Origin of the sequence: Mucilaginibacter sp., assembly GCF_025359345.1 — a bacterium.
Lineage (GTDB): Bacteria > Bacteroidota > Bacteroidia > Sphingobacteriales > Sphingobacteriaceae > Mucilaginibacter.
Window position 1 is genome coordinate 1 of record NZ_JANYGQ010000022.1, and the last position, 230,686, is coordinate 230,686.

The window sequence follows — 230,686 nt, forward strand, 5'->3', positions numbered from 1 at the left end:
TTTGGCAGATTTTACTGTTTTAACCACACCACGCTCAATCATTTTGCGGATGATAAATGGTTTAAACAGCTCGGCAGCCATATCTTTTGGTAAACCGCACTCGTGTAATTTAAGGTTTGGCCCTACAACAATTACCGAACGGGCAGAATAATCCACACGTTTACCTAATAAGTTTTGACGGAAACGGCCTTGTTTACCTTTCAGGATATCTGAAAGTGATTTCAATGCACGGTTACCTTCAGTTTTAACCGCGTTAACTTTACGTGAGTTGTCAAATAACGAATCTACAGCTTCCTGTAACATACGTTTTTCGTTACGTAAAATAACTTCCGGTGCTTTGATCTCGATCAAACGTTTTAAACGGTTGTTACGGATAATTACACGGCGGTAAAGGTCATTCAAATCTGAAGTAGCGAAACGACCACCTTCTAAAGGCACTAACGGACGCAACTCAGGCGGGATAACCGGAACTATCTTAACAATCATCCACTCAGGGTTATTTTCAATCCTGGTTTTTGCATCACGGAAAGCCTCAACAACCTGTAAGCGTTTTAATGCTTCGTTTTTACGTTGTTGTGAAGTTTCGTTTGCTGCCTGGTGGCGTAAGCTAAATGAAAGCTCATCCAAATCAAGGCGTTTTAATAATTCCTCTAAAGCCTCGGCACCCATTTTGGCAACAAATTTCTGAGGATCTTTGTCGTCAAGGTACTGGTTCTCTTTTGGAAGGGTATCTAATACGTCAAGGTATTCTTCTTCAGTAAGGAAATCCATTTTGTTGATTCCGTCTGATTCTTTAATACCTGCCTGTATTACTACATAACGTTCGTAGTAAATGATCAGATCAAGTCTTTTTGTTGGTAAGCCCAATAAGTAACCAATTTTGTTTGGCAACGAACGGAAGTACCAGATATGCGCAACAGGCACCACCAGGTTGATGTGGCCCATACGCTCGCGACGCACTTTCTTTTCGGTTACTTCAACACCGCAACGGTCGCAAACAATACCCTTGTAACGGATACGTTTGTATTTACCGCAATGGCACTCATAATCTTTAACCGGACCAAAAATACGCTCGCAGAATAAACCATCACGCTCAGGCTTGTAGGTCCTGTAGTTAATGGTTTCAGGTTTTAAAACTTCACCGCTTGAACGCTCCAGTATAGATTCAGGCGAAGCTAAACTGATGGTAATTGTGGTGAAATTACTCTTGATTTTATTATCCTTTTTGTAAGACATAGTCTCCTTTGTTTTTAATTGTTGTTGAAAGGTTGGAATGTTGCAAAGTTGAAATGTTGTAAGGTTTTAATGCTGCGATAAATTACAGATTCAAACCTTACAACTTTACAACAACCTTTATTCTAACGTTATATCCAAACCTAAACCTCTTAATTCGTGAACCAATACGTTGAATGATTCAGGAACTGAAGGTGTTGGCAGGTTTTCGCCTTTAACAATAGCCTCATATGTTTTGGCACGGCCGATAACATCATCCGATTTAACGGTTAATATTTCCTGCAGTATGTTCGATGCACCGAATGCTTCCAGTGCCCAAACCTCCATCTCACCAAAACGCTGACCACCAAACTGGGCTTTACCACCCAATGGCTGTTGTGTAATTAATGAGTATGGCCCAATTGAACGTGCGTGCATCTTATCGTCAACCATGTGGCCCAGTTTCAGCATGTAGATAATACCTACAGTGGTCTGCTGGTCAAAACGGTCGCCGGTCAAGCCATTGTACAGGTAAGTACGGCCTGATTCAGGTAAGTTTGCCTTTTTAACCCACTCTTCCACTTCTTCATGGCTTGCACCATCAAAAATCGGGGTTGCGAATTTAATTCCAAGCTCTTTACCAGCCCAGCCTAATACTGTTTCGTAAATCTGGCCCAGGTTCATACGTGAAGGTACACCCAGCGGGTTCAACACAATATCAACCGGTGTTCCGTCTTCAAGGAAAGGCATATCTTCGTCACGTACAATACGTGCAACAATACCTTTGTTACCGTGACGGCCCGCCATTTTATCACCCACTTTAAGCTTACGCTTTTTAGCGATGTAAACTTTAGCCATTTGAACTATACCTGATGGCAGCTCATCACCCACGCTGATAGCGAATTTATCACGACGGTAAGCACCCAGTTCCTCATTCAACTTAATGTTGTAGTTGTGAAGCAAGGTTTTTATCTGGTCGTTTTTATCGTCATCAGTTGTCCACTTGGTTGGGTTAATATTTTCATAGTTAAGCTCAACCAGTATCTTTTGAGTGAATTTTACACCTTTAGGCACATGCAGTTCTTTGTAAACGTTGTAAACACCTTGTGATGTTTTGCCGTTCACTATCTCAAATAACTTCTCAATTAAAGTATTTTTAAGATCTTTTACTGCTTTGTCGTGCTTGTTATCAAGTTTCTCCAACTGTGCTTTTTCTTCGGCTTTCGAAGTTTTCTTAGCACGGCTGAACAATTTAGTATCAATAACCACACCTGCGATAGATGGAGGAGTTTTCAGGGATGCATCTTTAACATCGCCTGCCTTGTCGCCAAATATAGCACGTAACAGTTTTTCCTCCGGTGATGGGTCTGATTCGCCTTTTGGAGTAATCTTACCAATCAGGATGTCGCCTTCTTTAACCTCAGCACCTACACGGATGATACCGTCTTCGTCAAGGTCTTTGGTAGCTTCTTCTGATACGTTAGGGATATCCGGTGTCAATTCCTCTTCACCACGCTTGGTATCACGCACTTCAAGCTCAAACTCTTCAACGTGAAGCGATGTAAATATATCCTGCGATACTACACGCTCAGATATTACAATCGCATCCTCAAAGTTATAACCTTGCCAAGGCATGAACGCCACTTTCAGGTTACGGCCAAGGGCCAGCTCACCTGCCTGTGTTGCATATCCTTCGCAAAGCACCTCTCCTTTTGATACCCTCTGGCCTTTTTTAACGATAGGCTTAAGGTTCATGGTAGTGCTCTGGTTAGTTTTCTTAAACTTGGTTAACCTGTAGCTTCTTGTATCGCCATCAAAAGAGATTAAGCGGTCGAGTTCGTTACGGTCATATTTTATACGGATTTCGTTTGCATCAACATACTCAACCACACCATCGCCTTCAGCGTTGATCAGCGTACGAGAGTCTTTCGCAACACGGCCTTCCAAACCTGTACCAACAATAGGAGCTTCAGGGCGCAATAAAGGCACTGCCTGGCGCTGCATGTTCGAACCCATCAACGCACGGTTAGCATCATCATGTTCAAGGAACGGAATCAACGACGCAGCAATTGATGTAATCTGGTTCGGAGCAATATCCATTAGATCCAGTTTCTCAGGATCAATAATCGGGAAGTCACCTTCAAAACGTGCTTTAACTTTAGGTAGTGCAAATACACCTTTATCGTCATAATGCGCGTTTGCCTGGCCGATAGTTTTACCGTCTTCATCTTCAGCAGATAAATAGATAACATCTTCCTGCACCTGCACTTTACCGTCAACCACACGTTTGTATGGAGTTTCGATAAAGCCTAAATTATTGATTTTCGCGTGTACGCAAAGTGAAGATATCAAACCAATATTCGGTCCTTCCGGAGTTTCAATAGTACATAACCTACCGTAGTGGGTATAGTGTACGTCACGAACCTCGAAACCTGCACGCTCACGTGACAGACCACCGGGCCCAAGGGCTGACAGACGACGCTTGTGCGTAATCTCTGCCAGTGGATTGGTTTGGTCCATAAACTGTGAAAGCTGGTTGGTACCGAAGAACGAGTTGATAACCGATGACAGTGTACGAGCGTTGATTAGGTCGGTTGGTGTAAACACCTCGTTGTCACGAATATTCATACGCTCGCGGATGGTACGTGCCATACGCGCTAAACCAACACCAAACTGTGCATAAAGCTGCTCACCAACGGTACGTACACGACGGTTTGACAAGTGATCAATATCATCCACCTCTGCTTTTGAGTTGATTAACTTGATCAAATATTTAACAATCGCGATGATGTCCTGCTTGGTTAAAACTTTAGTCTCGTCGCTGGTAGTCAACTTCAATTTCCGGTTAATGCGGTAACGTCCCACATCGCCCAAATCATATCTTTTATCAGAGAAGAATAAACGATCGATGATACCACGGGCAGTTTCCTCGTCAGGTGGTTCAGCGTTACGCAATTGACGGTAGATATGCTCAACCGCCTCTTTCTCCGAATTCGAAGTATCTTTTTGTAAAGTGTTATATATAATGGTGTAATCACCGCTGGTAGCAGCATCTTCCTTGTTCAGGATGATGGTTTTAACACCTGCGTCAATAATCATATCGATATGATCATCTTCCAGCACGGTTTCACGCTCCAGGATAATTTCGTTACGGTCAATAGAAACAACCTCGCCGGTATCTTCGTCCACAAAGTCTTCAACCCATTTTTTCAACACCCTTGCAGCAAGCTTACGGCCAATGAATTTCTTCAGGCCTGATTTGCTTACTTTAACCTCGTCGGCCAATTCAAACAATTCTAATATATCTTTATCAGAGTCGTAACCAATTGCGCGCAGCAAAGTAGTAACCGGGAATTTCTTTTTACGGTCGATGTAAGCATACATCACGTTGTTAACGTCGGTAGCAAACTCAATCCATGAACCTTTGAAAGGGATAACACGGGCAGAGTATAATTTTGTACCGTTAGTGTGGCGGCTTTGGCCAAAAAATACACCTGGCGAACGGTGTAACTGCGATACAATTACACGCTCGGCACCATTGATAACAAAGGTACCTTTGGGTGTCATATAAGGGATAGTTCCCAGGTATACATCCTGTACAATAGTTTCAAAGTCTTCGTGTTCCTCATCGTTACACGACAGGCGAAGCTTGGCTTTTAAAGGCACACTGTAAGTTAATCCGCGCTCAATACATTCCTGTATATCGTAACGTGGCGGATCAATAAAGTAATCAAGAAACTCTAAAACGAAGATGTTTCTTGAATCGGAGATAGGAAAATTTTCAGCAAACACTTTAAACAAACCTTCTTTGTAGCGGTTGTCTGAGGTAGTTTCCAATTGAAAAAATTCCTGGAAAGATTGCAACTGCACATCAAGAAAATCGGGATAATCCAATACCTTTCTGCTGGTCGCAAAATTTACTCTTTGATTAATTTTGTTTGCCAAGGGAATAAAATTTTAGTTTATTAATAAACTGGTGTAGATGTTTTCTGGTAGATGTTGATATTCAGAATATTACCGAAATCACTAAAAAGCAATAACCTGAACTATATAAACAGCAATAGACCCCGACCAAAAAGGTCGGAGTCTGATGCCATTTTATTATGGGTTAACTTATTTAACCTCAACTACTGCTCCGGCTTCTTCTAATTGTTTTTTAAGAGATTCAGCTTCTTCTTTAGTAACACCAGTTTTTACTTCTTTAGGTGCACCATCAACTAAGTCTTTAGCTTCTTTCAAACCAAGGCCGGTTAGGTCTTTTACTAATTTAACAACTGCTAATTTAGCGCCACCTGCTTCTTTCAGGATAACGTCAAATGCAGTTTGAACTGCAGCTTCAGCAGGTGCGTCATCGCCACCAGCAGGAGCAGCAGCAACAGCAACAGCTGCAGCAGCAGGCTCAATACCATACTCGTCTTTTAAGATCTGAGCTAATTCGTTTACTTCCTTTACTGTTAAGTTTACCAACTGTTCAGCAAACGCTTTTAAATCCGCCATTTTATTTTAAATTTTACTTTTAATGCTTTTTGTTTTTTAATATCGAACTTTTAGGTGTCCGGTTAACCTCTTTCCTGTAATGTTTTTACAACGCCTGCCAATATATTTCCGCCTGATTGCAGTGCCGAAATAACATTCTTAGCTGGTGATTGCAATAATCCAATGATTTCTCCAACCAGTTGTTCTTTTGATTTCAATGCAATCAAAGTGTCTATCTGGTTATCACCGATAAATATCGCTGAATCAATGTAAGCTGCTTTTAAAATCGGTTTGTCACTTTTCTTCCTTAACTGCTTAATCAACTTTGCCGGGGCAGTAGCTGATTTTGAGAAAAGAATTGAAGATGAACCTTTTAAAACATCAAACATCTGGGTGTAATCGCCACCGGCAGCTTCCATAGCCTTTTGTATCAGGCTGTTTTTTGCTACTTTCATGGTAATGTCGCTTTCGAAACATTTACGGCGAATATCATTTACTTTTGCAACCGTCAAATTTGAGGTGTCAGTAATATAAAAATTACCAAAATCCTTCATTTGTTCAGTAAGGGCGATTACTAATTCGTGTTTTTCTTCTTTAGTCATGATTTAGATCCCCGCTACTGTTTTAGTTTCAATTTCAATTCCAGGCGACATGGTTGAAGAGATATGAATACTCTTAAAATATGTTCCTTTTGCTGCTGAAGGTTTTAATTTCGAAATCACCTGTAATACTTCAAGTGCATTTTCGTAAATTTTATCAGCAGGGAAAGATACTTTTCCTATTGAGGCATGGATGATGCCGGTTTTATCAACCTTGAAGTCAATTTTACCACCTTTAACCTCAGTTACAGCTTTCCCAACTTCGGGAGTTACTGTACCTGATTTTGGGTTTGGCATAAGGTTACGCGGGCCTAAAATACGACCTAAACGACCAACCTTCGCCATAACACTTGGCATAGTGATGATAATATCAACATCAGTCCATCCACCTTCAATTTTGGCAATATAATCATCCAAACCTACGTAATCTGCACCTGCATCTTTAGCTTCTTGTTCCTTATCAGGAGTACAAAGCACCAATACACGTACAGTTTTACCGGTTCCATGAGGTAAGGTTGCAATACCACGCACCATTTGATTGGCTTTACGCGGATCAACACCTAAACGAACATCAATATCAACAGATGAATCAAATTTGGTATTAGTAATATCTTTTACCAAAGATGTTGCATCCTGTAAGGAATACGCCTTGTTTGCCTCAATTTTGGAGACTGCCACTTTTTGATTTTTTGTTAATCTAGCCACTGTCTTAAACTGATTTGTATAAATTAATTAATTCCAGGGTGCCGTACCTGATACGGTTATCCCCATACTGCGGGCAGTTCCTGCCACCATTTTCATGGCTGATTCTACTGTAAATGCATTCAAATCCACCATTTTATCTTTGGCTATCGTCTCAACCTGGGTCCAGTTTACACTGGCTACCTTTTTACGGTTGGGTTCGGCCGAACCACTCTTTAAACCTGTTGCTTCCAGTAACTGGATTGCAACGGGAGGAGTTTTAATGATAAATTCGAAAGATTTGTCAACATAAACAGTAATAAGCACAGGAAGCACTTTACCAGGTTTATCCTGGGTACGTGCATTGAATTGCTTGCAAAATTCCATTATGTTCACACCCTTTGCACCCAATGCTGGGCCAATTGGGGGTGATGGATTTGCAGCGCCACCCTTTACCTGCAGCTTCACCATCGCACCGACTTCTTTTGCCATTTTTATTTATTTAATTTGTAACTCAATGTTAGTAAGTGGAAGCTAAGTAACATTTAAGATCTTTGATGATTTCGAATTTCGGATGTTCCATTTCGGATTTACCACCTTCAACACAAAATCGTATATTTTTTATATTTAAATTCCGATATCGAAAATCCGACATCCGAAATTTCACTACTCTTTCTCTACCTGCATGTAATTTAATTCAAGCGGTGTACGGCGCCCGAATATTTTTACCATAACTTTCAGTTTTTTCTTTTCTTCGTTAATCTCTTCAATAACGCCGCTGAAACCATTGAAAGGGCCGTCCATAACTTTCACACCCTCGCCCACAAAATATGGAACGTTCATTGTTTCGCCTTGTGCAGTCATTTCGTCAACCTTACCTAAAATACGGCTAACTTCTGCCTGGCGCATCGGGATGGCGTTACCTTGTTTGTCGCCCAAAAAGCCAATTACGCTATTAATGTTTTTGATGATGTGTTCAATTTCGGCATCAAGCTGCGCCTCCATCAACACGTAGCCGGGCAAAATATTGCGTTCTTTTGCAATCTTTTTCCCGTCGCGCATCTGGTAATATTTTTCAGTAGGTATTAAAACCTGCGGAACTAAATGTGTAATACCCAAGCGATTAATTTCGGCGTCGATATATTGCTTTACCTTTTTTTCCTTGCCGCTTATAGCCCGCACCACATACCATTTTAATTGATCACTCATCGTTACTTAATTAATTAGGTTAGTGATGTATAAAACTGCTGCAGCAAAAAGTGTATGCTTTGATCCATTAACGAAATTATTAATGCAATTATAAGCGCCGCAACCAATACCAGGATCGAACTGTTTTGCAGGTCTCTCCAGGTTGGCCAGGTAACTTTTTCGGTTAGCTCAATATAGCTCTCTTTAATATACTCAGATACGTTAGCCATCTTTTTAGTTTACTGTATTAATGCACGGGAACAAGGATTCGAACCCTGATCAAAGGTTTTGGAGACCTCTATTCTACCATTGAACTATTCCCGTTTATTAGTATATCCTCAAAGGGATGTTTTTTATTAACAAAGTACTTAGCTAAAAAGCTAAGTACTTTGCGTTGAAATTAACCCTAACCTAACCTTAATCTCCGCCTTTCGGCAGAGGTTAGGGGGTTATTTTAAAATTTCAGTTACCTGGCCGGCACCTACTGTTCTGCCACCTTCACGGATAGCGAAACGTAAGCCTTTTTCCATAGCGATAGCGTTGATCAGCTTTACAGTGATGGTAACGTTATCACCTGGCATAACCATTTCTACACCTTCAGCCAATGAAATCTCACCGGTTACGTCAGTTGTACGGAAATAGAATTGCGGACGGTATTTATTGAAGAATGGAGTGTGACGGCCACCTTCTGCTTTTGATAATACGTAAACTTCTGCTTTAAAATCAGTGTGCGGGTTAACTGAACCTGGTTTGCAAATAACCATACCACGACGGATATCTGTTTTTTCAATACCACGTAACAATAAACCTACGTTGTCACCAGCTTCGCCACGATCAAGGATCTTGCGGAACATTTCAACACCTGTTACAGTTGATTTTAAGTTTTCAGCACCCATACCAAGGATGTCAACTTGCTCGCCTGAGTTGATAACACCACGCTCAATACGACCAGTTGCAACAGTACCACGACCAGTGATCGAGAATACGTCTTCAACAGGCATTAAGAATGGAAGCTCAGTTAAACGCGGAGGAATTGGAATGTAGCTATCTACAGCATCCATTAACTCCATAATCTTACCAACCCACATTGGATCGCCGTTCAAGCCACCAAGAGCCGAACCTTGAATAACAGGGATATCATCACCAGGGAAATCATAGAACGATAATAATTCGCGGATTTCCATTTCAACTAATTCTAATAATTCAGGATCATCAACCATATCCACTTTGTTCATGAATACAACCAATGAAGGTACACCTACCTGGCGTGCTAACAGGATGTGCTCGCGAGTTTGTGGCATCGGACCATCTGTTGCAGCCACTACTATAATCGCACCGTCCATTTGTGCAGCACCTGTAACCATGTTTTTTACATAGTCAGCGTGACCCGGACAATCTACGTGAGCATAGTGACGGTTTGCAGTTGAATACTCAACGTGCGCTGTGTTAATAGTAATACCACGTTCTTTTTCTTCAGGAGCTGAGTCAATTGAATCAAATGAACGGGCTTCTGATAAACCTGCATCACTTAATACTTTTGTGATAGCCGCTGTAAGGGTTGTTTTGCCGTGGTCAACGTGACCGATAGTACCGATGTTTAAGTGCGGTTTACTGCGGTCAAACTTTTCTTTTGCCATGATTTATTTTATTATTTGTAGGTTAATTTATACTTAAAAATGCATTCTATTATATACTTGTTATAATATTGAGCCAACAATGGGATTTGAACCCATGACCTCTTCCTTACCAAGGAAGTGCTCTACCCCTGAGCTACGTCGGCTAATTTCGATTTCGGAATTCGGATGTTCGATTTCGGATTTAAATCCTTTGTCAACAATTCACCCGGCGTCCAGCCATCTTTTTTAAACGTCCGAAATCGAAATTTCGAAATCCGACATATTATTGAGCGGAAGACGAGGTTCGAACTCGCGACCTATAGCTTGGAAGGCTATCGCTCTACCAACTGAGCTACTTCCGCTTTTTAATTAATGAATGAATTAGCGAATTAGTGATTTATCGAATTATAAAAATTCAATCACCAATTCACTAATTCAACCCTCACTAATTCATTTCTGTGGGGGGAGAAGGATTCGAACCTTCGTAGCCGAAGCAACGGATTTACAGTCCGTCCCATTTGACCGCTCTGGTATCCCCCCATTTGTTGATTTCGGATTTGCAATGTCCAAAGTTGAAGCTAAACATTACGCTTCCGAAATTAACAGAGCCTCCTATCGGGATCGAACCAATGACCTACTGATTACAAGTCAGTCGCTCTACCAGCTGAGCTAAGGAGGCTTAATTTATTACCCTTTTAATTCCATCAGTTAATTTAACATCGGAATTATACCGGTTAATTAATAAGGCTGTATTTTTTTATTTTAAAGAACCAACCCTTTTAACTTGGAGAGGCGTGTTACATACCTCTCTGAAAGGGATTGCAAATTTACACATTTTTAATGCTGAACAAAATTTATTTTCTAAAAAAAAATCGGCGGGCTGATACCCACCGATTTAAATAAAAAAATACTGTTTATTTAACTTAAAACTCGTCCTCTGTGGCTAATAAAACTGCCTTTTTTGCGGCAGCCGCGGCAACGGTTTTCTTTTGTTTATGCTTTTCAATTTGTTTTCTCAGGCTCTCAATTGCCAGGTCGGTAGCTTCTTCAAACGTTTTACATTGCTCTTTGGCAAATATTTGATTCCCCGGCAGCATCAGTTTAATCTCCGTTATTTTATTGGCTTCATCTTCAACATTCTCTAATTTCAGGTAAACCTCACCACTTATAATGTGGTCGTAATAGGTGTCAAGCTTATCGGTCTTCTTCTGAATAAAATCCAATAACTTCTTGTCTGCATTAAAACGAATAGATTGCACTGTGATTTTCATGATTCCTCCTTTGTTAAGCCTTTGGATGGGCTTGTTTGTAAATAGACTTTAATCGTTCAACGGAATTGTGTGTATAAATTTGGGTTGCGCTTAGGTTGGCATGGCCCAAAAGTTCTTTAATAGCATTTAAATCGGCTCCCCTGTTTAACAGGCTGGTGGCAAAGGTATGCCGCAGCACATGCGGGCTTCTCTTATTTTGGGTTGATATATAAGATAGATACTTCTGCACTATTAAATAAATGAGCTTTGAATAAGCATTGGCTCCTTTATCTGTAACGATTAACGTTAACGAATTGTTACCGAAAAAATCCTGCTTTTTCTTTAACTCCTGGTATTCAGCTATTAATAATTTCAACTCATTGTTTACCGGGATAATGCGTTCCTTATTACGCTTACCCAAAACCTTTATGGTGCCTTCGTAAACGTTTATATCGGTATCCTTAACGCCCAGTAGCTCCGAAAGGCGCATGCCGGTGCCAAATAGCATTTCAATCACCAGTTTATCCCGCAGGCCTTTAAAATCGTGGCTAAACACCTCGTTTTCGTCAAGCATTTGAGTTAGCTTGACATCTTCAACAATAACAGGTAAGTTTTTAGGGATTTTGGGCGTATTGATTTTTGACGCGGGGTTTATTTCAATTACCCCTTCCTGCACCATAAATTTAAAATACTTGCGCAGCGTAGCTATTTTACGATTTACCGAACGGGCTAAAATTTTATGGTTCATTAGCTCAACCATCCAGTTACGGATATGATAATGCGTAATTTGGTTAGGATGTGTAATTTCAGGAACTGGCGGTGGTATTGTGTTATCGGGGTTGTTCAGAAACGACACGAACTGGTCAAGGTCTGATTGATAGGCCGATACAGTGTGCGGGGAGTACCTCTTTTCGAACTTAATATAGCGGATAAAACGGTCTATAAACATAAAAACTACTTGTACATCCGAATGATGAATGTACAAATAGTTTTGATATTTTGATTAGAAAATCGAAAAATTCTTTTGCAAGAATTAAACGGTTGGTTCTAAGTTCATATTCTGCTTGTAGATGGCGTGTTTAATTTCGTGACGACGGGTAATTGATTTTTTCTCAAATGCCTGGCGACTGCGAAGTTCTCTTAAAACACCGGTCTTTTCAAATTTCTTCTTGAAGCGTTTCAATGCTTTATCTAATGATTCGCCGTCTTTTACGTTAATAATGATCATAATTCCCAAATACCTCCTTTCAGGGAGGGCAAAGGTAAGTAATTGTTTTTGAATGTGAAAGGGGTTTGTTGAAATGTTTTAAAGTTGTAAAGTTGTTGCAGGCTATAATTTAATAACATTTCAACTTTGCAACATTTCAACCTTGCAACCCTTACTTCAACACTTCCCTACTTATCACAATCTTCTGTATCTCACTCGTCCCCTCACCTATTGTGCATAGTTTGGCATCGCGGTAATATTTTTCAACCGGGAAATCTTTGGTATAACCATAGCCGCCAAATATCTGTACGGCCTCTGTAGCGGTACGCACAGCAACCTCCGATGCAAAGTACTTCGCCATTGCCGACTGTTTTGTAACCGGCATGTGCCTGTTTTTCAAATCGGCAGCCTGCATTATCAACAGTTCGGCTGCTTCTATTTCGGTAGCCATGTCAGCCAGTTTAAAGGCGATACCCTGAAAATTACTTATTGCTTGCCCAAACTGCTTGCGTTCTTTTGAGTAAGCCACAGCAGCTTCAAAAGCACCTTTGGCAATACCTAATGATAAAGCAGCGATAGATATACGGCCGCCATCAAGCACCTTCATTGCCTGCTTAAAGCCCTCGCCTTCTACGCCTAATAAATTTTCTTTTGGTACGCGGCAATTATCAAATATCAGCTCAGTGGTTTCGGATGCACGCATACCCAGCTTGTTTTCTTTTTTGCCATGGGTAAAGCCGGGAGTACCTTTTTCAATAACAATAGCTGATATTCCTTTCGAATCGCCCTTCTCCCCTGTCCTTACCATTACCACAGCTACGTTGCCCGATTTGCCGTGGGTAATCCAGTTTTTTGAACCATTTACAATATAGTGGTCGCCATCTAAAACGGCAGTTGTGTTCATTCCCATTGCATCCGACCCGGTGTTAGCTTCAGTTAGGCCCCATGCACCCAGCCATTCAGCAGTCGCAAGTTTGGGCAACCAGCGGTGCTTTTGTTCCTCGCTGCCAAAGGCAAGGATGTGACCTGTACATAATGAATTATGTGCTGCAAGCGATAAACCGATAGAGCCGCAAACTTTTGCTATTTCAACAATAACAGTTACGTATTCAAAATACCCAAAACCTGAGCCACCATATTCTGCGGGCACAAACACGCTCATCATACCCAGTTCGCCTAGTTGCTTGAATAAATCAATTGGGAAATGCTGCGTCTCATCCCATTCCATCACATGCGGACGAATATGTTTTTCGGCAAAATCCCTGGCCATCTGGCCTATCATTTTTTGATTATCGTTTATAGAAAAATCGTACCCGGCAGGTACATCGGTGAGCAAAGAATCCATGTATTTATAATTGATTTTTAGCAAAGTAACATAATATTTTACGCATTGGTTTGCTTATAACAACTATGAAAAGGGACACTTTTGGTATATGGTATGAATTGTAGGTTTAGGGGGAATAGGGGTATGTACCGAGGTCAAAGCAATTCTAAAATTTCTCCTGTCGCAATCAAATTACTTCCCTCTTGAATTCTCCATTTATTGCCTACAAATAGATATTTATCAATCGGCTGATCTTTAATAAATCTTACAATAACTTCTTTTTCATCACCTGGGCATATTTCTGGATAATCGAAAATCACATCACCTATGTAGGTTATAAGGTAATTATTCACCGGAACCTCAAATACGTGATTTGGCCGATATCCACTAAAAATACACGTTCGTCTTTTGCCGCCTTCCTCGGCGGTTAGGACTTTAATTTTGGCTTTAATTATTACAAGACCAGGCATTTTTATCAATCAATACTCCGCCAACACAACCACCTTATCGCAAACTTCAGCAATCCTTTCTCTCCCGTTCAAAAAACCTAATTCAACCACAAAGGAGAACCCGGCAACAATACCGCCCATTTCCTGTATCAGTTCGCTGGCGGCTAATGCGGTGCCGCCGGTTGCCAACAGGTCGTCGTGTATCAATATATGCTGGCCTGGTTCGAATGCATCGGTATGGAGTTCAATGACGGCTGTGCCGTATTCCAGTTTATAAGCCTTTTGCTTTATGGTGAACGGCAGCTTGCCAGCCTTACGAACCGGCACAAATGGGACGCCTAATTTGGTAGCCAGTGTTAGTCCAAATAAAAAACCCCGGCTTTCTATCCCGGCAATGGCATCAATGTTGGTACCCTGCAATTTTTCGGCAAAGGCATTTACTATGCTTTCGCATAATTGCGGGCTTTTTAATATAGGGGTAATATCCTTGAATATTATTCCCGGCTTCGGGAAATCAGGTATATCGCGTATGGCCGATTTTATTTGCTGCGCTATCATTTATAACTTATATATGGTTCAATTTTACGTAAAATTCCGGCATCCAACAGCACAATATTTTTCAAATTATCTATCGAATTATAATTGCCGTGCTGTTTGCGGTATTCAATTACAGCGTTTACCTGTTTGTAATTCAGATAAGGGAACAACCGCAATTGGTCGAACGATACGGAATTAATGGGTATTTTTTCAATTTTTGCCGGGTTTACTGATACCTGCGATTTTATTTCTTCATATCGCAGTGAGTCCATCCCATAAACTTCCTTCAATTGCTCCTTGCGGCAAAAGCCACCCAATCTGTTGCGGTAACGTAAAATTATTACTGCCGACGCAGGCCCGACACCTCTCAACGCTGTCAGTTTTGTCGAATCGGCGCCGTTTAGTTCGATGATTTCGCCGGGCCTCAGTTTGTTTGACGTATAAACTGCGTCGGGGATACTGATGTATGGCTCCAGTCGCTTATAATCATCAGGGGTGATGGCATATATTTTCTTTAAATCCTGCTTGTTATAAAATCTGCCACCTTTGTCGGTATAATGCTTTATAACTTCTGCCTGGTGCTCATTCAATCCCAATTGTTGCCATTGCGATATAGTTAGGATATTGGGGTTAAAAGGAAACATAACCGGCGGCGTTTTCCTTTCCGTGGTTTCCGGCGCTTCTTTGTCAGGGTCGAAGCCGGATTTGACGCCCGCTTTGTTTAATTGCGCTGCTGCTTTGTTAAAATCTTTGAAATTTATTGTATTATCTTTGCTGAACACCTGATAAACATAGAGCGCGGCAAGTACCAATGCAATCAAAACAACCAGTACAACCAAAGCATTCCATTCCTTTTTGGTTATTGACAGGTAATTTTTTATCCGCGTTTTCATTAACAGGTTTATCAGGGTTAAATTAAATAATTTTTCAGGATATTTATGGCCCTATCAGCAGGGTTTATTTTATAAGTATGAAAGTAATTACCACCGAAGAATTTGCCAAAGCCACCAAGCTGGATAAGCTGCACATGCCCGGGCTGGCCGGCTTACTGATGGAATTAATGAAGATAAACCAGGTAAACGACCTGTTTGCCCAGGCACAGCCAAAGGTAGGCCCCGAGTTTGTTGATGCAATATTAGAAGGCTGCGGCATTGATATCGAGTTTGACGAAAGCGATTTAAAACATATACCCAAAACCGGCGCCTTTATTGCCATAGCCAACCACCCGTACGGCGGCATTGAAGGTATGGTATTGCTAAAGATGCTTTGCATGGTAAGGCCCGATGCCAAACTGATGGCCAACTTCCTGCTCAAAAAAATACCCAACCTTGCCGACTACTTTATCGCCGTAAACCCGTTTGAAAATGTGGAACATTCATCAAGCATCAGCGGCTTAAAAAACACGCTCGAATTGCTTGCCAACGGTACGCCTATTGGCATATTTCCTGCAGGAGAGGTATCTACCTATAAAGTAGATAAACAACAGGTAACCGACAGGCTTTGGCACCCGGTTGTAGGTAAGATAATAGCCAAAGCAAAGGTGCCTGTAGTACCAATTTATTTCCATGGCAATAACGGGCTGCTGTTTAACTTGCTTAGCTTGATACACCCGGCGTTACGTACCGCTAAACTACCGTCTGAACTTTTTAACAAGCACGGGCACACCATTAAACTGCGCATTGGCAAGCCGATAAATGTTGTTGATATACCCGATTACACCAATAGCGCCAAACTGCTTAACTATCTGAGGGCTCGTACCTATGCATTGGGCACCGGGCTTGAAGACGAAAAGAAGATTTTCAACCCGCGGAACCTGTTTAAGATAAAAAAACAGCCTGCCGAAATAGCACCAGCCATTGCCGGCGATATACTTGATAAAGAAATCTCGGCGCTTCGCGATGATTACCGTATTTGGGTTGAAAAAAACTACGAGGTATACATTGCGCCCACAACCCTTATCCCCTGCACTATCCGCGAAATTGGCCGGTTGCGCGAGGTTACCTTCCGCGAGATTGGCGAGGGCACCAACAAATCTATCGACCTGGATGAGTATGATATTTATTACCACCATTTATTTATTTGGGATACCGATGCAAAAATGCTTGTCGGTGCCTACCGTATTGGCCTGGGCGACGAGATATTTTACAGCATAGGCAAAAAGGGGTTCTATGTTTCGGAATTGTTTAAGATAAAATCGCAATTTACACCGGTGCTTAAAAAGAGCATTGAACTGGGCCGGTCGTGGATACGTAAGGAATACCAGTTGAAGCCTTTACCCCTGTTTTTACTTTGGAAAGGCATATTAAAATATTTGATCGATAACCCGCGCTATCGCTATTTAATCGGGCCGGTAAGCATCAGCAACTCTTTCTCCAACTTCTCAAAATCGCTGATTGTAGACTATATTAACCGCAATCACTTTGACGAAGAAATGGCACAGTATGTAAAGCCACGCAAAAAATTCAAAGTTGACCTTGGCAGCATTGATACTGACCTGCTCATGTCGGGAGAGGACAGTTTTAAAGGATTGGATAATTTGATTTCCGAAGTGGAAACCAGGAGCCTAAAAGTACCTGTATTGCTGCGCCAATACATCGGCCTCAATGCTAAAATCATCTGCTTCAACATCGACCCTAAATTTGCCGATTGCCTGGATGGGTTTTTAGTACTTGATTTGGAGAAAGTGCCGCAGGATATCCTGGATAAACTGGGGAAGAATTTGTAGGGAAGAGAGTCAAGAATCAAGAGCCAGGAATCAAGAGCCAGGAATCAAGACCAACAGACGTCGGTATCAAAATCCTCTGCCACCTTCCTGACTCTTGTCTTTTTGATTCTTCTTCTAATATCTTATTGAAAACTTCTTCAATATAAAATGAAGCAGCCAGATAGGACCGATAAGCAAAAACTTAAGATCATCTAAAAAAGAAGGCTTTTTACCCTCGATCTTATGGCCTATAAATTGCCCAACCCATGAAATTACGAAAATACCCAGGCATACCTGCCATATGGCCGGACCACCGGCTTTTTGCCAGGTATCCAGCTCTATAATTCCATAGCTAAAAGCAAATAATATAAGCAGCATTAAGTATGACAACACCGGTGAAAGCTTATAATAGTAATAGATACTGAAACCGATTAAAAACGATGCCCAGTTAACGAAGCCGTTATATCTGCCTAAAAATTTTAAGTAAGGAAACGGAATAGCCCAAAACAACCCCAATAAACTAAATACGATAAGCGGCACACATGCCCAGTGGATACTTTTATTTGTTGGGTTTTGATGGCTTTCGGCGTATTTGTCAAAATAAACATCAACAGGCCGTTTATCTGCTAACGCAGAACCACCACTGGTGTGCATTTTTGCGCTTTTGCCCGAATTATTGTTAGTTGCCACGGTTTATAAATTATAAAACCCTCTCCTTTTACAGAGAGGGTTGCAATTAATTTATTTCGCAAACGCCACCGACCTGGTTTCCCTTATTACGGTAACCTTTATCTGGCCGGGGTATGTCATTTCGGTTTGTATGCGGTTTGATATATCTGCCGCCAATATTTCTGATTGTGCATCGCTTATCTTTTCGCTTTCAACAACCACGCGCAATTCACGACCAGCCTGTATAGCGAATGTTTTCTCAACACCAGGGTATGATAATGCAAGCTCTTCCAGCTCTTTTAAACGCTTGATGTAGCTTTCAACCACCTCGCGGCGTGCACCCGGCCTTGCGCCTGATATGGCATCACAAACCTGTATAATTGGCGACAACATCGAAGTCATTTCCACCTCATCGTGGTGGGCACCTATGGCGTTACAAACTTCAGGATGCTCCTTATATTTTTCGGCCAGCTGCATACCTAAAATTGCGTGCGGCAATTCCGGGTTATCGTCAGGCACTTTACCAATGTCATGCAGTAAGCCGGCGCGTTTGGCAAGCTTAACATTCAAGCCTAACTCAGCCGCCATCGTAGCGCAGAAATTGGCCACCTCGCGTGAGTGCTGCAAAAGGTTTTGCCCGTACGATGAACGGTAACGCATCCTGCCTACCATACGGATAAGCTCCGGGTGCAGGCCGCTAATACCTAAGTCGATTACGGTACGTTCGCCTATTTCAACAATTTCTTCCTCTATCTGCTTTTTGGTTTTGGCAACCACTTCCTCAATACGTGCCGGGTGTATGCGTCCGTCCGTCACCAGGCGGTGCATGGCCAGACGGGCAATCTCCCTGCGGACAGGGTCAAAGCCCGATAAAATAATAGCCTCCGGGGTATCATCCACAATAATTTCTATACCGGTAGCCGCTTCCAATGCACGGATGTTACGACCTTCGCGACCAATGATTCGGCCCTTAATTTCGTCGTTTTCGATATTGAAAATAGAGACTGTATTCTCAATAGCCGCCTCGGTTGCTGTACGCTGAATAGTTTGGATAACTATCTTTTTGGCTTCTTTGGTAGCAGTTAATTTAGCTTCGTCAACAATGTCTTTTATCTGGGCCATCGCCTTGCTGCGGGCTTCTTCACGCAGATTGTCAATCAGTTGATTTTTGGCATCCTCGGCAGATAAGCCTGCAATAGTTTCCAATTGCTGCACGTGCGAATTTTTCAGCACTTCAACTTCTTCCTGCTTTTTAGTAACAATTTCGGTTTGGCGCTCCAAATTTTTACGCAGGTTATCCAACTCAGTATCCTTGCGATTTTGATTCTCGAGGCGTTGGTTTAACGATTGCTCCTTTTGCTTAACGCCGTTTTCACGCTGATTGATAACGTTGTTTTTCTCGTTGATCTGCTGCTCGTGCTCAGCTTTCATCTGCAAAAACTTCTCTTTGGCTTCAAGCAACCTGTTCTTTTTAAGGATTTCAGCATCGTTTTCAGCATCCTTTAAAATCTTTTTTACTTTGCCCTGGGCTGCTACTTCCTGATCTTTGAATAGCTTTTTCAGTAAAAACCGTCCGAGTAAGAACCCCGGTAGTCCCCCTATCAACACTCCGATGATAAGGTATAATAATGTATTACTCATGTCTATAATTGGTATATAATAAAAAAAAACCGCAACTAATTTCTAAGGTTCATGTATCTAAAAACTTCTTTTCGAATATGGACTCACGGCTTCCCGTTTAACCATTACGATTAACGAATCCGCTTCCATCCATCTATATTGAAGCGTTAAGTTTTTAATAGTGAAACTTAAAATTTAACTGCGGTTAAATCTTAATTGCTCTGTTTGTATGTAAAGAACGTTTATTGCTTTGAAAAAAATTCTGATAACAAATAATCCAACTGGTAAACCTTGTCAGTCACTTCGGTATCTTCTACCGAAACCTTCATATCAGCTTTTAACGAGGATGTTGCGTAATGCAGCACACACATCGAAAGCAAGTCCTGTTTATCCCTAACTGCGTAATTTTCCTGGTATTCTTTTATCCGGTCATTAATCAGTTTGGCTGCCCTACGTATTATTTCTTCCTCTTCCATGTTCACCTTTAAGGGGTAAACTCTGTCAGCAATATTTATTTTAATAGAGATTTCTCCCATTTGAGCTATTCACTTTTGTATTATTTCTTCAATAATACAATACACTTATCTATTTCTTGCACAAATTCGTTAATTTTTTGCTTTATGTCAAGACTTTTTTCATTTGTTTCTGAAAATGACTTCGCCATCTTCAATGCGCGGAGCTTTTCATCAAGCTCTTTTGTCTTATTCCGGCTTGCATCCAGCGCCACCGAAAGCGACTGGCTCTCCAGCTTCAACAAGTCATTTTCCTCCTGCAAAGCAGCACAAAGCTCAATTAAGCGCTCCGTTCTTTCAACAATTGAATTTAACTGCTCTGCTAAGGCCATGGTTTAATTAGTGAATTACTGAGTTGGCGAATTAGTGAATTTATTTTTTTGCTAATGTTTTAAGGGCTGAATATATTAATTAATATTTAAATACCAATCACAAATCCCGGAACCCACTTATTTTCAAATTTACAATTACTTAATCATTAATTCACTAATTCACCCATTCACTAATTATTTTCTGATCTCCGCGCCAGCTTCTTTGCCTAAATTATAAATTAACTTTTGCATAATGCTGTCGATGGCTTTATCGGTAAGCGTTTTTTCACTGTCCTGGATGATAAAGCTCAACGCGTACGACTTTTTACCAGACGGCAGCTTGTCGCCTTCATAAACATCAAACACGCTTACATCCTGCAATAGCTTGCGCTCAGTTCTTTCAGCTATTTGTTTAAGCTGGCCAAAGGTTACCGCTTTATCAATCAGCATCGAAAGGTCGCGACGAACCGATGGGAACTTAGGCACATCCTGGAATACAATTTTGTTTTTGCGGACTGCCATTAATATCATGTCGAAATTAAAATCGGCACAAAATACTTCCTTTTCCACATCAACCTTTTTCAAAGCATCTGCCGATACCTTGCCGAATTTAACCAGTTGCTTGCCATTGCGTTTGTATTGCATGCCCCAGGCCAGTTTGCTGCAGGTCGATTCTTCCAGCGTTAGATCGCTGATGTTTAATTTAGTGATAATGCCATCAACAATAGCCTTCAGGTTGTAAAACGATACGGCCTTAGCCTTTTGGTTCCATTGCTCAGGTTTATCAACGCCTGATATAAACAGGGCGAACCTTTGTGTTTCGCTGTATTTATCTTCCTTCAGCTCGTAAACCTTGCCGAACTCGTACAGCTTCAAATCGGCATTGCGGCGATTAGTGTTGTAGGCGATGGCTTCCAAGCCTGAATAGATCAAGGTTTGGCGCATTACGTCCAAATCGCTGCTTAAGGGGTTCAGAATCTTAACCGCTGTATCCAGGTTTGATGAATAAGCCGACTTGGTCAACGAGTTCGACATAATTTCATTAAAGCCATTGGCACTCAGCATATCCGAAATCAAATTCTGAACAGTATCCTTTTCCGGCCTTTGCGAGTTATTTAATGATGCCCTGATTTGCGTAGGGATTTCGATATTGTTATACCCATAGATACGCAGTATTTCTTCCACAATATCCACCTCACGGGTAATGTCCACACGGTATGGTGGTACTTTTAATGAAAGCCCCTCTCCTGTTTCGCCAACAATCTGGATATCCAAAGCGGTTAATATGCCTTTTATTTCGCCATGCGGAATTTCCTTGCCTATCAGCCTGTGGATGTTTTTATAAGTTACCTCAATTTCAAAAGGTGCAACCGGGTTTGGATAGTTGTCTGATATTTCTGACGATATCTTTCCGCCTGCTATTTCCTGTATTAACAGCGCTGCACGTTTAAGGGCAAACACGGTCATATCCGGGTCGGTACCGCGCTCAAAACGGAACGAGGCATCAGTCTTCAGCCCATGGCGTTTCGATGTCTTACGAACTGAAACAGCGTTAAAATAAGCACTCTCTAAAAAGATATTTTTGGTTGATGCCTTTACACCCGAGTCCGCACCGCCAAACACACCGGCTATACACATCGGTGCTTCGGCATTGCCTATCATCAAATCATCGGCGCTGAGTTTGCGCTCCACATCGTCCAAAGTTTTAAAGGTGGTGCCTTCGGGATAGTTTTTTACGATGACCGTATTGCCTGTAATAGCGTCGGCATCAAAAGCGTGCAGGGGCTGACCAAGGTCATGCAGCACGTAGTTAGTCGCATCAACAATATTATTGATAGAACGGATGCCGATAACAGCCAGCCTTTCCTTTATCCATTTTGGTGATTCTTTAACCTCAACGCCTGATATGGTAACACCCGAGTACCTCGGACTTGCAGCCTCATTCTCCACCACAACCTTAACTGTGCGGCAGGTATCATCAACCTTAAATGCCGAAACATCCGGTTTTTTTATGCCGATTTTCAGGAACGCAGCAATATCCCTTGCCGTACCTAAATGCGAAGTTGCATCGGCACGGTTAGGGGTTAGGCCTATTTCGTAAAGGTAATCGTCGTTAAGTTTAAAGTATTCTTTGGCCAGCGAGCCTACTTCAGCATCAGCGTCGAGCACCATGATGCCGGCATGGTCGGTGCCCAGGCCAATTTCATCCTCAGCGCAGATCATCCCTTCGGATACCTCGCCACGTATTTTCGATTTGTTTATTTTAAATGGCTCGCCAACGGTTGGGTATACGGTTGTACCAACGGTAGCCACTACCACTTTTTGACCGGCTGCCACGTTATGTGCGCCGCAAACTATCTGTAAATCTTCACCTGTGCCAACATCAACTTTGGTGACACTTAACCTGTCGGCATTGGGGTGCTGGTAACGCTCCTTTACGAAGCCAATCACCAGGCCTTCCAGTCCACCGGGAACAGCGTGCACTTTTTCGAGGCTCTCCACCTCCAAACCAGTGCCGGTTAATATGGTTGAAATCTCTCCGGGAGTTTTATCGGTATCAATAAATTCTTTAAGCCAATTATACGATATCTTCATTACAGCTAAATGATAATCGGCAAAGATAGGAATTAGTCCGAAAGTCGGGAAGACGGAACGTCCGAAAGTGAGAAAAGAGTCCGGAAAGTGAGGAAAGTCGGAAAAGTTTAGGGGAGCGTAATAGCTAAATTATTTTGTCATTCTGAACGTAGTGAAGAATCTTATCCATTGGATAGGTCGCCTCCATACTTGTCCGCTGTTAAATCGCTAGTATAAAATTTTTCACTGCGTTCAAGAAATAGTTCTTCGCTCTCGCTCAGAATGACAAAAATTATTGATTAATCATCATTATCCGTATCGCCATCATCACCGATATCAAGCGTGTAGGCTGATTCTGCAGCATCATAAGCTTGTTGTAACGACGCCGGGTCAGAATTGTCGTCAACTTCATTTTCTTCAGCGATATCGTCAAATCCGTTACCGTGAATGTCCTGCTGGCTTGGCTGATCTTCGTTTTCTGAATTGTCAGAATCGTCTAAGGGTATCTGGTTGTCTGGAGTTATCATGGCGTTAAATTTTTGTTTAAAGATAACGCTATTGTGATGATGTTGTTTGTAAAAATACGAGCGATTTCTCACTCTCGTCATTGCGAGGAACGAAGCAACCTCTACGTATGCAAATCAACGAAGCAAAAGCTTTGTGGTGACCTATCAGCCGCGTTTAGGTCACCATAAACACTAAGGTCCGTGAACGTCCTACGTAGAGGTTGCTTCGTTCCTCGCAATGACGCGCGGTGAGGAGAGCTATTCTTTAAAAATGCGCTTCATCCGCCAAACTGTAAAAGCCTTTATCGGTGATAATCAAATGGTCGAGAATCCTGATATCCAGCAGCTTGCCGGCTTCTGCTAATTTTTTGGTGAGATGAATATCCTGGTGGCTTGGGCTTAAGTTGCCCGAGGGGTGATTATGGAACAGGAAAATATTGCTAGCCTGGTGTTGCAGCGCCATTCCGAAAATAATCTTTGGGTCAACCGATGTTTCAGATAGGCCGCCCCTGCTTATCAGTTCCTTTGCTATCAGCTTTGATGAGCGGCTGGTGAGCATTATCCAAAATTCTTCGTGTTTCAGGTCGATGAAATGGCGCTTCATGATGTTGTAGGCGTCACGACTGCTGCCGATATGTTCCGGGTCTGGGCTGTCGGTATCGTTTCTTCTCCTTCCGATTTCGAGCGCGGCTATGATGGAAATGGCTTTGGCTTCGCCGATGCCTTTAAATTTGGATAGTTCGGCTATGGAGGCTTTGCCCAGCTTGTTAAGGTCGTTTTCGTAATGGTGCAGGATGCGTTTGCTTAATTCAACAGCCGTTTCGTTCCTGCTGCCCGAACCTATCAGTATGGCAATCAGTTCAGCATCGGTTAAGGCACGCCTGCCCTGCCCGCTTAGTTTCTCACGCGGCCGGTCTTCTTCCGCCCATGATTTGATGCCGATTTTGGTTTGGTTGCTTTCCATTTATATTATGCCCGGCTTTTGAGTTCCGGGTTTAAAAACGAAAAATAGTAAACTAATCGCTAATCTCCTATCAATAATTATAAACCGCTGCTTACCACCAATACTTCAAAAGTACCCGGGATAAGCGATGGCCTGAATTCGCCTGCTTTTTTAGGGCCGAACTTGCCGGTAGGCAGGTACAACAGGTGTGTTACCTGGTCGACAGCGATTGTACGTGCACCAGCTTTTGTTTTAAGATTTTGAACAACCGTGAATTTATTTGCTGACAGTTCTTTGATAACGGTTAACGTGCCTTCTCCATTTGATGAGTAAACTGTTTTAAGTTTTTTGTCAAATCCTACGGCATCGCACTCATCACCTATCGGCAACGTGGTCACTACTTTGCCATTGGTGGCGTCCATCACTACCAGTAATTTATTATCGCAGCCGGCAAACAAACGCATGGTGTTCCTGTCGATAGCTAAACCCGAAGCGCTTTTTCCCGGAGCAATTGGCCAGGTGTTTACCATTTTATAGGTGGTGGCGTCTATCACGTCAATCTCGCTTTTTTCGGCATTGTTAACGTATATTTTCCCTTTGCCATCGCTGGCAGCGGTTTCAGGCCAGCCGGTAAGTTGTACAGTGGCTACGGCTTTGTCGGTTGCCGGGTCAATAAACGTCATGTTTTTACTTTTGCCATTACAGCTGATGACCTTTTTTGAATAGTCATCATACAAAATACCATCGGCAAACATACCTGTCGGCACATGGGCAAGTATTTTAAAGGTTTTTAGGTCGAAAACCGCTACGCTGGCAGCCGAACCATTGGTAATGTACCCTTTGCCTAATTGGCTTACAATGGCAATACCATGCACATCTTTGTCGGACTTAATAACACCTATCGAATCGCCGGTGGTTTTGTTTAGCACATTCACCTGGTTGCCGTGCGATACGTAAAGCCTGTCGGAAGCCGAATCGACGGTGATATAATCATAGCCGCCGCTGCTTTTGATATGGAATGTTTTTGAAACGTGGTAAGCCGCTTTTTTTTGCGCGTAAACCGATGTGATTACTGCCGAAAGCAGTACAATAGCGATGGTAATCTTTTTCATGTTCCTAATATTGCCGGGTTATACAGCAATATTAGGAATGAAAGTTGTATTATTTTGGTATAATCTGCCGAAAGCCGGAATTTATAGATGAAGCGGTTTATCTCCCCAGCAAATTCTTCCAGCTCACCAAATCACCCAAAATCTTTTCCAACTGACCTGCATCCACACGCTCCTGCGCCATAGTATCGCGGTGGCGGATGGTAACGGTGTTATCTTCTAATGTCTGATGGTCAACAGTGATACATATCGGCGTACCTATTGCATCCTGCCTGCGGTAACGCTTGCCTATGGCATCCTTCTCTTCGTATTGCAGGTTGAAATCAAATTTCAGCCTGTCCATTATTTCGCGCGCCTTTTCGGGCAGACCGTCTTTTTTAATTAACGGGAAGATGGCTGCCTTTACCGGGGCCAAACATGGGTGCAGGCGCAATACGGTGCGGCTGTCCTGTTTTTCTTCGGTGCTCAGGTCTTCTTCCTCGAAGGCGTTGATCATCGTTAACAAAAACATCCTGTCCAGACCTATCGAGGTTTCAATAACGTAAGGGATGTAGTTACCATAAGGTTTTTCCGTTGCAGGGTCAACCTCCGGGTCGAAGTACTGCATCTTTTTGGTGCTGAACTTCTGGTGCTGGCTCAAATCAAAATCGGTGCGGCTGTGGATACCTTCCACCTCTTTAAATCCAAAAGGAAAATCAAACTCAATATCGTAGGCAGCATCGGCATAATGTGCCAGCTTGGTATGCTCGTGGTAACGGTATTTTTCAGGGGCGGTACCTAAAGCCAGGTGCCATTTTAAGCGGGTTTCTTTCCACTTGTTAAACCATTCTTTTTGTGTGCCGGGGCGTACAAAGTATTGCATCTCCATTTGCTCAAACTCGCGCATGCGGATAATAAACTGGCGGGCAATCACCTCGTTACGGAAGGCCTTACCTATCTGCGCTATCCCGAAAGGAATTTTCATCCTGCCCGATTTTTGCACGTTCAAATAGTTCACAAATATCCCCTGGGCCGTTTCGGGCCGCAGGTAAACCACATCGGCATCATCAGCCACGGCGCCCATCTGGGTGCTGAACATCAGGTTAAACTGGCGCACATCCGTCCAGTTGCGGGTACCGCTGATGGGGTCGGCAATTTCGTGTTGTACAATCAGGTCTTTTAAACGTACAAGGTTTTCCATTTTTAAGGCCTCGTCCAGTTCCTCCTGCAACAATTCGGCCTTATCAGTTTTACCGTCTTTTGTGTAACGTTCAATTTTATCTTCTAAAAGCTGGTCGGCACGGTAGCGCTTTTTGCTATCCTTGTTATCGATCATCGGGTCGCTAAAACCGTCAACGTGACCACTGGCCTTCCAGATCTTCGGGTGCATAAATATGGCAGAATCAATGCCGACAATGTTCTCGTGCATCTGCACCATGCTTTTCCACCAGTAGGTTTTGATGTTATTTTTCAGTTCCACACCGTTCTGACCGTAATCATAAACAGCGCTCAGTCCATCATAAATTTCGCTTGAAGGGAAAACAAAACCATATTCTTTTGCGTGCGATATAACGTTTTTAAAAAGTTCGTCGGTTGATTTGCTCATAATAGCGCAAAGATATGTTTTTTTAGAAAGTCCGAAAGTCGGGAAAGTCCGGAAAGTTAGCAAAGTAAGGAATTGCGAGTTTCATGGTGTCCGTCCGTCCGGTTAGACTACAGTCCCCGCGGACGGACGGACACCCTACATCAATTAGAATTAACTTACACCGTCCGGCCGTCCAACTGTACCAGGAGCAGGTAAATAAATATCAAATAATGCTTTGAAAAGATAAATATATTTGCTAATTTTGTTAGTAATATATCCCCGCATCTCATATCTATTTCTCGCTATCCACACAGCCATCCTTAACTATTTATGTAGTAAGTGGGTAAGGGAGGGGTATTTTTAAATTACTGGTAAAATTTATATTGCTTAATTTTTACCAGCGAGAAAATTTGTAGTTGGCAATTTGGCAGGTGAAATAGTTCGCTATGTTTCAGAATGAGAAAAGAGTAAAATACCAGCCACAGGATTGGTTGAACTATTATTGCTGCGCCGATGATTGCCAAAGTTAATTGCAGGGGTGTCCGTCCGTCCGGGGAGACGGTAGCTCCTGCGGACGGACGGACACCCATCTGTTAAATGTTGTTAAACAATTATTTAGCTTGATGCCGATAGTTATTTTTGGGTAGATGATAAACCCGCAACCTCATACTGCCACGCTATGAAATACCTGCTGTTGTTTATTTTTATTATCGCCAGCGGCTTTTGTTACTGCCAGCAAATAAAGGGCAAGGTAGTTGACAAAGATACCAAACTGCCGGTTAACGGTGCTATGGTAAGGATGGGTAGCAGGATAGCATTTACCAATATCCTCGGCGATTTCAGCATTGCAGCATCCGCAAATGATAGCCTGAAAATTACCTGCTTTACCTACAAACCTTTTAAGTTGCTGGTGACTAATACCCTGGAAACCCTGCATATTGAGCTGGAGCCAGCCAAAATTATGTTAAATGAAGTGGTCATCCATTCCAACCGCGAGCGCGATTTTAAAAGAGATTCGGCAGCCAACCGACAGTTTTACGCCAAACAATTTAACTACAAAGGTCCAAAAGTTATGGATGCATTTGTACATCATGTGCCTAATAGCACCAGCGAATTGTTAACTGTTGATGTAATAACTTTAGTGCGTGCCCTCACCAAAAAAAGCACCCGTGCCTACAAATTCAACAAGCTTTTGCTGCGCGATGAAAAAACCGACTACATAAATCAGAAGTTCAGCCATGGGCTTGTAGCAAGGGTAACCGGCTTAAAAGGTGATACACTTTCGGCGTTTGTTGTGCAATATCGGCCAACTTATGCTTTTGCACATAAAGCTACTGATTATGAAATGGAGCTGTATATTAAGGATTGTTATGGAAAGTTTTTGAAGGAGGGAATTAAGGGGGCTGATTTGTTTAACTCCAATAAAACGGATACCGCGGTTTTCAGGTTGAATTAGTTTTTATCCGCATCGTCATTGCGAGGAACGAAGCAACCTCTACGCAGGACATTCAAGAACCTTTATCTCGTGTGAACCGGCATGCGGCTGATAGGTCACCACTACGCTTGCGTTTCTTTGATTAGCATGTGCAGAGTTTGCTTCGTTCCTCGCAAGGACGCCGGGGGACGTGACGCGGGGGGAAGTGACGCCGGGCCTCCGGGTTAATTCAACACCGGCTGCACGTTCGTCAAACTAAAAATATCTGCCATTAAATCATCGCTTGGGTTTACTTTAAAGTTTTTGGAGGGCAGCTCAACCAACATGTTTTCTTCCCTGTCTTTTATCATAAACTTTAGCGTGCAGTTTTTAACCGGGTATTTTTGATTGTTGGTGTCTATAAGACCTTGCAAATCGGCAAGCAGGCGGCTATTAAGGGCGTTCAGTTCCAGGCAAACGGTTAACGATTTGGTGAGCTTATCCCGCATTTCGGATAGCAGGCTCATTACTGTTATCTTCATATCCCAGTTATCTTTCTGGCGGAATTTCTCTTCGATGATGCCGCGCAGGTGCAGGAAATAGCCATCCATCATCATGTTACGGAACTTCACATAGTCATCGCCAAACAGCGCAAACTCGTACGATTCGTTATAATCCTCCAAAACAAAGGTGCCGAATGGTTTGCCTGTTTTAGTCATTTTATGCTGAACGTTACCTACAAGGCCGCCGATACATATCTCACCTTTGCGGCGCAGCGCGGCAAATTGAGCCATCAGTTCCTCGCCCCCTTCGCCTGAGCGGGCTTTCTGCATCATCTTTAAATCGCTGATGGTACTGTTGCAAAAGCGGTCCAGCTCCACCTTGTAATTATCAAGCGGGTGCCCGGTAAGGTAAATACCGATCACATCCTTTTCGTATTTCAGCTTTTCAATCAATGGCCATTCCTCGGCTTCGGGCATAGCAGGCTCCGGAATATAAGAAGCTACTGACCCGCCAAACAACGACGATTGCGAGCTACTTTGGGTGTTCTGGTAATCGTTAGCATACTTTATCAAACGCTCCACCCCTGTTAACACACCATTTTCCGTCTTGGCAAAAAACTGGGCGCGGTTTAGCCCGAACTCGTCAAAGCCACCACCATAAACCAGGTTTTCGTACGATTTACGGTTAACGCTCCGGGTATTGCTTCGCTGCGCAAAATCGTATACCGATTTATAGGGCCCGCGTTCGTTACGTTCTTCAATTATACTTTCAACAGCCTTGTCGCCCACGCCTTTAACACCAGTCAGTCCGAAACGTATCTGCCCTTTACTGTTAACGGCAAAAGCCATATCGCTTTCGTTAATATCCGGCCCTAAAACTTGTACACCCATACGGCGGCATTCCTCCATAAAAAAGGTGATCTTTTCCATGTTGTTCTGGTTATTTAAAACCGCCGCCATGTATTCAGATGGGTAATGCGCTTTAAGGTAGGCTGTTTGATAAGCCACAAACGCATAACAGGTGGAGTGCGATTTATTGAACGCGTACTGGGCAAATGCCTTCCAGTCGGTCCAAATTTTGGTAAGCTTATCTTTGGGGTGACCCTTGGTAGCCGCCCCATCCATAAACTGGGACTCCATTTTGTTCAGTATCTCAATCTGCTTCTTACCCATTGCCTTACGCAAAACGTCGGCATCGCCCTTGCTGAAGCCTGCCAGTTTTTGCGATAAAAGCATCACCTGTTCCTGGTACACGGTAATACCGTAGGTTTCGCCCAGGTATTCCTCCATGTCGGGTAAATCGAAGGTAATCGGCTCACGACCATGCTTACGGCTGATGAAGTTGGGGATATACTCAATAGGGCCCGGGCGGTAAAGCGCGTTCATGGCAATTAAGTCCTCAAACTTATCTGGCTTTAAGTCGCGCAGGTACATTTGCATACCATCACTTTCAAACTGGAACGTGCCGTTGGTATCTCCGCGCTGGTACAGCTCAAAAGTATCCTTATCATCCAGCGGGATATAATCAATATCAATAACAACACCGTGGTTCTGTTTGATCATCCGCAGGGCATCCTTCAAAATGGTAAGGGTCTTCAGTCCCAAAAAGTCCATCTTAATAACACCTGCATCTTCAATTACGCGACCATCGTACTGGGTAACCAGCAGGTCGGAATCCTTTGCTACGGCAACGGGAACAATATCTGTTAAATCGTAAGGGGCTATGATAATACCCGCCGCATGCACGCCCGTGTTACGCACCGAGCCTTCCAGCTTTTCAGCTTCGCGCAATACCTGGGCACGCAGGTCGTTACCTTTTAGTATCTCTTTCAGCTCCGGCACCTGCTCAATGGCATCCTTTAGGGTGATACCCAAAGTATCCGGCACAAGCTTTTTAATGGCGTTCATTTCGGATAACGGCATATCCAGCACACGCCCCACGTCCTGTATACTGGTTCGCGCAGCCATGGAGCCATAGGTGATGATCTGCGCTACCTGGTTTTTACCGTATTTATCAACCACATAGTCAATAACCTTCTGGCGGCCTGCATCATCAAAGTCCGTATCAATATCGGGCATCGACTTACGGTCGGGGTTCAAAAACCTCTCGAACAGGAGGTTGTACTTCATCGGGTCGATATTGGTGATGCCCGTGCAATACGCCACCACCGAACCGGCAGCAGAACCACGGCCCGGCCCGATAAATACACCCATATCCCTGCCAGCCCGTATGAAGTCGGCTACAATAAGGAAGTACCCGGCAAATCCCATGGTACGGATAGTGAACAACTCAAAGTTGATACGCTCTTCCGTTTCGGCGTCGATATCGATATAACGCTCTTTGGCGCCTTTGAAGGTTAAATCTTTAAGGTATTCCCACTGGTTAAGGGTATCCGCATCGGCAACGCTGTCGCCATGTATTTTAAATTCAGGGGGGATAACGTAGTTAGGTAGCAGGATATCGCGTTTAAGCTTCAGCACTTCTACCTTGTCTACAATCTCGTTAGTGTTATCAAGCGATTCCGGCACATCGTGAAACAGCTTGCCCATTTCGGCCTGCGTCTTAAAATAAAACTGGTCGTTAGGAAAACCGAAGCGATAGCCTTTGCCGCCTTCTTCGTCGGTTGCTATCGGCGTGCTTTGCATATCGCCGGTGTTTACGCAAAGCAAAATATCGTGTGCGTTTGAGTCCTGCTGATCCACGTAGTGCGAATCGTTAGAGCAGATCATCTTCACATTATACTTTTTGGCGAATTTCATCAGCACCGCATTCACCGTATTTTGTTCGGGGATGTCGTGGCGCTGCATCTCGATGTAGTAGTCTTCACCAAACAGGTCGAGCCACCATTTGAATTCGATCTCGGCTTCTTCCTCTGTACCGCGTAAAATAGCCTGAGGGACCGATGCACCCAGGCAGCAGGTGGTAGCTATTAGGCCTTTATGATGTTTTAATATAAGTTCCTTATCAATCCGTGGCCACTTGCTGTAGAGCCCTTCCATGTAGCCCAGCGAGCAAAGTTTAACCAGGTTTTTATAGCCTTCGGGATTTTTGGCCAGCATCAGCTGGTGATAACGCTTGTCTTTTTTCTCTTTGGTAAACTGCTTTTTATGGCGGTCATCCACCACGTAAAACTCACAACCAACAATGGGTTTCACGTTGTGTTTACCTGCCTCGGCGACAAATTTAAACACACCGAACATGTTACCATGGTCGGTAATGGCGAGGGCTTTCATGCCATCGGCCGCTGCTTTTTTGTATAGTTTGGATATGTCGGCAGCCCCGTCGAGCAGTGAAAATTGGGTATGAACGTGTAAGTGAGAGAAATCGGGCATCGTCTATTCTTTTCCTGGTATGAAGATAGCAAAGTTAATGCTGAATGTCGGATTTCGGGTGTTCGATTTCGGATTTGTGGAAAAATTGGCTTGCGTTGACAACTAAATTCTAATCCATTGTCATTGCGAGCGCAGCGCGGCAACCGCGAACTTTACAGGGCGGCTAGAACGGTGTAGAACTATGCAGCCCGCTCTGTAAAGTTCGCGGTTGCCGCCCTCGTTCCTCGCTCGCAATGACAAATTTTGAGAGAGTCCGGGTGTCCGGCCGTCCACTACCGACGCGTCTTCACCGGACGGACGGACACCTAATAAACACGAAATCGAAAACCCGACATCCGAAATCAAATTACTTCCCGTTCAAATTCACCTCCGCATTTTTTCCTTTCAAATTCTTCTCCAAAAACTGGAAGCTTACATTTTGTATTAGCTTATAGCTTTCCCAGTTGTATGCTGCGCCATGTGCGCCTGGCGGATAGATACGTAGTTCTGCGTCTTTACCGGCATTGGTTAAAGCGGTTAACAATTGCATGGTATTGGCCGGGTGCACGTTATCGTCGCTCATGGAATGTATCAGTAACAAGTGATCCTGCAGGTTTTTTGCATAGCCGATAACTGAACTGGCTTTGTAGCCTTCCTCGTTTTCGTTTAACGGGGCCATGTACCGCTCGGTATAAACATCGTCATACAAACGCCAGTCGGTAACCGGGGAGTTGGCTATGCCCACTTTAAACACACCGGGATGAGTAAGCAATGTGTAAGTTGTGCTGAAACCGCCATAGCTGGTGCCCATAATTGCCATGTTATTGGGATCAACTATGCCTTTGCCTACCAGGAATTTAGCCAGGTCGACAAAGTCGCTGCTTTCCAGTTTGCCAAGTTGTTTGTATACCGATTTCATAAATGCACTGCCATAATTGGCTATACCTCGGTTGTTTACATTGGCAACGATGTAGCCGTTTTGTGCCAGCCACTGCGCCCAGGTATCGGTTGCAAAATTGTCAAATATATCATGCGACTCCGGGCCACCATAAACAGTCATCACCAGCGGATATTTTTTATTCGGATCGTAGTTAAAGGGTTTGATATAATAGCCATCCAGCCGGGTACCATCGCTCGCAGCAAATTCAAACTGCTCCTGCGGCGAGTAGGCATGCGTTTTTACAAATTCATCAACAGCCTGGTTATCTTCCAGCATTTTCAACACTTTGCCTTTGTCATCATCCAGGGCTACGTGCGTAGGCGTAGTTTTATTGCTGTAAGTATCTAAAAAATATTTTGTGTTAGGCGACATATTGATATCGTGATAGCCACTCACCGTTGATAGTTTTTTCTTGCTACTGCCGTCAAAATTAATCGTCCAAAGCTCCTGATTTAACCCACCGGTTTCGGCAGAGAGATAGTATATTTTCTTTGCTTCCGCATCAATACCCGTAACCTTTATCATATCCCAATTGCCGCTGGTTACCTGGTTTATCTGCTTACCATCGTAACCGTAACGATAAATATGGTAATACCCCGAACGGTCAGACACCCAGAAAAACTCTTTCGATTTCTCGGGGAAGTAGATCATATCATTCACATTGGTGTAAAAGTTGAAGATTGCTACCCAGGTTTTGTTTTGCTCTTCCAGCACTACATGGTGTTCCCCCGTTTTCACATTAAAAAAATACAGCTTCATGTGGTTTTGTGCGCGATTAAGCGTCATCAGTGCGATGACATCGGGCGTACTTGTCCAGTATATTCGGGGGATATAAAAATCGCCTGTCTCATCGGGCGTTAACCAAACCTTTTTGCCCGATTCCACATCAACCACGCCAATTTTAACCGATGGGTTAGGGTCGCCAACCTGCGGGATGGAGATATGTACCTGGTCGGGATGCATGCCCTCAAAATTGCTCATCTGGAAATCAGGTACCTTACGCTCATCAAATTGCCAAAAAGCCAGGTACTTATTATCCGGCGACCAGTTCCATGCCTGTGCCTGGCCAAACTCTTCCTCGTAAACCCAATCGTAGTGGCCGTTAAAGGTGCCGTGTTCGTCGGTTTGGTCGTTGGTAAGCTGGGTTTCTTTTGCTGTCGCGAAATTATAGACGAACATGTTGCCATTGCGCTCCATGCCTACCTTTGAGCCATCGGGCGATAATTCTGCCGAACGGGCATCCTTTGCCGCCTGCTTTAATTGCTTGCTGCCGATATCATAAATAAAGTAATCAGCTATACCCGACCTGCGGTAAATGGGCCTGAAATTGGCTTTGAAAACCAAATGCTTCGAATCATGCGACCATTGGAACGACTCATAATTAAAATCTTCATTTGTGCCCGGCAACTTCAGCCCTTTGTTGGTGAATACCAGCTCATCCTTTTGCGTGCGGGCATCCATCGAGCGGATCTCATCATTATTGATAAACGAGTATTTATTGCCGCCATCGGTCCAGTTAACGCTTTGCGGACCCGGGTTACCGGATAGCTTACCGGCAGATTGCAGGGCATCTTCTAAACTTGTATACAATGTTTTGTTTTGAGCCAGTGCACCAAACGGCAGCAACAGGCAAAGCGCAAGCGGGGTAATTATACTAACACGCAGGTATTTGAATTTCATAAAATGGAATTGGGGTTTTAAGCGCTTAAAGCTAAGGGGAAAAGAGGTCAGAATCAAGAGGCAAGAAAACAAGAGTCAAGAACGAAGAGACAAGAACCAAGACGAAAAATAGAACTGCGATTGGCGATTCTCTCCTGGCTCGTGATTCTTGGTTCTTGATTCTCAAAATCTTGCCTCAAAACGTATCTTTGCCCCATGAAAGGAAAATCGCCCAAAGAATCGTATACCATTATGAATGAGCTGGTATTGCCCAATGATACCAACACACTGAACAACTTAATGGGCGGGCGCCTGCTGCACTGGATGGATATTGCGGCGGCTATTGCTGCGCAAAAACATTGCAACCGCATTGTGGTAACAGCGTCTGTCGACAATGTTTCTTTCAAGCATTCTATTAAGCTGGGCGATGTGATAACCATCGAGGCCAAGGTTTCCCGGGCGTTCAACACCTCGGTTGAGGTGAGGCTTGATGTGTGGGCCGAAAATATCCCATCGGGTAACCGTTATAAAAGCAACGAGGCCTTTTACACCTTTGTGGCGCTCGACCAAAATAACCTCACCATACCTGTACCCGAACTGATACCCGAAACCCCCGAAGAAATGGTTTTATTTGAAGGCGCCCTGCGCCGTCGCCAGCTGCGTTTAATACTCGGCGGTAAAATGAAACCTGATGATGCTACAGAGTTGAAGGCGTTGTTTTTTGGGGAAAGTAACGGGTAGCACCCAAATCTAAAAAAAACGTCATTGCGAGGAACGAAGCAACCTCTGCACAAGCAAATCAAGGAGCAAAATCTTTGTGGAGACCTATCAGCCGCTGCAAGGTCACCATCAACTTGAGGTTCATGACTGTCCTATGTAGAGGTTGCTTCGTTCCTCGCAATGACGCTTGCATAGTACGCTCGCTATCAGAACATTAGTTTACGCGTGTTTCTGAACTAGTTCCGACCTCAAAATCTCCAACACCCCCGGCGTTACATTCCCAAAAAACGAAACCCCGTGTGCGCCGTTCTTAAATGCTAACTGCACACCCTGCCTTATTTCCTCATCGTTTTTAAAATCGGATAAATACAAACCGGCATACAGCGGGAAAGCCCCTGCTAAAAAGTGAACACCCTCTGCAACGGCATCGCCTATCCAGGTTACTTTTTCTTTGTAAAAGCCGTGGTATATCATGGGGCAAACACCGTCGAGCTTCCAGTCTGTCCAGTCCTGCCGTACGTTGCGGCGGGCAATTTCGGGGGTTGGGAACACGGCTGCAGTGATTACTTTTTTATGCTGATTGGCAATATTCGACAGGCTGTTTACCACCCTGCTGATATTATTGTACCTGAACAACCGCCACGACAAACTAGCCTCAGGAAACTGTATATCAGCCAGCTCCGTTCCGTACTGCTCCTTAAATTTGGCGCGGCACACTTCGCAGTAGCAGTAATCATACTCGGGAAGCTCTTTGGTTTGCTCAATTTTATACTTGTCCCACAGGTTTACGGGCAGTACCACATCACAGTAGCGCACATAATCAAGGTGGATGCCGTCGATATAATCTTTATCCAAAATATCGGTTACCTGCTGCTCCAGGTACTGCTGCACCTCGGGGCGCGAAGGGCAAAGCCAGCGGTAATAATTTACATAAGGCGGCTTATCGGCACACGAATCGCCATTGCGGTTTTTGCTGTACCAATCAGGGTGGATGGTAATCAGTTCGGCGCGGTTAAAGGTCCACATCCAGCGGTGGGCTTCAAGTCCGTAGGCCTTTGCAGCGCGGAAATGCCTTTCGCTATCAGCCTCGAACAAAATGCCGGTTATGCCGGCGGTTTTGTAGCTGGTATAGCGGGTGGCCAATTCGTCGTCGGTATCTTTTTGGTTGGGGTTTGTCCATACCCAGTTTTTAATTTTTTTATGCTTTGCACCGGCAACAACCGTAGCAGCCGAACTTTTTAAAGGCAATTGCGATGCTACACCTGCGAGCAGGCCGGCTTTTATAAAATCGCGTTTATTCATAGTGTTGCGGGGCTAAAATGGTTACAAACCCGTCCTGGTTAATGGTATAGGTTATGTTGTCTTTTTTGTCGGTAATAAGGACTATGTACTGGTGCGGCGTGGCCTCTATTTTCAGCTCGTTCGCGTTGCCGGTAACTACTGCATCGGGGCTGATGTCCAAATCTTTTAACGATAGCGCATACCCCCCATGGTCCCTAACCCAGTCCCTTTGCTTATAGTAAACCAGCCACAGGTATTGTTTTTGCAGTTCGGGATAAGGAACTACATATTGTGCATCGCCTGCAGCGTTTTTTGTAAACTGCAGGTAACCCCAGCGTTCCGGGTAATGCATGTTTATCACGCCCTGCGGGCTCCATACCCAGTTATGCTCGGGCAGGTTGCGGCCGGTGGCATCCTTTAGCTTTTCGTATTTGCCACCTGCAACTTTGGTATCCCATTCCACGCGCGAAAAATTGATGCGCCACACTGTGCCTTCCTTTATAGGCTGTCTCCTGTCGCCGATGGCAAGCGTTTTAAACGGTATGGCCATCTCCATCGTCCAGCCTTTATCGGTATCCGAGGGGTCGTTCAATGTGCCCTGCACTTTTACGGCCGATCGCATACCCTTTGCATCCCAGCTGCTAAGCGGCCTGCCCTGGTTGCGGTACGGTTTATCCAAAAATAAATCGAAAATGGTGTTAATTGGGTTGCATTCAATCTCGAAATATCGGTGGGTAGTGTTATTTGGGTCGATAAAAAGCTCCACATCATTATCCTGGAAAACTATGTCATCATGCTTTTTAAGGTAGGCCCAAACGTTAGGGTCGCTAACCTGCGCGGCAATATACAGGCAGGTATCGTCCCACAGCATTTTGATATCGGTTTTCAGCGGCGGATTGGGTTTCAGGTTGCCTTCTATATCCACAAAATCATCCGTCCATTTGGCCTGCTGCCAGGCGGCATCGGTAATATCACCATCAATAACCGGGGCGGTTTTTGTATAGCCCACCACGTAGCTTTTTGGTAGCGACATTAAGTTTTCAAGGCCCTTAAATTGTGGCTGTGCCAATGCGGCCGTTGCCGAAAACAGCAATAGCGTAGCAAATATCAATTTTGCATAGCCGGCGGGTAAGCTTTTATACATCTTCTTAGCGGCTACCTAATTCAACGATCCGGTCGAACTCTTCGCGCTTCATGCCCATTACGCTCAGGCGACCCTGGCGAACCAGGCCCACATCCTTCAGGCGCTCATCGGCTTTTATGGTTTCGAGGGTTACGGGGGTTTTCAGGGTTTCGTGGGGTACAAGGTCTACCACCAGCCAGTTCGGGTCGGTGGTAGTGGGGTCCTGGTAGGCGGTTTTGGCTACTTTGGCAATGCCGACAACCTCCTTGCCCTCATTGCTGTGGTAAAATAATACCAGGTCGCCTTCCTTCATTTCGCGCAGGTTGTTGCGTGCCTGGTAGTTGCGCACGCCATCCCAAAAGGTATGGCCCTCCTGGTTAAATTTTTCCCAACTGTATTTATGTGGTTCTGATTTTACAAGCCAATAGTTCATGTCAAAAGGTTTTTGCCAAATGTAATGAAATTGGGGAAAATGGGAAGCGGATGTGGGAATTTGAGGGGGTGATGTAGGGGTAAGTTTTATGTTACTTTGCAGCCTGAAACCACGCAAAGCGTTCCATTTTTACACGCGGAACATCCGGAACGCTGTGAAACATGCTGATTATCAGGAGTTCTATTTTTTAACCATTTCGTGATGCGTTCCATTTTTACATAAAACCGGTGTTTTTTGGATGTGAAGCTATAACCTTTACGCGCCATGAAATGCTAAATCAGGTTGACACAAAAAGAAAATAAAATGCCTGTTTTAAAAGCTACAGACATAGTAATCCATAGATGCAATAGGGACAGCGGATAATTGGAATTGAGGGAATTGTAATCGGCAGCCCGCAAGCGTTCCATTTTTACATATGCGGAACACCCGGAACGCTGTAAAACACCTTGATTATCAGATATTTGAATTTCATCCAAATATAAATAGCTGATAGCCAATAAATACAGGATTTATGCTTTTTGCCAGCGATATGTAATTTATTTATAATCAGCGTGTTTCAGTTTTTAGTTGATTAAAACGTGAGCTTTCGATTTTGTTTGCACTATTAGCCCGCCTGTTAAGCGTGCCGTTTGGACGTATACAAATTTAAGCAAACTACTTATAGCGAGCTGAAGGGGTCGAATGAACGGCGGGTTCGTTGAAAATCTAATCTATCCGAGCCGATTCTCTTTTTCATGCCATTCCTTTTAGCTAATTTTAAACATATTCTTAGACTTGAATATATAGTGGCAATCAAGAAAAAAAATATATTTATCGAATTTTAATAAAACACAGAATAGTTGTTATCTTTCTCAAAAAATATGGCAATCCTAACCTCAATTGATGCAACATTAAATACAAGCTTCGAAAGCGGGTCGAACCTTGATAATGATTCGACTTTAACATTCGTTCTGCACCCAACATTTTCTGGGGCACGTGCTGCCGAATTTTCTTTTTCGGGGAGGGATACAACTAATGGTGCCACACATGAAGGTGATAAAAAAACCTTTAACTTTACGCTGCTCACAAATAGCCTTACAAAAGAACAAATTAATGGTTTTTATTCAATTGATATTATCATCAACGCACGAGGACGAGACCATTATGCTGGAAAACTAGAAACAATATTCCATTTTGATGATGGCACTTTCGCGGGCTCACCTGACTTTTCATTCGAGGTAGGAACGTATCACGAATCAAATCAAACCGGTCAATTAAATAATATTATAAAGTTTCTATGACGCTCCGTTTGGACACAGAAAATTAAAGTCTCACTTAAACTGTTAGCATTCAAGCAACGTGTATGAACGGGCGGTCGAACATTCAATAAAGCAGTCTTCATATTACCACTTTCTAATTCCCTTAATGTTGTCATTGATTTTTGAAAACATATCGCCTCCCGAAAGTTCCGACTTTAGATTTAGAAGATACGATTTCGGATTTGCATTAAGTTGAAGTCTTTCTTTTTTAACAGCACTTGCGGATATTATGCTTGCCGAGAAATTACTTAGATTAGTGAAACCATAAGCGTTAACGGAATTATCCTCATTAATTGCAAAGTTAAATCTTGACGTGCCTAATCGTAGACTGATGCTCACAGTTCTTCCCCTGTGTGGCACATCTTTACATATTTGACGGTACATGTGATATTTTTCGTTTATAAGACATTTAACATAATCGGTGTTCTCGTCCACTTCCGGAATGTTCATTGTTATTACAACCGTATTTTTTTCTCTACTTAATATTAAGGTATTTGGGAATTGGTCAGACAAATACCTCAATATTACCCTTTCGGGAGAAAAGCCACCGGGATATTCATCAACGTACATTACTTTTAAACGATATCCTTTAAACTCGCCTGCATTGGCATCTTCCAGTACGCCCGATAAATTCTTCGAACTTCAAATCCTTATCGTTATCGTCGTCTATGACAACTCGAATTTCATTGAAGTAGGCTTCTACTTCATATTTATCGTCCAGGGCCTCTGTTAATTTTTGAGCCAATGCGGCGTATTTATATTTCATTCTGAATAATTTACTGTTTCAAAAATGATGTTTTTTTCGTATATTTACGTTATGGCTAAACAGACTACAAAAACGTCAAGACCCGTGGTTGCAACCAGCACAAGGGGTTACAACGATATTCAAACACCCGTAATAATAATTAAGAAATAATATGGCGAAGCAAACAACCCAAACATCCCCACCAGTCAGAAGTACATCTTCAAAGGGCGGAGTTAAAAAGTAAAATATGGCAAAGCAAACGACAAAAACTATTCCTCCAGTTAAAGTAAAAGCTACTTTGGGAACAATAAAAGTTGTAAAGAAATAGTAATACTATTTATGATACGCTTGTGTAATGAGGTGAGACAGAAATAACTACAAACAAAAATACCGATATTGCAAATATAAGCAGCAATGTTAAGCCTGCGAAAGTATCATATTCTTTTGCTCTATTGTGATTATCTGCTCTGCTTTGTTCTATTTTCGCTGTATATGTCTTAATAGCATTATAGTAAAATAACCTCTCCTTTTCCTCGTCATTAAAGCCTGAACAAAGGTCATAATCCGTCGATAATACATTTGACGGTAATAATCCATTGCTATGTAATGGACGAGATTTAATTACAGTGTATCCCTTATAAACATTGTAAGCGGAAAATATTAATAAGGGTGTCCAGTACCATAAACTTGGTGTATAGTGAGTAAAAATAAAAACCCCCACTCCAAATAAGAAAGTTAAAAATCCGAATTCGTATTTTATTGCCTTGTCCGTAACGCTTACAACTTCCTCAATATCATGATCAAATCTTTCTTTTACTTCGGAAAGTAGACTTTTGTAAACATCCATCGGGATTACTTCCCAATCTTCAACTGGAAAGGTAAAGTTTTCTTCTGTCATGCTTTATTAAATTAATAAAGTACAAAACTATCGATTGATTGCTTCCAAACCGAAAAATCAGGAATTATTAAATTTTTAAGGCATTATGTCAATACGCAAATAAAATCAACGTAATGATGCATGCAACGTGATAGCTGTGCTTGTCTAAATGTTTAATTATTATATTTGAAAAACCTAAAAACTTTATAATGAGCGAAAAACCGAAAAGCTTGTTCCTGTTAGCAATTGACTATGTGCCTTTATTGACGGGAATTATTATAGCTATGGGTTGTTTTAGATTGATTGCTTTCTATTCGGTTTTTCATTTATCTATATTTAACTATACCGAATTTTCAGATTTTGTATCACAAGGGATAACGGACTTGTTTACTATACTATTTTATACTTTTTTAGGAGTCACTTTTCCTTCATTCAAAAATCCATTCAAAAACGAACTAGAAGGCGGAAGTTTGAACCACGATGTTCTTGAAAAAAACAGCGAAAAATTTTTAAATATTCTGGAGTATTCAACGTTTCTACTGTTAGTAATTTTATTAATTTATTGCGGAATTAAGGGGGTTAAACCAAATGTCCAATTATTGAATATATAAAAAAGTCCGAAATTTGTACGAAAAAGTGCTTTAATACACTGTAAACGCAGTTTTTATATTTTTGACGGGCGCAAAACCGCAAAATCCAAATGTCCCTGTTACTACCGGTTTGTACCATTTCAATACCATGAATTAGTGCTAATTATAGGCGTTTACTACGGGTTGGTTCCATTGTTGCAACTAAATAAACCGCTTTAGCGTGCTTTTTAAGCACTTTTGCACGCTATTTACTGCCATATCTAATTATTTGCGCAGTTCGCAGTAGCTAACCGTTAAATATAGGCTATTTTGGTGCTTTTTAAAGTTGGTTCTACAGTTGGTTCTACAGTTGGTTCTACACTAAAATTTAGACGGAAGTAAAATGTGCCATGTTAGGATAGGGTGTAACAAGTTTTTTAACTGATATATTTAGGACTCACCAGTGAAAAAACCAGTTATAATATTTTTAATATCGATGGGTTTTAAATCGCTATAGAATTTCTCAATGGCTTTACTGATATCATCTAAAGGCTTTGCAAACGCCCTAACCTTGTCAATTTCCAATAATATATCATTTCTATATTTTTCAAAGTCGAAGGTTTTCCCATCGTAATAGCTTGATACTTCATGTTGTTTTTTATCGATACCCTCAAAATAGTAATGGTCAAGGTTTGATATTATATATTGAAAGCAAAGCAGCGTATTAAGGTTTTGATATATTTTGGAATTTTCATCTATTCCTTTCATAAACTCAAGCCCTATTTTCTTTTGGGCATGAAGTTCTAAATATAGTGGCGCATCGTTATCGACATAGGTTTTATTAAAAATTGTTTTTTGCTCCCGCCGTTCGATAAGTCTTTCTGATTTGTCATTTATAATGTTTTTTCTTTTTATGGAAATATCATTAAAAAACTCATCGAATTTTTCAGGATTATCTTCTGATAAAAAATAATCTGCCGTCAAATTAAACGTCTCGCATATAGTTGATATAAGTTCAAAAGTAGGTTTATTCCGACCGGATTCGATCATAGATATGTTATTACGCTTTATTGATACAGCATCTGCAAAATCACTTTGCGTCATGTTGAAGTACAATCGTAGCTTTTTTAATTGCAGCCCTGGGTTGCTCATAATGCCAAAATGTGTTTAAATGTAATTTTAAATGTTGTTAATGTCATTTTTAATGTTTTATATTTGTTGAAATATATTATTAATAACATTTCAAATATAATTAAAACATGGAAAGAGAACAATTAAAGGCTAAAGTACCTCACGGTTATGGTAAGGTTATAGCAAAAAAAGCAGGTGTTAAAGAACAAGCTGTTTCGCAATTTTTAAATGGAAAAAATGACAATGTCAATATTGAATTAGCGACACTGGAAGTTTTAGCCGAATTGTCGGAAAAAAGAAATGACCTTTTAGCACGTATCAATTAACCTAAATCAACATGAAAGCAAAAATCTACATCGGCCAATTTATTGGCATCCCGGTAGCCATTAAAAAAAACGAACTCACATTATTTCAGACTGTGATTTGCACTGTGCTGTTAGGTGTGGTGATTTTTTACAGCCTGTATCTAATAAATCCTTCCATCTTAAAAAAGTATTAAACCTGCTGTATGCCGCACGAGTGGAATAATAAGATAGTTGTTACAAAAGGTGAACTGGTACCTAATTGGTTTAGTTCGCATAACCTGCGTACAACCATAGACCGGCTTAAGGGTAAGTATAACGAAATTATTGTACTGCAGCGCGGCGGTAATGGCCGTATAGCGTTATATGATTTCGACAGCCTGCCAACCCAAATTCAGCACGGTTTAGGTGACCCCCGGAAGGTTAAGCACGTTTTAGAACAATACTACCGCACGGATAATGAGGCGGTGGCATTTTTTACAAAACATCGGCTATCTACCGGCAACTATCTAACAGCGGACTATCAGGATAAATACATCATTAATGCCAGCGTGTTAAAAGCCTTAATTGCACTTAGAGCAGCTATTGAAAAGGAACGAAAGAAAAAAGGCATTAACACAACCGGGATAACAGCGGTTTTATGTGAACATGCGATAACGTTTCAAAAAACGCTGCAAGTAAGATTTAAAGATGAGCACACTTTGCCGGAAAGTTTAAAGCGCTTTAAAGAGGTTTTAAAAGCCTTTGAAAAGAACGGCTATAAAAGCCTGATTTCGGGAAAGCACGGCAATGATAACAGCCGTAAAGTGTACGAAAATACAATAGCCTTACTGGAAAGTATGTTTGCCAAAGATACCACCAAACCAACCGCCACCGAAGTGCACCGGCGTTACGATGCGTTTTTGGCCGGACACCTCGAAATTATCAATAATGAAAGTGGAGAAGTTTACAGCCCTGTAGACTTTAAAGAACTAAGTGTAGCAACCGTAACCAAATATCTATCCGATTGGATAAGCCAAATTGCTACACATGCAAACCGCAGTGGCGACAACCAAAAATACATGCAAAGCTTTAAACCACACCACTCACTTGATAAGCCGAAGTTTGCCGGTAGCATAATTTCTATTGATGACAGGCAGCCGCCATTTAAAACCCACAACGGCAAAAGGATTTGGTTTTACAACGGTATTGATTTAGGCAGCGAGGCTTTTACTTGCTGGGTGTATGGAAACACCAAAGAAGATTTAATATTGAAATTCTATCGGCAAATGATACGCAACTATGCCGAATGGGGGTTTTGCCTTCCGAATGAATTAGAGGCAGAAATGAGTTTAAACTCATCCTTTGTTAATACTTTTTTACGTGAAGGGGCGATGTTTCAAGATGTGCGCATAGAGGCCAATAACGCACGCGGAAAACGCATTGAGGCTTATTACAAGCCGTTGCGTTATCAGTTAGAAAAGAAACGTGAAGGCTGGCTGGCCCGGCCGTTCGCGTTGAGCGAAAGCAATCAATCCGGCAGCCATGAAGTGCCGACCCTGCATCCTGATGATATTATTGAAGGTTGTTTGATAGACCTTGAAACATGGAATAATATGCCGCACAGCGTTCATACGCATTTAACACGCTGGGAAGTGTTTGAACAAATGCAGCATCCCGATTTAAAGCCGATAAATTATAATGCTTTTATGCCTTACCTGGGATACAAAACCAAAACAAGTTGCAACGTAGGGATTATAAGGCTGCAAGGCGGTGAATACCTATTAGGCGAAAACGGCGAAGTATGTGCAGGCGAAAATCTTATAAACCTTATGAGCCGTGTTGAAGGAAAGGACATTGATGTTTATTGGCTGGATGATAACGCGGGAAATATTTTAAAGGCGCTGGTTTACATTGGTGACTTATTGATTTGTGAAGCCGTTAGTAAACCTACCTACAACCGTGCTAAAATTGAGCAAGGCCCCAATGATATTGCCAACCGGGAGATTATGAGCAAATATGTAATGACTATTGAGGCATTTGGTAAACGAAGGAAAAGGGAGATTGAAGCTGTGACACAAATTGATAATACCCCACAGCGGCCAAAATCTTTTGTTATGCCCGGCCTAAAAAGAAACAGCATACAGGAAGGTACACCGCTACCGGATTTATTACAAGATACAACCAATGTTGATTTTGTAAACGTCCCGCAAAATGGGTTTGTGAGACCACTTAATGACACTTTTTAAACCAACTAATTATGCTACAAATAACTAACGATTTTAAAACTAAAATTTTTGCCGCCTTACAGGATGTAAGGGGTAATTACAGCGGTAGCGATGCTGCTTTTTCAAAACAATGGGGTATTAATCACGCCGTGTATAGCCGATTGAAAGGCGGAGAGATTGACGGACTGTTAAAGGATACACAATGGCTTAATATAGGCCGTGAACTCAATGTGAGCTTATCGGAGCGTAAATGGAATATTGCGCGTACTGACGTGTTTACAATCATTGAGCGTGATGTGGATTTTTGCCAAACCTATGCAAAGGGCAAAATGTGTGTTGATGATTGCGGTATAGGTAAAACATACACGGCTAAGTATTTAGCACGTACCCGTAAAAACTGTTTTTACGTAGATGCCAGCCAGGCAAAAGGCGTGCACCTGCTTATTAAGGCGATAGCTAAAGCGATAGGCGTAGATGCTGCCGGGAAGTACGCCGACATAAAAGCCAATATTAAATACTGCCTAAAAAACCTGCCTAATCCAGTTGTCATAATAGACGAAGCTGGCGACCTCAATCAGGCAGCGCTACTTGAAATTAAAGAGCTTTGGAACGCCACCGAAGGCGCGTGCGGTTGGTATTTGATGGGAGCCGAAGGGTTTAAAAAGGTAATGGATAAAGGCATGTATAACAAAAAGCCCGGCTTTAAGGAGCTATTTAGCCGGTTATCTGAACGGTACACCACAACAGTTCCAATGAACCCGCATGAAAAGGCAGAGTTTTACCGGAAGCTTATTTCGGATGTTTTATCGGCCAATATGCCGGATAAAGGCAGGCTAAACGAGATTGTTAAAAAATGCCTTGTGGTTGACGGGAGTGGGCAAATAGGCGGGTTAAGACGTGCGGAATCATTACTCATTATTAACTCTTAATTATATGATACAACTTACTAAAAAAGAGATTGAACTACTTAAGATTAAGGCTTACAATCTATATGTAGAAAGCGGTATAACCGCTAAAGAAATTTCTAAAACTATTCCCGTAACTGAAAAATCGATAGGCGTATGGGTGAAGCAATACGGATGGAAAGATTTGCGTAAAACGAAGGATGTTTGGCGCTTAGGTGGTAAAAACGGTTCGGCATTAGCACTTAACGGGTTTGTGATTTTTTTACGAGATAAACACCCGTTGGTTTATAGTGAAATAATGCCGCTTATGGAATTATACAACGAAAGTAAATCAGTTAAATCATAACATTAAAATTATTGACATGGCAACAGCTACAAAAGGACAAATAGCAAAAATTCACGTACTGCTAAATAATTTAGGTATAGCAGGTGAAAAGGCAAGTATTTTAAACAGCCTGACAAATGGCCGTACTGAAAGCACAAAGCAGTTAACAATAATTGAAGCGCGGCAATTGATTGTTAGTTTATCGGGGCATGACCCCGCAGAGCGGCTTAAGAGCCTTATTTTCTCTTTAGGCTATCAGTCCGGCATTTTATACGGTAGTACTGCTGATGATAAGAAAATGAACGCCGCAAAACTTAATATGTTTTTGAAAGAACGTGGAGCGGTAAAAAAGGAACTTAATCAAATGCGTTACGGCGAACTGGTTAAAACTCATAGGCAGTTTGAGGCGATTGTGAGCAACACCAAAAAAACCGCCGATAACAAAAGCGCAAAAAAGGTAGTAAAGAACTTATTAAACGAATTGAACCTAACAACCCTATAATTATGGAAGCCGTAGAAAAACTGTCGAAAAAGGATATGAAATGTATTGAACTGTTTAAGATATTAATTACCAAAACAAGCGATGCCGATACAGTTCGTAAAACAATGACCCGTATTTATCTCAACTACACTAAAATGCTTATCGCCGATATTAATTGGATAGGCGCTCAAAATGACACAGAATTATATCATTTGGGCGAATTAATTGAGATATTGGATGGCGGTTATGACTAATTGTATAATAAACCGCCTTTAAAGTAGCTTAAAGGCGGTTTTTGTCAATAATTAGCCCTCATATATTGCAAATACCCCCTACCTTATCTCCTAATATCGTGCAAATAACAGATTGTAGCGAACTTAAAAAAACAACAAATACCCCCTGTGTTTGGTGGTAAATGTAAAACGATACGGGAAATGGCATTAAACACATTTGAACGCATAGGAGTATTTGCACAAATAAGCCGGTATGATATAGGCTATAAACATCATAAGTAATTAATTAACTACATGTTACACGTAGTAGTAATGCCTTAAAATTAGGATACAGCTACATAACGCTATAATTTTACCAATGAACCGAAAGACGGAATTAAATACACAAAGAAACGCGGCAATATTTCAGGACTTTATAGACCTGTATGGTGTTGGCAAAATGCGGCCCGGTGCTATTTACGATAAACTTGAGGTTAAATACTTTCTTGACCGGAAAACTATTGAGCGAATTATCACTAAGGTTAAAAACCCTAAAATAGATAAATCATGCAGTCAGGTTGAGGGGGTACCCTAATTGAACTTTTTAAACTTAACTATAATGCGCAAAAGCAGTAAACGACTAATTATTTCGACCGAAGCTATTAACAGCTTCGGTTTTCGTGTTTTAACAAGCGGTATCGACTTAAGCCAATACAGGCTAAACCCTATCTTACTTTGGATGCACGTACGAACAAACGGCAATTCGAAAGACCAAATATTGCCGTTGGGTTTTGTAAGCGATTTGGAGGTAAACGGTACAGAATTAAGTGGTATACCGAATTTTGATGATACCGACGAATTTGCAATGAAAATCTACAACAAGGTAGAAAACGGCACAATAAGAATGTGCAGCCCCGGCCTGTTACCTTTAGAGCAATCGGATGCGCCTGCAATGATGATGCCAGGGCAAACATTGCCAACCGTAGTAAAATCGGTTATGATTGAGGTTAGTATTGCCGACATTGGTAGTAACCCCAATGCGCTGGCAGTGGAGCTTTACGATATTGCCGGACATAGCATTAAGTTATCCGCTGGGACTGCTAAGGCTGTAATATCATCAATAGCAAGTTCGGGAAACGGGCACGGTACAAATCCAAATAGTAACCACCACGCCGCAACATTGGCAATAGTAGACAACGCTGTTAAGGCAGGTAAATTCACTAAAGGCGAAGCAAGTACTTTGCTAACTGCCGGTGCTCATCCGGCCGGGGTTGCCGCAATACACCAAAAAGTAAAAGAGGCAAAAATAGTACCGGAACGCCTAACCGGAAGTATGCCGGAAGCACTAAAGCCGTTGGTAGCAAAAAGCTGGGATGAATTGAAAATGGCATGGGGTGATGATACAAAAAGGCTGAAAGAGCACGCCCCGGAAGTTTACAAGGCAAAATTTTTTGAGAAGAATGGCAGGATGCCCGCAGAGCGTGACGGAAAGCCGCTATAGTAAAATAGTTTTTAGTTAGGTGTAAGTGCCGCCCCCGCTACGTGATAACCGTAGCGGGGATATTTAACGGGTATTTAAAGGTAATACCTGACTTATAACAATAATAATAACCGTAAAATTTTTTAATCATAATAATAACTAATCATTTTAAGATATGAACCCTGTATTAATTTATACAAGTACCGCGAAAATAGCCGCTGACAAATCGGCCCTTAATTTAAATTTGGAACTATTCCAAAACGTGTATAACGCTTTTAAAGCAATAAATATCAGCCCTACTTTGCAGGAAATAGGCGATTTACTTAGCTTAACTGTAAATAACAATTCTGCGCCCGGCTTTGAAACCGATTATGCCGTTAATAAACTGTTAGATGCGGCTGCACCTTATAACTTAAATGGCGTGCAGTTGCAGCGCAGTAAGGTTAAGGACATGATTGTGCCGCCTAATATGACTAACGTTAAAGCGGCGTTGATTGCTGCAAAACAGATGCAGCCCGGCATTTTAGGTAACGATATTTCTTTGTTGACACTGGCAAATGACGTTATCAGCAAGGTAAATAACTCTGATACAATTATTGAGACCAGGAACACATTTTACACGCAAACGGATGCGGGTGCAACAATGGCAAATAGCGTTCAAGCCGTGTGTGATGCGCTCAATACGTTTGATGCAGCTAATGGTAAAGTGATTTTTGGCGGCCTATCTAAAAAAAGCGCTGAATTCGTGTATCAAAATGGCAAAAACGTTGCCGACCCATTTGAAAGCGCAATAGCAGGCGTGGAAATGCGAGGTGGACAGTTCGGCATTAGTTTGCCCTTCATTAGGTCGGTTGAGCATAACAGTTAAACCGCCTGCTTTTCCGGTCGCGTTATTTAGCGCGGCCGGTTCTGCTTATCGACAATAATCTTATTTACCCCCCCCCCCATTAACTATTATTTTAAACATGTTACTCGGTAATCAATTTGTTGCTGGAATACTTTCAGAGCCGGAATTAAAGAAAAGTAATGTAAAGCACGTAAAGGGTGTTTTTACAGAAAATAGGGATAAGGCCGTAGTGTGCCGTCTTTATTATCATTATAATATAAAAGGAATGCGCTATGATGTAGCATTAGCTACGCTTAATCAGGAGTTTTTTTTGGGAGAAACTACGTTGGCACAAATCATAATGCGCGAAGGCGATTTGCTAAAAAAGCTAAAAGCCGACGAAGCCGATAAAAAGTATTTAACAAACCTATTTCCTCATTACAACTGGAATTAATAAAAACCAATTTCTAAATTAAAATTATATTCAATAAAATGGCAAGCAGAAATATTTTAAAAAACTTTTTTAAAAGAGGGCAAAAACCAACAGAAGGGCAATTTGCATCATTGATTGATAGTTTTTGGCATAAAGATGATGACACTATACCAATTACTAAAGTTTCTAATCTAACCGACACGCTGGCTGGTAAGGCTGCAATAGTAGACGTTGAAAACGAAGCTACTTTACGTATTTCCACGGATGCCGATTTGCAGCAACAAATAGACGAGTTGGCAGCTGGTGGCGGTGGTGGCGTAGGCCCGGCAGGGCCAGCGGGGCCAAAAGGTGACACCGGAGATGTAGGGCCAGCGGGGCCAAAGGGTGATACTGGTGATACCGGCCCGGCTGGTAGCGCTTACACTCTACCGGTAGCTACTGCAACGGTTTTAGGAGGTGTTAAGCAAGGTAGCGGCGTGACGATTGCCGGTGATGGCACTATAAGCGCCACAGGTGGCGGCGGTGGTTATGCTGGCCGTGCATTTAATGAGGTTTTAACTTTCGATGCACCCTTTAAAATGGAAACTGTGCAAACTGGCGATATTGCTTTTGTGCTCGGTAGTAGCCCGGTTGCCGATGTTAACGCGCGTGTAATAATTGTTGGCGATGGTATTCATAGTTTAACATTTCCATCCGATTGGTATAATATCAGTGGCCAGACTTTTGAAAACACAGCCAAAAATATCATCTACCTAGAATATGATGGCGACGAAGTTGTTTATTCAATCGGCAAAATACCTACACCAGATGTAACAGCGCCGTACCTGCTTTCGGCAACTATTAGCAATTCATACAAAAATAAAATAGTACTGTCATATAGCGAGTTGCTTAGCCAGTTCACGGTGCCTGCTCCTACCGATTTTGCCGTTAATTTAAGCAAGGCGGTAACAGCGGTTGAGTTATCAGGCTCTTTGGTTACGTTAACTGTTGATAGCAATTATTCGTATGGCGATGTGGCAACGGTATCGTATACACCCGGTGGTAACCCGATACAGGACCCTTCAGCTAACTATGCCGTTGCGTTAACCAATCATGCGGTTACTAATAATGTTTTACCGGCTGCAACTTCATTAACCTTTGTAGGGGCCAATCAAATACCGGCAACATCTGTAGTGCCGTCTGCACTGGCATTTGGCTCGGGCGGTACTGATACGGCTTTTTCTGTTAGTTTTTGGGTTAAACGTGCTGCAACAGCTAATAAGGCAATTTGCGGCATAGGTTCGCTAACCGATACATCGAAACAAAATATGTTTATCCAATTCGATACTTCTGCTGGTGAACTATTATTTCAAATTTTCTCAGCGTCTGGTCAAATATATGTATCAACCAATTCAAATGTTACTTCCGGTGTATGGACGCATGTTACCTGCACTTATGATGGCAATAAGTTAGGGAGCGGTATGAAAGTATATTTTGATGGCAGCTTGGTAGCGGTTACTGTTCAGTCGGCAAGTTATCCCGGTCAACAGTCATTTGTAAGTGATACGCTTTTATCTGTTTTGGCTGGCCCGTATGGCTATAATACAGGCAGCCCGCAGGAACCGGCGTATAACTACTTATTAGATCAGCTGTATTTCTGGGATAAGGAATTAACATCTGGCGATGTAACGGCAATATACAACGGCGGCGCATTGGTTGACCCATCGGCGTTGTCAATTGCAAGCCATTTAATTGCCGGATATGAGTTTGACAGTAGTTTAGTTGACAGGGGCGCGCATGGATATACTTTAGTTAGCACCGTTGCACCTACATTTAGCACCGACCATGTTTAAAAGTACAGCGATAAGAAACAGCCATGTTATTATACTTCATGGGCAAAGCAATGCCAATGGGTTGGCAAATTCAAACGGCGTTTACCCCGCTGCTCCTGATACTAATATTTATTTGCCAAAAAAAGGGCAGTATATTTTTAACCCGGTAACAATGTTGTGGGAACGCCTTCAGCAAAATAAAAACAATGATGGAACACCGGTAACACCTGTTTTAGGTTATACCGGTGTCGAGATGAAATTAATGCAGCTTTTAAGCGATTATTACGGTTCTGACCAATACCTGATTAAGTACGCACAGGGCGGCACATCGGTTTCATTAACATCTGGAACGCTTTATAATTGGAACCCTGATTCGACAGATACCATTATGTTTAAAGGTGCTGTATCGAATTGCTTGGCGGCTATTAATAAGTTGCCATCACTTGGTTTAAAGCCGACTTTAGAGATATGGATACAGGGTGAGGCGGATACAGGAACAACCGATGCAAATAATTATAAAACGAATCTGACTTACTATCAAACTGAATTTAGAAACCGTTGCGGTTTGCCAAATTTAAAGTACATACAAACCGGATTAAGTAACAACCAAACCGCTTATCTTACCAACCAGGCTATTGTTAATAGCGCAAAGATGGCTATGTCTATAAATGGCAATCATTATGTAAGCACGGATGGTGCCGAAGTGGGCATAGATGGGGTACACTTTACGGTTGCTGGCTATGAAGATATTGCACAGCGGATATTTAATGTGGCTATAACCATGCTATAGCTAATATGAAATATACTTTTTTAAATTTTATATTTGTTTCATATTACTGGTGCCTTGTGTTCGCTTTTGAGTAGAATGTACAGGGGAACGCCGTAAATAAAGGCCGCATTTGTGCGGCCTTTATCGTTTAATTTATATAAAAATCAGGGCTATTTGGTGCCAAAATATGCACATACCCCCCTGCTTTAAAGCTGTTTACTTGCGTAAAAGGCTGAAATTTTACATCAAAATAGGGATTTTTACGCTGTTAAATGCCTGTTTCGTTTTGTTTTTTTGGACTTTTGGATTTTTCGTTTATAGGAATTCAATGGCTAACTTTTAAAAGAATCGATAGCTACGATAAATTTTTTTTCCTAAGTAGCTTGAGTTACACTATCGGTATTTATTTAAGTATCCAACTAGGTCGGTTGTATTTAAAGCATTATAAGTATACGCTGAACAAAGCTGTGTTTGTATTTATACCACTAATGTCAATATATTTCATGGGGTCTTTATGGGCTAGTAACGTTTCAGCCTTATCAGTTAAATATCAACAAGAAAATATAAATGAATCAATTACGATAGACAAAGTCATTCATATTTCTACTAAAGATTATTATTACATAGGTCAAACAAAGGCATATGTCTTTTTTCATAATGAAAAAAATAACACGAATGATATTTTTCAAAAATCGCAAGTATCTAAAATGACTTTATCTCATTGAAGTTATCTCTGCTTATCAAGGCATGCACTTATTCAATTATCCCGCCAGTCCTAGCATTTTGCTAGAAAACACACAAAATTCAACCGTCCTGCTTGCACAGCATCGCATTTAATTTATAAATACAAAAGCCCGCAAATATCTATTACAGGCCTCTATTTTCCGCTTTTAACAGCGTACGATATATCTCTACAATCACCCCGCTTTATGATCACTATTAAAGCAATCCCTAAATATTTTCCACCCGGCCTTTGTTTTTCTCCATAGCTTCAGGTATTTACCATCGTCAAGCAGTTTCCCGCCTTGTTTAAAAACCTGCCAGGTACCTTCCTCGGCCAGGTATTCCTTACCATCCCCGTAAACATTTTCGGTATGGAACTTTACGCCTTTAACTTTTCCATCGGCAAAGGTGTCTTTAAAATCCTTTTCAAGGGCTTTTTTGCCGCGCACAGCCGGGCCGTTTGGTACCAGCAGACTTGCATCATCGGTATAAAGATTGACAATCGCCGGATCGCTTTTCGAGAACAAGTCAAAATACAAAACATTGATTTTCTCAATCGCCTTTTTTGCTTTGAGCAGTTCCCCAGTGGGCGTAGTTTGGGCCTGGCAGGCGTTATAAATTAAAAAGAGGGCTGTACACAAAATTGCCCTTACTAAGTTGTTTTGTTTCATAATTGTTTAATTGAATAAATAATTACGCCAAAACTACCCCTTCAGAAAGTTCATAAATTGTAAAAATCGGAACAGCTTAATTTTTTAGGGCTACGAAAAGATCCGTCGAGCTTTCAGGCGAAAATTGGGAAGGTATTGAACCGGTGAAGAACTTAAAATCTTTTATAAAATGCGACTGGTCGAAATAGCCGCACTGGTGTGCTATGGTGGTAAGCGACGCGTGTTTGCCTGCAACAAGGTGAACGCTTTTTTGAAACCGGGCAATTTTGCTGAACAGGTTTGGGGTAAGTCCGGAATAATTTAAAAATATGGTTTGCAGGTACCGCGATGAAATGCCATACCGCGACGAAACCGAATTGATATTTTCGAAAAAGTCATCTTTGGTTAAATCGTGCATAATGCTGTTTACCAACTTTAACCTGTTAAACTTATCTTCGAAACGGAAAAGTCTTTTTAATAAAAATGCTTCCACCAACCCGATCCTCTCCCCTGTTGACCCGGCTTCCAATAATTTGGAATGCAGCAACACGGTTTCCTTGCCGCCTATGTCTTTAAAATCAATTACCTGGTCGTTAAACTCCGCAATCCGTTCGTTAAAAAAACAGGCGGCTGTATGGGTAAAAAAGCGGATGCCAAACATCGCGTGTTTTCCGAAGGAGGTAAAAGTAAAGGGCTGAATAGTCTGGCCCCACAACTGAATGTCGGGTTGTTTTATAAAATCGCCGTTTATTAATTGTTGCGGGCCATCATCCCCCAAATTGAACATAATCTCGATAAAGCCCGTGGCAAAAACTTTATCTTCGGTAAATACGGCCGTATCCGTTTCGCATACAAAGTAACATTGTACATAATCTTTTAAAAAACTACCCGGACTGTATTCTGTATAGCGCATATACCAGCAAAAACTATAGCTAAGGTAATACAAAACGGGACTATTCTAAATTAAAATCAGCTGCTGTAGGGGAAGGTCCAGCGGCGGCTATATAAAGAAAAGCCTTCTATAATTTAATTGAGTTCGGTCGCCTCACCCCAAACCCCTCTCCAAAGGAGAGGGGCTTAAAAATGTATTTTTATTGAAGTGCGAAGTTTAAGGCGAAACGCAAACCTTTCTGTAAACTCTATGGATTTGTTAGACGCGCCTGTACAAAAGGAACGGGCAGCACAGCTTAAAAATGTATTTTTATTCAGGTGCGAAGCTAAAGTCCTCTCCTTTGGAGAGGATTTAGGTGAGGCGAAGTAAAAGTCTGTGTGTACCGATCCTTATCTCGAACTCACGTATATTTTAGGTGGGCACTTAAATTTCAGCATTCAAACAAAATGCTGAACGGGCGGCTGGGCCAAAAAAAAAGCGGCATTTCTGCCGCCCTTTCATTTCAAAAAATATACATTTTACTATTTGACCGGAACAATATCAATTATAACCGTACGATTATAAAAGCGTTCTTCGGTGGTGTTATTGTCAAACGGTGCGTTGGCTGCATCCTCGCCAAAACCTAAGGTTTCAAACTTCACGTTGGTTTTACCGGCCTTGGTTAAGGCGCGCTGCAAGGTGTTTTGAACATCCATTGCGCGTTCTTTTGATAACTTCATGTTGTGGTCCACATCGCCAATTTTATCGGTGTGGCCGTGTATAATAACGGTTGAACCATCGGTGATTGAAGCTGCTACAATATCGGTTAAGAATTTGTCGTACGATGCGATGGAGTTTGCTTTGTCAAAATCATACAATATACTGTAGCGTATGCCTTTAACAACTGCGCCGTCCTGGCGTACTAAATGGACGGTACTTTCCATTCTAACCGGTGTGCCGGTGGTGGTTTCGCCTGTCATCACTATCTTGTAATCGCCATCAGGGCTAGTACCTAAAATAGTGGCACCCGGTATACTGGCCTGGTCGCTGGTGTATGGCCCGAAATGCTGGGCAACGCCTTTGCTATCGGTAACATCAACCGACCACGATTTAAGCAGTTGTTGAGCGCTATCGACATTTAATACTACCTGGCTGTCAAGCGGGTTTACCTGGGTAGCGTTTATCTGCACAGGTTTCATCATATCGCCGCCAACTTCTACCAATAATTGAGGTGAAGCGCTGGTTATATCAACACGACGGTTGCCGGCACGGAGTAATGCAAGTTCTTTGGTGCCGCCAGGGTGTTCTGATGGGATAACTGGTTTGGTACGGCCCTGTACGGCTATTCGTGAACCATCAATTGCGAACGTGGCAACTAAATACTGTTTTACTGTTTCAGCAAGTTCCTTGCCTTCTTTAGGGCCGTTGGCCGATGCACCGGTCAATAAAATTACCGCATTTGGGTTCGCTCTTAAACGGTCGCCCAAAATGTTGAGGATATTATGATAAACATTTAACTGCCTTGCAGAGCGGCCTGTGTTGTTGTCGGTTTGTGCATTTTGCAGTTGTTCTTCCCTGAACGTGGTCGCCTGGTCAGGTGTAAGCATCACGTACCTTGCAGAAATTTGTGTGGACCCTTCATCAAAAAATACCGAGTTGCGCAGCGGTAAAGTTTCGCTTACCTGGCGCTGTAACGGCACTGCTAAAGGTGCACGCACGTTAAACACAAAACTGTGTACCGGTGGCGCAGGTGGTGGTACCGCTACAACAACATCTTTAACTTTGGCTTTTGAACCCTTGCCAAACTTGAGCGCAATACCGGCGCGTACTGTGGTAACCTGCCAGCTTTCGATGCTGCGAGGTGCCTGGCCGAAATAGGGATGAAATGAAACAAACGGCGAAAGGCTAACCTTTGTGGTGCTGTTTGCCGACGACATCATTATATCGTAACCGGCGCCAACCTGGCCCGAAATAATGGTTTTGTGCATTGCCACCAGTTCGGCGCTTGTATTTGGTTGCCTCAGTTGGGTATAGTCAAAGCCGCTGCTTGCATTAAATGCCACCCGTGGCCCTGTAAAAAAATACAGCCCTGTTGATGGTACACTTAAACGCAAACTTGGCTCAATAGCAATGTAGCTGGTGCTTGTTTTTAAGGTAGCGGGGCAATCGCATGGGGCTACTACGCCGTCAAATTTGCCACCGCGGCCGTCATAGGCTACGTTTAACATAACGCCCCACACGCCAACCGGGCGATATTCAACCAGCACCGACCCATAGGGGGCCACACCTTTGCCTTTATGGAACGCGGTGGGCGCTATTAATGAACTGGTTAAACGTTGGGTTGTACCATCGTAAAAATTAAAATTTGCAGCGCCAGATGCGCCGAACCACCATGTGGGCTGCGTATTTTGTGCCTTAACCGTGGTGCCGGCCATTATAATCATCAGCATACAGGTGATGAGCTTTGGGAGTATTTTATTTATGGGTAACATGTTGTGTCTTCTTTAAATTGTTGATTTATACAGTTTCCGGGTAAATCCCCCGAAGGGGATAAACCGGGTAAACTATTTGAATGTTATTGGGGCACGTTGATAGTGGTATTTACCATGGTAACCGAAGCCACCAATGAAATAGCCCTGCCGTTTAATACCGTTTGCACAGCATTGCCTGCTGTTGAAAACGTAACGCCTGCTGTGGCAATGATGGTACCTGTCATGATACCGCCACCTGCGCCATTAATTACAGCTGCGCTGCCTACATACCAGAATACATTTTTAGCTTGTGCGCCGCCTTTCAGTTTAACGTTCCTTGCTCCTGCCGGACCGGCGGTGCCTACGGTAAGCCCCGCAGCTGTCTGGAATATAAATACTGCATTCGGGTCGCCTTTTGCATCGAGGGTAAGATCACCGTTGGTAATTTTAAATGTACCGCTGGCAGATTTGTATACGCCCGCTGCTAAAGTCAGTCCGCCTAATTCGCCGGCGCCCGGATCGGTACCGCCTGGTTTTGATGCGGGGGAAATACTGTTATAAGCAATGGTAGCATCAATAAGCGCCTGCGATGCAATGGCAAACGAAGTAGCGTTACCAGGTGCGGGTGGCGCGGTGTATATACGACCGGTTACGTCGCCTTTGTTAAGCGGTGTTTCGGTATACACATCGGCGGTTGTGCCATCATGAAAGCCTGTTATCAGGGTTGATGCGGCTGTTGTGCCGATGCTGCCATTATTGATGATAGTGTTCAGGCCCTGGTTGGTTACACCTGCATTACCACCGAATGCACCAAATATATCTATGGAGCCCAAGTTTGGCGGTGGCACAACCACTATCAGCGTAAAGTTTGCCGTGATGTTTTTGTTAGCACTCATGGTAACGTTTAACGGATTGGTTGAACCCGATGCGTCGCCGCTCCATGATGTAAAGTTGTAGCCGGAATTTGCAGTTGCCTGTATAGTTGCTGTTGCCCCTGCATTATATGCACCCGAACCTGTAGTCGAACCGCCTTCTGCCGGGTTCGAGGTTATGGTAAGTGCAAATTGCGAAGCAGGTATGGCCTTAAAATTGGCAATTAGCTTGCGGTTGCCTGCCAAAATAAACTGGTAACTGGAGCTTGCGGAAACTATGTTGCCATTCTCCGTCCAATTGATAAACGTATACTTGGCGCTTGGCGATGCGGTTACCGTTACCTTGGTACCGGCATTGTAAGCGCCCGAGCCGCTTGTTGTTCCGCCTTTAACCGGCAGCGATGATAACGCTACTGCAAATTGCGATGGCGGGATCACCTTAAAGTTTGCAACCAGTGCACGGTTTGCGCTTAAGGTAAACTGGTAGCTGGAGCTTGTTGAAACAATAGTGCCGTTTTCTGTCCAGTTAACAAAAGCATAGCCTGCGTTAGGCGTAGCTGTTGCGGTAGCAACCGAATCGCGGGCAAACACGCCTTCACCTGTGGCTGTGCCGCCAATAGTTGGGTTTGCTGTTAATGTTAACTGCGGGATGGTGGTAAAGCTCCACACAAAATTACTAACCAGCGCCGTACGCAGCGTATCGGTGGCCCCGGTTGTAATGGTACCTGTGTAAATTGCAAATGGTAAAAGCGGCACGGTGGGTGTAAACGTAAAAGTTTTAGCATCGGCCGATGCTGTAATTTTGCCTGCAATTGCTGTGGCACCCTGTTTTATAGTAAATGTATTAGCGTTGACGGTACCAACAGACATATTGGTATTAAACGTTACCGATATTGCTTTTTCAAGCACAACGTCCACCGCTTTATCAGCCGGGTCGGTTGAAACTACTACGGGGCAGTTACCTTTTATTTCGCCTTTAAAGTCGTCTTTTTTGCAGCCTGCTGCTAAAGCAATAACCAGCAGGATGGTAGCCACGATGGGCTTAAATACGTTTGGATAGTGCTTGCCGTTCGGCAATGGCGTACTATCCATAGTAAGAGTAAATCTTTTTTTCATGAATAAATGTTTTGAAGAGTAAATTGTAAGTGGTCCGTAGATCCTATTGGGTCAGATCTAAGGATAGTACAAAACTATGGAGGGGTTGTAGCCGATATGTTACATAACTTTTGCTATAAGTTATATAATTCACACATATTTCAGGCGCTTTTTTGGTCGTTAAAACTAACGTGTTTAAAATGTGACGGGGTTACGCCGGTTACCTTTTTAAATTGGGCAGACAGGTGCGCTACGCTGCTGTAATGGAGCTTCCACGAAATTTCAGTAAGGTTAAGCTCGTCCTGCCAGATCAGCTGTTTAACCGCCTGTATTTTATGTAAAATAATAAATTGCTCGATAGTGGTGCCCTGTATATCCGAAAATATATTGGCGAGGTAGGTGTAATCAAGGTTTAATTCTGTGCTGAGGTAATCGGAGAAATTGGTTTTAAGGGGCGAATCGCTATAAGTAATCATATCCACAATTACCCGCTTAATACGTTCCACTAAGATATTCTTTTTATTATCCAGCAGCACCAAACCGTAGTTTGATAAAGCAAGCCCTGCTTCCATAATTTGCGCCGCTGAAGCATCGCCCGTAATGGTTACCCTCCCCAACTCAATATTGATACATTTTAACCCGATTTTTTCAAATTCCAGCTCAACAATCATTTTGCACCGCGGGCCCACCATATTTTTTATAAAGAAGTTCATTGCGCAGGTACTTGCAAAGGCAGTGCCTGTATTGAATTTACAACATGTAGCTCTATCGTAAGCCAGTTATGGCTGTTATACTTTGCGCCAACCAGCCCAGCCAGCGGTCTTTTTTAAGAAATATGTTTTTGTACGAACAAAAATTAATTAGTAAAGAATGTCTGGTGCGTTATTTTTTTTCTGTCGATTTTGGCTAAATATGAATAGTATATAGGATTTTATTAGTCTGTAGACAAATAATTGACACATATTGTGCGGAGACCAACCCGTGATTGTCAATGTACGAAACATTGGTTTTACAACTACTGCCTCAAGACTCAAAAAAACTATGAAAATAGTTTGTAACTATAAAATTAGTTTTTACATTTGGTAAACTACGAAATTAGTTTACTATGCCTGTCAAAGAACTCACTAAAGCCGAAGAAACAATAATGCAATTATTATGGCAATTAAAAGAAGCCATGGTAAAAGACATTATTGAACTTATGCCTGAACCTAAGCCGGCCTACAACACCGTTTCGACCGTGGTGCGCGTGCTGGAGGGAAAAAAGTTTGTCGATCATAAGCCTTATGGCAATTCGCACGTGTATTTTCCGTTAATCAGCGGGGAGGAGTACAAGAAATTCACTTTCGACAAACTGATGAGTGGCTATTTCAGCAACTCGTACAAAAGCCTGGTGTCTTTTATTGCCAACGAGAAAAAGCTGGACGTAAAACAACTGGACGAACTAACCCAACTGATAGAAGACCTTAAACGCAAAAAGAAATGAACGGCCTGTATTACCTTGCAGAAGCTAACTTATACCTCGGCGTATTTTACCTGGCCTACTGCTTATTTTTAAACCGCAATACCCATTACCAGTTAAGCCGGGCGTACCTGATATTCAGTTGCGTAGTCGCTTTTATACTGCCGCTGGTGCAGGTAAGCGCGTTAAGGTCAGTTAAAACAGCCGAACCCGTATATGCAATAAGGCCGTTAAAGCCAGTTGAACCGGTAAACACATTCGGCCCTGTTACACCTGTTATGGCCCCGGTTGTAAATGTTACTGAACAATACCACTCCCCTACCCTTGGCGCACCTACCGCCCCTGCCGTAATTGAACGGCATTTTACCTGGCAGGATGGTTTGTTGTATGCCTACCTCGCAGGCGCAGCCGTTTTACTTTGTATCCTTTTTATCAAGCTGTACGCCTTATTTAAAATGACCCGCAGTAAACAGGCGGTTAATGAAGGTAAGTATCGGGTGATCTACTTAAACGGAACAGATGTGGCGTTTTCGTTTTTTAATTACCTTTTCATCGGCACCGACACACACGGGGCCAATACCATCATCAGGCACGAACTGGTGCACATCCGGCAAAAACACTCGGCCGATATTATTTTGCTCGAGTTATTAAAGATATTCAACTGGTTTAACCCCTTTGTGTACCTGTTGCAAAACAGTTTACGAAGCATACACGAATATATTGCCGACGAACAAACCGCAGCTCACGAAAGTGATGCGCTGAGTTACGCCTCGTTTCTATTAAACAACGCTTACGGCGTTGGCGGTTCATCAATTACCCATTCGTTTTTCAATTATAACCTTTTGAAAAAGCGGATCATGATGCTGAATCAGCAACGTTCGGGTAAGTTGGCAAGGTTGAAGTACCTGGTTGCTATTCCAATCTGTATTGCGCTACTATGCGCATCTTCCCTGGTGTTCAGTAAGACCTATGCCTGGTTGGACCTTGCCCCTGCCAGCCTAAAATCGCCCGGTAAATATGCCATGCTAAATGCAAAATTTACCGCCAGGCGTAAACTATTAAAAATCACCGAAAATGGAGTAACCACCATAACCGATAAGCTTTCAATTGATCAGCAAAACAAAAAAGTAGCTTATACCGCAGCAACAATTACAAAGGCCGACAGCCTGTTATTACTTAAAAGCCACAATATCAAGGTGGAGGTAGTTGAGGATAGTACAAAATTTATCACAAAAGACGGGCGACCAATTTTACCTATCGTAAATGTTGATGGCTATTATCCTTTGGACCATTTTTTACATAAAAACGTCCATTATACCTCGGCCAAAGGCGAAAAAGGCGGACTCGTGGAAGTTGGCTTTACACTGGATAAAGACCGCCATATAACCGATGCCAAAGTTGTTAAAAGCGGTGGCGCCAAACTGGACGCCCTGGCGGTGAACGGGTTTAACGCCTACAAAGGAATTGTCAACGACGACCCCGGCAAAAAATTAAAAATCGGGGTATATTTTTTCACTGATGATTATTCGATATTTAAAACCGACTCATTAGGCAAGGACCCTGAATTTGGGGGAGAATTGATCATAACCAATTATAAATACCCAACACCCCGCACAAGTAAAGGATATGAATATGACGAGAGTGGTGTTGGCTTCCCAGGTGACAACAATAACACATCATTTGCACAAGTCGTGATATACGATAAGAACGGCGAAGGAACCTGGTATTTTGAGAGCAAGTGCACACCTGCCGATTTGAAAATGCTGAAAGAAAAGTATGGGTATACTTTTCCGTCGGGAGCTTCATCTATTGTGCAGTTTTTTAACCCTAAAGATGTTCATAGTCGTTTAGGGTATATTTTCGATGTCGCATCCTACCTGGATGCACCCTACGCGAATCAATTTTACAACTATATGCTCGACAATATTGAGTATCCGCTGGAAGCAAAAAAAGCGTACAAAGGGGGCGTTGTAGTGTTGACCTTCAACCTTGATAATGATGGTATAATAAGTGATATAGCTGTGGCAAAAGGCGCCGGTAATGGTTTTGACGAAGCTGCGGTGAATGCCGTAAAATCATATAAATATGCCATTAAGGACAATGCGGGCAAGCATAGCCTCGCCGTGCTATTTTGCGTTGCCAAAAACGAATATCGCCCGGTTGCGAGCGATGACCTAAAGAAAGATGGTTATGTGGGCGAACTGGCAATATGTGAAGCTAAGTCGCCATTTAAAAACGGGTCCGTTAAATGGAATCATTAATCTAGCGCCCGTTCAGAAGATTCGACGCTTTTTTGTGAACCGGCCCTAAGGGCTGGGAATCCATTATTGACCCGTACATTTACATTATAACTAAACCCGATCCCCCTATGAAAAAACTTGTTATCTCCGCCGTATTAGTTCTGCTGTATTCAATAACAACCTTTGCCAATAATGCGACCATTCATATTACCGTTAAAAATTTTAGGGGAACAATTAGAGTATACGACCCCGGTCTGCGGTACAACCTGACCAGGGGCAACGATACCGCCCTTCGCCTGGATGCACATCATTCGGCGTCGTATACCGTGACGATCGATAAGCCAGTAAGTCTTGTTTTATATTTTTCGTCAAACAGCGAACTTACTTATAATCTTTACCTATCGCCTGGCGATGAACTTTTCCTTACTGCTGATTTTTCGAAAAAGAATAATAATTTCACTGTCACCGGCAAGGGCAGCGAGAATAATCAGCCTGAAATTTCGATGTTAGCCGGTTCAGACCTGCAGGCATTTAAAAGTGACACAAAGCCTGATCGTGTTATAGCGACCATAAACAAGCAATTTCAACTTAACAAGGGCATATTGACTAACTATATTGCCGAACACAAACCCTGGTCCGGATTTATAAAGGCCACGACACTTAATTTGCAATACCAGGCTGTTTGCGATTATTATTATTCATATCAAAGCAGCATTTATGGCAAACCCAAAGACCAGGATCCAAAATGGCGCAAAATCCAGGACAGCTTGTTTTTGAAGGCAAATTTGAATAATGACGAGGCGTTAGGATCTAATAATTATGCTCAATTCATCAATTTTCTTATCATCCGGCGGTCGGGTGATCTTTGGGGAGAATATCTAACCAACCGGCGGTTGTTTTTCAAAAAATGGTTTAATTGCGACACCGTAAAGGGAGAAAAGCTTTTCAAAGAGGCACGCCAGGGAATCTTAATGACGAAGGTTATTGATAAATATTTCAAGGGGAAGGCAGCAGAATTTGAATATGGCCAGGCATTAAAATTCGTATATCACGAAGCAGATTATCCATCGGCTGTTTACCTGTTTAATCATTTTAAAAAAAAATACCCGGAAAGCGCCTACGTCAAAGGGTTTAGCAACCCAATTGCCGGGATAGTTGGTAAACAAAAAAACGCACTTAGCAACAAGGCCATTTTTGTTGCTGATAACGGAGCAAAACTCAATACCATGAACGATGTGGTAAAGCTCACTAAAGGCAAAACTGTATTAGTGGATATGTGGGGCACCTGGTGTGGCCCATGCAGACAGGAGATACAAAAAAATGCCAAACAGCTTAGGGATCACTTCAAAGGGAAAAATGTTATTTTTCTATACATCGCCAATGGTGAAGCTGGACGGGAAAAAGAATGGAAAAAACAAATTGCTTACTTCCAGATTGAAGGAGAGCACATTTTAGCCAACCCTAAATTAACCGATGACATTATGCAAAAAGTTAAAGCAACCGGCTACCCTACCTACATCATTATAAAAAAAGACGGCAGCTATAAACAGGCGGCCACAAGGTACCCGGTAAACGCGCAGGCCATGATAAAGGAAATTGAAGCTGCAGGGGTGTAAACCCTTCTTGGTATAGAATATTTAATGTAACGCTTTTAATGACTGCCAAAACGATAATTGTATTAAACCAGCCATCACATTTATATCACATTAAAACCCTAACATTTCAACAAAAAATACGCATTTAGTAACATTTTTTATGCGATATGATGCTTGTATATTTAGTAAGTAAACTAATTACAAGAGCAAACTCATGCGGTCGAAATTATTTTTTATCACCCTTTTAATTATTGGCTTTGTACCTATAGGCGTTAGCGCCCAGGAGTTCGGCATGCTGCCAACAACCGAGCAGCAACAGGTTCAGTCATTAACCATTGCCCGCAACATGCTAAAGGCCGTGATGGGCATAAACAACCACTTTGCCGATTTTAAAGGGGACTTTGTGCAAAAAGATGCCAATGAAAGTTCATACTATAAGGTAAAAGGCCTTGATTTAGGCGCCAGCGAGCAATACGTTATTGTAAACGCAAAAGGCATTACCGTGTATGTGGCTATTTTTAAAGCCAAAGATGTGAATGATAAAAGCGCAATACTTGCCTTTAACGCTTTTGCCGGCGGCATTATGACCGTAAGGCAATATGCCGATATCGGCGTAAAAATAGAAGACGCCGAAACCAAAGGCGGTATAATAAAATACTATTTACGTACTCAAGGCACTAAAATAGCCGCCTTTACTTTCGCCCCGTCAGATAACACCGGAACATTGCTGGTGGCTGTACAATAAAATAGGTTTTCTTAGCTTAAATTTCCTTTCCGCTCAGGCCTCGTTCGTTTATCCGTTTACAATTGTGATAGAAGACAGTGCAGGACAGTTACTGCTTCATTGCCCTTAAATTTGACCCTGTGTGACGGTAAATGCAGTTCATTAGCTATCACTTAAACTGCTATCTTACCCGTTCAGTCTTTTTCAGCATTATGAACAAAATGTATCTCCGGAAACTCTGCTTTTTAATAGTTTTAACAGCAACGTTTGTTTTGAATATTAATGGCGTAAGGCGGGTAAACCCTGAAAAAAATCACAACAAAACTATCCCACCGGGCACCGATACTTTATTAAATTCATTTCGTTCGCCGCCCGATTCTGCAAAACCGCGGGTTTACTGGTGGTGGCTCTTCAACCGGGTTACAAAAGAGGGTATTACGCGCGATTTGGAACAGTTTAAAGCAAAAGGGATCAGTGGCGTTAACCTAATTTGTACAGGGGGATACGCAGGCAAGGCGCCGCTGCCGGGTGTAAAATTCCTCGGCGATGAGTGGCGCGAACTTTTCCGCTATGCTATAAGGGAGGCGAAAAGGCTCCATATGGAAATAGGTTTTAACCTTGCCGGAGGCTGGACGATGATGGGGCCATCGGTAACGCTGGATAATGCCATGAAAAAGGTTGTATCGGCTGAGTTGAAAACAACCGGGCCGGCTAAATTTTCCGGGACGCTTCCGCAGCCTGAAAAAATAGAGGGTTATTACCATGATATCATGGTGCAGGCATTTCCACTACCGGACAGTAACAAACAAATAGACCCCAAAAACATAATCAATTTAACTAATAAAATAGACGATAACGGCCATTTGGATTGGGATGTTCCAAACGGCAAATGGGTTATCTTGCGAACAGGCTACACTTTAACCGGGCACCCATGGAGCAAATGGCACGCTTACCCCGAGGGGGACACTTTTGAGGGCGGTGAAGGATATGAAATAGACTACTTAAGCCGGCGGGCACTGGATGATTATTTTGCCCATTTAGGCAAGGTCGTGATAGACGAAGCCGAAAAGGCAGGCGGCAAGCTCGACTATCTGTGGTCCGACAGCTGGGAGTGCGGAAAGCTTACCTGGACCCAGGATTTTGCCAATCAATTTACCAGGTTTCGCGGTTATCAATTGGAACCTTATATGCCTGTTTTGGCCGGCTATAAAATCATTAATGCGGATGTATCTGCAAGGTTCCGAGATGATTTCGACCGTACTATACAGGATTGTATCGCCGAGAATTTTTACGGGCGTTTTGAGGAATTGTGCCACCAGCATGGCATGCAAGTTGGCAACGAAGCCGGAGGGCCAAATGACATCCCACCGCAGGATGTATTGAAAAATTTTGGCCATAGTGACATACTCGCAGGTGAATTTTGGGTAAACGGGCACTATAAATCGCCGGATGGTTATAATAAAGACCCGATGCAACGGCTCAATCTGAAGCAAACCTCATCGGCGGCGCATGTATACGGCAAGCAGCAGGCAGAAGCCGAGTCCTTCACCCAGCAGGAACAGGACCGCACGCACTGGTCGCTTGGCCCGTCGGATTTAAAGCCTTATGCCAACCAGGCGTTTTGCGAAGGTATCAACCGCCTGATGCTTCACCAGGCTACCTGTCAACCGCCTTCAGATGGCAAACCTGGCTATGAGTTTTGCGCGGGGCAGCATTTTACCCCGAATATCACTTGGTGGGAGCAATCGCCGGCATTCTTCACGTATCTTTCCCGTTGCCAATACATGTTACAGCAGGGGAAATTTGTGGGTGATGTTTGCTTTTACCTTGGCGAAAGACCGCCACTACTGGCACCGCCAAAATACAATATCCCCACACTGGGCCCGGGCTACGACTGTGATTATAGTAATCCCGACGTTCTGTTAAACAGGATGTCGGTGAAAAACGGCCGTATTGTTTTGCCTGATGGCATGAGCTACCGGGTGTTGGTATTGCAAAATTGCACTTCCCCATCGCCGGAGATTGCTAAGCAGGTTGGTTCCTACCAGGGCCTGTCGGTGTCCCCTATCCCATCTAATGCAATGTCGCTGCCGGTTATTACGAAATTGCGGGCAATGATAACCGCGGGAGCAACAGTTATCGGCTCGCCACCGGATGTTTCCGCCGAATTGAAAAATTACCCCCAATGCGATGAACAGGTGCGGAAGATGGCTGCGGAAATATGGGGCGACCTGGATGGCATAACCCGCACGGAACGCAGGGTAGGAAAAGGGCGCATTATCTGGGGGAAAACTCCAAAGGAAGTTCTCCTTGCCGACGGAATTGCCCCCGACTTTACTTTCCCGGGGCAAACTAAAAACCCTGGGACGTTTGATTATATCCACCGCACCAGCGGCGATGCGGAAATCTATTTCGTTATCAACCGCACCAATCAGCGCCAAACACGCGACTTTACCTTCCGGGTTGCCGGGAAACTGCCCGAAATATGGGATGCGGTATCGGGTAAAACTGTTATGGCAAAAGCTTATAATCAAACCAACACCACTACTACATTGCCGCTTGAGCTGGATGCCTTCAGTTCATATTTCATTGTATTCCGTAAGCCGGTAGTCTTGAATGCTAAAATATCGGCCGGTGGTAACTTCCCTAAACTAGCAGAAGTGCGTGAACTCAATGGCCCCTGGAATGCCGCATTTGATCCGAATTGGGGCGGTCCGGTGAAAGCCGCATTTCCGCAACTTATCAGCTGGACCAAACGGCCTGAAGAAGGCATAAAGTATTATTCGGGGACAGCTACTTACAGTAAGAAGTTTGATTTGGGTAAGGATGCTGGCCGAAATGTGACGGTAATAAAAAAGAATAAAAGGTTATTTCTTGACCTCGGTGCAGTAAGAAATGTGGCCGTTGTACGGTTAAACGGAAAGAAACTGGGCGTACTTTGGTGCGCCCCCTGGCGGGTTGAAATTACCGGGGCTGTAAAACCAACCGGCAATTTGTTGGAAGTTGATGTGATCAATTTATGGGCCAATCGCGTTATTGGCGACCTGAATCTGCCAAAAGAAAAAAGGTTTACCAAAACGCATGATGCGTTCCGCTTTGATATGCTGAGGGGAAGCACCCCGTTGCTGGAGTCGGGATTGCTTGGGCCGGTTAAGGTTTATAGAACTGGTGATTAATATCGAGCTGGTTGCGTAGTTTATATCTTCGCCACTTCGGCGCTTAACACTTTTTCTTGTTAGGCGTGCTTTTATTATTTTGTAGCTTGCAGTTATTAAATGCCTGCATTAATGAAAGTTAAGTTTATCGGAAAACCTAATTTAAATCTGCATACTGCAGATGATAGTTTGCGACGGACTTTTGTTTCTGTGTTTTTTTCTATGGCAATAACTGCTTTTACCGCCTGTACAAATTATAAAAACAAAAGTAACACACCCACCGGAGGCGTGGCTCAAATTCTTTTATTCAATGGCACCGGGACTTCGCCCAATGATGTCAACGCGATTGAAGCAATTCTTAATAACAATCACCTCTACTACACTACCGCCAATTCTTCAGAATTAAACGGTATGAGCGAATTACAGATGCAAAACTACCGCCTGCTGATTATACCTGGTGGAAATTTCATCGATATGGGAAAAAGCCTCACGCCGGCTACAACAGCCAGGGTTCGAAACTCAGTAAAACATGGCCTAAATTACCTTGGTATATGCGCGGGTGGCTTCCTTGCCGGTAAATCGATCTACTATAATGGCTTTAACCTAACGTCGGGCGCGTGCTTTGGTTTTTACGCTGCCGAAAACCAGGGCATCCGCAAGGCGGCGCTGGCTATTACCACTCCCGGTGCGCCCGCACAGGATCAGTACTGGGAGGATGGACCGCAATTTGCCGGCTGGGGCGCTGTAGCCGGCAAATACCCCGATGGCACGCCTGCCATTGTACAAGGCACATATGGTGAAGGGTGGATAATGCTTGTCGGGTTCCATGCCGAGGCACCGGAAGACTGGCGAACCGGCATAAAGTTTAATACATCAACCAGCGCCGACAATGGCTACGCCGGGCTAATTATCCGCTCTGCACTCAACCGGGCACCATTGCCGCATTACTAAGGCCGGCAAGTTAAAAAGCGAAAAACTGCACCTCAATTCTGTGAGGTATGACGGCTGTAACTTCCAACAAGTTTTTGCTTCCGCCGTTAGCCAGATCGGCTCCGGAAAAATCCGAAAATTAATAAAATCCATTATTTCATACTATGATAACTATCAGTTTCTAACATGCTCTTCATCAAATGCGGCGAAATTTTAGAGAATAGATTTGCGCCATAATTTAATATAAACAATATGAAAAAGCTTATCCTTTCATCCTTTACTTTAGTACTTATTACAGCAGCAACTTGCTTTGCCCAGCAAAAACACGAGCTCGACATCCGCCTTCGTGCCATTGACGTTGATCCGCAGGAAAGCGCCACTATTGGCGTAATTGGCGGCGGTGTGAAAATTAACCACACCATAGTTCCCGAACTTGATTTTACTTATTTTTTCGCCAACAACTTTTCGGCCGAGCTGATACTCGGAACTACCAGGCATACAGTTAGCACCACGTCATCAAACCTGTCGGCAATTGGCGGCAGCACATCTGCGGATGTTCCTTTGGGAAAGAAATGGTTACTTCCTCCCACTCTTACGCTACAATATCATGCGCCAACCGGCAGTGTAGTTAAACCATACCTTGGCGTGGGCGTTAATTACACCATATTTTACGGCGGCGACCCTGGGCCTGTTGTGAGCAGTGTAAGCTATAAAAATCACTTCAGCTTTGCCGCACAGGCTGGTACTGATATCGACTTGAGCAAACAGTTTTTCCTGAATATAGATGTGAAAAAAATATGGCTAAAAACCAATGTTACAGTTAATGCTTCAAACTTGACACCTGCATCTTCACCGCAGCTGGCGCCCGTTTTGGCAAACATCCCGGCAGTGGTAAAAATTAATCCGCTGGTTTTGGGCATTGGCCTCGGTTACCGGATAAAATAGCCTGGTAATATCACAAAAAAAGCTGCATAGTAATTTATGCGGCTTTTTTTTGTGGGCACATCCTATTCATAGTGCGGCACATACGGGTTAATCACCGTATTATCAATATCAGCAACTATTGATTTTATTTTATCATCCAGCGCATATACCGCATCGCTCAGCATTTCCAGGTACTCTCGGGGGGCTTCATAGTCGGCATCTTTTATAAGTCCCATCAAGCCCATTATCGAGGTCAGCGGTGCGCGGAACTCATGGGCCTGTATGTGAGCTATTTTTAGCAGGGATGTATTTTGGTCGATGATTTTTTTCTCTTTGAGTTTGCGCTCGGTAACGTTGCGAATAAGGTACGATATGCCTATTATTTCATCATTATTATCACGGGCGGTCTCGAACGCGGCTTCCCACCAAATTGTGCCTATATCGTCATAATCTGTTGAACCTTCTTCGAATGACTTTTTACCGTCCAGTGCCTCGTTATAGCGTTTCAAAAAGGTGCTGACAAAAGCAGGGTGCAGGTACTTTACAAATTGATCGCCGCGCAACAGTTTAGCGTTATGCACGGTGCGCACAAAAGCAACTGCTGTTTTATTAAAATCAATAACTTCACCGCTTTTCCCAAGCAGTACATGGAAATTGGTAGAACTTTCGAAAAATGAGCGCAGCCTTATGGATGCATCGTTGTTAAATTCCTTTTGTTCTTCCAGCTCCTGTTGCTTTTTACGCAACAACTTCGCCGCAGCTTTTAACTCAAAGGCCTTTGCAGCTTGTGCAGCCAGTATTTTAAGCACGAGGCATTGGTGGTCATCAAGCGTTTTAGGCTTCACATCATAAATGGCCAATACACCGACCCGTTCCCCACCTGTCGCAACTAGTGGCATGCCGGCAAAAAAACGGATGCCAAGACCACCGGAGACGTTAGGGTTGCTAATACAGCGGGGATCATTCAGGGTATCCGAAATAATTATCACATCATCTTGCTGAAAAGCCTGGATACAAAGGCTGCCATTGGCAGCTACCTGGGTCAAATCAATACCTTTTCTAACCTTCAGGTGCAAAACACCACTATCCTGTAAAGCAATTAACACATACGGCGAGGCAGTGACTGCTGAGGCCAGCTCAACTATTTCAAGCAGTTCGGCATCATTTTCAAGATCAAAATCAATAAATCCGGCAACATCGTGTAAACGCTTTTCGTCAATAATCATTAAGTAAACTGGTATATGGTGTAATATTAAAACTGTCAAAACAGCATTTAATGGGCAGTTGTACGTTAAGCCCCTTTTTTTTGTTTGGCAATGAGTCGTTGATTTAAACCCCGGTTCAATGGTTTCCAAGCCTTACTTGATCACTGTAATCCGGACATTTAGAGATAAAACACTATCATCTATCCTCACCAATAAAATTAAATTAAAATTATAACACTCATTATCAATACTTTATATCTAAACCACATGTTTAAATAGAACTATGTATTGCATATTACTGTATTAAACATATATCTTTGTGAAGTAGGGATATAAAAGCACTCCCTTAAAGAATAATGAGCATCACCATCAATCACCCTAAAAAAACCAATAACATGAAAGCTAGCTTTTTTATAGCCGCTTTTTGCCTGGTGGCATTGAGCATTTTTGTGGGCTGGATAAAATATCAGCGCAACAATGGCGATATTTCTATATCTGTAAAAAACACCGACGACTACTATACCTACACTGCATCATTTGCCGAAGACGCAACCGGACGAGTGCAGGATTATATTAATTACAGCATTGCGCCAAATGGCCTTTTCAAGTCGACTCATGACTATTTTAATGTCACCACCACCCTGGCCGATAAAACAAATTTCTATGTAAAAGAATCGCCTGGAGAACTGAAGATTGAGCTTGACAAACGCAGAAACTCAACTGCGTCATACCTGCGCATCAAAAAAATGTGCGACGGCATTAGCAATGTTTTAAAAGGGAAATGAGGGAAAGTCTGAAGCCAGAAAAGACGAGAAAATAAAAAACGAATAAATTTATTACACATAACATAAAACCACGATCATGAAAAAAGTCATTTTAACACTATCATTATTAATAGGACTAACAGCTCTAACCTTTGCTCAGTGCGAAAAAACAGTGGAGCTTTCCTCATCAAAAACTAATCACCTCGACGAAAAAGGAACCATTACCCGCAGCGACGATGAAACCGCGGTTATCGACATCAGCAAAACAGCTGTAGATATCAGCGTTAACGGCGAGCATAAAATAACCGCCCCCATAAAGTCAAATACCTGCAACTGGACCGTTCCGTTTAAAGAAGGCAAAACCGTAATAAAAGCTACTGCCGACCATGACGGACAGGACGAAAATATCACCATTACCATTGAAGGTAAAGACGGAAAAGTTACCCTGCTGTTTGAAATGGAAAGCCAGCCGGGCGATAAGATAAAAGTTGGCATTGATAAGTTTATCGAGAAGGTATAAGCAGTCGATAATTTTCAATTATTATCAACATGAAAAAGATACTCTCCACATTGACACTACTGCTGGCTATTACCGGTACAAGCCTTGCGCAGTGCGGCAAAACCGCCTTGTTAACCTCAACCGCAACCGACCACGTGGATGCCACAGGTAAGTTAATACGATCTGAGAAAGAAACGGTACTGGTAGAAATAAGTAAAACGGCTGTTGATATTTCGGTAAATGGTCAGCACAGGATTAACGGCGTGATAAAAACAAACACTTGCGCATGGTCGCAATCTTATAAAACCGGTAAAACTGTGATACATGCCGTTATAAAAAAGGACGGAAAAGACGAAAATGTAACACTCACCATCACTGGCAAAAACGGGAAAATAATCCTGGGATTCGTTATGGAAAGCGACCTTAACGACCAGGTAAAAATAACCGCTGATAAGTTTACTGCGAAAGTATAACGCAACAAAAGGCCGGCAACGTTAAACGCTGCCGGCCTTTTTAATATTTGCAACAATTACTGTTTGTACAATTTACAATTAAACTTCCCTTCGGTTACGGTGCCAACATGCCCGCTTGGGTCGGGACCGCTAAACTGGAAAGTACCTGCCACCATGGTATCAGTAAGCGAGGTAATGGTAACTGTGCCGGTTGAGGCAATATAAGTATATTGAAAATCAGCTTTTGTTGAATAGCTCATGATAGCCTCGTCCTTAGCGGCATCAAAAGTGCCAACCTTAGCACCCATAACCATTATAGATAGCCCTTCGGTACCAAAGGCCCCCATTATTTGCAACGTCTGTTCGCTAACAATATAATCGGTTACCGGTGTTAAAGTACTTTTGGCTGTACCGTTAATTTTTAACGAAATACTGATAGCGTTTGATGGTGTTATGCTGCTTTTTTTGCAGGAGTTTAGCGCAACTGCGCAAATGAATAGCAATAATAATGCGGGTAAAAATTTCTTCATTGTTTTAAGATTTAGTCCACCGCAAAAGTATGAAAATACTTTATATTTAGTAATTAAATTTACCAAAAGTAAATATTTATTATTTTGAAGAAACTATGCGCCCGTTTTCATCCAATGTTTCGATAACCGGTTGATTTTGTTTATTGATGTAGATATTAAGCCTGGGCTTACCGCTGGCATCGTTTAAAAACAGGCCTACTTCACCTTTTGTGTTTTTTCAATGCAAAATCTTAAACACCAATTCCTTCATCAGCCCGCCATGGTCGGTATTGGAGTCAACACCTTTACTTTTTAAATCGTATTCGCGCAGGTAGCTGATGATTTGCATGGTTTTGCCGTAATTAAAGCTGCGGGCTGCCTGCTCATAGTCCTTTATAAAATATGGACTAACGCCCAGTTCCCTGGCGAGCGTCTGCGGGGATTTGTCCTTTATATAATGATAAGTGAGCACCTTGCTAAAAAAATTATTCAGGTTGCCGAGCGCCAATACAATGGGGTTTGCTTTTGGGTTTGCCTCAAAATAATTGATTATCTGGTTAGCTTTAAGGGCATCTTTACGACCAAGGGCTGCCTGCAGTTCAAAAACGTTGTATTCTTTACTGATGCCGATGTTGTCGTGGATATGCTTTAGCGTGATTTCCTGCCCGGCCTGCACGTTCAGCATCAGCTTTTCCAGTTCGTTTGATATTTTCGACAGGTCGTTACCCAGGTATTCCGACAACATCAGCGAGGCCTGCGGGTTTATCTTGTAACCTTTTTCGGCTACGAAACCTTCAATCCATGCCGGTATCTTACTGTCATACAAAGCAGCCGACTCAAAAATGAGCCCATTTTTTTCAATGGCCTTATAAGTTTTTTTTCGTTTATCAAATTTGCCGTATTTATAGCAAAACACCAGTATGGTGCTCGGCAGCGGGTTCTCCAGGTAGCTAAGCAAGGGGTTTATGCTTTTTTTATCAGCATCGTCGCTGCCCCACTTCATATCCTGGGCCTCTTTTACCAAAACCACCTGGTAGTCGGCCATCATGGGGTAACGTTTCGACGCGCCCAGCACCGTCATTATATCGGTATCCTTGCCATACAAAACGGTTTGGTTAAAGCCTTTTTCGGCCTCAGATAGTAACTTGCGTTCCACGTATTCGCCCACCAGATCAATAAAATAAGGCTCCTCGCCGTGTAGTAAATAAACAGGCTTGTACTTTTTATTTTTAAGATCCTTAATAATATCTGCGGCGCTCATATCAGGGTGCAAAATAGTGATTTTTGGTGAGTGGTGAGCGGAGAATTGTGAATGGTTATAACAACTACTCACTTAATCAACTTAATCAACTACTAACCAATTCAAATTAGGATTCTCCTCATAAAATAACCATTTTCGCAGTATGGACTTGCTGTTGCCGCTTAATCTCCCGCCCTATCCATTCAAAATAACCGATGCTAACGGACAGCTAACATTGTTTGATGTTATCAGGAAGCGGGACATTATTATCACTCCCGAAGAATGGGTGCGCCAGCATTTTGTACAGTATTTAATCAATCAAAAAAACTACCCCAAATCGCTTATTAAGCTTGAGGGTGGTCATAAACTGCATGGCATGGCCAAGCGTACCGACATTGTGGTTTATAATCCCGCCGGCGAAAAAATTTTATTAGTTGAGTGCAAGGCCCCGTCAATAACCATCGATCAAAAAACCTTCGACCAGGTGGCCCGGTATAATATGGTGCACAAAGTAAAGCTGCTGGCGATTACCAACGGGCTGCAGCATTATTACTGCGTTATTAATTTCGAAGAAAGAGATTATAAATTTATCGAAGAAATGCCGTTTTACGCGACACTATGACCGGCATCAGCAAAAACCAGGTTCTGAATTTTTTCCATCAGCTCTTCCGGCTTAAATGGCTTTGAAACGTAGTCATTCATACCAGCGTTTAACACCTGCTCTTCAATATCCAACAGTGCTGCAGCAGTTAATGCAATAATAGGCACGTTTGCTTTTTTGGGATTTGGCAGCTTCCTGATACCCATCGACGCATCAAAACCATTCATTACCGGCATTTGCAAATCCATTAATATAATGTCGAAATCGCCATTCTGGAAAGTTTCAATTGCTTTCTCCCCGTTTTCGGCAATGGTAGGCGCAATTTTCCATTTGGATAATAGTTTTTTCATCAGCAATACATTCACCGGGTTATCTTCGGCGATTAATATGCGCAGATTGCTTAGGCTGTCGGTATTTTGCAACAGCGGATGTTTGTCGCCAACTTCGTTGATATTTGCGTTTGATACCTGGAACTCCATATTAAACGAAAACTCCGAACCCTCGCCTACCTTACTTGATACGTGCATGTGCAGCCCCTGCAGTTCGAGCAGGCGTTTTACAATTGCAAGACCCATACCTGTACCGCCATACTGACGCGTTGTAGTTATTGATTCCTGGGTGAAGGGCTCAAAAATGCTTTGCAGGTTATTCTTGTCAATGCCGATACCGGTATCTTTAACGGTAAAGGTGATTCTTAATTTATTGTTACGGTCTTCGTAGCAAAACGCCTTCACATAAATGCTACCATCGCGGGTAAATTTAATAGCGTTGCTTACAAGATTAAACAGTATTTGTGTAAGCCGGGTGGGATCGCCAAAAAGCACCCTTTTTTGAAGCACGGGGTCTATTTTTAAAGTAAATGACAGTCCTTTTTCTTCCGCCTTTAGCTTTTGTGCACCGCAAATATTTTGCATTAAATCAACAAAGTTAAATTTCACGGTCTCGAAAATCACCTTGCCTGCCTCTATCTTGTTAAAATCAAGCACATCGTTTACGATAGATTGCAGGTTATTTGCCGAGGATTTCAGTACGTTAAGATTTTCCTTTTGATCGGGCCGCGGGTTAGCCATAATCATGAGGTTGCTCATCCCTATTATTGCATTCAGGGGGGTGCGGATCTCGTGCGACATGGTAGCCAAAAACTCTGATTTTACCTGTGATGATTTTTCGGCTTTGCTTATTGCCAGTTCCAATTTGGCGTTCAGCACCGCCTGGTCCTCGCTGGTTTGCTTAAGCTCCTTGATGTTTTTCAAGAATGCACTGTAAAAATGGCTGTGGATATAAATGATAATAATAAAGTTGGCAAACATACTGATGATGATTGTCGACTGGTCAAGTTCCTCGGGCCTTAGTGGGATAAAGTAGCTTTGATTATAGTTTAAAACATAAAAGGCAAGTACCGGAATAATATTAAGTAACGAATACCCTAACCCGGCACGTTGCCCAAGCATGTAATAACTAAACAACAGCACCAGCAAAATAACCTGTATGGTAATAATATCAACCTTTTGAATGGTAATAAAAACATTGGATAAATTTATCAACGTTGCAATTATCAGCAACGCATGTGATATCACCCGCCATTCAGGTTTATAAGTAAGGTATTTAAACAGGCATACAACGCAAAAAAAAACGATTGCTGCAGTAACCGTTAAAAACTCAAGGTGTTGAAAATAAACGCTTAGAAACAAGCCGGCTACAACTACCATCACTATCCAAAGGCCATAATAAAGCAGGCGGATACGAGCCTGGTCGAGGATGGATTGTTCGGTCGAGAGTATGTTGGATAAGGAAAAGTTAAAAAAGCCTGCGTCCTTGCTCATTAATGTAGCACTAATCTGTTAAAGTTGCCTATAAAATTCAATATTAGCAAGAGGTGTAGAAAAGTAAACCCCCTGCTCATCATAATTTATCGCAAACAGATATGCAATTAGCAAGCCAAAGCTGTCAAGCCTTCTTCAATTATATTCAACTTGGCTTCCGCATCGGCCTTTTTCTTTAACTCAACCTCAATAATCTCGGGTTTTGCATTAGCCATAAAGCGCTCATTACCTAACTTTGAGTTAACCGCCTTTAAAAACCCAGTCAAATAATCCTTCTCTTTTTGCAGTCTTGCACACTCTTCAACCGGGTCTATTTTCTCCTCCAAAGGCACGTAAAACTCATCAGTTGAGACCATAAAGCCCGCAGCCTGTGCCAGCTTGTCGCTAACAAAATCGAGCGCGTTGGTGTTGGCGAGTTTAGTTATAATTAATTCATAACCTTTATAATCAACCTGCGAGTTTGCTTTAACCGAAAGACCCAATTTTTCTTTTGGTGATATTTGTTTTGCATTACGAATGTTGCGCACCTGTGTTATAATTTGTTTCACAATTTCCACCTCGTCAAGCAGACGTGTATTTATTTGCCCACCTTTCGGTAATTGGGCAACTATACAACAATCAAGTTCCTGCCGCGCCCCAAATAAGTCGTCGTGCCACAGCTCTTCGGTAATAAATGGCATAAACGGGTGCAATATTTTTAAGATATTTTCGAAAAACCGAACAGTGGCCGAATAGGTTTCACTATCGATAGCTTGTTTTTCAACATCTTGCTGGTAAGCCGGCTTAACCATCTCAAGGTACCAGGCACAGAAGTCGTCCCATACTAATTTATAGGTGCTCATCAGAGCCTCCGAAAGACGGAATTGTGTAAAGTTGCCTTCTATCTCCGTTAAGGCCTGGTTGAAACGGCTTTCAAACCACTCAATGGCAACAGCATTTGCGCTTTCAAGCTTTTCGTCAACCTCCCAGCCTTTAACCAGTTTAAATGCGTTCCATATTTTGTTGGCGAAATTCCTGCCTTGCTCGCAGTAACTTTCATCAAACATCAAGTCGTTACCCGCAGGCGAACAAAGCAGCATCCCTACCCTAACACCGTCAGCGCCAAACTTTTCTATCAATGCCAGCGGGTCCGGCGAGTTGCCTAACGATTTCGACATTTTCCGACCAAGCTTGTCCCTAACTATGCCGGTTAAATAAACGTTTTTAAACGGTGCCTCACCCCTAAACTCATGCCCGGCCATAATCATCCTGGCTACCCAGAAGAACAGTATCTCTGGCGCAGTAACCAAATCGTTAGTAGGGTAATAATAGTTGATATCGGCATTGTTTGGATCCTTAAAACCATCAAATACCGATATCGGCCACAGCCAGGCCGAAAACCACGTATCGACTACATCCTCCTCCTGCACCAATTCATCTATGCTAATTCCGTGACTCTTGGTTTTTGCTTCCTCAAATGCTTCTTCCTTGCTTTTGGCAATTACAAATTGGCCGTTTGGTAGGTACCAGGCAGGTATTCGCTGTCCCCACCAAAGCTGGCGGCTTATACACCAATCCTTCACGTTTTCCATCCAGTAACGGTAGGTATTGGTAAACTTGTCAGGTATTAGCTTTATTTCGCCTTTCAGCACATAGTCCAAAGCAGGCTGCGCCATTTCGGTCATTTTGCAAAACCACTGCATAGATAGCTTTGGCTCAATAACCGCATCCGTACGTTCCGAAAATCCAATTTGCGATTTGTAGTCTTCAATCTTATCTAAATAACCATCAGCCTCAAGCAGCGCCGCTATTTTTTTACGGGCGGCAAAACGGTCTTCGCCAACTAATATCTGCGCCTTTTCGTTCAAGGTGCCATCGTCATTCAAAATATCGATAACTGGCAGGTTATGCTTTTGGCCAAGCTCGTAGTCATTCAAATCGTGCGCAGGGGTTACCTTTAAACATCCGGTACCAAAATCCATGGTAACGTATTCATCCAGGATAACCGGTATTTCCCTGTTAATTAACGGAATCAATACTTTTTTTCCGTGCAAATAAAAATATCGCTCATCATTGGGGTTGATACAGATAGCCGCATCAGCCATAATGGTTTCAGGACGAGTCGTTGCTATTGTTAAGTAATCCGGACTCGAGACTTCAGACTCAGAACTTACGACTTTATAACGTATATAATAAAGCTTCTGATTAACTTCTTTACGTATAACCTCTTCATCACTTACCGCAGTTTTCCCCTGCGGGTCCCAGTTTACCATACGAACTCCGCGGTAAATCAGGCCTTTTTTATATAGGTGGATAAAAGTATCGATTACCGCTTCCGACAGGTCATCCTCCAAAGTAAAGCGCGTTCGGTCCCAATCACATGATGCACCAAGTTTTTTTAACTGATCGAGGATGATGCCACCGTATTTTTCTTTCCACTCCCAGGCATAAGCCAAAAACTCCTCGCGGGTAAGGTCTTTTTTGCTGATACCGCGCTCTTTCAGCATAGCAACAACCTTTGCTTCTGTGGCAATGCTGGCATGGTCGGTACCCGGTACCCAGCATGCGTTTTTGCCTTTCATACGCGCGCGGCGAACCAGTACATCCTGTATGGTATTGTTTAACATATGCCCCATGTGCAGCACACCTGTTACATTTGGCGGAGGGATAACAACAGTATAAGGTTCGCGTTCATCAGGCACCGATTTAAAAAAATCGTGCTTTAACCAGTAGCTGTACCATTTTTCTTCAGTCTCTTGCGGCAGGTATGTTTTAGAAATACTCATAGGGTGCAAATTTAAAAAAGAAAGTCCATAGTCGATAGACCATAGACCATAGTTTTTACCGGAAAGTATATCAAAGCGCCGTAAAGTAGCATTACCGCTATTCCGTGCGCTCCTATGGTCTATGGACTTCTTCCCTTCCGCCACAATATTTTTACAATTAAAAAGTTTAATCTATAAACAACGCCAAATGTTCGCTAAAACACTGCATTTACACCGTTTTTTATTGGAAATACTCAAAAGAGCGCGATCATCTTTTTTGATAAAATGGTTTAATAAGTAGCCATCCCCCCTGCCGGCTTGCAGCCTTGCTTCGTAATTTATTAACTTTAGTTTTTCAGTAACTGATTATGAAACAAAACATAAAACACTTTATGCTGGCGGGTTTGTTATGCCTTTCCGCCAGCGCTTTTGCCCAGGTGCACACAAAAAACAAGGACAACCCGAAAACGCCGGATTTGACCTTAAATCTCAAAAAATATATCGACCCATCTAACATGGATCTCTCGGTAAAACCGGGGGACGATTTTTTTGAATATGCCGACGGCAATTGGCTAAAAAACAACGCCATACCTGCAAAAGAAACCCGGTGGGGTAGTTTCAGTATTCTGCATCAGGAAAACACGACCCGCTTAATTGGCATATTAAACGATGTAAATAAAATGCCTGGCCAGCCAAAAGGTAGCCCGAAACAGCGCATTGGCGATTTATACGCCAGCGGCATGGATAGCCTTGCCATTGAAAAACGCGGCTACGACCCCATTAAACCCGATCTGGAACGGGTAGCTAAGGTAACGGATCTGGACGGTGTGATCAGGGAAGCCGTTTATGAACGCACAAATGGCGTGGGCAACCCATTGTTTGGCTTCCGCGTAGAGCAGGATTCCAAACATCCTGCCGTAAATGTCGTGAGCTTTGGGCAGGGCGGCACCACCCTACCGGACAGGGACAATTATTTAAAAAATGATGACCGCACTAAAAAAATACAGGTCGCCTATAAGCAATACATTATTTCGCTGTTTAAGCTTACCGGCTCAACCGATGATGAGGCCGCTAAAAATGCAGAAACAGTTTTCGGTATTGAAACCGCCATTGCAAAGGCCCAGCTAAGCCGCGTTGCTATGCGCGACCCAAATAAAACTTACAACAAACTGGCTGTGGGCGATTTCAGTAAACTAAGCCCAAACCTCAACTGGGTACAGTTATTGCCTTTAATGCAGATAAAAGCACAGGATTCGATACTGGTTTCGGCCCCCGATTTTTACAAAGCGTTGGATGCCCAGCTTGCCGCTACACCGGTTGCCGACTGGAAAACCTACCTGCAATGGAACGTATTGAAAGGTTCGGCCTCGTCGCTGAGCTCACCGTTTGTTAAGGCAAGCTTTAATTTCAGCAGTTCGTTAAGCGGGCAAAAAGTACAGGCCCCGCGCGATGAACGCATGTCGAATCTGGTTGATGGCAGCCTTGGTGAACTGCTGGGGCAATTATATGTCGAAAAGTATTTCCCGCCGGCCGCAAAAGCGTATATGGCCAAGCTGGTTGATAACCTAAAAGTAACACTGGGCGAACGCATCCAAAACTTAACATGGATGAGCGCCGAAACAAAGGCCCGTGCATTGAAAAAGCTGGCCGCGTTCAGCGTTAAAATTGGCTACCCTGATAAATGGCAGCAGTACCAGGGCCTGGAGATTGACAAAGACGACTATGCCGGCAACCTGCGCAGGATAGCACAATGGCGTTATAATTATAATGTAAGCCAACTGGGCAAGCCCGTGGATAAAACCCGCTGGGGGATGACACCGCCGACCATAAATGCATCATATAGCCCAAACAATAATGAAATTACTTTCCCTGCGGGGATATTGCAATTTCCATTCTTTGATTTTGGGGCAGATGATGCCGTTAACTATGGTGGTATCGGCTCGGTTATCGGCCATGAAATGACCCATGGATTTGACGACGAAGGCCGCAAGTATGATGCCGACGGCACCCTGCGCGACTGGTGGACCAAAGAGGACGCGGATAAATTTCAACAGCGCGCCGACCAAGTAGTGGCCCAATACAACGGGTTTACCGTGGTTGATACCATCCACGTAAATGGCAAGCTTACCCTCGGCGAAAACCTTGCCGACTTGGGTGGTTTAAATGTAGCCTATGCAGCATTTAAGAAAACCAAAGAGGGCCAGTCCAACAAAAAGATCGACGGCTTTACGCCCGATCAGCGGTTCTTCCTGTCATGGGCCCAGGTATGGCGCAGTTCGCAGCGCCCCGAGGCAGCAGCTCAACGCATATTAACCGACCCGCACTCGCCCGAGCAATACCGCACTATCGCACCTTTAACAAATATGGATGCCTGGTACAAAGCGTTTAATATAAAGCCCGGCGATAAGTTGTATAAAAAACCTGAGGACAGGACGAAGGTGTGGTAGATTAGTCCATAGACGATGGACCATGGTGAGAAAATATTATTTAACCGGCCGGCTGTGTCTTCACAGCCGGCTTTTTATGTGACATCTTTTCCCGCTCGTCAATTGCGAGGAACGAAGCAACCTCTGCACAGGACATTCAATGTACACTATGTTTTTGGTTACCTAAATGCGGCTGATAAGTCACCACAAAGCTTTTGCTTAGTTGATTTGCATGCGTAGAGGTTGCTTCGTTCCTCGCAATGACGAAAAAGGGGCCACCTCGACCTAAAATATCGCTTCCGCAATCTTCCTGGTTGGCCCGGCGTTGCTCATTGTATAAAAGTGCAGCACGGGTACGCCAAACGCCATTAACTCCTTACATTGATTTATCATCCACTCAATACCAGCATCTTTTACATCCTTCTCGCTTTTGCAACCGGTTATTAAGTCGCAAAGGTCATCAGGCATATCAATATGGAATGTTTTGGAAAGGTTAACCAGTTGCTTTGATGTTGTAATTGGTTTCAGCCCGGGAATGATAGGAACATTTATTCCGTTTGCGCGGCAGTTATTCACGAAATCAAAGTATTTCTGGTTGTCGAAAAACATTTGGGTAACTATAAACCCGGCGCCCATATCAACCTTTTGTTTCAGGTATTTAAAATCCGATTTAAGGTTTGGCGCCTCAAAGTGTTTTTCGGGATAGCCGGCAACGCCGACGCAAAAATCTGATTTCAACTCTTCGCCCAGCGTTTCGTGCAGGTAAATGCCGTTGTTCATGTTTATCACCTGTTGCAGCAGGTCGGTCGCATAATTATGCCCGTTAGGGGTTGGTACAAATGATGCATCTGCAATACGTGCATCGCCGCGCAACACCAAAACGTTTTCGATGCCCAAAAACTGCAGGTCGACAAGGCCGTTCTCCGTTTCATCTTTAGTAAAACCGCCGCAAAGTAAATGCGGAACAGTATCCACCTTATACTTGTTCATTATAGCCGCACAAATGGCAATGGTTCCCGGGCGTTTGCGATAGCTTAGTTTCTCCAGCAAACCATTATCATGCTGCTTGTAAATAAAATCTTCGCGCAGCGATGTAACGTCAATAAAAGGCGGCTTAAACTCCATCAACGGGTCTATCGCATTATACAAACCTTGTATGCTGTGCCCCTTTAATGGTGGTATAAGTTCGAACGAGAATAGTGTTTTTCCGTTTGCGTTTTTAATATGGTCAACAATCTTCATTAGTATGATTCAGATATGGTATTTCTTCAATCTTGTCATTGCGAGGTACGAAGCAATCGCGAACTGTGCAAGACGGACATGCATAGCTACGAGATTGCTTCGTACCTCGCAATGACAAAGTTTTATATTTTTAATAGTTGAGGTTTGGACCCAACCACCTCTCAGTGGTTTCCAAATCCATGCCTTTTCGTTTTGCGTAATCTTCAACCTGGTCTTTGCCGATCTTTCCCAACCCAAAATAACGGGCTTGTGGATGTGCGAAGTAAAACCCGCTTACTGATGCGGCCGGCGTCATGGCCAGGCTTTCGGTAAGGTGCATGTGGGCGTTGTCTTCAGCTTTCAGCAATTCAAATAATGTTGTTTTCTCTGTATGATCCGGACAAGCAGGATAACCCGGTGCCGGGCGTATACCCTGGTATTCTTCTTTGATCAGGTCATCAGTGCTTAACTGCTCCCCTGTGGAGTAACCCCAGTATTGCTTGCGCACCAGTTCATGCATTTTTTCGGCAAAAGCTTCGGCCAAACGGTCTGCAAGGGCTTTGGCCATTATACTATTGTAGTCGTCATGGTCGCGTTCAAATTCGGCCACCAGTTCATCGCAGCCTAAGCCTGATGTTACTGCAAAACCGCCAAAGTAATCGGGCACGCCGCTTTCCTTTGTGGCGATAAAATCCGAGAGCGCATAATAAGGTTCACCCTTAACTTTCTCCGCCTGCTGGCGCAAGGTGTGGATGGTTTTAAGCACTGTTTTGCGGCTTTCGTCGGTGTACAGCTCAATATCATCACCAACGCTGTTAGCCGGCCAAAAACCGATTACGCCGTTAGCCTGGAGCAATTTTTCATCCACTATCTTTTTCAACAACACCTGCGCATCATCAAAAAGCTTTTTGGCTTCGTCGCCCACAAACTTATCGGCAAATATCTTAGGATAACTGCCACGCAATTCCCAGGTATGGAAAAATGGCGTCCAGTCGATGTAGGGCAGCAAATCTTCCAGCGGAAAGTTTTCTAATACTTTAGTACCGGTAAAAGTTGGTTTTTGAGCCACATCACCGTCCAAGCTAATCTGGAATCCGCCTTTGCGCGCATCTTCGATAGATACAAAACGTTTATCCGAACGCTTATTTAAATGCGCCTCGCGTGCTTTTTCATACTCATCTTTTATTCCCTGTATGTAGCCCTCGCGATTTTCCCTGTTCATCAAACTGCTGCAAACAGTTACGCTACGCGATGCATCCAGTACGTGGATTGCCGCCCCGGAATAATTCGGCGCTACTTTTACGGCTGCGTGTATACGCGATGTGGTTGCGCCACCAATTATCAATGGGATTGTAAAACCTTCGCGTTCCATTTCTTTGGCAAAGTGCACCATCTCATCAAGCGATGGTGTTATCAACCCGCTAAGGCCTATGATATCTACATTCTGTTTTTTTGCCTCTTCGATAATGCGCTGCGCGGGCACCATCACCCCAAGGTCAATCACCTCGAAGTTATTGCAGGCCAGCACAACGCCTACTATGTTTTTACCAATATCGTGTACATCGCCTTTTACGGTAGCCATCAGTATCTTACCTGCATTGGCTCTGCTGCCACTGCTGTCTTCGCCGGCATCAATAACGCGCTGCTTTTCAAGCTCAATAAAAGGTAATAAATAAGCAACGGCTTTTTTCATCACCCGTGCCGATTTTACAACCTGTGGCAAAAACATTTTACCAGCGCCAAATAAGTCGCCTACTATATTCATTCCGTCCATCAGCGGGCCTTCAATAACTTCAAGCGGTTTTGAGTATGCCTGGCGCGCTTCTTCTACATCATCGTCCAGGTATTCGATAATACCTTTTACCAAAGCGTGCGACAAACGTTCCTGCACTGTCCCCTTGCGCCATTCTTCATCGCGCTCAATAACTTTACCCTTGCTTTTTATGGTATCGGCAAACTCAACCAGGCGTTCGGTAGCATCAGGGCGACGGTTTAATAGTACATCTTCAACCAGCTCCAACAAATCTTTCGGTATCTCCTGGTAAACTTCCAGCATGCCTGCGTTTACAATACCCATATCCATACCTGCTTTTATCGCATGGTACAGGAAGGCCGAGTGCATTGCCTCGCGCACAGTATTGTTACCGCGGAACGAGAACGAAATATTACTTACTCCCCCGCTCACTTTAGCGTACGGCAGGTTTTGTTTTATCCAGCGGGTTGCTTCAATAAAGTCAACCGCATAGTTATTATGTTCTTCCAGCCCGGTAGCAACTGTTAAAATGTTTGGGTCGAAAATGATATCCTGCGGCGGGAAGCCTACTTCATTTACCAGTATGTCGTACGAGCGTTTACAAATTTCTATCCGGCGTTGTAACGAGTCGGCCTGGCCTGTTTCGTCAAATGCCATTACTACCGTAGCTGCACCGTAGCTTAATATTTTGCGGGCCTGCTCTTTAAATTTGTCCTCGCCTTCTTTAAGCGATATCGAGTTTACGATACCTTTACCCTGTATACATTTCAAACCTGCCTCAATAACCGTCCATTTGGATGAGTCAATCATTATCGGCAGTTTAGCAATATCAGGCTCTGATGCTACAAGATTTAAAAACTTAACCATCACGGCTTCCGAGTCAATCATTCCCTCGTCCATGTTGATATCGATAACCTGGGCGCCACCTTCCACCTGCTGGCGGGCAACAGTTAGTGCAGCCTCATAATCCTCGGCCAATATCAGCTTCGAAAACTTTGGCGAACCGGTGATGTTGGTACGCTCGCCTACGTTTACAAAATTTGTTTCGGGTGTTATGGTAACCGCTTCCAATCCACTCAACCTCATGAAAGGTTCTATCTCCGGTATCCTGCGCGGCGGATATTTGGCAGCTTTTTCAGCAATACATTTAATGTGCTCTGGTGTAGTGCCGCAACAACCACCAACTATATTAACCAGCCCGTTTTTTATAAAATCGTCAACCTGGTGCGCGGTTTCGTGCGCAGTTTCGTCGTACTGGCCAAACTCATTCGGCAAGCCAGCGTTGGGATAAGCTGAAATATAAACGTTTGCTTTTTCAGACAATTCCTCGATGTGCGGGCGCATTTCTTTTGCACCCAAAGCACAGTTTAAACCCACCGATAACAAATTGGCGTGACTCACCGAATCCCAAAATGCCTCAACAGTTTGGCCTGATAGGGTACGCCCGGATGCATCGGTAATAGTACCAGAAATCATGATAGCGCCTAAGCCCCTGAATGGTACAAAATCTTTCCCGGCAGTTTTTGATTCATTTCTGTAGCGGTCTATCGCAAACAATGCCGCCTTGGCATTTAGCGTATCAAATATGGTTTCAACGATCAACAAATCCGAACCGCCGTCAACCAAGCCTTTTACCTGCTCATAATAAGCTTCGGCAAGGTCGTCGAACGTTACAGCGCGGTACCCCGGGTCGTTTACATCAGGCGATAAAGAAGCCGTACGATTTGTCGGCCCGATAGCACCCGCAACAAAACGCGGTTTGTTGGGTGTTTTTTTGTTGTATTTATCCGCAACCTCGCGGGCTATACGGGCGCCTTCGTAACTCAACTCGTAGGCCAGCTCTTCCATATGGTAGTCGGCCAATGATATGCGCTGCGTGCTGAAGGTATTTGTTTCAATAATATCGGCTCCTGCATCCAAATATTCGGCGTGGATGGCTTTAATAATATCCGGGCGGGTAATATTCAGCAGGTCGTTATTTCCCTGTAAATCCGATTGATGATTACGGAACCGTTCCCCACGAAAATCAGCCTCCTTTAACTGGTAGCGCTGTATCATGGTGCCCATTGCCCCGTCAATAACCAGGATGCGTTTCTCTAATTCTTTTCTAATATCCATATTGCGATTTCACCGATTAGTAAACGATTTCACCGATTTTGGGAGAATCATTTCACAGATTTTAGCACAAGTGCTGCTATCGGTGTAATTATCCTTCAATCAGTGTAATCATCAAAAAAAAGCTTATCTCGAAAAGTCGGGTGTTAGTTTGACTTTCGCTTATCTTTCCCGGGGCCGTTTGGCTGCCGGGTAGAATGTAGCACCTTGTAAGTACAGGTTGCTAAGACATCGCAGGGTCTGTCCCTCCGTCTTTCTCCATAAGCAACACAAAGATGCGTATTAATGAAATAAGTTGCAATAGGTTTTAGTTGTCATATGATAAGAAAGCGCGGAGAGCCAAGAACCAAGAATCAAGAGCCAAGATTGAAAAACACATTCAACGCTTATCTTCTTTTTGTCTTGATTCTTGGCTCTTGGCTCTTGATTCTTCAACTATATATCCACATCAGCCAATGTTTTTTCTGTTTACGCAACATCCCGCCCACAATTTTCATGGTATTGTTTGATATCGCAGGGCATCCCCAGCCTTCAGGGGTTCCGAACGGGTAAACATCATTTTCGGCTACTTCTTCCCACGAATGGAAGACAATTTGCCTTACCAGCGCGTTGCTGTTTGTGCTTTCCAACCCATCTAAATAATATTTCACGTGAATGCCCCAGGCGCTATAAGCCCGGTTGTTTATTTTGTATTTGCCAAGCGGTGTGCAATGGCTGCCATCGGCGTTGCTAAATTCTGGCTTATCTTTCGACCACATGCCCGACCATGGCATTTTGCCGCAACCGTGGCTTACCAACCCTGAAAGCAGGATGTTATTTTTGCCAAAATCCCACACCACAAAACGCTTAACGCCCGATGGCAAGCTCATATCAATTAAAATACAGTATTTGGTATCAAAGCCTTTTTGGCGACAAAAAGCCAGGGCCTGTTTGGCCTTTTCGCGGGTGCGGGCGGTATCGATGTGCGGCGCTGCGGCTTGTAGGCTTACGGTCAATAAAAAAGCTGGTAAAAAGGCTAATAAAAATTTATTAAGTCTCCTCACCGGCTTTTTATAAAAGTACTTATGCTGATTACCTTCTTCTGCCGAAAATACGCAGTAAGAAAAGGAACAAGTTGATAAAATCAAGATAAAGCGTTAAGCCACCCATCAGCGCCATCTTCGATGCTGTGGCATCGCCATAGGTTAAGCCTGCACCAATTTGTTTTAGTTTTTGTACATCATACGCGGTTAAGCCTACAAATACAGCAACACCGATGTAGCTGATAATCATTTCAAGACCTGAGCTGTGCATAAACATATTTACTAGACTGGCAACCACAATTCCAATAAGGAACATGATTAATATTGAACCGAACTTGGTAAGGTCTGTTTTAGTAGTATAACCTGCAATGGCCATTATTCCAAACACTACCGAAGAGGTTAGAAATACGCCCATTACGGAAGCAGAGGTGTAAATCAGCAGTATAAAGCTCAAGCTAATACCAGTTAATGCCGCGTAAGCAATGAATAGCAGCGACAAAACCGGGTACGATATCCGGTTAAGTCCGAATCTGATCAATAACACAAAAGCCAGTGGCGCAAACATTGCTACATAAGCAAAAATTGTTAATTGCCCTGTACTAACGTCAACTAAAGTCAGCAGCAATGATGGAGTATTGGCAAACAAATACGCGCAAAACGCCGAAACGCCCAGTGCGGCAAACATCCACATAAACACGTTTGCTAAAAATTTACGTGTGGTATCAGTTTCATTAATTTGTATTACGTTGTTGAAATCGTAATTAGGGTTGTTAATTTCCATTTTTTGTTTTAAAATTTATTACTCAAAGATAATTATAGATGTGAGATTTGAAATATGAGGTATCACATTTTTTTATCGGAGATTGGACTATAAACGTGCAATTTAGTTTAAACGTATTTAAGAATGTCTGAAGCGTGTAAAACTTACGAACTTTCGCTCAATTTAATCTCCTTGTCAATTGTTCCTCAACCTTTTTAAACACCTGCAAGGGTTTTAAAGTCCGCCAGTTCAAATCGTCGAGTACGCCGCCGAAGTTGATATAGTAGTCGATGTTGTTCCGTTTGAACTCGTCAATCACATGGTCCCTGAAATTGATGCCGGCTATCCAGCCATCCTCCACATCCTGGAACCATTCCTCGTAGTAACAATCATCCGAAGAGTGGAAATTCAACACATTCTCTCCTATCAAAATAAAATGATTAATGCCGTTATCGATCATCAGCTCCAGGATCTCGCGCTTCAATAACATAATGTCGTTGTTGATGGCATCATTCCACTCACCGATAAACTCAATTATCGAGTAACCACGCTCATAGTCAGCAAACAATACCTTCATATACAGGGTATTTGAGCCAAATGAATCCCACTGCGGGTGCAGCAAGTAATTGTAAACCTGTTTATCAAACTCGAACTCACTATACTCCGTAGCGTAAAACGGCGAATACTCATCCTCCGCTGCTACATAATCATCGCGCCACTTATAATATGGTTCTATCTCGTGCATTTGCCCCTCCAACCTCTCCGCTGGTTAGCGGAGAAACTTTCTATTTTCAATTTTATTTTCTCATCCGCACATCTGCATATTCGCACATCTGCACATTATTTCAGGCTATCAACCGCTTTCCGTACGCTTCCGTATTTGGCAAGTAAATCTGCTGCGGTTTGTTCGTCCAAACCCGTTTCGGTCATCACCATGCGGGTACCGCGGTCGACCAGCTTATTGTTTGTTAATGCCATATCCACCATTTTATTGCCTTTAACGCGGCCGAGTTGTATCATTACGCTGGTGCTCAGCATATTTAAAACCAGTTTTTGCGCGGTACCTGCCTTCATCCGGGTCGAGCCTGTTAAAAACTCGGGGCCGGTGACCACTTCAACCGGGTATTTGGCCGCAGCCGCCACCGGGCTGCCGGTATTGCAAACAATGCAGCCTGTAACAATATTGTGCGCATTGGCCGCCTTTAACCCGCCTATAACGTAAGGTGTAGTGCCTGATGCAGCTATGCCCACCACCACGTCCTTTTCAGTAATATCAAAGGCTTTAAGATCGAGCCAGGCTTGTTCAATATCGTCTTCAGCAAACTCAACTGCTTTACGTATAGCACCATCGCCGCCGGCAATTATGCCAACCACCCAATCGAACGGCACGCCGAATGTAGGCGGACATTCCGAAGCATCAACCACTCCAAGCCTGCCGCTGGTGCCTGCACCAATGTAAAACAACCGTCCCCCCTCCTTCATTTTGGCTGCGGTCGCCGTTGCAAGGGCCTCGATTTGCGGTAAGGCCTTTGCAACCGCAAGCGGAACCGTTTGATCCTCACGATTAATACTCTCAAGAATCTGCAACAACGGCATTTGTTCCAGGTTGTTGTAATGCGAATCCTTTTCGGTGGTTCTTTCCATGGGACAAAATTGAGGAAAAGATTTGAAAAAAAGTCGGGAAAGTCCGGAAAGTCGGAAAAGTCCGGAAAGACGCTGCGGCGCCGGGTCAACGTTTAACAATTCCCTGACAAGTACCTAACTTCTGCACTTCATATCTTTTTTGTCTTTCCCGACTTTTCAGACTTCGGACTTTATTGACTTTCCGGACTTTTATTTAACTTTGTGATTAATAAGACAATGAAACGAGCTGCAGGAATAATTTTCAGGACGATGGTATTGGTGTTGCTGGGAATAGCTATAGGGTTGTTTATCAGTAACCACAGCCTTATGAACCAAAGCCTCGGCTTTTCGATGCAGGACGGCGATAAGATATCAAAGGTTTTAAACCTGGTAAAAGATAGTTACGTCGACTCTGTAAATGTCGATAGTATCGAGGGCGCCACTGTAAACAACCTCCTTCAAAACCTCGACCCGCACTCACTTTACCTGCCCGAACAACGCGCAACTTCGCTAAATGAAGGCTTGGCAGGCGGCTTTACCGGTATCGGCCTTGAATACCAATTATTGCGCGATACCCTGGTGATTACCCAAATTTACACCGGCGGGCCTGCGGCAAATGCCGGACTGGTTACCGGCGACCGGATATTAGAAGTAAACAATAAAAAGTTTTCGGGCACACATCTTACCACAAAGTTGGTTAATAAAGCTTTGCGCGGCGACGATAAGTCGGCGATATTGGTTACAGTTGTGCCACCAAACTCACTCATAAAAAAACAATACACACTAAAACGCGGGCACGTTAATACCAGCAGCCTTGATGCTGCGTACATGGCTGCACCCGGCGTTGGTTACATAAAAATCAGCAAGTTTGCGTTAACTACCGATGCCGATTTCAGGGATGCAATTGGCAAGCTAAAGGCAAAAGGCCTGCAAAAGCTGGTGCTGGATTTAAGGCAGAACGGCGGCGGCTACCTGAACGCAGCTACCGCACTGGCCGATGAATTTTTAACCAAAGGCAAACTGATAGTTTATACCCAGGGCATACACGAAGATCGCCGGGATTACTTTGCGACGGATTCCGGCACTTTCCAGCAGGGCAAGCTGGCCGTAATAATTGATGAATATTCGGCGTCGGCAAGCGAAATACTTGCCGGCGCTTTGCAGGACCTGGATAGGGCCACCATTGTCGGCCGGCGCTCGTTTGGTAAAGGACTTGTGCAGCAGCAATTTTCGTTTGACGATGGTTCGGCTGTTAATTTAACTATTGCCAGGTATTACACGCCCTCGGGCCGATCAATCCAAAAATCGTACAAAGCCGGTGTAGATAGTTATCATAACGAAATTGCCGAACGTATGCGTAAAGGCGAACTATTTTCGGCGCAAAGCAATTTGGATGACAGCATTTTTAAACGTCCATCGCCGTACCATACAGCAAACGGCCGCAAAGTATTTAGTGGCGGTGGCATAATGCCCGATGTTTTTGTACCGGCCGATACAACCGGCAACACCTACCTGGTGCAGACATTAGGCGACCAGCAGCTTTTTTCGGCATATGTAATTGATAAGCTGCAGCCTAAGCTAAGCCAGTTTGCGTCAGCAGAAGATTTTATTAAACAATATAATATGAGCGATGCTGAGCTCAACAATTTTATATTGTATGTTTCGAAAACCATCAAAGAAATTGATTCGCGCGAACTGGCGCAATCAAAATCAACTATAAAAACCTTAGTAAAAGCCAATGCCGCCCGTTTTAAATGGGGTGATAATGCCTACTTCGAGGCTATAAACAGCGACGATGTTACGCTTGTAAAGGCTGTTGAGGCGGTAAAATAAACACGATTTAGGGATTGAATAGATTTTCAGGATTAGTTTGCCTGCAGAATCCTGTAAATCATTAAAATCCTGTAATCGTGTTAAATGTCATGAACCGACGCGTCTTCGGCCATGTCAATAATCACTTTGTCCAGTCTCTCCAGCTCCGCCTGGATGTACTGAAGTATTTCATCGTCCGATGGGTTGTCGGCTAGCATTGCAGCTAATCCCTTTAAATTAGCCAGGGGGCTCCGAATAAGGTGCGATTGTTTCCACGCCATATCCTTTATACTGGTTATATGATCCTGGATCCGTTGGTAAGCTGCTTTCAGGTTGTCTTCTGATTTTTTCCTCTCAGTTATATCCGATAATGCCAGCATTAAGCCAAATATTTCATTTTTATCGTTGGTTATAGGGAACAGCCTGGTATAGAACCAAAGTACCGACCCATCGGGCTGCGGATAGTTAATTTCATAACTTACGTTTCGGCCTTTCAACACCTCCGTGGCATAATTTATAAATTGCGGAAATCTTTCCGTTGGGAAATAATCAGGGAGCCGATCACCTTTCGCCGGGCTACGGTTATATTGGCTATTTACAAATTTAACAGCCATTTGGTTAAAAGCCATCACGCTAAGATTCTCGTCTAACAGTGCGTAGGCGGTATCGGTAGTGTCCATAATGGTTTTAAGGTTGGCTTCCGATTTTTTAAGTAGTTCTTCAGCTTTAAGCCGTTCGGTAATATCGCTTGTTAACGAAAGCCTCACCGGCCGATTGTTGAATATAATATCCTGGGAAACTATATTTACAAAAATGATAGTACCATCTTTCTTAACATGCTTTGTCACTCCAAAGTCAGTTGCCCCATTAATCTCTTTCTGAAAAATTTTCAGTTGCTGCCCCAAATCTTCTGGTGGCCGCAAATTTTTTACACTCATTTGCAAAAGCTCATCTTTTGTATAACCATAAAGGTTAACAGCGGCATCATTAACAGCAATAATAGACATGTCTTCTTTTGCTACCATCCACAAAGGCGATGGGTTGTTTTCAAACAGCAGTTTATATTTTTGCTCTGATGACCTTAGCTCATCCTCGGCTTTAATACGCGACGAAATATCAATACCCGTTCCCAACAAACAGAGCTGATTTTCGTACATTACAGGGCTGCCGGTTAATAAAAACGGGATATTGGCGCCATCCTTAGTTTTTGCCTGGGCCTCAACAGTTGCATAACCTTCGGAAAACGTTTTTTTAATGGCATCATCAACCTTTATAAGATCTTCCTTAATAATCAGGTCTTTAGTGGTGAGTTTTGATATTTCCTCTTCGTTATAGCCGGTAACTGTTTCAAAATTTTTATTCCATCGCAAATACTCTTCCTTATCGTTTATCAGGTAAAAAACCCCGGGCAGACTGTTAATAATTGTTTCCGAAAGGACCTTTTCCCTTAAAATAAGCTCTTCAGCTTTTTTCCTGTCGGTAATATCACGGGCAATAACTAAGGTTCTGTTATCAGCGAACATCGTTACCTTAATTTCGACGTCTATTATTTTCCCGTCCTTGCGCGCAAGTCGCCGTTCCCTGGTTAAAGATTGGTCAGGGTGGTGACCTTTATGAATAACGGGATCAGTTTTTAATTGCTCAGGGTCCACAATAGCCTCAACATTTAGTTTCAATAATTCATCTTTTGAGTACCCTATCATTTTACACATGCTTCCGTTTACCTCGACAAAATCCCCCTTACCATCCACCAGGTAAATCGCATCAGAAGCATTTTCAAGCAACGAACGGTATTTCCGCTCGCTTTGTTTAATAGTGTGGCTGCTTTTTAAAATATCGTTAATTAAATGTTTTACATTTTTTATTATGTAGAAGGATAGGGATAAGGCGACAACTAACGACAATAAAATTAAAAGGAAAAATTTTTGAGAGGCCCCCTGGTATATTTGGTTGTTATCATCAAATATTTTCTTTCCTACCTGTACCTGCAATTCCATTAACTGGTTTATTTTTAGTGCAAAAGGCGGGGATTGCGAAGAAAATTCATCTTTTATTAACTTATCAAGAGCCAGGGTATCCTGTTTGGTCAAAATAGATTCAAGTGCTTTATACACCTCATCGTTCCGGCTTTTAATTAGGTCTGCATTTTTTACCAAAAATTTTTCCTCTGGCGTAAGATAAGTGAGTTTGTAATTATGCCAATTGGTATCCATAATCCTTTTGGCTTTTTCAACCCGTTGTTTTGCTTCACTAAACGTAAGTACATGGTTTTTAACATTTCCGGGCACAGGAAGGATTTCTTCAATATACTCATAGCGAACATTGGATAGTTGCTGGATACATAACACGCGGTCGGCGTACAACGCCCGGGTGTTTTCGTTCATTTTTTTCAGCTCGATGATACCATAGTAGCCCAGCCCCACTAAGCTGGCGGCGGTAATAAATATCAACATGTACAACTTTGAGGAAGCGCTGAACTTATTTAACATCGTATTTTATTGAACGGCTACATAAATAACTTTCATTTGTTGTTTAGGTTCGCTGATGCCTTATTGATGGGTTTATTAGGGTTATCCCAACTTTAATTCAACTGGAACACAACTAAAAAATGCACCAGTTAAATCAGCTTTATAAAGCTATGATAAAAAAACAATAAAATTGCCAGTGGCTTTTACTCGGAGTTAATTTACGTCTTAAAACAATTTAAAAGGAAATGGACGCAGCAAATGGGATTGATGGCGAATGTTTTGAAGCAGCCGAGGGTATAGAGTGAGGCCCGAGAAGGCAGCAATGGGTTAAAATAAATGACCTATGGATTTGACGAATACAGGATTGATTTGATACGTCAATCAATCCTGCAAATCGCTATAATCTGTTAATCGTGTCTATTTCTGCCTAAACCAAACCTGAACCGGCGCTCCGTTAAAATCAAAGTTTTCCCTTAGCTTATTCTCAATAAACCGGTAGTAAGGCTCCTTAATATATTGCGGCAGGTTGCAGAAAAATGCAAACATAGGCGATGAGCCCGCTATCTGGGTGATGTATTTTATTTTAACGTATTTGCCTTTTATTGATGGCGGCGGATAGGCCTCAATTATCGGCAGCATTATTTCATTTAATTTGGATGTAGGTATCTTCCTGATTTTATTTTGATACACCAGGTTGGCAGTATCAATCACCTTTAACACCCTTTGTTTTTCGGTAACCGAGGTAAATACGATAGGCACGTCGGTAAACGGCGCTATTTTATCACGTATCTGCTCTTCAAAAACTTTAACTGTTTTGTTATTTTTTTCGATAAGGTCCCACTTGTTTACTACTATTACCACACCCTTTTTATTCTTTTCGGCAAGGTGGAATATATTGATATCCTGCGACTCGATGCCTTCAACCGCATCAATCATCAGGATAACTACGTCTGCTTCTTCCAGCGCCTTAATGGTACGCATAACCGAGTAAAATTCGATATTCTCCTTCACCTTGGTCTTCTTGCGCATCCCGGCGGTATCAATCAGCATAAAATCATGCCCGTATTGATTATAATGGATATGAATGGAGTCGCGCGTGGTGCCGGCAATAGGTGTTACAATGTTCCTGTCCTTCCCTATCAGTGAGTTAATTATTGACGATTTGCCCACATTGGGTCGGCCGATAATGGCATATTTCGGGCGTTCGTTATCTTCCAGCGGCTCATCGTCAAAATGTTTAACAACTTCATCAAGCAGTTCGCCTGTTCCCGACCCGGTCATCGACGATATATTATAAAGCTCCCCTAGTCCGAGGCTATAAAACTCCATAGAGTCAGACAGCTGCGAATTATTGTCGAGTTTGTTAACTACCACAAATACAGGCTTTTTGCCCTTGCGCAAAATGTTTGCTATTTCATCGTCCAAATCGGTGATGCCAGTGGTAACATCAACCATAAATAAAATTATGGTAGCCTCTTCAATGGCAATTATAACCTGCTCACGTATGGCGGCTTCAAACACGTCTGCCGAGTTGGCCACATAGCCGCCGGTATCTATAACGGTAAACTGGCGGCCAATCCATTCAGAAACACCGTAGTGCCTGTCGCGCGTAACGCCGCTAAAGTCGTCAACAATGGCCTTGCGGGTTTCGGTTAAACGGTTATATAAAGTTGATTTGCCTACGTTGGGCCTGCCCACTATGGCTACTATATTGCTCATTTTTTTAGATTTGAGATATGAGATTTGAGATGTGAGATGTGAGTCTCCTCATCTGAAAATCAACATCTAAAATTATTTAATTTTATTAACAGGTAAGATCTTAAAATGCCAGATGATCAACCGCTTTTGGTCTCATATCTCACATCTCAATACTCACGTCTTATTCGTACCCAAACTTCTTTAGGTAATTTTTCTTGCTGCGCCAGTCAGGGATTACTTTTACAAACATCTCCAAAAATATTTTCTTCTGGAAAAACTCTTCCATGTCCCGGCGCGCATAGGTGCCTACTATTTTCAGCATGCTGCCGCCCGTACCAATTATTATATTTTTCTGCGAATCGCGCTCTACAATAATCTCCGCGCTTATGCGGTGTAATTTTTCGCCTTCAACAAACGCGGTTACAATTACCTCGGTACTGTAAGGTATTTCCTTTTTGTACTGCTTCAATATCTGTGCCCGTATCATTTCCGATGCAAAAAAGCGGTCGTTCCGGTCGGTAAGCGCGTCCTTTTCATAATAAGCAGGATGCTCCGGCAGGTTTTCAATCACAAAATTCATTACCGCCAGCACGTTGTAGTCTTTAAGAGCCGATATGGCAAAAACCGCTTTTGGTTTTAGCTTTTCTTCCCAAAATTCAACTTTGGCTTTAACGGTTTCCTCGTCGCTTTGGTCAACCTTGTTAATTAACACTGCAACCGGGGCTTGCGTGCCTTCCAGCTTTTTCAGCACATCGGTTTCGTCGTACTCTTCGTAAATATCGGTAACCAGCAAAATCAGGTCGGCGTCAACAATCGAGCCGTCAACCTGGTGCATCATGCTCTCGTGCAGGGCATAGTGCGGTTTAATAACACCAGGGGTATCCGAAAATACAATCTGGTAATCTTCGTCGTTAACAATACCCAGTATTCGGTGCCTTGTTGTTTGTGCCTTGGGGGTGATGATAGACATTTTTTCACCAACAAGAGCGTTCATAAGCGTTGATTTGCCTGCGTTGGGCTTACCAATTATACTCACGAAACCTGCCTTATGCGCCATAAAAAAATAATTAAAATATTATTTGGACTGCAAAGAAACGAATTATATCTTTGCAGTCCAATTAAAACGGAGTGCAAAATGCATTTTTAGCTAATTGGAAGCAACTTTCCGAAGTTATGATCGGATCGCAACATATAAAAAAACAGTGCGGGATGGAGCAGTTGGTAGCTCGTCGGGCTCATAACCCGAAGGTCGTAGGTTCGAGTCCTGCTCCCGCTACCTCAGAATCAGGCAGTTACAGTCAAATGTAGCTGCCTTTCTTTTTTTGATAAAACAATGTTTAAACTCAGCGCTTTGTCCCGAAGGGCGGCCAGCCTACCGCTGCCCCATGCAGCGATTTACTATCTAAAGATAGGAAAATTTCCTGACAAAACCTCCCGTTTCCACGCGCTTTTTCGATAAAAACTTTCGAAAGTTTACCGTTTCATTCGCTATATTTGCCTCACTGAACTTTTATTACAAATGGATGGCAAACTGATTTGCGTCGAAGAAACGTCCTTTTTTACGCTGATGGAAACAGTCTGTGAACGCCTGAAAGAGCTAAGAATATCCTGCACGATAAGTGGATTTCCAGCGCAGACGCAATGCATAGAGGCATCGAATTGGATCGTTGTTTTTTCATCCGCAAAGAAATTTGGCGGCAAGCGGTAAATAATTTCCTGTGTACGATGTGTTTTTAAAAGCGCACTTGTAAATTGTCATGAAATTGCAATAAATCCAAAATCAAGCAATTTATAAGGATATAATTATAATTTTGAATCATTAAATAACTAAATCTTAACACAAATGAAAAAATTATTTTTAGCCGCAGGCTTAGCCCTAATTTCCGCAAGCACATTTGCAAGTTCTTCAGTTAATTCAAAGCTTATTGAGAAAGACAACTCACTTAAAGTGGCGTTTGTTATGTCAGTTAAGGCAACAGCCACTTACGTAAGTAGTTGCGGAGTAAGCTGGAGTTTAGTTGCCTATGGAAATACTACAGGCCAAGCGGTAGACGGTCTTAGCAGACTTGCTTCTGCCTGTGATGCTGCTTGTAGTGATCCGAAGAACCCAAGTGTAATTACCGTTCCTGCATAATAATTATAAATTTAAAACGTCTTATAGTCTCATGAGGGATAATTTTTAATTATTCCTCTTTTTTATTTAGTGCCATGCTTAAAAAGAAATTCCTTATTCTCATAGTATTTTTTTGTTCGTCAGAAATTACGTTTAGCCAAAACAACAATTCTATAATCGCAAGCGTACAATATAAAGTATCCTTTGTAAGCAACAGCGCGCTGCTTATCAATGACATTTGCCAGTTGGACATTGCCAAGAATAAAAGCTATTTTTACAGTAAAGGGAAATTAGAAAATAGACGCAGGCTTTTGGAGAAAGTGGCAAAATCCGGCCAAAGCGGAAAGGAAATTGATCTTGGTCGCATTGATCACAGTGACCTGCTTTCAAATTTGTGTAACTTCGAAATTTTGAAAGACTATGAAAACAAGAGCGCCATTTATATTCAAAATGTCGGCGGCCAAAACTTGGGGTTTGTCAAAGATAGCTTGAGTATAAAAAGGTGGAAAATTTTAAAGGAGACGGCGAAAATAAATGGCTTTTTGTGCCATAAGGCAGTAATGAAAAAAGATACTACTTTGATTACAGCGTGGTTTTGCCCCGACATACCTTTTCAGGATGGCGGCTTTTATTACTATGGTTTACCGGGGTTAATTGTGAAATCCAGCGCAAGCTCCGGGTTTGAGACAAACTTGATTTCTATTGTGTATAATAAGGATCCGAAAAAGGAAATTGTGCTAACACAACCATATACTTTGGTGCAAGAATCGCAAATGATGCGGGCAATTAAAAACCAAAATGCCGCTTTTAAAAATGGACGGCTGCCAAACGGAGACGAAGCAAAGCCACTCCCTGCCGGGCATTAGAAAATGATAATATATTTTTTGTGAATGTTAAGTTATTTTGTACGTCAATCTTATTATTTTTATGCGTCAAAAGCATCGCACAAAATCTTACGGGCAAAATTACGGACGAAAAGAAAGCACCTCTCGAAAATGTCAATGTAATTCTTTACTCACTAAAGGATAATTCAATAGTCAGTTATACAACATCCGGCAAAGCGGGTACATTTAATCTGCAATATATCATTGGAATGGACAGTTTGCGCCTGGAAGCATCTTCCCTCGGCTTTGAAAAGCAAGCTATCATCATATCAGGTAAAACGCCCTCATTTTTAACTATTGCCTTAAAAGTGGCTGTCAACAATTTGCAGGAAGTTATTGTAAAAGAAAACGTCAAAGCGATAAGCAAAAGAAAAGATACAATTAATTATAATGTAAAGGCTTTTTCGGATAGCAGCGATCGGGTCATAATCGACATTATAAAAAAACTGCCCGGAATAAAAGTCACTTCATCCGGTCAGATTTTGTATAACAATAAAGCCATTAATAAATTTTATATCGAAGGAAAAGATTTATTGGAGAACCGGTATAATATTGCCAGTAATAACTTACCCTCACATGATGTCGAACAAGTCCAGATAATCCCCAACCATCAGCCTATTAAACTGTTAGACGGAAAACAATTTTCAGACCGAGCAGCAATTAATATAAAACTGAAGAAAGAAGCAAAACTGCGACTGTTAGGCATTGGTGATATTGGTGTTGGGTTGCCACATTTTCTACGGGATGATGATCTTGCGTTGTTAAAATTCAGCAAGAAAATTCAATTCATCAATACGATCAAAAGCGATAACATCGGGAACAATTTGGACCAAGAGTTAAATGACCAAAATCTGTCTTCAAATTTTTATGATAGCAAGAGTTCCAAACAGGACATTCTTTCTTTGGTTCATCCCGACTATCCGCCCCTTGATCAGAATCGGTTCAAATTCAATAACAATAATGTAGTAACAAATAATTATTTACTTAGCATAAGTAAGGTCTTCGACCTTAAAATCAATGCGGCATTTGAAAACGATGCTGTACTGGAAAACCCAAGCTCAATCACCACTATTTATCTTCCACACGATACCATCACGATAAAAGAAGATCAAGCCATAAAGAAAACATATCAAAAGCTGCTGACAGGTTTTGCGTTGGAAGCTAACACAAATAAAGTTTATTTAAAAAACACCATAAAACTACAACGAATATGGAGCAACGAGACGGATGCAATTGCGCCATCCGGCATATCGCAGTCTCTCAATAACCCCTTCACCAATATTATTAATGATCTGAACGCCATTCTAAAAGTTGGGGATAACACCATGGGTATAAACTCGTATACCGCTTATAATAATTTGCCTCAACAATTAAACGTTACCCCTGGATTATATAGCGACTCTTTAAATTCAAATCAGCCTTACAACGGATTACTTCAAAAAGTTCAGTTAAAAAACTTCTACTCAAACAATGCTGTTTCCTATGGAATAAAAAAAGGTCTTTTTTCTTTAAGTAACACAATCGGTTTTACGGGTGAATCTCAGACGTTAAGCAATGATTTATATAAGGAACAAGGTATGTTAACTGTACCAGTCGGTACAAACTATCAGAATTCAATCGAACGGACAAAATTCAAGCTGTATGATAATTTGGGCATCGCCTTTAATCAAGGTGCGTTTAACACCTCATTAAGTATAAAAAATAATTTCAATAGGGTTAGTAATAAGGGTAAAGAGGAAAATCAGGAATTGAATAAATTTTTCGTGAATCCTGAATTATCTGTCAGATATAAAATCAATAATTATTTGGAAACTGCCGTCATTGCATCTACCTCCAACACGTTGAGCAATGATGCAAATAAGAGTTATATCCTCATTGACTATAGAGATTTGGTAAGTAATGGTGGGCCTATAAATGAAAGCTTTAATAAAAATGCGTCATTTGAATTAGTGTACAATAATATCGTAAGGGGACTTTTTGCAAATTTTAACTTTTTTTATTCTAATCGAACATCTAATGTGTTAACGTACTATCAGTATACCGGCATACTGGCTGTGAGGGATTTCATCCTTGAAAAAAATTCATCAACTAATTTAAATGCCGCTTTTAATATAAGCAAGTACTATGATGATATTAAAACAACCATTAATACGAACCTTACATATACAGCGAATGAGTCAGAAGATTTTCAACAGGGCATATTAAATCATTTAAGGAATGAAAGCTATCTTTTAAATACTAACATAAATTCTACTATCTCTGATAAGGTAGCACTAGCACACTCCTTTAATTTATTGATTTTTAAGAACTCGGCAATGCAAGATCGTATTAAAATTGATTACAATCCTATTCTTACCATGAGGCAGGATTTGGCAATAAAGATTTTCTTATCAAAAAAGATACTCTCTAAATTTAATTTTGAACAGTACTATAGTAATGTCACGAATGTCAGTCACACCAATAACTTCTTTACAGATATTTCGTTACAGAAAAGTTTGCAAAATACTAAAGCTAATCTTTCCATTATTGTAACCAATATTTTTGGTGCCGGTCGTTATTCCAGTTACATGTACAATAACAATATCCTTGTTTCATCAACCTATCCATTACGGAATAGAATGTTGATGCTTAAAGTGAGTTTTCAGTTTTAGTCGGGATGGCTTAAGTTACTGCGGCATGGAGCGAACCGTTATAATTTGCAGCTTTGAACTGCCTGCAAATCCTCCAAAAAGTTCGAGATTTGTCCCGTTTCGTCTACCTCATAATCAGGCAGTTACAGTCAAATATAGCTACCTTTCTTTTTTTGATAAAACAATGTTTAAACTCGCGCTTTGTCCCGAAGGGCGACCAGCCTACCGCCGCCCCATGCAGCGATTTACTATCTAAAGATAGGAAAATTCCCTGACAAAACCTCCCGTTTCCACGCGCTTTCTCGATGACAACCCTCGAAATTTTACCGTTTCATTCGTTATATTTGCCTCACTGAACATTTATTACAAATGGATGACAAACTGATTTGCCTCGAAGAAACGGCCTTTTTTACGCTGATGGAAACAGTCTGTGGACGTTTGAAAGAGCAAAAGAATATCCTGCACGATAAGTGGATTTCCAGTGCAGACGCAATGCATCTTTTACGCATCAGCAGCCACAGCACCCTTCAAAAGCTACGGGACGAAGGAAAAATCCGCGCATCGCAGCCGGGCAAAAGAACGGTGTTGTATGACCGCGCCTCGATTATCGATTATTTGGAGGATTTCACCTATGAAACGTTCGATATGCCATGAACTACATTTATAGTTCATTCATCCCGCCGCCTACTTTTCTTTGCTTCCGCGGCAAAGAAGAGTAGCAAAAGAAAACGCAGACCCAAGCCACCGCAATTCTGATCTCAAATTGACTGCTGCTTTTAAATAAAATCCAGTACCATCGTTGGTTTGCCGAATTCGGCGAGTAATCCGTTTATCTGGTTCAGATTTCGCATGAGGCTTTCGTCCGGTTGCAGACGGCCTGCCTGGACCAAACGGATTTGCTCTACCCCACATATTCTCAACTGCGCACTTAATACATCAATATCGCAATCGCCAAGTTGATCCCAGGGAATCATCTGGTATGGCATCGCGAGAATTTGTGCTGCTGGTTTGTCGTTTTCCATTACGGCATCATATCACACCGCCGACCGATAATAAGTGAAGTTTTTATGACGGTCTTGCATCTTTCTTTTTTATTTAAAAATCATAACTTTAGGCAAAATAAACCTAAAGCAATGGGAAACGCAGTTGATGAAGCTTTAAACAGGATGAATGCCGACGAGCGTGCCTATGCTATTCAGACCATTGAGGACGCGCGGCGAACGATTCAAACGGCAGAATTGCAGAAAGGCTATTCTCCGACAAGTGACATTACCGCTATTGTTTCGCGTAACGAGCAGATCATTGAAGAGGCCAAACGCGCGATACCGGTCGAAACCATGAAGAGCGTTGACGAAATTTCACCGCCGCTCAATACACCGCCCACGCACGGCATAAGCAATTCCAACGTCATTGAACTTCACCCGGACATGCATTCCGACATTGAAAGCGTGCAACAAAGCGGCGGCAATAATTACCTCAACGAAAACGCCGTTGACCGCGCTTTGGCGCGTCCAGCGCAAGACGGTCAACAATACGACCAGCAGGAACGGGCTGTGGGCCGGTAATTTTTTTGCGCCTCCTATTTGGATTTTTCAGCGAATGAGTTATCTTCGACGTAAATCCTTTTCCTTATGCCCGCGTTTGATTTTCCGCTCGACCGAACGATTTATTCTTTCAACAACGACGAACCGTTTACCATCGCCGATGCCTGCGAAGGCATACAGATTTTTGGCGGTATCGGCTCCGGCAAGACCAGCGGCAGCGGCGAAGCGCTGGCGCGTTCGTTTCTAACGGCAGGCTTTGGCGGCCTTGTCCTGTGTGCTAAAAAAGACGTGCTGGAAGATTGGAAACGCTATACGCGGGAAACCGGCCGCGCCGAACAGGTTCTCATCTTTGACGCCTCCGGCGATTTTGTCTTTCCATTTCTGCAATATGAAATTGAGCGTGAAGGCGAGGGCGCCGGATATACGGAAAACCTTGTCCGCCTGTTCACCACGATTTATGAAACCCTCGATCAGGGCAGTAAAGGCGAGGGTAGTGATCCCTATTGGGACCGCGCCATGCAGCAATTGCTGCGTAACACTATTGACCTTTGTATGATTGCACGTGGCACGGTGTCCGTGCCGCTTATCCATGAGGTAATTTTATCAGCGCCGAACAGTATCGCCCAGGTCGATAACAATGAGTGGAAAAAGAAGAGCCTGTGCTGGAAGCTATTATTAGAGGGTCACATAAAAGAACTCGACCAATGGACGCAGCATGATTTCAACGCGACAGGGGCATTCTGGTTAGAGGAATTCCCCAACCTGGCCGACAAGACCCGCAGCAGCATCGTTTCGACGCTCACCACGATGATGGATATTTTCCTACGCCGACCTTTCCGCAGACTGTTCTCCGAAATGCCGGACGACAAGCGCAAAATCGCCTATCCCGAACTGACGCACCGGGGCGTGATCGTGATTGTGAACCTGCCAGTCAAAGAATTCGGCGAGGCGGGCAGGGCGGCACAGGTGGTGTATAAATATCTCTGGCAACAGGCCGTCGAACGCCGGGCGGCGACCGATAAAACCATTCCTGTGTTTCTATGGGTCGATGAAGCGCAGAATTTCGTGACCGAATATGATATGCAGTTTCAGGCGACCGCCCGCAGCACGCGCGCCTGCACCGTCTATCTCACGCAGAACTTACCCAATTATTACGCGGTGATGGGCGGCCTGCAAAGTAAATACCGGGTCGATTCACTGATAGGGAACCTGCAAACCAAGATATGGCATGCCAACAGCGACCCCATGACCAATGAAACTGCCGCCGAAACCATCGGCAGAAGCTGGCAGCATCACGAAACGTCCGGTGAAACCTATAGCGGCGATTCGTACAATGTCAGCAGCAGTAAAAATGAAAGCTTCGACTACGACGTTCCGCCGCAAATGTTCACCAAGCTACGCAAAGGCGGCGCAGTGAATGATAAGATCGTCGAAGCGATTGTTTTTCAGAACGGGCGTATATGGAACAACGAGCGGACGCATTTATTCGCACAATTTAAACAATACGTGCCATGAAGATCATTCCCCAACCGCTTTCAAACGAGGATATTGTCAGTAAATCCCGCAAGGTTACCGGGATAAACAAATGGGCACGTTCGTCGCGCACCATGGGAACCATTCTGCTATTTTTAGGCTGGCTGACAATTCCGTTTGAAGTGCTTTTTCGGCGGGATTTCGGCAGTCGCTGGTTCAACGGGGTAAGTTACGTTGCAGGCCTCGTTAACATTATCGGATTCTGGCTTTTGTCCGACGCTGTTTGGGCGTTAGAACAATATTTCTATCAATTTCAAAAATACATCAATCCGACGAAAGAAGGTGATTTGCTAACACTGCCAACTAATAATGTATTTGCAACGATTCTTAGCCTTTACGTTTATATGGGCGCATACCATCTTTTCAAGTCCAGCTGGCGTAGTCAGGTTGGAATTCCTGGACATTCGTTCGATGATGGAACATCGCGTTTTCGATGGGTGGGGAATATCCTGACATGGGCTTTAAACATGGTCGTTACGCCGATGCTGGTCATTTTCTGGTGGCTCATTCCGAGAAAGCAGCGCAAAGGAAAACCAACAGCAAATTTCATCACTGACCCGATTGCATTCACCGACATCATTGTTGAGCCCGCGCTGATAATGGCTTTAGGAATATGGAGTTTCGGCGTCCCCTGCTTCTGGCTCATCCTATCGGCCATTGCTGTGTTCGTTCATGCGCAGCGGAAGGAAATGGCAAGGAAAACAAAGGCGCTCGATTTTCAGGATAGTAAAGTAGAAGCGGAAATTATGCGGGAATTGCGGAATGGAAAAAAAGACCAGGTACTCGCAAAAAAAGAACCAGCAGCAATAGTGCCACAACCCCTAATGCGACTCGTCATCCAGTACCCAAACATTAATGTGATTATCGACGAACTGCACTCGGAAAAATGGACGAGTGGCAAAAACTAACGCTGACAAACACACTTCTTATGTCACCGTTCTTGAATGGCGATTCCCGAAACAAATAGTCCTTCTTCCTGCATGTCGTTACCCATATCGGCCACCACATAGCGCACGCGGTAGGCAACCAGGGATTCATACAGGGCGATAAGATTGCGTCCGGTGATCGTGATGTGTTTTTGGGGTGTCAGGATTTCAATGCCTGCCTCTGCATCGAACTGAATCTCCGTGACGTAAGAATAAGGGACAGCCTTACGCCCGCCATCCTGCAAGCGCAAATCAAGACAGGCCGGGCTGCCGCCGCGCTCTGTCGCAAAATAGATGCTGGTAACATGCTCGTCCGGTTCGGGCGGATTATTGCCGCCGACCAGTTGCACTCTACCTTGCTCTAACCGTTGTCTGAAGTCCATAATCGTTGAGAGTGTTGTGTAAATAGTTTTGTTGTTCCGGTGTTTTTTCATGCGATGGTTTAAACCGCGAAAGCCTGTTAATTTCCTGTACTTGCTCCTGCCTTTTCGCCATCAATTCAGTAGCTGAACTACGTTCTGCTGATTGGCTGACGGCATCGAGCAGCTGTTCTTTGTCATCGGTATAGATTGAAACGGCCTCCCGCCCGCGCGAGACGGAAACATAAAACTGTTCCGTCGAAGAGGCGTTAAACGTGGCGGAGCTTTGGGAAACAATCACTTTATCTGCGGTTTTACCCTGCGCGGCGTGGGAGGTAGAGACGTAGCCTAAATTGAAATGCCCGAACTCGGGTGGGATAGTCGAGCCGTTGGAAAGCGCAATATTACGATGATCGTCGAACCCCTGCACCTGAAAAACCGAACCATTAAACAAATGCGTGCCTTCGTTACTTTTGCCGTTCGCTGTGATGCGCAGCCTGTCGCCTTCGGCGATTGACAGCGGACGCGGCTCAAAGACTGTGAATTTGTGGGCTTCCGCTAATGGCACACTATAGTCCAAGCCGTTCCTATCGGCCGCAAACACGCCCGTTTCGTCTGTGCACATGACTTCCAGTTTGTTTCCGGCTTTAATACCTTTTGCATTCTGGTGAAAAGCTACGACATCACCCGCACGGTAACTTTCCGGCCGTTCTTTCTCGGCCTCGGTAAGCTGGCGGTTCTTTAACACGGTGAAACTATGATCTTCCTGCCCGAGCAGATCCTGCGCTTTTAGTTTCTCCCGGATTCGCCCGGTCACCACCTCGCCTTCGGCATGGGTCGGTGCGATCACCAGCACTTCCTTAGCCGGGCCGCTGCCGTGGGCAGCGCTGCAATAATCGTCGGCGATAGCACCGACGCGCTGCGCACTGTCTGTCATTTCATGAATCGCTCCCATGCGGTCGAGCTTTTTAAATCCCTGCTCCACCCGGCCATCCGATAAATCCTGCACCGCTTCTTTATAGGCCGTATTCTTCTGCCGTTGAATCTTATCGACCGTCACCGGCTTAATGCCGGTTTCCTGTTGGATAATACGTAACGCATCCCCGCGCTCGACGCTGGTATGCTGCTTTGTATCGCCGGAGAGGATTACCCGCGCGCTTTGCGCGTTAGCGATTTCCAGTATGCGGTTCATATCCCGGTTGGATAACATGCCCGCTTCGTCAATCCAGATCACCTGCTGTTTTAAATAGGCATGCCTGCCAGATTGCTGTATCAGCCGCGCGACGGTGTCGGCATTGTCAAACCCTTCGCTGCGCTGTACGCCCCGGCTGGCTTCGCTCGATGGCGCGAATGAAAATATCTGTTTGCCACCCTCGATGATGCCCTGCTGTACTTCTTTCATCAGGGTTGTTTTACCCGTACCAGCTTTACCGGTAATCAGGATAATCCCATCGGTTGAGGAAAGCGCGTGGGTGACCGCAGCCTTTTGCTGGTGATTAAGCAATGAATTTTGCGGCGCATAGTTTTCATGGATGGGGCGGAATTTGTTTCGCACGGCAATGCAATGCTGAATCAAGTACTTTTCTTCTTTCAGCGCCTCTTTCGTGGTGATGAACGTCCGCAGCTTTTCCGTAACAGAAAGAATATTTTCTTCCTGTTGGAACGCTTCTCGTACCTGTTTTTGGCTTGCTTCCCCGATGCCGGATTTGATGGCCGTTGCCAGAATCTCTTTATCGCTGGCGACCGATTTGCGTTCCAAATGATGGCGCAGGGAAAATTGCACCGCCCGCTGTGCGGCCTGCGTATCATTCCGCGCTATCGGTAATTGTTTCAGCTGGGGTAAGGCGGCGCGTTCGTCCGGCGTTAACCGGGAAAGCCAGGCGGCTTCTTGCTGCTCTGTAGAAAGCGGCTTGCGCTTGGCTTCCCGTGTTCTCGCGCCGACCTGTGATTTTTGCTTGTTATCGGTGATATCATGCTCCCGCGCGTATTCTTCGATTTCCTGCGTGCGCCGGGAGAATTTTTCTAACGTGCGTTTTTCCAGCCCGGCCAGCTCAAACCCATTCTTCGTCCGCGCGACCTGATACCCGGCTTGCTGTAAATTTTCTGCCAGTTTCGCGTGAAATATTGCCTCGTAATAGGACGCATCCTGCTTGACCTGTCGGAATTGCCCCGCTTTCCATTTGCTTTCCTGCTCGTCAAATGTCGCATTAAACACGAAACAATGGCTATGCAAATGCGGATCAGGCACCCCATCAATAGGTCGGGTCGTGAAATGCGTAAACTCACCATAAGCGAGATTTCCCCTCATGCGGTTTTCATCTTTTCCGTTCGCACGTACCCGCGCTTGCATGCCGGTTTCGATTTCCGTCATCGCATCACGCACGGCAGACTGAAATGCAGCGAGGATGATTTTTTTATCATCGGCACCCGCAAACGCATAGGCAAGGCTAACCGATTTGCTGGCATTAAACGTGAAATCATAGCCGACCGTGCGGTCGGTATCATTCCGGCCCGTCAGTGTTTGACCGGTGAACGGATTGATATTGTCGCACAAACGCGCGAACGATTTTTTATCGATGCTGCCGGTGAGGCCTAGCCGCCTGGCGGCACTCCCGCCCCAGCGGCCAATCAGCTCATTGCCCTCGCCGTAATAATCGAAGGCTGCTCCCTCCTGATAATATTGTTCGCAGTAATATTTCTTCGCGCCGGACGCGGATTTGTTCATCGTAATACGCAGCATGGTCAATCCATTTTCTGCGTAGTAAATTCCGGCTTTCCCGCCCGGATTTTATGGCCTGATATGGTGAACCGTGATGCCATCTGCTGCGAAATCCCCTCGGGTTTATGTCGAGGACAGGCTTATGCGCGGCGCAGCGCCTGGGAAATCGCAATCTTAGAAAGTATGATTATAGTGCTGCGCAATTCGAAGGATTGCGGGAATGGTCAACCGTGGCAATTGAGAGGTTGGTATACTCGGTGTGCGGGCGATTATCGTTCGCAAAACAGCGAAATGTAAATATCGGCTATATCTGACCTCAGATTCTCCGGTATGCGTGCCGGAGTGAAATAGTATAAATCTCCCATAACAGTGCCCTTTTCAGGATTCAAAGAATCTATCCTTAAAATATCATTCAGGCTCTTTCCGTCCTCACATAATCATCATAGCTAACGTCTAGAGCATTCAATTGTTCGTTAAAAGCAGACGAGCGCTCATAAAATGCGTCCATGGTTAATTTCAATTTTATCATAATACTTTATCTAAAAGTGCTTATATCTCTTAAAATCGTTATGCCTGCATGGTTAACCCACGGCTCCAATTCCTCTTCGTTAAAATAACGGGCGATATTTTTTTTCTTACCTGTCAATCGATGGTTCGTTCCCACACAGTAATATTTTCCGTTCTCTGATATCGCCGTAACCTTCAATCTTGGGTAATTCGCAGTGCCTACCTCGCAAACATTATCGTTCAATTTGTACTTCATGTGGAATCGTTGCTTTTTATAAAGCTAAGGAAAAATCCGTAATTACAATCAGCACTCAAATCTTAAACGTAGATTTGAGTATGAACGAATACGACTTGGACAAATTTATAAAAGGAATAACAGGGTTAAACTATGGACAGGTTTTTTCGGCGTTGCTTAATGAAATTATGAAGCTAGACAACCTTTATAACAGAATGAAACCTGGAAAAGTCCCTTATGATTTTGCGCAATACCGTGACCATGTAGGAGATTTTTATTTTTTTCTAACGACAAAGGTAGTACCCAAAGGAATAGGTAAGGCGGGAGTACTAAAATTTTTGCCTGTTATAAACTCTCTTATAAGCGACAAACAATTAGGGGACGATTTCCTGCAAGTACTTCAATAACAGGTAATGCCTTTCTCATAGAAACGGCAGGGCAGAGAGTAAGAATTTTTGGAACAGACGTCTTCCCTTATCGGGCTATAAAGATTTAAACATTTCTGTTGCTACTCAAAACGCAGACGGCGATCAAAAAGATTTATGTTATCTTAGATTAAATTTTTTCCGAAATTTTTTATCTGAAATTAAGCGTTTTAGCATATTTTCACAAGCTTCATTTTCTGTTTCAAATTTCTCGCAGTTTAGCATATGGCCTCGCTCGTCGTAATGAAATAAGAGCCATTTTGATTGCGAAAAAGTCAAAGCTATTGTCATGGGCTTTAATTGGCCATCCAATGAGTATTCGTCAGAAGATATCTTTAAGTTATCTAACTGCTCCTTAAGTTGATTTACATTCATTTATGGAAAAAATATTTCAGGCATAATTGGCATAACTGGTTCCGTGGGGGCGAGTGGTATAACTGATTCTATCGGAGCAACAGGTGAAATTGGTTCTGTCGGCAAAGTTGGTCTAATATATCCATTCTCAATTAAATGTCCAGCACGAAGGGTAGACCTAAATTGAATCCCTCCGGTCTTTTGTCCATTTTCACCAGCGATTTGGGATTGTTCTACATTAAAAGACTTTAACACCTCAAATTCTTCATATTTTGACGTGTTTGTTCCTTCTAATAAATTCCTTTGTTCTAAAGTTGTTCCTTTGGGTGAAAAATACTCGGACTCCGTACTTGTGCCCCCATACCTGGATAAAGTATAACCTTTCGCAATTTCTCCAGATATTGGCTCTGAAGCGGCTCCACCATTTACTGGATATTTAATTTGGGAGTTTCCAATTGCACCACTGAGAAGTTTAGACTCACTTTTTGGTAAATACGTCCGTTCATGTTCGGATACACCATCATCTAAAATATTTACCGTAAAATTTACATGTTCAACGCTTTTCTCTGCTTCTCGATCTTCTTTTCCGTTTGGATCAATCAACCGCACAGGATTGTCGAGCGTATAATTGTAAGGACTTAATCCGGGATATTTATCAACCATTGGATCAGCACTAATCCATTGGCTTTGTTGGGGGTTGTAATAACGCGCGCCGTAGTAGTAAAGGCCGGTTTCCGCATCCAATTCCTTAGCGTTGAATAAGTACGGGCTTGAGTACGAACTAATATGTTTATCGTAATACGTCTCGCCGAACGGAATATATTCTTCATGCTGCGATACGCTGCCTTGTGCATCGGTAACGTAGGCCGTGCTGCCTAAATGGTCGGAATGGTAGAAATATTGATTATTCTCAATTTTGGTGCGTGTGGTGTCCAAAAATCCATAACCGGCCTTTACCGAATCGTTCGTAGGGATCGGTTGCGCGGTTATAGGTGGCCCCGTTGGTGGAGGCGTCATATTTCCCGGCCATCCGGCAGGAGTTGCACTTACAGTGTCCACTAATACAGGCGGAGCGATATGACTGTTTACCGGCTCGTAATAGAACAGCTTATTAGTAGGTGGGCCGGGGGTCAAAGGTAATCCCTGAGTTTTGTAATAAGCGAGTCGTTCTGCTTCTATCGTCTTCGCACGAGCGATGTAATTTATACTGCCAGCGGAGAGCGCAGAAGGCGGCCGGGCTTGCGGGTTAGAAATATCCGTAAAAACGCCGTTGCCTATTTTGGTGGCAATACGCTGGCTCTCAATATAAATATGCTTGGTAAAACTGGTGCGCCTGCACACGAGGTAAGGGCTTACATAGACGGTGTAATTATCATAATGGTTGATGGTGCCTGCGATTGCGCTGTTGATATAGTTGGCCTGCACTCCACCGCTGCTTTTGATAACACGTTCGCCACTTGCATCGTAAGTATATAAACATTGCAATCCCTTATCAATAGTACGCTGTAAGCGGTTGTCCTCATCCCAGAAATTTTCACGCGTTTCTTTGGTGGTGGGATTGGTGATGGTACTTTGATTGCCGTTTAGATCGTAGGTGTATTTTCCGCTGCCGATAGTTATCGGCTGATGTACCGTGCCGGTATAGCTATAATCTTGCGAATAATTGCCGGATGACGGGTTAGTCGCATTTTGCTGTGTGCTTAGTTTCTTACTGGTGACGTTGTATAAATTATCATAGCCCATCGCCAGCGTGTAGCTTGCTGAATCCGCACCGTGAAAGCTCCCGTTGGCAGACACAAGCCGGTATAGTCCATCATACTTGTAATTTTGAATAGCGGTGCCACCCAACGGAGTTGCTGCAGGTTTAGCGTTATTGGCGATGGAAAGAATATTGCTCACCGCGTCATAAGCGTAACTATTATCCATCATAAACGTGCCGGAGGCCGTGGTCGCGGTCAGGTTGACCAGCCGTCGCCGCAGATTGTCATAGGCGTAATGGGTTTCCGTGCCATTGCCGTATTGCAGGTAAACCCGCTGTTCATATTCATCATAACCCAGCTGATTGACATATTTGTAAGACGCTTTTTCTTTGCTTCCACTAATGCGGTCTAAAGTGCCGCCGCGATTATAATGGTAGTTCACTACCTCGCTATCAGGGTAGATCATTTGGGTAAGGCGGTTCCAGGTATCGTATTTTTGCTGACTAACATAGGTGGTGTAAAAAACCGAACTCACCATGACCGTGCGTATTTGTTTGGTAACTTCTCCTAATTTTCCGTAGTAAAATTCCTGTCCGCCGGTAGCGTCTTCCTGCAATACGAGTCTGCCCGCGCGGTCATCTTGTAGCTGCGATTTTCCGGTGGCAGGCGAGCCATATTTATAGGTTACTTTATTTTGATACTGCTCAGGATAATCAATTCCACTCAGCCTTTCATACTCATATTGGTATTTGATGCCTCCATCTTTCGGGATGTCGTTCCTTAGTTGGGCAGTCGTCTTTTGGGTTAAATTCCCAGCCAGATCATAGACGAAACTAATCAAACCAGCGTCAGGGTAGGTCGCGCTTATTTTACGCCCAAGATTGTCGTACGTATATGTGGTAGCATTACCGCCGTTGTCGGTAACCTTGGTCAGTTCACTTAGTGCGTCGTAATCAAATTTGGTTACAATATCACTGGTCGGCCCACTCAATGCATGGTCTTCACGTTTGCGTCCGCGTACGTCCGTCATCGTTGCATGGCTGTTATGCAAGGCATCGGTCGTCGTCGTCACAATTAACCCGCTTGCAATCGTATAATCCATTTTGGTGGTGGCACCATCTGCAAGGACTTCTTTTAGCGGGCGGTCTAAAATATCGTAATCGATGTTGCTGGTCAGGTTGCCGGGCGAGGGATTAAAGTTTCCGTTGTTGCCGGATATAGGTTCTGTATTTGGATAATAATGGGTAACGGCGCGGCCAAAGGCATCATATAGAACCCTGCCCGAAATAGCCATTTTCAACTGATCGGGCTTATTTTTTCCGGTGTATAATGACACTTGTTTTTTGACTTGGATTGCCCTTCCCAAGCCATCCATAAAGGTTACGATATTTATGTCATTGGGAAAACCCTCATTGTCTTTTGCGCCGTATTGTGGGTCGAAATGATGAGTAATGGCATAAGGCACGTCGGCGTTCGGAAAATATTCAAATCGTATTGTCGTATCTCCTGAAGCCAACTCATAGGGCCCGGTAACACTGGTGATGCGGCCTACGCTATCAATACCGATACGCATCGGTTCGTTGTTCAGGCTCACCGTTTTAGTTGCTATCCCAAAACTGTAATTATAGGCACTCGTACTGCTGTATCCATAGGCGTCCGTCACTTTGGTGATATAGCTATTCACCAAATTATCGTACGTATAGGCATAAAACATACGCTTATTGCTGTCGTTGGTTGGGCGGGTAATTTGCGACAGGTTGCCGTAAGCATCGTATTTCATGTCATAAACGGCGCTGGTGCCGTCTGCCAGATACTGGCTGATCTTGGTGATGTCGCCAAAGCCGTCTATGACGGTGGTTCGTTTCCGTTTTAGGCCTTCGGTCGTATTAACAACAATGCTCGCCGGTATATTCTTGATATAGAGGGGATCGTTATTCTGATAGGTAACCGTCGCCATCACGAGATCGTTTGCCGTCCCGTCGCCCTGGTCATAAATGCTGGTTACGTTACCGAGATTATCATAGTCAAACTTGGTGGCCGTGCTTACACCAGCTGTAGCTTGTCCCTCATAAAAAAGCTTACTGGTTTGCACCAGGGCGGGAAATTGAACGCTATCGACCACTGTTCGAAGATCATATAGATTGTCCGTCTCCGTAAATTTATTGCCGTCTGCATCCTGCACAACCTCGCTTTTAAGCAATCCTTTAGCATAGTAAGCCGTAGTGATAAACTGCTGCACGGTGCTTCGGTAAACTGCGTTTTGTTTTGCAGTATTCAATTGGTTTGTGGTGACAGTGCCAAAGCCATAAAATTCCCGTTCGCGGCGATTATATCGACCATCCGCATAAGCAAAATTCGTACGCATGATGTCGACCCCATTGGCGTTCCCGGCGATACCGTCAAATACTTCGGCAGCATCTAATACCCATTTATTTTGCGGCATCAGGTAGCTGTTGCCGGTGCGCTTATAATCAACGGTAAAATATCCGCCCATCGGGCGGCGCACGGTTTTAAGCATGTTGGTGCGCCCGATGAGCGAACGTCTCACTTGCAAATCGCCGTCATTGTCCGAATGCAAAATATCCGGTAACCCATCGCCATCAATATCCATGATTTGATCTTTTTCACGTGAAACGCCGTGTGACGCGTTGATGGATGGGTTAATACAAATCTTGATAGGAAAAAAAGGAATGGGAATCGGGATGATGACAGTAAATGCAGCGTTTATAGATTCCCCTGTGGAAACGTTATTGTTGAAATCGGATAGGCTTGACCATGATATTTTCTGGTTAAATCCGCTGCCGGTATTTAATTGTACGCCGTCCGTGTAGACTTGATCTATCAGACCATCGCCGTTGACATCTGAAAGCATATAGGAGCCTGTTCCGGCGGATCTGTTCAGTCCGAATCCGAATACAAATGAACCTCCAAATAAGCTAAGCCCTTCTCCACCTTCAACGGAAGCACTGCTATTTTTGTCGATGGCGGCAAGGCCCCAATTTTCGGCATTGGCAAACTGATACCCTAGATTCAGCGCTACCAGTCCATTTTTATAGACTTTATCGGGTAAACCATCGCCGTTTATGTCGACCCATGTCGCGTCGGTTTCTTGCTTATTGCTGTTCGCGGAACCAGTCGGAAAGCCTAAAGATGCCCCGGAATTATCAGCTACTACGTTAGCGTTCTCGGAGGTTGTGTTTCTGTCTGATGATCTTAAAAATTCGTTGCCTAACGATATTCCAAATCCCGTGCCTTCCCCGGAGGCCCCGCCCATATTATGCGGCGAGTGTACATTCCCTTCAAGCGATCCACTCGGTTGGGTATATTGTACATTGTTTTCGTTCAACACATCGGGATAATGATCGCCGTTCATATCCATCATATCCAATTGCGTCGTATTGGTTGAGGACGAATAACTGGCGTTTGCCCCGAAGCCGAGCGTATAGCTTTTATTAGACGAGGTGTTTATTTTCTCCGCTGCCTGCAAAGCAGCGCCAGCCATTAAGCTGTCGACGGACACATCATGTAAAAACAACCGGGAACTGCTTACAAGGCCAGGGGCAACATACACGGACGTATCATTGCCTACCCACACGTTGCGCTTTGCATCCGGGTACATGACGACAAAATCCGCCCCGGTCGGATTTTTAAGTGTGTTCAGGCTGGTCGTGTCCGTATAAGCGCTAGGATCGGTGGGATAGTTTTGATACTGATTTGTATTTAACCTGAATTCATCAAGCGGCGCGGTTCCCCCTTTGCTCCCTTTAAAACTGAATTGGCCCCAGCCACGAAAGAATGCGCCCAGGTAAGGTTCTGCCGGATTTGTGTATAGGCTGGCATTGACTGTTTTGTTAACAGCTTTATGGGTGAGTACGGAGCCGACGAAGTAAGTGGAATCAACGGTGACTGCTGCCTGCAATTTCGTAAGGGCAAGCGCCATCGTGCGGTTGGTAGCCGAATAATCGAAATAATAAGGCTGGTTGGGGTTTAAAATCAGGCGAATGCTGTCGGGATTACCGGTGATAACGCCGCCGCTTATTTGCAGCGACTGCTTTGCATAAACCGTATCCCTCCCTTTGATGGTGAACACTATTTTACCCGTAGCGGATGCGGCACCGGTGATCTTTGCTTTAATGGCAACCTTGCCACCGGTTGACGTGCTAAATGGCGCGGCGGTAACATGCCAATCGTTGAAATTAATATTGTCAGGCGCGGCAAATCCTTCGATGATGGCTCCGCCCCTTGTGTTTGTAGCCGGTGAACCATCAGCAAATGCAGTGTAAACATAATGTATCGCCCAACGTGCTGCCGCTCTATCGATATAACTGTCCGATTGAACGTAGAATTTTAGCGTGTCTCCCTTATGAACGGTCACGCCGGATAGTATAGGTGCAGTGTTGGCTGTTTGGATTGGCGCATAAACATGCGTGAACACTATTGAGGTGCCAGTGCTGCTCACATCCTTAACAAGCAATCGCACGGAGTCGGATGTTTTGCTTTTCAAGAAGCTCCCATCAATTTTAACGGTGCCGTCCTTCGTGACGAACACACCCTTTTTATTATCCAGAATAAAATCGTCGGTTGCGTTGTAATGGGCGCTCATCCGATGGTTTGCGTCCGTCGCCGGAATCAGCGCGTTTTGATAATCGATGGTCGGATTCCAGCTAACGACATCGCCATTGCCATTATAAACGGATTGCACTCTGAAATAAATCCGCTGTCCTTTTTTGACATTAAGATTGGTGACTCCGGTTGGGTTTTTGATACCGAAGTCTCCCGCGGGAATAGCCGTACTCCACACGACATTGCCGCTTACCTGAATGCTGGCGCGAACCCCGTCTTGTTTTCGGTCTGCCACACCGGAACTTAGCGTATTTAGCAGCTGCACGGGAGCATTGATGGAAACCTGGCCGTCAAACGGGGCCTGCCAGACGCGAATAGCGTCTTGCAACGGAAAATTAGTTTCCTGCATCTGTTGCAATGTAAGGTCAGGGGCAAGAAATTGCTTATCGATTCCGCCCACAGGGCTGATAGGGCTGGGAGTTCGAGTACTAGTTAACTCAAAAACAGGATCGCCATTAGCATCCAGGTGGTTAAAGTAGACTTGACCATTTGAGGCAAGGTCGATCAATCCGTCTCCGTTAAAGTCTGCGAAATACTGATGAGTAGTATTTGTTGTCGTACTATGTTCATAGCCGACAAATCCATCAAAGGGAATCGCTTGGACGTTGAAAGATGAGGTCTTTGACTCACCGCCGCTGAAACTGCTTATACCATTGATTGGCCTTAAATCGCCGAAGCTATGATCCGTTAATCCTTTATTAGCTCTGTAATAAAGTATTCCATCTTTTTTAATTATCTTATCCGGTAATCCATCGCCATTAATATCAACCATGGTTACGAGGCCCTCATTGCTACCGCTTTGATAGCCTACTCCACCGCCGACAGATAAACGTTTATCATCTGTTTCGCCAAAACCGATAGTGACCGCTAATGATCCGCCGACAGCGCTTGATTTTACAGTACTCAATGCTGAACTTTCGTCGGTAAATCCGGGCACGGGGTTAATCAGATCGCCGTGAATATTGTCGTTCGCGGGACTCCAGTTTTCTGTGTTGCCAAGATAAGCCCTAGTACCGTTTCCCTGGTCGACATCATCGTAATAATCAAATTGATGCGTGTAAAACAGGTGACCTTTACCGTCGAGGACATTCACAACTTTCAGCAGCGTTTTTGAGAATTCACCTTCCCGGTAATCGAATGTATAGCTACGGATCGGCGCGTCTTTAAGGCTGATATCAATGCGGTCAAGCACGTTGGCCGTCACCATTTTAAACCCCAGCCGCCCACTTATTTCTATATCGTTTCGCTTGAAGACAGAATTACCGATATGGAACTTTACGCCGTAAAGGCCTTCGGTCGTGCCGTTGCCGGTGTAATTGATTTTATCGATGTATAATTGCGAGCCTTGCACTGTGCCACCCGTCACGCCCGGATGAAATTGTGTCGTATAAAAGTAGTGGACATAATTATTGTGCAGATCGCGTGTTTCCACCAATGCCCACTTCGCGACGTTGCCGGCGGCATCCTTGAGCACAGCACCGTCCACCAGGCCGTTTTCCCGTGTGCCGCCGTAGCAACTTCTAACACCGTTTTTGTTGGTCACTTCCCACCAATAATTGGCAGGGCTATTTCCATGACGGATGATCTTTTGAAAACTTCCTTCCACACGCGGATGAAATTGCCGCTCGGCCACTCTTGGTACGAAGTCTGTGCGGTTTGCCAGCGGCGCAAGTTGTTCGCCATTCATTGTGTAGGTTTCTGTTTCCTGTGCGGCATCATAGCGGGGAACACCCCAGCGTGTATCAATATCGATCGCCGGTATCGTCAAGTTCCAGCCTAAACCCAGTATGCCGTTGCCACCCTCATTATTGTACTGAAGATTCAAGTTGGGTTGCAGGCCCGCACGTCCTTTGGGTAGTTTTATTGGAAATGACAATAACGTGCTGCCCATCGCATTGGCAGTTGGGGGAGCGATCATTTCAATTTCCGCCGAAGGGTCGGCAGCTTTATAATCTTTGATGGATGTCGGCGTGTAACCCTGTGTTTGTGGCGATTCCGGCACTTTAATGATACCGGCTATCATGTCGGTAAAGTGGGTGGTGACGGCTCCTACAACGTTATCGGCTGTTTTCGCGGAGTCTGGTGGCAACGCCACCCATGTCCGTGTTATTTCTTCGAAATAAAAAGTGTGAATATCCGCCTTAGTATAACCGTCGGGTAACAGGGCACTGTCAATCGGCAGCTGCAAATGAACGGGTTTGGTAAATTTACTGCCATGCGGTAAAAAACGATAGGCTTTAGCGCCACCGGTTACATTAACCATATCGATCCCGACAGGCGGCAAATCCTCGTCACGAAGCGCCGTGATAGAAACACGGGCGTTTGACGGCAATGCACCGGCCGGAATAGTCACCGCCGCTTTCGAGTAACGCGTGCTTAGATCGAGGTATAAATCGGCTGACTTTTTATAGACAGCTTCCTTGCTGATTCCCTTCTTTTCCGGAACAAAAGAGAGGTCGGCCTTTTTACGCGTATTGAAGTTCACGTTGCGGGTAACGATTTTGCCGGATTGTAGAACCGCCTTCAGCGTGACAGTGAACGGGCCTGTGTCACCCGCAGGATTAACCGCGATGGCTTCAAATTCTCCGTTTCGCACTTCAACCGGTTGATCGTTACAAAATAGTCGGGCGGGCTGATTGAGAATCCCGGTTAGGTAGGCTTTCGCTCCGAAATAACCAAACTCCGGCATATTGAGTGTGATCGCCTCTTTGTCCGGGTTATCACCAATCACCAGGGCGACGTCGTTGACCTCGTAACTAAAACCGGCATTCGCGGGCAGACCAAACCGGATAACATTATCGCCCTTGTGCAGGGCCGTTGCAGAAACAAACTCCTTCTGATTCGTCCATTGGTCATTTAGTTGAACAAAATACCCGCCGGTGGACTGGGCATCATTAATGCTTCGCGCAATTGCGGTGTGATTGGCGACTCCTTTTAATTTATATTGGAGACTGATTGCTTCATTCGCCAAAGGCAAATGCGACAACCAAATATGAAAAACATTATCATAGGCATTATCGAGATGCAGTTTATTGGCGACACCGATCTCGCCATGCGGAATATCGGCACCGTATTTTAGCAGTCGTTTTTTAAAGACTGAAACCGGATGGGTGCGTTTCAAAACCGGGTTAGGGATAACCGCGACCTGTTTCGTTGGGCGCTGTATTTTTACCGGTGCATTGTTGTTGATACGAGCTGGCAATAAGATTGCGAACAACCCATAAAATAAACAATGTAAATGCTTTCCCATATCTAGTTTTTGTTTATCGTCAACAGCTTCCTTTTAATTAATCACAATCAGTTTTCGTGAGGTGGCGTATTTGCCCGAGGTAAATTCCAAGAAATAGGCGCCTGTTAAAGGGATAGTGCCGCTAAAATAATAGTTCGCCATCCCGGACGCGTTTTGTGGCTGACCTACCATCTTGCCATCCGTCGTATAGATCGCCATTTTCACGGGGGCAGGTTGATCTAGGGCGATGCTTACCCCAAATTTCCCGGTTGATGGATTCGGGTAAACCGTCACATTTTTATCCGTTAACATGCCTGTCGGATAAGATTTAACCGAGACATCCTGCTGATAGCTGCATGTCCCGTTACTGCATTTCACGCTGTACAAACCGGGGATGGTAATTTTCACATTCGCGATATTGCTGTGAAACCCGTTCGGGCCGTTCCATTCATACACCAATCCAGCCGACACGCCGGAATCCGCCTGGATGGTTAAAGGACCGCTTTGCGGCAGGGTATAATTTTCCGCCACGGCTAACAAATGCGGGCCGTCCGTGCTATTAATATAAAAGGAATCCGTGTAGGTTGAATCTGCCGCATCGGTGAGGGTTAATTTGTATTTACCTGGTGCCAGCCCTTTAATTGGGACCGTCTTATTGTTGTTAAAGCTTTCGTTAAATACGACGTCCCCCGCAGATTTCGCCAATGTCAGTTGAAAAGGCGCAAGCCCGCCCACCACTTTCACTGCGACGCTTCCACCGTCCGTATCTTTGCATAGAGGGTTGGTGATGCTGATATCGGCCAATAAATCTTGTCCAGCGGTGATAGACATTAATTCGGTGCTATTGGTATTGAGACCCCATTTGATATCGGCAAAAAGAGCTTTCCCCTCTTTATCGATACTGGCCATTCTGATAAATTCCGTACCCGGCAGTGAAAAATCACCCTTGCCGCTTCGGTCAATAACGAGCCAATAGACGGGATGGAGTGGCAAAGGGACATCCAGTTTTTTGGTGTCTAAGGTGACGTCGGTTTGCAATGACTGGTTATTATTATGAGTGAACAGCAACCATCGTTTTTTTAAAAGCACGGGTACGCCCGGCGTCTTGTCCGCGTTGGTAAGGGGCTTGTCATTGTCGCCCCACATTAGCGACGTATTGTTGACCAATTGCTTGGCTGCAGCAATCGTAAGAATATAGGGATTGTTGCTGCTGGTTGCCTTAACCTGTACCAAATGTGATGAATCGTCACGGGCAATCCCCGCAATATTGTGGTAGTAGCTGGGATAGGCAATTCCATTCCAAATAACATCATCGGCGCTATTCAGATAGATCGCCGCCGGGTCTGACAGTGTAATGCCGTATTTTATCGCAAGGTACGACCCGACTTTAATCCGCTCCTGGGTAGAAAGCACCCTGTCATAGGCGATAATCTCAGGAATAATGCCGTTAAAGGAAAATACCGGTAATCGTGGCGATTCGGGCTTAAACCCAATATTCCAGGATTGTTTAGCCGGAAAAACGGTATCTTTCAGTTTCTGCTGTGTGTAGGTGCCGATTTTAGGATTGGCGAGGAAAAAGTCCCGGTAGTTCATATACTGGTATGTTTCAAGGTCGGCCAACCGATTGGTTGTAAAAACGATGGTCGTTTTATTTTGCTTGCTTAGATGCCAAACAACCCCTTCGCTGTTAGTCGCTTTCGACTGGTAGGCGACAAAAAACGTCGCATTGGTCAAACTACTATCGGGCAACCGGATCGGCAATGTCATTGCGCCGTTGAAGACCAATGACGGATGAAAATTCAGGAGAATGTTTGGAGGTGCCTGCGGTAATGAAATGACGGAATCGGTGCCGCCGATTAGGCTATGAAAAGTCGGAACCGCAACACTGTCAGTTTTGTACCAAACGATAGGTGCTTTCACGCCACCCGGCGACAAGGATTGTTGAGCAAAAATGGCCGTGCTGTAGAGAAAACTCAAAACAAAGAAACAGCAATATTTTCTCACGATGTGATAAGATTAATTTCAGTCCCTATTTAGATAATATTTCACCAACAGTTCGACGCTATTGGCATGATTCTGTTTCTGAATGAAATTGTAAGAGTTTGGCTGCACTTCAATAATGTTTTTCAACCCGTAATTATAACGTGCTTCGATATCCAATTGAGGGATAATCCGCAACCCCAATCTGCCAATGAGGCCAAAATTGCTTTTGCCATAAAGTACATTTCTCAATTGCTGCTGTTGTTCAATATCCGTTCCAAAAGCGTCAAGTTTGCCTTTGCCCGATGAAGTGTAAACAATATTGTGGGGAGCCGTATTCAGGCCAAATTGACCGCCTAATCCCGCAAAGATTCTATTGTATTTTCCAGTCACTATCAAAGCTGAATTCGCATATTGATAGTTAAACTTCATCTTATAAAAGTAGTCTTGTGAATTACTGAAATTTAGCTCAGTGCCGTTACCGGAATATCTAACTTCAAAATCGATAAAAAAATTGGCGACATCGTCAGCCTCTTGGTTAAGTTCATAACTTATGAAACCACCCAAATCGAAGCCGGGAACATGCTTATTGGTCAGACGATAATTAATTCCATTAATGAAATAGGGTTCGCTGATAATAATACCATCCACGTTATTAATGATCGACGAACTGTAACCGCCAATAAATCCGGTATAAACGTTAGGTTGCGCTCGTGCAGTCGTGCATGACAATAACAATCCAACAACGCATAGAAATAGTAATCTAATGTGCATGGCTTAGGAAAATTTATCAAATCTGTGTGAGTCCCAAAGTACTAAATATTTTCAATAATCAATTGGTAGTTTTTTAATATTATATTTCTTCCTAATATTATTCGACACTGCCGACCAGGGATTTCGTGGGCGCGCAATAATCCATAACTAGGTGTTCGATAGTTGGGCATTGCCTCTAGGCCGGGCTTTCCGCTGTATCTTCATCCCTGATGAAGGATGCCGCTACAATCCCTAATGCGGCCTTGCCGGAAAAAAGCTTCACTCTATCGCTACGCACAGCTTCGCTCTCTCGCCCCAGCCCCTTTCCGGCCGCACGGCAAAAACCTGTGTGCCAGACGCCACTACACATCCCTTTGCCCACCCGCTTCGCTAAGGGGCAAATTGTCGCCATTGTCCGTCAGCCAGGTACTTGCCCAGCCCCTAAAAAATAAATCACGGTTGGCGATTGGGCTTCTCGGCAATATTGTCGCGGTAATCAGGAACTTTTTGTTCGGCTAATTTCGATCGAGCAAGCATCGGGTGAACTCGGTAGGCTTTTTTTCCGTAGTACTCCACCACTTTTGTCTCTTTCGTTTTTTCCTTATCTATATTCATCGATTTATCACCCGTTGCGATTTTGAGATTTGTTCCTGTATCCATTGTTGGACATCACTCTCTAACCAGCCGACGGATCTGGCTCCAAGTGATATTTGCGTTGGAAAATTTTCTTGCGCGATTTTTTTATAAAGTGTGCTTCTCGGTAAGCCAGTTAGCGCTTTGACTTCGTTTAGGCGAATAATTTTATGCATACTTTCCCTTTGTGTTGATGCGGGCAAAGAGCTATAGTCTCACTGCGACAGATCAAAGACAGATTTACAAATAGCGGACTATGGTTCGGTAGAATGTTCCCGCAGCATCTCGACTAAAGTGGGGGTAAGTTTGGGGGTTGTTGAGATTGGCGAATCAAAAATAATTAATAAATTCCAATGGTTATTGTTGCATTTCGAGTCCCGTCACTCCCGCCATTTTCTCTTCCAGAAATGGCTCACAAAATCCCCAAAAGCATAGAGTTTAAGCCAAATATCGGCTCATGCGACGCTCCCAAGCGCTCGAGCTGTCTATTGACATCCGGGGGTAAGTGGGGGTAACAGTGGGGGTAACCATCCACTCCATTTGAAAGTTACCCCCATGTCGCTAACAGACGCAAAGCTAAGGAATGCCAAATCTCAGGTTAAACCGTTCAAGCTAAGCGACGAGAAAGGGCTCTTTCTGCTTGTTACTCCATCCGGGGGCAGGTGGTGGCGGTTCAAATACCGATTCGCTGGTAAAGAGAAATCTCTCTCGTTAAGCACTTTCGTTAATTCGTGCTTCAACTCCATTGCACGGGAAAATTCCGCCATGCGCTTGTAGCTGTTGCTGTCACTTGCGGTCGGGCCTTCATAACCAATACGGTTAGCTACGATATGCAAATGTTCATGCTCGGTGTCATTGTGCGTGATCACTACATACTGTTTGTTTTCAAAATCGAACTGCCTGGCCAGTTGCTGTGCAATATCAATTTTATCCTGTATGCTCAATTTCCCTGCATCCTGGTGGGCGAGGCTGATCGAGGCATGAAATACTGGCTTGCTAACCTTCGGATTAAGTTTGCTAACCTCAATAAACTGCCGAATCAGTTCCTTCTTGGTGCCAAAGCATTGATTATAATGGATCACCTGCGCCTGCTTTTTCTCACGCTCAATTTTTTGTTGTTCCTCGGTTTCCTGCAACCTGCCGTCATGCAGGTATTGCATACAGCCGCTGAAGCTCTTTCCGGTCACTATCTTTCCAATCATTCCAAGTAAGTTTTAACTGCTTTGACTAAACCCTGTAAGCTTCGGATTTCTTGGTTGAGCAAAGCCCTGTCCATGGCATCCAGTTCATCAACCCCGTTTCGTTTCCGTGCGATCTGGTTCAAGTTCGCTGCGACATGGTTCAGAGTTCCCGTCAGTTGCAAAACCTCTTTTGGTAATGTCTTCACTTTTACCCGCCCCTTTAAACCGAGTGTCCGTAGGAAAACCGATATATTTGTACCTGCCTTCCTGGCATTCATCTGAATGATTTTCTTTTCCATGATAGTACACATTACTGTCAGGTGATTACCTCTTTTTAGCGTTACTTTTGGCCTGCCGCCCTTATTTACACTTCTCGGTTTTTTATCTTTTTTACTTTTAATCTCTTTGATTATTTCACTAAGCTTACCTTCCATAGTCTTCATTAATCTTTAACCCCCCCGAATGCGATAGCATGAGTGGGGGCCAGCGTTTCGGCAGGGCCGAAACATAGCTGGCTCCACAAAAAAGCAGAGACATACGGTTATACATATATGTGATTTCCGGCGCGTTGGTGCAGTAGTCCTTGTCATGCTTATTATGCCTTTTGGGTTTAATATTCTGCCACATTGGGTTTTGCCACCGGGTAAAAAGCATGACCATTGGATCAGCCGCTGCCAGCGGCTTTTGGTTGGTTCTGTAATACCTTGCGCCAATGTGGAGATAATCAATTATCGTTTCCATAAAAAAAATTACCGGTGCGTGAATACTGAAGCTTCTACTTTTTTAACATCTTCTTCCAACTCGGACTGGTAGAATACTTTACGGCGTGGCCCGAGGTCATGCCGCCTGATTAGGCCAAGCTGTACATACCTGCGCAAGGTGGGCAGTGAGACTTTTAATGCCTGGCTGGCCTGTGACGGAGTGAGCGGCGATTCCACTTCCGCGTTTTTTTGTAATGCATGGTGTTCATCGATACAGGCGGATACAATCTTTTTCAGAAAGCGTTCTGCTTCCTGCATCGAAAATCCAACAAATTGAATGTGCTGTTCCATAAGATTAATTTTAGAACAAAGAGAAACAACATCCTTTCCGGTTAAAGTGGCATTATTGGAAACTGGAAGAAAAACAGGAATTTATTTTACGTGTATTTTCTGCCATTAGCTATAATAAAGAAAAATTTAGGGCAATAATTCGGATACAGGTTTTAATAATTTATAAACCTGCCTGGCCTTATCGTTGGAAATTTTGCCTTTACTTATCTGATAAACTGAATTAACCCGTTCACCTGCATGATTATAAACCCAGAGCTTTTCCTGTATGAGTTGCCAGGAAGCAATCAGTATTTTTTCATCTTTCAACTGGCGAAAAAGTAAATGCAGTTTTTGCGCATCAAGGTTGGTCGGGTTAGCTTGTGCGAGATTAAGTTCAATGGCGGCCGCTTCATTCTTTCTAAATATCATTGAAAATTCCTCTAACGAATACGGTTTAATAAATAAGGCGTTAAGTAAGTCATATAAGTAGCTGATTACCTCTTTTTGCTTTTCGGCATTTAGATCATCAGTGATTTTCAGATAGCCATATTTGGAAGCGTCATATTTTTGTGGAGAATGTACAACAGTTGGCGTAATTTCTATTCGGACCGGCACCTGGTGGTGCTGGCTGGCCAATAAAGTTTGCAGATATTTAGTCAACCTATCCCGGCAAGATTTGTCGCGTATTAAGAGTTGCTGAAATGCTGGTTCGCGTCCGGCATTTTCTCGTTTCATCAGGGCAAATTTGATTTCGCCGCTATACCTGTTCAATGAATAGGTATAAGGCTCGTGGTGCGTACTTATGGCAGTCAGTAGGGTATTTAATTCCTGTTCACTCCATAGAACTACTTTCATCAGTTTAAAAATATCGAACTGCATAGTGGTTTCGGAGAAATTAAAGTACAGGAATTTGCAGCACCACTTGAAATGGCTTAACAAGCTTTCAAAATTGAAATCGAACGGACAGGAAATAAATGATACACAATAATGATGATCCAAAGCATGCTGCACCGTCCTTTTAAAGTCAGTGATGATTTCCGGAAAAACCGGCTTTTGATCCTGAAAAGCAACCTGGTAACAAAAATAAGAAGTGGATCTGGCCTTCGTAACGAAAGATACATCCTTAAAATCGGCTTTTTTCATGGGTTCCTGATTCAACCTGCAAATCAGCTCAAAAGTTTTGAAAAAACAAAAGGCTGGAGAATTCAGCCTTTTGCTATAAATCATTTAGAACGATCTTTGTTTATTATCCAATTGGGAATGGGGTGTTCTTTTAAAAATGCTTTGGCCTTTTCTGCCTTTTCTACAAAGTAAGGTTCATCAGCATAACTTCTCATCTGTTCTACGACAATAATATCACTATTAGTTTTTCCCTTAACCGCTGCTTTTTTAACTATAGACATAATAACTCCTTTCTAATATACAAATTTATTACTTTAATTTCGCTTTACCAAAAACGCTTCATAATTGACATTTGACTTAAAATCTTCCCAGTTACCATTTTTATAACCCCAAACCATAAAATCCTTGCGGATTTCTTCCCAAAGCCGGTTGATCCCAATTTGATAAAGCCTGGTTCTTGAAGGCGTGCTACCCTCCGCATAAATAAAATGATCCCCATAGTGGTTACAAAACACATTTATTGTATTGGCGACGGTTGCCAAAATCATGTCTTTATCTTTGTTATTACTGGTAACTGAATCACTAATTAATCCGGCTCTATTTTCATCGCCAAATGCTAAATTATAAGTAACAGGATTGTCCCTGATCTTTGTGTACCTGATTACCTTTTTAATCTTTCCCTTTGGACCGTCACTATAAAAAATGAAATCCTGAAAATTATTTACAGTGCTATAATTATATCGTTCTAAGTTCATATGGTTTAGTTAGATAGCAAATGTCTTTAGGGTTTCAAAATGCCGGACACTATCCAATATCTTTACATAATCCATTGTTTGAGATAACTTGGAGTGTCCTAAATTCCTTTGCAGGACTTCCGGCCGCATCCCATTCTCCAGGCTAAGGATGGCATACGTGTGCCTGGCTGAATGACAAGAAAGGATTTCGTATTTTTTCTTAATTTCTGTCTTTACTTCGCTGCCATATTGGGCTGTCAACTCTATCTCGGTATCAATTTTTGCATCCTCGCAAAGCTCCTTTAAATAATCGTTCGCTTTTTGGTTAGAGGGAACCGGCAACAATTTTTTGAATTTTTGTTGGTCCCAGTATTTTTCTATGATGATTACCGCTTTTGGCGGCAGGGCAATCTCATGAAATTTGCGGGTCTTTTTAATCACAAACTTTAAAACATGATACTGCTGGCCTTTATCACTTTTTTTTAGATAATGCGCTTGGTGTATCTGTTGCAAATCACTATAACGCAAACCGGTATAACAACCAAACAAAAAAACGTCTTTTAACTTTTCAAGCCTATCACTTTCAGGTAAGTGTTTTTCAAGGGTTTTAATCTCCTTCTGCTTTAAAAAGATAATTTCTGTAGAACTGCGCTGTACTTTAATTTCCTCTAACGCGGACGAACTGCCTAATAATCCTTGCTTATGCGCTTCTCGCAATATTTGCTGGAGCATAGAAATCTTTTTTTCAACTGTAGTATTGTTGTTCTTTTTATCATTCGTTAGATAAGTGATAAAACCCTCTACAAATTCTTTGTTGACATTTACCAATAGTGGCGGCCGGGTGCCTACATGGTCTTTCAAAGAAGATACCATTGTGCTAATATTTCTTTTGGTACTTTCCTGCCCTGGCTTATTATATCGTTTAAGATAGTTTTCACAAAAGGAAACAATACTTTCATGACTAACACTGTGATTAACGGTAATCAATCGTTTTAGCTCCGACATATCTACCGGTTGAAAGGTTTCCTTCTTGCCTCGCAAATATTTGGATACCTTGTCGGTTATAGTCGTAATATACGTATTAACATCATCGGCTCCCCTAAACCCTCGTGCCATTTGCTGATTGACATCCCAACATGCATAGGATATGACTTTCTTTGTCGTTATCTGTTTCCCCGGAATCCTAAATCCGGTATAATGGCGGATGCGATTCCTTTTATAAACGCCCTCATCATCATTGAATCCCCTGTTCGTATATTCAAACATAAGGGGTAAATTGCTCTGTTTATCCGGTTTCGAGTCCAGATAAAATCGTCCGTACTTCCTTTTAATTCCCATATACTGCGGTGCAATGTGCGGTGCAATTTCTTTCATTTAGCTTCTTTTAAGAGAAAACAAGTGAAAGGTTTTTTACTATTTATAATTTGATTATCAATGATTTATAGTCATAATGCAAACATATAAAAAATTATCGAAAAGGAAAAATTAGTTCTGCTCCCGCTACCTTTTAAAAAGTCAAAAGTCTTTAGTCGTAAGTCTAAAGACTTTTTTCGTTTGAGGCCTTTTAGTTTTCTGACTAAATTGCCGTTTATAGGTGCATAGTTACTCCGTTACAGGAAACGAATAGTACACTGCTTTGACCTGTAGTTAATGAAGTTTAACTATTTTTGAAAGCCCGGATCAATTGATCTGGCCAATAATACGTATAAAATGTCTATCACGTCGAGCGAAGAATTAACAGGAATGAAAGCAGTAAGCGAACTTGTTGCGCTTACATTGCGGCAAATGATCGATCATGCAATGCCGGGGATGACAGCAAAGGATCTGGATGATTTTGGCGGTTCAATACTGGAAAAACATGGGGCGAATTCCGCTCCCTTAAAAACATACAATTTTCCTGGCAATACTTGTATCAGCATTAATCAACAGATTGCCCATGGTATACCAAAAGCGGAAACAATATTAAAAGAAGGCGACCTGGTTAACATCGATGTCTCGGCTGAACTAAACGGTTACTGGGCCGACAATGGCTGTTCTTTTGTTCTTGGTGGAGATATACATGGCCATCAGCCCCTGGTTAATGCTTCAAAAGAAATATTACGAAAGGCGATCAGCCATATCAAAGGCGGCGTACGCGTGGCCGACATTGGCCTGATCATAGAAACTGAGGCTAAAAAGCGTGGATATAAAGTAATAAAAAATTTAACGGGGCATGGAGTTGGCCGAAGCTTACATGAAGAACCGCACGAAATTGCAAATTATCGAGATCGTTTCAACCTGCAGCGCTTCAAGAAAAACTCCGTGGTAGCCGTGGAAACTTTTATCTCAACTGCATCTACTATTGCGGAGACGCAGTCAGATGGGTGGACGCTTGTTGGGGATAAAGGCGGCTATGTGGCACAACATGAGCACACTATTCTGATCACAGGTGGCAAACCGGTTATTTTAACCGAAAATAATGGTGTTTGGTAATAAAGCCTCGTTGTGAATGTTTTTTATTTAAGGTGCGCTAGTCTCGGATAACGTATATAAAAAAGGAAACACCCCTATGTGAGTGTTTCCTTTTTTAATTTATGCAATTGTTTAATTTATGCTTGCACGAATGCTGCATTCTGACGCTCCATCGCTTTTACCAAGCCATTGCGCCAGCTGTCTGCCATAGATGCCGACATTGGTTCAGGGAAGATTTCCTCTTCTCCCCTTTCAATCCCATCAAAAATGGCAGCTGCAGCCGATTCGGGCGAAGCCTTTGGAATATCAAACCCGCGGTTCATGTCGGTATCAACAGGTCCTGTTAAAACGGCGTGTACATTTACGCCTTTGCCTGTCATGTAAGCGCGCAGCGATTGCGTCATCGAGAACAAAGCTGCTTTAGAGATAGAGTAAGAGGCAATTGGCGGTAAAGGGGCGAGAGACACTATTGATAATATGTTGACAATGGCCCCGCCCGAGCCGATAAGCAAAGGTAAAAATGCCTGTGTCAGGTCGTAAGTTCCGAAAAGGTTAACGTCCAAATGTTTCGTGATGGCCTCCCGCTCGCTCAGATCGTCAAACGATGCGATACCTGCATTATTGATCAGCATATCGAGTGACGCAATTTCCCCGACAGCTTGCCGGATCTGCTCCGGATCGGTAATATCAAGGGTTAATGGTATAACCCGGGCATCAGGATGCTTCAGCGGGACCCTTGTTCCAGCATATACACGTTTGGCGCCCCTGTTCAGGGCTTCTGTTACCAGTGCCTGGCCGATGCCGCGGTTTGCACCGGTGATTAGTATAGTTTTATTTGTAATGTTCATGGTTTAAAAAATTATTTAGTTAGCAATTCTTCTTTGGTCGTCGGATTCCCCACTCCTGTGGTTACCAGGTTTTTTAAGCTATTATTGATATAGCCGCTCCATGCATTGGAACAGTCGTTATAGCACTCGCCTTGCGGCACTAAGCCAATGTGGGTAAAGCGCACCTCTGTCTGCTCTCCTTTTTTATTGATATCGAAAACGACCCGTGTGCCGGTCCATTCACCTTCGTCATCAATAAAAGTGAGCTTACTCTCTGTGACCAGCCAAACGATTTTGCTGTAGGGCACTACTTCAATGAGCTTCTGCTTACTATAGTGCACATTCCAGAACTGCACCGAAAATTCGTCGTTCAGTTTTTCGGTGTTGCCTTCTACGCCTTCTGTCCACCAGGCGCGAACGTTGTTGATTGCTTCAAAAACCTCTTTTGGGCTTTGATCAACCAGGAAACTGGTTGTGAAATCCTGCTTATTCATGTTTACCTCCCTTCATTGCTTCCGCATTTTCGATGGCAGGGATATAGGGATTTGGATTGCCTTTGCCGGTCTCGATAAGGCTCTTCAGGCTACCGGCAACATAATTGCCCCATGCGTCTGAGCAGACCTGGTAACATTCATAGGCCGGCACTAAACCGATGTGGGTAAAGGTTAATTGCGTTTTTCCGTCCTTTTGAGAGATATCGAAGCTGATTTTGGTGCCTGTCCACTCGGCTTTGTCTTTAGTGAAATTAAAATGATTCTCTAAAACCAGCCAAACGACTTTTTTATTTGGAATAAATTCAACAATTTTCAATTTACAGCGGTGCACATCTTTATAGTGATAATTGAATTCTGCATTCAACTTATCGGTCGGGCCGTCTATTTGTTCCGACCACCAGCCGCGAACATTGTTGATGGCCTTAAATACTTGTTCCGGGCTCTGATTTACCTGGAACGTGGTAGTGTAATCTTGCTTTTGCATGGTTTTTAAATTTGATAAGTTTACTATCGTGGTGAGACAAATGATTAAAAGATTCATACTATCATCCCCGCCGTTAAGTTCATAATTGTACCGGTTATTGCACTTCCTTCCTCCGAAGCCACGAATACAGCGGCGTTAGTAAGTTCGGCCAGCGTGGTCAAACGCCCGCGATGGGTCATACCTTCCATAACACCGTGGAATTGCTCAAAAGTTATCCCGTGCGATTTTCCGTGTATTTCCCATACCTCATCAATTAATGGCGTTTCGGGAATACCAGTGGTCTGCAGGCACACTGCCCTAACCCCCTGAGGTCCGCACTCTACCGAAAGCGACCGGCAAAGTGCTTCTAATGCCGACCAGGCGGGCACCATCCCTCCCACAAACGGCGGACTGATCCGGCTGGCATTTGGTGTATGCATAATTATTACACCATTACCTTGCTTACGCATTACCCGGGCAGCAGCCCTTGCCGTTATAAAATGCGACAGCGTGTAAGTGCTGATGGGGAGAAAAAAAGCATCAGTAGCAAGCTCCGTCAAGGGGATACCTTGAATACCTTTTTGCGGTATACCTATCGCGTTGAAAGAAATATCAATTTTACCGGCTTGCTTCAGCAACATTTCCATATGAGCACTCACCGCCTCTTCATCCAATGCGTCGAGTTGAGTCGCAGTAACAACGCCTCCCAGGCATTTAATTTCATCAGCTATGGCATCACGCTTTGAAGCGGTGCGTCCCGTTAAAAAAACCTGCGCCCCCTCCCGGGCAAAGGCCTTTGCGATAGCGCCTCCTATCGCGCCGTCGCCATAAACAACGGCGACTTTGTTTTCTAATCGTTTCATATTGTCAAAAGTATTGTCCAAAATTGTTTTCTAAAGGGTGGTAAATAGACATTATAGTGGGTTGATTTGGACATCAACAATAACTAACTTTGATAAAAATTCAACCAGATGAAGCATCTCTCAGTTATATTCCCGGGCGAACAAAGTAACTTCAGTACGGTGGCCTGTATTGCCGGCACCTTCGAAATAATTGCGGCCGCAAATAGTTACCGCCGCAAAACCGGCAAAAAAGACCTGTTCACAGTTCAACTGGCCGGCGTTGGCGAAAAGAAAGAAATGTATGGGGGCATGTTTACCGTAAAACCCCAGGCCGACATTTCGGCGATAGAGAAAACCGACCTCATTGTTATTCCTTCGTCAGTTCCTTTCTATCAACAAGCCGGAAAGGAAAACACAATGCTGATCGATTGGATAAAAAAACAATACAGGGACGGTGCGGAAGTAGCCAGCATCTGTTCTGGTGCTTTTATGCTGGCATCCTCGGGCCTGCTGGACGGCCGGAACTGCTCTACCCATTGGGCTCATGCAGATGCATTCAGGCAGCAGTTCCCGAAGGTAAATTTAAAAGAGGACCAGCTGATCACCGACGAAAAAGGTATTTATACCAACGGCGGAGCTTATTCTTTCCTGAACCTGATGATATTTTTAGTGGAGAAATATTACGACAGGCAAACGGCCATTTATTGTTCCAAGATTTTCCAGATAGAGATGGACAGGAACAGTCAATCCGCCTTTGCAATTTTCACCGGGCAAAAACTCCACGGGGATGCAATGGTAGAGCAGGCGCAGATTTACATTGAAAGCCAGTTAGAGGAAAAAATATCAGTAGAAGAACTGTCCGCTAAATTTTCCATCGGCAGGCGAAATTTTGACCGACGGTTTATCAAAGCTACCGGCAATACACCTATTGAATATGCGCAAAGGGTAAAAATCGAGTCTGCCAAAAAAGCGTTAGAAAGTAGTCGCAAGACGGTTAACGAAGTAATGTACGAGGTAGGTTATTCAGATGTAAAGGCATTCCGTGAGGTTTTCCGAAAAATCACCGGCATTTCGCCGCTGGAGTACAAGAGCAAATACAATAAAGACGCTGTGCAATAAGATAACAGATGATCGACAATCTTGAATGGACCGAAATGAGCATAACCATCGCTCCGTGCAACTTATAAAGAACTTCGGGGCTGCTATTATTCTGTGTCCACTCAGTCTACCAGTCTTAGGGCGCCGCATACATCTTGAGCTGACCGGGGAACCTGTAATGTAATAATTGCAATCGACTACACTCCATGACTACTATTTAGTGTGCGCCTATTTTATTTGTAAAAATCCCTTCAGCAATCAAAACTCCCCGCTCGCCATTACCGGTATCAATTGTGTGCACATACTTATAGCTCCCGCTTAGCTGGTCGTAACCCTGGTCAACGATGTTTATGTTCACATCTGTAACTTTAAAATCGGTGTTGTTTTGCAGGCATAGCAAATGCTGGTTGCCCGATAGCAGGAAATCATAGTCATATCCTTTGCTGTGCAGCTCAATAACTCTTTTGGTTAGCAAGCTATTTAGTTTTCGAGTGTTTTTGTCAAGGCTGTTCATCGTAATCGTCGTTAATTATTCCGTGTTTGTTAAGCGATTTTCGATACACATCACATAAACACCATGCCAGCGATACAACTAACTAATTTACAACTATATACGACAACAACAAATAAAATATTTTTTCGATAATTCGTGAATTAACAAAATATCATACGAAATGTCGCTGATTGCAAAATCTAATATAACTTCTGACCACCGTCAATATTTACTGTGATCAAAAGCACTAAATCGTCGCCTAATTCATCGTAAATTTGCCTGATCTGACAAGTGTAAAACCACCAGGTTTTTAAACTCAGGGGCCTGTTACAGCCATATTATGCTGATAATAGAAAAAAGCAGCCGGGAGTTCAGATTATTTTATAACTTAAAGCCATCCATTTCTGCAGCACCGGCCCCCTTTTCCAGGCCGGCTAAAAGAACCGGGTGACCATATTATAGACCATCAAGTGCAGCCATATATGTCGATGCTTAAAACCCAGACCTACAGCGTTATTGCCGGAAGCGGCAGCTATCTGCCAACCCGCGTTATCAGCAATACCGACTTTTTAAACAACACTTTTTACGACGAAGCCGGCAACCAGCTTGGGCGACCGACTGAAGAAATTGTCCGCAAGTTCAGTGATATTACGGGCATTTATGAACGACGCTACGTTACCGATGACCTGGTAGCTTCGGATATTGCCTACTTTGCTGCCTCAGATGCCATACGCGACTCAGGGACAGATCCGGAGCAATTGGACTACATCATTTTCGCCCATAATTTCGGCGATATCAGGGAAGACAATGCCAGGAGTGAATTTGTTCCCACCCTGGCTTCGCGTGTAAAATATCGCCTGGGCATTAAAAATCCTGCAACCGTTTGCTACGATCTGCCCTTCGGCTGCGCGGGCTGGTTGCAGGGGGTTATCCAGGCAGATCTGTATATCCGTTCGGGCCAGGCGAAAAAGGTGCTGATCGTTGGCGGCGAGACCCTTTCGCGCATTTCAGATCCGCACGACCGGGATAGCATGCTTTATGCCGATGGCGCCGGGGCTATAGTCCTCGAAGCCCGGGAGAGTGATACGCCGGTTGGCATCCTTTCTACTAATTGCCATACTTACACGGCCGAACAAGCCTATGTGTTAAGAATGGGGAAATCCAACCATCCTGATCACCCCCAGCCCGACCGTTTGTTTTTGAAAATGCAGGGCCGGGTACTTTATGAGCATGCGCTTAAAGTGGTGCCCCTGGTGACAAAAGAAAGTATGGACAAAGCCGGACTCGACATAAAAGACATGGATATGCTGCTGATACACCAGGCCAACAAAAAAATGGATGAGGCAATGATGAGGCGTTTATATGAAGCCTTTAGCGCGCCCCAGCCAACCAAAAATGTAATGCCGCTTACTGTTTCGTGGCTGGGCAACAGTTCTGTCGCCACTTTACCAACCCTTTATAACCTGGTAGAAAAAGGCGAAATGCCAGGGTACAGTTTCCATCCGGGTAATAACCTTGTGTTTGCTTCGGTAGGCGCTGGTGTAAATGTGAATGCGCTGGTGTATCGTATACCGGGCGCGAAATAAGATAATTATTATGAACTTCACCGGAAAAAATGCCTCAGATTGAAAGATTTGAGGCATTTTTTTTCGCATTCCCGCCTTTGTTGGTGTTGTCACCAACAAAACCAATTGCATTGTGATATACAGTAAGCCGCCTACATTACGCAGGATTTTTGCACATCACAATGTTCATCCTGCTTGTCGGTGACAACACCAACAAGGGCGAAAAAAGATTTAAAAAGCCCCTTTTGTCATTCTGAACGCAGTGAAGAATCTTATAAAGGTGACAGGTCATCGCTATACTTGTCCGTGTTTATGTTCTGCGTATAAGATTCTTCGCTCTGCTCAGAATGACAAAAAGAATCTGTCGAACACCTATGGTCACAAGACCAACAAGGCGGGATTGTGCTCCTATTTCAAATTCTCCTTAAAAAAATCGATCGTCCTGCTCCATGCCAATTCTGCAGCGGCTTTGTCATAACGGGGAGTCGTATCATTATGAAAGCCGTGGTTTACATTGTCGTAAATAAAAGCCTGGTACTTTTTGCCATTTGCCTTTAAAGCGGCTTCGTAGGCAGGCCAGCCACCGGTTATACGGGTATCGAGCGATGCATAGTGCAGCATCAGCGGGGCTTTAATTTTTGGCACATCCTCCGCCGCAGGCTGACTCCCGTAAAAAGGCACAGCTGCCGCCAGATCAGGTACGCGAACCGCCATCATATTGGCTATGCCGCCGCCAAAACAGAACCCCACCACCCCTACTTTGCCATTACAGTCCTTATGATTTTTGAGGTATTCAAATGCCGCTATAAAATCTTCCTGCATTTCTTTGGGATCGCGTTTACTCTGCATCTCACGGCCGGCGTCGTCAGTACCCGGGTAGCCGCCCAGTGGCGTAAGGGCGTCCGGCGCCAGGGAGATAAAACCTGCAAGTGCAGCCCTGCGGCCCACATCTTCAATATAAGGGTTTAAGCCCCGGTTTTCGTGCACCACTATAATGCCGCCAAGCTTACCTTTGGCATCCTTCGGTTTGGATAGTAAGCCTTTAATGTTGCCGCCGCCTTTTGGTGAAGGGTAAGTGATATATCCCGAATCCAGGCGTGGGTCATCCGCCTTTATTTGTATATTATTTTTGTAGTCGGGCATCAGGAAGCTCATTATTGCGGGCACCGTTAATCCGCCAACCGCATATAATGATAGCTTTTGCACAAAGTCGCGCCGGTCGAGCCGGCTGTGGGCGTAATCATCATACAGGTCGAACACTTCCTGTTTGATGTCTTCTTTTTTTATCTGGCTCATGGTGGATGGTTTTATTCAAATATAAACGATTTGGGGGAAATGATTGGTGAAGAAAAGTAAAAGTGGTGTTACGTTTATGCGGTAATATTAGTTGTAAAACTACCGGGCATCAACCGGCAATTATATCAAACCAGACAGTAGGGCTAAGTATCAGGTTGCACGTGCGAAAGCGTTCCATTTTTACAAGCGGAACACCCCGAACGCTGTGAAACATGCTAATTATCAGCACTTTTAATTATTGCGAATAATGCACATTAATGATTTGGGGCGAAAGCGAATATTTATTGAAGAGTTTGAAAGAAAAATATCAAACCTAACGAACGCTGAAAATACTAAATTTGAAAGAAAAAATGGAAGAGATAAAGTCGATAAATATTATGGAGAAGTTTTCATTGTTCGATAAGCAATGGACACCTCACATCATTGGTGAACTCAACGGCCAATACGTAAAACTTTGCAAGCTTAAGGACGACTTTGTGTGGCACAGCCATGAAAACGAAGACGAGCTTTTTATGGTTTTTAAAGGCACTCTTTTAATGGATTTCAGGGATGGGCGAACAGTTGAGGTTAAAGAAGGAGAGATTCTGATCGTTCCCAAGGGAGTTGAACACCGCCCGCATACCAACGGCGAAATAGTGTTTAACCTGCTATTCGAGCCCAAAGCCACCCTTCATACCGGCACTGTAGAAAGCGAAATGACGGTGAAGGAGCTGGGGTGGATATAGGTTGGGTTTTAGCGGGTACGATAATTAACCAAGCGAGACTACCGAGATGATCGAATATGATATCTAATTTCGAACACCAATATGGAATTCTCTTCATTCTGTATCATCTGATCGATAATAAATTCATTTATAATAACTTCATCTGTTAAAACATTAATTTGAATGAAGGATAAATATTTAGGATCGATAAGAAGCTTTGACAACTCGATCGAAAACCCATTTTTTAAGAAAGAAATAATGCGAGGATCTGAACTGCCATACTTTATTTTCTCGTAAAATGTATTTTCAATTAACCCTAGTTCGAATAAGATTTCCACATATTTTAACAGTCTAAATTCGATGAAATCTTGCTCGTCTTTGATCTTTAAAATAGCTAAGTTCACTCGGTCTGCTTGGCTTTTTGAATTAAGGTTAATGTATAGCGCGATTCTGTCTCCATCTCGTTGCACTTCACCCCATGCGCTGCCGAAAAAAACGACTGGGTTTGGCAATGTACTCCAATACCCAATAAATCTTGCGATCATTTCTTTGAAAGAGTTACTTTTCGTTCTCCAATCAAGAATCATGGCGTAAAAATTCCTAGCCGCAGAATTATTTAGTCTTTTAAAATTGTCATCGGTGATTGCAATCTGATATATAAATACATTATAAATCGCTTCGATCAACTCTATTGGCGTATCAATTTGTCTGGCATTAGAATAACTGTCAAGATTCGCGATTAATTGCCGTTCGTTCTCCTTTATGTCGAAATCAAAAACATTATTCCTGTAGCATAATTTCGCAATGTCAGACTGCACGTATTCAGCATTTTCTAAAACGACAGTATTAGGTTCAATATTTTCCAAATACTCTAATGTATCAAATACTGATTGAATATCTTCAGCAGTCTTTAATTCAGTTTTTCCTTTTAAAAGTAGATTATCAACGTCGTCGGTAAGCTTTAAGTCAATTTTAGCTTTATTTTCTAAAAAAGCCTGATGATTGGCGTTACTACTTTCGTATTCGCTTTTAATGATATAAACTTCTGGTTCAAGCATATTCAGCCTGCCGGTCTCCAAATTGAATATTTCGCTGAATCGGCAAATTCGTCCAATTAGATTTTTAAATTCCGATTTTGAAAAATTATTCCGACCAATTTTTGTTGTTAACAAAAAGATTTTTTCTGCTGGAATGTTGACTCCTTCTAATAGTGTAGAATTAGTTATTATGAAATGTAATTCCGGGTTATTAGTAAAAATACTTTCGACATATAGGCGGACTAATTCCGGCATACCACCATGGTGATACGCCACCCCTTTCTGAATACATTTTAATAAATTATAGTCAGGGTGTAAAAAATCTGCTATTGTGGTTATAATTTTATCCACGATAGAAGAGTTCTGATTAGATGTGGGATTACCCGAGAGCCGCAAGGCGAAACTTTCTACGTCTCTTTGTTTATTTAGATATACAATATTTTTACCGGCCTTTTTCTCGTTTATCAGCTGAACGTCAGAATTATATCGTTCATTATTATATTCACTAAAGCGGTTAAGAAACTGGTCATAGAACAAAAGATCTCCCCCACTTAGCAAGTCGCAGCAATAATATCTTTCAATTTTGATAAACTCCTCGCTGTGCATTCCCTCAAGAGAGTAATCGATATGTGGAATCTTTAAATTCTTCCCATCGGATATAAAAGGCGAAAAAAAGTTTAAAATTGTATTTGCGTTTCGCTTAAGGGTAATCATAATTACTTGTGCCAAAAGCACAGCCCGACTATTTCTTTTTAATAAATTGTGTGCCTCATCAACCAGAAGAATATCAATTGTTAATAATTGATTTTTTTGAAGCAGTCTTAAGTAACGTTCCTGTGTTAGAACCGCAACGAAATTTATTTCGTTGCCCCTATACATTTCAGGATGTGTGATAATCCGGCCTACTTCATTTGCATATGGACTACCTAAAATACGTTTTTTTGTTTGAGCAAGTAATGCTTTGCTGGGCACAAGAATACATACCTTTTTATTAAGGTTTTCAGCTACCTTGTTAATAATAATCTCCGACTTTCCATAGGAAGTAGGTGCCACCAGAACGAAATTGCTTTTATGATCATCTGAAAACCTAATAAGTTTTTTTTGCCCATAGGTAAGATAAATTTCTTCTTGGCGAAAGTTTTCTTGGTAAGACGAAAAATAATTACTAAAAAATTTTTCATCAATAGGATTTTTTTTAAAATGTTTAGCCTCGATGAACTTAGATATAGGTATGAACCCTTTATTAATCGCAACATCAAACAATGGGACAAAATCATCGAATAATATGCTATATCGCACAACTATTCTATAACCTAACCGCTTAAGGTTTGGATCCCCGTAATTCAAGAAAATTACAGCTAACTTTAACAGTTGAGATAAGGCGTTTGTATTTAATTTCTCACTATTACCAAGTACTAAATCTAAATACCGATTTTGAAAAAATGTATCCGTTACATTTCTCCTCAACTGCCCGATTGTGATTTCTTCAATTTCCATTAAGATATTGCTTCTTGTTCCAAAAATTCCGCTACTTTTTCAAATGTTTCCTTTTGAATGGATAATATAATACTATTAGCATATGTACCAGCGCGGGCAATATTCTGGCCGAAGTCAACAATGCTCTGCATATCAATTGGTTCTGCCGGACCATGATATAAAACCGAAATTAGCACAACGCTTTTTTTACTATCGATTTCGTGAACGGGAGAATCTTAATCTAAAAGGTTCTTCAATTTTAATCGACCTTTCGAGTCTTGTATAGTAAGTTTAACATCAATTAAAGCACTTTCCCAAAGTGAGCTTCTTTTCTCATCAAACATAGTGGAAATGCCGGTATGCGATCGATTTAAAAGTATGGTGTTATATTCTGAAGATGTTTCACTACCGGACTCCCGTCGGCCTGATTTTACCTCCGAATACCAGACATTCATTTTAATATTGTCGAAATAAATTATATCGAATCCTTTTTTTATACTGCGTTCCTCTTTGTTTTTTAAAACGGACAGCGACGTAAAGGTCTGCATATACTCATTTATCAAGATATGGGACAACAATTCCCCGATCATGCCTTTTTTGGTAGTCTCGGCTTTATCCCGGTATCTGTCTAAAAATGAATTAAGAGTTCTTTTGTATGAGTGAATTTCCGGGGATTCTTCCACCTCGGCAAATCCATTCCAAACTCCAGCAAGTTGATTTCTAATAAGCCCCTTTAACTCGTCGCTAAAAACATTCACTATAATGTAGAAACAGTTATTATTTTGGAGTAAAGTTATACCAGATACTGGGGGCATGGCCGCAATTGATAAGATTAAGATTATCAATAATAACCAAATATATTTAATAATCAATGACTTTGAATTCGTTCCTCTCTGATAAGTAGCTCACGGCGCCCGAATCCCGCAACCTCGGATAATAAATTTTCCATCTAAAACACACCTTATTTACCCAACAACCCGTCAATTAGCGCGGTAGTTTTCGCTTCAAAGTCGTCCTTATAACCGAATGTTACATCGGCTATTTTTCCTTCTTTATCAATGTAATAAAAAAGGGGGGCGCCGGGCATATGGTATGATTTGGCCACATCAGCCGCATCGCCACATACCGTATTTTTTATCTTGTATTTTTCTTTAAATGCCGTAACCGACTTCCTGCTATCCCTGTTGCTGATGCTTACCAATACAAAATTTCGATTTCTATATTTTTCATAAATTCTATCCAACGATTGAAGTGACTCCATACAATTGCCACAACCAATAAAAAAGAAATCTATCAATACAATTTTGCCTTTCAGTTGCGCAAGCGATATCTGTTTACCTTCCGTGGTGTATAGCGTCCAATCCGGCGCAACTGTTCCCGGCGTTAATAACGGTAACACAACCTGGTCCTTTGGCGGGTGAAACCCATTAGGAATGGTTAAGGCAGCTATATCAACATTTTCCTGGTTAAGTTTATAACCGGAATACCGGATGGCTATAAAGTAGTTCATCACATTACCAGCTAACGGCACTTTTCCCCGAATGATTACTTGGTTAGGTAAACCTGATAACTTATCAATAAACACATCTATATTGGTATGATAATACTCCTTACTAATTACAGTATCGTAAATATGAAAAATTGAATGATAGCTAAGAATGCCATTTACTGCTGTATCGCCGGCCATTTCCGATGGTTTTTTTTCAGGTCTTCCCTTCAACCATTTTAAGAACCCTGGCAAAGTGGTGATGGTAGGTTCCATCGCATATTTCTTAATGTCGGCAAATTGATAGGTGCTGTCATCCGGAGACAGGGATATTAAGCTTTGCCCGTTATACAGGTCAATTACATGGTAACCCGGTTCCTGCGTTTCGCAGCTGAATAAATAAGCAAAGTTTCCACCACCCGGTGCTTTTTGAAATATATCCTTATGTTGTTTTATGGTAGTGTCGGCGGTATGGTCGAGCGTTTTTTCAACAGCCCGGTAGCTAAAGTTTTTGCAGCTTTCCAGTTTATTAATGGCATTTTGTATCAATGACACCTGCGCATCTGCTTTAATACCGCATAAAACAAGCAAAATGCAGGCTGATAGCCGGATAAAACAATTGTTAATATAACCCATACTTATTTTGACAAGGTGGTTGTTTCAATTTTAAAGATTATTTAAGTTCGATCCGGCAGAAACCCATTTCGATAAAAATGGGTATTTATCCCAAGCATCACAACTATGTTTTCAATCTTTAACATTTTTTAACTGCGATGTCTGCTATCCGGGGTCCGCAAAATTCACAAATAATCCTGGTCTAAAACCAATCTCCCTTTAAAACTGACCTGCCCAGTCGTCATCCCTGTCCTGCTTTAAAAGTATGGACACGAACCAAATTAAAAAACCGATGAGCAATATATCTTTCACAGCATTTCCTCCAGTGTTTTTAACCGGAAGATCTCGCACGCAATTAATTTGCAGTTGGCTCCCAATTCTTCCAGCGAACAGCAAATGGTTTTGATCCTCACCGGCAGTTCATTAACCGTTTCCATCAGGTCGATATGCAATGGGGCGCTTAGGTCCTGGCCGCCTTTAAGGCGGCCAAATAAAGCAGCGGCAGCCTGGCGGTCGTCGCCCAGGAAATATTGCCCGTAGTTCACAAATCCTTGCGTGGTTTTCAAACTCAGCAAAATATAAAATTGCGTTTCCATGGCTGTAACAAGCAAAGAGCCCCTGCAAGCAGGAGCCCTTTCAACAAAAAATTACCGACCTTATTATTATTTAATCTCGATCTGGCGGCGTACCAATTTGGCTTCTTCGCGTTTCGCAATATCAATTTTTAGTACACCGTCGGTATAACTGGCCTCAATATTGTCGGCATTTGCGCTTTCAAGTAAAGTAAACGAGCGCACCCACGAACTGTAGCTGTATTCGCGTTTGCTGTAATTTTTTTGATCGTTGTTGTCTTCACGGCGCTGCTCTACCGAAATATTAAGAACGTTCCGGTCCAGACTGAGTTTAAAATCTTCTTTCTTCAAACCGGGTGCGGCCAGTTCTACATGAAAGTTATTTTCGCTTTCGCTGACATTGGCTGCGGGGACACGCACCACCATCCGGTCATTGAAAAACGTGTCGTTAAAGATAGAGTCAAAAACGTCATTAAAGCCTGGCAGTAATGACTGGTTACGATTGTTGTTGAATTTAACTAAGGTCATGGCCTTTTCTCCTTTAAATTTTACTTTAAAAAATGTTTGAACAATAATTAATTAAACTGTGTTAGCAATAACAAGCGTTGTGCCAATGGCTTACAGATGAATAATTTGCAGGCCCGGGCTGAAATTTTTTCAGCGCCGGTGACAATTTTTCAGCCATAAGGTGCCGAATTTTACGCTAAATTTCTACAGAGTCGACCGGTAAATTTGTCAGGATTGAAAAACATAAAAAAGCATCTCATCTGGTACCTGGTCGGCGGTTTAACCACAGGCTTTGGGTTGCTGACCGCTTTTGTGCTGTTAGATCCCCTTTCGAAAATTGATCGTAAGTTTTCAGAAGAAATACAGGAGCACCATCACCGGGTAGTTGATCTGTTGATGAAATGGATCAGCGCCCTTGGCTATATGCCCGCCTCAGCAATTTTAGTTGGCGCTACCGCCCTCCTATTTCTTTTATCGGGTTATAAAAGGGAAGCATTGTTTGTTGTATTGGGTTCTCTTTCAGGCCTCGTCAGCACCCTGGTGAAACTACTGGTCAATCGCCCACGCCCGGCAGCGACCCTGGTACGGGTGCTGGGAAAAACACAACAGCAGAGTTTTCCAAGCGGCCATGTATTGTTTTACGTTGTGTTTTTCGGCTTCCTTGTGCTGCTGATGTATCAGCTTAAAGGCCTGCATAAAATTTTACGCATCGGCATTGCAGGTTTCTCCATACTCCTGATCTTCTCGGTTCCAATATCACGAATTTATCTCGGCGCGCACTGGTTTACCGATGTGCTGGGCGGCTTTTTGCTTGGGCTGTTAAGCCTTATCGCCCTGTCATTTGCCTATTTGCATGCCTGGAAAAGAAAAGCCTGAGGTAAGCGGGCGGGTAACGTGGCCACACCAGGCAGATATTTTTGACGCTGCAAATTTCGGCATTTAAAGATGAGGAAATGCTGACACTGTTTTGTCAGCATTTTTTGCATTTTTCGTAGCGATTTTTAAGTAAAAACCTGCCTTTTTGGCCTGTAAATGCACTTTTTAACAAAATAATTGCCTGTTCCACTGTTCCACCATGTTCCTTATGTTTCACTGTGAACAGCAACGTTTTTTGGCTCTATTTATGCCCGGGCTGCTAATTACCCACCCGTCCAGGGATGGCGGGTCAACTACGCCAACACCAACCCATCCCCTAACGCCTTATCATAACTCTCCTCATCAAACTTATAATAAGCAGGTGAGCGACGGGCGCCAATACTCCGTTTCTCATCAAGCTTAACAATCAACCCCAGTGAAATTAAGTTTCCGGGTGCGGTTTTTTACTTCACTAATTGACCCGGCAGGATTTATTAAAACCGCTCTTGTAAATCCGGTTGTTTTAATTATCATTGTGTCAGCCAAACGCATTAGCGTGCAGTAACACTCCCCTTTATCCAATTTAAACTAAATTAACCTGAATGAGCGCAACTACTACGTACCTGCCACCAAAAAAACACTACGAAATTCTTGACGGGCTGCGCGGCGTAGCCGCTGTAACTGTGGTTATATTCCACATACTTGAAACTTATTCGGGCGACCGCTTCCACCAAATCATCAACCACGGCTACCTGGCAGTCGATTTCTTTTTTTTACTCTCGGGCTTTGTAATAGCCTATGCCTATGACGACCGCTGGGCAAAAATGACGCAGTGGGATTTTTACAAACGCCGGCTTATCCGCCTGCAGCCAATGGTAATTGTAGGTACTATCATCGGGGCGGCGCTTTTTTATTTCCAGGCCTGTAATGTCTTCCCGCTCATAGCCGGTACACCGGTTTGGAAAATGCTGCTGGTAATGGTGGTGGGCTTTACTATGTTACCCCTGCCCATATCAATGGACATACGCGGCTGGACCGAAATGAACCCGCTGGATGGCCCGGCCTGGTCGCTCTTTTTCGAGTACATCGGCAATATTTTATACGCGGTAATTGTCCGTAAATTTTCTAAAACGCTGCTTACTGCATTTGTAGTACTCTCTGCTTGTTTCCTGGTGCAATACCTGTTGCAGGGGCCGCAGGGTGATGTAATTGGCGGCTGGGCGATCGATAAAACGCAGCTTCACATTGGTTTTGCACGTTTACTGTTTCCGTTTTTTGGGGGTATATTGCTGATGCGAATGGGTAAACTTATCCATATAAAAGGCGCTTTTGTGGTATGCAGTGTGTTGCTGTTGGTTGTTTTGGCTATCCCAAGACTTGGCGGCCCTACGCAATTGTGGATGAACGGCATCTACGAGTCGGTTGCAATCATCATATTTTTCCCTTTGATAGTTGCTATCGGGGCAGGTGGCACCATGACGAACGCATATACCAAAAAAGTATGCAACTTTTTGGGAGCTATCTCCTACCCTTTGTATATCACCCATTACCCGTTGATTTATTTACATCTGGCGTGGGTAGTAAACAATAAAATCCCGATGCAAACCGGCCTTTTAGGCGGACTGGTTGTATTGATAGTTGCAATTACCATAGCTTACGCATCATTGAAACTGTATGATGAGCCGGTTAGGAAATGGCTTACCAATAGGTTTTTGAAAAAGCAAGCGTAAAGGGTAAAGTTCTCTTTTGTTGATTATTAAGATTATTTCCTAAACTTGTGCTGGGTAACAATATTGCCTGCAATTAACATGGAATACAAAACATTTGCACCACCGCCACACCTCGGAGACCTGGTGCAATGTTTTTGGTCGTTACAAAGCAGTGAGGATAACATTACCCCTAAGGAGTACTTTTTGATGGCTGATGGCTGCCCTGAAATCATCTTTCAGTACAATGAGGGCTTTCAAAAATATTCCACACAAAGCGCCCGGATGCGTTTTCAGCATTCCGCTTTTGAAAGGTTTGATGTCGGCAGGAATGTCGGTTTTTTTGGCGTGCGGCTGTATCCACATGCAATAGGTCAATTATTAAAGATGCCTGCAAATGAAGGAATAAATCATGTTTTTGATTTTACAGTTTTATTTAAGCAGGATGGAGAAAACCTGGCAGACCAGGTATACAACGCCAAAACTGCCGACGAACGCGTGGCTTTGGTTTCGGGCTTTCTTACAAAAAAGGCAATAAACAACAAACCAGACCCAATCGAATATCTTATCAAACAGGTCATAGAACAGGCGGGCCAGGTCGATATTTCAAAAATACAACAGCAATCAAACCTGTCGGTTAAGCAATTTGAACGAAGGTTTAAAACCATAGCCGGCTTTTCGCCAAAATACTATGCACGGATTGCGCGTTTCCAGGGGGTGCGCACCCAATATTGTTCCGGCCAATTTGAGTCGTTAACCGGGCTCGCTTATTCATGCAATTACTACGACCAGTCGCACTTCATTCGCGAATTCAAAGAGTTTTCGGGAGTGCAGCCGTTGCATTATCTAAGATTTGTAGAAAAGGCGAATACTGGCATTTCAAAAAAGTCTAAAAACATTAACAGCTCCCCGAAACCGCCACAATTCGATGGCTACCTGCCCTGTGGTTTGTTTGTTTAACACCTGCTCTCCCTGACGATTTTGTACAATTTTCTGAGTAATTAACAAAATACCTTGCGGCCTTAAACTAACACAGGTATTAAGACAAATTACAATGAAAAAAATCACAAAATTATTTACTCTTCTATTGTTGGTGCTGCTTGGAGGTATTGCCAAATCGCAGGACATCGGCCAAATGGTTAAAGATTGGGAACGGGCAAAAAACTACACCAAACACTATTTAGAGGCCATGCCCGAAGACGGCTACGCATTTAAACCAAGCCCCGAAATGCGCACTTTTGCCGAACACATGCTGCATTTTACTGATGCCGATTATGAGCTGGCTCCCTTGGCCGGTGGCCTTAAAAGCCCGATAGCCCCCGGAGAGGCGGGTAAATCGCCCGATAAATCAAAGGCGGCAACTATTAAAACGGTGATGGCGGGTTACGATTTTGTTATCGCCAACATTAAGAACATAAAGCCCGGCGAATTGCAGGATACGGTAAAAGTTTTCAATAAATACACAATGACCAAGGGAACCCTTCTAAACAAAATTTTTGAACATCAAACTCACCACCGCGGGCAAACAACCGTTTATTTTCATTTGAAGGGGATAAAACCACCTGATGAAGAGTTGTTTTGAGATTTGGCATTCCAAGATTGGCAATAAATTCCATATCTAAATATATTTCGATTATTGATGCTATGTTCCAAACGGTTTAGAATACCACGCAGCAGGTTGAATTTATTTTATCAGCCATTAAATAAAAACCAGCTTTAGTAAATATTTAGCTACTAAAGATATTGCAATGAAAAAGATTATCCTTACCCTGGTGCTGGGCGGCATTATAAAACTCAGCGTCATGGGTCAAAATATTGTACCTCCCGATGCAAAGGTGACCGTTTTTATACAGGAGGGTGTGCCCGTACCAAATGACGAATCGGTTCCGGCCTTTATGCCCGATGGGAAAACGGTTTACCTTGCAGACAATAACACAATCCGTTTTTCGAAACTGGTTAAAGGTAAATGGACCAATCCCGTTGTGGCCCACTTTTCAGGCCAATGGCATGATTGGGACCCATTCATAAGCCCCGACGGAAAGCGATTGATATTCGTTTCAAACCGTCCATCACCGGAACGGCCGCAGGACAAGCCTCAAAAGGATAGCCACCTTTGGTACGTCGATCATATTTCGGGCGATAACTGGACAAAGTCGGCCCATCTCGACGGGCCCGTAAACGTACCCGGGACTGTGGCCTACGCGCCATCGCTCAGCAGTGCAAAAACGCTTTGCTTTTGTTCGCGCAACCGCGATGGTAATAAAGGAATGTGCGGCTATTCTTCCAAATGGCTGGGCGATCATTACGACAAACCAAAACTGCTGAAACTAAATGGCGACAGCGATGTATTCGATCCGTTTATATCCCCCGACGAGCGTTATATTATTTTTGCAAGCGACAACAGCCTTTACATAAGCTACCGCAAAGGCGAAGAGTGGCTGCCGGGCCAAAAGCTAAGTGCAACTGTTAACAGCGGTAATAACGGCAGCCCGATTGTATCGCCCGACGGAAAGATGCTTTACTATTCGCAAGATCATGCACCGGGTATTTTAATGGTGCCCGTGAATATTCCGTAATTCCCCAATTAATCAAAAAGCCCCGGATCGAAAGATCTGAGGCTTTTCAGTTATTGTGCTTTAAACTTATTGAAACACCGGATAATCTACATATCCCTTCCCATCAGCAGTATAAAACAAATCCATATGCAAGTCGGCCGATAACGCAAGCTCGTTTTCGAAACGCTCCACCAAATCGGGATTATTAATGAATGGCCTGCCAAACGCAGCAAGGTCTGCAAGTCCGCTTTGTAACTCGGCTTCTGCAGTTTCAAGGGTATGGCCACCTGCCAGTATAATTGTATTTTTAAATTTAGCGCGAATGGTTTCCTTTATTTCGATTGGTACTTTTGGTGCTCCCATTGCCGAATGGTCAACAACATGCAGGTAAGCAATGTCCAATTGATTAAATTGTTCGGCCAGGTAAGTATAAGTCGCGTCAATTTCAGGATAATGCGGCATATCGCTGGCTACACCGTAAGGCGACAACCTGATACCTGTTCTGTCTTTACCGATCGCTTCCGCCACTTCGCTTACTACCTCGAGAACGAAACGGGCGCGGTTTTCAACGCTGCCGCCATATTCGTCAGTGCGGATATTGCTGATGGGCGATAAGAATTGCTCCAGCAGGTAACCATTGGCGCCATGCAGCTCTACTCCGTCGAAACCTGCTTTTATTGCATTTTTTGAAGATGTAACAAATTCGGCTTTCGTTGATACCAATTCTTCAGTCGTCATCGCTTTTGGCACCGGAAATTCCTGCATTTGCTGTGCGTCGGTCCACATATGGCCGGCAGGTTTTACTGCCGATGGCGCCAATACTTCAGCTCCTGCGGGCAAATTCAGCGGGTGGCTTATGCGGCCGGTATGCATCAGCTGCACTACTATCTTCCCTCCTTTTTCGTGCACGGCAGTTGTTACCTTTTTCCAGCCCTCAACCTGTTCATCACTAAAAATACCCGGGATACGGGCATAGCCCAAACCGTTTGGCGATGGCGATGTGCCCTCGGTAATAATAAGGCCTGCACTTGCGCGCTGTCCGTAATACTGCGCCATTAAATCGTTTGGCACATTGCCGATTGCCCGGCAGCGGGTCATTGGCGACATTACAATACGGTTTTTTGTGGTTATAGCTCCAACCTGCGCGGGCTCAAATAGTCTGATGTTTTCCATTTTGATTTAATTGCTGTTTAAACACATAAATATATGATTCTTTCCGCTCACAGTACTAACGGAAACTAATTATGACAAATTTATGTTTGGAGTGGGGTACCTAAATGCTTAGCGGGGCTGGCTTTTCTGTCATTTTCTTCCAGATAGTATATCCGCCATAAATGAACATCAAACCAATAAACAGGTATACCCATATAGAAATATTACGACCGGCAATAATAAGATACAGGTAAGGCAGGCTAAAGCTTAGGGAGGCAAACAGTAGCGGAATAAGGATTGCTTTTTTTGCCCTGAAGTTCTTTATCACCCAGCCAAGGAACGAGAAAAAACACACCTTACTTATTAAATAAAGACTGCCGATGGTTAAAGGGTCCACCTCATGCCTTTCGCCCAGGCCGATAACCCAGTCTTTAAATAGTGTTATGTATTCCGTCATTTATTGCAAGGTATGAATTACAAGTACACATAACGCGTAATAAAGCAAATTAGCTTATCATTTTTAGTTAATATTTCCTCAGTCTGTAAATATTGGTTAAGATGGCTACAAGCTGATAGCAATTCACAGGGCATCTGTTATAACACAGGTAGATTTTTATATTGATAATATATCGTTGGTAATTGGCGCAAAATAATGATATTTTCCGCATGCGATATTTTTTTTAATTTTTACTATATTTGATAACCAAACAATTAAACCATACGAAACCATGAAAAAGATTTTATTATTAGCTACCCTCATTTTTTCAATGGGCGTGGCATTTGCTTCATCAATTACCGACGATCATCTTACAGGTTACATTGACGACTCGCACTGCGGCGGAAGCAAAACACCGATGTGTACACCTGCAACCCGTGTTGCCTGCGCCAAGCAATGTATTAAAGGCGGCGCTACTGCAGTTTTGGTTGTAGGCGATAAAGTTTATAAAATATCAAACCAAAAAGCGGTATTAGAATATGCCGGCAAAAATGTAACAATTGACGGTAAAATAACCGGCGATTCCATTGAAGTAACAAAGGTTATTGAAACCAAGTCATAGTCGATCTCTCAAACTTTGCAAAAGTAAAAAGCCGCAAACCAGAAGATTTGAGGCTTTTGCTTTCGGCAGAATCATTTGATCAAAACCCATCGCGGTCGGCCTGGTCGCGTGCAGCAATACATTTGTCGCGGTCGGGGCCCGGGTCATGTGCTACAGCACATACATCATCATTAAGTAAAGGGTTGCTGTTTGTATCCATTTTACTATTGGGATTATTGGGAAGGTCCTTCGGTGCGCTCTTGTTCATTTCTTCTTCAAACAAGTCCAGCCGTATTTCCAAATTTATATCCTGGTTACCCGCTTGTGCTTCAATATAACTATATCTGTCGCCTAACCCCAGCGCATGGTGTACTTCGTGCGAAAGGGTGTCGGGCCCGGATGCCCAGTTGTCGGAATTGGGCCATTGGCAAAAATTCACTGTAAATTCAAAAACATCAGGCCCCGGCGCATCTACAAAAACAATATCAAGCGTGTAACCTTTGGTATGCGACGCCCGCTCAATTGCATCTTCCAATTGTTTTATTTTTATGACATCATCTTTGTCGCCATTAAGCTTAACTTTTATCATCACCCTGATGTTATTCGGATCGGAAGCATCTGCAATAAATGTCTTGTTTTGTGTACCCTTACGAGTCACCCTATCGGCCTGCTTGCTGGTAGCAACCACCCTTTCTTCAACATCCGCAAATAAACCGTCCCATTCTTTTTTTTCTTTTTTCAAAGCGGCATCAACTGCAGGTCGTGTTTTCTTTTCAACTTCTGGCGAACATCCATATTCCTTTTTAGCTGTGGCTTTCCCCCTGAAAGGCTTTGTAAGCAATAGTTTTAATTTTTGCAAATAGTAAATCCGTTTATCGGGCTCTGCTTTTGCACGCTTAATAATCCTCATAACTGTTTGCCAGGATTCATTGTCCAGCTTAAATATTTCCGGCAGCATAAAAATCTCCTGTTCAAGTTTAACTGCTTCCATTTCAACAGGGTCAGCCTGTGGTTTTGGAGCAGCATTAGCAACTTTAGGCTCGCGGTAAATATTTTGTACCGAACTTTGTTGCAGCGTATGCACGAGTTCATGAGCTAACAAACGTCTTCCGCTGGCTGAAGCAGGTGTATACTCTCCTTCATTAAAGTAAATATCGTTTCCTACTGTAAACGCCCTTGCGTTTAATGTGCGGTTCAACTGTGCAGCTTCGTTATTGTCATGAATTTTCACGTTGCCAAAATCAACCCCAAACCTGTCCGACATAAAGGAATTTGTAGCGCCATCCAAACTACTTCCTCCCCCCTCCGATGCTGCTATCCGGTTGTGTATCGCCGGGCTTACGCCGACTCCCGCTTTGCCGCCTGCTTTTGTTATTGGCGTAATACCACCTCCGGGGCCCGGCTTGCGCTGTATTTTTTTATCCTCCTCTTCACATGCTGAACATTTTCGTTGTATTTGCTGGTCGCCGGGCACGCGCATCACCTTGTCGGCAATATTATCCGCTTCCTGTTCATGTTTATCGCCCGGCTCGTTTACCGTTAACTTTGTTTGTATGGTTTGATTGGAATAAACAGGAATTTGACTGAAGCTTGCGTTCGAAGTGTATTCTTTGTTTAATGCGCCTAAATTAAATCCCGTTGCACCGGCAAATCCCTCGGTCGGTTTTTCCTTGCCTCCATAACGATACCAGTTTTGAGTCCGCCCCTTTTTGGCCCGAAAACTCCCCTTGCTACTGGAAGTTTTGGCTTTTTTTTGTAAAGTGGTAAGCATGTTATTTATGGTCTTTTAGTGGTCACGGTGCAAGGAAAAAGTCGCGTAAAACCTGTGCGGTGTTCATCAATTCTGCTTTGCGGGCCGCCGCTTTTGCCCCGCTTAACGATGCACTGGTGGCATTACCAAATGTTTCTATCAGAACAATATTCATAGCAGGGTGGGTAGGTGTGTCGTGCGAGCCCCATTGGCCAAACGTAACACCCGACGACATTTTAGGGGCGGTGCCCGTTGGGTACCTGGTTCTCTCGTCTTTCGTGCCGAGAAAATTGCCCGGCACACGCACACCAAGTTTGTCTGCTTCCTGCGCCATTTTTAAAGTTAAAGCATCATCTTCTTTTTCGTGACCGGGCCTCGGATCAGTGGTAATACTGGGGCCGCCTTCTTTTTTAAGTTGCGCGTCATTTTTCGGAACAGAATGCCCATGTACGCTTGCTACTCTTTCGGGCTGAAACCTGTTTATCAAATCCATCAGCACTATATTTTCCGGTTCAACACATCGGTTTTCCGAATCGACCTGGCATCCTAAAACTGTGTTGAAAGAGGCATCCGCGCCCACAGCCGGAAATTGCCGGTTGGGGTCGGGTGTATCCACATCCTTTGCTTTGCCTTTAACCAGTTGTTTGGTTGTTCCGCCTGATGTTCTTCTTTCGGCCAAGGGCCTTGACGAATGCACATTGGCAGAAAACAATTCGGGAACGATTATTATCGAAAAGAAAGGCATCGGTGCATTTGGCGCACGAAGTAAATCCAGCAAATCATTTACCACCTCCACACCCCCGGGCTCGCTGCCGTGTACACCGCCAATAATAAGTGCGCGCCTGTCAGTTGTCCCCCTAAAATAAAATGCCTGCACCGTGTGCGAACCGGAACCAAGCGTTCCTGCAATATTACCCGGTTCGGGCGCCCACTTGTTGTCTATAGCCCTTTTTTGCCGTTCCTGTATATCGTCCTTTGGCCAGAGCGGTTCGGGGCCGTTTTTCATTATTTTTTCGGCCAGCCAACGGTCGTCTGTTCCTTCGGCAAAGGTTGCTTCAACTTCTGCTTTTAACTTCTCATCCGTCGTTGGCGATGCAGCCCTCAGCCTGTCAAAAAGGTCCTTCTTTTTAGCCAGTGCCGCTGCGGCTTCTGCAGCCTTTGTTTCCGCCGATTTCGCATCACCTTCGCCCTCACGCTGGATTGCACTATTTTTAACGCTTGAATTTTGCTGTATAACGTGGGTTAATTCATGCGCCAGCAAACGTTTTCCTTTACCCGAACCTGGGTTATACTCCCCCTCGTTAAAATAAATATCACTGCCGGTAGTAAATGCCCTGGCATTTAACTCGCGGTTCATTTTGGCCGATTCGTTATCGGCGTGAATTTTTACACTGCCAAAATCAACCCCAAACCTGTCCGACATAAATGCCCCGGTAGCGCTGTCCAGGCTGCTGCCGCTTCCTTGTATGTCGGCAATCCTGTTGCTTAACGCCGGGGTTGCCACTGCCCCATCCCCGCCTTTTGTTTGTGTCAGTGGAGTTATTCCCGATGATGCCGGCTTACGCTGAACTTTTTTTTCTTCATCCTCACAAGAGTCGCATTTGCGTTGTATTTGTGGATTTTCAGTAGTCCCTACTATTGTGTCGGCAACGCTGTCGGCTTCCTGCTCATATTTATCGCCGGGCTCGTTTACTGTTAATTTGGTTTGTATAGCAGGCGCAGAATGAGGGAATAGTTTGATATTTTCAAACTGATGTGTTACAGTGCTTTCGTTTTCAGCATTTGCCGGTTTACTGGCAGCGGCTCTTTTCCGTCGCCTTGTCGATGCCGGGCGATATGAGGGAGAAGATGTCCTGCTAAAACCTCTCATAATTATTGCTTTTGTAAATCGCGGCAGTTTTTAGTGAAAGACATAGAGAAAAGGCCTTATCGAGTATCCTGTCAAATCGGAGCTCTCGATTGCATTCTTTAGTTCTTCAGATATCAGGATTTTCCCCGATATTTCATATTTGAATAAATCATACACTTTGTTCAGCACCAATTTTTGCGGGCTTATAGTAAAATTATATCCTTTAGCAGCGCGTAGTTTCCTGATATTATCTGTAAAATCTTGCATCGACGATAATTTTATTTCCTCTAGTTGTTCTTCTTTAAGTCTGTCTTCAAAGAAAAATGATGATTCTTCGAAATTTATGGCAGGGCACATTGTTAAATTAAGGAACCGATAGTCTTTTTTTTCGCTTAAATGTTTAATATAAACATCCATGTATTTATAACAGCACATCGAAAAGCCTTCCAATAATTTAGCAAATGCCGAGCTTACAAACAAACCATTCATGTCTAAAAAATTGGAACTCAAAATATCAGTTGGTTTTGCCTTTTTATCTCCGGAAAATTTCTTCATATCAAAATTATCTTCAATAAAATCATAATATATTTCCTGGTACCTGGAAGTGCGTTCTCTTGAGTTATTTTCCGGATCGATAAAACCAATTATTTGATTATCTGAAGAGCCGGTTATAACTTTGTCAACCGAATACATTAATTCATAAATTAGTACTTCTTTCATGGTTTTACAATTTTGGGCTTTGTAAACTTCAAATTATCAAGCTTTTCAAGTGGGTTGTCCTTTATAGTTTGTTTAATTCTCGCGGCAATGTCTCTCATCATTTGCGCGGCTTCTTCTTTTGACATAGCAGCAACAGTTGTCCGCGATTCGGCTAGGGTTTCCTGTATCAATTTTTTCACCTCTTTAGTGTAGTTTGGATGGCTGGCATGTACTCCCTTTAACCCTTCTTCCGTCCTGCTGCTAAAACGCGACACCCATTTACCATTAACATCGCCGTTAAACTCAAAGCCTCCTTCCAGGGCTTTTTTCAGCAAATCGTCTTGCCCAATAACCTCAACCGGTATGATGTGATGCGCCTCAAAGCCCTTGCCGGGGCTGGCTTCTTTCAAACTGCGCCCGAGTTTGTCCCTGCCCCCTTTTGCATCGGCGGCCGCCTGGCCAAATTCTTTTGCAAACTCCACCGGGTCGAACGCCATCCTTTCCTGGATGATCTTTCTCGCCTCCTTTTGAATCGCCCGTTCTTCGGCTTTAAGTTCAGCCGCAGTAAGGGTTTTGCCGGCGGCAAGCCGCGCTTCAGCTCTCGCTTCGTAAAGACTATGCACTTTTGCGAACAAGTCGGCAGCCTGTTCTTTTGTTAATTTTTCCAGCCTTTTGGCCATTTTCACCCCATCAGCTGTCTTTCCACCAATGCCGACAAGGATCCCCTCAACCTCCTTGCCTTCTTTTGACATAAATTTTCCTTCCTTGCCAACAATACCACCTGCTTTATTTTTTACTTCAACAATGTCGCCGGTTGCCAGTAGCACCCAGGGGTTAACCTCGCCATACAAATAGAACCTGAATTTCTTCAGCTCGATCTTAAACTTCTTAAACCTGAATTTCTTCAATAGACCGGCCGACAGTTCCTCTAACGATTTGGCGCCGTCTTTCAGGCCGGTTTTAAGACCGCTCAGCACCAGTCGCCCGTTCTCCATAGCGGCTTTGGCGCCATCTTTGGCAATTGTGCCAAGTTTGGCTACGTTTTTAAGCTCTTTTGCGGCCAGGTTCCTGGCTGCCGATTTTCCAAACTGCATCAAGCCTTTCGCGCCACCCTCTTCGGCTGCTTTGATGCCCCCTTTTATGCCTTTTATCATTTCGCCGCCGCCAATCAGGTCGAAAATAAAGGCCATTATCAGTTTCACGAAGGTACGGGCGAGTGCCATTGCACCCTTCGCAATTTGCCCCTGCCATGCCGATACTACATACGTACCCAGGAATACTATGCCGTCCGCGATATCCTGTGCGGCAAACAGGGTGGCCAAAAGCTCCATTATCACCGGTATCGCCGCGGTAACAGCACCGCCGGTTACCACTTCGAGCACTATACCCGCAAGCAAGCCTGCAATAAGCCCTGCTATTACCTTACCGCTATTTTTACCCCACCATGTTGATATGGCAGTTTTTATCTGCCCCAGCACATATTGACCACGCTCCCATGCGTTTTTAAATGGCCCTACCTTGCCTGCGTTATCCACTACCTGCTCAGCTGCGCCTTTAGCGGCATCTATGGTTCCGCTATCGGCGCCCTTCATCGCTTCGGCCTTAGCGGCGTCTGCCTGCGACGCGTCGGCGCGGGCATCGTCAAGGGCCGTTTCATTTCCTGGTGTTCCGCCAAATTCGGTTTCACCGTCACCTTTGGATTGCAACTGTTCGGCAAGCGCCGGGTCGAGTTGCAGGTTTTCAACTACTTCGTTGTTCACTACATCGTCGGCGGTTAATGCCTCTTGTTCGGGTCCCGGCTCTTTCTTATCTTCTATTCCCAGCGCCTTTTTGCCGTATTCCAGGGTTTCAAAACCATTACCGATCTGGGTTTCGTCCTTGCTCTTATCGTAGCCTATCTCGTTTGGCAGCGGGTTGGTAATGTCCTGGCCGATCACCTCAACCGATACCTGCGACCAGAAATGATCAGGCGCCTGGCTTGCGGAGGTCACCAGGTTGGCAAGCCCCTGCAGAATCTTCATCAGCCCGACGGTTAAAAACTTTAGGGCATCTATTAGTAAATTGAACGCCTTCTGGTAAAGCGATAAAATAAAATCGAGCGCGGCACCAAGTGCATCCAGCAGCGCGTTCACCGCCTTTTTTAAATCATCGGCCCATTTATTTACAGCGTCAACGCTGTAGTCAACAGCGTCGTCAATATAGCCGTTGATTTTCTTGGCAAGGTCCGGGAAGGCTGCGAAGGCAATATTTACAAATGTTTTCAGCATTTCACCAAATGCTTTTATCAGGCCTACTACTATATCGCGTATGGCATCGATTAGAATATCTACCGCCGCCTTAACTTTTTCTATTATAAACTTTACGGCCTTGCGCAGCTCATCGAATATAAAGTTGACTGCATCTTTGATACTATCCCAAACATCGCTTAAAAAGTCGCCGACGGCGCTAAAGAAGCCGCCGCTTTCCTGTTTTTCTTCCGCTTCCTTCTTTTTAGCCGCCGCTTTTTCATCAGCTTTAGCTTTTTGATCAGCTAAATCATCCTCGTTCTTTTTATATTCAGCTTCTATGTCATCGTTTGTCTTTTTTACTTTAGTATCTATTTCACCACTCTTCGAATCACTTTCCTGCTTTACAGAATCATTGTAGTCTTTTGTTATTTTTTCATTTTCAGCCGTCCAGGTCTCACGTTGCGTACTTACTTCTTTTTTTGCCTTTGCCTGCTCCTTTTGTTGATTTCGTTTTGCGAGTTCTGTTTGCTCGTCAATTTGCCGCATCTTGTCCTTTTTCTCCTTGTCCTTGTCATCCTGCATTTTGGCAGCTGCCTCGTCATTTTTTTGTACCTGGGCAGCGGTTTCAACCTGCATTTTTGATAGGGCGCCGGTATTAAATGCTGCAGCAACTTCGGCCGATACCTCCGGTGGGTTAACAGCCTCGCCACTAACCCGGGCTGGCGGCGTTAACTTATTTCCGGGCTTAAGCTTTCCGGGTTTAAGGTCGGGGTAGATGTTGTTTTCGCCGAAATCCTGTTTGGTAAGGGCATCGGCATTTGTTTGCTGTTGCGTTACAAGGGCTTCCTGCTCGGCGCTTTCCTTGTTAATTTCATTGGGGTCCGCATCATTGGTAAGGTCGGGTTTGCGTCTTGGCCCCAGCGAAGTGCTTATACTGTCATCAGTAGTGGGCAGCGATGCAATCGAATTGCTCAACGCCTTTTCAAAAACACCCCTGTCGTCAACCTGGGGCTGTGCCAAAGCCGGAGGGGTTTTTACAATCGGTTTTTGGGGTATTTTAATTTCCGGCGTGTCGGCTTTAGGCTTTTCACCACCAGCTTTTTTCGCTGCAGCAGCAGCTTTTTTTGCCGCAGCTTGTTCCATGGCTGCACGGGTGGCGATGGTCTTTTCGAGCGTAGGCAGGCCGGTCGGTTGGTCAATAACGGGCATATCTTTTTGCAGGTCGTCCTTCTCTTTACCGTGTATCTGGTTTACATCGGCATCGGCACTTTTCATCGAGCTAATGAAGTCCGTTGGCTGCTGGTGCTGTAATGATGCCAGGTAGGCTGTTGTGCTTGATGTGTCAGCCTTTGGCGTTTCAGCCCGCTTGTCTTTATCTTTTTCAACCGGCTTTACTTCCTTGCCCTTTTCACCGCCGGGTGCGCCTTTTGCAGCGCCACCACCTGGTGTTGCACCGGGGCTTTGTTTTGCCGATGGCGGAGCGCTCACAGCGCCCGCACCACCGGGGGCCGCTGTCGGAGCGGCCACAGCAGGTGTTGCCATTGCCGGGGCAACCTGTACTGCGGCTCCGCCGCCGACACCGCCATTCGACATTTTGCGCTGCAACAGGCTTGGAGCAACACCATTTTGCTGTTGCAGTACATGTGTCAGCTCGTGCGCCAGCAGGCGTTTACCTTCGGCATTTTCCGGTGTAAACTGCCCGGTGTTAAAATAGATATCGCTGCCATGGGTAAATGCCCTGGCTTGTATGCCTTTGCTCATTTCGGCGGCCCGGCTGTCGGTATGCACCCGTACCGACGAGAAATCGGTTTGGAAAGCACTTTCCATAAACCTTTTTGTACCAACCGGCAAAGGCGCACCACCCGATTTAGAGCTGTTTAAAGATGACTGCCAGGAGCCTGCGGCCTGCGGTTCGGCGGCGGATTTGCCTGTCTCCCGCATAACCTGTTCTTCGTCGCCCTCATCGTTTTTTGCATTGGTATTAGGGTCTTCCTCCTTGCGCATAACGTCATCGTCGCCCCCATCGTCTTCGTCGGTATCTGCGGAGTCCTCCTCCTTACGCATTACTTCGCCGTCGTCATCTCCGTCATCCTCATTAGTATCTGCGGAGTCTTCTTCCTTGCGCATTACTTCGCCGTTTTCACCACCGTCATCTTCATCAGTATCTGCGGAGTCTTCTTCCTTGCGCATTACTTCACCGTTTTCGCTGCCGCCCTCTTCATCAGTGTCTGCGGCGCTTTCTTCTTTGCGCATTACCGCCTGTTCATCCGAATCATCAACAGCGGCATCCTCCTTACGCATCACCGGCGTTTTGTCCTTATCCTCATCCTCACATGCATCGCATTTACGCTGTACTACATCGCTGATATTGCCGGTTAAAACTTCGCCGGCCGATGGCTCGGCCATGCGCATTACCTTATCGGCCATGCTGTCGGCTTCCTGCTCGTATTTATCGCCGGGTTTATTTACGGTAAGCTTAGGTTGAACAACAGACTGCCGGCCCGGGTACAACGGCACAATACCAAAATTGTGGGTATATGGCGATGACTCCCGTGTCCTTTCAGCGGTTGCTTCCTCCGTATCGGCGGTTTGCTTAGCAGGCGGTTTGCTTTCAACACGCAGCGCAGTTCTTTTCGCTTGCCCCTCTGCAGTGGCCTTCGACGTTAACTTTGCTGTTGCGGTTAAACTCATTTTAGCGGTGATCTTTCAAAAAAAGTTGTGGTCAAAATACAATATTGTTTTTATGGCGATCAACAAATCAATATTAGTATGTCGAAGAAAAAATGTAGTATCCACTTTATCGCTTGCGATAGAAGTGGTGCAAAAGCTTAGCTTAAAGACGCGGGTTTACAAATATTAAATTCTCCGTATTTTGCACAGCTAAGTGGTAGCCTTTGCAATACTTTTTAAACCGCCAGAGCAATTCAAGACTGCTGTTGTATTCAATACATAAAACCCGGCAGCCAACCGCCCTTAAGTCAATTTGTTTAAGTATGGTCCAGTCATTGCCCTCGGCGTCTATCGAAATAAAATGAAACATCGACCTTGATTCGTTGTAAAATGTGTCCCATTTACCAGTTCAATTTCGCATTCGGTAAACTCTACATGGGGCCAGCGTTTGGTCTCTTCAAAATCGGCGGTTGAAACAAGGCCTTTGTCGTTCCCATTCGAAACATGATTGCCGCTTTCCCAAAACTTTACTTTTTCATCGCGGTCGCCAATACCATAGTTGTAGATATGAACATTGGGGTTTAAGCTATGGCGTAAAAACAAATCGGCGCATGTGCTTCCGGGCTCTACCAGGTGTGCATGCCAGCCGTTTTCAATCAACAGCTTCGAGTTACTCAGGTCGGTGCCATTATTGGCGCCAATTTCAAGCAGCGTGCCTTTAAAACCACCGAAATAATTTAAAACAAACTCATCTTCGTTGTTTTGCGAGTAGCCCATATTCTTTACCTGTATTTCACGATGCAATATTTAACCCGAAATTGATTTTCTGCCGTTCGCTAAACAGGTTTAGGCCCTGGTCCCAGGTGTTCTCGTTCCTGGTATAAAGCGCGTCCCTGTCGGCCTTGCCAACGCTGTAATGTTTGTGCTCAAATAGCAATGCTGATATTATAACCCGGCCTAACATATGCCCAACGGCAGTTAGTTCGTTATCGCAAAACATATGTAAATAATCGGGGTGATAGATGTAGCCGAAACGGTTGTAATAAGCCCTGTCCATTATTGGCAGGGTAATTAGTTCGGGTTGTATGCCGTCCTGGGTCTTCAGTAAAAAATCGGCTTTTCCTGCTACTTCCGCAAGCAACAGCGTATCCCAATGGGCAAAAGGATAAAAATCGTCAGAGATAACGATAAGCAAATCGCCCGTTGCTATTTTGGCGGCGTTGTTTATGGCGTCGATAGCCGAACGGTTGGCATTTGAAGAAAACATAACCTGTTGCGGAAACAGTTCGAGGTAGCTTATCCTGCTTTCGTCATCATCATCCAACGACAGGATGTATTCAACCTCGTTATCGGCACTGTCAATCCAAAGCAACGCGGTTTCACAGGCCTGTTGCGCACGATTGCGGCTGGGATGAATTAAACTGATTTTCATAAAATCCGGAGTCGGATTAGTTTAAGGGGACTATTTTACCCGCAACCCATTCACCGGGTTATGCAAGTGGTCGCATTTTATCTGATGCTCGTTCCACAGGCTGAAAGCGCTGCCAGCATCAAAGCTCATAAACGCATCGGGGAAGTGTCCAAGATTTTGCGGATCGTACCTGAAAGGGAACTTTTCAATCAGTACCCTCTTGTACACGCTACAGCCAGACAAGCAATGACCGGTTGGCTCCAGGCTGGTAACGGTGCTGTCAAAATCATAATTATGGAAGCCGTGATAATATAACCCGCCAACTATCCCCCAATTTGGGTTTTGCGCATCGAGCCTCGATATTCCGTTTTCAAATCTGCTCAACAAATCGGCTGGCGAGCAAACATCCGTTTCGATGATCAAAAAATAAGGCAGGGTGGTTTGGGAAAGGTAAATGTCGCGAAGGAAATTAACCGAGTCGCATACATTGCGCTGAAACTGGCTCACTTTCGGTTCCTCCGAAACTTCAAGGTGATAAACGCGGAAGTTGTAATAGCCCCGTTCCTTAAAACTGGTTTGCAGCTTGTTAAAATAGCTATCGCCAATAGTATTGTCTACCACAAACACAGGCTGCCCCGCGGATACTTCAAATAAATTACTAAAAAATACGTCATCACAGTAATCCTTCACCTCGTTGGTATAAATTGCTATGAAATATTTAGGCTCCATGTTATGCTGTATCAAATTTAAACCGTTTGCTTATCCTGTTCATTTAGCCACTCAAAATATCCATTCCTGAAATTCGACTGGGTATTGGCGTGCTCAATAAAATACAACTCTTCTTCATTCAGATCGCTATAGAGCAGGTACCAGGGCAGGTGCCTTGCCGTAAAGTCGCCGGCTATACGTAGCGCATTAAAATCAGGATGTTCGGGTTTACGCATCAGGCAAAAAGTGGTGTCTACCATCGCTTTATAAACGTCTTTTTCCAGCTGGTTTATCCAGAATTGTTTTTCCCAGTTGATGGAGCCGGTAAAACAGTTTTTATAACACTCCTCCGGCACATCGTCAATCCTTAAAGCAAGACCAATCTTTTTTTCGTCGTATTTTAACAGCGTCGATTTCATCACCTCCAAAAAGTTATCTGGCATCAACGGGTTTAGCTCCAGGTCAGAATCTGAATAGACGATGTATTCGCTATCGATACTATTCAAAAACCCGCTGTCAAATAAACATCCGGCACCGTAGTTATCTTTAAACCTTACCACATCGTTAACCGGCAAAGTGTTGTACCAATCCAAAAGTGACGGATAGGTTGAATTATTATCCAATATAACCACATTGTTAAATTCCCGCTGTTTTAAAAACCCGTACATATTGTGGGTTGAGGTGAGGCGGTTAAAATTATTTAGGATGATGGGCGTATCCTTCATTTAAAAATCAGGGTTATTATGACTCTCTAATTTTGATTATTCCAGTAAGCATGGTTGCAGAAATCTACATTTTTACAATACAGCGAGAGCACTTTTGGCTGATCCCGATACGAGCCTATCCAGAATTCGCAGCCCAGTCGTTTGTTATTAAAAGCATCCCATAGCTGGAAGCGCGGGTTGTCATAATACTGCCTGAAGTCAGCAAGTTTTCTGATGTGCCGGGTTGAAGCATACCAAAAATTGCCGCAAAAGTGCGGCACGGGCTGCATCTCGCGCCAGTTAACACCGATGATATCGTATTCAGGCAATTGCGCCACGCATATTTCCCAGTTGTCAACCAATTCGCGCATCATCAGGCGGCGCCATTTAGCCTTAGTGGAATCGCCCGGATTGCTCACTCCTTTGCTGTGCAGGTACAATACAAAGCCCTCGTTTTTACGGGCAAAATCCTCAATGGCCAGCATAGCGGGCCTCTCAAAATTGGTGAATTCAGTATCATGGAAAATAACATTTATATCCATGTCAAGCTCACCGGCTTTAAAGTATACCCATAGCAAGTCATCATCGTTGCCCAATAATGTGAGGTTAATATCGTTAAAGCCGTTCGATCGCAACTGCTGCATTGCTTCAGTGAACACCTGTTTCCAGTTATGCATGCAAGCCACGTGAAAAAACACTTTTACAAAAGCCCGCATGTATTGAGCAACAGATACCTTGTAGGCCTGCAGCAGCGGGAAATGGTCTTCATAAGTCAGTTTTTCCGGCAGTTGCAGTGATTTTGGGTGTTGCTTTTGCGAGGTATCTATAATGGCGCAGCCCCAGTCCATGTCGACCAGGGTGCATTTATATTCAAGGGTATTAAAAAACCGAAGCGCAGCTTTCCAAACCGTACCATTCCAGTTCTCACCTTCGCTAAATTCAGTCGCCTCGCGCTGGTGCCAGGCATCGGGCGGGTCGCAATCGTGAATAACAATTACCCCGCCCGGTGAAACGCAGGCCAGTGCATTATTTATTTCTTTAAGCACCTGCTCCTCCTCGTGGTCGCCATCGATAAAAATGATATCAAATTTCTCGTTGTTACGGTGAAAGAAATTATCAGGACTACCATGGAAAGTTGCGCCGGGATAAGGCCCCACGCCTACCTTATAATCGCAGCAAATTTTATCAAAATGAAAGTGCCGCTCTTTAAAGCCAATTTCCAGGTATTTGCGGCCCTTGCGCAGGCTTAAAAGCTGGTTAATTAACTGTGTTTTGTTCATAAAAATAATTGTATAGCGCTTTCGTAGAATGTGCGCGCCTTATTGCAAGAAATTATTATTCATTTGTTTCAAGCGCCGTCGGCACGACCCTTATTGTAGCCCCGGATTTCAATCCGGGGTAGGGCAACGAACCAAAATAGGAGTGCCATTGGCACGGCCCATATTTGGGAAAAACATGGGTTAACGATTCGTTCAAAAATTCGAGCATTAAACATATGCACCGAACCTACGGTTCTCTATTCGGTTTTGTTTTATTTTCCACGGGTTAAAACCCGTGGCTACAATATTAGCCGAGGCTACGCCTCTTGTTTTGTTCCAAAATGTTCGGAACCGTACAAAATCACGCAGATTGTTTTTCAAGTATATTTTTTTGTAAAATCACCAGGCTGTCAACCGTATTGATTTTACTGTACGTTCCGGTTGCCAGCAGTTCGCCAACAAACTTTTTAACGCCGGGAAAGTAGTCGGCATAGTCGTGAAAAGCCACATACCCGCCGGGGACTACCCACTGCGAGAAGTGGCCGAAATCCATGGAGACATTCTTATAGTCGTGTAAGCCGTCTATCAGCAAAAATGTTACCGGCTGCTCCCATTCTACGTTGTACGATTTATCTACAATGACATTTACCGTATCAGATACCCTGGCGTTTTCAATATTATTTTTAAACATCGATAGTGATGGCGGGAAAATGTTTAGGCCGGCATCTTCTGCTCCCAGTTTACCGTCGTGGGTATCAATGGCATTTACCTTTGCATTTAAATTGAATGTTTTAACCACGCTGGCCAAAAGCACCGTTGCCTTGCCATGATAGCTGCCTATTTCAACAATATGATTTGTGCTTTCGCTCTCTTTACAGGCTTTAAGGGCAATCCCCATCAGCATATTGGCCTCCGCATCGCTCAACCAGCCCTCTATTTTTCGAATTTTGCTGATAAACGCTTCCGGGGGTTGTGACTTAGGTACCATGTTGTGTGCAACATAAATGTCACCGTTTCCAGCTGTATAGCTTTGGCCCTGTTCCCTTAGTAAAGTGCGGATTTGGTTATTGTATTTGCGTTCAACCGGGTGTACCCAGTAGATATCATTTTTTTGCTGCGCGATTTTGATATCCTCAGTTGTTACCGGTGTTTTAAAACGCACAAAATCATAGCTACAGGGGTTGTTTATCACTTCGTACCCCAGCATACTAACCATGGTGGGTAAAATAACCTCTTCGGTTGCCCATATTTTCGTACGGCCCATTATGTGCTGCAAAAGCTCATTTTCTTTAAACTGCCATGTTAAATCGCGTACGGCATCCGCCATAAAAACCGACGATGGCCAAAAAGTCCAGTGTACAAATTTGCTTTCCCCGTCCTGGAAACTATTTATTAAAGGCTTCCATAGTTCATACTCGTTATAGGCCTGTATAGCAACGCGGTTCACAGTATTGTCGGCCAAAACCCGTTCGCTATTACTCGACAGCATGCCGATGCTTGTAGATGATGCCAACGATTTTGCTAAAAACGAAGCATAGCCGCCTCGCACTGCCAGCTGATCAGAGTCGACTATTGTAAAGGTGTCAAACTCAAAATTTGCCAGTGCAAACTCCATGCATTTAAGGGCGAAGTTGTGCAGGTAACCCCACTTAAGCGGAACGGCATTTGGATAAATAACCGCGCCAAATTTCTCAAACAGAAAATCGCTTTTAAGCAAACTATAGTTTGTTCCGCCGTTATATAATATTATCGGTGAAACCGGATCATGATAACGAAGGTTTTTTACAAGATCAATTACACATTCAATCTCTTCATGGACCAGGCAGGCATAAATATTTTTTAACGGCTTCACCGCATGGGCCCGCTTTGGCTGTTCAGCCAAATACCAAAAAGGTTTTTGTGGAAGGTAAAGGTTACCGTTTTGATAATATTCCCAATCATCGCACAGGGTTTCGCGTATTTTATCTACCTGGTATGGGTGCCACCACGCGCCTTCCGTTTTTTTAGGGCTAACGTTGCGGTCGTGAATCATATGTACCGCAATGGATGAATCGGGCAACACACAAACTTTATCGGGTGTTGTGCTCCAAACAAAAAGACCATCCATGCCCACGTTGATATCGGCAAACCGGTGCAACAGCCAGAATTTCTTCTTATAACACAACGAACTGCCAATCAGCCAAACACGCTGGTCGTCAGGGTAAATATACTCGTGGGCGCGGCTAAGGCGCACATCGTAATACAACAATCGGTTAATACCGCAAACCTGTATTTTGGGGTTTTGCAAGGCTTCCACCTGGTACTCCAGGCGGCGATCGGCATACCAGTCGTCATCGTCCCAGTTGGCAATAATTTCACCACGGGCAAGTTCACAAGCCATGTTAAGCTTGGCGCCCAGGGTAATTTTACTGTGTAACCGGATATAGCGGATATTCTCCGCTTCGGGTATAAGGTCGTCAACGGGGCTTTCCCCGTCGTCAATAATAATTAGTTCTTTAGGTTGATAGGCCTGCCTCAGGAAATACCGGATTGCATGAGGTAGAAATTCCCTCCGGTTGTAGGTAGGCATTATGCAGGATACAAGTGGTAATTTTGTTTCCAGGGTTACTTGTTGAATTTGGCATTAAACATTTCTTTAATTGACGCCTGCTCTTTGCGTACAGCCTCGAGCTGTGCGGTCAGGTCGGCAATATGCTTGTCCTTCGCGGCTGCATCGTTTTGGGTAGTGGTTAGTTGTTCCTGCAGCTTCGCTATGTCGGCAGAATGGTCTATAGTTGCGGATGAGGCCGGAGGTGCCGCAGAAGCAGCTGAAGCGGGTGGCGTTGCAGTGGTATCAGTTACCACTGAATAATATTTTACCACACCATTTTCCTGGTAAAGTTTAACAGATTCTCCCGGACCCAGCACAGGTTTAATGCCACTTACCGATTGCAATAAGTCTTTATTCAAACCAGGATTGTAATCTACAACCTGGTACGGAATATTCTGATCGGTAAGAGTTTGCCCGGCTGCCGCCACATTCGTATTAACCACGCTGTTGGCCGGTACCGATACCTTCAATGGAGTAAGGTTGATTTTTGATATCGCACTCATAACTGAGTCACCCAAAACGCCAAAAGAGGTACCCGCCTGGCTTTTTACCTGGGTCAATACCCCCGTAAAGTCCGATTGTGTTAAAAACACGGCTGCTTTCCTCATTTGTAAAGTATTCACGCGGTCTTTTCCTATTGGCTGTACGGCTTCACGGCGTATTTTAATGGTAACATCCTCCTGTGTGCTGCCATTCCATACCACGTAATCAGCAGTACTGGTTAGCAGTGTTTTACCATCCACATCATACACATTAAAAAAAAGATCAGGCGTTAGGCCACGGGCCAGGTTAGGGTCGGTCAGCGCCATATTGAACCTGCCATTTTCATCGGTTTTAGCTGTCCCAAGTATACCCTGGTCCAATACATCGCCCGCGATTATAGTTGCGCCGTTTGCAGCGTTTTCCAGGGCAGTAACTAAAAGGCCTGCCATCCCGGTTTTTTCTACGCTATCAACCACCTGCCCGGTTACTGTTATATTGCTTATGTTAGTATCCATCTTTTCTATTGTTTAAATTTAAATCAATAATCAGGTCAAATTTTATTTTTGATAGTCATACAACAAAATTGGGTAAGCGCTTCCTTCATGGCCGGTAATATTGGCACGGTCGAAAGCCAATGCCCTACCGTACGGAAGGTTTTTACATACTTGCGCTTGCGGAAATTGCATATCTTGAATACCTTGTTTGTATCAATATGCACCACGCCCAGGTAAACTTTATCATCAGGGCCGCATGTTGGGCAATCAATCAGGAATTGGTCGCAGAAGGCATCCTTCAGGAATTCAAGCAAATGGGTAAATATCTGCGTGTACGCTTCATCCATGCCTTTTTTATAATTCGCAATATCCGCAGGCGGATAATTGGTGAAGTCAGGCGGATTGGAAAGGCTGTAAACCTTTTCAAAATCAATCAAAGTAATTGTATTACCTATTGAATTTAAAACGTATCCCCTGCTGTTATCGGCACTTACAGCCACAACGCTCGGGAATATCTGAACCGGGATACTTGCTTTGTCAAACTTAATATCACCGCCGTTCCTAAGACTGTCAAGTGGCACTCTCGGCATCCAACTGTTATCGCTGTACAATACCAGCATTTGGTCGTTAAAACCGGCTAGGCGCATCGTGTCACTTGGCTGAGGAATGGTCTGATTCGGGTCAGCGGGAAACATACTGATAGTAAACGCACCGTTGTTCTCCGTCATTAAACTCCCCATCACCCTTATATTGGGCACCGCAGGGGTACCTGTACCTGTTATGTACAAGGTGTTTCTATAAAAAATAATATCATCGCTATTTTCGGTCCCTGTAAAAGGAATCGATGGGCCATTTTCACTATTCTTAGTAGGGAAATAAATAAATAGCTGTACTGCAACAAAATCAAAGGTTGTATTAACATTTCCATACGTAAATGCAAATAAGAGCCCTTCGCCATTAACATTTATGGCAAAGGAGCCTGTTGCATTCAACGGGTTAAGAGATATCATCTTTGTAGAGAAATTTGAAGTCCCAATCCCCGATATTTCGAAAATGCCTGTACCAACAACAGAACCATAGAGCACGCCCGGGCTTATGCCGAGTTTCTTTGCCTCATCGGCAGTTACTGGTGCAAACGCTATGCGTCCGTATAATGCATTGGTAACCGGCTTGCTTTCACTCCATTTATCAGTGGCAACATCAAGGGTGGCGAAATAGCTGTCTTTATTTAGCGTTCCAACAGCCACCATCTGCTTGCCGTCGGGCGACATGGCAATATCAACCAGCACAATATGCGAATCGCCGGGGAAGACCAGCAACTTCACCAGCTCCCCTGCTTTCAGGTCGTATTTACTGATAGTATTGTTTGCAACCGATGAGGTGTATGCAAATTTCCCATCCGGAGTAAGCTGCATGCGCCCGTGGAAATTATATGGCCCGCCATAGATGGTTTTCAGGCCGGGATCGATCTTGTAATCCGGAAAATCGGCGTCACCATCAAATTCACCGCAAAAAGTATCGCTGCCGAGTAATTTCCGCAGATCGTTAAACAAACACCATAATAACATATCGTCGTTATTGGCATTGGCACAGTTTTGCTGGTTGCGCGTGCCCTCAACGCCCGACAGGAACGAGAAAGTACCCGTATCGGCATTTATAAACTGAAACAAAAGGTTTATTACCGCACTTAAGCGACGCTGACCAATGGGCACTGGCACAACACGGTCTACCGGCCCAATCTGGATTTGCAAAAACGTTAGTACCTTACCAATCGAATCATCAAAAAAGTCCTTCAGTAAAGATCCTTCAAGTATTTCTTCCCAAATAGTTTTCTCTACATATTTTTCAACCGATATAACAGGCTGGCCTGCTACCAGGCTAAGGCTAAGCGCTACATCGCCCGTGCCCGTGTTATCGAGCAAATTGTTGTTGATAGCGTTCTGAACAACAGCATATGGCAGCCCGACGCTACCATTCACTTTTATAACGTTGCCGCTGCAATCGAGCGCGTAACCACTCTGAACGGTAACAAACTGGCGGTTATAGCCGCATACTACTTTAAGGCCACACACTACGCCGTAGCCGTGCAAAAACTTATTATGGTCGCGAATTTCGTTGGCGGCGCACAGCAAGTCGATTGCCTCCTGCACGTTATCTGCGCCGGACAAATTGCAAACAGTATCGTCGAACTGGATATCGCTGGCGGTAAGCTCCGTTAGCGCCGGGAATGGTTTGCGGCAATCGCTAATAATGACAGTACCATTTTGCACCTGGATTAAGGCAAGACGGCAATAGTGGTGATGCGTGCCTACCGGGTGCTGCGGCTCGGGGCTTGCACCGGGCGACGAATATGGCGGCCACTCGATGTCGCCGGTAGCTGTGCGGGCGGGTATCAGCCAGTAGTCGCCGGCGTTGTAGGTTCCGGCACTAAAGTTTACCTGGATACCGTCTTCCAGTTCAATCCATCCGCCGCCCGACATGTCCAGTCCGTTTGCGGTGGCTGACGTTGTCTGGTCCCAGCGGCGTAATTTCAAGCCCGATTTGCCGCTGTACTGGGCAACCGAAGTATTCACAGTTATCGTCAATTCACCGGGGTCAACCAGTTGTATATTCACCAAAGGATTGGGGGTGCTTTGTAAAGTCGACTCATCGTCAACAATCTCTACCCATTGTCCCAACCCAAAACCCAGCTCTTTGTCTTTACCAAGATCTGCTACGGTAATTATGCTATTATCTATATTTTGGATTAATGTTTCAACCGTAGCGTTGTCCCTCGACCATTTAAATGTTGCAGACGCCAGCGGACCGCCTTTTTGTACCTCAACGCGGTACAACTGGTTCTCCAGCCTGCGGTAACCCGATGATGGCGGCAACTGGCAGGGATTTTGGCCCGGAACGGTAATTGTTTTAGCGTTCAATTTGCCGGTGGCTTTGGCAGTTAGCTTGTCCCATTCAGTAAACGACGTTTTACAATCCGGGTTTATTGCCGATGGCGGTGTTACCTGCAATAATTTCACCTGCCATACATTTTGCATGCGGGTGGTGGTATCGGCCTCACCAAGGGCAACTTCGTGGATGTGCGGGTCGTCGTGAAAATTTATCTCGCGCTGCCAGGCATCCAGGTAAGCTATGTAGTCTCCGTCTTTAAGGCCGGCGAACGGCGGGCTTGCCGGGCTTTCGGGCGGGCTTTCGCCGAGGTTAAAGAACGAACCATCGGGAGCCGGGTAAAAAGACTGGTTAAAATAAGTGGCGCCGGTTGCCTTGTGCAGGTCGAATAAAAGGCCATCTACATAAATGCGGCCCGGCGAAATAGTAAGGTCGTTACCGCCGGCGGTAACCCCTATTGCGAAACCGCCGCCCTTTTTGGGTACACCCGATGAGCCTATTACATCGCGGGTTGTTACCCGGGCTATTTCCTGCTGAATCTCCCATTGCTCGTTCCAATCGGCATCAAGTTGCACGCGGCCCTGCTGCATAAGCACACCGCTATAGTTTTTTTCGCGGTTAAACGTTTTCCGTGAATAATCTCCAGCCATAATATGTGTAGTTTATTGTGATTTGATTATGAACCATAAAAAATGCCCGCTTCCATACTGAAGCGGAGATATTCATCAAGCCTTGCGCGCAAGTTTGATACGCGCTGCGGCTGGTATAAGCTGTGAAAAGCGCCCATTTCGGCACCGTCATCGGCACCTTCTTTTATTTCGCAGGGGCATATTGCGTGTAACTGGCAATAGCCCGGGTCGCCATAGTTTAATGAAGTAAACAGGGGCTGAACGCGGACCTTGTCGCCGGCTGTAGCAGGCTGACAATTATAAGGCTTGGGAATAATAGAGCCCGGCGGGAAGTACGAAAACCGCGCACAGCCCTGTTGCAGCCGCTCGGCCAAAACCGCAGCCGGCCAGGTATCATTTTTTAACAAGGCAGCGAAAAATATACTGTCAGATGCATTCATTATAATAGTATACACTTTGCCGATAACCGTTGTATTGGTTACCGTAAGTGAAGCGCCTGCGTCCTGTCCTGACAAATCGGAAAATGCTACTTCAGTTTTGCCAATGGCATCAACAATGCTGTTTGTTATCGTGATGTTTGCACCATCTACCGACCGTATACGGCCAACAATGCTTTTATCAACCTGCACATTCAATCCCGGCAATTCAACAACCAGGCGGGGAATGGATGGGGCTGCTGTTACGGTACCTATTGCAGGCGTTGCGCCCGGCACAAGCGTACAATGCTGTATTTGAAAACCTGATAATTTATTAGGCTGATTACTGCTATCAGTTAATGGTACGTGCAGATACCCGCCGCTTATCAGCAAACCGTTTAGTATAAAGTCGGAAGAATCTCCCCCGATAATCTCTATGCCACCGCTTGCAACCAAAATCGGACGGCATTCATCAGCTGCCCGTAGTTCTATCTTTTTATTCCGGGGCACTTTTATTACCGGGGTTTCAAAGTAATAATCGTTGTACTCCACTTCAACCACGCCTCCCGAAACTGATAGTGCATCAATAGCCTGTTGTATCGTTGGCTTGTCGGTGGGTACCCTGAGTAATGGCAGCAGACCGGTAGTAAATGTATCCTGCCGCCCATATTCGCCGCCACCCATGTTGGCGGTAAAGCCATAGTGATAACTCACTTTTACCGGCTGCAATGGCACCGATGCAAACGCCACCCTGCCCAAAACCGGGTCGATGGCTGTTTTGGTGGCGGGCATATTGTACCAGCCTATTACGTTGCCGTTGATATCTTTTTCATCGCCAAGGTCGCAAATTGAAATTGTAGCCGGGTCGACAATATTGTTACCCACCTGCACCGAAAGGCTAAGCCCTTTACCGTAATAGGTGGCCATTTCTTTATGCAAAATCCGGCGTGCCAGGGGTATAGGCACGTTAACCGGTTTTGCTAAATGGGTGATTGTTTCTTCTGCTTCGGGCAGGTTGTACAAAGCGGCATCTTTGCCAAGTGCATCAAATTGGTAACGCAGGCTGTCGATTTTGTAAGGGGTTGCCAGCGTCAACGGGTGGCTGCCAATCCTCCAAAGAAATATGCCCAGGTTCGGAATATTGTATTTACCGCGTTTACGCTCAATGCGCCTTACATCTGCAGTATGCGGAATGGTATCAAATGGTGTATTTATGTAGAGTAGTGATTTCCAGTCTCGCAGGTTGGCAATAGCCACGTTTGATGGACGCAGATGGTTCATGTATTGCGTAGTGGCCAACAACAGGAAGTATTCAACCACGCTGGCATTCCATTCGGTAACATCACGGGCAAGCTGTTCAACTACCGACGCTGTCCCCTTACGCCTGCGGTAACCGATAGTGTTGGCAACGACAGGTCGCTGGCTAAATTCAGCATCCGAAATGGACAATAAACCGCGTGTACCTATCAGGTCGCCGATGTAAGGGACAACCCATTCGGCGCAGGTTTCTATAAATTGGTCGTCGTATAATTGCTCCAGGTTTTCGTCCAGCACATCCAACTGCCCGGCAATTACAGCAAGCAAAGCTTTTAACGGCCCGCGTTGCTGCTCATCAATCTCCCGGCGGATATCTGCTGCCTGCTGACCATATTGGTCGGCAAGGCCGTTTAACTGTATTTGCAGCTCACCGATATACTTCGCAACACTTTTGTTTACCGTGTTTTTCCCTGTCTCTATATCGCGCAGGCGATAGATGGATGGAAGCAGTTCGTATAGTTTTTCCAGGTTAAAGCTCATGACGGGATTACATTAAATTTTAAAGAACCGGCATCGATAGTTAATAATTCGGCAGGTGATGCCGAGTTTGCACCCGGTATGGGCACGTTGGCATCAAGCCGCTGCTGAACCGGTGTGGCCACCGGGTCGGAAGAAAGCCTGAATGCAGTCAAGTCAGCAGCCACAACACCTTTAATATCCTGTATAACCGCAACTACCTCGCTATACGCCACCGACTGTCCAAAGCTGCGTTTACTGAATGAGAAATTATCCAGCAGGGCCGCTTCCACATCTGCTATTACATCAGTTGGCAAGAATATTGGGTCTAAAATCAGGCTACCTTCTATCACAAAAAATTTGGGCTGAAAGGAAACGACAGTTAGCGGAACATCCGGATCGCCGACGTTCCATATAGCAGATTTAAGATTTTTAGTACCGTTGGAATCAATCAATGCGCCATTTACACCTGCCACGGTTAAAAAAACGCAGCGTTTTTGCGCGCTCCAGGTCCAGGTCGCCAGCGCTTTGCCGATACCTGCAAACGCCCGTGAAAAATCTTCATAGTCTTTAAGCGATACCACCCGGTCCAGCGTCATTATAGGCAGTGTGGCATTTCCCCGGGCGTCCTTAATAGTTTCGGGGTCGGCGGCGCCATTGGCGGCAATCGGGTTGTTTACCGATTTTACCCCGGCCGGCGCGTTCAGCATTTGCGTTAACTGGTTGGCGCCAACCAGGCCGTCCAGCCCTATCCCTTTGCGGTATGTCGCCTTTATATTGCTTATCCCCGATGGCAGGCGCGATCCGGTAATGCCATCACCAAATATTACAGTGGTGTTGCCGGCGTCGTCCATGCGGGTTATGTAAATCTTTTCATCAGGGCCGTGCAAGTAAAAATAAGGCGCCTCTTTCCACAATAAGTCATTAACCCTTATTTCGAGCGTGGTAGTAACACCGTTTGCACTTTCCGAGCTGGTATAGGTTAAAGGCGGCTGTTTTAAGGTGAATTGCTGGAACACCTGGGTAGCATCGCCGCTGCCCAGCGTTTCCAAAACCGATTCGCCGTGCGTTGCGGCAGCCACGTTTGCGTTTATGGTTACCGAGTTAATGGTATATGAATACGCTAATGAATTAACAAAAACCAGTTTGGTCAAGCCCTGCTCAATGGTTACTTTTTTTAGGGTGATCAGTTCGCTGGCAACAGTGCCGGGTAGGTCGTCCCTGTTACCCGCCAATATTGCGTTTTGACCGATGCTTAATTCGGGCAGGAAGCTACCGAGGGTAACATGGTTGCCTGCAATGGCATCCGTTATTGGCACATCGGCCAAAGTAAGCTGTTCGCTTTGGGCATAAACTGTAATCTGGCGGATAACATTGATAAGGACCGGGCTGTTTGAGTCCGGCGTCCACCACTGAAGGGCGCTGGCAAGTGTTAAGGCTGTAGTCTTGGCACTTAAACCATAATCACTTCGCGAGGCAACATTTGCTTGCTTAACCTGGGCCAAAGCAGCCGATTCAATTGCATTGCCAGGTTGTTGTACAGCGATGAAGCTTCCGGGCAATATTTTGTCGTAAGCGGTATCTAAATAGATGGTGCTTGTCGTTTCTTTAAGTTCCCACTCCTGCCACAGGCTTGGCACCTTCGGGTGATTTCCATCATACGTAACCTGTAACGGCGCGTTGTAGCCAAATATGAAAGCCCGCTGGCGCATTACAAAAACCTGTGTATCGTTAGCCGATGGTTGTGATAAAACATTCGCTATTCCCAGTGCCAAATCATTCATCGACCATTTTTGCATACCCACCACGGTGAGCAGGTCTTCGGCTGTCCAGATTGACGCTATAATTTGTTTTATAACCGCTTCGGTAAGGGCAGTATTTGCCGGAAAGGTGTTTATCTTGCCAATCCCGACGCTGGTTGCTGCAATAGTTCCTACATCGCTGCCCGCAGGCGATTGTGCCGCCAGGGTAACCAGCGTGGTATTTGCCTTGGGGTCGGCTATTGCTGATAGTACTTTTCTTATTTTACTTGCCGCGCTGCTTTTTATTAACAGGGTGTCGCCAGGGTTTAGCACGGTTGCTATGCCGCTTAAAAGTATGGTATTACTGTCGGTGCCGAGGACTTGTTTCCTGGTGAGCTGCGGCATTATGGCGTTCCATTCCACGCGGGCTTCAATACCTTCAACGGTTTCAAACGTTTGCGCCTGCTCACCCGGGGCGGGTACGCTTTGCACCTTTGTGCCGGTGTTAACCTGCACTACCGGCATCCGGGCGATAGCTGCCTGGCCGGGCACCGGTAACGATGAATTAATGATGAAACTCAGATAAGTTCCTGCTGCCAGGCCCGGCTGAAATTCATAACCAATCAGCCTTGCCAGTTCCAGTACCGACATCCTTTCAGTAGCAGTTTTCAGGTACGATTCATTGGCGATCCTTTCCTGGTAAAAGGTAAGTATATCGGCCACCATTGCCCATGCATCCAGCAGTGCAACACTAAAATCGTCGTTGTTGCGGGTTGTTAAAGGATAAAGCGCCGGCTGTTTGGAGGTAGACAATTGGGCCAGCATGCTTTCTTTAAACAAGGGCTGGGTGCCCACGCGGTAAGCTACTGCGTTCAGTCCGGGTCGGTTAGTTACCACACCCGGGGTTTCGGTTGTCAGCCCTTCGCAACAATTGCAGGTATTTGAATTACTCATTTTCCACCGTTCATAGTCAGTTTAAAAATACCCCGGTCGGGGAAGTTAGGGTCGTTATCCAGGCGTGCAATTTCAAGCCTGTTCAGCTCCAGCTTGCCATCGGGTATACCGTTGCTGGTAACATCGTCCTGCCGCCTGAAGGTTGTAATCTGTACAAAGTCAACGCCCGGTACATCCTGCGCGGCAGCGTATAGCGGGCTCAGGTATACCGTTTGCCCGAATGAAAAATTATCAGGAAAAAATACGCCGGTTTTTCCATTTGAGAGCTTGCGGTTACTGAACAAGTTCAGCAAGGCGGCTTTAACATCATTGGCAAAATAGCCGGCGGTAACACAAACCGTCATATTTATTTCGAGCGATACATACACCGGCCCGTCAACATCCAAATCCATACCCGCCATGCGGTAAGGCTCCAGGCTGCTCAGCAAACCGGTTTTAAAATCGTCGTCCACTTTTAATACAGGCGTTGGGTCAACACTCACAAAGGCTGTCCGCCAGCTGCCGGTCCACCTGAAGGTGCAAACGGCTTCCTGTATGTTGGGGTTAGCTTTTTCTGCGAAACTGGCGTAGTCGTCAGCAGTGACGGCGCGCTCCTGGGTGCGGAAAGCTTGCGGAGCGTTTTGCCTGGCCTGCTCAATGCTCTCCGGTTCAATACCGCCTTGTGCAGGCATTGGATTAGCTACAGCATGTACGTGGGTTAAAACAGCCGTATCACGGGTGACCAGGTAAGCCAACGAGTTTGCCCCAACATTACCCATGGCACCATTACCTATGCGGTAATTTGCTACAAACTCGCTGCCGGCTATTGGCCGCATCCCCTGCAAATCGTTACCAAAACGCAGGAAGGTTGAACCGTCTGATTCCACTTCGGCCACAAAACCAGGTGTATCGCCATTGATGTATAAAAGATCGCGTAATGGGTGCCAGGTAACACCACCGTGTACAGCCGGATCATATTGGGTAAGGGTGATGGCGGGTATAACATCTTTAAGTGCCCACTGCATACATGCGGTAGCAGATGTAACGACAGCCTCCACATCGAATGGTGCAGCCTGGGTTAAAGGCCCCCTTGCCAATTGTGGCCGAAAACGCGGCGGCGTATGTACCACCACCGACTCCTCACAGTGGCTGCCACATGAACCGGCCAATGAATCGAGCGCGGGGTTTGCTTGTGGCACCATCGATGGTATCAGCGAACTTGTATTTGTGTCGGTTATGGTTAGGCCATAATCGGTTAGCACAATGTTGCCAAGCACTACACTGGTGTTATTATATGAATTGGTGCCGTTGCGCGATGATATGCATAAAGGCGCAGGCAATGCATCGGCATTGCTCCAGGTTATTTCGGTAACTGGCAGTCCGGGATCGGCCGGTGAGGCAATGTTGCCGTAAAGCGGGTCGTGCGACAGAGTTACCGATGTTAAACAAACTGCATAGCTGTGCGACGGGTCGGCATCTTCGGCGGCGCCGGTTTGTGGCCCGGCTATTTCTTTCAAAATAACAACCTGCCCGGCTTTAAGGTTCGGGAAGCTTCCATTAAGCGTTGCACTTGTTGCTCCCTTTGGCAGGCAGCATTCCGAATCGCCCCAGGTATAAAACTCAATTTGATTGTGATCAGTGTATAAGGTAACATCCTGCATCAACTCAAAAACCTGTGCGCCCGCATTTATTGCGGACTGGTATTCCTGCGAGTCAGGATTAAACACCGAAGTATCGTTTGGTAAAGTTTTAACGCGCGAAAGGATGCTGGTAGTAAAGCCGTTATTCTGCCGGTTTAGCTGTAATCCAAAAACATTGTCACCAACCTGCACCTGTACCCAAGCCCGCGCATTGCAGCCATCGCTCATAAAGTAATCTACCAATCGCACATGTCGTCTTACCGATACGCGCCTGCGGGCTGTACCCAGATAGGCTTCGGTTGCTATTGCGTCTTGTTTGTAGCTCAGGTAATCACCTGTATAGGCTAACAATTCAACCAATGCAACACCAAGGTCAGCAGGATGCCTTTCGGTCCAGCCGGGTAATAACAGGGCCATCCTGTCGAGCATCAGTTGCCGGAAACTCGCATAGTCTTTAGCCAGGTAATTAATGGACGGCACAGCCGGCTGCTCTTCTTCGCAATCGCAACCGGGCTTGCAGTCAAAATCACTGGTGCATAGTACTTTGAAAGAGAAATCGACAGCAGCCAATACCGGATCGAAACCTGGTGGCGGTAACAAGTGTTCCGCATCCTGCACCAGTTTTAAAGTATAGGTTGAAAAGTCCCCGGCTGCGTTAACTTTTACGGCAATTATATTTTTGCTGTAATCGCCCGGTGGCGAGAACGGCGTATCGGCAGGCGATACAAAAGTAACTTCGGTAACTTTAACGTGTTGTACGCGGTCGCCGCCGGTAATTATTATGTTTTTAACCTCAAGGCTTCCGGCAGCAACAGGCTTCAGGAAGTGAACAAATAACGTAGTCTGCCGCTTGTCAAACGGATCGGCAGGGTTATCCAGCACTTCCAGGAAATCGATACCGTTTAGGTAAGGATGCGCCTTTACAGCGTCGCGGCGGGAATTGTTACAGCATGAATAATTCACAATTTTATTTGTTAACTTGAGAATTGTGTGATAAAACTCTGTTGGGTACTGCGCACGGTATATGCCACAGTTACCGATATGGTCGAATCCTGGTTTTCAACGCTTACATCGCTCACGGCTATCAGGTCGCCCAGCCATTGCTGCAAAGCGCCTTGTACCATAAATTGCGTGGTTGCAGCCAGTTCGCTGCTGTTAGGTTGAAAAACAAGCTGCATTAAATTAGTGCCGAAGGTTGGCCGGTTAACCCTTTCGCCAGGTATAGTGAACAATACCTGTTCAATCAGCTCGCGGATATGGCTGTTATCGTCGGTTACGGCTGTGTGGCCGCTGTTATCGAACTGGAAAGGATATTTTATGTTCATGTTGTTTGAGTTAGAATCAGGATGTTAGAACCAAGAGTCAAGAGCCAAGAAATCAAGGTGGACAGTTCGACTGCTACTCACCTCTACCTACTCACACCCATTATGTGGCTATCACCCTCACCTGCGTTTGCACTATCATCAACGGTGTTCCGTTTGGAACACATATGGCCTGGCTATCCAGCAATAATACCGGCATCCCCATAACCAGCACCCTTACCGATGCGGTTACCCATTGGGCGGTAACACAGGGCACCGGGGCGCCGGCCACTACAAAGGGGCAACCTGCTACAACATATGGCGCCGGCTGTGTAGTCACCGGCATCCCGGTCACCATTACCCTTGGGGCCGGCGTGGTTGGTTGTGCCTGTCCGCCGTGCGCGCAGAGTACTGTAGCTCCCTGGTGTAAAATTGGTCCCGGCATCAGCAGTTATTTGTATTAGTCATAATTTAATGTTTTGCACCTCGCCCCGCCATCTCCAAAGGAGAGGGTCCAATGGAAGGCGAAGCAGAAGTCCTCTCGGTTGGAGAGAATTTTGGTGGGGTAAAACGCAAGCCTATATATGTAAATGATATAAAATCAGCATTTTAAGTGATGGTCAGTGCTCCCTGGTTAACAGTTATGGTTGGCCCCGTCATAATTATGCTGGCGCCTTTTCCGTTTTGGATATAAATTCCTGTATCATTTACTATTATAGACGCCCCTGTTGTGCTCTTGAGCATAATGCCACCCGTAGGCCCCGGCAGGTCACTAATTATCAATGAATTTTGCCCGGCCGTTTGAAACACAATGTTTGGCGATATTGGCAGCCCGGCATACGCCAGCGGCGGTATACTTCCCGAGCTCCCCCACCGGCAGCCCGACCATATCGGGTAATCGGGGTCACCCTGTTCAAATTCAACCCATACGGGTGTGCCAGGTGGCGGCACCATGTATGCACCCATTGGCGGCCCGGTTGGCCCGGCAAGGGGCACACAGGGCTCGGCCCAGGTCGAGGGTATAAGGCTTAGCACGTCGGGCACTTCCAGGGTAACACGTCCCCTAAACTCGGGATCCACGTTTACCAATATTGTGCCCCTGTATTTGCCATAATATTTTTGGTCGCTCATGGTAGTACTAATGGTGTATTTGAAATCAACCCATCGCGCGATAGGGTAAAGTTTTGTTTGTATTCGCCTGGTTTAATATTGTGGGTTACGCTGTCAACATAATACATCCCGTCGTACGCCAGCCCTGCCCCCCTTACGCCAACCATCAGGCGCGACCGCAGCATGTGCTCGTACCGCAAAACATCCAACGAGCCGGTGGCGTTTATGGCTGTCGAGTTGTTCATCATAAAACCAAGTATGGTTTGGGCAGCCTTTGCAGGGCTTACTTTTGAGCCTTCTTTCGATATCTCAATTTTTGCTGGCGGCGTAGGCCGTAAACCCAATGGAGGTTTAAATGCATTTACATTTGGCACCGGGATAGGTATCGGGATTGCCCCGGTAACCGGGTCGAGTATGGTGAAGATGCGTATTTTTTTCGCCTGCCCGTCCAGCGAGAAGCTCATCGATTCGACATTAGTTGCAGAATCCATGTTGATGGTTAAAGCAGGCTGAGGTATCGGCGCATTAACGTCGGGCCCAAAGTATGCGATGCTTTGCCCGGGCAAAGGCCCCGGTTCTACAAAAAATATGTAACCGTTTTGCTGGGCCAGCTGCTTTATATAGGCCCTGTCTGTCCCCCGCTGTGTGCGCCACTTGTTGGTAGGCGAGTCAACAATGGGGATAATTGGTGGTATAACAAGCGGTATAATACCCAGGAACGCATATTTTGCCAGTATCAGGTTCAATATAGCTACTTCTGGTAACACCGGATATGGAATTACAAGGTCCACAATATCCATCGCAAGGCTAAGGTCCTCGCCGGTAATAGTTATTTTTGATTGCCCCGGGTCGTTTGACGGGGCATATTCCTGGTGAGTTATCAAACCATCCATAATAACATTGGGGATACCATTCAAAGTGACAATTATCATTACCCTGGTTATAATCGGATCAAAATAGCCGGCAGGCAGCAAGGTGGTCAGCAACAATGAGTTCTTGGCGACCGTAAACGACATTTGAAAACCGCTCCTGTCTTTGCTGCTTGTTACCTGCAAACTGCTTAACGAATCTACCAGTTCTTTGGGCGCCGGTACGGGCACCCCCGGCCCAATCATTAACGATAAGTATATTCCTTTAAGCATCCGTTTTATCTGTTGCCTTGTATACCTTGTGGTAAGGTTATACGTATTTGCTGGCCCGGTGTACTAGTTAATTCATCAGGATCCATCACGTTGTTGGCGTCGCAAAGCTGCCAGAATAAGGTTGGGTCGTTAATATATTGACTGGTGATATTGTCCAGTCGCTCGTCCTTAACTACCGTATGGTATTGCAGCAAATAAAAGCTTGATGCAGGCGGGATAAACCGTCGGCGCAGATAGTTAACCGTTCTGCCATCTGCGGTTTCTATCGTTGCGGCGTCAATCGGGTAGTAACGGCTGCTTGGGGTAAAATAGCTTATTTTTTGCCCGGTTTGCTGTAAAATTGCCTGTAGTGGGTTTTGGTTTACCATGGGTTGATGATTGGTAATTATTTAAAAATCCTGGTTAGATTGAACAGGTTTTATCTTGACTCCTGGTTCTTGCCTCTTGGTTCTAATTATGGTATCGATTTTATACCAAGTTGACTTAAGTTACCACCTGCGAACATACCGGCCAGCGCTTCTTTATTTTGCTGATAGCTCATGTAAAGACTGCTGCCTTTGTGGTTGTAGTCAAGATCGTCGATATTTAATACCCGCATGCCCAGGCTAACTTTGGCCCGGATGGGGTTAAGATTTACATCGAAGGCTTCCTCGGTAACGCTGAAATCGGTAATTCGTACAGGCAAAATCCTGTTTTTGTTCCAGATAAACAGTGTGAGCGCTGTTTCCATCGGGGCTATTTCGAGGGTACCGATGTTGCTAAGCGTATTATTGCTTATAATTTGCGAACTGGAAGGATAAATCATTGTCTCTAAAGCGGCGAGCTGCGATAGGATGCCCGATTTTATAACAGTGTCGCTGGCATTTTTTACCATTTCAAGCTGGTCGGTTGCATCAATTTCGGCATCAATCTTTATGGTTTCAACCGGCGGCCCCATCAGGCGCAACGCTTCCGAACGGTGACTGTTGCCGCCGCCGACTCCCTGCACCTGCAACGTGCGTGAGATACTGTCGGGGTTATATTGCAGCGTGATTATCCTGATGATACTCGAAGTACCGGGGTCAATCAGCGCTATGCCGCCTTTCAAAATGTTGGGCGAACCCGGAAATGTGCCTATGTTGCTGTTCATATAACGTTTACCTCTTTATCTTGATTCCTGGCTCTTGGTTCTAAACCCTTATCCCACTTGCGTGCGTTGCAATCCTTTAAATACCGAGCCTGCTATTTGGTTGCCGACAGCGTTTGGCCTTGCATTTTCTGCAACATTAAACTGGCCTACTGAAAGTTCCCCAAATTCGGCTTCAGCAGATAAAGAAGATGGCAAGCCATGCATCTGCAATAAGCGCGTTAGTTCTGCCTGTACTGCCTGGCCGATGCGAAACGTATCGCCGGGGGCAATTCCATGCAGTATCAGTTCTTCAATATGCAGTTCGATATCACTATTCATCGTATAGCGCCTATTTCGTTATTATTTAATGGCTTCTCCAGCTTGGTATACTCACTGTGCGCAGCCCGCGATATGTGCGACATATGCACAGACCGGCCCTCGTGAGCCGCAATAAATGCTGCATTCATGGCTATGTTGCGGATATTGCCACCAGGGATATTGAGCCTTGATAACCGGCCGATATCCAGATCCCGGGTTGGCGTGCCTGCCGGGAAAACCCTTTTCCATATTTCGGCCCGCTGGACAGCATCCGGAAACGGAAATTGTACCACAAACCTGATCCTCCGCAAAAATGCCTTATCCATTGATGACCGCATATTGGTAGTTAGTATAGCTAATCCCCTGTATGCCTCCATCCGCTGTAACAGGTAGCTCACTTCAATATTGCCGTAGCGGTCGTGACTGTCTTTTACTTCGCTGCGTTTGCCGAATAAAGCGTCGGCTTCATCGAACAGCAATACTGCACCACCGGCTTCAGCCGCGTCAAATATCCTTTTAAGATTTTTTTCGGTTTCGCCGATGTATTTATTTACTACCTGGCTCAAATCAATCCTAAATAAGTCAAGGTTCAGAGCATTTGCCAATACTTCAGACGCGAGGGTTTTGCCCGTGCCGCTTTCCCCTGTAAAAAGCACGCTGATACCCAGGCCGCGCGGGCCCTTTGTTGCAAAGCCCCATTCGTCGTAAACTTTATTCCGGTTGCTTACCTGCGCAGCAACTTCTCTCAAAATGTCTTTCTGGTCGGCTGGCAATACAATGTCGTCCCAACCGGCTGATGATTCAATGCGCTGTGCAAGTTCGTCTACCTGTGGGCGGGTGTGTTTACAGCAGGTTTTCCATAGTTTGTCAGTAAAATCTTCGTCGGCTTGCTCGCCTGTAAACAACCTCGCTTCTGCGCCGGCAAGGTTTATAGTTTTTGTACTCAGATCAAATTGTGACGTAAGTTTTTCCAGTTGCAGGTCAGGCTGCTCAACCTGTTTGCCAAGGTTAAATTTCCAAAGCATCAGCTGTTCGGCCGGGATTGGTTTGTTAACATCCGACACCATTACCGGACGCATCAATTTTGGTGCCCATTGTGATGTGTTTATAAACAACATCCCGCTAACGTTTTCAATCAGCCAGCTTATCGCGGTAGCACGTTCTTTATCAAAAGCGTCCATCGACGAAAGATCAACCATTAACGCAGCCGATGCCAGGGCGGCGTGCCTGTTCCAAAGCCTAACCCATTCGGCAATTTCCTGCGATTGGTGCGGGATAGAATGAGCAGAGATACTGTATAAATCAAGCCCTAAAACATCGCAAACATGGGAGGCGATGGCTGCTTTATCAGTAATATTTTCGCCGCCCAACTGCATAACGGGCAACCGCGAAAATTCTGCCCGGTTGGAGCAAGCTTCAATAATATTACCGGCCAGCACCAGGTGCGATGGCACCAATTCTGTTTTATCGGTAAGGGGTTCAACTATCCGGCGCAGACGCTCATCAAGCTGCAATACACCGGTTAGGTAAAACAATATATTTTCATCAAGCTTTAGGTGATTGTTGGTCAGCATCTGCCCGTTGTTGTAGTCAATCAATTCAATTATCCGCCAGTAGCGCAACGGCGAATTCGGGGCCAGGGCGCTCCAATGTGCGTCAGGAAATACTGAAAGTGCCATACCAAACGACGGTAGCATGGTTGATGCCGAGCCCTGCAACCGGTTAACCAGTTTGCCAAAGCCGCCATCAAGCTCAACCCCCGCGCAGGTTAATATTATTTTTTTCTCGAATGATGAAAGGTTCATCGTGTCGGCAAGCACGTCGAGTGTTGCGGGCGCTGGCAGATTTTCGCGGGCTGCCGCTAGTTCCTGTTCAACATTTATTATAGTGGATCCCGGCGTTTTCCGCGCATCTCCATCCGACAGCGAGTACTCCAACTCCTGCTGTACCATTTTTAATGATGCCATCAGGTAGCGTTGGTTTGCTTCGTTCCAGTTTGTCAATTTGTCGATAGCCATAGTCTGCCTTGCGGCATGGTGTTTATACTAAAGTGATAAGCGGGGTATTGTATTTACCATTTGCGTCGGTATGCAATGGGCTTTCGGCGCCATCAATTTGAATGCGCGCCAGATATTTACCCGGCACTACCCCGCTAATGTGCACTAATATATTGGCAGTCGGTACCGGGGGGCTTGACGGTTCTATCAGCTGCGCTTTAAAACTATACGACAGAGCCGTTGCGCTGCCGGTACCCCCCGGAAAATATTGATTCAATATTAAAAATATAGTTTGTTCAGGGTCGGCAATGGGGCTGACTTTTAATTTAAGGTCGGCTGATAACCTGCCGCCACTATGAACGATGCCCGATATGCTAATTAATGCTGTTATTACCGGGCAAAGTGCAAATGTCGCCGGAGCTGAAGTAATACCTTTGTGCTGTGCCGGTGGCGAGCCCATTAATGCGGGATGGCTTACTGTTATTTCGTGAATACCTGCTGGTAAATTGGCGGGCAAAACGAATGATATCCTGGTATCGGTTACGTCAGTTTTATTCGGAATAATTACCAGGTCGTCGATGTTAATATGTACAACATCTGCATCAAGTTGTTCACCATCGATAATCAAGGTATAGCCTTTCAATATCTTCTGATTCTCAACAACCGGCTGACCAGGTGCCGATTGGGACTGAATGTCATTTATAACGGGGGTTTTAAATGGCTGAACATACAGGTTGCGTTGCTTAACAGGCAAGGCTGTTTTGGTTGATTTTTCGCTCTCTATCAGTACAACTGTTACCCGGTAAGCCGTAGTAGGCCGGTAATTTGTCTGAAACGCAGTCCACAGTTTTGAAATCTCTTCGGTGTTTAATACCTCGGGCACTATTTTAATCATTTCCAGCTGGTCGGCAAGGCCCGAGGTGGATAGCGACCGCAAATTTGGCGGCAGCGTGCCCCCTGTAAAACCGCCGACCGGCGATGTAAGCGATTTACGTATGGCCTCGCGTGGCAGCACCGGGTTTTCGAACAGTAATTGCATGGCATAACCCAACAATATTTCCTGGTGAAGCTCAAACGGGCTGTATGCCGATAGCAGGTAATGCAAATCGAGCGCGAGATATGGATTGGTTATCCGGTCGCCGTTTGCGTTCATCGATGGAAAATTCTGGTTGCGCCAACCCTGGTTTTGCGATACCATGTACATAAACAGGTTCAACTGGCTTTTTTCGTCGGTGCCCGAAGTTGGCACCCTGTCGGGCGGGAAAGAAGTTACCGCCACATCGACGCCGGTGGCGCCTGATACATCACGGTCGATAATTCCATTGTTTAACAAATCCTTGAGGACTTGTGTAACCGATGCGATTGCCAGGGCTGAACTCATTGTCCGTTACGTTTATGTTGACTTAAAAAATCGTCGAGCGTAAGCATAGGTTTTTGCGGCTCGCGGCGCTGAACAGGAGCCGGGGCCTGCGGGTGCACTGCCTTAACTTCTATACGCCCGATAGTTACTTTTATAACCGGTTGTGCAGTTTGTCCAAAGGACTTTTGCCCACCATCGCGCAAATTGCCGTTGCTTATATTGGGCTGCGATACAGTATTGATACCGTTTTGCATCGAATTGTTTAAGCTTTTAAAACCGGTTGGGGATTGTACAGGATTGTTGACTTGCACGCTTGGTGCACCGTCGTCCAATCCAATACTTTCGGCGGCCGCGCTGTTTTTTCTTTTACCGGTAAACAACGTAGTTTCCCTCTTATTTTCCGGAGCGTCCGGTTTGGGCCAAACCAAGCTATTTTCGCTATTTTTTACCGGACTAGATGGAGAATTTGTGTTGAAATTATGCTGATAAGGGGCTGCCGTTTGCCGTTTACCCAACAAGTTCAACTCATTTGCAGCGGCTTTTTCGGCATGGTCAGCACGCTTGTTTCCCGGCTTAAAATCGTCTGCAATGGGGCTAACCTCAAATGCTACCGGCCTCGTAAATGCTGCTCTGGCAGCGCTAAAGGTTACCTGCGAAGTTGCTTCGGGTTCGGGATCGGGCTGCTGTTTCATGCCGCTGTCGCGCCGGGTGGTGTTAGCCACAGGGCGGTAGGTTGATGGTTCGGTGTCAGCATCAGGCCCTTTATTTTCATCGGTATTAACGCGCTCCGAAAAAGTATCAATAGCATTTGCCGGTGCCGGGTTAACATCCTCATGAAAAGAGTTTTGCTCTGCCTCAAACCGGCCACGTAAACGGGGAACAATATTTGTTTCCGTATGCATGTGCCTGTTTATTAAATTACTTGCAAAACCTTTCATTAGCTTATCATTTCAATATAAAGCTGCCTGCGCCGCGGGCTCATTTTCAATATATCCTGCTCCGACCAATGGAACGATCTGGCCAGCAAATAAACCTCCTGCATAACATGCTTTGCCCAATTGTCAATTTCGGTCCACAGGTATCCCGCGATATCAAAATTTGCCGCCCACTCATGCGTGCAGGCGGGGCAGGTTAAAGCCATTTGAATATCTGCTTGAGGGTCCAGTTTCTCCATCTGTTGTTCCAGCGCGTCCCAGGCGCTTTCTGGCAACTCGTCCACAGCGATTTCTTCAACTCCTTTATTCGCTCCTGTAATGCATTCGGCAAGCAGTTTTTGCGGATTGACTGAATACGCTGGGTCGGAACTGGCCCTGAAAACATCATGACTGTTGGGCAGGCGGAAACTGATATGAGTGCCTTCTACAACCAACTCAAAAGTTTGCGGTGACGTTTGCCGCTGCGGAACCTGGAGCCGGATGTCTTCCAGTTCGGTTGTCCACTCAAGTAATTCGCCGCATTTTGGGCAATTGGCTTTATTCAACAATCTTGAGCCGAACATCCACTCACGTAGCTGCAGCAGCCGGGCATCGCGTTCACCGATGCTCCAGTCGGCCACCTGGTTTAGGTCGGGCACACCACAGGCTAGGCTCAACAGTTGTAGAGAGCGTTCCGTTAATGTAAGATTTAGTCCATCCTCCCAAACCCGGAGCAATTCGATGGAATTGAGGGTACGCATTATTTACTTTCTGATGTTAAGCAGCAGGATCAGTATAGCTTGGTTCACTTGGTTCGGTTACTGATGTATCTCGCTCCCAGCCTTCGTTTTCCAATTTAATGTGCTGAATAGCCACGGCATTAGCATTAGCATCTAAATCAGGCAGCGACTGGTATTCAGATACCCAGCAACGGTGCACATTATAGGCTATAGCCAGCTGGCCGGCTTCGTTATACATCTCGATCCGTACTTCCTTGCGGAAATCTTTCAGAGATACTTCCGAACCCAGCGCCGAACCATAGTTCCACACTTTATTTGCCCATTGTTCAAAATTAACATCGTGTGTTACACCGCGTTCAAGCGTAATTGCATCGTATTCGGTGCGTCCCGGCGATTTGCGGCTGCTGCTCGGGTCGCCGCCTTCGCGGTGTTTAACAACCTCGGTTGTTTTTTTTAGCCCGCCAACTTTGCTTACACCTGCAACATATTGGTTATCCCACTTAATGCGGAACTTGAAATTTTTGTAAGGATCGAAGCGCTGGGCGTTTACTGTAAATTGTGCCATAATCTTTATTATTAGGTTTAAACGTCTATTTGCCCAGCAAGCTGCTGGATTTGAATGATTACAAATTCAGCCGGCTTAAGCGGAGCAAAGCCAACCAGTATATTTACCACACCGTTGTTGATGTCGTTTTGGGTAGTGGTTTCCGAGTCGCATTTAACCAGGTAGGCCTGTTTTGGCGTGGTGCCCTGGAAAGCCCCCTGCCTGAACAGGTTTTGCATAAATGCGCCTATGTTAAGCCTTATCTGAGCCCAAAGCGGCTCGTCGTTCGGCTCAAATACAACCCATTGCGTGCCGCGGTAAAGGCTCTCTTCTAAAAATAAAGCGGTGCGCCTAACAGCCACATACTTGTAATCATCGGCAAACTGGTCGGCGCCGCGTAGTGTGCGCGCTCCCCATACCACGCTGCCTGCCAGCGGGAACGTACGCAGGTTATTAATACCCAGCGGGTTCATCTGGCCGTTTTCGGCATCAGTAAGAGATACCTGTAAGCCTTGCACACCGTTTAAGGCTGCATCAATACCTGCCGGCGATTTCCATACACCGCGGGTGCTGTCAGTTCTCGACATTATACCAGCAACAATACCACTGGGCACAAATGTGTCGGTTTGGTTATTGCGCAGCGGATCGGCTTCTATCACACATGGGAAATATAAGGCTGCATTGCGGGCGTAAGTACCGCTGAGGCCCAAACTGCTTAAACCGGCTAGGGCATTTGCTGTTGCTGTTGCCGGAGAACTGCCCCAGGCAATTGGCGGGTCTACCAACAGCATAGCCCTTTTATCAACGCATAGTTTCATTGCTTTTTGATAAGTGGTTGCAGCTGTATCCCTGCCGCGCTCAGCCGGTGGTATGCATAATATATTAAACAAATCGGCCTTTATCAGGGCATACATTCCTGTCTTGTCACCTTCATCCCCCTCGTAGTCCTGGAACGTAAGTACATCGCCATCATTACCTGGCAGTGGAGTTTTTTTATCAACCGCAACCGGCCTGCCGCCTACAATCCATTTACCCAAACCGTTCTTTTCGACGTTTAAAAGTGCGGACTGCTGCTGCAATACCCTCGGCAGGTAAAGTACATCGTTAGCGTTCATACTTACACCCAGGTATTTTTCCTTAATGGTGGGTTGGCTGCCATCGCTGTTTTGCATAAAAATGGTAAGGTTAAACGGATCGTTTACTGTAGGTGATACCGGCGATGTTGGTGGCGCGGTAGGGTCCTGCGTATTGTAATCGATAGTTACCAGCAGGTTGTTTGCCCAGGCACCGGGGCTTGTTGCCACCAGTGTAAAAGGGCCGTCAACCGGGCTTGCAATACTGGTTTGCAATACAAATGAAGCAATTCCATCGTCGGTTCCTGTTTCGTTGAAAACCCTTACGATGATGGCCTGGCTGCCGCCGTTCGAGAAAAAGTCGCGCACGGCGTAGCTCATGGTGCTCGGTATCCACAATCCGCCGAAACTTCGCTCAAAGTCGCTAAAACTGTTTACGATTGTAGGCTCGTTAACGGGACCGCTGAGGGCCCTGCCGATAAAAGCCGTAATGGAAGTGGCCACACCGGTAAGGGTGCGCACCCCGCTCGGTATTTCTTCGATGTACACCCCCGGATAAGTAGTTTGAACTGGCATATCTGTTAAAATTTGATGTGTAAAAAATAATGGACCGCAGGAAGATTATTCAGGAAAATAAAAGGTGATAAAATGAGCCCCGTAATGAAAACTGCATAAAGCTTCGCCTCCTCAGTCACATATTGCCTATGTGATTACAGCACAACGGGTGTTACCGGGTGCTGAAAACTGAATAAAGCTTCGCTTCCTCAGTCACATATGGCGTATGTGATTACAGCACAACGGGTGTTAATTGCTCAACTTAGAAGATTACTTGGATGCCTGCAACAAAGTGCGATAGATGTTAAAAGTTGCAGGCGTAATGATCGTTTTCACAGGTTTCTAAGTTTAAGTATAAGTTGAAATTAAAATTAATATTTAAGAAAATGAAATTTTTATGAAAAAAATTAATATTTAGCTATAAGCATTAAATTATATAAGATAGTGTGATAACTACATTATTAACAAAGCGTTATGATATTATTACTTAATCTAAATTGTCTTTTAAGTTAAAATAGTTTATAAAAATAACTAGCAGACTATTTCTTATTAGTTAATTACACAGGAACAATTTAATAAAGTATTTTGTAGAATAGTTTAAATGTTACAGGCACGCCCCTGGCAAAGGGCGCTTATTAGGTTTGATAAAGTTAGCAGATGCTTAAATTGAAAAGAATGTGGACAACACTGAAATGCACTGCGGAAAATACGTGAAGAGAATGCGTAAAAACCGCGGGCAAAAATCTATAAATAAAGGCTTTACGGCGTTTTTTAGCCAGGCTGAGAACTAAAGTACAATTGCCGGATAATTAACGCAATTCTTCACTTTTAAAACGATTCGTTCAAATTAAGGAAGAAACCCTTGTTACCGAATTTACCGAAGGCATAATCGAGCGCCAGGTTGGTGCGGGTGGCTTTGTTAAACAGCACGCGTAAGCCGCCGCCATAACCGGGCTGAAATACCTGGAACAGTTTGGTGCCGTGCTCATCATTACCGGTCTGCATACTGCCAAATACAACACCACTGATAAATTTATTGGCCAATATAGGGAAGCGGAATTCTGCTTCGGTATCATTAAACTGGGTGCCTTTAAAATATTGCGAGGTATACCCCCTCCCGCTTCTGAAAGTACCGTCTCTGGCGGTACCGGGTAACTCAAGGTATGGTATGCTGCCGCTTAACAGGTACGAACCCCAGTTCCAGACAGCAAGGACAGTTTCGGGGCTGGAATCAGACAGGCTGAAGTATTTCCTGAAATCGGTGGTAAACTGCATCGCATTTTTTGTACTGCCTATCCATGTTTGATTGACCCTTATCCCGGCATCAAAATAAATGCCGCTGTAGGCGCGGTTCGGGTTATCGCGGGTGATGTACTCTACGTTAAAAAGAAAGCCGTTTGCTGAATAATGATCCTGCGGAAACCCATGCTCATTATTATATACGCTTGATGGCGTTGCATTATTTATTGTATCCTTAGTGGTAATTTTTCCTCTTATTTCAAATGACAAGCCAGCGCCTAAAAAAAGGTTTTTTGCAACTTCTTTATAAGCTTTTTCCCTTATATTGAGATAGTAGGAATGAATTGCATAGCCTTTATGGGCGGCATCGGCTAAAATTTTGTCGGTAGCGCTTCCGCCATCGTCGGGTCGACCTATGCCCAGGCCAAAATCCGGGCTAACAGTTTTTGCAATTACAAAATTCCCCTGGAAATTCCACTTATTGCCCGGCGTGAAGATGTTATGGTTTACGTAGAAATAAATTATCCCTTTGCTGGTAATAGAAGCTGATGTTGCCGCAACAGACAACAGCGTTTTGGGGTCGTTGCCTAATCTTCGCCCTGCTACCGCTTTGATACCCAACTGGGCGCCGATGGTTGGATTAGCTGCTATATTAGGTACAATTGTTATACCCGACCCATGGTGCAGGCTGTCTGCTTTTCTTTTAGGGTGAAGAATATTACGGGTTAAATCGCCAAAATCATATTGTTTGTTCAGGTTATCAGCACGCTTTTGCTCCTTCATAGTTTTGGCGCGTAACGAGTCGGCTTTGAGAGAATCTGTTGGGGTGATCACCTGGCTGTGGGCAAGTGTACCCAAACTTATAAATAATAATATCAGTAGCGATTTTACCAGGAAAAACCTTTTGTTGAGGGAGTTGGACTGCACAGTTCGGTATAAGTATTAATATAAAAAAATCAGATATAGCTATAATAGCTTTATGTACTTGTTAAACCAATATGCATGGTAAATGTTTTACGTACAGATTTGTCCAGGACAACCAGGTCCAGATAGCTGCAACTCCTGCAGTCTTACTGTGGATTCTCGGACCACTTTTTATGGCCTGCCATTGATGAATTGAACTATATTTTTTAGTTTAGTTTAAGTATGATAGAAACGTTAAAAAAACAATATGCGCTGGTCCAGGAGTCGCGGAGCATCCTGTTAAATTTTGTTGAAACGCAAGTTGACGCCGATATTGACACACCGGTAACCGCATACACAAACAAAACTATTCGCGGCTTAATGGAGCACACCACTTCATGCTATTTTGTTTGGCTTGCTTACTTTTGCTTACGCCAGCCTTACGGTTCTATAAAGGATAAAGGGTCTGCAACTTTCAAGGAATTGCGTCAACTTTATCAAAAAGCGGATGAAACTGTAGCCACATTTCTGCAAAACTTTGATGGTAAAATGGAGATACCCATAACAGCGCAGCATTGGGACGACGAGATATTAACGTTTACGCCACTTCGATTATTTACCCACGTTGTTACCCATGAGTTTCATCACAAAGGACAGATTGTGATGATTTGCCGCATGTTGGGTTTTGTGCCGCCTGATACCGATATATGATATGCGGTTTCCGTCAAAAAAAAGCAGAGTGAGAGGTGGTACTTGTTCTTTCCTTCTATAGTGATATATTTACTCTACCTTTATTATTATAAAAACTGTATACCAAACCTCAGCATCATGAAAGCAATTAAACTGACCTTGTTTTTGGCGTTCCTGTTAAGCGCCAGTGTCTCACCGGCCCAAAGCCTTTGGAAATACTTTACCCCAGCCGACTTTGCGGCGCGCCGGGCCAAATTAATGGAGAAAATTGGCGATGGCGTGGCCATTATACAAGGCGCTGAACCTACAGAAGCCTACATTAAATTCAGGCAGGATAATAACTTCTATTATTTAACGGGGGTTGAATTTCCCAGCTCGGTATTGATATTAAATGGCAAAACAAAAACGGCTACGCTATTGGTTCCCGAGGGGCGTTTTGCGGATATAAAGGATGAGGCGTTGATTAAGCCAGGCCCGGACGCGGCAAAAGAATACCAAATGACCAGCGTGTTGCCCAAATCCGCAATGACAAATTTACTGGCACGCCTGGCCGGTGGAAATCAAACCTTTTACCTGGTTACCTCGCCCGGCGAAACCGCTGAAATGACCCGCGACCGCGGCGAAGTTTTCATCAACACACGCTTAAGCGACCCATGGGACGGCAGAATATCAAAAGAGGCCAACTTTGCGAATAAAATTAAGGAGCGTTTTCCGCTGGTAACTATTAAAAGCCTTAGCCCAACGCTTGACACTATGCGCTGGGTGAAGGATGCCAAGGAAATTGCTGTAATAAAAGAATGCGGAAAAATAGGCGCGCACGGTTTTGACGAGGCGATGCGCGTTACACGCCCGGGTATTTACGAGTACCAGGTAGTTGCCGCCTGCGACTTTGTTTACCAAAATGAGGGTGCTATGAGTCCATCCTATTTCCCCATTGCGGCTTCGGCCGAACGTGGCTTAAGCTGGCACTACAACGCCAACAATCACACCATTAAAGCCGGCGACGTTATGATGATGGATTATGCCCCCGAGTTAAACTATTACTCAACCGATATTACGCGCACCTGGCCGGTAGAGGGTAAGTTCACCGAAAAGCAATTGGCCATGTATAACTGCATTAAGGATGCATCTGAAACGGTCATAGCAGCTATGAAGCCAGGTATAACCGTAGAGCAGATGAATGATATTGCCAAACGGGTGTACGCCAAACATGGGTTCGAAAAATATTACCCGGGCGGGATAGGCCATTACGTAGGCATGGCAGTGCACGATGTTGGGCCCTACGATAAACCATTTGTGCCGGGCGTAGTTTTCAACGTTGAACCCATAATAGAAGATAAAGACATGAAGATGCACCTGCGGATTGAGGACACCATAATCATCACCGAAACCGGGGCAATAAATGCAACTGCCGGTACCCCTACCGACCCTGAAAGCATGTATAAACTGATGAAGGAAAAAGGAATAGGCGAAAAGTAGCGAATCATAGTTTAACAAAATTTTAAATAAGAAAGGCCGTTTCAATAACCGAAACGGCCTTTCTTAATTCAATCCATTCCCAACCCAATATAACCAGTGGGGCCTTGCATAGCTCTTGAAAAAATATTTTAATGAAATTTTGGTTTTTTTCTTTTGATAAGATGCTCTTTCATTTAACAATATTTACCGGCTTTTTATTTTCATCAATAGCCACAAAAGTAAAGCTGCCGTGAATCGCCAGCTCGCGGCCTTCTGCATACATTTGTTCAATATAGATCTCTACATTCACCTTTAAGCTGGTATTGCCTACATGGCTGATCCTGCCAACCAGTTCGATAATCGTACCGGCGGGAATGGACTTTTTAAAATCAATCTTGTCGCTGCTCACGGTCACCATTACCTGGCGACTAAAGCGGGTAGCGGCTATAAAAGCCACTTCGTCCATCATATGCATGGCCGTTCCGCCAAATAAAGTGTCGTAATGATTGGTCGTGTTCGGGAAAACCGCTTTGAAAATGCGGGTTTCCGATTGCTGTATGCGTTCTTCTAAATTCATGATCGTTTAATCGGAGCCAGTATGGCCCGCATTTTTTGTCGGGTATTATTCGTGCTGATCTCGTGTTTAATGGCCTGGAGGCAATGCCGGCAAAGACAGTCGGTGTAGGTCAGCCGGATGTAATCCCACTCCGCATCGCTGAAAGCCAGCCCGCTGCATTGGCATTGCAGTATGCTGCCGACCTTGCATTCAAACGGTGAATTACACCGCGGACAGTGTTTGGGTTCGTGTTGTGCCATAATGGTTAAATAAGCCGGGCGGCAAATGCCACCCGGCAGATATTAAAAATTTAAACAGTAACAGTTTCGCGCATTGCGGTAGCAGCTGCTACCATTTCAACCAAAGCCTTTTTGGTTTCGTCCCAGCCGCGGGTTTTTAAACCGCAATCCGGGTTTACCCAAAGCTGACTTTCGGGTATCACCGCTTCTGCTTTTTTCAGCAGGTTAATCATTTCCGCCCGGTTGGGTACCCGCGGCGAGTGGATATCGTAAACCCCCGGCCCGATTTCGTTCGGATATTTAAAATCAGCGAAAACATCCAGCAGTTCCATTTGGGAGCGCGAGGTTTCAATGGTAATTACATCGGCGTCCATATCAGCTATGCTTTTTATGATGTCATTAAACTCCGAATAGCACATATGGGTATGTATCTGGGTATCATCCTGCACACCACTGGCGGAGATCCGGAAGGCTTTAACCGCCCAATCGAGGTAAGCTTGCCAGTCTGCTTTTCGTAACGGCAGTCCCTCACGAATAGCGGGCTCATCAATCTGTATAATTTTGATGCCCGCTTTTTCCAGGTCAACAACTTCATCACGTATGGCGAAAGCAATTTGCGTACAGGTTTCCGAACGGGGCTGATCGTTCCTAACGAACGACCATTGAAGGATGGTTACAGGTCCTGTCAACATGCCCTTCATCCACTTTTTGGTTAAGGATTGCGCATAGCCCGACCATTTAACTGTCATAGGTTCGGGGCGGGATACATCACCATAGATAATAGGTGGTTTAACGCACCGGCTGCCATAGCTTTGCACCCAGCCGTTTTGGGTAAAGGTAAATCCGGCCAGTTGTTCTCCGAAATACTCCACCATGTCATTACGTTCAAATTCGCCATGCACCAAAACATCCAGGCCTATCTCCTCCTGCCATTTTACCGCTTTTTCTGTTTCCTCTTCGATCAGGTTATTGTATTCTGCTTCAGACAACGTGCCTTTTTTGAATTGTGCGCGCCAGCTTCGTACTTCAGCTGTTTGCGGAAACGAGCCGATGGTAGTTGTTGCAAATAAAGACAGGCGCAGCAGTTCCTGCTGTTGTATTTTTCGCGCCGGGAAGGCCGAACGGCGGTGAGCATCTTTTTCGGTGATTGAACTTACCCGCTGTTTAACCGCCGGATTGTGTATTAGGGCCGAGCCGTTCCGGTTAGTATTGGCTAATATATTTTCAGCCAACTCACGCTGACAACTGCCGCCGGACACGGTAATATTTTTAAGCAATACCACCTCATTTATTTTTTGTTTGGCAAAAGCCAGCCATTGTTTAATACCTATTGTAAGTACCGCTTCGTTTGTTTCACTGTCGAGGTCGCAGGGTGAATGCACCAGCGAACAGGATGGCGCTATCCATACGCGGTCAGCGCCAAGTTTTTCAACTGCTTTGCCAATAATGGCCAGCGAAGCTTCAAAATCGTTCTTCCAGATATTGCGGCCGTCGACGATACCTAACGAAAGGATTGTTTTTTCCGGCAAATGCGCGATTACTTCCGCTAACTGCTGCGGCGCTCGAACTAAGTCAATGTGCAATGCGTCCACAGGCAACGAAGTGGCCAACGCGGCATTATTACCAAGGCTTTCAAAATAGGTAGCTATTTCTATTTTTAAGAAAGGGAACTCTTTGCGGATCTGTTTATAGGTGTCTTTATAGGTTTGTTGCTCTTTTTCAGACAGGTCAAGCGTCAGGAAAGGCTCATCAAACTGTATCCATTCTACGCCCAAAGTTTTTAACCTGGTAATAATCTCTAAATAAACCGGCAACAAGTTTTTAATCAGGTCCAGCTTTTGAAAACCGGCTTCTTTTTCTTTGCCCAGTAGCAGGTACGTCACCGGGCCGATCAATACTGGTTTTGTAATTATGCCCAATTGTTTGGCATCATAAAACTCATCGATAATTTTAGTCGAAAACAGTTTGAATTGCTGATCCTTATAAAACTCGGGCACAATGTAATGGTAGTTGGTATCAAACCACTTGGTCATTTCCATTGCTACGATATCCAGCCCATCTTTCTGATAGCCACGGGCCATCGCGAAGTAGAGGTCAAGTTCGTCATTCCCTTTTTGTTGGATCACTTCGTGGTAACGTTTCGGGATGGTGCCAAACATAAATGAGTGGTCTAATACCTGGTCGTAAAAAGAGAAATCATTTGAAGGGATTAGGTCGATACCGGCTTCTTTTTGTAATTGCCAGTTTTCATGACGAATGTTTTTACCTACGGTCTGCACATTTCTCAGCCCGGTTTTGCCTGCCCAGTAATTCTCGCAGACTTTTTTTAATTCACGTTGGCTACCAATACGCGGGTAGCCTAGATTTTGCGTTAGCATTTCTTTTAATGATTAAATGAATAATTCAGTTAAAAGCTCCTGGCTAAACTTCGCAATGCAAGGGATAATAAAAAAGGGAGGATTGCGTGCAGGCGATTACTATAGAGAATTAATAGCATCGTAACACACCAAACCAGACCCTGCTTCATACCGCGAAAGCATTGTCAATTCAGTATGGCAGGTCTCCTGACTTGTAACATTTTTGCCGCCCTTCCCATCCGTTGGTTAACAGAAAGTGGACATCATTGGCAAAAACTTTTTGTGTTACTTACAGTTGCGCGACAGTCCGTGATTTGCACACGATTCCCTATTAATCTACACTTAAGTAAAACCTATACCGGTTGATGAAGGAAAGTAAAGAACTTGTTTCGGGACAAATGTAAGTAAATAAGAGAAAAATATACTATTGCAGTAACTCCCGTTAAAAATGGGAATGATGGAATAATAAAAGAAAATCAATCGCCCTCCTGCCAGGTGGGCAGGTTGACGGCAACGACGTAACCGTTGCCGATATGGGAGGCAACGAAATTACACGGGGTTAATTGTTAAAAGATTTCGCCGTGAACGACAGCCTCCAATATTTCTATTGGCTTTTCCACCAACAATAAATGCCTGACATTTTTCAACTCAGAAACTTCGGACTAACTTGAAGCAGCCATCTGCTGCTGAAACGTAATTACTATAAACTCAGCCGGGTGAATAACCGCGACTTTTACAACAACGTTCATAAATCCGTTTAAAATATCATCACCGGTCATAGTTGTTCCCAAACCGCACGCAACTGAGAATGCTTCGCTTGCACTGGCTCCCATCAGCCCTCCTTCTTTCCATACGGTCGTTAAAAAGCTGCCAATCATTGATGTCACGGCCTCCCAGGTATTTTTATCATTGGGCTGATATATATATGCCTGTGCTGCAAGTTTGCAGGACTGCTCAATAAAAATCAATGTTCTTCGTACAGGCAGGTATCTCCAGTCCTGGTCGTTGCCATCGAGCGTGCGGGCGCCCCAAACCAAAATGCCGAGGCCGTTAAAAAATCTTATGGAGTTAATTGATTTCCCTGAAACTGCGTCCACATTTAAGTTTGCTTGTTGGGTGTCTGTCAAATTAATTGGCAGCGAGGCCGCGCCAACGATCGATGTATTTGCCGGGGCCTGCCACGGGCCAACCTCGTTATCCGTTGTAGTTATAACCCCGGCCATCGCCGCGCTTGCCGGCAATAAATTGGTATCCGCCAGTATATAAGTAATAACCTGGCTGTAGGTGCGGCTGGCATTAAGCAGTGCACTATTATTTTGTGCAACTGTTAAAGGTGGATTACCGGGGTTTTGAATATTGTTTAAAATGGCGTTTATATTAGGATCGGGATTTGTGGGCGGATTGATTATTGGAGCCAACTGTGATACATCACCGCCAAAAAGGTTAGTATAATCAATATCCGGTGATTGCATAACGGTGATACCAATAAAGGGATAGTAGGCCGTGCCATAGTCGAGGCCAACAACACCGGTACCATTCCTGAAGGTTTCAATATCAGTTGTATATTGGATAGGGTCGGGCGCCTTGCCTCCTATAATGTCAAAAATACTGACGGCGGTTCCCATGTTCGAACATTGCTGCAGCATGGCCTCCATCAGGGTTGAATTATCTGCAACAGAAAGTAAAGTAGCCTCGGGGCAAATGTACATGGTTGGTTCCTGCTCATTCAGCAGTAAATAAAGGCCGGCCATCAAGTCGTTTAATTGGACGTTTGGATTTATTATTTGCTCTCCCGGGGTAATGGGTTTTCCGGATGGCGGTCCGTAACTCCCTACTGAAACGATGTAGGCATCGCCTCCCCCATTTTCATAAAAAAGCCGGATGCTGTTATATAGCTAATATATGGTATTAGGGTCGGGTACTATTGAGTAATAATCACCATTTATAACCATATAATTTTTGTATGTCGGCTGGCTTTTTTGTTGCATTAAATAATACTGGGGACTATATTGTTTGGCCGGCGCGGCAGGTACAGGTGAGTCGGGAAAACAATAAAACGCCTGGAAGTCGGCAAATGAAGTAATTTTTTGAGCCACATTGGTGTACGACTTTCCTTCGTAAGATGCCAGCGGGGTGTAACCTATAAATGCAGGAACAGCCGTTGGAATTCCAACTACAGAATTTGGGAAAGCATTTATTTCGTTAATGTATACGCCGGGAGATTTGATATTAGATAAATTCATAGCTTCCTGTTTTTGTATAGGAGGTGTAATGATATAGGTTTATTAGCTTTGAAATATACGACAAATAATTATTCGCCATTATAATTGTATGAAATTTGTTGATTAAATCAGATGATTAAATAATTTGATTAAATCAAAAACGCTTTTTATATTTGTCCCGTCAACCATCGCAACAAAAGAAATGGACGAACAAGAAAAAGCTGAAGTTAACCTGTCGACCGAGGAAAAGTTTAAGGAAGCCGCGCGTATTGTATTCACTAAAAAAGGATATGCGGCTACCAAAACCAGGAATATTGCCGAACAGGCCGGACTTAACCTGGCGCTTTTAAACTACTACTTCCGCAGCAAAGAGAAACTTTTCGAGATTATTATGATCGAGAAAGTGCAACAGCTTTTTGCCTTTATATCGCCTGCCCTGAATGACACAAACACCAGCCTGGAAGAAAAAATTGATTGGGTGGCTGTTAATTATATCGAAATGCTGACCAAAAACCCCGACCTGCCAATTTTTGTATTGAGCGAGATAAGGACCAACCCAGAGCGTTTTGCCAAAATAATACAGCTAAACACGTTTGTTTTAAAATCGCATTTTGTAAAACAACTGGCAGAGCGTAAACCAGGCATTAACCCGGTGCAGCTTTTCCTCAACTTTTTAGGTATGCTGATATTTCCGTTTATTGCCAAGCCTGTTTTTCACTCAACCAGCGCCATGAGCGACGATATGTTTAACCAATTGCTGGAGGACCGTAAAACACTGGTTCCCAAATGGATGAAATTAATGCTCGAATAGGAGAAAAAAATTTGCCTTAAGTTTAATCAAATGACTAAATCAAAATATTAAATAAATTAATACTACATGAAAAAGCGAATATTTTTATGTGCCTTTTTTGTACTGATGGCGGTCTTTGCAGGCCGGGCACAATCGCCACAGCAGCTAACACTTGCCGATTGTTATAAGCAAGCCGAACAAAACTACCCGCTGATAAAACAACGCGAGTTGATTGCCAAAACGTCGGAATATAATATCGATAACATACAAAAGGGCTACCTGCCGCAACTTAGCTTTACAGGGCAGGCAACTTACCAATCAACAGTAACCCAAATACCTATTAAACTGCCGGGGGTTAACATACCGGCCTTAAGCAAAGACCAATACAAGGCTTACGGAGAAATTAACCAGGTGCTTTACACCGGCGGCGAACTGGAGCAGCAAAAACAATTGCAAAAAACCAGCGAAGCCATTAACCGGCAGCAACTGGAAGCCGAATTGTACCAGCTAAAGGGCCGAATTAACCAGTTATTTTTTGGCGTACTGCTGCTTGATGAGCAGATAAAGCAAAACGACCTGTTAATAAAGGATTTGCAGCTCGGGTTGAATAAGGCAGAAGCGTCCATAAAAAACGGCACCGCATTTAAAAGCACCGGCGATGTAATAAAGGCAGATATTTTAAAGAATAAGCAGCGCACCATCGAATTGCAGGCATCGCGCAAGGCCTGCGTGGATATGCTGGGATTGTTTACCGGCACCAACACAACTGCGGAAACCGTATTGGCTAAACCACAACCCATCACTGTATCAGAACAAATTAACCGGCCCGAACTGCTGGTTTATAATGAGCAAGCTAAAAACCTGGATGTGCAAAACAAGCTGCTAACCTCAAAAACGCTGCCCCGATTGGGACTATTCCTGCAGGGCGGTGTGGGCAGGCCAGGGCTCGATATGCTTAGCAATAGTTTGGATGCTTATTACATCGGCGGCATCCGCTTAACATGGTCGCCCTCGGTTTTTTATACGCTGAAGAAGAGCCGGGCGCTTATCGATATCAATCGCAAAACTCTCGATGTGCAGAAGGAAACCTTCCTGTTTAACACCAATTTGACGGTAAAACAACAGGATGCTGAGATTGGCAAATACCAGCAGCTACTGGCCAGCGACGATGAAATTATCAACTTGCGTAGCAGGGTAAAAACAACTGCGATGGCACAATTGGAAAACGGCGTTATCAACGGCAACGACTTTTTAAGCCAGGTAAACGCCGAGGACCAGGCCCGTCAAAGCAAAATACTGCACGAAACACAGTTATTAATGTCGCAGTACAACCAGCAAACAACAACCGGTAATCAACAATAAAACTTGTCATGAAAAAAATACAAATATTATCAACCATACTATTAATAGGCCTCACAGCCTGTAATAAGTCCGAAGAAAAATACGATGCGTCCGGCACATTCGAAGCTGTGGAAACCATTGTATCCGCCGAAGCTACCGGAACAATAAAGCAGCTTGACATAGAGGAAGGCCAGGTTTTAAAGGCCGGGCAGCAAATAGGCTATATCGACAGTGTGCAACTCTATCTGAAAAAGAAGCAACTGCAAGCCCAGGCTAAGGCCGTTTTAAGCGGCAAACCCGATATTGCGGCGCAAACCGCTGCCCTGCAAGAGCAATTGCGCCAGGCCGAACGCGAGCAGAAACGTATTACCAACCTGTTAAAAGCAGATGCGGCTACGCAAAAACAACTGGACGATGCAAATTCGCAGGTGGCGGTTGTGAAAAAGCAGATATCAGCCCAGCAATCGTCGCTGGGTATTATGTCGGCAAACCTTAACGAACAGACTGCGCCTCTTGATGTGCAGGTGCAGCAAATAAACGACCAACTGGAAAAATGCCGCATCATAAACGGCGTAAACGGTACGGTGCTCACCAAATATGCCGAGGTAAACGAAGTAACCACCAATGGCAAGCCTATTTACAAAATAGCGGAGCTGAATTCTATTATCCTGCGGGCCTATATTACCGGCGACCAGATTTCGCATGTAAAAGTTAACCAACAGGTGAAAGTGTTGGTGGATGATACGAAAGACACCTACAAAACCTATCAGGGTACTATTGAATGGGTAAGCGACAAGGCAGAGTTTACCCCAAAAACCATTCAGACCAAGGACGAACGGGCCAACCTGGTTTACGCCGTTAAAATAAGGGTTAAAAACGACGGCTACCTCAAAATAGGCATGTACGGCGAAGTAAAGCTATAGTTATGGAAGCGGCTGTAATTGTAAAGGATTTAACCAAGGTTTACGGAGAAACTACCGCTGTGGATGCGGTTTCATTCTCTGTAAACCAGGGCGAGATATTTGGGTTGATAGGCCCCGATGGCGCGGGCAAAACCAGCATCTTCCGGGTGCTGACTACCCTGCTACTGCCGGACGGCGGCTCGGCTACGGTGGATGGTTTCGACGTGGTGGAGGATTATAGCCAGATACGAAGCCGAGTGGGTTATATGCCCGGCAAGTTTTCGCTGTACCAGGATTTGAGCGTTGAGGAAAACCTTAATTTTTTCGCCACGCTTTTTAACACCACTATCAAAGAAAATTATCACCTGATAAAAGATATCTACGTACAGCTGGAGCCTTTTAAAACTCGTCGCGCGGGTAAGCTATCGGGCGGGATGAAGCAGAAACTGGCATTGTGCTGCGCGCTGATACACAAACCTACCGTGCTGTTTTTAGATGAGCCCACAACCGGAGTCGACCCGGTATCGCGCAAGGAATTTTGGGAGATGCTGAAACAACTAAAGGCGCAAAATATCACCATTGTGGTGTCAACCCCTTACATGGATGAGGCAAACTTGTGCGACAGGATTGCGCTGATACAGGGTGGCAAAATCCTTTCGGTTAACACCCCGGGGAATATCATTAAAGCATACCCTAACCAGCTTTACGCAATAAAAGCCGACAACATGCATGCGCTTTTAAAAATATTAAATGGATATGATGAGGTATTGGCCAGCTACGCGTTTGGCGAATTTGCACATGCATCATTTAAAAACAAGACCGTCGATTTAGAGGGCGTAAAATCGTATTTAACAAAAAAAGAGCTGACCGGCATCGAACTAAAAAAAACCGGGACAACCATCGAGGACAGCTTTATTAAATTATTAAAGGATTAAACCATGGGCGAAACCGTTATAAAAACCGACAAACTAACCAAACGCTTTGGTGACTTTATTGCCGCTGACGAGATAACCTTCGAGGTGGAGAAAGGCGAGATATTTGGCTTTTTAGGCGCCAACGGAGCCGGGAAAACCACCGCCATGCGCATGCTTTGCGGGCTTTCTATCCCCTCGTCGGGCAGCGCTACTATTGCCGGTTTTGATGTGTACAAACAAACCGAACAGATAAAGCGGAACATCGGCTATATGAGCCAGAAGTTTTCGCTTTATGAAGATTTGACCGTGATTGAAAACATAAAATTCTTTGGGGGAATTTACGGGTTGACCAATCTGCAAATCAAAACAAAAAGTGATGAATTACTTCATAACCTTGGGCTTGAGCAAGAGGCTAAAAAGCTGGTGGCCTCCCTCCCGTTGGGCTGGAAACAAAAGCTGTCTTTTTCGGTTGCGGTGCTGCACGAACCCAAAATTGTTTTTTTGGATGAACCTACCGGAGGTGTCGACCCGGTTACCCGTCGCCAGTTTTGGGATTTGATATACAATGCTGCCGATCGCGGCGTAACCATATTTGTGACCACGCACTACATGGATGAAGCCGAATACTGCAACCGCATATCGCTAATGGTCGACGGTAAAATAAAGGCGCTGGATACCCCGCGAAATTTAAAAAACACCTTCGGGGTAGAAACGATGGATGAGGTATTTTATAAACTGGCACGCGGCGCAAAACGCGGCGATTAAACTTATTGCAATGAAACAGTTTTTGGTATTTATAAAAAAGGAGTTCGCCCATGTGCTGCGCGACAGGAAGACATTACTCATCCTGTTCGGCATGCCTGTAGTGCAGATACTGATATTCGGCTTCGCGCTTACCAACGAAGTAAAAAACAGCCGGATAGTAGTAATGGACCAGGCCAACGATGCCGCATCCAAAGAAATTATTACCAAAATTGGGGCCAGCCGGTATTTTGATATTGTACGGACTGTCATGAGTCACCAGCAAATGGAAGATGCCTTTAAACGGGGCGATATCCGGATGGCGGTTATTTTCCCTGCAGGCTTTAATAACGATTTGCTGCATCAAAATGCTGCCCAAATACAGGTAATAGCCGATGCATCCGATCCGAACAACGCCACTACACTAACCAGCTATGTAGGCTCTATAATACAGGATTACCAGGCACAACTTAGCAAAACATCAAAAGTTCCTTACCGCATTCAACCCGAAATACGGATGTTGTATAACCCGCAACTCAAGGGCGCACCTAATTTTGTTCCGGGCGTTATGGCCTTGGTGCTAATGCTGGTTTGCGTAATGATGACCGCCGTATCTATTGTAAAAGAAAAAGAAACCGGCACCATGGAGATATTGCTGGTATCTCCGTTTAGGCCTATACTGGTGATCATTTCAAAGGCGATCCCCTATCTTTTATTGTCGCTTATTAACGTCGCATCAATTTTATTGCTAAGCGTTTTTGTGCTTGATTTACCTGTAAACGGGAACATACTGTTGCTTTTTGCCGAGAGCACCTTGTTTATAATCACCTGCCTTACCGTAGGGATTTTTATATCGGTAAAAACCAATTCGCAGCAGGTGGCTATGTTGATTTCGCTGATGGGCATGCTATTGCCAACCATATTGTTCAGCGGGTTTATGTTCCCCATCGAGAATATGCCAGTGCCGTTGCAATGGTTTTCAAATATCATCCCCGCAAAATGGTACTACATTATTGTTAAAGATATTATGATAAAGGGCTTGGGCTTTAACGCCATCTGGAAGGAAACGCTTATCCTTTCGGGGATAACGGTCGCGCTGCTTATCGTCAGTTTAAAAAGTTTTAAAATACGCCTGTCATGAGGACCATTAAATTTTTATTGCAAAAGGAGTTCCGGCAGATATTCCGTAACAGGGCCATACTGGCGATGGTAATGGTTATGCCGGTTATGCAGTTGCTGATATTGCCGCTTGCCGCAAATTACGAAGTAAAGAATGTAAACATAGCCGTCATTGATAATGACCATTCCTCCTACTCGCAAAAGTTGATCTCAAAAATTACGGCTTCAGGATATTTTAAACTGACCGGCTACGATTTTTCGTTCAAAGAAGCATTCAAGCTGATTGAAAGCGATAAGGCCGATTTGATCCTCGAAATTCCGCACGGCTTTGAACGCAACCTTGTGCGCGAGGATGAGCAAAAGCTGTTTATCGCCGTAAATGCCATCAACGGCACAAAAGCCAATTTGGGTGGGGTTTATCTCACGGGCATTATCAAAAATTTTAATGCCGATGTTCGTGTTCAACTGGTACAGCCCGGCAAATTTAACCAGCAACCAACCATAACTATTGCCTCATCCAACTGGTTTAACCCCTATTTAAATTATCATGTATTTATGGTACCTGGCATATTGGCGATTCTGGTGACTATGATAGGCGGTTTTTTAACCGCACTGAACATAGTGAAGGAAAAGGAAGTGGGCACCATCGAGCAGATAAATGTAACCCCTATAAAAAAACATCACTTTATATTAGGCAAGCTCATCCCCTTTTGGATATTGGGGAACGTGGTATTCACCTTAGGGTTGATAGTTTCATGGCTGATATACGGCATCACCCCGTTGGGAAATATATTATTACTCTATGCATTTATCGCGGTTTACCTATTGGCCATATCCGGCTTTGGGCTACTGATTTCTACTTTTTGTGATACCCAACAGCAGGCCATGTTTGTGATGTTTTTCTTTATGATGGTGTTCATACTGATGGGCGGCCTGTTCACATCGATTGACAGCATGCCCGACTGGGCCAAATTTGTCACAAAGTTTAACCCGGTGGCCTACCTGATAGATGTAATGCGGATGATAGTACTAAAAGGCAGCGGATTTAAAGACATAGCAAAGCAGTTAGGCACTATCGGGTTGTTTGCCGTAGTGCTTAACAGCTGGGCGATTATTAATTATAAAAAGACGAGTTGAACACCGGACTACCCCCATCGGGCAATCTCACTAAGTTAGCACGGGTTCGGGCGAAGAAACCCGGCAAATCGTTCCATTTTTCTCAGCGGAACACCCCGAACGCTGTGAAACATATTGATTATCAAATGTTTATTTTACAACAGATGTTCCTATTGTAAAAATGGAACGCTTAAACTGGCAATAAAGCACTATAATATTAACCCTTATATCGAATTCACCTTAAGTTAAGCCCTCCCACCAGGAACCGATATTGGACTCTTAACGGAGCCGATTATCGGGTTTTAAAGATCGTTTGTCTTAGCTCTTGATTCTTGACTCTTGATTCTCGGCTCTTAATCCTTGATTATTGACTCTTGAACCTTATCAATGCAAATTAAAAGCAACCATAGCCCTGATGGTGTAACCATTTTGGGTACCCAATATGCCAACATCCCTTATTGCTTCCGAAGGTAATACGGTGCTGTGCGTGGCATGAAACACCGGCCCGCCTGAAACAGAAAAAGAGAACTTTGAGTTGGTCGGAGCCACATGTATTGACGGACCAACCAGCAGCTTGGCGCCACCCTCGGTCTCGTCTGCTTCCCAAAAACCTTCCAGGTCCTCTCCCACGGCTTCAATACCTGCAAAAACCGGCCCGGTAATACGGTGCTGGAAACCGATGCTACTAACAAGGTCGATACGGTCACGGGTTTTGCTGAAGGCTTTTTCAAACCTCATGTTACCGCCAACCCGCCATGAGGCAGCCTCGAATGATGCAGTAACCCTGCTGAAAATAGCACCCGTGTTTGAAAAATCACGATTTACGCCCAAACCTAATCCAAACCTGGCTCCCGAAAATGTTTTGCCACCGACAAAGTCGCGGATTACTTCCGCTTGTTGCGCTGTTGTTGTGCTGCCATTATGGGCAAAGCCCAGGTCGGCGTTGGCAAAAAGGGTAAAGCGGTTGCCCAGATAACCCTTAACAGCAAACTGCTGGTCGACGCCATCGTAGCCAAAAGGGCCTGCGGTATGTTCGCCATAACTGCCGGTGTAATTAAAATTCCAGGCAGGGGCATCTTCTGTGAGGGTGTTAACCGAAAACAGAAAAGGTTGCGTGGTGCCGCCGGATGTGGAGCCTAATGATTTTGAAAATTGCTGGTTTTGCGCTTTTGCAAAAACGCTTGTTAACAGTATAATAAACAGGGCAGAAAAGTATTTTTTCATAAAGTAGAATTAGGTTTCTATTAACTTGGGTCAACGTATGGTAGCCAAATATACATTTGAATGAGCTTTATTTCATAATAGATCGCATCGAAAATACATCCCGCCAATCCCATTGCCAAAACTATATTTTCAATGTTAAGTTAGTTTTAATTCAGTAAAACGGTATTGATACCAGTGTTACTTGCTTTTATTTATTTCCTATCTTCGGTTAATTAAACCATCACCGTATGAAACCTTTAAAGCTAATCTCAGTGTTACTGCTAGTTGCAATTACGTTTGGTTTTACCATTGTGAAAAAGGACGGCTGGAGACCGCTGTTTAACGGCAAAGATTTAACCGGCTGGGAGACCTACATAGGCCCCGACCTGGACGACAACGGCAAACCCATTACCGGCACTCCAATTGGCCTGAATAATGACCCTAAACATGTTTTTACTATTGTTAACGATGAAAGCGAAAACGTCATCCGCATATCAGGCGAAAACTGGGGCGCTATATCAACCCAAAAAAAATACGAAAATTACCACCTGCAGTTGCAGTTTAGATGGGGACAGCTTTCTTGGGGGCAAAAGAAAGGCAAAAAGAAAGACAGCGGACTGCTGTACCATTCAGTAGGTAAATATGGTGCAGATTATGGCGCGTGGATGCGGTCACAGGAGTTCCAGGTAGAGGAAGGTAATTGCGGCGAATATTGGGGAGTGGCCGGAGGGTTTGCTGATATTCCGGTAGTAAAAAAATCCGAAACTGAATACGTTTACGACCCAAAAGGCACCCTCACTACTTTTAAAGAAGGCGGCGCTCAAGGACGGCACTGCATGAAAAGCACAGACGCCGAAAAACCATCCGGCCAATGGAACACACTTGATTTATATTGCCACGGCGATACTAGTATACATGTGGTAAATGGCAAAGTAATGATGATTTTATATCACAACAAACAAATGGATAATGGCCAGGAGTTACCGCTGACAAAAGGAAAAATTCAGATACAATCAGAGGGAGCGGAGATTTTTTATAAGGATATTAAGATACAAGCGATTACAAAACTACCGGCGCTTTTTACCAAATAACCTGAAACTCCACATTTATACCGACTTCTCATTTCTTTCGGGCAACTCCCGTTGATACCTTATAAACCGGATGATTTACTTTATTTTGCAAAGTAAGCAAAAGGAGTATCACGGCCATTATTATCAAATAGCCTACTAAAGAAAACTTTAACGATGGTGCCATAAAACAATTAAACTTATGATTTTAGCGTTTGTCGTAAAGCAACTTCATTCCTTACAACAATATACTGTATCCTAAATATCTGCAATATCTTGTAAGGTCTTTCTGGCATGAGCGACGAAGTATCTGATTACCGGTTTGGTAAATCACATACTATTTTAAACATTAAGACGCATGAAGTTTTTATACCTGCTTGTAATTACAACCATTATCTCGTATAACGCTTTTTCGCAGGGTTGCAGCGATGCGGGGTTTTGCAGCCTTGGCGTATTAAAAAACAACACTAATGACTCCGTCACTTTACGCAACAAAAAACATGTAATTGATATTGGCGCCAATTATGGGTTGGGTGAACAAAACACCAGCACGATTAACAGCTATTTGGAATATCTTTTCAACTTAAATAGCCGGTTTTCTTTCCAGTCGAAACTTACAGCGACTTACGCTAGCGGCTTTCTTGGCAGTAACTTTAACATTGGGGACCTATACGAAACTGTCAACTACGCGCCTAAACAAAACAGTGGCAACGAGTTAGCTTTCGTGGCCGGGGTCAAAATCCCACTAAGCAGGAGCAACGATAAAAACAGCGACGGTAAGAGCCTGCCACTGGATTACCAGGCAAGTATCGGCACTTACGATGTCATTACCGGGCTAAACTATGTGGTCAACAAAAAATGGGAATTTGATGCGGCCGTACAGGTGCCGGTTGTGCAGGTAAACCAAAACAGTTATTCGCCTGCCGAATTTTCAGATCCACGTGTGCTCAAATTTGTCCCTACAAATGATTTCAAACGTAAAAGCGATCTTTTGGGAAGATTGGGCTATTATTTCTATTTACAAAAAGATAATGTGAGCGTAAAACCAAGCCTATCATTAATTTATCACGTGGGCGAAGACAGCTACGTAAACATAGCCGGTCGGCGGGCAGCTATCATTGGGTCGCGGGGGCTTACAGTAAACGGGAGCGTTGTGGTAACCAAAAACTTCAATAATGGCAATCGCTTCGAGGTGGTGGCAGGAGCTCCTTTTAAAACCAGGAAAGTGAGGCCGGACGGTTTAACGCGGGATGCGGTTTTAAACCTCCAGTATTCTATAGTTTTTTGATCGGATATGTGACTTTTACTACCAACAATGCCGGATGACCTGGCTAACAACTGTCATAAATTTTTTTTTAATCTGCCGATATCGTTCTTTTCCGCCGATGTCCTGCTACCCTAACCATCTGCAACACTACGGAAAGTATGATCAACCCAAGGCCGCAATAAAATCCAACGGTGAGATCCCTGTTCTCTTTAAAAATCAAGATGGCCAGTATAATACTGTATAACGGTTCAAGGCCAAAGGTTAGGTTAACAGTAAAGGCCGAAATTGTTTTTAGCGCATAGGTCGACATCAGGTAAAGCAGCACTGTACAAAACAAGGCCAGTATCAGCAAATAGCCAAAATCCGGCAACGAGGGTAATGCCATTTTAACCGGAAAGAGATAAAGATATACAGGTAAAAATAGCGTGACACCTGCAAAGCCGCCAAACATGGTGTAAAGTGTAATGGTTTCATTAGCAAATACTTTGGTAAGCCGCTCATTAAATATGGTGTAAAAGGCCACTAACAATGAAGATATTACTCCAAGAATAATACCGGTACGATAATGTGCATCCAGCCCGAAAATAAGCCCGATTCCGCATAGGGTTAGTCCGCTTAATATCAATTCGGCCAATGAGAATTTCTTTCGGTTGAGCAGCGGCGCTAAAATAGATGTAAAGAAACTTGTAAGTGAAAAGCAAACCACACCTACCGAAATATTGGAATACTTAATGCTTGCGTAAAAGAAAACCCAATGCAAACCAAGAAAGGCACCTGCAGAACCAATCCTGACCGCATTTTTAAAAGTGATTTTTTTGAGCCTGCCGCTTGCCGCCAAAATCAACAGCAATAACAATCCTGAAAGCATTAACCGGTACCAGCTGATTAGCCCGGCATTAAGAGTTATCAGCCTGCCAAATACGCCCGTAAAACCAGCAAGTACCACAGCGAGGTGCAACAAAATGAATGCTTTCTTCATTATAGAATTATTCGTGCTCGTTATTTAGGCGCTTTATCGCGCATTTGCGTGGTGCGAATGGCAACCGGCTGCAATGCGGGTAAATTATCAGCAGGCTTATCCAGGTAAAAATAAGCGGTTGCAGATACGTCGTCCGAACGGTAGAAATTCGCCCATCCATCAGTCAGCGCGATTTTATCCAGTTGCTGCACCTCGCCCTTTTTATAAAACATGTGGAGTTTGTCGTCATACGTAGTTATCGGTATTAATGGCGCTTTCGCAGCCTGGAAACCGGCAACCTTTTGCTTTGTGTCGCCGCCAATTTGCTGCATAGTTATGCGGCAATCAGTTTTAAAATAAACCGGATCGGGCACATGGAAGCGGTAAAAAGCCCATTGCAGCAAACTATCGCTGGCGACGGTACAGCCCGAATATTGGTTAATAAACTTCGCTTGTCCCCAGCCTGTGCCGATATAGTCTTCGGTACCGGTACCATTTATAGATGGATAATCCCTGTCGCCATCCAAATACATCTTTACCTCACCTTCGCCAAACCACGATTTGCCATAAACCGGATTAGCGTTAACACCCATATTTACGCCCAAAAACCTGCCGCGGCCCTTAACGCGGGGCAGTATCTCAAAATCCTGCGCCAGCGTGGTTGCGGTATCGCGGCGCCAGGCGGCATGGAAATACATATTGCTGTTGTTCCATTCGGGCAGCAGGCTATAGTCCACGTCGAAATAGATATTATGCAGCTTAAGTTTCGATTCATTAGTTATCACAATCCTGGCACCTTTCTTAAAAGGCATAGGGATATAGCATATAAACGAGCGGGCTTCCGGGTCAGCAAAAAAAACGTTCTGAAAAGCTGTCGTGCGACCAAGGCCAACGCCAAAAAAATCGCCAATAGGAGCAGAAACTGCCGGTTTTTTCTCACCATCCCAAAACATTTCGATTTTTAACGAGCGCAGCATTTGCGGCGACCTGTCATCAATAGTTATCCATATGCGGTTAATGATGCCAGTTCCCCGGATATCAAGTAAAGCTTTCGAACTGCCCGCTTCTATCCAATCTGCCGGATGGCCCTTGGCGCCGTTATTTTCTTTACCACCAGCCCCTTTTTTACCGTTCAGATTTTCGGGGCTGCTCCAGCGGGTTTCGGCATTGCCATCAAATTGATAAACACTGCCGGCCGAGCTGCTTTGGGCCATTGTTGCATGGGCAAACATAATAACCAAAGCAAATATCAACGACCATTTTATTGCTAGTTTTACTGCGATACTTTTTGTGATGCTCATTTGGATATTTTTAAGTCGTTCTCATTATCCAGCATGTAACAATGCTCATGCCGTGTCATCCCTATTTTTGGATAGTATCCCACGGCAGCGGGCGCCGAAAGTAAAATTAGTTTTGCCTGCGGCGTAAGCCGTTTAGTTTCTTTTATCAGCCGAGTGCCTATCCCCTGCTTTTGCAGGCTTTCATCAACAGCCAAATCGGATAAATAGGTACAATAAATAAAATCAGTTAATGAGCGTGCCACGCCTACCAGCTTGCCGTCTTTGCGGGCCGTAACTATTAAATTAGCGTTTTGGCACATACATTTTATCCGTTCAGCGTCGTCAATCGGACGGCGTGCGGCAAGGGTGCTGCGTTTTAAAACATCAATAAATTCTTCGGGGTGCAGGGTTAGTTCGCGTGCGTAAACTATTTCGTTATGCTCCATATTATTTTATGCAGATCGGTTGTGCTAATGCACAGCAATTTATAAGGTTATCTGCAATTAAACAATGGGTATTGGTAATTATTCGGGGAAGGTTTATCATCTGCAAAATAACCAGGAAGTGCGTCGCTGATATACCTTATACACAATTATTTGGCAGATATAGAGCAGAGCGTAATTTGGCTAAAGCCCGACTTTCTTAATCTCTTCCCCGTCGGTTAAAACCGACGGCAATGAAGACAAAAAACAAGGCATAACTCATTGCCGTCTGGCTTAAGCCGACGGAACTTAAAGCGTAAACTAAGATGGCTTTAGCCAAAGTTCTTAGCGAATAAACAAGGGGCCAAACTAACCAGGACGCTACAATTTTCCGTCTGCTTTTGCCGCTATTTTTGGCATATCGTCTTGCAGTTTTATCATCAGCTCATCCACAGCATTTTCGCAAAGGGGCAGCACTTTTTTGGGAGTGAGGAATGAAATACCTGCAATCTGGCTCCCTGTCAGTTGCGATATGGCAGTTTCGGTTGTTGAAAACACTTTTTTGCCGTTTTTATCAAACAAAAGAATGTGAACGCTGGCATTTACCTTCACCAAAGCCACACCGCCAAGGCCTTTTTTCTCCATGCTAAAATCGAGATAAACCTTCATTATGCCATCGGCGGAGGCAAACATGTTAGCCAGTTTTTTCTCGTTGCCCTTATCTTTCAAAGGCAATACCACTTTATAACCTTTCGCGGCAAGAGTCAGTTCATCCCGCAAGGCACCTGCCGCGGCAGGGTCGTTTGGAACAAAGTCTTTATAATCAGAATTATCTATTACCTCGCGCTCAGGCAATAGTTGGAAGGAGAATTTTTTGCTGTAGTTTTTAAAAAACTGATCATGAAAGTTTTTTAAAAACGAACTCATATCAAAATCAGGGTCATTACAAAGCTTCGTAACACTTGCCTCAGCAGACTTTGTGGCAACCCTGCTGATATCAATTTGTTTATCAGCATAAAAAGTAACAACAGCCACTTTTTTATCCTGGGCATAAACAGATGCTGATAAAAAAATTAAGGATAAATTAAAGAATATAAATAGTTTTTTCATTTCGTTGTTTTGGGTAGCTATTAACCAAATATTTAAAGGGTAAATGTAACTAAACAAAAATTAAGCCCATTTTATTACTCCGTCATTTTTTTGCTTAAAACAACAGCTTGTTTAAAAGGCGGCAATACCGCCAACTGTCTTTACAATTTATTATCCGCCATCCATTTAGCAATAAGTTCTTTGTAAACCCCTACGCCGCCCGTTGTGCTGCGGATGCCATATCCGTGGCCGCCGGTTGGGTACAAATGCATTTCGGCAAGTACTTTTGCCCGCTTAAGTGCTAAATAGTAGAACAAAGCATTTTCAACATTAATGGGGTCGTCTTCGGTTTGAAAGATAAATGTTGGTGGTGTTTTGGCCGATACCAGTATCTCATCGGCCAGTTTGCCCGGTTGTTTTTCGTCAATTAAATAGGCAGGGTAGGTTAATATGGTAAAATCGGGGCGGCAACTTATATCATCTGCAGCATCTACATGCGCGTAAGCCCGTTTCTCGTTCGTATTGCTTACCAATGCGGATAAATGTCCACCTGCTGAAAAGCCCATGATGCCTATATGATTGGGTTTTATGCCCCATTTGTCAGCATTAAGGCGAACAAGGCCCAGTGCCCTTTGCGCATCCTGCAGCGGCAGTTCGTACCGCAGCTTCCCGGGCAAAGTCGGTACCCGGTATTTTAACAATATGGCGGTTACCCCTATAGAATTAAACCATTCGCAAATTTCGGTACCCTCCAAATCCATTGCCAAAATGTAATAGCCACCGCCGGGACAAACCACAACGGCCGTTCCATTTGGATTTTTTGGTTTGAAGACTTTTATTGTGGGGTTGGTAATATCGCCCAGCCTGATAACCGCCTTGCCCGATACTTTGTCATCATTTGGCTTGCTGATGTCATGCTCAACTAGTTTTTTTCCTTTGACGGTATCAATAAGCCTGTCTTTTGGCCATAAGTTAATTTCAACCGGGGTTTGGGCGTTTAACATGGTAGTCATAAAACAGGCAATAATTATCAAGTATTTTTTCATCCGGGGGCAAAAAGTAAATGGCGGTGGCCTAAGATAAAGATATGCAGATTATGCTGCAATAACCTACAATTAATCTAAAAATGTTACAATAGAGCCTAAAACAAATGATTTGTACGACGTGTTATTACCCTACCAATTATAATTTCTATGTCTCAAAAAATACTTGTAGTTGAGGACGACTACGAAATCCTGAACTTATTAAAAGACGTACTGGAGAGGGAAGGCTATGAAGTCACAGCGCTGAATTACACCGAGTCCATCATTAAAAGTGTAACTCAACATAATCCCGATTTGGTAATGCTTGATTTTTTGCTGGCGGGCATTAACGGAGGTGAACTTTGTCACGAGATAAAAGCGAATCCCGGAACCGCTTTGCTGCCGGTAATTATGCTTTCTGCATTCCCACGCGTACTTGATTCATTGGGCAACTATGGTTCGGATGCTTTTATTGCAAAACCGTTTGATATTGCGATGGTGTTAAAAAAAGTGAAGGAATGCCTTGAAGACCGGATGGCACACGCGTAAAAGCTGTAATGATATTCAATAATGAATTCGAATATCAAGCCAACCTGTTATTTTCATTTTGTTATTCGATATTAAGCGCTCAGCATTTAACTTTTTTTGCGGGCTGCTGTGCATTCACTTGCCAAAAAACTTTATTACCCAAATGCCATCTCCCGGAAAATATTGCTGATATATTTTATTCCGCTTACATAAACCGGTTATATCAAATCTCCTCCCAGGGTCGTAGGGTAAAAGTTTGTGCCTTTATTGAATATTTACCGGTAATACGAGGTAATTAATATGCCCCAACACAAATTTAACGCCGAAATTTAAACAGGTGTTATAACTTTACCCATACCATTACCATAAACCACAAAATAAATGGCTCATTCGCTAACCTATATTCTTACACTTCTGGCAGCCGGCATCGGGCTGATTGTTTTGCTTACGACAAAATATAAGGCCCCCGCTTTTTTTGCATTGTTCTTAGCCTGTTTGGTTGTGGGGCTCGGTATCGGCCTGCCTTTAAGCGGCGTGATAACAACGATGAAGGATGGTTTCGGCAATATTTTAAAATCGTTGGGGCTGATAATTGTATTGGGCACAACGCTGGGCCTGCTGCTTGAATACACCGGTAGCACAACAGTGATGGCAACTTATTTGATAAAGAAATTAAGCAATAAACACGCTCCCTGGGCCATGAGCCTTACCGGATTTATAGTTGGACTCCCCATTTTTTGCGACTCAGGATATATTGTACTTAGCGGACTAAATCGCTCAATGGCGCGGCGGACAGGCATCCCAATAACCATCATGTCCGTCTCCCTCGCTACGGGTTTATATGCCGTACATTGTTTAATTCCGCCACACCCCGGTGCTTCGGCCGCGGCAGCCACCATAGGGGTTGATTTCGGCAAGCTGATTCTAATTGGAATCGTAGTAGCCATACCAGCCATGATAGTTGGCAATTTATGGGCGAAATATGCGGGTAAAAAAACAATTGAACACGTAACAGATGAAGTTTTTGATATCGATGATGAACACGCACGCCTGTCACTGATAAAAGCTTGCCTGCCCGTTTTTGTCCCGATAGTTTTAATCGGTATAAAGTCGTTTTTAACAGCGTGCGCGCATACTTACCCGGCCTTGACTACATTTTTGCTCACCCTGGGCGACCCGGTAATGGCCCTTTTGATTGGCGTGCTGCTGGCATTTAACTGCAAACGCGGCTGGAAAAAAGGCGAATTGAGTAAATTATTGCAGGAAGGGGCAGAAAAAGCCGGCGGCATATTGGTTATAATTGGTATGGGTGGCGCGTTTGGCGCTATTTTAACCTCGGCAAATATCGGTGCACATTTTAGCCAATCGCTGGCACTGGGCAGCATGGGTATTTTCTTTCCGTTTTTATTGACGTCGGTTTTAAAAACGGCACAGGGTTCATCAACGGTTGCCATAATTACCGCCGCTTCTATAATGCTGCCCTTGCTGCCTGCATTGGGGCTGAATACCGAAAACGGCAGACTGTTTTGTGTGCTGGCTATGGGTGGCGGCTCTATGATGATATCGCACGCAAACGACGCCTATTTTTGGGTGATCGCAAAATTTTCGGGGTTGGAGATGAAAACCATGCTGAAGGTTTACTCAACTGCTACCATTTTGATGGGCACAACGACAATCATTATGGTTTATATTTTATCAAAGGTTTTATAATATGCATATCCTCATTGCTCCGAATGCTTTTAAGAACAGCCTTGATGCCAGGCAGGTTGCTTTGGCAATTGAAGATGGCTTAAAGCAAAGCAAACTGGATTGTACCACCCAATGCTTCTCCATTGCCGATGGCGGCGATGGCACCGGCAGCCTCATTGTTGAAAGCTGTAAAGGCAAAGTAGTTTGGAAGGAAGTTAACGACCCGCTTGGCCGGAAAATTAAAGCTTCATTTGGCTTGATCGACAATGGCAAAACAGCGGTAATTGAAATGGCGGATGCATCGGGTTTGCGGCTGCTGAAAAAGGAAGAGCTAAACCCTTTAAAAACATCGTCATACGGAACAGGGGAATTGATAAAATTCGCTCTGGACGAAGGCGCAAGCCGAATATTTATAGCCATGGGCGGCTCTGCAACTGTTGATGGCGGCTGCGGAATATTAAGTGCTTTAGGTATTCGTTTTTTGAATAATGCCGGCGATGTATTACAAGCCGTCCCCGAAAGCCTGGTTAATATAGCTAAGATTGACGCATCTGACCTTGATAAAAGATTAAGCGATTGCGAAATAGTTATTCTTTGCGACGTAGATAATAAGCTGCTCGGCTCACAGGGAGCGGCAACTGTGTTTGGCCCTCAGAAAGGAGCCTCGGTAGCTGATGTGACTTTTCTGGATGGCTTTTTAGCAAATTTCGCGAAGATATCAGCCGCTCAAACAGGCAAAAGCATGGCTGATATTAAACATGGCGGCGCGGCAGGCGGCGCAACGGCAGGCCTGAATACCTGGCTAAACGCAAAGCTGGTAAACGGCATTGAATATTTTTTAAAGCTTACCAACTTTGCCGAAGCGCTGCAGCACGCAGACTTAGTAATTAGCGGCGAAGGCAGCATAGACAGACAAACTTTACAAGGTAAGGGACCTTACGGGGTTGCATTACAGGCGAAGCAGGCTGGCTTAAAAGTTATCGGCGTGGCCGGCGTAATTCCGCCTGAACCGGATGAGGAACTCGATCGATTTTTTGACCAGCTGATTTGTATCAATGAGCCTGGTACCGATATGGCAACTTCGATGGCCAATACCAGGGAAAATCTTGTTAAAACCGGCAACAAAATTGGCGATATGCTGGCTTAAAAAGCCAGGTTTTGCTTTCGTGTTTGTCAGTGTTGTCACCAATCGTGGTGTAAATTTACACGTCAAGCGTTCCATTTTTGCACATGGAACACCCGGAACGCTGTGAAACATGCTGATTTTCAGGCTAATTGATTTACAACGTAGAGACGCAATGCTTCCCGTCTCTACATGGGTTCGTTTTGATTACCTCCCTATTTCTCCAACACTATCAAACTCACCGCAAACGGCTTCAACTCAATCGAGCCTCCTTTAACAGTGCTTTCAATTGCAGCGTTATCACCAGATGCAGCATCAATTGTGCTTACTTTGGCGCCTGCAAAGCCTGCAGGCAATTTAATAGTTATCGATTTGTTCCGTTTGTTAAGTATCAGTACTTTTTTGCTCCCTGCACTGCTCACAAACCCCTGCGCATGTACATCGCCATTACCGTTATTACCTATACCCGTTTCTACCAAGTTGTCTCCTGCATGGATGTTATCCTTTATTAGCTTAAGCACCCAAAAACGGGCGTTCGGTTTGCTGTTGGTGTAGTTGATCATGCTCACATCAGGGTATTGTGTGGGGAAACCTACCAGTTGCGATTCGCCGATATAATCTATTCCCTGCCTGGTCAGTTCGATAAAGAAATAAGCATAAACAGATGCCGACAGGTTCCAATATTCCTGCGTAATCGGTTGCGCACGCATCGCATTGCTTACAAAGGTGCCCAACTCGTTGATATCCGTTTTGGTTTTTGGCGATAAGCGTTTGCGGATGCTTTCAATAAAGCTCACTTTTTCTAAAAACAAGTCGGCCTTATCAAACAGCGTGTACTCGTAGGCATCAAATTTTTGCCCATCGTTTGCGTTGGCATAACAGTGGTATGATATTACCTCCAGCGGGATGCCCGGCTTATGGTGTTTCGGATTTAAAAAGTATTCAAACCAGTATGGCTTTTCATAGGCCAGGCCAAGTCCGACAATTTTCGTTTTTGGCGATACTTTATGAATTGCCGTGTACATGGCATCATAAACTTTGGTGTACATCTCCGGGGTGAAATTATGCTCCAAATCCGGCTCGTTTAGCACTTCCCAATACTGAAACTCGTAATGATAGCCCGATTTATGGTATTTTCCCAACTCATCCGTGAAACCGCCTTTGGTGTACCAGCTGATCAAACGCTCATAATAGCCGATTAATTCCTTCATGGTTGGGTCCCTGAATTGGGTGCCGCCGCCATAGCCCCAGCCAACTTCGTTAGGGTCGGCTGGGTAAGGTATCTTCTTGTCAGTTTTAAACATCCATTGCGGTATGGTGCTAAAGTTCATGATGATAGAATGCCCCTTGGTGGCCTCCAAAAAATCGATCGTCATAGGGTCTATCAAACTAAAATCCCACGAGGTGGTGGTGGCAGTTGGCGGTTCCAATTCGGCAACTGCAAGTTTTGGATACGGAAACCAGGGCACATAACGCACATAGTCGGCGCCCAAATCCTTCAGGGCACCAAACGAACCATCGTGCATACTGGCTCCACGGCGCAGCATAGGGTTGCCCACAACCTGCAGCGTGGCAGTCGACTTTGAAACCATCGTTGTTTTATCCCATTTTACGGAGAGGTCCATATCCTGTGCTATGCCAATTTGCACTGCAAAAATCAGTACGGCTATAAGTGTGAATTTCCTCATATGCTTTGGTTAAAAATTAATCCGGTTTTAAGTTTTTGATCCCATATTGCCCGGTGTACAAATCCATTTTTCTTAATGGCGATTTTGCCGGTAAATTATAATTGGTAAAGGTTTTCAATTGCGATGCCGATGTTATGGCACTATTACCGGCGTTTTTAAAATCAGGGCATAAATTGAGGCCGGTAAATTTTCCGTCCTTTTGCTCATTCCCTGTTTTAGTCGCCCATTCATTAATATTGGTTATGCCATCAACATAAAATTGTTTGTTGATGCTCCACCAGTCGTTATCATGATATTTTGCATCGCCTATTTTATCCCTGCCCCAAATTAGCGAATCTTTACCAACAAAAATATTATTATAAAACCGGATGCCCCTGCTTGCACTAACTTTCGAAAAGCAAATGGCTGCTACTTTTGCGTTGTAAATTATATTGCCATACACATCGCAATCGTATAACTGCTTTTCATCGTCCGAGCTGTTCCAAACGTACAGCCCTGCCTGCGAATCTGAAACCGTCCCGTCATTTTCGCTGATGTTGTACCTGAAGGTGTTGTGATGCCACGGACTTGCACCCCAATATTGAAAAATGCAGTACCCGCTGCCCTGGTTACCGTACGACACATTGTATTGTACGAGGGAGTTCGTCACTCCCCCATCCAAATCAAAGCCGCCGCCATCAGCCCCGCCTTTCGAGGTTTTGTTTTTGTAGGATAAACAGTGCTGAATGATGACACTGTCAGCTTCATATGCCCAAATACCTACCGGGCCATTACCTATACGCGGCATGTCCCACCCGTTGTTTGTGGCGGTACAATGATCAATCAACACATTTTTACAATCGCCAACTACAATGCCATTGCCGCTGTGGTTGGTAAGGTTTGTTGGGTCGCCCGGATTATTTTCGGCGCGGCAGTTTAATATTTTTATATAGTTGCTTTTCCGGGTTTGATACGGGCCCTCAACGGTAATACCGGCCGAGCCATTATCATGAACAAATACCCTGTTTACTCTTATATTTTGCGACGAGTAAACAAGCAGTCCCGATTTCTGAAAGCCTGAAATATTTAAGTCATCAACATTAATATTTGAACTGTTTATGATTGACAGACCATCTTTAACATTACCGGTTTTACGCCCCGCCCCCAAAAGCTTAAGGCGCTGTATTTTTATATTTTCGTTTTTATAGATGACGATGGCGCTGCTGTCTTTCGCATCAATAATTGCCTGACCGGTTCCGTACGATGTAATTACGATCTGCTTTTTTGTTGTGCCCTTAACGCCTTGCGCAAGTTGCAGCGTGCCTTTAAAAGTTTGGGCACCCTTAAAGTAAACTGTATCACCAGCTATTAAATTGATATTGTTTATTTTATTAATGGACTTGAAAGGTTCGCTTTTTGTACCTGCATATTGGTCGTTTCCTGCGGTATTAATATAGTATGCCTTTGAACGACTCACATTTTGAGCAAAGCTATTGTGATTTGTTACCAGCGACAAAATGATGCAACACACTAAAAATTTTATACAAGGCATTTACAATTGGTTTTGTTTTATTAATCAAAGCTAATTATCCCGCGGTTAAATTGTGGATAAATTGCCATGGTTTACTTAATTTTCGATAGTTAAGTATTAATCCTGTATTTCTTTATCTATCAACAATGTAATACATTTGCCCCTTACATTAAGCAAATCACTTTTAAAAATGCATAAATACTCTAAACAAACCCGTCACTTATTAGCAGTAGATTGTATTATTTTCGGGTTTGATGGAGAGACTTTAAAAATACTATTAATAAAACGTGGCTTTGAGCCCGAAAAAGGCAACTGGAGCCTTATGGGCGGCTTTGTGGAACAAAACGAAAGTCTTGACCAGGCATCAAACCGCATATTAAAGCAACTTACCGGTATTGATGGTGTTTACCTGGAGCAATTGCACACCTTTGGCGATACAAACCGCGACCCGATTGAACGCACTGTATCAACCGCCTACTTTGCTTTAATCGACATTCATCAATACGAAACGCAACTCAGCAATGATTATCATGCAGAGTGGTTTCCATTGAAACAGGTACCAAAGCTTATTTTCGATCACCAGGAAATGGTTGAGGCGGCTAAAAGGCGCATAAGGTACAAGGCAGCCCTTCACCCTATTTTATTTGAATTGTTGCCGGCAAGGTTTACCATACCACAATTACAAATACTTTACGAAAGCGTGTTTAACACCACCATTGATAAAAGAAATTTCAGCAAAAGGGTTTTAGCTACCGGCTTATTGATAAAGCTTGCCGAAAAAGACAAAGCAGGTTCAAAAAGAGGAGCATATTATTACCAGTTAAACATGCAGAACTATTATGCTAAGTTCCAGGCATTTTTAAACTTTATCCCAAATCCGGATACCCTGATACTTTAATAATTACGAAAGTAAAAACATTAATTTTTTTTTCTAAATTTCGTTTTGTCAAAAAATAAGTGTTATTTCGACACTAAAAATAAAACCAATTATGACCACCCACCAATTTGTGATTGGCGTTGACTATGGAACGGATTCTGTTCGCTCGGTTTTAATCGATGCCGCTAATGGCGAAGAAGTTGCCACTTCGGTATTTAATTACCCGCGCTGGCAGCAGGGATTATATTGCAATGCCGCCGAAAACCAATTCAGGCAACACCCGCTTGATTATATTGAAGGGCTGGAAGCGACAATTAAGGATTGTTTAAAGAAGGCTGGCCCGGACGTTGCAAAGGCCGTTAAAGGCCTGGCGGTGGACACAACAGGTTCAACCCCCGTTGCTGTTGACAAAACCGGCACCCCATTAGCTTTAACGCCTGGTTTTGAAACCAACCCGCATGCCATGTTTGTGTTGTGGAAAGACCACACCGGCGTTAATGAAGCGGCGCAGATAAACGACCATGCTACAAAATTCGATACAAATTATTTAAAATATGTGGGTGGCATTTACTCATCCGAATGGTTTTGGGCTAAACTGCTACGCACCTTAAGGGCTGATGAACAAGTCGCCAAAGCCTGCCATAGTTGGGTAGAGCACTGCGACTGGATACCGTTTTTATTAACCGGCGGAACCGATGCTGAGCAAATAAAACGCGGCCGCTGCTCAGCTGGGCACAAAGCCTTGTGGGCCGAAGAGTTTGGCGGGTTACCGCCTGATGAATTCTTTTCATCGCTCGACCCGCTATTATCCGGTTTTACCGAACGTTTATTTAAAGATACTTATACATCCGACGAAGCAGCAGGTACTTTAAGCCCTGAATGGGCCCAAAGGTTGGGCCTCTCAACCGATGTGGTTGTTGGCGTAGGCGCGTTTGACGCCCACATGGGTGCCGTTGGCGGGCAAATTGAGCCATACCACCTGAGCAAGGTAATGGGTACCTCAACTTGTGATATTTTAGTGGCTCCGGCTGCAGACATTGAAGGCAAGCTTATCCGCGGTATTTGCGGGCAGGTAAATGGCTCGGTAATTCCGGGAATGGTGGGGCTTGAGGCAGGGCAATCGGCTTTTGGTGATACTTATGCCTGGTTTAAAAATATTTTGGCCTGGCCGTTGAATGCTTTGACGTCGTCAACCCTTATCGACCAAAAAACAGCCGAAGCTTTGAAAGATGAACTTGTGGCGAAGATAATTCCTGAACTAAGCAGACAAGCGGCATTGTTACCTGTTGACGAAGATAATGAACTTGCGATAGATTGGTTTAATGGCCGCCGCACACCCGACGCCGACCAAACACTTAAAGGTGCAATAACCGGGCTGGGGTTGGGCAGCGATGCCCCGCGTGTGTTCCGCGCATTAGCCGAGGCCACCTGCTTTGGCGCAAAAAGTATTGTGGACAGATTTGTAGAAGAAGGCATACCGGTGAAAGGGCTGATCGGCATTGGCGGCGTTGCAAAAAAATCGCCTTATATTATGCAGATGATGGCCGATGTGCTGGGTATGCCTATCCGGATACACCAGTTTGAGCATACCTGCGCATTGGGTGCAGCCATGTTTGCAGCAGTGGTGGCGGGTATTTATCCGACAGTTGAAGATGCGATGCAGGCAATGGGCCGTGGGTTTGATGCAGAGTATTTTCCGAATGAAGAACTTAATGAGATTTATCAAAATAGATACCAGCAATATGCCGGGTTGGGGAAATTTATTGAGGGCACTAAATAAATAATTATCGCGAATTTCGCGCAGGGCGGTGCCCTGCGCTGACGAATTTGACCCTTTCAGGGTCAGCAGTAATTGGTAGAACCCAAAGCTAAAAGCCCTGAAAGGGCGAAATTCACCAGCACAAGTCGCAGGCCTGTGCGATAACGAATTGAAAATATACTAATGAGCAAATATCAGCGTATAAAACAAAGCGCGTACGATGCAAACATGCAGCTGCCCAAACTGGGGCTGGTGCTGTTTACCTTTGGCAATGTAAGCGCCGCCGACCGTGAACTTGGTGTTTTTGCTATAAAGCCGAGCGGCGTGCCCTATGAAGAGCTTTCGCCTGAAAAAATGGTGATTGTTGATTTCGACGGCAATACCATCGAGGGAGACTTAAGACCTTCGTCGGACACAAAAACCCATGCTGTGTTGTATAAAAATTGGGCGGGTATTAACGGAATAGTGCATACCCATTCAACCTATGCAACGGCCTGGGCACAATCGCAGCGGTGCATACCGATATTTGGCACCACCCATGCCGATCATTTGACGGTTGATATCCCCTGTGCGCCGCCGATGGATGATGAAATGATAAGGGGCGATTATGAATATCAAACCGGCTTCCAGATTATCAATCATTTTGAACAAGCCGGATTGGACTATAGAGAAACAGAAATGGTGCTGGTAGGTAACCACGCCCCTTTTACATGGGGCAAAACTGCCGAAAAAGCGGTTTACAACAGCGCGGTATTGGAGTCGGTAGCGCAAATGGCCTACTTAACAGAGCAGATAAACAACAACGCACCCCGATTAAAGGATTCGTTAATAAAAAAACATTTTGAGCGCAAACACGGGCCGGATTCTTACTATGGACAGAGTTGAGTTAGCAGTTTTGAGTAAGCAGTTCGCAGTAGATAACTAAGTAAATGGCTTTTTCAATCACTAATTCACTAAATCGCTAATTCACTAATTATAAAAAATCACTAATTATAACATGATAGATCTTAAAGCATTTGAAGTGTGGTTTATAACCGGGAGCCAACACTTATATGGTGAAGAAACTTTAAAACTGGTTGCAGAGCATTCTCAGCAAATTGCAAAGGGTTTGGACGGTGCGGCAGGTACGCCCGTTAGCGTGGTTTACAAACCGGTTGTTAAAACCCCGGAAGAAATTTACGCCACCCTCCAGGATGCCAATACCACAGCAAATTGCATCGGTATCATAACTTGGATGCACACCTTCTCCCCTGCCAAAATGTGGATTCGCGGCTTAAGCATCCTGCAAAAACCAATGCTGCACCTGCATACGCAGTTTAACCGCGATATTCCGTGGAGTTCTATCGATATGGATTTCATGAACCTGAACCAAAGCGCCCATGGCGACCGCGAGTTTGGTTTCATCGTATCACGCATGCGCAAAAACCGCAAAGTTGTGGTTGGCCATTGGCAGGACCCGGAAGTATTGGGCCAAATAAATGCCTGGGCAAGGGCCGCAGCCGGCTGGCACGACTGGCAGGGCGCAAAATTTGCCCGCATTGGCGATAACATGCGCTATGTTGCCGTTACCGAGGGTGATAAGGTAGAGGCTGAATTAAAATTTGGTTACGCTGTAAATACCTATGGCGTTGGCGATTTGGTGAAGATTATTGATAGCATAAGCGATGATGCAGTTAACGAATTGCTTACAGAATATGAAGCAACTTACACCATGGCTGCTGATTTGCAAAAAGGCGGGGCAAAACATCAATCGGTATATGATGCAGCAAAAATTGAACTCGGCTTAAAGAAGTTTTTAGAAGACGGTGGCTTTAAAGGCTTCACTGATACATTTGAAGATTTACACGGCATGATACAGTTGCCGGGCATTGCAGCCCAACGGTTGATGGCCGCAGGCTATGGCTTTGCCGGCGAGGGCGACTGGAAAACTGCCGCGCTAGTGCGTGCCTTTAAAGTAATGGGTAGTGGCCTTAAGGGAGGCAATGCCTTTATGGAAGATTACACCTATCATTTCGACCCAAATAATCAGTTGGTCTTAGGTTCACATATGCTGGAAATTGATGCATCGTTGGCCAATGGCAAAGCAGCGTTAGAAGTTCACCCTCTTGGCATCGGCGGCAAAGCCGACCCTGCAAGGCTGGTATTTAATGTGGCAGGTGGCGCGGCATTAAACGCTTCGATAGTAGATATGGGCAACCGTTTCCGTTTGTTAATTAACGAAGTGGAAGCCGTTGAACCGCAGAATGATTTGCCAAACCTGCCTGTTGCGCGTGTACTTTGGAAACCGTACCCAGATATGAAAACCGGCTGCGCAGCCTGGATATACGCTGGAGGGGCGCACCATACCGCTTATAGCCAAAACCTGACCGCCGAACATTTGCAGGATTTTGCAGATATAGCCGGACTGGAATTTATTCGTATTGGGAAAGATACAAAACTTGACCAGTTACGGAATGAATTGCGGTGGAATGATGCGAGTTATAAATAAACACGATTGAAGGATTGGCAGGATTAGCTTGTAGATCATTAATGAACGAACCCTGTTAAATGGAAATTTTAACAGGGTTCGTTTATTTTAAATCATCCCGCAAAAAGCAAAACTGAAAAATAAGTTATAAAACGTATTTCATAGTTTTATAACTTAAAAATAAGTTGTAGCTTTGGTTTATGGAGGAATTAACCAAGACCGAAGAACGTGTAATGCAGGTAATATGGAAGTTAAAAAGCTGTTTTGTTAAAGACATTATTGATACTTTGCCCGACGAGCCAAAACCGCCGTACAACACCATTTCATCGGTTGTAAGGCTGCTCGAAAAAAAGGGTTATGTTGGCTATAAGGCTTACGGGAAAACTTACGAATACTTCCCGGTTATCTCCAAAGCCGCTTACCGTAAAGCCTCGTTCTCCAAATTTTTTGCGGGATATTTTGACAACTCAGCTGAGAACCTGTTTTCATTTATGTTAAAGGAAGAACAGCTAAGCAATGATGAAATAAAAAAATTACAGGATATCATCAATAACAACCAGGAGCAATGAGCGTAGTCGTATATTTTTTCCAGGTATCGGCTTGTACAGGCATTTTCTACCTTTTTTACTTATTGCTTTTACGCAGGCTTACTTTTTTTACCATTAACCGGTGGTATTTGCTTGCTTCTATATTGCTAAGTTTTGCCATCCCGGCAATCAAATTGCCGGTAACTCCACAGCAACAATACATACCTATAGTGCAGCAGGTAATTTATGTAAATACATTGCAAAAATTTCCATCGTCAGTTACTCCCGTATTGAAAAGCGCAATTGTGCCTGCGGGCAATTTCAGCTGGTTGGTATTGCTAAAAACGACTTATCTTTTCATCACCATTGCGTTAGCGTGCCACCTGTTAATATCAATTATACTTTTATTAAAACGGTTAAGCCGGCAAAAGGGCGTCAAAGTAAATAATGCGGTTATATTAAGGTGTAATAAAAGGTTAGCTAATGGCTCCTTTCTTAATTATATTTTTTTAGAAGAAGGCAATCTGTCAGAAATTGAGCAACAACAGGTAATTGCACACGAAATGCTGCATGTTAAGCTACATCACTCGGCCGACCGCATTCTGCTGACGCTGGTTCAAATTATTTTATGGTTTAATCCTTTTGTTTACTTGTATGCTAACGCGGTAGAAGAAAACCACGAGTTTGAGGTCGACAGGGAAATGGCGTTATCAACTAATAAAAATAATTACGCCAACCTCTTACTTAGTCTGGCCGTTAACGGGCAGAGCATGTTGTGCAATAATTTCAGCAAGGCCCCGCTAAAAAAGCGCATTGAAATGTTATTTACTAAACCCTCAAACAATATGAAAAAATCGGTTTACCTGCTTATAATACCGCTGGTGTTATTAAGCTGCCTGGCCTTTGCCCGGCTACAACACATTCATGCTAAAAAAGCCAGTATTGCTGCGCGACAGGCAGTAAGGTATCGCCAAAATGTTAAATTAAGAGCCGGCGAATTGCGCGCGCAGGCAAAATTTGAAGTTTACCGAAAAACCGATGACTATAAAAATAAAAGCAAAGCCTTAAATGACATTAGCGGCAAAGAGCTAAACGTGGTTATCCAGGACGTTATTAAGGATCAGCATACTGATAAAACCACTGGCTTTTTGATTAACTATAACAATAACAACTTTGAACTTCGCTCGCTATACGGACAGGAAAAACAATTGAATAACCTGCTGAATAAAGGAGATAAAGTAAGCATGAAAGTATTTTCCTGTTCTTTTGGCGAAAACCAGCCTATTACAATCAGTCCGGCTTACGTTTACAAAGATGGTGCAAAAATATTCCAACTGGCCGAAGCGGACAAAATACCTGCTTACCCATTTTTGTATGAGCGCAATAAAGTAAGGTTTGCCGACGGGCAGGTTACCAATATTGAAAAATATCCCGGTGGAAAGTGGAAATCCGCGATTTTCGAAACGGTAAATGGCTATAAATTTAACCTTAGTTTTAAACCAACCGCCCCTGATCTTAATGTCGTCGAATCCGGAGATCATGTGAGACTACGATTTGTTCACGAATTACAAAAGGGTAGCAAAGAATATATGATAAACGACTGGGTTTCAATCTCGCCAGACGAAAAAGACTACGGTATTAAAAACCCTGATTTGTTTTATAAATTTTATACAACAATTTAATATACTTCATTTAGCTGGATGATTAATTTGTATCAAACTTTTGCCCGCTAAAACTGTCATAGTGTTATGAAATATTTAAATCTGCTTTGCATAATATCGTTGTTGATTGCGTCATGCTCGTCAAATAATAATAAAACTGAAAATAAAGATGCAGATAAGGCAGATTCAACTAAAATAACGGCGGCGTCTGCGACGGCTACCGACACCTCGCGTTGTTTTTTATTAACTGAAGGCACTAAAAACCAGGACAGCACAACTATTGAGCTTGCTATAAAAAATAATAAAGTAACCGGCCAGATGAACTGGCTACCTTATCAAAAGGACAGCCGCAAAGGAACGCTTACAGGCACTGCAAAAGGCGACACCGTTAACGCTGTGTGGAGTTTTATGCAGGAAGGCATGACAGATACCATCGGTTTGAAATTGGTGTTGAACGGTAACAGGCTAATGCAGAAACCGCTGACATTTGATGCAAAAACAGGCCGCCAGCATACCGACGAAAAGGCTGGATATACGGTTGTTTATAAGGAAACGGGCAAAGCGAATAAATAAAATTTTCCCTTGTAGAGAGACGCGATGCTTCGCGTCTCCCGCGGATAGGTAACAAACCTTACAAATCCGCCATTTATAGCTGTAGACGCGAAGTATCGCGTCTCTACAACACCTCAATTAATACATTATCAACCATTTATCTGTGTTAATAACCCTTTCTTATACAACTGCCCTACCGGCACAAATTGCTGGTTTGACAGCACAATATTATCCTGCACTATACGGTTAATAAAAGCCTTGTTTACAATGTACGAACGATGTGTTTGTACAAAAACTTCGGGGTTCAATTTTTCTAAAATACCTTTTAAGGTGTGGTAGATTATATGCGTTTGGGTTGCCGTTATAATTTTTACATAATCACGACAGCCCTCTACGTAAATAATGTCCGGCTGTTTTAGTACTAACAGGCCTTGTTTATCTTTAATGGTAAGCGTATCTATCGGGCCTTCTACCATTTGCACTACCCCATTTTTTACCTTTTCAACAGCCTTTACAAAGCGTTCGTACGAAAATGGTTTTAACAAGTAATCAACCGCGTCCAACTCAAATCCTTCGTAAGCATATTGTTTATAAGCGGTTGTAAAAATTGTTTTAGGCGGCTTAGGCAGCGCTTTTAAAAAATTGATACCATTAACCAGCGGCATTTCAATATCAAGAAACAGCACG

General features: G+C 44.1%; 195 protein-coding genes, 6 tRNA genes, 2 pseudogenes and 2 riboswitches (1 of these 205 cut by a window edge). Of the genes and pseudogenes, 72 read left to right on the forward strand and 131 right to left on the reverse strand.

Annotated features, from left to right (window positions below; all coding sequences use genetic code 11):
• The 21 genes and pseudogenes from Q0R52_RS13135 to Q0R52_RS13235 all read right to left on the reverse strand — a co-directional run.
• A pseudogene (locus tag Q0R52_RS13135) lies at nt 1-1,236 on the reverse strand (DNA-directed RNA polymerase subunit beta'); the annotation flags it as partial.
• A gap of 117 nt (nt 1,237-1,353) precedes the next feature.
• Nucleotides 1,354-5,157 (reverse strand): DNA-directed RNA polymerase subunit beta, encoded by a 3,804-nt coding sequence (gene rpoB / locus Q0R52_RS13140; RefSeq protein WP_252789920.1) that lies wholly within the window; start codon nt 5,155-5,157, stop codon nt 1,354-1,356.
• Between the two features lie 168 nt (nt 5,158-5,325).
• Nucleotides 5,326-5,709, reverse strand: a complete 384-nt coding sequence (gene rplL, locus Q0R52_RS13145; protein ID WP_252789919.1) for a 50S ribosomal protein L7/L12 — start codon at nt 5,707-5,709, stop codon at nt 5,326-5,328.
• 62 nt (nt 5,710-5,771) lie between these two features.
• On the reverse strand, nt 5,772-6,290 hold the full coding sequence (gene rplJ / locus Q0R52_RS13150; protein WP_252789918.1) for a 50S ribosomal protein L10: 519 nt from the start codon (nt 6,288-6,290) through the stop codon (nt 5,772-5,774).
• Between the two features lie 3 nt (nt 6,291-6,293).
• A complete protein-coding gene (gene rplA, locus Q0R52_RS13155) occupies nt 6,294-6,992 on the reverse strand; it encodes a 50S ribosomal protein L1 (protein ID WP_252789917.1) in 699 nt (232 codons plus the stop codon).
• Between the two features lie 27 nt (nt 6,993-7,019).
• Nucleotides 7,020-7,460, reverse strand: a complete 441-nt coding sequence (rplK, locus tag Q0R52_RS13160; protein WP_252789916.1) for a 50S ribosomal protein L11 — start codon at nt 7,458-7,460, stop codon at nt 7,020-7,022.
• A 174-nt stretch (nt 7,461-7,634) separates the two neighbouring features.
• On the reverse strand, nt 7,635-8,177 hold the full coding sequence (gene nusG, locus Q0R52_RS13165) for a transcription termination/antitermination protein NusG (protein ID WP_252789915.1): 543 nt from the start codon (nt 8,175-8,177) through the stop codon (nt 7,635-7,637).
• Between the two features lie 14 nt (nt 8,178-8,191).
• Nucleotides 8,192-8,386 (reverse strand): preprotein translocase subunit SecE, encoded by a 195-nt coding sequence (gene secE / locus Q0R52_RS13170; protein WP_252789914.1) that lies wholly within the window; start codon nt 8,384-8,386, stop codon nt 8,192-8,194.
• Between the two features lie 23 nt (nt 8,387-8,409).
• A tRNA-Trp gene (locus Q0R52_RS13175) sits at nt 8,410-8,480 on the reverse strand.
• A gap of 125 nt (nt 8,481-8,605) precedes the next feature.
• Entirely contained in the window at nt 8,606-9,793 is a 1,188-nt protein-coding gene (gene tuf, locus Q0R52_RS13180; RefSeq protein WP_252789913.1) for an elongation factor Tu, read from the reverse strand.
• Between the two features lie 71 nt (nt 9,794-9,864).
• Nucleotides 9,865-9,936: transfer RNA gene (locus Q0R52_RS13185), tRNA-Thr, on the reverse strand.
• A 125-nt stretch (nt 9,937-10,061) separates the two neighbouring features.
• Nucleotides 10,062-10,134, reverse strand: a tRNA-Gly gene (locus tag Q0R52_RS13190).
• Nucleotides 10,135-10,231: 97 nt separating this feature from the next.
• Nucleotides 10,232-10,312 (reverse strand) — tRNA-Tyr (locus tag Q0R52_RS13195).
• Nucleotides 10,313-10,378: 66 nt separating this feature from the next.
• Nucleotides 10,379-10,451, reverse strand: a tRNA-Thr gene (locus tag Q0R52_RS13200).
• 244 nt (nt 10,452-10,695) lie between these two features.
• A complete protein-coding gene (raiA, locus tag Q0R52_RS13205) occupies nt 10,696-11,043 on the reverse strand; it encodes a ribosome-associated translation inhibitor RaiA (protein ID WP_252789912.1) in 348 nt (115 codons plus the stop codon).
• Between the two features lie 13 nt (nt 11,044-11,056).
• A complete protein-coding gene (locus tag Q0R52_RS13210; protein WP_295795128.1) occupies nt 11,057-11,971 on the reverse strand; it encodes a tyrosine-type recombinase/integrase in 915 nt (304 codons plus the stop codon).
• A gap of 84 nt (nt 11,972-12,055) precedes the next feature.
• Nucleotides 12,056-12,250 carry a 30S ribosomal protein S21 gene (rpsU, locus tag Q0R52_RS13215; RefSeq protein ID WP_094570052.1) on the reverse strand — a complete coding sequence of 65 codons (195 nt, stop codon included), beginning with the start codon at nt 12,248-12,250 and terminating at the stop codon, nt 12,056-12,058.
• A 151-nt stretch (nt 12,251-12,401) separates the two neighbouring features.
• Entirely contained in the window at nt 12,402-13,574 is a 1,173-nt protein-coding gene (locus Q0R52_RS13220; RefSeq protein WP_295795130.1) for an acyl-CoA dehydrogenase, read from the reverse strand.
• Between the two features lie 134 nt (nt 13,575-13,708).
• Nucleotides 13,709-14,023 (reverse strand): hypothetical protein, encoded by a 315-nt coding sequence (locus Q0R52_RS13225; protein WP_252789910.1) that lies wholly within the window; start codon nt 14,021-14,023, stop codon nt 13,709-13,711.
• A gap of 9 nt (nt 14,024-14,032) precedes the next feature.
• Nucleotides 14,033-14,560, reverse strand: coding sequence for an adenine phosphoribosyltransferase (locus tag Q0R52_RS13230; protein WP_295795131.1), 528 nt, complete (start codon nt 14,558-14,560; stop codon nt 14,033-14,035).
• The gene (locus tag Q0R52_RS13235) at nt 14,557-15,432 is read right to left on the reverse strand and encodes a helix-hairpin-helix domain-containing protein (RefSeq protein ID WP_295795132.1); all 876 of its coding nucleotides are present in this window, start codon (nt 15,430-15,432) and stop codon (nt 14,557-14,559) included. The genes Q0R52_RS13230 and Q0R52_RS13235 overlap by 4 nt, the downstream gene beginning before the upstream one ends.
• Before the next feature lie 77 nt (nt 15,433-15,509).
• Between Q0R52_RS13235 and Q0R52_RS13240 the strand changes: the two genes are divergently transcribed.
• On the forward strand, nt 15,510-17,264 hold the full coding sequence (locus tag Q0R52_RS13240) for a lysophospholipid acyltransferase family protein (RefSeq protein ID WP_295795134.1): 1,755 nt from the start codon (nt 15,510-15,512) through the stop codon (nt 17,262-17,264).
• 114 nt (nt 17,265-17,378) lie between these two features.
• Here Q0R52_RS13240 and Q0R52_RS13245 read toward each other — a convergent pair whose 3' ends face one another.
• The 9 genes from Q0R52_RS13245 to Q0R52_RS13285 all read right to left on the reverse strand — a co-directional run bounded on the left by Q0R52_RS13245 (nt 17,379) and on the right by Q0R52_RS13285 (nt 27,072).
• Entirely contained in the window at nt 17,379-17,897 is a 519-nt protein-coding gene (locus Q0R52_RS13245) for an Mpo1-like protein (protein WP_295795632.1), read from the reverse strand.
• Between the two features lie 87 nt (nt 17,898-17,984).
• Nucleotides 17,985-19,553 (reverse strand): ribonuclease Y, encoded by a 1,569-nt coding sequence (rny, locus tag Q0R52_RS13250; RefSeq protein WP_295795136.1) that lies wholly within the window; start codon nt 19,551-19,553, stop codon nt 17,985-17,987.
• A gap of 221 nt (nt 19,554-19,774) precedes the next feature.
• The gene (locus Q0R52_RS13255; RefSeq protein WP_252789905.1) at nt 19,775-20,068 is read right to left on the reverse strand and encodes a cell division protein ZapA; all 294 of its coding nucleotides are present in this window, start codon (nt 20,066-20,068) and stop codon (nt 19,775-19,777) included.
• Nucleotides 20,069-20,088: 20 nt separating this feature from the next.
• Nucleotides 20,089-20,376, reverse strand: a complete 288-nt coding sequence (locus tag Q0R52_RS13260; protein ID WP_252789904.1) for a hypothetical protein — start codon at nt 20,374-20,376, stop codon at nt 20,089-20,091.
• Nucleotides 20,377-20,550: 174 nt separating this feature from the next.
• Nucleotides 20,551-22,950 (reverse strand): phenylalanine--tRNA ligase subunit beta, encoded by a 2,400-nt coding sequence (gene pheT, locus Q0R52_RS13265; RefSeq protein ID WP_295795137.1) that lies wholly within the window; start codon nt 22,948-22,950, stop codon nt 20,551-20,553.
• Nucleotides 22,951-23,228: 278 nt separating this feature from the next.
• Nucleotides 23,229-23,456 (reverse strand): hypothetical protein, encoded by a 228-nt coding sequence (locus Q0R52_RS13270; RefSeq protein WP_295795138.1) that lies wholly within the window; start codon nt 23,454-23,456, stop codon nt 23,229-23,231.
• Nucleotides 23,457-23,700: 244 nt separating this feature from the next.
• A complete protein-coding gene (gene radC / locus Q0R52_RS13275) occupies nt 23,701-24,399 on the reverse strand; it encodes a DNA repair protein RadC (protein WP_295795140.1) in 699 nt (232 codons plus the stop codon).
• A gap of 77 nt (nt 24,400-24,476) precedes the next feature.
• Nucleotides 24,477-25,490, reverse strand: a complete 1,014-nt coding sequence (locus Q0R52_RS13280; RefSeq protein ID WP_295795141.1) for a hypothetical protein — start codon at nt 25,488-25,490, stop codon at nt 24,477-24,479.
• A 97-nt stretch (nt 25,491-25,587) separates the two neighbouring features.
• A complete protein-coding gene (locus Q0R52_RS13285; RefSeq protein WP_295795142.1) occupies nt 25,588-27,072 on the reverse strand; it encodes a glycine--tRNA ligase in 1,485 nt (494 codons plus the stop codon).
• Between the two features lie 658 nt (nt 27,073-27,730).
• Between Q0R52_RS13285 and Q0R52_RS13290 the strand changes: the two genes are divergently transcribed.
• Nucleotides 27,731-28,507, forward strand: a complete 777-nt coding sequence (locus Q0R52_RS13290; protein WP_295795143.1) for a carboxypeptidase-like regulatory domain-containing protein — start codon at nt 27,731-27,733, stop codon at nt 28,505-28,507.
• A 203-nt stretch (nt 28,508-28,710) separates the two neighbouring features.
• Here the strand turns inward: Q0R52_RS13290 and dnaE are convergent, their stop codons facing one another.
• Together dnaE and Q0R52_RS13300 are read right to left on the reverse strand one after the other, a co-directional pair.
• The gene (gene dnaE / locus Q0R52_RS13295; RefSeq protein ID WP_295795145.1) at nt 28,711-32,301 is read right to left on the reverse strand and encodes a DNA polymerase III subunit alpha; all 3,591 of its coding nucleotides are present in this window, start codon (nt 32,299-32,301) and stop codon (nt 28,711-28,713) included.
• Between the two features lie 346 nt (nt 32,302-32,647).
• Nucleotides 32,648-34,900 (reverse strand): S9 family peptidase, encoded by a 2,253-nt coding sequence (locus Q0R52_RS13300; RefSeq protein ID WP_295795146.1) that lies wholly within the window; start codon nt 34,898-34,900, stop codon nt 32,648-32,650.
• A 195-nt stretch (nt 34,901-35,095) separates the two neighbouring features.
• Between Q0R52_RS13300 and Q0R52_RS13305 the strand changes: the two genes are divergently transcribed.
• A complete protein-coding gene (locus Q0R52_RS13305) occupies nt 35,096-35,620 on the forward strand; it encodes an acyl-CoA thioesterase (RefSeq protein WP_295795147.1) in 525 nt (174 codons plus the stop codon).
• Between the two features lie 198 nt (nt 35,621-35,818).
• Here the strand turns inward: Q0R52_RS13305 and Q0R52_RS13310 are convergent, their stop codons facing one another.
• From Q0R52_RS13310 to Q0R52_RS13320, 3 genes are read right to left on the reverse strand one after another with little or no spacing between them, the layout of a single operon-like run.
• Nucleotides 35,819-36,901 (reverse strand): family 10 glycosylhydrolase, encoded by a 1,083-nt coding sequence (locus tag Q0R52_RS13310; protein WP_295795148.1) that lies wholly within the window; start codon nt 36,899-36,901, stop codon nt 35,819-35,821.
• Nucleotides 36,894-38,024 (reverse strand): carbohydrate-binding family 9-like protein, encoded by a 1,131-nt coding sequence (locus tag Q0R52_RS13315; protein ID WP_295795149.1) that lies wholly within the window; start codon nt 38,022-38,024, stop codon nt 36,894-36,896. The genes Q0R52_RS13310 and Q0R52_RS13315 overlap by 8 nt, the downstream gene beginning before the upstream one ends.
• Nucleotides 38,025-38,028: 4 nt before the next feature.
• Nucleotides 38,029-38,436, reverse strand: coding sequence for an EVE domain-containing protein (locus Q0R52_RS13320; protein ID WP_295795150.1), 408 nt, complete (start codon nt 38,434-38,436; stop codon nt 38,029-38,031).
• Between the two features lie 860 nt (nt 38,437-39,296).
• Here Q0R52_RS13320 and Q0R52_RS13325 point away from each other — a divergent pair.
• The gene (locus tag Q0R52_RS13325; protein WP_295795151.1) at nt 39,297-39,716 is read left to right on the forward strand and encodes a hypothetical protein; all 420 of its coding nucleotides are present in this window, start codon (nt 39,297-39,299) and stop codon (nt 39,714-39,716) included.
• Between the two features lie 102 nt (nt 39,717-39,818).
• On the opposite strand, the gene Q0R52_RS13330 is transcribed toward Q0R52_RS13325, so the two are convergent.
• From Q0R52_RS13330 to Q0R52_RS13340, 3 genes are all read right to left on the reverse strand, one after another.
• Nucleotides 39,819-40,304, reverse strand: a complete 486-nt coding sequence (locus Q0R52_RS13330; RefSeq protein ID WP_295795152.1) for a hypothetical protein — start codon at nt 40,302-40,304, stop codon at nt 39,819-39,821.
• A 19-nt stretch (nt 40,305-40,323) separates the two neighbouring features.
• On the reverse strand, nt 40,324-40,500 hold the full coding sequence (locus Q0R52_RS13335) for a hypothetical protein (RefSeq protein WP_295795153.1): 177 nt from the start codon (nt 40,498-40,500) through the stop codon (nt 40,324-40,326).
• Nucleotides 40,501-40,816: 316 nt separating this feature from the next.
• On the reverse strand, nt 40,817-41,377 hold the full coding sequence (locus Q0R52_RS13340; protein WP_295795154.1) for a hypothetical protein: 561 nt from the start codon (nt 41,375-41,377) through the stop codon (nt 40,817-40,819).
• Nucleotides 41,378-41,565: 188 nt separating this feature from the next.
• On the opposite strand from Q0R52_RS13340, the gene Q0R52_RS13345 reads away from it, so the two are divergent.
• Nucleotides 41,566-41,967, forward strand: coding sequence for a hypothetical protein (locus Q0R52_RS13345; protein WP_295795155.1), 402 nt, complete (start codon nt 41,566-41,568; stop codon nt 41,965-41,967).
• Between the two features lie 408 nt (nt 41,968-42,375).
• Here Q0R52_RS13345 and Q0R52_RS13350 read toward each other — a convergent pair whose 3' ends face one another.
• Nucleotides 42,376-43,077: a helix-turn-helix transcriptional regulator gene (locus Q0R52_RS13350; RefSeq protein WP_295795156.1), complete on the reverse strand. Its 702-nt coding sequence runs from the start codon at nt 43,075-43,077 to the stop codon at nt 42,376-42,378.
• A gap of 107 nt (nt 43,078-43,184) precedes the next feature.
• Between Q0R52_RS13350 and Q0R52_RS13355 the strand changes: the two genes are divergently transcribed.
• The 13 genes from Q0R52_RS13355 (at nt 43,185) to Q0R52_RS13415 (ending at nt 52,828) form a co-directional block, all read left to right on the forward strand.
• Complete coding sequence (locus tag Q0R52_RS13355; protein WP_295795157.1) at nt 43,185-43,382, forward strand: hypothetical protein; 198 nt, start codon at nt 43,185-43,187, stop codon at nt 43,380-43,382.
• A gap of 11 nt (nt 43,383-43,393) precedes the next feature.
• Nucleotides 43,394-43,555 (forward strand): hypothetical protein, encoded by a 162-nt coding sequence (locus tag Q0R52_RS13360; protein WP_295795158.1) that lies wholly within the window; start codon nt 43,394-43,396, stop codon nt 43,553-43,555.
• Nucleotides 43,556-43,564: 9 nt separating this feature from the next.
• Nucleotides 43,565-45,586 carry a hypothetical protein gene (locus Q0R52_RS13365; RefSeq protein WP_295795159.1) on the forward strand — a complete coding sequence of 674 codons (2,022 nt, stop codon included), beginning with the start codon at nt 43,565-43,567 and terminating at the stop codon, nt 45,584-45,586.
• 11 nt (nt 45,587-45,597) lie between these two features.
• Nucleotides 45,598-46,494 (forward strand): ATP-binding protein, encoded by an 897-nt coding sequence (locus Q0R52_RS13370; RefSeq protein WP_295795160.1) that lies wholly within the window; start codon nt 45,598-45,600, stop codon nt 46,492-46,494.
• 4 nt (nt 46,495-46,498) lie between these two features.
• The gene (locus tag Q0R52_RS13375; RefSeq protein ID WP_295795161.1) at nt 46,499-46,816 is read left to right on the forward strand and encodes a hypothetical protein; all 318 of its coding nucleotides are present in this window, start codon (nt 46,499-46,501) and stop codon (nt 46,814-46,816) included.
• A gap of 16 nt (nt 46,817-46,832) precedes the next feature.
• Nucleotides 46,833-47,297: a hypothetical protein gene (locus tag Q0R52_RS13380; protein WP_295795162.1), complete on the forward strand. Its 465-nt coding sequence runs from the start codon at nt 46,833-46,835 to the stop codon at nt 47,295-47,297.
• Between the two features lie 2 nt (nt 47,298-47,299).
• Nucleotides 47,300-47,530 carry a hypothetical protein gene (locus tag Q0R52_RS13385; protein ID WP_295795163.1) on the forward strand — a complete coding sequence of 77 codons (231 nt, stop codon included), beginning with the start codon at nt 47,300-47,302 and terminating at the stop codon, nt 47,528-47,530.
• Between the two features lie 337 nt (nt 47,531-47,867).
• Entirely contained in the window at nt 47,868-48,083 is a 216-nt protein-coding gene (locus Q0R52_RS13390; RefSeq protein ID WP_295795164.1) for a hypothetical protein, read from the forward strand.
• Between the two features lie 24 nt (nt 48,084-48,107).
• Nucleotides 48,108-48,989, forward strand: a complete 882-nt coding sequence (locus tag Q0R52_RS13395; RefSeq protein WP_295795166.1) for a hypothetical protein — start codon at nt 48,108-48,110, stop codon at nt 48,987-48,989.
• 154 nt (nt 48,990-49,143) lie between these two features.
• On the forward strand, nt 49,144-49,836 hold the full coding sequence (locus Q0R52_RS13400; protein ID WP_295795167.1) for a hypothetical protein: 693 nt from the start codon (nt 49,144-49,146) through the stop codon (nt 49,834-49,836).
• Between the two features lie 97 nt (nt 49,837-49,933).
• Nucleotides 49,934-50,248 carry a hypothetical protein gene (locus Q0R52_RS13405; RefSeq protein ID WP_295795168.1) on the forward strand — a complete coding sequence of 105 codons (315 nt, stop codon included), beginning with the start codon at nt 49,934-49,936 and terminating at the stop codon, nt 50,246-50,248.
• A 38-nt stretch (nt 50,249-50,286) separates the two neighbouring features.
• Nucleotides 50,287-52,059: a LamG-like jellyroll fold domain-containing protein gene (locus Q0R52_RS13410; protein ID WP_295795169.1), complete on the forward strand. Its 1,773-nt coding sequence runs from the start codon at nt 50,287-50,289 to the stop codon at nt 52,057-52,059.
• Nucleotides 52,052-52,828, forward strand: a complete 777-nt coding sequence (locus tag Q0R52_RS13415) for a sialate O-acetylesterase (protein ID WP_295795170.1) — start codon at nt 52,052-52,054, stop codon at nt 52,826-52,828. Before Q0R52_RS13410 ends, Q0R52_RS13415 begins: the two co-directional genes overlap by 8 nt.
• Before the next feature lie 896 nt (nt 52,829-53,724).
• Here Q0R52_RS13415 and Q0R52_RS13420 read toward each other — a convergent pair.
• From Q0R52_RS13420 to Q0R52_RS13440, 5 genes are all read right to left on the reverse strand, one after another.
• Nucleotides 53,725-54,201, reverse strand: a complete 477-nt coding sequence (locus tag Q0R52_RS13420; protein WP_295795171.1) for a DUF4440 domain-containing protein — start codon at nt 54,199-54,201, stop codon at nt 53,725-53,727.
• 76 nt (nt 54,202-54,277) lie between these two features.
• Nucleotides 54,278-55,093, reverse strand: coding sequence for an AraC family transcriptional regulator (locus Q0R52_RS13425; RefSeq protein ID WP_295795172.1), 816 nt, complete (start codon nt 55,091-55,093; stop codon nt 54,278-54,280).
• 500 nt (nt 55,094-55,593) lie between these two features.
• A complete protein-coding gene (locus Q0R52_RS13430) occupies nt 55,594-57,543 on the reverse strand; it encodes an OmpA family protein (protein WP_295795173.1) in 1,950 nt (649 codons plus the stop codon).
• An 83-nt stretch (nt 57,544-57,626) separates the two neighbouring features.
• A complete protein-coding gene (locus Q0R52_RS13435; RefSeq protein ID WP_295795174.1) occupies nt 57,627-59,510 on the reverse strand; it encodes an ice-binding family protein in 1,884 nt (627 codons plus the stop codon).
• Between the two features lie 140 nt (nt 59,511-59,650).
• Nucleotides 59,651-60,202, reverse strand: coding sequence for an AraC family transcriptional regulator (locus Q0R52_RS13440; RefSeq protein ID WP_295795175.1), 552 nt, complete (start codon nt 60,200-60,202; stop codon nt 59,651-59,653).
• Nucleotides 60,203-60,594: 392 nt separating this feature from the next.
• Between Q0R52_RS13440 and Q0R52_RS13445 the strand changes: the two genes are divergently transcribed.
• From Q0R52_RS13445 to Q0R52_RS13475, 7 genes are all read left to right on the forward strand, one after another.
• Entirely contained in the window at nt 60,595-60,972 is a 378-nt protein-coding gene (locus tag Q0R52_RS13445; RefSeq protein WP_295795176.1) for a BlaI/MecI/CopY family transcriptional regulator, read from the forward strand.
• Nucleotides 60,969-63,209 (forward strand): M56 family metallopeptidase, encoded by a 2,241-nt coding sequence (locus Q0R52_RS13450; protein ID WP_295795177.1) that lies wholly within the window; start codon nt 60,969-60,971, stop codon nt 63,207-63,209. Before Q0R52_RS13445 ends, Q0R52_RS13450 begins: the two co-directional genes overlap by 4 nt.
• Nucleotides 63,210-63,316: 107 nt before the next feature.
• Complete coding sequence (locus Q0R52_RS13455; protein ID WP_295795178.1) at nt 63,317-64,804, forward strand: TlpA disulfide reductase family protein; 1,488 nt, start codon at nt 63,317-63,319, stop codon at nt 64,802-64,804.
• Between the two features lie 193 nt (nt 64,805-64,997).
• Nucleotides 64,998-65,528, forward strand: coding sequence for a hypothetical protein (locus Q0R52_RS13460; RefSeq protein ID WP_295795179.1), 531 nt, complete (start codon nt 64,998-65,000; stop codon nt 65,526-65,528).
• A gap of 251 nt (nt 65,529-65,779) precedes the next feature.
• The gene (locus Q0R52_RS13465; RefSeq protein ID WP_295795180.1) at nt 65,780-68,683 is read left to right on the forward strand and encodes a glycosyl hydrolase; all 2,904 of its coding nucleotides are present in this window, start codon (nt 65,780-65,782) and stop codon (nt 68,681-68,683) included.
• Nucleotides 68,684-68,794: 111 nt separating this feature from the next.
• Nucleotides 68,795-69,613: a BPL-N domain-containing protein gene (locus Q0R52_RS13470; protein ID WP_295795181.1), complete on the forward strand. Its 819-nt coding sequence runs from the start codon at nt 68,795-68,797 to the stop codon at nt 69,611-69,613.
• A gap of 231 nt (nt 69,614-69,844) precedes the next feature.
• A complete protein-coding gene (locus Q0R52_RS13475; protein ID WP_295795182.1) occupies nt 69,845-70,537 on the forward strand; it encodes an OmpW family outer membrane protein in 693 nt (230 codons plus the stop codon).
• 62 nt (nt 70,538-70,599) lie between these two features.
• On the opposite strand, the gene Q0R52_RS13480 is transcribed toward Q0R52_RS13475, so the two are convergent.
• Complete coding sequence (locus tag Q0R52_RS13480; protein ID WP_295795183.1) at nt 70,600-71,742, reverse strand: GAF domain-containing protein; 1,143 nt, start codon at nt 71,740-71,742, stop codon at nt 70,600-70,602.
• Between the two features lie 374 nt (nt 71,743-72,116).
• On the opposite strand from Q0R52_RS13480, the gene Q0R52_RS13485 reads away from it, so the two are divergent.
• From Q0R52_RS13485 to Q0R52_RS13495, 3 genes are all read left to right on the forward strand, one after another.
• Nucleotides 72,117-72,506, forward strand: a complete 390-nt coding sequence (locus Q0R52_RS13485) for a hypothetical protein (protein ID WP_295795184.1) — start codon at nt 72,117-72,119, stop codon at nt 72,504-72,506.
• Nucleotides 72,507-72,582: 76 nt separating this feature from the next.
• On the forward strand, nt 72,583-73,005 hold the full coding sequence (locus Q0R52_RS13490; RefSeq protein ID WP_295795185.1) for a hypothetical protein: 423 nt from the start codon (nt 72,583-72,585) through the stop codon (nt 73,003-73,005).
• Nucleotides 73,006-73,034: 29 nt separating this feature from the next.
• Complete coding sequence (locus Q0R52_RS13495; protein WP_295795186.1) at nt 73,035-73,457, forward strand: hypothetical protein; 423 nt, start codon at nt 73,035-73,037, stop codon at nt 73,455-73,457.
• 56 nt (nt 73,458-73,513) lie between these two features.
• Here the strand turns inward: Q0R52_RS13495 and Q0R52_RS13500 are convergent, their stop codons facing one another.
• The gene (locus Q0R52_RS13500; RefSeq protein ID WP_295795187.1) at nt 73,514-73,966 is read right to left on the reverse strand and encodes a DUF6252 family protein; all 453 of its coding nucleotides are present in this window, start codon (nt 73,964-73,966) and stop codon (nt 73,514-73,516) included.
• Between the two features lie 217 nt (nt 73,967-74,183).
• Complete coding sequence (gene holA / locus Q0R52_RS13505) at nt 74,184-75,206, reverse strand: DNA polymerase III subunit delta (RefSeq protein WP_295795188.1); 1,023 nt, start codon at nt 75,204-75,206, stop codon at nt 74,184-74,186.
• A 142-nt stretch (nt 75,207-75,348) separates the two neighbouring features.
• Here holA and Q0R52_RS13510 point away from each other — a divergent pair, with 142 nt between their 5' ends.
• Nucleotides 75,349-75,807 carry a type I restriction enzyme HsdR N-terminal domain-containing protein gene (locus tag Q0R52_RS13510; protein ID WP_295795190.1) on the forward strand — a complete coding sequence of 153 codons (459 nt, stop codon included), beginning with the start codon at nt 75,349-75,351 and terminating at the stop codon, nt 75,805-75,807.
• Here Q0R52_RS13510 and Q0R52_RS13515 read toward each other — a convergent pair.
• Both Q0R52_RS13515 and Q0R52_RS13520 read right to left on the reverse strand, forming a co-directional pair.
• Entirely contained in the window at nt 75,792-77,609 is a 1,818-nt protein-coding gene (locus Q0R52_RS13515; RefSeq protein ID WP_295795192.1) for a response regulator, read from the reverse strand. The genes Q0R52_RS13510 and Q0R52_RS13515 overlap by 16 nt on opposite strands.
• Nucleotides 77,610-77,716: 107 nt before the next feature.
• On the reverse strand, nt 77,717-80,374 hold the full coding sequence (locus Q0R52_RS13520) for a valine--tRNA ligase (RefSeq protein WP_295795193.1): 2,658 nt from the start codon (nt 80,372-80,374) through the stop codon (nt 77,717-77,719).
• 347 nt (nt 80,375-80,721) lie between these two features.
• Between Q0R52_RS13520 and Q0R52_RS13525 the strand changes: the two genes are divergently transcribed.
• Entirely contained in the window at nt 80,722-82,800 is a 2,079-nt protein-coding gene (locus tag Q0R52_RS13525; RefSeq protein WP_295795195.1) for a M13 family metallopeptidase, read from the forward strand.
• Between the two features lie 264 nt (nt 82,801-83,064).
• Here Q0R52_RS13525 and metF read toward each other — a convergent pair whose 3' ends face one another.
• The 6 genes from metF to murQ form a co-directional block, all read right to left on the reverse strand.
• Nucleotides 83,065-84,021 (reverse strand): methylenetetrahydrofolate reductase [NAD(P)H], encoded by a 957-nt coding sequence (metF, locus tag Q0R52_RS13530; RefSeq protein ID WP_295795196.1) that lies wholly within the window; start codon nt 84,019-84,021, stop codon nt 83,065-83,067.
• A 130-nt stretch (nt 84,022-84,151) separates the two neighbouring features.
• Nucleotides 84,152-87,871 (reverse strand): methionine synthase, encoded by a 3,720-nt coding sequence (gene metH, locus Q0R52_RS13535; protein WP_295795197.1) that lies wholly within the window; start codon nt 87,869-87,871, stop codon nt 84,152-84,154.
• Nucleotides 87,872-88,027: 156 nt separating this feature from the next.
• A riboswitch (SAM riboswitch) is annotated at nt 88,028-88,135 on the reverse strand.
• 164 nt (nt 88,136-88,299) lie between these two features.
• A complete protein-coding gene (locus tag Q0R52_RS13540; protein ID WP_295795198.1) occupies nt 88,300-88,863 on the reverse strand; it encodes a murein L,D-transpeptidase catalytic domain-containing protein in 564 nt (187 codons plus the stop codon).
• 76 nt (nt 88,864-88,939) lie between these two features.
• Complete coding sequence (locus Q0R52_RS13545) at nt 88,940-89,671, reverse strand: Bax inhibitor-1/YccA family protein (RefSeq protein WP_295795199.1); 732 nt, start codon at nt 89,669-89,671, stop codon at nt 88,940-88,942.
• Nucleotides 89,672-89,828: 157 nt separating this feature from the next.
• Nucleotides 89,829-90,395 (reverse strand): hypothetical protein, encoded by a 567-nt coding sequence (locus Q0R52_RS13550; RefSeq protein ID WP_295795200.1) that lies wholly within the window; start codon nt 90,393-90,395, stop codon nt 89,829-89,831.
• A gap of 95 nt (nt 90,396-90,490) precedes the next feature.
• On the reverse strand, nt 90,491-91,294 hold the full coding sequence (gene murQ, locus Q0R52_RS13555) for an N-acetylmuramic acid 6-phosphate etherase (RefSeq protein ID WP_295795201.1): 804 nt from the start codon (nt 91,292-91,294) through the stop codon (nt 90,491-90,493).
• Nucleotides 91,295-91,510: 216 nt separating this feature from the next.
• On the opposite strand from murQ, the gene Q0R52_RS13560 reads away from it, so the two are divergent.
• Nucleotides 91,511-93,106: a S41 family peptidase gene (locus Q0R52_RS13560; RefSeq protein ID WP_295795202.1), complete on the forward strand. Its 1,596-nt coding sequence runs from the start codon at nt 91,511-91,513 to the stop codon at nt 93,104-93,106.
• Between the two features lie 80 nt (nt 93,107-93,186).
• On the opposite strand, the gene Q0R52_RS13565 is transcribed toward Q0R52_RS13560, so the two are convergent.
• From Q0R52_RS13565 to era, 3 genes are all read right to left on the reverse strand, one after another.
• Nucleotides 93,187-95,574, reverse strand: coding sequence for a PAS domain S-box protein (locus tag Q0R52_RS13565; RefSeq protein ID WP_295795203.1), 2,388 nt, complete (start codon nt 95,572-95,574; stop codon nt 93,187-93,189).
• A gap of 396 nt (nt 95,575-95,970) precedes the next feature.
• Nucleotides 95,971-97,272, reverse strand: coding sequence for a ribosome biogenesis GTPase Der (gene der / locus Q0R52_RS13570; RefSeq protein ID WP_295795204.1), 1,302 nt, complete (start codon nt 97,270-97,272; stop codon nt 95,971-95,973).
• 160 nt (nt 97,273-97,432) lie between these two features.
• Nucleotides 97,433-98,308 carry a GTPase Era gene (gene era, locus Q0R52_RS13575; RefSeq protein WP_295795205.1) on the reverse strand — a complete coding sequence of 292 codons (876 nt, stop codon included), beginning with the start codon at nt 98,306-98,308 and terminating at the stop codon, nt 97,433-97,435.
• A 146-nt stretch (nt 98,309-98,454) separates the two neighbouring features.
• On the opposite strand from era, the gene Q0R52_RS13580 reads away from it, so the two are divergent.
• From Q0R52_RS13580 to Q0R52_RS13600, 5 genes are all read left to right on the forward strand, one after another.
• A tRNA-Met gene (locus tag Q0R52_RS13580) sits at nt 98,455-98,527 on the forward strand.
• A 567-nt stretch (nt 98,528-99,094) separates the two neighbouring features.
• Nucleotides 99,095-99,385 (forward strand): hypothetical protein, encoded by a 291-nt coding sequence (locus Q0R52_RS13585; RefSeq protein WP_295795206.1) that lies wholly within the window; start codon nt 99,095-99,097, stop codon nt 99,383-99,385.
• A 74-nt stretch (nt 99,386-99,459) separates the two neighbouring features.
• Entirely contained in the window at nt 99,460-100,230 is a 771-nt protein-coding gene (locus Q0R52_RS13590) for a GLPGLI family protein (RefSeq protein WP_295795207.1), read from the forward strand.
• A gap of 20 nt (nt 100,231-100,250) precedes the next feature.
• Entirely contained in the window at nt 100,251-102,899 is a 2,649-nt protein-coding gene (locus Q0R52_RS13595) for a TonB-dependent receptor (protein WP_295795208.1), read from the forward strand.
• Between the two features lie 348 nt (nt 102,900-103,247).
• On the forward strand, nt 103,248-103,532 hold the full coding sequence (locus tag Q0R52_RS13600) for a helix-turn-helix domain-containing protein (RefSeq protein WP_295795209.1): 285 nt from the start codon (nt 103,248-103,250) through the stop codon (nt 103,530-103,532).
• A 122-nt stretch (nt 103,533-103,654) separates the two neighbouring features.
• Here the strand turns inward: Q0R52_RS13600 and Q0R52_RS13605 are convergent, their stop codons facing one another.
• The gene (locus tag Q0R52_RS13605) at nt 103,655-103,900 is read right to left on the reverse strand and encodes a hypothetical protein (RefSeq protein WP_295795210.1); all 246 of its coding nucleotides are present in this window, start codon (nt 103,898-103,900) and stop codon (nt 103,655-103,657) included.
• A gap of 45 nt (nt 103,901-103,945) precedes the next feature.
• On the opposite strand from Q0R52_RS13605, the gene Q0R52_RS13610 reads away from it, so the two are divergent.
• The 3 genes from Q0R52_RS13610 (at nt 103,946) to Q0R52_RS13620 (ending at nt 106,863) form a co-directional block, all read left to right on the forward strand.
• Complete coding sequence (locus Q0R52_RS13610) at nt 103,946-104,443, forward strand: hypothetical protein (protein WP_295795211.1); 498 nt, start codon at nt 103,946-103,948, stop codon at nt 104,441-104,443.
• A 66-nt stretch (nt 104,444-104,509) separates the two neighbouring features.
• Entirely contained in the window at nt 104,510-105,937 is a 1,428-nt protein-coding gene (locus Q0R52_RS13615; RefSeq protein WP_295795212.1) for a TraM recognition domain-containing protein, read from the forward strand.
• Complete coding sequence (locus tag Q0R52_RS13620) at nt 105,934-106,863, forward strand: hypothetical protein (protein WP_295795213.1); 930 nt, start codon at nt 105,934-105,936, stop codon at nt 106,861-106,863. Before Q0R52_RS13615 ends, Q0R52_RS13620 begins: the two co-directional genes overlap by 4 nt.
• Nucleotides 106,864-106,886: 23 nt before the next feature.
• Here the strand turns inward: Q0R52_RS13620 and Q0R52_RS13625 are convergent, their stop codons facing one another.
• From Q0R52_RS13625 to Q0R52_RS13635, 3 genes are all read right to left on the reverse strand, one after another.
• Nucleotides 106,887-107,264 (reverse strand): hypothetical protein, encoded by a 378-nt coding sequence (locus tag Q0R52_RS13625; protein ID WP_295795214.1) that lies wholly within the window; start codon nt 107,262-107,264, stop codon nt 106,887-106,889.
• The gene (gene mobF / locus Q0R52_RS13630; protein WP_295795215.1) at nt 107,233-109,980 is read right to left on the reverse strand and encodes a MobF family relaxase; all 2,748 of its coding nucleotides are present in this window, start codon (nt 109,978-109,980) and stop codon (nt 107,233-107,235) included. The genes Q0R52_RS13625 and mobF overlap by 32 nt, the downstream gene beginning before the upstream one ends.
• A 514-nt stretch (nt 109,981-110,494) precedes the next feature.
• Complete coding sequence (locus Q0R52_RS13635; RefSeq protein WP_295795216.1) at nt 110,495-110,722, reverse strand: hypothetical protein; 228 nt, start codon at nt 110,720-110,722, stop codon at nt 110,495-110,497.
• An 80-nt stretch (nt 110,723-110,802) separates the two neighbouring features.
• Between Q0R52_RS13635 and Q0R52_RS13640 the strand changes: the two genes are divergently transcribed.
• On the forward strand, nt 110,803-111,108 hold the full coding sequence (locus Q0R52_RS13640; protein WP_295795217.1) for a hypothetical protein: 306 nt from the start codon (nt 110,803-110,805) through the stop codon (nt 111,106-111,108).
• A gap of 393 nt (nt 111,109-111,501) precedes the next feature.
• Here Q0R52_RS13640 and Q0R52_RS13645 read toward each other — a convergent pair whose 3' ends face one another.
• From Q0R52_RS13645 to Q0R52_RS29345, 5 genes are all read right to left on the reverse strand, one after another.
• Entirely contained in the window at nt 111,502-121,053 is a 9,552-nt protein-coding gene (locus Q0R52_RS13645; protein WP_295795219.1) for a SpvB/TcaC N-terminal domain-containing protein, read from the reverse strand.
• Between the two features lie 33 nt (nt 121,054-121,086).
• Nucleotides 121,087-123,036, reverse strand: a complete 1,950-nt coding sequence (locus Q0R52_RS13650; protein WP_295795221.1) for a T9SS type A sorting domain-containing protein — start codon at nt 123,034-123,036, stop codon at nt 121,087-121,089.
• Between the two features lie 18 nt (nt 123,037-123,054).
• Nucleotides 123,055-123,786, reverse strand: coding sequence for an outer membrane beta-barrel protein (locus Q0R52_RS13655; protein ID WP_295795222.1), 732 nt, complete (start codon nt 123,784-123,786; stop codon nt 123,055-123,057).
• 432 nt (nt 123,787-124,218) lie between these two features.
• Nucleotides 124,219-124,425, reverse strand: a complete 207-nt coding sequence (locus Q0R52_RS13660; RefSeq protein ID WP_295795223.1) for a hypothetical protein — start codon at nt 124,423-124,425, stop codon at nt 124,219-124,221.
• A complete protein-coding gene (locus Q0R52_RS29345; protein WP_366520896.1) occupies nt 124,377-124,574 on the reverse strand; it encodes an AlpA family transcriptional regulator in 198 nt (65 codons plus the stop codon). Before Q0R52_RS29345 ends, Q0R52_RS13660 begins: the two co-directional genes overlap by 49 nt.
• 379 nt (nt 124,575-124,953) lie before the next feature.
• Between Q0R52_RS29345 and Q0R52_RS29350 the strand changes: the two genes are divergently transcribed.
• Entirely contained in the window at nt 124,954-125,175 is a 222-nt protein-coding gene (locus tag Q0R52_RS29350) for an Arm DNA-binding domain-containing protein (protein ID WP_366520897.1), read from the forward strand.
• Here Q0R52_RS29350 and Q0R52_RS13665 read toward each other — a convergent pair.
• From Q0R52_RS13665 to Q0R52_RS13700, 8 genes and pseudogenes are all read right to left on the reverse strand, one after another.
• Nucleotides 125,121-125,600: pseudogene (locus Q0R52_RS13665) on the reverse strand (relaxase/mobilization nuclease domain-containing protein); the annotation flags it as partial. The gene Q0R52_RS29350 and the pseudogene Q0R52_RS13665 overlap by 55 nt on opposite strands.
• Complete coding sequence (locus Q0R52_RS13670) at nt 125,597-126,013, reverse strand: hypothetical protein (protein ID WP_295795225.1); 417 nt, start codon at nt 126,011-126,013, stop codon at nt 125,597-125,599. The gene Q0R52_RS13670 and the pseudogene Q0R52_RS13665, both read right to left, overlap by 4 nt.
• Nucleotides 126,003-126,320: a hypothetical protein gene (locus Q0R52_RS13675; protein WP_295795226.1), complete on the reverse strand. Its 318-nt coding sequence runs from the start codon at nt 126,318-126,320 to the stop codon at nt 126,003-126,005. The genes Q0R52_RS13670 and Q0R52_RS13675 overlap by 11 nt, the downstream gene beginning before the upstream one ends.
• A gap of 8 nt (nt 126,321-126,328) precedes the next feature.
• Nucleotides 126,329-126,631 (reverse strand): hypothetical protein, encoded by a 303-nt coding sequence (locus Q0R52_RS13680; protein ID WP_295795228.1) that lies wholly within the window; start codon nt 126,629-126,631, stop codon nt 126,329-126,331.
• Between the two features lie 126 nt (nt 126,632-126,757).
• Nucleotides 126,758-127,753, reverse strand: coding sequence for a hypothetical protein (locus Q0R52_RS13685; RefSeq protein ID WP_295795229.1), 996 nt, complete (start codon nt 127,751-127,753; stop codon nt 126,758-126,760).
• Between the two features lie 80 nt (nt 127,754-127,833).
• A complete protein-coding gene (locus Q0R52_RS13690; protein WP_295795231.1) occupies nt 127,834-128,013 on the reverse strand; it encodes a hypothetical protein in 180 nt (59 codons plus the stop codon).
• A gap of 33 nt (nt 128,014-128,046) precedes the next feature.
• Nucleotides 128,047-128,487, reverse strand: a complete 441-nt coding sequence (locus tag Q0R52_RS13695) for a hypothetical protein (protein WP_295795232.1) — start codon at nt 128,485-128,487, stop codon at nt 128,047-128,049.
• Nucleotides 128,488-128,496: 9 nt separating this feature from the next.
• Nucleotides 128,497-129,840 carry a site-specific integrase gene (locus Q0R52_RS13700; RefSeq protein WP_295795233.1) on the reverse strand — a complete coding sequence of 448 codons (1,344 nt, stop codon included), beginning with the start codon at nt 129,838-129,840 and terminating at the stop codon, nt 128,497-128,499.
• Nucleotides 129,841-130,176: 336 nt separating this feature from the next.
• Between Q0R52_RS13700 and map the strand changes: the two genes are divergently transcribed.
• Nucleotides 130,177-130,938: a type I methionyl aminopeptidase gene (map, locus tag Q0R52_RS13705; protein WP_295795235.1), complete on the forward strand. Its 762-nt coding sequence runs from the start codon at nt 130,177-130,179 to the stop codon at nt 130,936-130,938.
• Between the two features lie 116 nt (nt 130,939-131,054).
• Here the strand turns inward: map and Q0R52_RS13710 are convergent, their stop codons facing one another.
• Genes Q0R52_RS13710 through Q0R52_RS13725 form a run of 4 tightly spaced genes read right to left on the reverse strand, consistent with a single transcriptional unit; the run spans nt 131,055 to nt 133,564 of the window.
• Nucleotides 131,055-131,765: an SDR family NAD(P)-dependent oxidoreductase gene (locus Q0R52_RS13710; RefSeq protein ID WP_295795236.1), complete on the reverse strand. Its 711-nt coding sequence runs from the start codon at nt 131,763-131,765 to the stop codon at nt 131,055-131,057.
• 11 nt (nt 131,766-131,776) lie between these two features.
• Complete coding sequence (locus tag Q0R52_RS13715) at nt 131,777-132,238, reverse strand: SRPBCC domain-containing protein (RefSeq protein ID WP_295795237.1); 462 nt, start codon at nt 132,236-132,238, stop codon at nt 131,777-131,779.
• On the reverse strand, nt 132,231-132,722 hold the full coding sequence (locus Q0R52_RS13720) for an SRPBCC domain-containing protein (RefSeq protein ID WP_295795238.1): 492 nt from the start codon (nt 132,720-132,722) through the stop codon (nt 132,231-132,233). Before Q0R52_RS13720 ends, Q0R52_RS13715 begins: the two co-directional genes overlap by 8 nt.
• Nucleotides 132,723-132,775: 53 nt before the next feature.
• Complete coding sequence (locus Q0R52_RS13725) at nt 132,776-133,564, reverse strand: SDR family oxidoreductase (RefSeq protein ID WP_295795239.1); 789 nt, start codon at nt 133,562-133,564, stop codon at nt 132,776-132,778.
• Nucleotides 133,565-133,672: 108 nt separating this feature from the next.
• Between Q0R52_RS13725 and Q0R52_RS13730 the strand changes: the two genes are divergently transcribed.
• A complete protein-coding gene (locus tag Q0R52_RS13730) occupies nt 133,673-134,662 on the forward strand; it encodes a helix-turn-helix domain-containing protein (RefSeq protein ID WP_295795240.1) in 990 nt (329 codons plus the stop codon).
• A gap of 196 nt (nt 134,663-134,858) precedes the next feature.
• Here the strand turns inward: Q0R52_RS13730 and Q0R52_RS13735 are convergent, their stop codons facing one another.
• The gene (locus tag Q0R52_RS13735) at nt 134,859-135,155 is read right to left on the reverse strand and encodes a hypothetical protein (RefSeq protein WP_295795241.1); all 297 of its coding nucleotides are present in this window, start codon (nt 135,153-135,155) and stop codon (nt 134,859-134,861) included.
• Between the two features lie 467 nt (nt 135,156-135,622).
• Here Q0R52_RS13735 and Q0R52_RS13740 point away from each other — a divergent pair, with 467 nt between their 5' ends.
• Entirely contained in the window at nt 135,623-136,720 is a 1,098-nt protein-coding gene (locus Q0R52_RS13740) for a ketoacyl-ACP synthase III (RefSeq protein WP_295795242.1), read from the forward strand.
• Nucleotides 136,721-137,107: 387 nt separating this feature from the next.
• Here the strand turns inward: Q0R52_RS13740 and Q0R52_RS13745 are convergent, their stop codons facing one another.
• The gene (locus tag Q0R52_RS13745; RefSeq protein WP_295795243.1) at nt 137,108-137,995 is read right to left on the reverse strand and encodes a dienelactone hydrolase family protein; all 888 of its coding nucleotides are present in this window, start codon (nt 137,993-137,995) and stop codon (nt 137,108-137,110) included.
• A gap of 350 nt (nt 137,996-138,345) precedes the next feature.
• Here Q0R52_RS13745 and Q0R52_RS13750 point away from each other — a divergent pair, with 350 nt between their 5' ends.
• Nucleotides 138,346-138,720, forward strand: coding sequence for a cupin domain-containing protein (locus Q0R52_RS13750; protein ID WP_295795244.1), 375 nt, complete (start codon nt 138,346-138,348; stop codon nt 138,718-138,720).
• Nucleotides 138,721-138,758: 38 nt separating this feature from the next.
• On the opposite strand, the gene Q0R52_RS13755 is transcribed toward Q0R52_RS13750, so the two are convergent.
• From Q0R52_RS13755 to Q0R52_RS13775, 5 genes are all read right to left on the reverse strand, one after another.
• Nucleotides 138,759-141,233 carry a DEAD/DEAH box helicase gene (locus Q0R52_RS13755; protein WP_295795245.1) on the reverse strand — a complete coding sequence of 825 codons (2,475 nt, stop codon included), beginning with the start codon at nt 141,231-141,233 and terminating at the stop codon, nt 138,759-138,761.
• A 215-nt stretch (nt 141,234-141,448) separates the two neighbouring features.
• Nucleotides 141,449-142,027 carry a Hachiman antiphage defense system protein HamA gene (locus tag Q0R52_RS13760; protein WP_295795246.1) on the reverse strand — a complete coding sequence of 193 codons (579 nt, stop codon included), beginning with the start codon at nt 142,025-142,027 and terminating at the stop codon, nt 141,449-141,451.
• A 146-nt stretch (nt 142,028-142,173) separates the two neighbouring features.
• Nucleotides 142,174-143,334, reverse strand: coding sequence for a TlpA disulfide reductase family protein (locus Q0R52_RS13765; protein ID WP_295795247.1), 1,161 nt, complete (start codon nt 143,332-143,334; stop codon nt 142,174-142,176).
• A gap of 287 nt (nt 143,335-143,621) precedes the next feature.
• Nucleotides 143,622-143,909 carry a hypothetical protein gene (locus Q0R52_RS13770; RefSeq protein ID WP_295795248.1) on the reverse strand — a complete coding sequence of 96 codons (288 nt, stop codon included), beginning with the start codon at nt 143,907-143,909 and terminating at the stop codon, nt 143,622-143,624.
• A gap of 66 nt (nt 143,910-143,975) precedes the next feature.
• Nucleotides 143,976-144,413, reverse strand: coding sequence for an Hsp20/alpha crystallin family protein (locus tag Q0R52_RS13775; protein ID WP_295795249.1), 438 nt, complete (start codon nt 144,411-144,413; stop codon nt 143,976-143,978).
• Nucleotides 144,414-144,626: 213 nt separating this feature from the next.
• On the opposite strand from Q0R52_RS13775, the gene Q0R52_RS13780 reads away from it, so the two are divergent.
• The 5 genes from Q0R52_RS13780 to Q0R52_RS13800 all read left to right on the forward strand — a co-directional run bounded on the left by Q0R52_RS13780 (nt 144,627) and on the right by Q0R52_RS13800 (nt 149,529).
• Nucleotides 144,627-145,268: a phosphatase PAP2 family protein gene (locus Q0R52_RS13780; protein WP_295795250.1), complete on the forward strand. Its 642-nt coding sequence runs from the start codon at nt 144,627-144,629 to the stop codon at nt 145,266-145,268.
• Nucleotides 145,269-145,849: 581 nt separating this feature from the next.
• A complete protein-coding gene (locus tag Q0R52_RS13785; protein WP_295795251.1) occupies nt 145,850-146,977 on the forward strand; it encodes an acyltransferase in 1,128 nt (375 codons plus the stop codon).
• Between the two features lie 78 nt (nt 146,978-147,055).
• Nucleotides 147,056-147,913, forward strand: coding sequence for an AraC family transcriptional regulator (locus tag Q0R52_RS13790; RefSeq protein ID WP_295795252.1), 858 nt, complete (start codon nt 147,056-147,058; stop codon nt 147,911-147,913).
• 94 nt (nt 147,914-148,007) lie between these two features.
• The gene (locus Q0R52_RS13795; RefSeq protein WP_295795253.1) at nt 148,008-148,535 is read left to right on the forward strand and encodes a DinB family protein; all 528 of its coding nucleotides are present in this window, start codon (nt 148,008-148,010) and stop codon (nt 148,533-148,535) included.
• 166 nt (nt 148,536-148,701) lie between these two features.
• On the forward strand, nt 148,702-149,529 hold the full coding sequence (locus Q0R52_RS13800; RefSeq protein WP_295795254.1) for a hypothetical protein: 828 nt from the start codon (nt 148,702-148,704) through the stop codon (nt 149,527-149,529).
• Between the two features lie 66 nt (nt 149,530-149,595).
• Here Q0R52_RS13800 and Q0R52_RS13805 read toward each other — a convergent pair whose 3' ends face one another.
• Both Q0R52_RS13805 and Q0R52_RS13810 read right to left on the reverse strand, forming a co-directional pair.
• Entirely contained in the window at nt 149,596-150,681 is a 1,086-nt protein-coding gene (locus Q0R52_RS13805) for an alkene reductase (protein ID WP_295795255.1), read from the reverse strand.
• Between the two features lie 100 nt (nt 150,682-150,781).
• Nucleotides 150,782-151,117 (reverse strand): hypothetical protein, encoded by a 336-nt coding sequence (locus tag Q0R52_RS13810; RefSeq protein WP_252789850.1) that lies wholly within the window; start codon nt 151,115-151,117, stop codon nt 150,782-150,784.
• 271 nt (nt 151,118-151,388) lie between these two features.
• Between Q0R52_RS13810 and Q0R52_RS13815 the strand changes: the two genes are divergently transcribed.
• Nucleotides 151,389-151,718: a hypothetical protein gene (locus Q0R52_RS13815; protein WP_295795258.1), complete on the forward strand. Its 330-nt coding sequence runs from the start codon at nt 151,389-151,391 to the stop codon at nt 151,716-151,718.
• A 79-nt stretch (nt 151,719-151,797) separates the two neighbouring features.
• On the opposite strand, the gene Q0R52_RS13820 is transcribed toward Q0R52_RS13815, so the two are convergent.
• The 29 genes from Q0R52_RS13820 to Q0R52_RS13960 form a co-directional block, all read right to left on the reverse strand.
• On the reverse strand, nt 151,798-153,468 hold the full coding sequence (locus Q0R52_RS13820) for a DUF4157 domain-containing protein (protein WP_295795259.1): 1,671 nt from the start codon (nt 153,466-153,468) through the stop codon (nt 151,798-151,800).
• Nucleotides 153,469-153,490: 22 nt separating this feature from the next.
• Nucleotides 153,491-155,317: a DUF4157 domain-containing protein gene (locus tag Q0R52_RS13825; protein ID WP_295795260.1), complete on the reverse strand. Its 1,827-nt coding sequence runs from the start codon at nt 155,315-155,317 to the stop codon at nt 153,491-153,493.
• A gap of 30 nt (nt 155,318-155,347) precedes the next feature.
• A complete protein-coding gene (locus tag Q0R52_RS13830; protein WP_295795261.1) occupies nt 155,348-156,016 on the reverse strand; it encodes a hypothetical protein in 669 nt (222 codons plus the stop codon).
• Nucleotides 156,013-160,914 (reverse strand): DUF4157 domain-containing protein, encoded by a 4,902-nt coding sequence (locus Q0R52_RS13835; RefSeq protein WP_295795262.1) that lies wholly within the window; start codon nt 160,912-160,914, stop codon nt 156,013-156,015. The genes Q0R52_RS13830 and Q0R52_RS13835 overlap by 4 nt, the downstream gene beginning before the upstream one ends.
• A 327-nt stretch (nt 160,915-161,241) precedes the next feature.
• Nucleotides 161,242-161,697 (reverse strand): FkbM family methyltransferase, encoded by a 456-nt coding sequence (locus Q0R52_RS13840; RefSeq protein ID WP_295795263.1) that lies wholly within the window; start codon nt 161,695-161,697, stop codon nt 161,242-161,244.
• Nucleotides 161,687-162,325 carry a glycosyltransferase family A protein gene (locus tag Q0R52_RS13845; protein WP_295795264.1) on the reverse strand — a complete coding sequence of 213 codons (639 nt, stop codon included), beginning with the start codon at nt 162,323-162,325 and terminating at the stop codon, nt 161,687-161,689. The genes Q0R52_RS13840 and Q0R52_RS13845 overlap by 11 nt, the downstream gene beginning before the upstream one ends.
• Nucleotides 162,326-162,355: 30 nt before the next feature.
• Nucleotides 162,356-163,033: a hypothetical protein gene (locus Q0R52_RS13850; RefSeq protein ID WP_295795265.1), complete on the reverse strand. Its 678-nt coding sequence runs from the start codon at nt 163,031-163,033 to the stop codon at nt 162,356-162,358.
• A gap of 17 nt (nt 163,034-163,050) precedes the next feature.
• A complete protein-coding gene (locus tag Q0R52_RS13855; protein WP_295795266.1) occupies nt 163,051-163,737 on the reverse strand; it encodes a glycosyltransferase family A protein in 687 nt (228 codons plus the stop codon).
• 26 nt (nt 163,738-163,763) lie between these two features.
• The gene (locus Q0R52_RS13860; protein ID WP_295795267.1) at nt 163,764-164,996 is read right to left on the reverse strand and encodes a class I SAM-dependent methyltransferase; all 1,233 of its coding nucleotides are present in this window, start codon (nt 164,994-164,996) and stop codon (nt 163,764-163,766) included.
• A gap of 340 nt (nt 164,997-165,336) precedes the next feature.
• Nucleotides 165,337-167,544, reverse strand: coding sequence for a glycosyltransferase (locus Q0R52_RS13865; protein ID WP_295795268.1), 2,208 nt, complete (start codon nt 167,542-167,544; stop codon nt 165,337-165,339).
• A 35-nt stretch (nt 167,545-167,579) separates the two neighbouring features.
• Nucleotides 167,580-168,563: a hypothetical protein gene (locus Q0R52_RS13870; protein WP_295795270.1), complete on the reverse strand. Its 984-nt coding sequence runs from the start codon at nt 168,561-168,563 to the stop codon at nt 167,580-167,582.
• Between the two features lie 35 nt (nt 168,564-168,598).
• Nucleotides 168,599-172,078, reverse strand: a complete 3,480-nt coding sequence (locus Q0R52_RS13875) for a DUF6519 domain-containing protein (protein ID WP_295795272.1) — start codon at nt 172,076-172,078, stop codon at nt 168,599-168,601.
• A gap of 26 nt (nt 172,079-172,104) precedes the next feature.
• Nucleotides 172,105-174,270, reverse strand: coding sequence for a hypothetical protein (locus tag Q0R52_RS13880; RefSeq protein ID WP_295795274.1), 2,166 nt, complete (start codon nt 174,268-174,270; stop codon nt 172,105-172,107).
• The gene (locus Q0R52_RS13885; protein WP_295795276.1) at nt 174,267-176,942 is read right to left on the reverse strand and encodes a hypothetical protein; all 2,676 of its coding nucleotides are present in this window, start codon (nt 176,940-176,942) and stop codon (nt 174,267-174,269) included. Before Q0R52_RS13885 ends, Q0R52_RS13880 begins: the two co-directional genes overlap by 4 nt.
• Nucleotides 176,939-179,524 (reverse strand): putative baseplate assembly protein, encoded by a 2,586-nt coding sequence (locus tag Q0R52_RS13890; RefSeq protein ID WP_295795278.1) that lies wholly within the window; start codon nt 179,522-179,524, stop codon nt 176,939-176,941. The genes Q0R52_RS13885 and Q0R52_RS13890 overlap by 4 nt, the downstream gene beginning before the upstream one ends.
• An 11-nt stretch (nt 179,525-179,535) precedes the next feature.
• Nucleotides 179,536-179,886, reverse strand: a complete 351-nt coding sequence (locus tag Q0R52_RS13895; RefSeq protein WP_295795280.1) for a GPW/gp25 family protein — start codon at nt 179,884-179,886, stop codon at nt 179,536-179,538.
• 100 nt (nt 179,887-179,986) lie between these two features.
• Complete coding sequence (locus Q0R52_RS13900) at nt 179,987-180,307, reverse strand: DUF4280 domain-containing protein (RefSeq protein ID WP_252789832.1); 321 nt, start codon at nt 180,305-180,307, stop codon at nt 179,987-179,989.
• 164 nt (nt 180,308-180,471) lie between these two features.
• A complete protein-coding gene (locus tag Q0R52_RS13905) occupies nt 180,472-180,993 on the reverse strand; it encodes a phage baseplate assembly protein V (protein ID WP_252789831.1) in 522 nt (173 codons plus the stop codon).
• Entirely contained in the window at nt 180,990-182,114 is a 1,125-nt protein-coding gene (locus tag Q0R52_RS13910; RefSeq protein WP_252789830.1) for a hypothetical protein, read from the reverse strand. Before Q0R52_RS13910 ends, Q0R52_RS13905 begins: the two co-directional genes overlap by 4 nt.
• A 5-nt stretch (nt 182,115-182,119) precedes the next feature.
• Entirely contained in the window at nt 182,120-182,482 is a 363-nt protein-coding gene (locus tag Q0R52_RS13915; protein WP_295795282.1) for a hypothetical protein, read from the reverse strand.
• An 86-nt stretch (nt 182,483-182,568) separates the two neighbouring features.
• Nucleotides 182,569-183,243, reverse strand: coding sequence for a hypothetical protein (locus Q0R52_RS13920; protein ID WP_295795283.1), 675 nt, complete (start codon nt 183,241-183,243; stop codon nt 182,569-182,571).
• A gap of 48 nt (nt 183,244-183,291) precedes the next feature.
• Nucleotides 183,292-183,561: a hypothetical protein gene (locus Q0R52_RS13925; protein WP_295795284.1), complete on the reverse strand. Its 270-nt coding sequence runs from the start codon at nt 183,559-183,561 to the stop codon at nt 183,292-183,294.
• Nucleotides 183,558-185,558, reverse strand: a complete 2,001-nt coding sequence (locus tag Q0R52_RS13930) for an AAA family ATPase (protein WP_295795285.1) — start codon at nt 185,556-185,558, stop codon at nt 183,558-183,560. The genes Q0R52_RS13925 and Q0R52_RS13930 overlap by 4 nt, the downstream gene beginning before the upstream one ends.
• 22 nt (nt 185,559-185,580) lie before the next feature.
• Nucleotides 185,581-186,918 (reverse strand): DUF4255 domain-containing protein, encoded by a 1,338-nt coding sequence (locus Q0R52_RS13935; protein WP_295795286.1) that lies wholly within the window; start codon nt 186,916-186,918, stop codon nt 185,581-185,583.
• A complete protein-coding gene (locus Q0R52_RS13940) occupies nt 186,915-187,799 on the reverse strand; it encodes a hypothetical protein (RefSeq protein WP_295795287.1) in 885 nt (294 codons plus the stop codon). The genes Q0R52_RS13935 and Q0R52_RS13940 overlap by 4 nt, the downstream gene beginning before the upstream one ends.
• Before the next feature lie 35 nt (nt 187,800-187,834).
• Complete coding sequence (locus tag Q0R52_RS13945; RefSeq protein WP_295795289.1) at nt 187,835-188,572, reverse strand: hypothetical protein; 738 nt, start codon at nt 188,570-188,572, stop codon at nt 187,835-187,837.
• Between the two features lie 16 nt (nt 188,573-188,588).
• On the reverse strand, nt 188,589-189,116 hold the full coding sequence (locus Q0R52_RS13950) for a phage tail protein (protein WP_252789822.1): 528 nt from the start codon (nt 189,114-189,116) through the stop codon (nt 188,589-188,591).
• 17 nt (nt 189,117-189,133) lie between these two features.
• Entirely contained in the window at nt 189,134-190,744 is a 1,611-nt protein-coding gene (locus Q0R52_RS13955; RefSeq protein WP_295795290.1) for a phage tail sheath C-terminal domain-containing protein, read from the reverse strand.
• An 807-nt stretch (nt 190,745-191,551) separates the two neighbouring features.
• Nucleotides 191,552-192,889 carry a BamA/TamA family outer membrane protein gene (locus Q0R52_RS13960; RefSeq protein WP_295795291.1) on the reverse strand — a complete coding sequence of 446 codons (1,338 nt, stop codon included), beginning with the start codon at nt 192,887-192,889 and terminating at the stop codon, nt 191,552-191,554.
• A gap of 219 nt (nt 192,890-193,108) precedes the next feature.
• On the opposite strand from Q0R52_RS13960, the gene Q0R52_RS13965 reads away from it, so the two are divergent.
• The gene (locus tag Q0R52_RS13965; RefSeq protein ID WP_295795292.1) at nt 193,109-193,576 is read left to right on the forward strand and encodes a DinB family protein; all 468 of its coding nucleotides are present in this window, start codon (nt 193,109-193,111) and stop codon (nt 193,574-193,576) included.
• A 117-nt stretch (nt 193,577-193,693) separates the two neighbouring features.
• The gene (locus Q0R52_RS13970) at nt 193,694-195,034 is read left to right on the forward strand and encodes a Xaa-Pro peptidase family protein (RefSeq protein ID WP_295795294.1); all 1,341 of its coding nucleotides are present in this window, start codon (nt 193,694-193,696) and stop codon (nt 195,032-195,034) included.
• A 169-nt stretch (nt 195,035-195,203) separates the two neighbouring features.
• Here Q0R52_RS13970 and Q0R52_RS13975 read toward each other — a convergent pair whose 3' ends face one another.
• The 5 genes from Q0R52_RS13975 to Q0R52_RS13995 all read right to left on the reverse strand — a co-directional run bounded on the left by Q0R52_RS13975 (nt 195,204) and on the right by Q0R52_RS13995 (nt 200,408).
• Nucleotides 195,204-195,590: an acyl-CoA thioesterase gene (locus tag Q0R52_RS13975; protein ID WP_295795295.1), complete on the reverse strand. Its 387-nt coding sequence runs from the start codon at nt 195,588-195,590 to the stop codon at nt 195,204-195,206.
• Nucleotides 195,587-195,829: a cysteine-rich CWC family protein gene (locus tag Q0R52_RS13980; RefSeq protein WP_295795298.1), complete on the reverse strand. Its 243-nt coding sequence runs from the start codon at nt 195,827-195,829 to the stop codon at nt 195,587-195,589. Before Q0R52_RS13980 ends, Q0R52_RS13975 begins: the two co-directional genes overlap by 4 nt.
• Nucleotides 195,830-195,879: 50 nt before the next feature.
• Complete coding sequence (gene metE, locus Q0R52_RS13985; protein ID WP_295795300.1) at nt 195,880-198,186, reverse strand: 5-methyltetrahydropteroyltriglutamate--homocysteine S-methyltransferase; 2,307 nt, start codon at nt 198,184-198,186, stop codon at nt 195,880-195,882.
• A 158-nt stretch (nt 198,187-198,344) separates the two neighbouring features.
• A riboswitch (cobalamin riboswitch) is annotated at nt 198,345-198,537 on the reverse strand.
• A gap of 290 nt (nt 198,538-198,827) precedes the next feature.
• The gene (locus Q0R52_RS13990; RefSeq protein WP_295795302.1) at nt 198,828-199,916 is read right to left on the reverse strand and encodes a phage tail sheath C-terminal domain-containing protein; all 1,089 of its coding nucleotides are present in this window, start codon (nt 199,914-199,916) and stop codon (nt 198,828-198,830) included.
• 144 nt (nt 199,917-200,060) lie between these two features.
• Nucleotides 200,061-200,408, reverse strand: a complete 348-nt coding sequence (locus tag Q0R52_RS13995) for a hypothetical protein (protein WP_295795304.1) — start codon at nt 200,406-200,408, stop codon at nt 200,061-200,063.
• Between the two features lie 124 nt (nt 200,409-200,532).
• Here Q0R52_RS13995 and Q0R52_RS14000 point away from each other — a divergent pair, with 124 nt between their 5' ends.
• From Q0R52_RS14000 to Q0R52_RS14030, 7 genes are all read left to right on the forward strand, one after another.
• Nucleotides 200,533-201,198, forward strand: a complete 666-nt coding sequence (locus Q0R52_RS14000) for a TetR/AcrR family transcriptional regulator (protein ID WP_295795306.1) — start codon at nt 200,533-200,535, stop codon at nt 201,196-201,198.
• A gap of 66 nt (nt 201,199-201,264) precedes the next feature.
• On the forward strand, nt 201,265-202,539 hold the full coding sequence (locus tag Q0R52_RS14005; protein ID WP_295795308.1) for a TolC family protein: 1,275 nt from the start codon (nt 201,265-201,267) through the stop codon (nt 202,537-202,539).
• 8 nt (nt 202,540-202,547) lie between these two features.
• Nucleotides 202,548-203,441: an HlyD family efflux transporter periplasmic adaptor subunit gene (locus Q0R52_RS14010; protein WP_295795310.1), complete on the forward strand. Its 894-nt coding sequence runs from the start codon at nt 202,548-202,550 to the stop codon at nt 203,439-203,441.
• Nucleotides 203,442-203,443: 2 nt separating this feature from the next.
• Nucleotides 203,444-204,355: an ABC transporter ATP-binding protein gene (locus Q0R52_RS14015; RefSeq protein ID WP_295795312.1), complete on the forward strand. Its 912-nt coding sequence runs from the start codon at nt 203,444-203,446 to the stop codon at nt 204,353-204,355.
• 3 nt (nt 204,356-204,358) lie between these two features.
• Nucleotides 204,359-205,099, forward strand: coding sequence for an ABC transporter ATP-binding protein (locus Q0R52_RS14020; RefSeq protein ID WP_295795314.1), 741 nt, complete (start codon nt 204,359-204,361; stop codon nt 205,097-205,099).
• 10 nt (nt 205,100-205,109) lie between these two features.
• Nucleotides 205,110-206,216, forward strand: a complete 1,107-nt coding sequence (locus Q0R52_RS14025; protein WP_295795315.1) for an ABC transporter permease — start codon at nt 205,110-205,112, stop codon at nt 206,214-206,216.
• Nucleotides 206,213-207,331, forward strand: a complete 1,119-nt coding sequence (locus Q0R52_RS14030) for an ABC transporter permease (RefSeq protein ID WP_295795317.1) — start codon at nt 206,213-206,215, stop codon at nt 207,329-207,331. The genes Q0R52_RS14025 and Q0R52_RS14030 overlap by 4 nt, the downstream gene beginning before the upstream one ends.
• A 363-nt stretch (nt 207,332-207,694) precedes the next feature.
• Here Q0R52_RS14030 and Q0R52_RS14035 read toward each other — a convergent pair whose 3' ends face one another.
• Nucleotides 207,695-208,534, reverse strand: coding sequence for a hypothetical protein (locus Q0R52_RS14035; RefSeq protein WP_295795319.1), 840 nt, complete (start codon nt 208,532-208,534; stop codon nt 207,695-207,697).
• Nucleotides 208,535-208,761: 227 nt separating this feature from the next.
• Here Q0R52_RS14035 and Q0R52_RS14040 point away from each other — a divergent pair, with 227 nt between their 5' ends.
• The gene (locus Q0R52_RS14040; RefSeq protein ID WP_295795321.1) at nt 208,762-209,604 is read left to right on the forward strand and encodes a DUF1080 domain-containing protein; all 843 of its coding nucleotides are present in this window, start codon (nt 208,762-208,764) and stop codon (nt 209,602-209,604) included.
• A gap of 334 nt (nt 209,605-209,938) precedes the next feature.
• Nucleotides 209,939-210,868: a hypothetical protein gene (locus Q0R52_RS14045; RefSeq protein WP_295795323.1), complete on the forward strand. Its 930-nt coding sequence runs from the start codon at nt 209,939-209,941 to the stop codon at nt 210,866-210,868.
• A 67-nt stretch (nt 210,869-210,935) separates the two neighbouring features.
• Here Q0R52_RS14045 and Q0R52_RS14050 read toward each other — a convergent pair whose 3' ends face one another.
• The 5 genes from Q0R52_RS14050 to Q0R52_RS14070 all read right to left on the reverse strand — a co-directional run bounded on the left by Q0R52_RS14050 (nt 210,936) and on the right by Q0R52_RS14070 (nt 215,642).
• Nucleotides 210,936-211,826, reverse strand: coding sequence for a DMT family transporter (locus tag Q0R52_RS14050; RefSeq protein WP_295795325.1), 891 nt, complete (start codon nt 211,824-211,826; stop codon nt 210,936-210,938).
• A 20-nt stretch (nt 211,827-211,846) separates the two neighbouring features.
• A complete protein-coding gene (locus Q0R52_RS14055; RefSeq protein WP_295795327.1) occupies nt 211,847-213,106 on the reverse strand; it encodes a glycoside hydrolase family 172 protein in 1,260 nt (419 codons plus the stop codon).
• On the reverse strand, nt 213,103-213,531 hold the full coding sequence (locus Q0R52_RS14060) for a GNAT family N-acetyltransferase (RefSeq protein ID WP_295795329.1): 429 nt from the start codon (nt 213,529-213,531) through the stop codon (nt 213,103-213,105). Before Q0R52_RS14060 ends, Q0R52_RS14055 begins: the two co-directional genes overlap by 4 nt.
• A gap of 357 nt (nt 213,532-213,888) precedes the next feature.
• Nucleotides 213,889-214,617, reverse strand: coding sequence for a hypothetical protein (locus tag Q0R52_RS14065; RefSeq protein WP_295795331.1), 729 nt, complete (start codon nt 214,615-214,617; stop codon nt 213,889-213,891).
• Between the two features lie 140 nt (nt 214,618-214,757).
• A complete protein-coding gene (locus tag Q0R52_RS14070) occupies nt 214,758-215,642 on the reverse strand; it encodes an alpha/beta hydrolase (RefSeq protein ID WP_295795333.1) in 885 nt (294 codons plus the stop codon).
• 147 nt (nt 215,643-215,789) lie between these two features.
• On the opposite strand from Q0R52_RS14070, the gene Q0R52_RS14075 reads away from it, so the two are divergent.
• The 3 genes from Q0R52_RS14075 (at nt 215,790) to Q0R52_RS14085 (ending at nt 218,982) form a co-directional block, all read left to right on the forward strand.
• On the forward strand, nt 215,790-216,167 hold the full coding sequence (locus Q0R52_RS14075) for a response regulator (RefSeq protein WP_295795335.1): 378 nt from the start codon (nt 215,790-215,792) through the stop codon (nt 216,165-216,167).
• A 360-nt stretch (nt 216,168-216,527) separates the two neighbouring features.
• Nucleotides 216,528-217,856, forward strand: coding sequence for a GntP family permease (locus Q0R52_RS14080; protein ID WP_295795337.1), 1,329 nt, complete (start codon nt 216,528-216,530; stop codon nt 217,854-217,856).
• Nucleotide 217,857: 1 nt separating this feature from the next.
• Entirely contained in the window at nt 217,858-218,982 is a 1,125-nt protein-coding gene (locus Q0R52_RS14085; RefSeq protein WP_295795339.1) for a glycerate kinase, read from the forward strand.
• A gap of 191 nt (nt 218,983-219,173) precedes the next feature.
• Here Q0R52_RS14085 and Q0R52_RS14090 read toward each other — a convergent pair whose 3' ends face one another.
• Together Q0R52_RS14090 and Q0R52_RS14095 are read right to left on the reverse strand one after the other, a co-directional pair.
• Nucleotides 219,174-220,646 carry a glycosyl hydrolase family 39 gene (locus tag Q0R52_RS14090; protein ID WP_295795341.1) on the reverse strand — a complete coding sequence of 491 codons (1,473 nt, stop codon included), beginning with the start codon at nt 220,644-220,646 and terminating at the stop codon, nt 219,174-219,176.
• Nucleotides 220,647-220,662: 16 nt separating this feature from the next.
• Entirely contained in the window at nt 220,663-222,102 is a 1,440-nt protein-coding gene (locus Q0R52_RS14095; protein ID WP_295795343.1) for a right-handed parallel beta-helix repeat-containing protein, read from the reverse strand.
• 244 nt (nt 222,103-222,346) lie between these two features.
• Between Q0R52_RS14095 and Q0R52_RS14100 the strand changes: the two genes are divergently transcribed.
• The 7 genes from Q0R52_RS14100 (at nt 222,347) to Q0R52_RS14130 (ending at nt 230,020) form a co-directional block, all read left to right on the forward strand.
• On the forward strand, nt 222,347-223,054 hold the full coding sequence (locus Q0R52_RS14100) for an NUDIX domain-containing protein (RefSeq protein ID WP_295795345.1): 708 nt from the start codon (nt 222,347-222,349) through the stop codon (nt 223,052-223,054).
• A gap of 91 nt (nt 223,055-223,145) precedes the next feature.
• Nucleotides 223,146-224,813 carry a ribulokinase gene (locus Q0R52_RS14105; protein ID WP_295795347.1) on the forward strand — a complete coding sequence of 556 codons (1,668 nt, stop codon included), beginning with the start codon at nt 223,146-223,148 and terminating at the stop codon, nt 224,811-224,813.
• A 162-nt stretch (nt 224,814-224,975) separates the two neighbouring features.
• A complete protein-coding gene (locus Q0R52_RS14110) occupies nt 224,976-225,677 on the forward strand; it encodes an L-ribulose-5-phosphate 4-epimerase (RefSeq protein WP_252789792.1) in 702 nt (233 codons plus the stop codon).
• A gap of 112 nt (nt 225,678-225,789) precedes the next feature.
• Nucleotides 225,790-227,280, forward strand: coding sequence for an L-arabinose isomerase (araA, locus tag Q0R52_RS14115; protein ID WP_295795348.1), 1,491 nt, complete (start codon nt 225,790-225,792; stop codon nt 227,278-227,280).
• A gap of 179 nt (nt 227,281-227,459) precedes the next feature.
• Entirely contained in the window at nt 227,460-227,828 is a 369-nt protein-coding gene (locus Q0R52_RS14120; protein WP_295795350.1) for a BlaI/MecI/CopY family transcriptional regulator, read from the forward strand.
• The gene (locus Q0R52_RS14125; protein WP_295795352.1) at nt 227,825-229,468 is read left to right on the forward strand and encodes a M56 family metallopeptidase; all 1,644 of its coding nucleotides are present in this window, start codon (nt 227,825-227,827) and stop codon (nt 229,466-229,468) included. The genes Q0R52_RS14120 and Q0R52_RS14125 overlap by 4 nt, the downstream gene beginning before the upstream one ends.
• 66 nt (nt 229,469-229,534) lie before the next feature.
• Nucleotides 229,535-230,020: a hypothetical protein gene (locus Q0R52_RS14130; RefSeq protein ID WP_295795354.1), complete on the forward strand. Its 486-nt coding sequence runs from the start codon at nt 229,535-229,537 to the stop codon at nt 230,018-230,020.
• A gap of 128 nt (nt 230,021-230,148) precedes the next feature.
• Here the strand turns inward: Q0R52_RS14130 and Q0R52_RS14135 are convergent, their stop codons facing one another.
• A protein-coding gene (locus Q0R52_RS14135) for a LytTR family DNA-binding domain-containing protein (protein ID WP_295795355.1) crosses the window boundary here: on the reverse strand, nt 230,149-230,686 show its 3' portion. It continues 143 nt past the right edge of the window; the window shows 538 of its 681 coding nt (coding positions 144-681); its start codon lies off the right edge, out of view — the gene reads right to left on this strand; the stop codon is at nt 230,149-230,151.

Bases quoted from the DNA above. Each gene is read 5' to 3' on its own strand.
- rplL (WP_252789919.1), bottom strand. From the start codon at position 5,709: ATGGCGGATTTAAAAGCGTTTGCTGAACAGTTGGTAAACTTAACAGTA.
- rplJ (WP_252789918.1), bottom strand. From the start codon at position 6,290: ATGACTAAAGAAGAAAAACACGAATTAGTAATCGCCCTTACTGAACAA.
- rplK (WP_252789916.1), bottom strand. From the start codon at position 7,460: ATGGCAAAAGAAGTCGGTGCGATGGTGAAGCTGCAGGTAAAGGGTGGC.
- nusG (WP_252789915.1), bottom strand. From the start codon at position 8,177: ATGAGTGATCAATTAAAATGGTATGTGGTGCGGGCTATAAGCGGCAAG.
- secE (WP_252789914.1), bottom strand. From the start codon at position 8,386: ATGGCTAACGTATCTGAGTATATTAAAGAGAGCTATATTGAGCTAACC.
- tuf (WP_252789913.1), bottom strand. From the start codon at position 9,793: ATGGCAAAAGAAAAGTTTGACCGCAGTAAACCGCACTTAAACATCGGT.
- raiA (WP_252789912.1), bottom strand. From the start codon at position 11,043: ATGAAAATCACAGTGCAATCTATTCGTTTTAATGCAGACAAGAAGTTA.
- Q0R52_RS13210 (WP_295795128.1), bottom strand. From the start codon at position 11,971: ATGTTTATAGACCGTTTTATCCGCTATATTAAGTTCGAAAAGAGGTAC.
- rpsU (WP_094570052.1), bottom strand. From the start codon at position 12,250: ATGATCATTATTAACGTAAAAGACGGCGAATCATTAGATAAAGCATTG.
- Q0R52_RS13220 (WP_295795130.1), bottom strand. From the start codon at position 13,574: ATGGATTCTTTGCTCACCGATGTACCTGCCGGGTACGATTTTTCTATA.
- Q0R52_RS13225 (WP_252789910.1), bottom strand. From the start codon at position 14,023: ATGCCTGGTCTTGTAATAATTAAAGCCAAAATTAAAGTCCTAACCGCC.
- Q0R52_RS13230 (WP_295795131.1), bottom strand. From the start codon at position 14,560: ATGATAGCGCAGCAAATAAAATCGGCCATACGCGATATACCTGATTTC.
- Q0R52_RS13235 (WP_295795132.1), bottom strand. From the start codon at position 15,432: ATGAAAACGCGGATAAAAAATTACCTGTCAATAACCAAAAAGGAATGG.
- Q0R52_RS13240 (WP_295795134.1), top strand. From the start codon at position 15,510: ATGAAAGTAATTACCACCGAAGAATTTGCCAAAGCCACCAAGCTGGAT.
- Q0R52_RS13245 (WP_295795632.1), bottom strand. From the start codon at position 17,897: ATGCACACCAGTGGTGGTTCTGCGTTAGCAGATAAACGGCCTGTTGAT.
- rny (WP_295795136.1), bottom strand. From the start codon at position 19,553: ATGAGTAATACATTATTATACCTTATCATCGGAGTGTTGATAGGGGGA.
- Q0R52_RS13255 (WP_252789905.1), bottom strand. From the start codon at position 20,068: ATGGGAGAAATCTCTATTAAAATAAATATTGCTGACAGAGTTTACCCC.
- Q0R52_RS13260 (WP_252789904.1), bottom strand. From the start codon at position 20,376: ATGGCCTTAGCAGAGCAGTTAAATTCAATTGTTGAAAGAACGGAGCGC.
- pheT (WP_295795137.1), bottom strand. From the start codon at position 22,950: ATGAAGATATCGTATAATTGGCTTAAAGAATTTATTGATACCGATAAA.
- Q0R52_RS13270 (WP_295795138.1), bottom strand. From the start codon at position 23,456: ATGATAACTCCAGACAACCAGATACCCTTAGACGATTCTGACAATTCA.
- radC (WP_295795140.1), bottom strand. From the start codon at position 24,399: ATGGAAAGCAACCAAACCAAAATCGGCATCAAATCATGGGCGGAAGAA.
- Q0R52_RS13280 (WP_295795141.1), bottom strand. From the start codon at position 25,490: ATGAAAAAGATTACCATCGCTATTGTACTGCTTTCGGCAGTAATCACA.
- Q0R52_RS13285 (WP_295795142.1), bottom strand. From the start codon at position 27,072: ATGAGCAAATCAACCGACGAACTTTTTAAAAACGTTATATCGCACGCA.
- Q0R52_RS13290 (WP_295795143.1), top strand. From the start codon at position 27,731: ATGAAATACCTGCTGTTGTTTATTTTTATTATCGCCAGCGGCTTTTGT.
- dnaE (WP_295795145.1), bottom strand. From the start codon at position 32,301: ATGCCCGATTTCTCTCACTTACACGTTCATACCCAATTTTCACTGCTC.
- Q0R52_RS13300 (WP_295795146.1), bottom strand. From the start codon at position 34,900: ATGAAATTCAAATACCTGCGTGTTAGTATAATTACCCCGCTTGCGCTT.
- Q0R52_RS13305 (WP_295795147.1), top strand. From the start codon at position 35,096: ATGAAAGGAAAATCGCCCAAAGAATCGTATACCATTATGAATGAGCTG.
- Q0R52_RS13310 (WP_295795148.1), bottom strand. From the start codon at position 36,901: ATGAATAAACGCGATTTTATAAAAGCCGGCCTGCTCGCAGGTGTAGCA.
- Q0R52_RS13315 (WP_295795149.1), bottom strand. From the start codon at position 38,024: ATGTATAAAAGCTTACCCGCCGGCTATGCAAAATTGATATTTGCTACG.
- Q0R52_RS13320 (WP_295795150.1), bottom strand. From the start codon at position 38,436: ATGAACTATTGGCTTGTAAAATCAGAACCACATAAATACAGTTGGGAA.
- Q0R52_RS13325 (WP_295795151.1), top strand. From the start codon at position 39,297: ATGGCAATCCTAACCTCAATTGATGCAACATTAAATACAAGCTTCGAA.
- Q0R52_RS13330 (WP_295795152.1), bottom strand. From the start codon at position 40,304: ATGTACGTTGATGAATATCCCGGTGGCTTTTCTCCCGAAAGGGTAATA.
- Q0R52_RS13335 (WP_295795153.1), bottom strand. From the start codon at position 40,500: ATGAAATATAAATACGCCGCATTGGCTCAAAAATTAACAGAGGCCCTG.
- Q0R52_RS13340 (WP_295795154.1), bottom strand. From the start codon at position 41,377: ATGACAGAAGAAAACTTTACCTTTCCAGTTGAAGATTGGGAAGTAATC.
- Q0R52_RS13345 (WP_295795155.1), top strand. From the start codon at position 41,566: ATGAGCGAAAAACCGAAAAGCTTGTTCCTGTTAGCAATTGACTATGTG.
- Q0R52_RS13350 (WP_295795156.1), bottom strand. From the start codon at position 43,077: ATGAGCAACCCAGGGCTGCAATTAAAAAAGCTACGATTGTACTTCAAC.
- Q0R52_RS13355 (WP_295795157.1), top strand. From the start codon at position 43,185: ATGGAAAGAGAACAATTAAAGGCTAAAGTACCTCACGGTTATGGTAAG.
- Q0R52_RS13360 (WP_295795158.1), top strand. From the start codon at position 43,394: ATGAAAGCAAAAATCTACATCGGCCAATTTATTGGCATCCCGGTAGCC.
- Q0R52_RS13365 (WP_295795159.1), top strand. From the start codon at position 43,565: ATGCCGCACGAGTGGAATAATAAGATAGTTGTTACAAAAGGTGAACTG.
- Q0R52_RS13370 (WP_295795160.1), top strand. From the start codon at position 45,598: ATGCTACAAATAACTAACGATTTTAAAACTAAAATTTTTGCCGCCTTA.
- Q0R52_RS13375 (WP_295795161.1), top strand. From the start codon at position 46,499: ATGATACAACTTACTAAAAAAGAGATTGAACTACTTAAGATTAAGGCT.
- Q0R52_RS13380 (WP_295795162.1), top strand. From the start codon at position 46,833: ATGGCAACAGCTACAAAAGGACAAATAGCAAAAATTCACGTACTGCTA.
- Q0R52_RS13385 (WP_295795163.1), top strand. From the start codon at position 47,300: ATGGAAGCCGTAGAAAAACTGTCGAAAAAGGATATGAAATGTATTGAA.
- Q0R52_RS13390 (WP_295795164.1), top strand. From the start codon at position 47,868: ATGAACCGAAAGACGGAATTAAATACACAAAGAAACGCGGCAATATTT.
- Q0R52_RS13395 (WP_295795166.1), top strand. From the start codon at position 48,108: ATGCGCAAAAGCAGTAAACGACTAATTATTTCGACCGAAGCTATTAAC.
- Q0R52_RS13400 (WP_295795167.1), top strand. From the start codon at position 49,144: ATGAACCCTGTATTAATTTATACAAGTACCGCGAAAATAGCCGCTGAC.
- Q0R52_RS13405 (WP_295795168.1), top strand. From the start codon at position 49,934: ATGTTACTCGGTAATCAATTTGTTGCTGGAATACTTTCAGAGCCGGAA.
- Q0R52_RS13410 (WP_295795169.1), top strand. From the start codon at position 50,287: ATGGCAAGCAGAAATATTTTAAAAAACTTTTTTAAAAGAGGGCAAAAA.
- Q0R52_RS13415 (WP_295795170.1), top strand. From the start codon at position 52,052: ATGTTTAAAAGTACAGCGATAAGAAACAGCCATGTTATTATACTTCAT.
- Q0R52_RS13420 (WP_295795171.1), bottom strand. From the start codon at position 54,201: ATGAAACAAAACAACTTAGTAAGGGCAATTTTGTGTACAGCCCTCTTT.
- Q0R52_RS13425 (WP_295795172.1), bottom strand. From the start codon at position 55,093: ATGCGCTATACAGAATACAGTCCGGGTAGTTTTTTAAAAGATTATGTA.
- Q0R52_RS13430 (WP_295795173.1), bottom strand. From the start codon at position 57,543: ATGTTACCCATAAATAAAATACTCCCAAAGCTCATCACCTGTATGCTG.
- Q0R52_RS13435 (WP_295795174.1), bottom strand. From the start codon at position 59,510: ATGAAAAAAAGATTTACTCTTACTATGGATAGTACGCCATTGCCGAAC.
- Q0R52_RS13440 (WP_295795175.1), bottom strand. From the start codon at position 60,202: ATGAACTTCTTTATAAAAAATATGGTGGGCCCGCGGTGCAAAATGATT.
- Q0R52_RS13445 (WP_295795176.1), top strand. From the start codon at position 60,595: ATGCCTGTCAAAGAACTCACTAAAGCCGAAGAAACAATAATGCAATTA.
- Q0R52_RS13450 (WP_295795177.1), top strand. From the start codon at position 60,969: ATGAACGGCCTGTATTACCTTGCAGAAGCTAACTTATACCTCGGCGTA.
- Q0R52_RS13455 (WP_295795178.1), top strand. From the start codon at position 63,317: ATGAAAAAACTTGTTATCTCCGCCGTATTAGTTCTGCTGTATTCAATA.
- Q0R52_RS13460 (WP_295795179.1), top strand. From the start codon at position 64,998: ATGCGGTCGAAATTATTTTTTATCACCCTTTTAATTATTGGCTTTGTA.
- Q0R52_RS13470 (WP_295795181.1), top strand. From the start codon at position 68,795: ATGAAAGTTAAGTTTATCGGAAAACCTAATTTAAATCTGCATACTGCA.
- Q0R52_RS13475 (WP_295795182.1), top strand. From the start codon at position 69,845: ATGAAAAAGCTTATCCTTTCATCCTTTACTTTAGTACTTATTACAGCA.
- Q0R52_RS13480 (WP_295795183.1), bottom strand. From the start codon at position 71,742: ATGATTATTGACGAAAAGCGTTTACACGATGTTGCCGGATTTATTGAT.
- Q0R52_RS13485 (WP_295795184.1), top strand. From the start codon at position 72,117: ATGAAAGCTAGCTTTTTTATAGCCGCTTTTTGCCTGGTGGCATTGAGC.
- Q0R52_RS13490 (WP_295795185.1), top strand. From the start codon at position 72,583: ATGAAAAAAGTCATTTTAACACTATCATTATTAATAGGACTAACAGCT.
- Q0R52_RS13495 (WP_295795186.1), top strand. From the start codon at position 73,035: ATGAAAAAGATACTCTCCACATTGACACTACTGCTGGCTATTACCGGT.
- Q0R52_RS13500 (WP_295795187.1), bottom strand. From the start codon at position 73,966: ATGAAGAAATTTTTACCCGCATTATTATTGCTATTCATTTGCGCAGTT.
- holA (WP_295795188.1), bottom strand. From the start codon at position 75,206: ATGAGCGCCGCAGATATTATTAAGGATCTTAAAAATAAAAAGTACAAG.
- Q0R52_RS13510 (WP_295795190.1), top strand. From the start codon at position 75,349: ATGGACTTGCTGTTGCCGCTTAATCTCCCGCCCTATCCATTCAAAATA.
- Q0R52_RS13515 (WP_295795192.1), bottom strand. From the start codon at position 77,609: ATGAGCAAGGACGCAGGCTTTTTTAACTTTTCCTTATCCAACATACTC.
- Q0R52_RS13520 (WP_295795193.1), bottom strand. From the start codon at position 80,374: ATGAGTATTTCTAAAACATACCTGCCGCAAGAGACTGAAGAAAAATGG.
- Q0R52_RS13525 (WP_295795195.1), top strand. From the start codon at position 80,722: ATGAAACAAAACATAAAACACTTTATGCTGGCGGGTTTGTTATGCCTT.
- metF (WP_295795196.1), bottom strand. From the start codon at position 84,021: ATGAAGATTGTTGACCATATTAAAAACGCAAACGGAAAAACACTATTC.
- metH (WP_295795197.1), bottom strand. From the start codon at position 87,871: ATGGATATTAGAAAAGAATTAGAGAAACGCATCCTGGTTATTGACGGG.
- Q0R52_RS13545 (WP_295795199.1), bottom strand. From the start codon at position 89,671: ATGGAAATTAACAACCCTAATTACGATTTCAACAACGTAATACAAATT.
- Q0R52_RS13550 (WP_295795200.1), bottom strand. From the start codon at position 90,395: ATGCACGAGATAGAACCATATTATAAGTGGCGCGATGATTATGTAGCA.
- murQ (WP_295795201.1), bottom strand. From the start codon at position 91,294: ATGGAAAGAACCACCGAAAAGGATTCGCATTACAACAACCTGGAACAA.
- Q0R52_RS13560 (WP_295795202.1), top strand. From the start codon at position 91,511: ATGAAACGAGCTGCAGGAATAATTTTCAGGACGATGGTATTGGTGTTG.
- Q0R52_RS13565 (WP_295795203.1), bottom strand. From the start codon at position 95,574: ATGTTAAATAAGTTCAGCGCTTCCTCAAAGTTGTACATGTTGATATTT.
- der (WP_295795204.1), bottom strand. From the start codon at position 97,272: ATGAGCAATATAGTAGCCATAGTGGGCAGGCCCAACGTAGGCAAATCA.
- era (WP_295795205.1), bottom strand. From the start codon at position 98,308: ATGGCGCATAAGGCAGGTTTCGTGAGTATAATTGGTAAGCCCAACGCA.
- Q0R52_RS13585 (WP_295795206.1), top strand. From the start codon at position 99,095: ATGAAAAAATTATTTTTAGCCGCAGGCTTAGCCCTAATTTCCGCAAGC.
- Q0R52_RS13590 (WP_295795207.1), top strand. From the start codon at position 99,460: ATGCTTAAAAAGAAATTCCTTATTCTCATAGTATTTTTTTGTTCGTCA.
- Q0R52_RS13600 (WP_295795209.1), top strand. From the start codon at position 103,248: ATGGATGACAAACTGATTTGCCTCGAAGAAACGGCCTTTTTTACGCTG.
- Q0R52_RS13605 (WP_295795210.1), bottom strand. From the start codon at position 103,900: ATGGAAAACGACAAACCAGCAGCACAAATTCTCGCGATGCCATACCAG.
- Q0R52_RS13610 (WP_295795211.1), top strand. From the start codon at position 103,946: ATGACGGTCTTGCATCTTTCTTTTTTATTTAAAAATCATAACTTTAGG.
- Q0R52_RS13615 (WP_295795212.1), top strand. From the start codon at position 104,510: ATGCCCGCGTTTGATTTTCCGCTCGACCGAACGATTTATTCTTTCAAC.
- Q0R52_RS13620 (WP_295795213.1), top strand. From the start codon at position 105,934: ATGAAGATCATTCCCCAACCGCTTTCAAACGAGGATATTGTCAGTAAA.
- Q0R52_RS13625 (WP_295795214.1), bottom strand. From the start codon at position 107,264: ATGGACTTCAGACAACGGTTAGAGCAAGGTAGAGTGCAACTGGTCGGC.
- mobF (WP_295795215.1), bottom strand. From the start codon at position 109,980: ATGCTGCGTATTACGATGAACAAATCCGCGTCCGGCGCGAAGAAATAT.
- Q0R52_RS13635 (WP_295795216.1), bottom strand. From the start codon at position 110,722: ATGAAGTACAAATTGAACGATAATGTTTGCGAGGTAGGCACTGCGAAT.
- Q0R52_RS13640 (WP_295795217.1), top strand. From the start codon at position 110,803: ATGAACGAATACGACTTGGACAAATTTATAAAAGGAATAACAGGGTTA.
- Q0R52_RS13645 (WP_295795219.1), bottom strand. From the start codon at position 121,053: ATGGGAAAGCATTTACATTGTTTATTTTATGGGTTGTTCGCAATCTTA.
- Q0R52_RS13655 (WP_295795222.1), bottom strand. From the start codon at position 123,786: ATGCACATTAGATTACTATTTCTATGCGTTGTTGGATTGTTATTGTCA.
- Q0R52_RS13660 (WP_295795223.1), bottom strand. From the start codon at position 124,425: ATGGATACAGGAACAAATCTCAAAATCGCAACGGGTGATAAATCGATG.
- Q0R52_RS29345 (WP_366520896.1), bottom strand. From the start codon at position 124,574: ATGCATAAAATTATTCGCCTAAACGAAGTCAAAGCGCTAACTGGCTTA.
- Q0R52_RS29350 (WP_366520897.1), top strand. From the start codon at position 124,954: ATGTCGCTAACAGACGCAAAGCTAAGGAATGCCAAATCTCAGGTTAAA.
- Q0R52_RS13670 (WP_295795225.1), bottom strand. From the start codon at position 126,013: ATGGAAGGTAAGCTTAGTGAAATAATCAAAGAGATTAAAAGTAAAAAA.
- Q0R52_RS13675 (WP_295795226.1), bottom strand. From the start codon at position 126,320: ATGGAAACGATAATTGATTATCTCCACATTGGCGCAAGGTATTACAGA.
- Q0R52_RS13680 (WP_295795228.1), bottom strand. From the start codon at position 126,631: ATGGAACAGCACATTCAATTTGTTGGATTTTCGATGCAGGAAGCAGAA.
- Q0R52_RS13685 (WP_295795229.1), bottom strand. From the start codon at position 127,753: ATGAAAAAAGCCGATTTTAAGGATGTATCTTTCGTTACGAAGGCCAGA.
- Q0R52_RS13690 (WP_295795231.1), bottom strand. From the start codon at position 128,013: ATGTCTATAGTTAAAAAAGCAGCGGTTAAGGGAAAAACTAATAGTGAT.
- Q0R52_RS13695 (WP_295795232.1), bottom strand. From the start codon at position 128,487: ATGAACTTAGAACGATATAATTATAGCACTGTAAATAATTTTCAGGAT.
- Q0R52_RS13700 (WP_295795233.1), bottom strand. From the start codon at position 129,840: ATGAAAGAAATTGCACCGCACATTGCACCGCAGTATATGGGAATTAAA.
- map (WP_295795235.1), top strand. From the start codon at position 130,177: ATGTCTATCACGTCGAGCGAAGAATTAACAGGAATGAAAGCAGTAAGC.
- Q0R52_RS13710 (WP_295795236.1), bottom strand. From the start codon at position 131,765: ATGAACATTACAAATAAAACTATACTAATCACCGGTGCAAACCGCGGC.
- Q0R52_RS13715 (WP_295795237.1), bottom strand. From the start codon at position 132,238: ATGAATAAGCAGGATTTCACAACCAGTTTCCTGGTTGATCAAAGCCCA.
- Q0R52_RS13720 (WP_295795238.1), bottom strand. From the start codon at position 132,722: ATGCAAAAGCAAGATTACACTACCACGTTCCAGGTAAATCAGAGCCCG.
- Q0R52_RS13725 (WP_295795239.1), bottom strand. From the start codon at position 133,564: ATGAAACGATTAGAAAACAAAGTCGCCGTTGTTTATGGCGACGGCGCG.
- Q0R52_RS13730 (WP_295795240.1), top strand. From the start codon at position 133,673: ATGAAGCATCTCTCAGTTATATTCCCGGGCGAACAAAGTAACTTCAGT.
- Q0R52_RS13735 (WP_295795241.1), bottom strand. From the start codon at position 135,155: ATGAACAGCCTTGACAAAAACACTCGAAAACTAAATAGCTTGCTAACC.
- Q0R52_RS13740 (WP_295795242.1), top strand. From the start codon at position 135,623: ATGCTTAAAACCCAGACCTACAGCGTTATTGCCGGAAGCGGCAGCTAT.
- Q0R52_RS13745 (WP_295795243.1), bottom strand. From the start codon at position 137,995: ATGAGCCAGATAAAAAAAGAAGACATCAAACAGGAAGTGTTCGACCTG.
- Q0R52_RS13750 (WP_295795244.1), top strand. From the start codon at position 138,346: ATGGAAGAGATAAAGTCGATAAATATTATGGAGAAGTTTTCATTGTTC.
- Q0R52_RS13755 (WP_295795245.1), bottom strand. From the start codon at position 141,233: ATGGAAATTGAAGAAATCACAATCGGGCAGTTGAGGAGAAATGTAACG.
- Q0R52_RS13760 (WP_295795246.1), bottom strand. From the start codon at position 142,027: ATGCCCCCAGTATCTGGTATAACTTTACTCCAAAATAATAACTGTTTC.
- Q0R52_RS13765 (WP_295795247.1), bottom strand. From the start codon at position 143,334: ATGGGTTATATTAACAATTGTTTTATCCGGCTATCAGCCTGCATTTTG.
- Q0R52_RS13770 (WP_295795248.1), bottom strand. From the start codon at position 143,909: ATGGAAACGCAATTTTATATTTTGCTGAGTTTGAAAACCACGCAAGGA.
- Q0R52_RS13775 (WP_295795249.1), bottom strand. From the start codon at position 144,413: ATGACCTTAGTTAAATTCAACAACAATCGTAACCAGTCATTACTGCCA.
- Q0R52_RS13785 (WP_295795251.1), top strand. From the start codon at position 145,850: ATGAGCGCAACTACTACGTACCTGCCACCAAAAAAACACTACGAAATT.
- Q0R52_RS13790 (WP_295795252.1), top strand. From the start codon at position 147,056: ATGGAATACAAAACATTTGCACCACCGCCACACCTCGGAGACCTGGTG.
- Q0R52_RS13795 (WP_295795253.1), top strand. From the start codon at position 148,008: ATGAAAAAAATCACAAAATTATTTACTCTTCTATTGTTGGTGCTGCTT.
- Q0R52_RS13800 (WP_295795254.1), top strand. From the start codon at position 148,702: ATGAAAAAGATTATCCTTACCCTGGTGCTGGGCGGCATTATAAAACTC.
- Q0R52_RS13805 (WP_295795255.1), bottom strand. From the start codon at position 150,681: ATGGAAAACATCAGACTATTTGAGCCCGCGCAGGTTGGAGCTATAACC.
- Q0R52_RS13810 (WP_252789850.1), bottom strand. From the start codon at position 151,117: ATGACGGAATACATAACACTATTTAAAGACTGGGTTATCGGCCTGGGC.
- Q0R52_RS13815 (WP_295795258.1), top strand. From the start codon at position 151,389: ATGAAAAAGATTTTATTATTAGCTACCCTCATTTTTTCAATGGGCGTG.
- Q0R52_RS13820 (WP_295795259.1), bottom strand. From the start codon at position 153,468: ATGCTTACCACTTTACAAAAAAAAGCCAAAACTTCCAGTAGCAAGGGG.
- Q0R52_RS13825 (WP_295795260.1), bottom strand. From the start codon at position 155,317: ATGAGAGGTTTTAGCAGGACATCTTCTCCCTCATATCGCCCGGCATCG.
- Q0R52_RS13830 (WP_295795261.1), bottom strand. From the start codon at position 156,016: ATGAAAGAAGTACTAATTTATGAATTAATGTATTCGGTTGACAAAGTT.
- Q0R52_RS13835 (WP_295795262.1), bottom strand. From the start codon at position 160,914: ATGAGTTTAACCGCAACAGCAAAGTTAACGTCGAAGGCCACTGCAGAG.
- Q0R52_RS13845 (WP_295795264.1), bottom strand. From the start codon at position 162,325: ATGAAAATCAGTTTAATTCATCCCAGCCGCAATCGTGCGCAACAGGCC.
- Q0R52_RS13850 (WP_295795265.1), bottom strand. From the start codon at position 163,033: ATGGAGCCTAAATATTTCATAGCAATTTATACCAACGAGGTGAAGGAT.
- Q0R52_RS13855 (WP_295795266.1), bottom strand. From the start codon at position 163,737: ATGAAGGATACGCCCATCATCCTAAATAATTTTAACCGCCTCACCTCA.
- Q0R52_RS13860 (WP_295795267.1), bottom strand. From the start codon at position 164,996: ATGAACAAAACACAGTTAATTAACCAGCTTTTAAGCCTGCGCAAGGGC.
- Q0R52_RS13865 (WP_295795268.1), bottom strand. From the start codon at position 167,544: ATGCCTACCTACAACCGGAGGGAATTTCTACCTCATGCAATCCGGTAT.
- Q0R52_RS13870 (WP_295795270.1), bottom strand. From the start codon at position 168,563: ATGGATACTAACATAAGCAATATAACAGTAACCGGGCAGGTGGTTGAT.
- Q0R52_RS13875 (WP_295795272.1), bottom strand. From the start codon at position 172,078: ATGGCTGGAGATTATTCACGGAAAACGTTTAACCGCGAAAAAAACTAT.
- Q0R52_RS13880 (WP_295795274.1), bottom strand. From the start codon at position 174,270: ATGAGCTTTAACCTGGAAAAACTATACGAACTGCTTCCATCCATCTAT.
- Q0R52_RS13885 (WP_295795276.1), bottom strand. From the start codon at position 176,942: ATGAGTAATTCAAATACCTGCAATTGTTGCGAAGGGCTGACAACCGAA.
- Q0R52_RS13895 (WP_295795280.1), bottom strand. From the start codon at position 179,886: ATGAACATAAAATATCCTTTCCAGTTCGATAACAGCGGCCACACAGCC.
- Q0R52_RS13900 (WP_252789832.1), bottom strand. From the start codon at position 180,307: ATGCCGGGACCAATTTTACACCAGGGAGCTACAGTACTCTGCGCGCAC.
- Q0R52_RS13905 (WP_252789831.1), bottom strand. From the start codon at position 180,993: ATGAGCGACCAAAAATATTATGGCAAATACAGGGGCACAATATTGGTA.
- Q0R52_RS13910 (WP_252789830.1), bottom strand. From the start codon at position 182,114: ATGCTTAAAGGAATATACTTATCGTTAATGATTGGGCCGGGGGTGCCC.
- Q0R52_RS13915 (WP_295795282.1), bottom strand. From the start codon at position 182,482: ATGGTAAACCAAAACCCACTACAGGCAATTTTACAGCAAACCGGGCAA.
- Q0R52_RS13920 (WP_295795283.1), bottom strand. From the start codon at position 183,243: ATGAACAGCAACATAGGCACATTTCCGGGTTCGCCCAACATTTTGAAA.
- Q0R52_RS13925 (WP_295795284.1), bottom strand. From the start codon at position 183,561: ATGAATAGTGATATCGAACTGCATATTGAAGAACTGATACTGCATGGA.
- Q0R52_RS13930 (WP_295795285.1), bottom strand. From the start codon at position 185,558: ATGGCTATCGACAAATTGACAAACTGGAACGAAGCAAACCAACGCTAC.
- Q0R52_RS13935 (WP_295795286.1), bottom strand. From the start codon at position 186,918: ATGAGTTCAGCCCTGGCAATCGCATCGGTTACACAAGTCCTCAAGGAT.
- Q0R52_RS13940 (WP_295795287.1), bottom strand. From the start codon at position 187,799: ATGCATACGGAAACAAATATTGTTCCCCGTTTACGTGGCCGGTTTGAG.
- Q0R52_RS13945 (WP_295795289.1), bottom strand. From the start codon at position 188,572: ATGCGTACCCTCAATTCCATCGAATTGCTCCGGGTTTGGGAGGATGGA.
- Q0R52_RS13950 (WP_252789822.1), bottom strand. From the start codon at position 189,116: ATGGCACAATTTACAGTAAACGCCCAGCGCTTCGATCCTTACAAAAAT.
- Q0R52_RS13955 (WP_295795290.1), bottom strand. From the start codon at position 190,744: ATGCCAGTTCAAACTACTTATCCGGGGGTGTACATCGAAGAAATACCG.
- Q0R52_RS13965 (WP_295795292.1), top strand. From the start codon at position 193,109: ATGATAGAAACGTTAAAAAAACAATATGCGCTGGTCCAGGAGTCGCGG.
- Q0R52_RS13970 (WP_295795294.1), top strand. From the start codon at position 193,694: ATGAAAGCAATTAAACTGACCTTGTTTTTGGCGTTCCTGTTAAGCGCC.
- Q0R52_RS13975 (WP_295795295.1), bottom strand. From the start codon at position 195,590: ATGAATTTAGAAGAACGCATACAGCAATCGGAAACCCGCATTTTCAAA.
- Q0R52_RS13980 (WP_295795298.1), bottom strand. From the start codon at position 195,829: ATGGCACAACACGAACCCAAACACTGTCCGCGGTGTAATTCACCGTTT.
- metE (WP_295795300.1), bottom strand. From the start codon at position 198,186: ATGCTAACGCAAAATCTAGGCTACCCGCGTATTGGTAGCCAACGTGAA.
- Q0R52_RS13990 (WP_295795302.1), bottom strand. From the start codon at position 199,916: ATGGCCGGCCTTTATTTACTGCTGAATGAGCAGGAACCAACCATGTAC.
- Q0R52_RS13995 (WP_295795304.1), bottom strand. From the start codon at position 200,408: ATGAATTTATCTAATATCAAATCTCCCGGCGTATACATTAACGAAATA.
- Q0R52_RS14005 (WP_295795308.1), top strand. From the start codon at position 201,265: ATGAAAAAGCGAATATTTTTATGTGCCTTTTTTGTACTGATGGCGGTC.
- Q0R52_RS14010 (WP_295795310.1), top strand. From the start codon at position 202,548: ATGAAAAAAATACAAATATTATCAACCATACTATTAATAGGCCTCACA.
- Q0R52_RS14015 (WP_295795312.1), top strand. From the start codon at position 203,444: ATGGAAGCGGCTGTAATTGTAAAGGATTTAACCAAGGTTTACGGAGAA.
- Q0R52_RS14020 (WP_295795314.1), top strand. From the start codon at position 204,359: ATGGGCGAAACCGTTATAAAAACCGACAAACTAACCAAACGCTTTGGT.
- Q0R52_RS14025 (WP_295795315.1), top strand. From the start codon at position 205,110: ATGAAACAGTTTTTGGTATTTATAAAAAAGGAGTTCGCCCATGTGCTG.
- Q0R52_RS14030 (WP_295795317.1), top strand. From the start codon at position 206,213: ATGAGGACCATTAAATTTTTATTGCAAAAGGAGTTCCGGCAGATATTC.
- Q0R52_RS14035 (WP_295795319.1), bottom strand. From the start codon at position 208,534: ATGAAAAAATACTTTTCTGCCCTGTTTATTATACTGTTAACAAGCGTT.
- Q0R52_RS14040 (WP_295795321.1), top strand. From the start codon at position 208,762: ATGAAACCTTTAAAGCTAATCTCAGTGTTACTGCTAGTTGCAATTACG.
- Q0R52_RS14045 (WP_295795323.1), top strand. From the start codon at position 209,939: ATGAAGTTTTTATACCTGCTTGTAATTACAACCATTATCTCGTATAAC.
- Q0R52_RS14050 (WP_295795325.1), bottom strand. From the start codon at position 211,826: ATGAAGAAAGCATTCATTTTGTTGCACCTCGCTGTGGTACTTGCTGGT.
- Q0R52_RS14055 (WP_295795327.1), bottom strand. From the start codon at position 213,106: ATGAGCATCACAAAAAGTATCGCAGTAAAACTAGCAATAAAATGGTCG.
- Q0R52_RS14060 (WP_295795329.1), bottom strand. From the start codon at position 213,531: ATGGAGCATAACGAAATAGTTTACGCACGCGAACTAACCCTGCACCCC.
- Q0R52_RS14065 (WP_295795331.1), bottom strand. From the start codon at position 214,617: ATGAAAAAACTATTTATATTCTTTAATTTATCCTTAATTTTTTTATCA.
- Q0R52_RS14070 (WP_295795333.1), bottom strand. From the start codon at position 215,642: ATGAAAAAATACTTGATAATTATTGCCTGTTTTATGACTACCATGTTA.
- Q0R52_RS14075 (WP_295795335.1), top strand. From the start codon at position 215,790: ATGTCTCAAAAAATACTTGTAGTTGAGGACGACTACGAAATCCTGAAC.
- Q0R52_RS14080 (WP_295795337.1), top strand. From the start codon at position 216,528: ATGGCTCATTCGCTAACCTATATTCTTACACTTCTGGCAGCCGGCATC.
- Q0R52_RS14085 (WP_295795339.1), top strand. From the start codon at position 217,858: ATGCATATCCTCATTGCTCCGAATGCTTTTAAGAACAGCCTTGATGCC.
- Q0R52_RS14090 (WP_295795341.1), bottom strand. From the start codon at position 220,646: ATGAGGAAATTCACACTTATAGCCGTACTGATTTTTGCAGTGCAAATT.
- Q0R52_RS14100 (WP_295795345.1), top strand. From the start codon at position 222,347: ATGCATAAATACTCTAAACAAACCCGTCACTTATTAGCAGTAGATTGT.
- Q0R52_RS14105 (WP_295795347.1), top strand. From the start codon at position 223,146: ATGACCACCCACCAATTTGTGATTGGCGTTGACTATGGAACGGATTCT.
- Q0R52_RS14110 (WP_252789792.1), top strand. From the start codon at position 224,976: ATGAGCAAATATCAGCGTATAAAACAAAGCGCGTACGATGCAAACATG.
- araA (WP_295795348.1), top strand. From the start codon at position 225,790: ATGATAGATCTTAAAGCATTTGAAGTGTGGTTTATAACCGGGAGCCAA.
- Q0R52_RS14120 (WP_295795350.1), top strand. From the start codon at position 227,460: ATGGAGGAATTAACCAAGACCGAAGAACGTGTAATGCAGGTAATATGG.
- Q0R52_RS14125 (WP_295795352.1), top strand. From the start codon at position 227,825: ATGAGCGTAGTCGTATATTTTTTCCAGGTATCGGCTTGTACAGGCATT.
- Q0R52_RS14130 (WP_295795354.1), top strand. From the start codon at position 229,535: ATGAAATATTTAAATCTGCTTTGCATAATATCGTTGTTGATTGCGTCA.